Genomic DNA, 230686 nt, shown 5'->3' with positions numbered 1-230686 from the left:
GCACCCTCGCCGGGCGGGAGTCCTCCGACACCCTCCGGGTCCGCTTCCACCAGGACGGCACGCCCTCCACCGCCCTCCCCGACCGCGTACAGGCGGCGCTGCTGCGGATCGCCCAGGGCGCACTGGCCAACATCCGCGAGCACGCCGACGCCGGCACCGCGACCCTGACCCTCAGCCACCTGGACGACCAGGTCGTCCTGGACATCGCCGACGACGGCCGCGGCTTCGACCCGGTCGAGAAGCCGGGCGGCGTACGCGGTCACGGGCTGCCCGCCATGCGCGCGCGTGTCCGACAGCTCGGCGGCACCCTCACCATCGAGTCGACGCCCGGCGAGGGGACGGTCCTGACGGCCGTCATCCCCCTGTCGCCACCGCCGTGACACCGGCGGACCCGTCCTTGCGGGGCTCCGAGGGTCCTTGCGGGGCGGGCCGGCGCCCACCGCCCCGTTCGGGCCGCACCCGTTCCGGTGGAATGGCCGAACTGTGCGTAGACCAGATAGGTGCCTGAGGCATGTAGTGGAGACGGCACCACCGTCCCTGCCACCGATTCGCACCCAGCGAGGCCCCCGTGACGAAAGCCGTGACGAAAACCGTGGCGTTCCCCCAGGACCGAACCTGCCCCTACCACCCGCCCGCCGCCTACCCCCGGACCGAGGAGGAGCGCCCGCTGTCACGGGTCACCCTGTGGGACGGGAGGCCGGTGTGGTTCGTCACCGGCCATGCGACCGCCCGCGCGCTCCTCGCGGACCAGCGCCTGTCCACCGACTCCACCCGTGACGGCTTTCCGATGCCGACGGAACGGGCCATGGCCGTGCGCAGTCGCCGGCGCGCGGCGCTGCTCGGCTGGGACGACCCCGAGCACAACGCCCAGCGCCGGCTGCTGATCCCCAGCTTCACCCTCAAGCGTGCCGAGACCCTGCGGCCCCGCATCCAGGAGACCGTGGACCGGCTCCTCGACGCGGTGGAGGCGCAGGGACCGCCGGCCGAGCTGGTGAGCGCGTTCGCGCTGCCGGTGCCCTCGATCGTCATCTGTGACCTGCTCGGGGTTCCGTACGAGGACCACGACTTCTTCGAGGAGCAGTCGCGACGGCTGCTGCGCGGCCCGACGGCCGCGGACACCGAGGACGCGCTCGCGCAGCTGGAGGGCTACCTCGGCGACCTGATCGACCGCAAGCGGCTGAAGCCCGGCGACGGCGTCCTCGACGACCTGGTGGCACGCGGGTCCGGGGACGGCGGTCCCGAACGCGAGGAGCTGGTGCAGCTCGCCACGATCCTGCTCGTGGCCGGGCACGAGACCACGGCGAACATGATCTCCCTGGGTACGTACACCCTGCTGCGTCACCCGGAGCGGCTGGCCGAGCTGCGGGCGGATCCCGGGCTCGTGCCCACCGCCGTCGAGGAGCTGCTGCGGTTCCTGTCGATCGCCGACGGGCTGCTCCGCGTCGCACGCGAGGACATCGATGTCGCCGGGACGGTGATCCGTGCGGGCGAGGGCGTGGTCTTCTCGACCTCGGTCATCAACCGGGACGCGGCCGCCTACAGCGATCCGGACACCCTCGACTGGGCCCGGTCCGCCCGCCACCACGTGGCGTTCGGTTTCGGCATCCACCAGTGCCTCGGGCAGAACCTCGCCCGCGCGGAGCTGGAGATCGCGCTCGGGACGCTCCTGCGCCGGCTGCCGGGACTTCGGCTGGCCGTGCCCGCCGAGGAGATCCCGTTCAAACCGGGCGACACGATCCAGGGGATGCTCGAACTCCCCGTCACTTGGTGAAAGGAGCGGTACGGATGCGGATCTCGATCGACGGGAACGTCTGCATCGGCGCGGGGCAGTGCGCGCTGACCTCCCCGGACGTCTTCACCCAGGACGACGACGGCTTCGGAACGGTCGTCCCGGGCCGGGAGGACGGCGCCGGAACGCTCGTCCGCGAGGCGGCCCGCGCCTGCCCCGTACAGGCGATCACCCTCCACGACCCCGCCGACGAGGCACGCACATGACGGCGGTCCGCGGCTGACGAGGAGTCGGCACCGCCGTGCCCACGGTGCCGGCTCCTGCGCACGGACAGCCGAACTGCGCCGCCTCCTCGGCGAGGCGGGAGAGCAATCGACTCAAGCGTGCGCGTGTTCCCCGCCCATTCATTGAGCTCCCTATGGGAGGCATTGGTTTCTTCATTGGAAACCTATGGGTCGCCGACCTAGTGTCGAGGACGTCGCCGCATTGGCGATCTCGCCGCGGAACGTCACTCGGACCAGAGTGTCAGTGTGCGCATTCCCGTCTCCGGGCCCCGACCGGGTCCGCCACCCCCTGGAGCTCCCCCATGTCGAAGATCCTTTTCGTGATGACCGGTGCCGACCACTGGACGCTGGCCGACGGCACCAAGCACCCGACCGGTTTCTGGGCCGAGGAGGCCGTCGCGCCGTACGAGGCGTTCAAGGCCGCCGGGCACGAGGTCGTCGTCGCCACGCCGGGCGGTGTCGTCCCGACCGTCGACGCGGGCAGCCTCGCGCCCGAGGCCAACGGCGGCCAGGAGGGCGCCGACAAGGTCGCCGCGACGCTCGCGTCCATCGGCGAGATCAAGGACCCGATCAAGCTGGAGGACGTCCGTCTGGCCGATTACGACGCCGTCTTCTACCCCGGTGGCCACGGCCCCATGGAGGACCTCGCCGTGAACGCGACCTCCGGCAGGCTGCTGGTCGACGCCCTGGACTCGGGCAAGCCGCTGGGCGTCGTCTGCCACGGCCCGGCCGCGCTCCTCGCCGCCACGAACGCCGACGGTGCGAACGCCTTCGCCGGCCGCAAGGTCGCCGCCTTCACCAACGCCGAGGAGACCCAGGCCGGTCTCGCCGACCGGGCGAAGTGGCTCCTCGAGACCCGGCTCGTCGAGGCCGGCGTGGACGTCCAGGTCGGCGAGCCGTGGACGCCGCACGTCGTCGTCGACGGCAACCTGGTCACCGGCCAGAACCCGTCCTCCTCCGCCCCGCTCGCCGCGGAGCTGCTCAGGAAGCTGGCCTGACCGCCTCCGTGCGGACCGGGTCGACGAGGTCCTCGCGCCGCCCCGCCCCGGAGTTCGCCGGGGCGGGGCCTTCCGGGCCTGGACAGGGCCGTCTCACGTCACTAACCTCCTCCCCACCTACTCACTTAGTTGACTAGCTGCGGAGATGTGTATGAAGTCCTTCCGTCAGGCCGTCGAGGCGAACGACCACGCGGCCATCGAGGCGCTGCTCGCCGAGGACGTCGTCTTCACCAGCCCCGTGGCCTTCAAGCCCTACCCCGGCAAGGCGATCACCGCGGCCATCCTGCGCGGGGTCTCCCGGGTCCTCACCGACTTCCGCTACGTCCGGGAGATCATCGGCGAGGACGGCCGCGACCACGCCCTCGTCTTCGAGGCCCGGGTCGGCGAGCGCGCGATCACCGGCTGCGACTTCCTCCACCTGAACGAGCAGGGCCTCATCGACGACTTCATGGTCATGGTCCGGCCGCTCTCCGCCGCGCAGGCCCTGTCCGAGGCGATGGGGGCGCAGTTCGATCGCATCGCGGCCGAGGCCTCCGGCACGGCGCCGGCGGACGGGGCGTGAGCAGCGAGCACGACGGGACGCCGGCCTGAGCTCGTCCCCGCCCTCCGGCAGGCGGGCCACGAACCCTGGATACTGGCGCGATGCCGCAGACCCCGCCCGCCCTGGAGCCCGAGCCCATATCGGCCGACCCGCCGCACCGCACGAACCGCACCCTGCTCACCCAGTCCTGGCTCGACCTGGCGTTCCTGCACTGGCCCGTCGACCCGGCCGAGGTGGCCCCGCTCCTTCCGGCCGGGACCGTGCCCGACACCCTCGACGGGGTCACCTATGTCGGCCTCGTCGCCTTCCGGATGCACCGCGTCGGCTGGTTCCGGCTTCCCGGGCTCCCCTACCTCGGGAGCTTCCCCGAGACCAACGTGCGCCTGTACTCCGTGGACGGGCACGGGCGTCGCGGTGTCGTGTTCCGCTCGCTCGACGCGTCCCGCCTCCTTCCCGTGACCGTGGGGCGGTGGGCGTTCCGCATCCCCTACGTGTGGTCGAAGATGACCGTCCGGACCGACGGCCCCACCGTCACGTACACCAGCAGGCGGCGGTGGCCGGGGCCGCGCGGGGCACACAGCGCGATCAGCGTGGACATCGGCGAGCGGGTCGAGGAGCCCACCGCGCTCGAACACTTCCTGACCGCCCGCTGGGGCATGCACAGCTCCTTCCGCGGGCGTCCCCTCTATCTCCCGAACACCCACCCCCGCTGGCCGCTGCACCGCGCCCGCCTCGTCAGCTGCGACGAGTCCCTCCTCACCGCGGCCGGCCTCCGCGGCCCCCTCGGGGAGCCCGTGAGCGTGCTGTACTCACCGGGCGTTCCGGTCCGCTTCAGCGGACCGCCACGACTCCCCCGGACCGTGTCCGTCCCGCGCCCGCGGGCGGGCGGCGACTGAAGAACCCTCAGTTCAGGTACGCGACCACCAGCGTGGCGAAGTCCTCCGGGGTGAGGACCTCGACGCCCAGTTCCCGGGCCTTGACGGCCTTCGAGCTCGGCTTGCCGTTCGCGGACGGCGCCGCGACCAGGTACGTGGTCCTGGAGTTGACGCCGCTGCCCGCGCGCCCGCCGGCCTTCTCGATGAGCGCGCCCATCTCTGAGCGCCCCCCAGCCGTCCAGCGGACCGGTCATCTTCCCCGTCACGACGACGGTCTTCCCGCTCAGCGGCCCCTCGACCGCGTCTTCAGCCCTCTCCGGCCGCGGCTCGGTCATGTTGACGTCCGCCGCGATCAGCTTGTCGATCACGGGGGCGAGTGCGGAGACCTGCTCGACGATGACCGGCGCCTTCTCCGGGCCTATGCCCTCGACCTCCTGCAGGGCGTCGGCGTCGGCCGCGCGGATGGCCTCCATCGTGCCGAAGTGCGCGGCGATGCGCCGGGACATGCTGCGGCCGGTGCCCGGCCCGCCAAGCGCGCAGAAGACACGGCTGAGGGGACGGGACTTGGCGAGCCGGATCTGCTCGGCCAGTTTCGCGCCCCGCTTGGCGCTGCCGGAGGCGGCGGTGAGCTGCTCCTCGGTGAGCGTGAACAGGTCGGCGACGTCGCCGACGACCCCGGCGGCGATCAGCGCGTCGACGTACTTCCGGCCGAGCCCGTCGATGTCGAGGATGTCGCGCCCGGCGACGTACTCGATCAGCGGCGCGAGCGCGCAGGCGGTGCCCTTCGCGCAGCGCCACCGCTCCTGGCTCTTGTCGATCTCCCCGCCGCAGTTCGGGCACTCCTCGGGCAGGGGTACGGGCACGGCACCCTGCGGGCGGAGCTCGACGACGGCGGCCTGGACGCGCGGGATGATGTCGCCGGCCTTGTGGACGGTCACGGTGTCGCCGATGTGGAGGTCCCGCCTGAGGATGTCGGCGGGGTTGTGCAGGGTCGCGCGGGTGACGGTGGAACCGTCGAGCTCCACGGCGGCGAGCACCGCGGTCGGGGCGAGCACACCCGTACGGCCCACTTCCCAGAACACGTCCTCGAGGACGGTCTGGCGCTCGACAGCCGGAAGCTTGTAGGCGATCGCCCAGTACGGGAAGCGGGTGCCGAAGCCCGCCGTCGCCTGTTCGGTGGCGCTGTCGGCCTTGATGACGACGCCGTCGATGCCGAACGGCAGGGTCGCGCGCATCGCGGCGATCGCGTCGACCCGCTCCTGCGCCTCGGCGAGGGTGGCGACGACGTGCAGTCCGGCCGGGGTGGCCGCCGTGGTCCGCAGCCCCGCTTCCGCCACCGCGGCCAGCGTCTCGGCGTGACCGCCCCCGGCGGGCAGGAAGGCCACGCCGTCCAACTCGACCGCGCCGTACGCCCAGAACGTCATCGCCAGCCGGTAGGGCCGGTCCTTCGCCCGCAGCGTGCCGGCGGCTCCGTTGCGCGGATTGGCGAAGACGTCTCCGCCATGGGCGCTCCGTATCTCGTTCGCGGCCTCGAACTGCTCCTGGGTGAAGAGGACTTCGCCGCGCGCCTCGAAGGTGACGGGCACGGCCAGCTGCTCGGGGAGGCCCACGATCGTCCCGATGACGTGGCTGACGTCCTCGCCCTTCGAACCGTCGCCGCGGGTGATGATCTGCACGAGGCGCCCGTCGCGGTAGCGGGCGGCGACGGCCGCGCCGTCCATCTTCGGCTCGACGGTGAACCCTCCCGCCGGCTCGTGTCCCAGGCGCCGCTGGAGCGAGGCGCCCCAGGCGACGAGCTCCTCGGGGGCGAAGACGTTGTCGAGACTGAGCAGCCGCGTGGTGTGCTCGACGTCGCCGGCGGGAGCGGCTCCGTCGGCGACCTGATCGGCGGGCGAGTCCGGAGCGACGTCCTCGGGGTGCTCCGCCTCCCAGGCCTTCACGGCGAGCCGCAGCCGGTCGTACGTGGCGTCGTCCATGACGCTGTAGCTCTCGCCGTAGTACGTGCGGGACGCGTCACGCAGACGTTCGATCGCGGCCTCGTACGCGGCACGGCTGGACAGGCTGAAGTGCGCCTCTACGGCGGGCGTTGTCGTCATGTCGAACATCTTGTCGCAGGGCACTGACAACGCCCGCCCGGCGCCGGATCAGCGCGTCCACTCCCTCAGGACGTCCGCGATGCGGCGTACGTCGGCACGGCCGGCGACGACTTCGTCGACGAGGTCGACGGCCTCCTTGGTGGTGACCCGGATCGGATGTCCGGACGCGTGGAGGTAGGCGGCGGCCACGGTCATTCCGTACAGCTCGTTGGAGTGCTCCAGGGCCGGAACGCGGACCAGCTGCTCCAGAAGTGCGGCGGCCCGGTGGTGGGGCTGGTCGTAGACCGGGGTGTCCATCACGCGGAAGGCATGGCGGGCACGGGCCGCTTCGAGCGATCCCCAGTCGGTGATCTCCGGGTCGCCGGGGATCTCCTGCTGGGCGATGTCGAGCAGGAAGGAGAGGTCGATCTGCAGGATCATGTGCGGGAGTCCCGGTTCAGGCGGCGTCGGCGCCGCGACCGGCGGGCCCGCCGAACCGGTCGGCGAAGACCTGCCCGTGATCGGCCACGAACTGACGGGCCCCTTCCAGGAACCGCGTCCGCGTCAGATCGGCGTCGAGGACCTTCCTCGCGTACGCCTCGGCGTCCACCCGCTTCTCGGCGGCGGCCCGCTCCAGCGCCTCGTACGCCTCGTCGCTGATCTCGATCCGGATCTCCCGTGCCATACGCCCACGGTAGCGGGCCCCTCCCCGGCCCGGAAGGGAAACGGAGCGAGTGCGCGTCTCCTGAGCACTCGTCGCCTTTCCCCTCTCCACGTGCAGCGCACAGGGGACTTGTCGCCGCTCGGCATCGTCGGGTGAGGGGAGCGAGACATGCGGTCCCTGTCCGGCCGGACGATTCCCGTCCGGAAACACGTCACACGCCGACTCCCGTGCGGTCGGAGTCGGCGTGTGAGGGTGCCTGTTCCCGCCACCCGGCGGGAGTCGGCCGTTCGGCTCGTCGTCAGTTCGCGGCGAGGAGCTGGAGGGTGTCGATCACGCGGTTCGAGAAGCCCCACTCGTTGTCGTACCAGGCGACGACCTTGACGTGGCGTCCCTCGACGCGGGTGAGGGCCGAGTCGAAGATCGACGAGTGCGGGTTGCCCACGATGTCGGCGGAGACCAGCGGGTCCTCCGAGTACTCGAGGACACCGGCCAGCGGGCCCTCGGCGGCGGTGCGGTAGGCGGCCAGGACGTCCTCGAGGGTGACGTCGCGGGCGACGGTCGTGTTGAGCTCGACGATCGAGCCCACCGGGACGGGCACGCGGATCGAGTCGCCGGACAGCTTGCCGTCCAGGTTCGGCAGCACGAGGCCGATGGCCTTGGCGGCGCCCGTGGAGGTCGGCACGATGTTGACGCCGGCGGCGCGGGCGCGGCGCGGGTCGCGGTGCGGGCCGTCCTGCAGGTTCTGCTCCTGCGTGTAGGCGTGAACGGTCGTCATGAAGCCGTGCTCGATGCCGGCGAGGTCGTCGAGGACCTTCGCGAGGGGCGCGAGGGCGTTGGTCGTGCAGGAGGCGTTCGAGACGATCGTGTGCAGCTCGGCGTCGTACGCGTCGGTGTTCACGCCGTACGCGAGGGTGACGTCGGCACCGTCGGCGGGCGCGCTGACGAGGACCTTCTTCGCACCGGCGTCGAGGTGCGCACGGGCGGCCTTGGCCGAGGTGAAGCGGCCGGTCGACTCGAGGACGATGTCCACCCCGAGCTCGGCCCACGGCAGGTCCGCCGGCTCGCGCTCGGCGAGCACCTTGATGCGGCGGCCGTCGACGACGAGGGTGTCCCCGTCGACGGTGACCGGGCGGCCCAGGCGGCCCGACGTCGAGTCGAAGGCGAGGAGCCGCGCAAGGGCCGTGGGCTCCGTGAGGTCGTTGACGGCGACGACCTCGATGTCGGTGTCACGCTCGAGGAGCGCGCGCAGCACGTTGCGTCCGATGCGACCGAAACCGTTGATGGCGATGCGAGTCATGAGCGGTGTGTCCCTTTCCGACCTTCTGATTCGCCACCCAGGTTCGCGCGGAAGATCGGCCTCGACCAGCGGCGTGATCGCCACGGTCCGCAAGTATCGCGCCATGATCCCGCCAGGGCTCCGATATGCCCGGTTCACTCCCCCTGTGTGAACGTGCGCCGGTACTCGCTCGGTGTGGTGCCCAGGATGTGCTGGAAGTGCAGGCGCAGATTCGCCCCGGTGCCCAGGCCGACGTCGGCGGCGATCTGCTCGACGCCCCGCTCGGAGCGTTCGAGCAGTTCACGGGCCATGTCGATGCGGGCGCGCATGACCCACTGCATCGGCGTGTACCCGGTGTCCTCGACGAACCGACGCGAGAAGGTGCGCGGCGACACCGCCGCGTTCCGGGCGAGTATCTCCAGGGTGAGGGGCTCGCCGAGCCGGTGCAGTGCCCATTCGCGGGTGGCGGCGAACCGCTCGCCGAGCGGCTCCGGCACGCTGCGCGGTACGTACTGTGCCTGGCCGCCGCTGCGGTACGGGGCGGCGACGAGGCGCCGGGCCGCGTGGTTCGAGGCGGCGATGCCGAGGTCCCTGCGCAGGATGTGGAGGCACAGGTCGATGCCGGAGGCGGCGCCGGCGGACGTGAGCATGCTGCCCTCGTCGACGAAGAGGACGTTCTCGTCGACGTGGATCAGCGGGCGCTTGGCCGCGAGCGCCCGCGCGTAGTGCCAGTGCGTCGTGGCGCGTTTGCCGTCGAGGAGGCCGGTCGCGGCGAGGGCGAAGGCGCCCGTCGAGATGGCGGCGAGCCGCGCCCCGCGGGCGTGGGCGGCGATCAGCGCGTCGACGACGGCTCGGGGCGGGTCCTCGCGGTCGGGGTGCCGGTAGCCGGGGACGAAGACGATGTCGGCCCACGCGAGTGCTTCCAGGCCGTGGGCGACCTGGTACGACAGGCCGTCGCCACCGGCCACGACCCCGGGTTCGGCGCCGCAGACCCGTACCTCGTACGGCATGCTCGCCCGGGTCGTGAACACCTGCGCGGGGATTCCGACGTCGAGGGGTTTCGCACCTTCGAGGACGAGGACGGCGACGCGGTGGAGACGTGAAACAGACACGTCCACGAGGGTACGCGGCCCTGTGTCCGCGCTGGTCAGCGGCGGTCCGGAAGGCCCCTCACCGCCGGGTCCCGGCGCCCGGTCGGCCCTGCCGGGGCGTCGTCGGCGAAGGCCCGGTGATCACGCCTGGTACTCGGTGAGGTCGATGGCGTAGACGCGCAGGGGAAGCCCGAAGACCGGGTGGCTCGTCTCCCGCTCCGGCACCATGCCGAGCTTGCGCATGACGTTCTCGGAGGCCCGGTTGCCGGTGTGGGTGATGGCGACGACCCGGTCGAGCCCGCGGTCCTGGAGGGCGAACTCCAGGACCGCGTGGGCGGCCTCGGAGGCGTACCCCTGGCCCCAGAACTGCCGGCCGAGGCGCCAGCCGATCTCCACGTCGGGGAGCACCTCCGGCAGGAACTCCGGCACGGAGAGACCGGCGAAGCCGATCAGTTCGCCGGAGCCGAGGAGCTCGACGGCGAAGATCCCAAAGCCCTCCTCGTCCCACTCCTCCTCGTACCGCTCGATGGCCTCCGCGGTCTGCTCCGGGTCGCGGACCGAGCCGTCGCCGATCCACCGCATGACCTCGGGGTCGGCGTTGATCTCCGCCATGGGGACGAGGTCGTCGTCGGTCCAGCGGCGGAGCAGGAGTCGGGGGGTGAGGATCTCGGTCATGTCCCCATCCTGACGCATTCGGTCAGCGGTAGTACGGCTCGACCGCGGCCCGTACCTCGTCGAGCAGCGCGGGGCCGTCCTGCGGTACGGGCGGGCGGCCGCTCCCGGGGCGGATGTCGAGGAGTTGTTCGTTGGAGAGGGCGTACACGACGCGGCGCAGGCCCGCCTGTCGGATGACCGCTTCGCACATGCCGCAGGGCTGGCAGCTGGTGTACATCGTGGTCTCGGCCGCCGTCGCCGGGGCCAGTTCCCGGGCCGCCCACCGGGCGAGCTTGAGTTCGGGGTGGGCGGTGATGTCCCGGTCGGTGAGCGTGGTGTTGTGTTCCTCCGCCAGGACCGTCCCGTCCGGTGCCGCGAGGAGCGAACCGAACGGCGGGTTGCCGGACTCCCGCGCCGTGGCGGCGAGGGCGATGGCGCGTCGGAGGAGGGTGTGGTCGTCGGCTGTCGTCATGACGGCTCCGTTCGGGTGCGGTGCGGGGAGAGGTGCGCGGCCACGGTGGCGAGTGCCTGCCAGGCCGCCTGCGGGTGCGTGGTCTCGTGGGGGTCGCCGCCGTACGGGTCGAGGACGACGGCCTCGGCGCCCATCAGCCGCAGCCGGTCGAGGTCGTCCATGATCTGGTCGATCGTCCCCTCCCCCGCGAGGCGGTCCGGTCCGCCGACCGGTGCCGCGGTGAGCCTGAGGGCGATGCGAGGGGCCAGGGCGGGTACGGGGAGCCGTTGCTCGTCCGCGTACTCCTTCAGCCTCGCGGCGCCTTCGCGCAGCTGCGGCAGTGTGCGGCGCAGGGGGTGCCAGGCGTCCCCGAACCGTACGGCGCGGCGCAGTCCCGCGTCGCTGTGGCCGCCGATCCAGACCGGGATCCGGCGGTCTCCGTAGGCGGCGGTGTCGGCCCAGGCCTCGCGCAGGGCCTGGAGGTGTTCGTCGGTGAGACGTCCCCGGCGTTCGAAGGGGAGCCCGAGGGCGGCGAACTCCTGCCGTGCCCAGCCCACCCCCACGCCGAGGACGAGCCGGCCGCCGCTCAGGGCGTCGAGGTTGGCCGCCATGCGGGCGGTGAGCAGCGGGTGCCGGTAGGGGGCGATGAGGACCGTCGTGCCGAGGCCGACGCGGCTGGTGACACCGGCCAGCCACGACAGGGTGGTGAACGGCTCGTAGAAGGGTGCCGGGTAGCGCTCGGCCACGTCGGGGGTGATGGCGACGTGGTCCGAGACCATCAGCAGGTCGTACCCGAGGCCCTCCACGGTCTGGGCCCAGCTGCGCAGCATTCCGGGGTCGGCGCCGGGGCCGAAGTTGAGGATGTTGACTCCGATCTTCACGCGGCAGAGGCTAGCCAGGCGCGAGGGGTGAACAGAAGTGATTCCCGCCTGTTCAGGGGCCGTTCGGCCGTGGAATCGCCGGTAATCTAATCGGATGACCGAGAGTCTTGATGCGACGGACTGGGCGATCCTGACGGAGGTTCAGCGGGACGGCCGGATCGCGTACACGGAGCTGGCGCGGCGGGTGAACCTGAGCGCCTCGGCGACGAAGGAGCGGGTGCGGCGCCTGGAGGAGTCCGGGGTGATCACGGGCTACCGGGCGGAGGTGGATCTGGAGCGGATCGGGTACGCGATCCTCGCGGTCGTCCGGCTCAAGTACCCGGGGACCCGGCACGAGCCGCTGCGCCGGCTGCTCGGCGAGCGCCGGGAGATCCTGGAGTGTCTCCGTACGACGGGGGAAGACTGCTACGTCCTCAAGGTCGCCGCCACGTCGATGGCGCACCTGGAGGAGGTCGTGGACGCCCTCGCGGAGTTCGGCAGCACGACCACCGATCTCGTCTTCAGCCGCCCCCTGCCGCCGCGCGGTCCGAGCGGGCCCGGGCTCAGCGGGGCGAACCGGCTGCCGTCGGCGGCTGTGTGAGGTCCGCGGGGTCGGTGTTGGCACCGCAGAGGACGACGCAGACCTTCTCGCCCGGCGCGGGGCGGTAGCCGGTGCGGACGGGTCGGTCCCCGGTCGGGGTGGTGAGGGGTCGGTCCCCGGTCGGGGTGGTGAGGGCCGCGAGGGCGGTGGCGGCGGCGTGTTCGACGGCGAGGCGGCGGTCGTCCCAGAGGGCCCGGCGGGCGCGGACGATGTCGGCGTCCGCGACGAGGACGGAGTGGACGCCCTCCTGCCGGGCGGCGCTCACCGCCAGGGCGGAGGCGCGGCGGGCACCGAGGGAGTCGGCGGCCACGGAGTCGACCGTCACGTCGACTGGGTGTCCGGCCCGTACCGCGGCGTCGAGGGCGCGGCAGTTCTCGGGTTCGACGGCGACGGTACGGATGCCGTGGTGCCGGGCGGCGGTGGCGACGCCGGTGAACAGCCCGCCGCCGCCGACCGCGACGACGACGGTGTCGAGGTCCGGGATCCACTGGTGGATCTCGTCGAGGAGGGTGCCGGCGCCGGCGGCGATCAGGGGGTGGTCGTAGGCGTGGGAGGCGAGGGCTCCGGTGTCGGCCGCGAACGCCTCGCAGGCGGCGAGCGCCTCGGCGTACTCGGTCCCGACGAGCCGTACGTCGGCGTCGTGACCGCGCAGCTTGTCGACCTTCACCCGGGGTGCGGTGGCGGGGAGGAAGACGGTGGCCCTGACGCCCTGCCTGCGGGCCGCCCAGGCGCAGGCGAGGCCCGCGTTGCCGCCGGAGGCGATGGTGACGCCGGCGTCCGGGAGGGTGCCCTCCTCCCGGTGGGCGAGGAGGAAGTTCTGCGCGCCGCGGGCCTTGAAGGAGCCGGTGTGCTGCATGAGCTCGAGGGCGAGGTGGAGCTCGTACGGCTCGCTGCCGGGGTCGGCTCGGGTGACCGTGACGGGGCGGATGTGGCCGCCGATCCGGTCGGCGGCGGTCTTGACGTCGGCGTACGCGAGGGTGTGCTGCACCAGTTGCTCCTGTAGCGGCCGGGACCGGGCGGGTTGTGTCGACGATCTTCTCAACGTCCGGTGAGCACGGGAAGCCCGGACGCCGGGAGGCGCCGGTGCGTGGCAGGAACCGTCTCCGTGGCTGAAATCCCCCCTGCTGTCGCACCCACAGGCCCCCGATAACACGGTTGACCAGGCATTCCTCCGCAGGCGATAGTGACGCCTCTTGGCCGGGAACGATCGGCCGGATATACAGGGGTGGGGACTCTTGCACAGCGAAGAAGACGCCGTGTCCGTGTGCGCTCACGCGACCGCGCTGATCTCGGCGGGCCGGCACGCGGAGGCGCGGAGCGCCGTGGAGGCGGCCCTGGAGGCGGACGGTCCCGAGCCCATGCTCTTCCTCGTGCTCGCCCGCGCGCACATGGCCGAGGACGAGGACGACCACGACGACGAGGCCGAGCGGGTCTTCCGTCGTGCCCTCGACGCCTTCCCCGACCACCTGGACCTCCTCGCCGGCTACGCCGAACTGTGTCTGCGCTCCGACGCCCTGGACCGGCCCGGCCGCCACGGGCGCGGTCCCGTCCTCCTGGAGCGGCTCCGGGAGCTGGCGCCCGACTCCCCGCAGCTGCGGCGGGCCACCGCGTCGACCTCCGTCCTCGCCGCGGCCGCGTCCAAGGGACCTTCGGCCGCCCGGGTGCAGCGCCACGACGTCGTCCACGCACTCACCACCGCCGCTTCACCGCAGGCGGCGGAGAAGGAGGCCCGGCGGCAGGCGGCCCTCGCGCCGTACGACCAGCGGCTCGCGGTCCTCGACGCGACGCTCACCGCGCTCGCCCGCCCCGGCCGGGCGCCCCTGCGGTTCCTGATCCGCCGTACGCCGGAGTATCTGTTCGTCGCCCAGCTGACCGTGGCCGTGCTCCTGCTCGCGCGGCATGTGCTGGGACCCTTTCCCCTCTGGGTCGCGTGCGCCGTCGGCGTTCTCCTGGATCTGCCGCTCCTGCTGCTCCGGCTGATCCTGCGCGGCGCACGCGCCCGTGGCGGGGAGCGGGCGTCGGGCGAGGCGGTCATGGGGCCCGCCCCCGCCGAACCGGCCTTGCCCGCCGTACCGCGGTACGCGCGGCGTGAGCTTGCCCTCATCGGCGCCGGTGCCGTCATCGCCCTCGCCGCCGTCGCGACGACGAGCGTCCTCACGTACGCCGAGTACACCGCGTATCCGCGGTACGAGGCGGTCGCCCCGGACACCTTCCGGGGGATGACGCGGACGGATCCCTTCGAAGCCCTCGGCGTCGAGATGCCCCGCGACCCCAGTGGTCGGGTCGAGGCGTCGTTCACGTACTTCTACACGGGCGGCACGGGCGACGGTTCCGACCTCGCCGTCGTCGGTGCGGCGGGCGACTTCCACGACTTCACCGCCGCCATGGTCCACGACACCGACATCATCCTGTCGAGCACGGCGGGTGTGACCCGGCTGCACGACACCTGGTCGGCGGACGCGGGCCCCTACGGAGGCTGGATGCAGTGCTCCCGGTACGTCGAGGACATCACGGGGACGCCCAAGGCCATCTGCTTCTGGGCGGACAGAGGCAGCATGGGGTCGGTGACGTTCAAGGCCTCGGACATGCCGCACGGCGAGATCGCGCAACTTGCCCGATTGACACGGCAGTCCGTGCTGCGGCCCGTTCCGTCGGATTCCTGACCTCCGCGAGGACGGTGCCTCCGACGGGGACGGGGCGGCCGGATCAGGCTCTCCGGTCGCCGGGAACCGGAGCCGTCGGGTCGTCCGCGAGCGCGCGGGCGAGGGCCGTGGCGAAGCCGTCCGGGTTGTCCAGCATCAGGTTGTGTCCCGCGCCGGGCACCTCGGTCACCGGGATGCCGAACGCGGCCGCCTTCTCCGCGTCGGCGTCCGGCAGGCTCGACTCCCCCACCAGGAACGTCCGGGGCACCGCGAGAGCCGCCAGCAGGTCACCCGGCGCGGGCACGCTGCCCTCCACCAGGGCGACCGCGCTGCGGTGGACGGCCCGCGGGTCGGCGAGCCGCAGCCGGGCGGCGTAGTCCGGGCGGTCGGTGTCGGCGAGCATCCGGGCGAACCCCTCCGCCACGAACGCGTCCTCGTCCTGGGCGGCCACCGGCGAGCTGAACGCCCCTCCGCCCGCGTACAGGTTCGGCTCCGCCACCACGAGCCGGGCGACCAGGTCCGGCCGGTCCGCCGCCAGGTGGATCGTCACGGCGCCGCCCATCGAGTGCCCGACGAGGTCCACTCCTGCGACACCGAGGTGGTCGAGGACGGCGGCCACCGCGGCCGCCTGGGACTCCATGCGGTAGTCGAAGTCCGCGGGCCGGTCGCTCAGTCCGTGGCCGAGCAGGTCCACCAGGAGCGCCCGGCCGCCGCCGAGCGCGGGATGGGCCGCGATGTGGGCGAAGTCGGAGGCCGCCGTGCATCCGAGCCCGTGGACGAACACCCGCACGGGCCCCTCGCCCGGCAGGTCGATCCACCGGATGTACGCCCGCTCCTTCGCCAGGAACAACTCCCGCATGCCGCTCTCTCCCCGTGTCGCGCCGCTGTCCTACCGTCAGGAGCCACTCTACGAGCCGGTACTGACAACGCCCCGACGGAGACGTCCGCGGGGTGACCACGGCCGGTTCCGGGGGAAGTCCCGCCCCGCGGTCGCCCTCGCCGGGCGGCCGTCGGGGCGGGCGTACGGGGCCTCCTGACCGTGCTTCAGGAGGCCTGGACGTACGGGGTCACGGTGCCAGGACCGCCAGGAGGTGGGCGACCTCGCGGGCCACGGCCGCGCGGGCCGGGCTCAGGTACTTGCGGGGGTCGACCGTCGTGGGGTGCTCGGCGAGATGGGCGCGGACGGCCTCGGTGAAGGCCTTGTTCAGGTGGGTGGAGACGTTCACCTTGGTCATGCCCGCCGTGACCGCCTCGGTGAGGTGCGGGTCCGCGACGCCCGAGGAGCCGTGCAGGACGAGCGGGGTGTCGACCGCCGCGCGCAGCCGGGCGATCAGGTCGAGGTCGAGGACGGCGTCCCGGCTCACCATCTGGTGGGCGCTGCCGACCGCGACCGCGAGGGCGTCGACGCCGGTGGCGGCGACGAAGGCGCGGGCCTCCTCGGGGTCCGTGCGCACGCCCGGGGTGTGGGCGCCGCCCTTGCCGCCGACCTCGCCGAGTTCGGCCTCGACCCAGACGCCGTGGCTGTGGCAGTACTCCACGACCTCGCGGGTCGCGGCGACGTTCTCCGCGTACGGGAGCTTCGAGGCGTCGAACATGACCGAGCCCAGGCCGAGGGCGACGGCCTCGCGGACGAGGTCGGGGTTCTCGGCGTGGTCGAGGTGGACGGCGACGGGGGTCTTGGCGGCGCGGGCGACGGCCAGGGAGGCGAGCGCGACCGGTTCGAGCGCCCCGTGGTAGCGGACGGTGTTCTCGCTGATCTGGAGGATGACCGGACGGTCGGCGTTCTCGGCACCGGCCACGATGGCCTGGGCGTGTTCGAGCTGGAGGACGTTGAACGCCCCCACCCCGGCGCCCGCGGCGCGGGCGCGGCGGACGATCTCGTCGGTGGGCGTCAGCGGCATGGTGCTTCTCCCGGGAGAGGGGCGGGTGCGGGGCAGCGGTCAGGCATGGACGTCGGTGAGGACGACGGAGCGGGTCAGGTTCCGCGGGGTGTCCGGGTTGAGCCCCTGGGCCTCGGCGACCGCGACGGCGAGCCGCTGGGCGCGCACGAGGTCGGCGAGCGGGTCGAGGTCGCTCTCGGCGAGGGTGCCGCCGACCTTGCGCACCTCGTCCGCGAGTCCGGCGGGCAGGGCGCCGAAGCCCCAGGTCACGCGGCCGGGGCCGGTGATGCTGATGGGGCCGTGGCGGTACTCCATGGCCGGGTACGCCTCGGTCCAGGCGCCGGCCGCCTCGCGCATCTTCAGGCCCGCCTCCAGGGCGAGTCCGTAGGTCCAGCCGGAGCCGAGGAAGGTGAACTGCTCGGCCGTGCGCACGCTCTCGTCGAGCGGGGAGGCGAGGGCCTGCTCGGCGTCGCGCGCGGCGTCCTCGACGGTGCCGAGTCCCTCCGGGAGGGCGTCCTCGGACTCCAGGTGGGCGCGGAACAGGGCGAGCACGGTGGTCGCGAAGCGGGTCTGGACGACGGACTCCTCGTCGGCGAAGTCGAGGACGGCGACCTCGTCGGCGAGGTCCATCACCGGGGTCGTGGGGTCCGCGGTGATCGCGCCGGTGGGGACCGTGCCGCGCAGCCGGGACAGAACGGCGAGGACCTCGCTGGTGGTGCCGGAGCGGGTGATGGCCACGACCCGGTCGTAGCGGCGGCCGTAGGGGAACTCGGAGGCCGCGAAGGCGTCGGTCTCGCCGTGGCCGCCGGACTCGCGCAGCTCCGCGTAGGCGAGGGCCATGAACCAGGAGGTGCCGCAGCCGATCACCGCGACCCGCTCGCCACGTCGGGGCAGGGCCGCGACGTGCTGGGACAGGGTGCGGGCCGCCTGGCGCCAGGTCGCCGGCTGGGAGGCGATCTCCACGGCGGTGCGGGTGGTGGTCATGCCGATCTCCTTGCAAGAAGAGTGCGCGATTGATGATGGAAAATGCTTGAAGTCACGCTCATTCAAGCAGAAACATGCATCCTCTTTCCAGATCCCGCGCCCGTCGACGGCTAGAATCGGACGAGCGCACGAGCGGGGTGGTCATGCGGGCACGGCCCCGGCGGTAGGGAGGGATCCATGTCCAAGCACGAGCGGTGGAACACACTTCTGGAGCTCCTCGCGGCCTCGGGGAAGCTGGAGGTGGAGGAGGCGGCGGCCGCGCTCGACGTCTCCGCCGCCACGATCCGCCGGGACCTCGACGAGCTCGCCGAGCAGCAGCTCCTCGTACGGACGCGGGGCGGGGCGGTCGCGCACGGCGTCTCGTACGAGCTCCCGCTGCGCTACAAGTCGACGCGGCACGCGCCGGAGAAGCGGCGGATCGCGGAGGCGGTGGCGGATCTGGTCGCGCCCGGCGAGGTCGTCGGACTCAACGGGGGCACGACGACGACGGAGGTCGCGCGGGCGCTCGCGCTGCGGTTCGCGAGCGGCCGCGCCGAGACTCCGGGGGCCGCGGTGCCGGCCGGGCCCGCACTGACGGTGGTCACCAACGCGCTCAACATCGCGGGCGAGCTGGCGGTGCGCCCGCAGATCAAGATCGTCACCACGGGCGGCGTCGCCCGGCCCCAGACGTACGAACTGGTGGGCCCGCTGACGGTCGGGGTGCTCAAGGAGGTCGTGCTCGACGTGGTGGTGCTCGGCGTCGACGGGGTCGACCCCGAGCTCGGCGTGATGGCGCATCAGGAGGACGAGGCGAGCATCAGCCGGCTCTTCGCGGAGCGGGCGAGCCGGGTCGTCGTGGTGACCGACTCCTCGAAGATGGGCCGCAGGGCGTTCGCGCGGATCTGCGGTCTGGACCGGATCGACCTGCTCGTGACGGACACCGGCATCGCCCCGGAGACGGTCGCGCAGCTCGGCGAGGCCGGAGTGAAGGTCCTCGCCGTCTGAGCCGTGTGGCACATTGGTCTGAAGGTGGACCAATTGAGAGCCTCTTGCTCCATGGACTCTGCGCGTTCACGCAGTAATTACCGCACGGCTGTATACCTTTAAGCCCCTCTCCCCCATCATGTCTCCGACGTGCCGCTGGGGCACACCGTGACAGGAGAGGCGGGGCATGCTTCCCATCAGCCGCAGGGGATTCGTCGGGATCGGCGCGGGGCTCGTGGCGGGGGCCGCGCTGCCTCCGGTCCAGGCGTCCGCCGCCACGAGCACCGCGACCGGCACCATCACGGACGTGAAGCACGTGGTGATCCTCATGCAGGAGAACCGCAGCTTCGACCACTACTTCGGGACCCTGAAGGGCGTGCGGGGCTTCGGCGACCGCGCCGCGGGCAATCTGCCCGGCGGCTGGGGCATGTTCAACCAGCCCAACTGGGGCGGCCGCCAGTACCCCTGGAAGCTCAGCGACACCCCGCCCGCCGGCGGCGTCGACGGCGAGACCCTCGCGCAGTGCAACGGCGACCTGCCGCACAGCTGGACCTCGCAGCACGCCGCCTGGAACAAGGGACGCCTCGACAACTGGGTCACGGGCGTGGGCAACACCCGGACGCTCGGCCACCTCGACCGCGGGGACATCCCCTTCCACTACGCGCTCGCCGACAACTACACGATCTGCGACGCGTACTTCTGCTCGACGCTGAGCGCCACGGGCCCCAACCGCACGTTCCTGTGGAGCGGGAAGATCGACGGCTCCAGCAAGGACGGGGGCGACGAGTCGGGCCTCACCTGGGAGTCGTACGCCGAGGCGCTCCAGCGCGCCGGGGTGAGCTGGAAGGTCTACCAGAACGCCCAGGACAACTACGGCGACAACGGCCTCGCGTACTTCAAGAAGTTCACCGACGCGAAGCCCGGGGACCCGCTGTACGACCGGGGCATGGGTTCGGTCCCGAAGGTGACCGGCTCGACGCCGGACGACATCGCCGCGGCGATCCGCGCCGACGTCGTCGCGGGCACCCTGCCGCAGGTGTCGTGGGTGGTCGCGAACGAGGCCTTCTCCGAGCACCCGTACGCCCCTCCGGGGGACGGCGCCCACTTCGTCGACCTCGTCTACCGCGCGCTGGCCGCGAACGCCGATGTGTTCGACTCCACGGTGCTGTTCCTCAACTACGACGAGAACGACGGCTTCTTCGACCACGTGCCGCCGCCGGTCGCCCCTCCGGGCACCGCGGGCGAGTACCTCGACGGCGTGCCGATCGGCCTGGGCTTCCGCGTTCCGATGATTGTCATGTCCCCGTGGACCCGGGGTGGCTGGGTGAGCTCCGAGGTCTTCGACCACACCTCGGTGCTGCGCTTCATGGAGACCTGGACGGCGGCCCTCGGCACCCCGGCGACCTGCCCCAACATCAGCGCCTGGCGGCGGAAGGTGACGGGCGATCTGACCGGGGTCTTCGACTTCGCCAACCCGGTGTACGGAGTGCCCGCCGGCCTCCCCTCCACGGCGAAGGTCATCGGACAGGCCACCTGCGGCCCGCTGCCGAACCCGGCCCCCCAGAACAACGCGCTGCCCGCCCAGGAGCCCGGCACCCGCCCGGCGCGCGCCCTGCCCTACCAGGTCAACGGCAACCTCGACCGCTTCGAGTTCGGCGCCGCGGGCAAGATCCTGGCCTGGTTCTCGATGACCAACCAGGGCGCGGAGGCCAAGCGGTCGGCGCACTTCTCGATCCACCCGCACCAGTACCGGGACACGGCCGCCTGGCAGTACACCGTCGACCCCGGCACCACGGCCACGGACTACTTCAACATCGGCCTCGGCTCGGGGTCCGGGAAGTACGACATCTCGATGATGGGCCCCAACCGCTTCCTGCGCCGGTTCATCGGGGACGCCTCCAAGGCGGGCAAGGCCGTCGAGGTGGCGGCCCGGTTCGCGCCCGACGCGGGGACGGGCAAGACGGCCGTCTGGTTCAAGATGACCAACGCCTCGGCCGGTCCGGTCACCTTCACGATCCGCTCGAACGCCTACCGCTCGGACGGTCCGTGGACGTACACGGTGCCGGCGAACTCCAGCCGCGAGGACTTCTTCAACGCGGTGGCCTACAACGACGGCTGGTACGACTTCACGATCCTGGCCGACATCGACGGGACCTGGTCGCGCCGGTACACCGGCCACATCGAGACCGGAGCCCCGAGCGTCAGCGGCTGACCACTCCCCCGCGTGCCGGGCGGCGGCCTTCCGGTCGCCGCCCGGCACGCGCGCGGTGTCAGCGGCCGGCGTGCGCGGCGCGGCGGACCGTGGCATCGAGGAGGGCCACCGCGTCGGCGGCCGTACGGCCGGGCGCCCGGTTCCACGGCCCGATCAGCCCCTGCCACCCGCGCGACCGGAGCTCGGTCATGATCCAGGCGGCCGCCTCGTTCATGGTGTCCGCACCCCCGTAGCCGAGCCGGTGGGCGGCGAGGAGGGCGCCGCAGACGCAGCGGGCCCCGCGTGCGTCACGCAGCTTGTACGGGGCGTTCTGCCAGCCCCACTCCGTCAGCACCAGGCGCGCGTAGCCGAGGTGGACCGAGGGACGCAGCTCGGCCTGCCCGATGCGGCGCCAGGCATGCAGCCGGTCCGGCAGTACGGCTCCGAGCCGGCCGGGGAGCCGGCGCTCGGCGGGGAGCTCCGGCGGCAGGGCGGCGAGGGCGTCGGCCACGAGCCGGTCGACCGGGACGCTGAGCAGCTCCCGCCAGCCTTCCTCCGCCGGTGGCGGCTCCTCGGGTGCGGTCCAGTCCGTGACGATCCGCTGCCAGGTGGCGCTCTCGAAGAGGGCGGCCGCCTCGCGGTCGAGGGTGTCGGGGCTGAGCAGGGAGGGGGAGGGCGGCATGGAGTGACTCCTGGGTCGACTCCCTCCATCTTTCAGGATGAATGTCGGTTTTGCGACTTTTGACCCCACCGGGGAGCGCAGCCTCACCCGAACACCTCATCACAGGTATTTCCGCCCTATTTACCCAGCTCGGAATTACCCCTCATATTCGGACATTCCACTCCGGGTGACGCGACTCACTCACCTCACCCCGCCACTCGGCACCCCCTCCCCTCACCCCATACCGGGCAAGGGATTTCAACACTTCCGGGATGACATCGATCTTGAATTACCCGAATTCCGTGATCCATTCCCCCATATCCGGGATCCACCCATCTTGTTATCCATCGCATTACTGGCCTACGGTCACCTCCATTCGAGCGGAACGCCCAATCCTGCCGCCGCTCGGTAAACCTCCCTTTTCACCCGACGGCAGGAGCGGGGGACCCACGAATACGCCGGTCCGGAATCCGGAACGGCTCGGGGTGCAGCCGCGTGCGCGCGGCCGGACATCTCCCGTCCGAACCCGACAGCTCACCCCGCAGGCGCCGGAGAGGAAACCGTCATGCCTGCTCACGGTAAGCACCGCCGTCCCCGCCGCGGCCACGTCTCCCGCGGCCTCGCCCTGGTCGGCACGGGTGGCGCCGCACTGGCCCTGCCGCTGATCGCCCCGGCCGTCGCCGGCGCCGCGCCCGTGTCCGGCGCCCCGGAGATCGCGGCCCAGTCCCTCGCCGCTCCCGCCGCGCCGGTCGCGGCCAAGGCACCCGCCGCCCCGGCCGCCGCCCACACGTACACCGTCGTCAGCGGTGACTCGCTTTCCCTGATCGCCCACAAGAAGGGAATTCAGGGCGGCTGGAAGAGCCTTTACCGTGCCAACAAGAGCGTCGTGGGTGACAACCCGTCACTCATTCGCCCCGGTCTCGAACTGACGATTCGTCGGGATTCCGCGAAGGCCGTCCCCACGCAGGCGAAGACGGAGAAATCCGCCACGGCCGAGCGGGCGAGCCGCTCCGAGCGCCGGTCGGCCACCCCCGCCGTCGCCACCGGCACGGGCGCCTCCGCCGCCGCGGCCGCTCCGGCCGTCGCCGCCGTCCCCGCCGCCGTCAAGGCGGCCCCGGCCGCCGCCACGAACTACGCCGACAACCTCGACGGCTGGATCCGCGAGTCGCTGGCCATCATGGGCCAGCGGGGCATCCCCGGGTCCTACGACGGCATCTACCGCAACGTCATGCGCGAGTCCTCCGGCAACCCCCAGGCCATCAACCTCTGGGACTCCAACGCCGCCGCCGGCACCCCCTCGAAGGGCCTGCTCCAGGTCATCGAGCCGACCTTCCTCGCCTACCACGTGCCCGGCACGTCCATGGACCTGTTCGACCCGGTCGCCAACATCACCGCCGCCTGCAACTACGCGGCCGACCGCTACGGCTCCATCGACAACGTCAACTCGGCGTACTGACGCCCTGACGCCGGAAGTGCTCGGCGAACCAGGAGGTGGCGAGGTCCGCCACCTCCTCCAGGGCGCCCGGCTCCTCGAAGAGGTGGCCGGCGCCGCCCACGACGGAAAGCCGGTTCTCACAGCGCAGCATGGCCAGGGCCCGCCGGTTGAGGTCCAGGACCAGCGCGTCCGCGCCGCCCACCACCAGGAGCGTCGGGGCGCGCACCTGGGCCAGGCGCTCGGCCGCGAGGTCCGGCCGGCCGCCGCGCGAGACGACGGCGCTCACCGGGGACTCGGGATCGCCCGCCGCCCACAGCGCGGCGGCCGCGCCCGTGCTCGCGCCGAAGTACCCGAGCGGGAGGCCGGCGCTCTCGGGCCGCCCTGCCAGCCACTCCGTGGCCCCGGCGAGCCGCCCGGCGAGCAGCGGGGTGTCGAAGACATGGGCCCGGTCCGTCGCCTCCGCCTCGGTCAGCAGGTCGAAGAGCAGCGTCCCCAGGCCCGCCCGGTTGAGCACCGCGGCGACCGCCCGGTTCCGGGGGCTGTGCCGGCTGCTGCCGCTGCCGTGGGCGAAGAGGACGATGCCTCCCGCGTCCTCGGGCACCGCGAGTCGCCCACTGAGGGTGACGTCGGTGACCGGGATCCGTACGTCCGTGTCCTGCACGACGGGGGCACGCTGGGCCCTGTTCCGGTCCAGACAGGCGATGACCTCGGCGTCCGGGGTCTGCGAGAAGTCCCGGTAGAACTGCCCGATCGCGAAGAACAGCTCCGGCGCGTGCACGCTGACGGTCTCGTCGGCCTCGCCGCCGAGGCGGGCCGTCCAGCCCCGTGGTGCCACCGGGACCGCGAGGATGATCCGGGCGGCGCCCCGGGCCCGTACCACCCGGCAGGCCGCCAGTGCCGTGGCCCCCGTGGCCAGCCCGTCGTCGACCACGACGACCGTCCGCCCCTCGAGGGGCACGGAAGGCCGGCTGCCCCGGTAGCGGAGGGCCCGCTGCTCCAGCTCGGCGTGCTCACGCTCCTCCACGGCGGCGAGGTCACGCTCGCTCACGCGGGTCTCGCTGATCACCCGCTCGTTGAGCACCCGCACGCCGCCCTCTCCGAGCGCCCCCATCGCGAGCTCCGGCTGGTGGGGCACCCCCAGCTTCCGTACGAGGCAGATGTCGAGCGGTGCGTCGAGGGCGTCCGCGACCTCCGCGGCGACCGGCACGCCACCCCGTGGAAGCCCGAGGATCACGACGTCATGGCCCTTGAGGTGGTCGAGCCGGGCGGCGAGCTGCCGCCCCGCGTCACTGCGATCGCTGAAGAACATGGTCCGCCGCCCTTCCGTCCACGCGGCTCGGGCGCGGGGAGGAACGGTGTGTCCCGTCCCCCGCCCGTCTCTCCAGGGTAGACGGGCCGAGCCGGTCGACGGGGGCAGGCCCGGTGGGCGGAGCGGGCCCCCGGTGGGCGGGGCGGTCTCCGGTGAAGAGGGCGGGCCCCCGGTGGAAGGGGCGGCCCGGTCAGCGGGACTGCAGGGCGTCGAGGGCCACGGTCTGGGCTATCGCGAGTCGCCGGTCGAGCTCGGGGTCGGCTATGTCGAGCACGTACCGGTCCCGGATCCCGAACAGCTTGTCGACCGACATGACGGAGCGCCCGCCCTCGGCGAAGTCGAAGTGGTACGGCACGACGAACGGGACGAGGTCCAGGGGCAGGAACTCCCAGGCGCGCCGCAGCAGCGCCACCACCTCGTTCCGCTCCTGCCCCGTGGCCTCGCCCGTCTCGCCCTCCCGGCTCAGGTGCCAGGTGCTCCGCAGCAAGGACGCGCCGAAGTCCTTGCGGAAGCTGCCCAGTCGGGTGCCGGAGGCGCCCATCACGTCGTACGTCGCACCGAGGTCGATGACCTGGCGGGCCTTGAAGGTGAAGAGGACCTGACGCCTGGACTCGTCGGTGTAGAAGGTGACGTGCTCCTTGAGCGCCATCCTCTTCTGGTGGGCGAAGGCGACGAGTTCGCCCTCCTTGCCGTCCGGGCCGACAGTGTGCACCAGATAGCGGTTGGCCAGGAGCGTCACCTTCTGGCGTACGAGAAAGCGGTGCTGCGACTGCGCGAGGCCCATCGGTTGTGCTCCTGCCGGTCGTGGACGGTCCCTGGAAGACCGCCCCCTGAGGTCGTGAGCACGATGATCCACTGCCGAGGGGCCCCGCCGCTGTCCTCGAAAGTCGTCGTCTCCGACGACTTTCGGATGAGATCGACGGCCTCAGGCGCCGAGGAAGGCCTCGATGGCCTCGGCGAGGGCCTGCGGGGTCTCCTCGGGGGCGTAGTGGCCGGCGTCCTTGAGGACTTCGAGGCGCGCGTTGGGGTACCACCGCAGCCAGGTGGCCTCCATCGCCTCGCTGCCGAGCGCGGGGTCGTGGGCGCCGACGACGAGCAGGACGGGGGCGGGGTTGTCGCGGACCCGCTCGTGGAAGTCGGTGCGGGACCAGGAGTCCAGGTAGGCGCGGAAGGCCGTCGCGGAGGACCGGGTGACGGAACGGTCGACGAGTGCGCTCAGCCAGGCGTCGTCGTAGCGGCCGCCGGTGGTGTTGTCGATGATCGCGCGCCGGTTGGCCGGTTCGTCGGCGGCTCCGGCGAAGAGCTCCCAGGTCTCCCCGTCGAGCGGGAAGCCGGCGGCGGAGACCGGCGAGACGCCGATGATCGAACGGATCCGCTCCGGGGCGTCGAGGAGCATCAGCTGAGCCGCCTTGCCGCCCATCGAGTGGCCGATGACGGAGAAGGAGTCCCAGCCGAGGTCGTCGGCGACCGCGAGGGCGTCGGCCGCGACCTCCTCCATCGTGTAGGCGCCCGCGTGGTCGAGGGCCTCGCCGTAGCCCCGGCAGTCGACGAAGGCGTACGTGCCGACGGCGCCGTCCAGGTGGGCGCGCAGCGGGGCGAAGCTGGTGCGGTCGCCGAACCAGTTGTGCAGCACGAGGGCCCTCCCGGGGCCTTCGCCGTGTACGTCGTACGGAAGAACCTGGCCCGTCATCGTGCCCCCTGCTCGCGAGGTCGTGGCGCCGCGCGCCGATGGCGGCGGTCGACGACCGAGTGTGACGGCACGGACGCGTGGGGTCAACACCGTCGCCCGGGGCGCGCGGGAGCGTGTCGGGGCCGGGATCCGTCACGTCCCGGGGTCGGGGACCCGTCACGTTCCGGGGTCGAGGGCCCGTCACGTGCAGGGGCCGGGATGCGGGTGCTTTCACCTCGGGCGCATGCTGGCTGTGTGACCTCGCACGGCGCGTCCGGCCCCGGCCCGGCGGGCGGCACCGGGCGTCCGTCCGGGAACGGAGCCGACGACGGGCCCGCTTCCGGCGCGCTGACGTGGGCCCTCGCGGAGGCCGCACTGGCGACGGTGGAGGAGGTCGGCGGTTACGCGGGCGGGGTGTACCTGCGCTCCGGGACCCCTGGGCTGCTGCGGCTCGCGGTCCTGGTGGGGCTGCCGGGGCCGTTGTTCCGTCCGTGGTGGCGGATGCACGCGAACCGGCCGTTCCCCGTCGCGGAGGCCCACCGATCCGGGCAGTCCGTCCACCTGCCCGACGTCGAGGAGGCCATGCGGCGGTTCCCCCAGCTGGTCGCGAGCCTGCCGTTCCCGTTCGCCTCGCTGTACGCGCCGGTGACCGCCGGCCGTGAGCGCTTCGGCGTTCTCGTGGCGCTGCGGGCGCCGAGCCCGGGGGTACCCGTGGACGCCCGGGACCGGAGCCGGATGACGCGGGGCGCGCTCCGCCTCGGCGAGGCCCTGGCCGACCTGGCCCGGCAGGGGACGGAGGTCGAGTGGCCCGGCGACCCGGTGTGCGTGCAGCTGCCCACCGGTTCGGGACCGCCGGTCCGGTTCGGCTCCTTCGCCTGGGACCTGGACACGGGCATGGTCACGCTGGACGACGGACTCCTCGCCATCCTCGGGACGGGAGCCGTCTCGCCCTGCTCGATCGAGGTGCTGACGTCCCTCCTCGATCCCGAGGACGGGTACGCGCTGTGGGCGGCGGCCCGGCAGGCCACGGGGGCGGACGGGCGGCCGCCGGTCCGCAGGATCCGGCTGAAGGGCCCGGACGGCGGCCTGCACCTGCTCGAGGTGTCCGCGCGGGCACGACGGACCGCGCCGGGGACGGGCCCTCCGGGCGGCGGGCGGCTCGAAGGCACGCTCGTGGACCTCGGTACGGGTCTGGTCGGTTCGGACGCCACGGACCGGCTGCCGCGGGCGATCCTGGCGATCGACCGGCTCGGCCGCGTCACGTACGTCAACGAGCGCACCGAGCAGCTCCTGGGCCGGCCGCGCGGGGCGCTGGCGGGCCGGACGCTGTGGGAGGCGCTGCCCTGGTTCGGTCACCCCTTCCACGAGGAGCAGCTGCGCGCCTCCCTGCTCTCCGGCGAACCGGTGCGCTTCCTGGCCCGTCCGGAACGGGGCCGGTGGCTGTCGGTCTCGCTCCACCCGGGTCGGGACGGGGTGACGATGGTGCTGGTCCCGGAGGAGAATCCGGCCCGGCACGCGCCGGACGACGCGCACACCCGCAGGACGGACGACGTCCTGTCCGCAGCCGGCGACCGGGCGGCGGCCCTGTACCGGCCGGTGGCCCTGGCGATCGCGCTCTCCGAGGCGGTGACGGCACGCCAGGTGTCGGCGGTGGTGACGGAGGAGCTGCTGCCGGCGTTCGGCGGGCGGCAGCTGGCGATCTACCTGCTGAGCGACCGGCGCCTCTACCTGGCATGGGAGACGGGATTCCCGCCGGGATTCCTCGAACCCTTCGACGGGGTGGCCCTGGACACCCGGCTGCCGGGCGTGGAGACCCTGACGACCGGCAGGCCGCTCTTCTTCGAGTCCATGGAGCAGCTGAGCCGGGCGTATCCCGACCTCCCGATGGACGCGCACTCGGGCGCGCGGGCCTTCCTCCCCCTGATCGCCTCGGGCCGGCCGGTGGGCTCCTGCATCCTCGGCTTCGACGAGCCGCGCGGCTTCAGCCCGGAGGAGCGGACGGTCCTCACGGCGCTCGCGGGGCTGATCGCCCAGGCCCTGGAGCGGGCGCAGCGGTACGACACGGAGTCGGCGGTCGCGCGGGGACTGCAGGACGCGCTGCTCCCGCACCGGCTGCCGGTGCGGGACGGGGTGGACACGGTGGGCCGCTACCTGCCGGGCACGCAGGGGATGGACGTGGGCGGCGACTGGTACGACGTGATCGAGACGGATCAGGGGCGGCTCGCCCTGGTGATCGGTGACGTGCAGGGGCACGGCGTGGCGGCCGCGGCCACCATGGGGCAGCTGCGCAGCGCCGTCCGGGCGTTCGCGCTGGGGGGCCATCGCCCGCAGGACGTGATGCGGGGCACCAACCGGCTCCTGATCGACCTGGACCCGGGGCAGTTCGCGAGCTGCTGCTACGTACTGTTCGATCCGGAGACGGGCGACGCGCGGGCGGTGCGGGCAGGGCATCCGCAGCCGTTGCTGCGGCGGCCGGACGGGACGACGCAGTCGGTCGACCTGGCGGGCGGGATGGTCCTGGGGGTCGACGCCCGGGCCTCGTACCCGGTGACGCGGCTGCGGCTGGCGCCCGGGGACGTCCTCGCGCTGTTCACGGACGGCCTGGTGGAGCGGCCGGGCCGCGACATCGACGAGGGGATCGAGCGGCTGAGCCACGCCTTCGCCGCGACCGGTTCGCTGCCGCTCGCGGAGGCGGCCGACCGGCTGATCCGGGAGGCCCGGGCGGCCACGTCCCGGCCGGACGACATCGCGTTGCTGCTCGCGGCACGGTGGGCGGACGGCGACTGAGCCTTCCCGGCCCGTCACCCGGTCGGGCGCGTGGCGCTGGTCGGGGGCCGTGGGCGCGGGGAGGCTGGGTGGTGCCGCGCCGATCAGGCGGCCGGACGAGCCAGGGCGGCAGCCCGAGGAGGACACGTGCAGAAGGACAAGCAGCCCGAGTACGGCCCCGTGGTGTTCCGCGACCGCTCGGCGGGGTACGCGTTCCTGACCCGGTCCACCGCGACCAGCGACCGGACCATCGAGTGGGACGACGGCAACACGTACCCCGTGATCGACGTCGAGATCTCCTCCGAGAGCCACCCGTTCTACACGGGCACGGCGCGGACCGTGGACTCCGAGGGCCGGATCGCCAAGTTCCAGCGGCGCTTCGGCGAGGAGGAGTGACCCCGGGGAGAATCGGCTCCTGAAACTGGCCAGGAGATGGCCAGTTCCCCTTCCAGGATGAGGTCACGAAGACGGCGGGGCGCTCGCGCTCCGCCATGGACTCCCTGGATTCCCTGGAGGGGAACAGCTGTGATCGTGGTGACCGGAGCGACCGGAAACGTCGGACGTCCGCTGGTGGAGCTGCTGGCCGCGGCCGGCGAGGAGGTCACGGCGGTGAGCCGCCGTCCGGCCGAGGGCCTGCCCGCCGGTGTGACGCACCGGCAGGGCGACCTGGCCGATGTCGACGGCCTCAAGGGGCTGTTCGAGGGTGCCGAGGCCGTGTACCTGCTCGTCGCGGGGCTCGGGGACGAGCTGCGTCCGCGCGAGATCGTGGCGGCGGCGGTGGCCTGCGGAGTGCGGCGGATCGTGTTCCAGTCCTCGCAGTTGGTGGGGACGCGGACCGGTTCGGTGTCGCACGAGATCCTGCGCGCGTTCGAGACGGCGGTACGGGAGTCGGGCGTCGAGTGGACGGTGCTGCGGCCCGGCGGCTTCGCGTCCAACGCCTTCCTCTGGGCCGAGCCGGTGCGCTCCGCCCGTACCGTCACGGCGCCGTTCGCCGATGTGGCGCTGCCGGTGGTGGATCCGGCGGACATCGCCGAGGTCGCGGCCGCCGCGCTGCGCGACCCGGCGCATGCCGGGCGGACGTACGTCCTGACCGGCCCGGTCGCGGTCTCGCCGCGCGAACAGGTGCGGGCGCTCGCCGGCGCGCTGGGTGCTCCGGTGGAGTTCGTGGCGCAGAGCGCGAGCGAGGCCCGGGCCCAGCTCGTGCGGTTCCTGCCGGAGGAGGCCGTCGACGGGATGCTGTCGGTGATGGGCGAACCCCGCGCGAACGAGCGGCGGGTGAGCCCCGACGTGGAGCGGGTGCTCGGGCGGGCGCCTCGGCCCTTCTCGGCGTGGGCGGAGCGGAACGCGCTCGCCTTCGCCTGAGACGCGGCGAAGGCGGGGACGCGCGTCCGTGGGACCGCGTTCCCCGCCCCGGCCGGGTGGGCGAGCGAGGGCACCGGGCCCTCACTCAGATCGCGAAGGCGATCAGGCCTGCACGATGCCGGACTTGTCGACCTTGATGGTGGCCTTGGTGGCGCCGGAGGCGGAGCCGAGGGACTCGATCTTCTTGACCAGGTCCTGGCCCTCGACGACCTCGCCGAAGACGACGTGCTTGCCGTCGAGCCAGTCGGTGACGACCGTGGTGATGAAGAACTGCGAGCCGTTGGTGTTCTTGCCCGCGTTCGCCATCGAGAGCAGGAACGGGCGGTCGTGCTTCAGCTTGAAGTTCTCGTCGTCGAACTTCTCGCCCCAGATGCTCTTGCCGCCGGTGCCGTTGCCCCGGGTGAAGTCGCCGCCCTGCAGCATGAAGTTCGGGATGACGCGGTGGAACGGGGAACCGGCGTAGCCGAAGCCCTTCTCGCCGGTCGCGAGCGTGCGGAAGTTCTCGGCCGTCTTCGGGACGACGTCGTCGAACAGCTTGAAGGTGATGCGGCCCGCGGGCTCGTCGTTGATGGTGATGTCGAAGTAAACGTTCTCGTTGCTCATGGGGACATCCTGTCATTAGTCACACACGGCGCGCGCACGGGCCGCCTCCTACCGGGTCACGGCATGCCGGTGCCCCGCGATCCGTGGGGAACGCGGGGCACCGGTCGCCACCTGGGACACGGGGTCAGAGCAGTCCGCCGCCCTGCTGGTTCTGGAGGGCGCCCTCGGCGCCCTGGACGGTCTCGTGGAGGACGTGCGCGGTCTCGTCCTCCTGGAGGAGGCCTGTGGCGCCGCCGAGGGGGTTGTCGGCGGCGCTGGCCTGCGGCGGCGGGGTGACGAGGGCGGTGACGACGCCTGCGGCGAGGGAGGCGATGGCGAGCATGCTGCGCTTCTTCATGCCCTGGTCAACTACTGAGAGGCCGTCGGGTTACGGTCGGGTTCGGATCCGACCTCGGTCGCCTTCGGACCCAGACGAGCAGCAGCAGCGACGCGACCGCCGCGAGCGCGCACCAGGTGGAGACGAACTCGGTGCGCCACAGGAGGGCGCAGACGGCCGCTCCGGCGCCGGTGACGAGCCCGAGGATCCGCAGGAGCCGGTCGCGGGCGAGGAGCAGGGCACCGATGGTGGCGAGCAGGTATCCGGCGAGGACCAGCGGCGCGTACGGCAGGTCGACGGTGTAACCGAGGGTGTGGCCGCGGGTCTCGGCCGACACGGGGCGGGTGGCGAGCCGGTACGCGAGGACGGAGGCGGTCGCGAGGCCGACGGCGAGCGGCACGAGCAGGCGCAACCGGTCGGCGGCGGACGGCACGAGGAGGCGCGACCGGTTGGCGGCGGGCGGCACGAGCAGGCGCGGCCGGGCGACGGCGGGCGGCACGAGGAAGCGCGGCCCGGCGACGGTGAGCGGCACCGACCGGCGCGGCCGGGTGGCGGGGCGGGCGGCGGTCAGGACGCCGAGCGGCACCCAGAGGGGCAGCAGGGGGAGGGCGATCACGGCCCAGGCGAGGGTGGCGGGCCCGGTGCCGCCGCCCGCGTGCCAGACGGCGGCCTCCACGAGCTGGTGGGCGCCGAGGAGCAGGGGCAGGGCAGCGAGCGGCGCGTCCCCGGGGCGGCGTACGGAGGCGAGGGAGACCACGCCGACCGCGCCGATCCCCAGGCCCGCCCAGAGGTCGGCGGTCGCACTCCAGCACATGAGGAACTTTTACCCTATATCCCTCATATCGGGTGGAACCGTATGGTTGTGGTGGTTGTCTCTGCCAGTGACACCACTGTCCCCGGAACAGCAGAAATTGGGGGACGTCATGCATCACCGCCACACCCTCGCGGCCGCTGCCGCGGGAATCCTGCTGACCGCCGGGATCGGCGCCACGATCCCGGCAGGCGCGGCCAACGCTCCGGCCCGGAGCACCTCGACCCCGGCCACGGCCCTGGTCGTCAACACCCGCTGGGGCGGCCACACCACCTTCGACCGGCTCGTGATCGACGTCCGGGGGAAGATGCCCCCGGTCACCGTCCATCAGGTCCGTTCACTGCGCTACGACGGATCGGGGAACAGGGTCCCGCTGCCGGGCAGGTTCTTCCTGGAGATCAAGCTCTCCCCCGCCGCCGCCCACGACGACGCCGGCCGGTCCGTCTATCACGGCCCCCGGCTCGTGAAGATCAATCTGCCCGCGCTCAAGGGGGTCGCGCTGACCGGCGACTTCGAGGGCGTGGTCACCATCGGAGCCGCCTTCGACCACAAGCCCGCGTTCAAGACCTTCCAGCTGCACTCGCCGGAGCGGTTCGTCGTCGACATCGCCCACCACCACCCCGTGGTCTGCCGGGGCTGACCGCCCATGGTCGGGGCCCGTCCCGGCGGACGGGCCCCGCACTCACGCTCCGGTGGCGCCGGTCTCCACGTACACGGTCGCCCCGGTCTTCCGCGCCCGGTCGATCTCGACGAGGCGGGCGAACTCGCGCGGGTGCATCTCCCGTTCCCACTCGTCCAGGGTGCGCAGGCGGTACTCGCTGTGCTCCTCCGGATCGAGGACGACGGCGGCGATCTGCTCGTCCGTCAGCTCGCCGCCGTCGAAGATGAAGCCGATGTGGTTGGCCGGCCAGTCCTCGCCCCGGTCCGTGACGAAGTGGGCGGCGAGGAGGCGCGGCTCGCCGGTGAAGACGAGCCCGGTCTCCTCCCGGCACTCGCGCACGGCGGTCTCCCAGGGGGTCTCCCCCGGGTCCATGTTGCCGCCGGGCCACTGCCACTGCCGGGTCTGGTAGGTGGCCCGGAGCTGGAAGGGGCGGCCGGCTGTGTCGGTGAAGTAGAGGCAGGCGTACGCCGTCGCTCTCGGCAGCGTGTCGACGTACTCGGCGGGCGGCAGCCAGGTGTTCGCCATGGGCGGCTCTCTCTCGACGGACCGGATGGGTCTCCTCCATCCAAGCGGTCCGGGGCGGTCCGGCCGGCGGCTCGCGAGTGGATCACCGGATCGTGTGAGCGCCGCCGGAGCAGTCAGGTGGTCGAGACCAGGCCCGTCTCGTACGCGATGATCACGAGCTGTACGCGGTCGCGGGCGTCCAGCTTGGCGAGCAGCCGGGTGACGTAGGTCTTCGCGGTGGCGATGCTGATGTGGAGTTCGGCGGCGATCTCGGTGTTGGACAGGCCGCGCCCGACGAGGGTGAGGACCTCGCGCTCGCGGTCGGTGATCCCCTCGACGCGACGGGGCGGTGCGGCGGGCGCGCTCCTGGGGCGGTCGGTGAACTCCTTGATGAGGCGCCGGGTGACGCTGGGCGCGATGAGGGCGTCGCCGGAGGCGACGACGCGGACGGCGGCGAGGATGTCGTCCAGGGCCATGTCCTTGACGAGGAATCCGGACGCGCCCGCGTGGAGCGCCGCGTACACGTGGTCGTCGTCGTCGAAGGTGGTGAGGACGACGACGCGGGTGCCGGTGGGGCCCTCGGTGATGATCCGGGTGGCCTCGATGCCGTCCGTGCCGGGCATCCGCAGGTCCATCACGACGACGTCGGCGCCGGTCTCCTCGACGAGACGGACGGCCTCCGCTCCGTTCGCCGCCTCGCCGGCGACGACGAGGTCGGTGGTGTCGGTGATGACCATCCGGAGCGCGGTGCGCACCAGGGGCTGGTCGTCGGCGAGGACGACGCGGACCGGCTGTCCGACGGTGGTCTGGCTCATCGGGTGGTGGCTCCTGTGGGTACGGGCAGGCGGGCGGTGACGCGGAAGCCGCCGCCGGGGCGGGGTCCCGCGGTGAACTCTCCGTGCAGTACGGCGACGCGCTCCCGCATGCCGGTCAGGCCGTAGCCGGAGCCCGGTCCGGGGCTCACGCGCGCGTGGCCGGGGGCGCGGCCGCGGTCCTCGACGGTGACGGCGAGGGTCTCGGGGTCGCGCTGGTCCACGGTGACCGTGCAGGAGTCGGCGCCCGAGTGCCGTACGACGTTGGTCACGGACTCCTGGACGATCCGGAAGGCGGAGAGGTCGATGTCCGGGGGAAGCGGGCAGGGGGCTCCGACCCGGCGGAGGGCGACCCGGACGCCGGCGTTCCCGGTGAGTTCGGCGAGCCGGTCGAGGGCGGCGAGTCCGGGCATCTCGGGGAGGCCTTGGAGTTCGGTGGCGGTCGCGGTACGGCCGGCGGCTGCCGTCGTACGGGGGGTGCCGGCCGGATCCGCCTCGGACCCTGCCTCGGCCTCCGGATCCGTCGTGCGCAGGGCACCGACCATCCGGCGCAGGCCCGCGAGGGTCTCGCGGCTCGCCGTCTCGATCTCGGCGAGGGCCTGGCGGGCCGCCTCGGGCTGGGTCGCGATGACGCGCCGGGCGGCACCGGCCTGGAGGGCGACGATGCCGATGCTGTGGGCGACCGTGTCGTGCATCTCGCGGGCGATCCGGAGGCGTTCGGTGGTGACGGCCTGCTCGGTGGCCTGGGCTCGGCTCCGTTCCGCGTACTCCCTGGCCTGCCCTTCCGAGCGGCCGAGGAGCCAGGCCACCAGGGCGGTCAGGGCGACGGCGAGGGTGCCCGTGGTGCCGGCGCTCCAGCCGGCGAGCAGACGGACCGCCAGGTAGACGACCAGCAGGCCGAGGGCGAGCAGGAGCGCCCGCCAGGCCTCGCGGCGGGGGCGGCCGGCGGCGATGGCGTAGAGGGCGACGTCGACCGCGAGGTACTGGGCGAAGGGGATGGCGTCGACGCCGAGGGGGGTGGAGGCGACGACCGGGGCGGCGAGGAGGTAGTTGAGGGCTGCGGTCGGACGCCGGGCCAGGAGGGCGCTGCCACACAGGGTGAGGAGAGTGCCGACGGCCAGCATGGTGAGGCCGTCCCAGCGCAGTATGACGAAGCCGGGGAAGATCTCCGGCGCATCCTGGCCCGGCACGCGGATCCGGAGGAGGGCGGTGAAGAGCATGCCCGCGCCCCAGGCGACGGCGGCCCACCCGCCGGGCGTGACCCTCTTGAAGAACGGTGCTGACGGGGTGGCGAACATGCGGTGATCGTAGAGGGCGGTCCCCGGCACGGGCATCGGACCGGGGGTGTACGACCTGGGGTGACAGGGCCCCTGGGCGATTGTCCGTGCTGGTCCGATGCCCGGTGCGGGGCCCGGGCGGCACCGTGGTGCCCATGATCGAAGTCAGGGAACTCACCAAGCGCTACGGCGCCACGACCGCCGTCGACGCGCTCACCTTCACCGTCCGGCCGGGCCTGGTCACCGGCTTCCTCGGCCCCAACGGCTCGGGAAAGAGCACCACTCTGCGGATGGTCCTGGGACTGCACGCGCCGACGAGCGGTTCGGTGACGGTCGACGGCCGGCCGTTCACGGACCGGCCGCGCGGTCTGCGGCACGTCGGCGCGCTCCTCGACGCCGGGGACGTGCACGGCGGCAGGACCGCCCGGGCGCATCTGGCGGTCCTGGCACGCAGCAACCGCATCCCGCTCTCCCGGGTCGACGAGGTCCTGGAGGAGGTCGGGTTGGCGGGGGCGGCCGGGCGTCGGATCGGCGGGTACTCGCTGGGCATGCGGCAGCGGCTCGGCATCGCCGGCGCGCTGCTCGGCGATCCGCCGGTGCTGCTGTTCGACGAGCCGCTGAACGGCCTCGACCCGGAGGGCGTGAAGTGGGTGCGGGGGCTGTTCCGGCGGCTCGCCGCGGAGGGCCGCACGGTCTTCGTGTCGAGCCATCTGATGACGGAGATGGAGCACACGGCGGACGAGCTGATCGTCATCGGGCGGGGCGCGCTGATCGCGGCGGAGAGCCTGACCGAGTTCGCCGCGCGGGGCAGGCGCCTGAGCGTGACGGTCGGCACGCCGGACCGGGCGGGCCTGACGGCGCTGCTGCTCGGGGAAGGGGCGGAGGTCGAGGAGGAGGCCGGTGTGCTGACGGTGACCGGGCTCTCGGCCGCCCGCATCGGCGAACTCGCCCTGGAGCACCGGGTGCTGCTCGATCAGCTGACCACCCGTACGGCCTCCCTGGAGGAGGCGTTCATGGAACTGACCGCCGACAGCGTCGAGTACCTGGCAGGAGACGCCCGATGACGACCCTCGATGTTCCCGTGGCCTCCGGACCCTCCGTGGTGGAGCCCCGTGCCCGTTTCCGTGACCTGGTGGGGTCGGAGTGGCTGAAGCTGTGGTCGCTGCGCTCGACGGGCTGGTCGCTGCTGCTCGGCGCGCTCGCCGTGGTCGCCTTCAACTTGGGCACCGCCTGGGACCACTACCGCTACTGGCTGCAGTACGACGCGGAGAGCCGGGCCGAGTTCGTGGCGAACGACATGGCGCTGTGGGACGCGTTCACGTACAACGCGGCGCTGGTCCTGATCCTCGCCTCGGCCGCCATGGGGGCGGTGACGGTGGTCGGCGAGTACGGCAGCGGGCTGATCCGTACGACGTTCACGGCGGTGCCGGCGCGGAGTGCGCTGATGGCGGCGAAGGTGCTGGTCGTGACGGTGGTGCAGGCCCTGTTCGGGGCGGTGGTCGCGGGCGCCTCGTTCTGGTCGACCCAGGCGGTGCTGTCGACGCGGGGCATCGGGCTGCCGATCACCCATCCGGGAGCGCCGCGCATCGTCGTGGCCTCGGCGCTCCTGGCCCCGGTGTGCGCGGTGGCCGGGATGGCGGTCGGCGCGCTGCTGCGGAAGAGCGCGATCTCGATCGTCGGCACGTTCGTCCTGCTCCTGCTGCTGCCCGCGGTGCTCACGGACCGGCGTCACCTGAGCGCGGTGCTCGCCCACGCGACCCCGCTGCACGCCTGGCAGCGGCTCGCGGACGCGGGACCGCCCGCCGAGGAGCTGTTCCCCTGGTCGGCGGGCGGTGCGTGGCTGGTGTACGTGCTGTGGGCACTGGGCGGGGCGGTGGTGACGGTGCTCGCGGTGCGGCACCGGGACCAGTAGGGGTCTCACAGGAGGCGCCGCAGCCTGCGGCGGACGAGGTGTTCGTGGACGAGGCGCCCGGCGAGGGCGCCTCCGTACACGACGAAGCCGACGCCGACGAGCCAGGACTGGAGGACGAGGACGGTGCCGAACTGGCCGTACGTCACGGCGTTTGAGGCGATCAGCGGGGAGAAGACGAGCTGCGAGAAGATCCGCAGCCCGAGGAGGCCGAGCGCGGTGAGGACGGCGCCGGGGGCGAGGGCGCGCCAGCGGATGCGGCCGCAGAGCAGGAAGCGCTGCGACCACCAGAAGAAGACGAAGGTGCCGAGGAGGTCGCCGAGGGCGACGAGGGTGGTGACGCCCGCCGGGGCGTTGTCGGGTGCCGGGAAGGCGACGAAGAGCAGCAGGGAGGCGACGAGGACGGCGAGCCAGACGACGTGCCGCCACATGGTGTGCCAGCGGGCGGTGGGGAGGTCCCAGACCCGCTCGTACCCGGTCTGTACGGCCGATCCGAAGGTGACGCCGAAGGCGGCGAGGGCGGCGAGGCCGAAGGCCGTGGTGCGTTGCAGTGCCTGTCCCGGCTGGCCGAAGAGCCGTTCGACCTCCTCCTGCGAGACCTCGGTGACGCCGAGGCCCTGCACCAGCCAGCGGGCGAAGCCGTGGCCGCTGGCGAGGTCGGCCGAGGCGACGACGATGAGCAGGGGGACGAGGGTGAGCAGGCTGAGCGCCGCGAAGCCCATGGCGCGGTGCATGAGTTCCATGGCTCGGCCGCGGCTCCAGGCGAGGCCGACGGACGAGGCGAGGACGCGGGCGTGGAGTCGTGCGAACCAGTGGCCGTGTTCGGCGGGGGCACCGTCGGGCGGCGGACCGGGTGAGGAGGGCATGCCTGGTGAGGTACCCGGCCGGGCGCCGGGACATCGCAGGGGTGGGGCCGAACGGGTGGGACGGGCGGAGGGGCGGCGGTCCTGGTGAACCGTCAGCCGAGGCGGCGGGGACGGGCGGCGGGGCCCGGGCGGACGGTGACGTCGCGGGGCGTGAGGACGGCCCGTTCCTCGCCCTCGCACTGGACGACGACACGGACGGGGGCGCCGCAGTCGGTGTGCCGGACGTCGAGGACGGGGCCCTCGGGCTCGGCGGCGTGGGTGTCGCCCCACTGCTTGAGGGCGAGGAGCACGGGCCAGAGGTCGACGCCCTTGCGGGTGAGGCGGTACTCGTGGCGGGTGCGGGCGCCGGGCTCCCGGTAGGGCTCGCTGCGCAGGACGCCGGCGGCGACGAGCTTGCGGAGGCGGTCGGCGAGGACGGCTTCCGAGAGGCCGAGGTGCCTGCGGAACTCGTCGTACCGGCGGACGCCGTTGAACGCCTCCCGCAGGATGAGCAGGCTCCATTTCTCGCCCACGACGTCCAGGGCACGGCCGACCGGGCAGTTCTCGGTATCCGTGTCCAGCCAGTTCATGCGCCCACTGTAGCCACCTGGCTCTGCCGTTGACAGTCAGCCGACACGAAAGCTAGCTTCGATGTACAAAGTCAGCTGGTCGGTGGAGTGGAGTGGTGATGGGGCGGTCGCGCACGGTCGAGTGGGAGGACGCCGGGGCCACCGCGCGCGCCGCGATGTCCATGGCGGGCATCGACTTCCTCCGGGAGATCGTGGCGGGCCGGCTGCCCGGACCGCCGATCGCCTCCCTGCTGGGCTTCGCCCTGGAGGAGGTCGAGCCGGGGCGCGCGGTGTTCGCGCTCGAACCGGGCGAGGAGCACTACAACCCGATCGGCAGCGTGCACGGCGGCGTGTACGCGACGCTGCTCGACTCGGCCGCCGGCTGCGCGGTGCACTCGACGCTCCCGCAGGGCATGGCGTACACCTCGCTCGACCTGTCGACCCGCTTCCTGCGCCCCGTCACGATGGACACGGGCAAGATCCGCGCCGTCGGCACGGTGCTGTCGCAGGGACGCCGCACGGCGCTCGCCGAGGCCGGCCTGTACGACGCGGAGGACCGGCTCCTCGGTCACGCGACCAGCACGTGCATGCTGTTCCCGGTCCCTTCGTAGACGGCCGGTTCAGCGGGTGCCGGGGACCGGACGGGTGCGGGTGCAGCCGTCCGGGGCGACGTCGGGGACGCCGTTGGCCTGGAGGGCGGCGCTCACCAGGGTGGCGAGCAGGTCGATGTCCGAGCCCATGTCCAGACGGACCGTCACCCAGCCGGATCCGGCCCGCAGCCGGACCGCGCTCGACCCGAGGAGGGCCGGGCGGAGCTTCGCGACCATGGCGCGGGTGAGGTGGACGTCCGCCTCGTGTTCACCGTGGAAGTGGACGATCTCCTGCGTCCCGGTGCCCAGTCCGAGCTCGGCGCCGCAATGGGCGCGGCCGGGGGTCAGCGAGGGCCAGCTCATCAGACGTTCACTGGCATGCCTGGCCGTGTTCATACGAGGAGCGTGCCGGGCCTCGGGGCCGCGCACAAGCGTCCTGCCGGAAGAATCCCGCCGCGGCGCGAAACAGGTCGTCGGCGGGGGTGGTGTGACCGTGCGTCACGGCGGCGCGTGGGGAGGATGTGACCCTGGGTCACGATTCCGGGCGGACGCGGACGCGGGCCGCGAGGACGGCCACGTCGTCCTCCGCGTGGTGGGCGTCGAGGCGGCTGAGCACCTCCTCGACGACCTGCTCGGGGCCGGAGTCCGCGGGGAGCCGGAGGGCGGCGAGGCGGGCGAGCGAGACGTCGATGTCCTCGCCGCGCCGTTCGACGAGGCCGTCGGTGAAGATCAGCAGGTTGTCGCCCGGGGCGAGCGGGCGCGTGGTGGGCTCGTAGCCGCCGACGCCGGTGCCCAGCGGCGGCCCCACCGGGAGGTCGACGAGCTCCACGGAGCCGTCCGCGCCGAACACGGCGGGCGGCAGGTGCCCGGCGTTGGCGAAGGTCGCGGTGCCGCGGCCCGGGTCGACCCGGACGAGCAGGCAGGTGGCGGGGCGGCGGGCGTCGTCCTCGGCGACGACGGAGTCGAGGTGGCGCAGCACCCGGTGCGACGGCAGGTCGGTCGCGGCGACCTCGCGGAGCGCCGTGCGGTAGGCGTTCATGTCCACGGCCGCGTCGAGCCCGTGGCCCATCACGTCGCCGACGACGAGCAGGCTGCGGCCGAAGTGGAGCCGTACGGTCTCGAACCAGTCGCCGCCCACGAGGGCGCGGGGGCCCGCCGGGAGGTAGGAGCCGGCGATCTCCAGATTGGGGTGCGGCCTGCCGGGTTCGGCGACGAGGGCGCGCTGGAGGTGGAGGGCGGTGTCCTCGGTGGCGGCGAGCAGGCGGGCGTGGCCGAGGTGCCGGGCGGCGAGGCGGACCGCGTGCCGGAGGACCGCGGTCTCGTCGGCGGAGAAGCGGGGACCGCCGTGGCGCGTGACGATCACGGTCCCGAGGGAGTCCTCGTCGTGGACGGCGAGGGGCACGGCGAGGCTGGGGGCATCGCCGGACGCACCGCCGGGGACGCTACCGGGGGCACCGCCTGGCACGCCGCCAGGGGCACTGCCGGGTGCGCCGCCAGGGGTGCTGCTGGGTGCGCCGCCGAAGGCACTGCCAGGAGCGCCGCCAGGTGCGCCGTCGGAGGTGCCGCTGCCGCCGTCGGTGTCCGTCGGGCCCGCCGAGGCGGCGCGACGGACGGGGTCTCCCGGTTCGTCGAGCAGGTCGACCGTGACGGAGCCGTGCAGATGGCGGGCGAGGAAGGCCGCGAGTTCACGGCAGGTGGTCGTCTCGTCGAGCGTCGTGCCGATCTCGGCGATCGCCTGCTCCAGGGCCCGTGCCCTGTTCAGGAGGGCCTCGTCCCGTTCCGCCACGACACCTCCACCGCCGTGCGGGCCTCCGGGTGGCGTACCCGGTCCCCCCATTGCACCAGCGGCCGCCGCCCCGCGCGCGGCACGGAGCTCGCGCGGGACGGTTGTGCGGCGGTGCCCGATCTGATCAAGTACAGCAGAGGCTACTGGCCAGTACGAAATCTCGCTTCCCGGGGGGACAGCATGACGACCGGATCAGCCATGACGACCGGATTCTTCACCTCCGTCGACGACGTCGCCGAACGGCTCGCCACGACCGGCTACCTGACGTCGCCGGCCGTCGCCACCACCGTCTTCCTCGCCGACCGGCTCGGCAAGCCGCTGCTCGTCGAGGGCCCGGCCGGCGTCGGCAAGACGGAGCTCGCCAAGGCCGTCACCGAGGTCACGGGGGCCCGCCTGGTCCGGCTGCAGTGCTACGAGGGCGTCGACGAGTCCCGCGCGCTGTACGAGTGGAACCACGCCAAGCAGCTGCTGCGGATCACGGCCGGGCGGGGCGAGTCCTGGGACGAGACGCGCACGGACATCTTCGGCGAGGAGTTCCTGCTGCCCCGGCCGCTGCTCACCGCCATCCGGTCCGAGGAGCCGACGGTGCTGCTCGTCGACGAGACCGACAAGGCCGACGTCGAGGTGGAGGGGCTGCTCCTGGAGGTGCTCAGCGACTTCCAGGTGACCGTGCCCGAGCTCGGCACGATCACGGCGACGCGGCGGCCGTTCACCGTGCTCACCTCGAACGCCAGCCGCGAGCTGTCCGAGGCGCTGCGCCGGCGCTGCCTCTTCCTGCACATCGGCTTCCCCGAGGAGGAGCTGGAACGCCGGATCGTCACCCTCAAGGTCCCCGGTCTCGACGCCGCGCTCGCCGCGTCCGTCGTACGGGTCGTGGGGGCGCTGCGGGCGATGGACCTGCGGAAGGTCCCGTCCGTGTCGGAGACGATCGACTGGGCCCGCACGCTCCTCGCGCTCGGCGCGGACCGGCTGGACGAGCGGGTCGTGCGCGAGACCCTCGGTGTCCTCCTCAAGCACCAGGAGGACATCGTGAAGGCGGCGGCCAAGCTCGACCTGGACGCGGTGTGAGCGGGGCGGCCTGCGGCCCGACGGAGGAGGCCGGTACGGCGGACGCGGCCGGCACGGCGGCCCCGACCGGTCCCGTGGCGCCTGCCGGGGCCGCGGTGCGGCTCACCGGGCTCGTCGCGGCACTGCGCGCGCACGGGTTCGGGATCGGCACCGGCGAGACCGTGGACGCGGGGCTCGCGCTCGAAGCGGTCGGCTTCACCGACCGGGAGCGGGTCCGGGAGGCGCTGGCGGCGACGCTGCTCCACGGGGAGGGGCAGCGCACGGTGTTCGACCAGGTCTTCGACCTGTACTTCCCGCTCGGCGGCGCTCCCGGGTCGGGCGAGGCGTACGAGAACACCCCCGCGGACCTCGCGGCGCTCCGGGACCGGCTCGCGGAGGCCCTGACGGCCGGCGACGGCGCCGCACTCGACCGGCTGGCCGCGGAGGCGGTGGGCGGGTTCGGCGGCTACGGCTCCGGCCCGGAGTCGGACGGCTGGTCCTCGTACCAGACGCTCTCCCGGCTGCGCCCCGAGACGCTGCTCGCCCGGGTGCGCGACCGGCTGCGGGCGGCGGCCACGGCCGAGGAGCCCGAGTTCACCGAGCGGCTGCTCGACGACGAGATCCGGCGGCGGATCGAGGCCTTCCGGGAGCGCGTGCGGACCGAGGCCCGGCGGCGCGTCGCCGAGCGGCAGGGCCGTGACCGGGTCGCGCGGCGGGCGGTCGCGGGGACGGCGGACAGCGTGGACTTCCTGCTTGCCGGGCGGGCGCAGCTGGACGAGCTGCGGCGTACGGTACGGCCGCTGGCGCGGAAGCTGGCCACCCGGCTGGCGGCCCGGCGGCGCCGGGCGGCGCGCGGCGAGATCGATCTGCGGCGGACGCTGCGCGGCTCGCTGTCGACCGGCGGCGTCCCGGTGCGCCCGGTCCTGCGGCGGCGCCGCCCCCGGCGTCCCGAGCTGGTCCTGCTGTGCGACGTGTCGGGGTCGGTGGCGGGCTTCGCGCAGTTCACGATGCTGCTCGTCCAGGCCTTGCACGACCAGTTCAGCCGGGTGCGGGTCTTCGCCTTCGTCAACCGGGTGGACGAGGTGACCGGGCTGATCGCGCGGGGCGCGGCGGACCCTGCGGGGCTCGGCGACCGGATCCTCGCGGAGGCGGAGCTCACGGGGTGGCACGGGCAGAGCGACTACGGGACGGCGCTCGGCGAGTTCGCCGAGCGGTACGCGGAGGCGGTCGGTCCGCGCACGGTGGTCTTCGTCCTCGGCGACGCCCGCACCAACGGTGCCGATCCCAACCTCGCGGCGCTCCGGCTCGTCGCGGACCGCGCGCGCCGGGTCCACTGGCTCAACCCCGAACAGCCCTCGCTGTGGGGCACGGGCGATTCGGTGGCCCCGGCCTACGCCGAACTCGTGGAGATGCGCCCCTGTCGCAACGCCCGCCAGCTCGGGGAGCTGATCGGCCGGCTGCTGCCGGTGTGAGGGCGGGGCACGGCCCGGCGCGGCCCCGTACCGGCGGGGTGTTCCGCCGGGCCGGGGCCCGCCCGGTTGTACGACGAGCGGGCCCGCGAACTAGCGTGGCCCCCATGGAACTCTTGGGAGAGATCACCGCCGACCGGCCCCTGCTCGTACTCGCCGTCAAGGAAGAGGCGCAGTTCCTCGACACGGAGCTGCCCGTCCTGCTGACGGGCATGGGCAAGGTGAACGCGGCCACCGCGCTCGCGACCGTGCTCGGCCGGGGGCCGCGGCCGTCCGGGATCGTGAACCTGGGGACGGCCGGGGCGCTGCGGACCGGCTGGACCGGGACGCACGTCGTCGGCACCGTGCTGCAGCACGACCTCGACGGTCAGCTGCTGGCCACGCTGACCGGCGAGACGTACGGCGCGCCGCTGGCGCTGCCGGACGGCGGTGACGTGGTCCTCGCCACCGGCGACGCGTTCATCTCGGACGAGGCGGCCCGCGCCCGGCTCGCTGAGCGGGCTCCCCTGGTCGACATGGAGGGGTACGCGCTCGCGGCGGCCGCGGAGCTCGCCGGGGTGCCGCTGCGCATCGTGAAGCACGTCAGCGACGAGGCCGGTGACGGTGCCGCGCGCACCTGGCGCGAATCTGTCGCCGAGTGCGCGCGGGCGCTGGCCGACTGGGCGGAGGCGAACACCCCGTACCGCTCCTGACCCCACCCGGGCACCGCTCAGCGGTGCTGGAAGTGGACCTCCGGGTTCGCGGGCGTCGGGCCGTCGAGGACCGGGCGCGGGATCCCGCGCAGGTGCTGGTCGAAGAAGGCCGCGACGTAGGTCCGGGTGACGGCGACGGCCCGGTCGGTGGGCAGCTCGGACTGGGGCAGCCCGAAGTGACGTTGGATCACGGGGCCGTCGGAGAAGGTGAAGTGCTCCGATCCGGCGACCGTGATCCAGCACTTCCAGCCGTCGAGCGCGCTCCACGTCCGGTCCCAGCTGCTGTCCTGCCCGCCGGGCAGGTGCGTGGAGTCGTGCGTCCCGAGCATCAGGAACGGCCGGCCCCGCAGGCCCTCCGCCGGGAGGTCCTCCCAGAAGGCGCCGTCCATGTTGATCCCGGCGTCGATCCGCGGATCGGCCGCCATCGCGGTGGCCGCGCTCGCCCCGCCGATGGAATGGCCGGCCATGCCGACGTGCCGTGCGTCGATCACGTCGGCGTACCGCCACACCGGCTTCGCCCCGATGAGCCGGTCCAGGACGTACCGCACGTCGGCGGCGCGCGTCGAGGTGACGACGCTGCCGTGCACCCCGCCCCCGTCGAGGGCCGTGCAGGCGACGCAGGTGAGGGTGCGGCCACCGGGGAGGCTGATCCCGTACGACTCGTAGGCGTGGTCGACGGAGGCGACGACATAGCCGCGGGAGGCGAGGTCCTCGGCGAGGTTGGTGAGCGTCCAGCGGGAGACGCTGAAGCCCGGCGAGAGCAGCACCAGCGGGTGTCGGCCCGGTGCGGGCCGGACGTCGGTCCTGCTGTGGGTGCGCGTGCGGGCGAGGACGTCGCCGGAGACGCCGGGCCCGAGCTGCTCGGCGAGCAGCCGCGCCTCGTCCCGGGTGGCGTACGGGGCGGGGCGGCCGCCGCCGGGGTGGGCGGCCGGGTAGTGGAGCGTGACCATGAGCGCGCGGCCGTCGGCGGTGGGTACCCAGGGATCGGTACGGGAGCGGTCGACGAGCGGCAGGACCGCGCTGCCGACCGAGTACGGGCCGGTGGGCGCCGGCAGCACCGCGGGCCGGACGACCTGGGCCGCGGTTCCCGCGCTCGGCGTGTCCGGGGCGGCGGCCGTGGCGACGCCGGCCGGTAAGGCGAGGGAGCAGACGAGTACGGCGGCCGCGGCCGCCCTGGTGAATCGGATCATGCGGGCACGCTAGGCGTCCGGGGCGGGCCGGCGCGTCCGTCCGCGGGCCGACCTTCCATCAGCCCGGAGTCTGACACGGGGTCCGGTCCGGGGCGCCCGGCGGGACTTGTCGCCCCGACGTCCCGGCGTTCGAGACGATCTTGACAGTGCCGAAGGGGGGCTGCCTATGGTGAGGTGTCCCCGTCCGCACACCCGGACGGGACCGGAACCGGGGGGGGAGGCGCACGTGCTCGCAACGCTCACCACGGCGCACGCCCCCGCCCGTTCGAGTGCCCGCCTCGTCTGCCGTCGGCACGTCGACTACTGCCGTACCTCCTCGGCCATCTGTCCTTCCCCTCGCGCCTGACCCCGCCCCGCGTGGGTCCGCGCGTCCCGTGACGTCCCGTCGCCCGGCCCCGCGCAGCCGTGCCCCGCACCGCTGCCGTGCCGTCGCGCGTCCCTGTCGTTCGGAAGGACTCCCATGCCCCGCCCTGCCCTGCACCTGGCCGTCGAGATCGACGGCGACGGTGCCCATCCGGCCGCGTGGCGCCGTGCCGCGCACTCCCCCGGCGAACTGCTGACCCCGCGTCGACTCGCCGGGGTCGCGGCCGTCGCCGAGAACGCCGGGTTCACCCTGGTCACCCTGGACGACTCGATCCTGCCGCCCGGCCCCGTGAACGGCCCCGCGAGCGACCCCGTCGGACGGATCGGCGCGGTGGAGCGGGCCGCGTTCGTGGCCGCTTCGACGAGCGTCCTCGGCGTGGCACCGGTCGTGGCGACCACGTACGCCGAGCCGTTCCACGTCTCCTCGCAGCTCGCCTCGCTCGACCACGTCTCGGCCGGCCGGGCCGGCTGGGTGGTCGGGGTCGAGGAGGATCCGGCCGCCGCCCGCGCCTGGGGGCGCCCGGTCGTCGAGGGCGCCGACGCGCTCGCCCGCGAGGCCCGTGACGGCCTCCGCGTCGTACGGGACCTGTGGGACTCGTGGGAGGACGACGCGGTGATCCGGTCGGTGGCCACCAGCCGCTACCTGGACCGCTCGCGGCTCCACGCCATCGACTTCACCGGGGAGACGTACTCCGTGAAGGGCCCGTCGATCGTGCCGCGCCCGCCGCAGGGCCGGCCCGTGGTCCTCGCCCGCCCGGGTCTCGTCCCGGCCGGTCTCGCCGATGTGGCGCTGGTCGGCGGGGCGACGCCGGCCGAGGCGGGCGAGGCGGCCGCGGCCGCCGGCGCGCCCCTCGCCTTCGCCGAGATCGAGGTCGCCCTCGACACCCCGGGCGAGACGGCCCGGGAGCGGATCGCCGACCTGGAGCGGTACGCCCCCTGGGAAGGCGGCCCGGACCGGCTGCGGTACACCGGTTCCGCCGCCGGTCTGGTGGACCTCCTCACGGAGCTCGGCGGACACGTCGACGGGGTGCGACTGCGGCCGCTCGTCCTCGACGAGGACCTGGCGGTGCTCTCCCGGCTCGTCCTGCCCGAGCTGTTCGTGCGGCGGATCGCCGCCCGTCCGCTGCCGGGCACCACCCTGCGCACCTCCCTGGGCCTCCCCCGGCCCCTCAGCCGCTTCACGACCGACGCTGCCGCCGCGCTCGTCGAGGAGGAGACCCGATGACCCGCGCCGATGCGAACGACGTCCCGCGCCCGGACGCCCAGCTGCACTTCGGGGTGTTCTTCCAGGGCGTCAACCACTGGACGATCTGGTCGGACCCGTCCAGCGGCTCCCAGATCGACCCGGCGACCTTCCTGCGGGTGGCCAGGACCGCCGAACGCGGGCTGTTCGACGCCTTCTTCCTCGGGGACGGGCTGCGGCTGCGCGAGTCGGAGGGCGGCATCCACGAGCTGGACGTCGCAGGCCGCCCGGACTCGATCGTCCAGCTGTCGGCGCTCGCCGCCGCGACCGAGCGGATCGGTCTCGTCTCCACCTCCAACACCACCTTCAACGAGCCCGGCGACCTCGCCCGGCGGCTCGCCGGTCTCGATCTGCTCTCGGGCGGCCGGGCCGGCTGGAACGTGGTGACCACCCACAACGCCTGGACCGGCGAGAACTTCCGGCGGGGCGGGTTCCTCGACCACGCCGACCGCTACCGGCGCGCCGAGGAGTTCCTCTCCCTCGCGCGCGCCGTGTGGAACGGCTGGGCGGAGGGCGCGGTCGCCGGTTCCGCCGACGCCCGCTCCTGGTCGGTGCCGGGTGCGGTGGGACGCGTACGGTCGCGGACCGACCTGTTCGACGTCGATCTGGCGCCGACCCTGCCGCGCAGCGCTCAGGGCCATCCGGTGATCTTCCAGGCGGGCGACTCCGGCGAGGGCCGGGACTTCGCGGCCCGCAACGCGGACGTGATCTTCTCCGCGCACGGTACGGACTTCGACGACGCGCTCGCCTTCGCCGAGGACATCCGGCGCCGGCTGCGGGCGGCCGGACGGCCGGAGGACGCCCTGCGGATCCTGCCCGGCACGGAGATCATCATCGGGGCCACCGAGAAGGAGGCGGAGGAGAAGGCCCGCTGGGTCCGCCTCGGGCAGGTCACGCCCCAGGTCGCACTGGGCATCGCGAGCCGGCTGTGGGGCTTCGACCTGTCCGGGCGGGACGCGGACGGGCCCCTGCCCGCCGAGGACCCGGTGGTCGCCGCGTACGACGGGAAGTTCGGCACCCGCCAGCTGGGCGAGACCCTGGACACGGTGGCCGAGTGGCGGGCGAAGGCCGACGCCAACGGCTGGTCGCTGCGCGAGACGGTCATCGAGCTCGGTCCGCAGCGCGGTCACGTCGGCACCCCGGCCGGGCTCGCGGAGAAGTTCGCCCGGTTCGTCCGGCACGGGGCGATCGACGGCTTCAACGTCTCGCCGTACCTGGTGCCGGACGGACTCGACGACATCGTCGAGCTGCTCGTGCCGGAGCTCCAGGAGCGGGGCGTGTACCGGACGGCGTACACGGGGACGACGCTCCGGGAGCATCTGGGGCTCGCGCCGGTGGCGTGACACCACGGAGGCGGGTGCCCGGGAATCCCGGCCACCCGCCTCCGTCGTCCTGTCCCGTCCTCAGCCCAGCGGCAGTTCCAGGAAGGCCGGTGCGCCCTCCGGGGAGCTGACGACGGTCTGCGTCCAGGTGACGGAGGCGTCCCCGTACAGCGGGTCCTTGCTGTCGACGACCAGCATCAGCCGGTGCCCGGCGGCGATGTCGTACGCGGCGGCCTGGAGCTCCCAGGTCACGGTGCGGTCCTGCTCGGGCGTCAGCCCGTACACGTTGAGCGGCTCGTGGGTGACGATCCGGGCCGTGTCGTCCTCGGCGACGTCGAAGAGGTGGGCGATGAGGCAGGCGGAGGCGGCCGTGGAGCGGACCGTGAGGCGCAGCCTCGGGATGCCCCGGACCCGGCGGCCGGCCGTGCCCTCGCCCTCCGGGGCGGTGAGCGGCGCGGTGGTCCAGACGAGGGCGTGCCTGCGGTCGATCTTGCGGGTGTCGTAGGTCTTGGGGTTGCCGGCCCGTTCCTCCCGGCCGGTCTTCATGAGCGCGTCCATGACGGTGGCCTCGGTGTCCACGCCCGCGAGGAACGCGCGGCGCCAGCCCGTGACCTCCGAGGGGTCCGTGGTCTCGCCCGCGGGGAGGAGCCGGCCGTCGGTGCCGCCCGCGCCGTCGCCGGTGAGGCCGAGGACCTCGACGCCGGTGGTGACCCGGCTCCAGTCGGCGCTGTCCTCCCGGAACGCCTCCTCGACGATCCGGTTCTCGCCGGTCGGCTCGCCGGTTCCGGGGTCCGGGACGGGTTCGGTGACGTACGTGAACATCACCTGGTTGCAGACCTGCGCCCAGTCCTCCACCCCGTTGCGCTCGCCCTTGAGGTGGTGGTCGAGCCAGGCGTACGCCTCGGCCATGGGGACGTTGACCCTGCCGGGCTCCGTGCCGATGAGCCCCGGGCCCTCGGGGGCGGCGTGGTCGCCGATCCAGAGGTTGAGCCGCTTGGGGACGTCGAGGCCGTTGAAGGTCTCCAGGAGCTGGTTGACGGCGAAGAGCCCCTCGTGCCAGGTGTTCGAGAAGAAGGTGGGGGTCTCGTTGTCGTTGGTGAGGTGGAGGTACGACTCGGGGGCGCGCAGCCGGCCCCATTCGACGACCCCGTCGAGGTTCCGGTCGGCCAGGAAGTCGGCCAGGATCTCCTGGTTGGCCGGGTCGAACTTGGTCTCCACCGGGCCGCCGGTGAGCGCGAGGAGGGCCTTCACGGCCGCGAGGTGGCGGGTGTCGTGGTCGTAGAGGCTGGTGGCGAGGTTGCCCCAGGTGCTGAGCGCGACGACGGCGGCGACGCGGTCGTCGTGGGCGGCGACGAGCTGGCTGATGCCGGAGCCGTAGGACTCGCCGAGGAAGCCGATCACGCTCGGGGCGAGGTGCTCGTGCGCGAAGTCGATGACGGCGGAGCCGTCGGCCCAGTCGTGGGGTCCGGCGACGTCGACGAAGCCCTCGGAGGTGGAGGGCAGTCCGGGGATGCCGAGGCCGCGGGGTGTGTAGGCGAGGACGTGGTAGCCGCGGCGGGCGAGGGAGAGGTACGACCAGAGGAACAGCGGCCAGCCGAAGGGGGTCCAGCCGGCCGGGACGACGACCAGCGGGTGCGGGCCGGGGCCGAGCTGCCGGAGGCTGAAGGCGGAGAGCCGGATGCCGTCCGTGGCCTCGATGCGGTGGTACGCGGGCAGGGCCAGGCCGCGTACCTCCTCGACGTGCGCGGCGAGTTCGGCGGGGAGCGGAAGCTCATCGCCGTTTCCGCTCAGGAGGGCGGTGGTGAGGGTCTGGGCGAGCCGGACGACGTCGGGGTCGACGGTTCCGTCGGCGGCCCAGAGGCCGCGGCCGGCGATGCGGGAGGCCTCGGCGGCGGTGAGACCCACCGTGACGCCCGGGAAGCCGGGGAATTCTTCGGACGATCCGTTGGCGAAGGGGTTGTCCTGGGGCACGTGCACCCGTTCCTCTCGACTGGGCTGCTGGCTGTCCGCACTGCGGACCGTCGCAAGCCTCACGTACCGGGAACGGAGCGACCAGAGCGCACGAACGGCGCACGGGACGTGCAACCGGGCGTCAACGACACAAGCCGCCCCGGAGCCGATGTTTGGTGCTCGTCGGCGCCTCCCTCACTCCGTGGGGGTCTCCGCCCGGCGCCGTACGACGGGGGGCACCTCGGCCATCAGGGGTGGCGGGTGGCTGCGGCGGCGGCGCAGCCAGAGGTAGAACATCAGGCACGGCAGCAGCAGTCCGCAGACGGTGAGGACGAGGAACGCCGCGAAGCCGCTGATGTGGCCGACCAGCCAGTCGAAGTTCTGCCCGAAGAAGCCGACCACGAAGGACAGCGGGAGGAACACGCTGGCGAGGATGGTGAGCCGCTCCATCGTGGCGCTCTGCCGAAGGTTGATCTTGTTCTGTTCGACGGAGATGACCGCGATGTTCGCTTCCAGGACGGTGGTCAGCAGGTCGCGCTGGGCGGCGACCTCCTCGTTGACGAGCAGCAGGTGGTCGTGGACGTCGCGGATGTACGGCAGGAGCGCGGATGGCGACTTGCCGGGCTGCAGGCGCCGGCCGAGCACGGCGAGCAGGGGGTGCACGGCGCGGTAGAAGTCCGTCGCCTCGCGGCGCAGGAAGTAGATCCTCTCGGTCGGGGCGACCGCCCCGGAGAACACGGTGGCCTCGATCTGCTCGATGTCGCGTTCTAGCTCCTCGACGACCGGCGCGTAGCTGTCGACCACCTGGTCGAAGATGGCCCACAGCGTGGAGGTGCTGCCGGCCTTCAGCAGTTCGGGGCGGCTTTCGAGCCGGCTCCGGGCTTCGTGCAGCTCGCTCGCGACGCCCTGGCGCACGGTGATCACGAAGTGTTCGGCGAGGAAGACGCTGATCTCGCCGGTGTCGATCTCCTCTCGTTCGTCGTCATAGCGTGCCGTGCGCAGGATGATCAGTTCCGTGCCGTCCTCGTACTGCTCGGCCTTCGGCCGCAGGTGGAACGTCCGGGCGTCCTCGACGGCGAGCTCGTGCAGGCCGAAGACCTCACGGACCCGGCTCAGCTCCTCGGGGCCCGGCTCGAACATGCCCAGCCAGACGAAGCCGCCCATCCTGCAGCGCGCGGCCGCCTGCTCCAGCGGCATCGCGCCCTCGTGCTGCCGGCGCCCGTCCCGGTAATGTGCGCAGTCGACGATCATGGCCTCCTCCTCGCGGCCGACCGACGTGCGCCGTCTTCTGCCCACCGGCGGCGTGGCGCGCCGTGCCGGCCTCACAGCAATAGATGCTCCTCCGACACGTCGGGAATGTCCTCACGGCCGACGTCGGCAGCCCCGCCCCCGTCGGGACGACCGGGCTGTCCGGTCGGCGCCGACACACCCGCCCGGATGCGGTGCTTCGCGGGCCCGGTCGACGAGGATCGCACTGCGGCCACCGCCCCGCGCCTCGAAGAACGCGGCTGCCCGCGACGATCGTGCCCGGCTCCGGCCGACCGCGCCGCGTGGGTGCGGGGTCTCCTCCCGGCGTCGGGCCGGACAAGGCCGTTCCCCTTTCCCAGCCCGTCGGAGTCACCATGGCCCCACCCTCGGACCCACCTCGCCCCCGCCGCTTCGGGACGTCGATCCTGTCGGTTCTGGTCCCCATCGCGGTCCTGATCGTGGCGGCGGTGTCCGTGGGGTCGTGGCTGCAGTTCGCCGAGCGGCAGGCGCTCGACACGGTCCACACGGCCGGTTCCGCAGCCGCCGACCGCGTGGACGTGGAGGCCACCGTCCAGCGCGTCGACGCCGCGGCCCGGGAGCTGGCGCTGCGGGTCCGGGTCACCCCGCGGGGGACCTTCGCCGAGGAGGACGGGACCGCCCCGGTGGCCGATCTCGTCCTCCAGACCTCCGCGGCGACCCTCAGCGACCTGGAGTTCAAGGCGCACGAGCGGCTCACGACCAGGGACGTGCGGGTCGCGATCACCGGAGGATCGATCGGCGACTACCCGTTCGACACGTACGAGACCGACATCGAGTTCTGGGCGCTGCTGGGCGGGAAGCAGGTGCCGGTACGGATGCTGTTCTCCAGCAACGACACGCTCTTCTCGATCTCCGCGACCTCCACGGCCTCCCGGCAGGAGGCCGTCATGGGGCTGTCGGTGTCCCGATCGGGCAGCCTGACCGTCTTCGCGGTCTTCATGATGCTGGTGATGTGGGCGCTGGCGGCGTCCGTGCTCATCGGAGCCTGGTACCTGACGACCCGCGGCATGGGCCTGGTCTGGCCCGCCCTCGCCTGGATGGCCGCCACCCTGTTCGCTCTCGCCGCGTTCCGCAACACCGCCCCCGGCTCCCCTCCCATCGGCTGCGTGCTGGACTGGTTCGCCTTCCTGTGGGCCGAGACCGTCGTCGCGCTGTCCCTGATCGCCGTGGTGATCACCGGCGTCCGCACCGCCCTCCGCTCGGACGACGCCCACCCCTCGTAGGGCGGTTCACGGCGCGTCCGGAAGGCATCCCGTCGCGGCGCGGGCGTAGGAGTACAGGGCGGTGATCACTTCCCGGGGGAGCGGCGGCCTGCGAGGACGTCCATCCGGTAGCCGTCCTCCCTCGCCACGAAGTCGGCGGCGACCAGGCGGGCCGAACCCGTCGGGGTGAAGTGGCCCTGGGCCTCGCGGAGGGCGCGGGGCCAGTACTCGAACAGCAGCCGGGGCAGCCGGTCCCGGGGGCCCGACGCGACCCCGACGGCGATGCAGCTGCGCAGCCGACCCCGCGCGTCCGTCTCCCGCTCCGCCGCGGCCTCGCGCTCCGGCAGAACCGTTTCGACGCATACGGGACGTCCGTACGCTTTTCACCAGGAGGCCCTCATGACCAGCGCATCCGACACCCCACCCCCTCCCGCACCACCCCTCGAGAAGGGCCTGCGGGGCGACTCCGTCGGCCTCCTCGCCACGATCGCCCTCGGGCTCGCCTCCGTCGCCCCCGCCTACAGCATCGCCGTCACCCTGGGCCTGGTGACCCTCGTGGTCGGCGACCTGGCCCCCGCCGCCCTGCTCCTCGGCTTCGTGCCGATCCTCCTCACGGCCTTCGCCTTCCGGGAGCTCAACCGGCGGATGCCGGACTGCGGCACGACCTTCGTGTGGAACACGCGGGCGTTCGGCCCGGCCGTCGGCTGGGTGGCGGGCGGCTGGACCGTCCTGGTCGCGACCGTCCTCGCGATGACCACGCTCGCCCAGGTCGGAGCCTCCGCGACCCTCGCCTTCCTCGGACTCGACGCGGCCGCCGGCAGCACCTTCGCCGTGACCGCCGTCGCCGTGGTCCTGATCGCCCTGGTCGTCACCGTCGCCTACCGGGGCATCCAGCTCGCCGCCCACGTGCAGTACGCGATGCTCGGCCTCCAGCTCCTCGCGATGCTCGCCTTCGGCGTCGCCGCCTTCGCCCGGGACGGCGCCGCCACCCCGTCCCTGAGCTGGGTCTCCCCCTTCGCCTTCGACGACTTCGGCTCCTTCGCCGAGGCGGTGCTCCTCTGCCTCTTCATCTACTGGGGCTGGGACGCCCTGATCACCTTCAACGAGGAGACCGTCGACAGCGACCGCACCCCCGGCAGGGCCGCGGTCGCCTCCACCCTGATCCTGCTCGTCACCTACCTCTTCACCGCGTTCGCCGCGATCTCCTTCGCCGGGACCGGCACCGGAGGTCTCGGACTCGGCAAAGCGGAGAACGCGGCCGACGTCCTCACCCTCCTCTCACCCACCGTCCTCGGCGGCGCCGCGAGCCGGGTCGTCACGCTCGCCATCGCCGTCTCGGCCGTGGGCGCCCTGCTGACCTGCGCGGGCTCCAGCCCCCGGAGCACGCTCTCGATGAGCGCGCACGGCGCCCTCCCCGCCGCCTTCGGACGCGTGCACCCTCGCTTCCGCACCCCCGCCTTCGGGACGGTGTTCTTCGGTGCCGCGGCGGCCGTCGCCCTGGTCCTGCTCACCCTCGTCTCCGCCGACTTCCTCGGCGACGCGATCCTGTCGATCGGCCTCCTGATCGCCTTCTACTACGGCGTCACCGGCTTCGCCTGCGCCTGGTACTTCCGCCGCCGGCTGCGGAACTCCCCGCGCGACCTGCTGGTCAAGGGCGTCCTCCCGGCGACCGGCGGCCTGATGATGCTGGCGGCCTTCGTCCGCAGCGCCTACGACATGGCCGACCCGGACTACGGCTCCACGTCGCTCGGCGGAGTCGGCGGGGTCTTCCTCCTCGGCGTCGGCTCGATCGTCCTCGGAGCCGTCGTGATGCTGCTCGTCCGCACCCGCCACCGCCGCTTCTTCCAGCACGGCCGCACGGCCGTCACCACCCTGTCCGTCACGGAGAACTGAGCCCCGTGCGCACCCTCGCCATCGCCGCCGTCCGGACCACCCGCGACCGCGGCATGGAACTGGTCTGCGCCCGGGCCAACGCCTGGACCGACCAGGTGTACGTCGTCGACGTCAACGCCGCCGACCCGGCCGGCGTCGGCGCCGGCGTCATCGTCGACCCGGAGGGGACGGTCCGCCGGCAGGCGGGCACCGGTGAGGAGGTCCTCGTCGACGTCCTCGACCTCGACACCGTCACGCGCGTGCGTACGTACGGCTCCGTCGGCATCAACCGGCCCTGGGCCCAGCTCGCCCGCTACGGCGAGCGGATCGAACTGCCCGTGTACGGGGGCACGTTCCGGCCGGTGCCGTCGCGCGACGAGGCCTAGAGCGCGTCAGGCGGGCGGACCACGAGGACGGCGGCGACGTCGTCGTCGAGGCCGTCCGCCCCGTAGGCGGCGAGGTCGCGGTGGAGGAGCGCGGGCAGCTCCGCGGCCGGTTCCCGGGCCCAGCCGCGCAGGCGCAGCTCCAGCGGGTAGAAGGTGCCGGCCCGGTCGCGGGTCTCGCTGACGCCGTCGGTGTAGAGCAGCAGCCGGTCCCCCGGCCCGAACGGCACCTCCTCGATCCGGTGGTGGTTCTCGGCGAGGCCCGCGAGGTTGACGGGCAGCGAGGGGTCGGCGAAGTGCACGGGCTCGACGCCGGTCGCGCGCTGGAGCAGCGGGGCGGGGTGGCCGCAGCTGAGGAGCCGTACGACGTCACGACCGTCGGGGAACTCCACCAGGACGACGGTGGCGAAGCGTTCGGCGGCGTCGGAGTCCGGGTCCCAGGCGCCGTAGCGGGCGAGGCCCTCGTCGAGCCGGTCCGCGAGGGCAGCGAGGTCGCGGGCGTCGTTGACGGCGGAGCGGAAGGAGCCGAGCAGCACGGAGGCGGTCTCGACGGCGCCGAGGCCCTTGCCCTGGACGTCGCCGAGCATGACGCGCACCGCTCCGGGGATCCTGACGGCCTCGTAGAAGTCGCCGCCGATCCTCGCCTTGGCCGCGGCCGCGACGTACAGCAGATGCAGGTCGAACCGTCCGAGGCGTTCGGGCAGCGGGCGCAGGACGACCCGCTGGACGACCTCGGCGACGGCGGTGACCTCCCGCAGGTCCTGCTCGTAGCGGGTCCTGACCCGGCTGACCCAGGCCGCGGTGGCGGTCACCGCGGCGATGACGGACTCGCTGGTGAGGAGTTCGTGGACGGGCTCCTCACCCCTGACGAGGCTGAGGAGCGCGCGGACGCCCATCGCGATCAGCCCGATGCCGACGGTCCCGCGCACGCTCCAGGTGACGGCGGCGAGCGCGGGCGCGGCGACGAGGAGACGGTCGAAACGCTCCCGGTCGGGGGTGAGCAGATCGACGACGACCGTCAGGACCAGGACCAGGAAGGGCAGGGCGCGACCCAGGTTGAACTGGGTGCGCGTCGCCGTGCCGGGAGGGCTACGGTGACCGGCTGCGGACATCTCATGATCGTACGCAGGGCCGTCGGCCGGGCCGGGGTGCCGTCGGCTCCGGGCGTGTCCCCCGGCGGTCGGCGCGGCCGGGCAGGGCGAGGGCGGCGGGGAGGGCGAGCGCGGCGATCAGCGCCAGGGCCGGGAGGGCGGCGCCCCGGGCCGGTACGAAGCCGCCGTCCGGGACGAGGGCGAGCAGCAGGGTCGCGGTGGCGACGCCGAGCGCCGGTCCGACGTTCATCACGGTCTGCTGGAGGCCGCCGGCGACCCCGGCGTGGGCCTCGGGGGCGCGGTGCACGACGACGGAGGTCGCGGTGACCATCAGGGTGACGAATCCGGCGCCGAGGAGCGCGGAGGCGACGCCGACGAAGGCCGCGCCGGCCGTCGCGTCGAGCCGGGCGAGCAGCAGGACCCCGAGCGTGAGCAGCGCGGCTCCCGCGGTGGCGGTGCGCCGGGGGCCGAAGCGGCGCTGGAGCCGCGGGCAGAAGGGCGCGCCGAGGATCATGAGGGCGGCGAGGGGCAGGACGCGCAGCGCGCAGTCGAGGGGGTCGAGCCCCTGGACGTCCTGGAGGAAGTACGTCGCCACGAAGAGCGAGCCGGAGAGGGCCGCCGAGGCCGCGAGGAGCACGGCGAGCCCCGCGACGACCGGCACGCTCCGGAGCAGCTCCGGGGGCAGGAGAGGATGCGCGGCCCTGCGCTCGTGCCGGGCGAAGACCGCACCGGCGCCGAGGGCCGCGCCGCAGGCGAGGGCGGCGGCCCCGGTGCCGCCGGGGCGGGACGCCTCGACGAGCCCGTGGACGAGCAGGCCGAGCGCGGCGGCGAGCAGGAGGGCACCGAGCGGGTCGAGCGCGGCGAGGCGGGATGCGGGGCGGTCGGAGGCGGGGCGGTCGGACACGGGCCCGTCGGCCATGGGCCCGTCGGCCGTGGCGAGGCCGGACGCCGGGCGGTGGCCGTCGGCGAAGTCGGATGGCGGGCGGGCGGCGGTGGCAAGGCCCGATGCCGGACGGTCGGGAGAGCCCGTCGGTGAGTGGTCCGGGGAGGCCGGGTCCGGCGAGGCCTCGCGGTCCGACACGGCCGCGTGGCCCGGCGAGGTCAGGGCGAGCAGGCCGATCGCGAGGGTCGGGGGTACGCCGAGGAGGAAGACCGCGCGCCAGCCGTACGAGGAGACGAGGGCGCCGCCGACGAGGGGACCGGCCGCCGCGGCGAGGCCGATGGCGACGGTGCGTACCGCGATCGGGGTCGCGAGGCGCTCCGGCGGGTAGGCGGTGCGCAGCATGCCGAGGGTGGCGGGCTGGAGGAGCGCCCCGCACACGCCCTGGAGCACGCGCAGCGCGATCACGGTGCCGATGCCGGGGGCCAGGGCGATCCCGGTGGAGGCCGCGGCGAAGCCGAGCGCGCCGGCGGCGAACACCCGACGGTGGCCGTACCGGTCGCCGAGGCGGCCCGCGAGGACGAGGAGGCTCGCGACGGCGACGAGGTAGCCGGTGCTGGTCCACTGCACCTGGTCGACCTGGGCGTGCAGGTCGCGCTGGAGGGCGGGCTGGGCGACGGTCAGGACGGTGCCGTCGAGGGCGACGACGGCGGCGCCGACGACGCTGCAGGCGAGGGTGCGGTTCACTGGGCGGGCCTCCCCAGGTGGGCGTCGAGCGCGGCCGTCAGCAGGGGGCCGGGGTCGTCGCCGCCGGTGGCGAGGGGGAGGCTGCCCCAGTGCCAGAGCTGGGCGATGCCGTGCAGGTTGGCCCAGAGGGCGCCGGCGAGGAGGACGGGGTCGGCCTCCGGGCGGACCCGGGCGACGAGGCCGGTGAGGTGGGCGAAGAGCGGCAGGCTGGTCTCGCGCAGCCCGAGCCGGCCGCTCTCCAGGAGGTCGTGCCGGAACATCAGCTCGTACATGCCGCGCCGGGTGTCGGCGTAGTCGAGGTAGACGCGGGCGAGGGCCTCGATCCGCTCGCGGGCCGGGGCGCCTTCGGGGTCCTCCTCGGCCACGCGCGCGGCCAGTTCGGCGAAGCCCTGGCGGGCGATGGCGGACAGCAGGTCCAGGTGGGCCGGGAAGTACCGCCGGGGGGCTCCGTGGGAGACGCCGGCGCGGCGGGCGATCTCGCGCAGGGAGAGGGCCTGGACCCCTTCGGCGTTCACCAGCTCGACGCCGACCCGGACGAGCCGGGCGCGCAGCCCGTCCTCGTGATCGTTCTCGTTCAGTGGCATAGACACTGTCTACCAAGATCGAGTAGACGGTGTCTACCCACCCTCGCGCCCCGATCCGTTACACTGGGCGACAGCGAAGGGGAGTAGCCCTGCGAACCGGTCGTCGACACACTGGAGCCCCCGGGTTCCCGGTGACCGGGTCCGCGCACGACGCGGACGGGCGAGACCTTCGGCCAGGCAACAGCCATGTCCGCGTTCCCGTGGGCGTGGTCCGTCATGCCGGGCCGAGTGGTCCTCCCGTCGCCCACCGAGGTGTCGTGCGGAGCCGCGGGGCCCGGACCGAGCAGAGAGCCCCGGTATGCACCTCGACCCCTTGGCGATCCTCACCGCCTTCGGGCTGATCTTCCTCGCCGAGCTTCCCGACAAGACGATGTTCGCGTCCCTCGCCATGGGCACGCGCATGCGTCCGCTGTACGTGTGGATCGGCACCTCCACCGCCTTCCTGGCCCACGTCGCCATCGCGGTGGGCGCCGGCAGCCTGCTCGGGCTGCTGCCGGGCTGGTCCGTCAAACTGGTCTCGGCCCTGATGTTCGGCTTCGGCGCGTTCATGCTGCTGCGCGGCGGGGGCGACGACGACGAGGCCGACGAGGGCGGCCGGACGGTCAGCGGCTTCTGGCCCGTCTTCTCGACCGCGTTCATGGCCGTCTTCATCAGCGAGTGGGGCGACCTGACCCAGATCACCACCGCCAACCTGGCCGCCACCAACGGCACCTGGTCGACGGCGATCGGTTCCTTCGCCGCCCTGACGACGGTCTCCGCCCTCGCCCTGATCGCGGGCCGGTTCATCGCCAAGCGCGTCCCCCTCAAGGTCGTGCAGCGCATCGGCGGCGTCTGCATGGCGGGGCTCGCGATCTGGTCCCTGACCGAGGTCTTCACCGGCTGAGCGGACCGCCTTCCGCGAACGCCCCTTCCCGTCCCGGAAGGGGCGTTCGCCGTCCCTGAGCCGAACGGGGGCGTGCGCCGTTCCGTACCGGCTGGAACCACGTGCCCCACGGCCGCCACCTCCGAACCGGCCGACCGCCTCGGGCGCCCACCCCTTCCGGGGCGGGCGAAGGCGCCCGCTCCTCCCGAAGGAACAGGCGCCTTCGTCGGGTCTCTTGATGAAGCAATGAATCACTGCTTCACTCCTTCCATGCCCTACCGACGCACCCCCGCCGTCCAGGCCCGGCTCGACGCCCAGCGCGCCTCGGTCGTCGACGCGGCCCTCGGGCTGCTCGCCGAGCAGGGGTACGCGGGCTGCACGATGGCCGCCGTCGCCGCGCGCGCCGGAATCGCCACGGGCAGCGTGTACCGCCACTTCCCGAGCAAGGCCGAGCTCGCCGTCGAGCTGTTCAGGACCGTGGTGAGCCGGGAGGTCGCGGCCGTCTCCGAGGCGGCCGAGCACCCTGGGCACGGTTCGGCGGCCGAGCGGGTGGTCGCCGTCATCGAGACCTTCGCCCAGCGCGCCCTGAAGTCGCCGCGCCTCGCCTACGCACTGCTCGCCGAACCGGTCGACCCTGCCGTGGACGCGGAGCGGCTCGTCTTCCGGCGCACGTTCCGGGACGTGTTCGCCGCGCGCGTCCAGGAGGGCGTGCGCGCGGGCGAGCTGCCGCCCCAGGACCCGGTCCTGACGGCCTCGGCGCTGGTCGGGGCGGGCGCCGAGGCGCTCGTCGGACCGCTGGCGGAGGGGGCCGTCGGGCCCGAGACCGTACCCGCACTCGTCACTTTCACCCTCCGAGCACTGGGAGTTCCGGATGCCGCCCACGCATGAGGTCACCAATCAGGTACCGCCGCTGACCGGTTACGACGTCTCCGCCGACCCCGCGCTCCTGGAGGCACTGCGCCGGGAGGGCGCGGGCTGGGCCGAGGCCGAGGTCCGCGAGCTCGGGGCGAAGGCGGGGGGCGAGGAGGCCCAGGAGTGGGGGCGGCTCGCCGAGCGCCACTCCCCCGTCCTGCACACCCACGACCGGTACGGCCACCGGATCGACGAGGTCGAGTTCCACCCGTACTGGCACGAGCTGATGGACGTGGCCGTGCGGCACGGGCTGCACGGCGCTCCCTGGCGCGACGAGCGGCCGGGCGCGCATGTCGCACGGGCGGCGAAGGTGTTCGTGTGGGGGCAGGCCGACGCGGGGCACCTGTGCCCGGTCTCCATGACGTACGCGGCCGTGCCCGCGCTGCGCGTCCAGCCGGAGCTCGCCGAGGTGTACGAGCCGCTGCTCACCTCCTCGACGTACGACTTCGGCCTTCGGGTGCCGACGGAGAAGCGCGGGATCATCGCCGGCATGTCGATGACCGAGAAGCAGGGCGGCTCGGACGTCCGGGCGAACACCACCCGGGCGGTGCCCACGGGCGAGCCCGGGATGTACGCGCTGACCGGCCACAAGTGGTTCACCTCGGCGCCGATGTCGGACGTCTTCCTCACCCTGGCGCAGGCGCCCGGCGGCCTGTCCTGCTTCCTGGTGCCCCGGGTGCTGCCCGACGGCAGCCGCAACGCGATCCGGCTCCAGCGCCTCAAGGACAAGCTGGGCAACCGGTCCAACGCCTCCTCCGAGATCGAGTACGAGGGCGCCCTCGGCCGGCTCGTCGGCGAGGAGGGGCGCGGGGTGGCCACCATCATCCGGATGGTCAACATGACGCGGCTCGACTGCGCCATCAGCTCGGCCTCCGGGATGCGGCTCGGGCTCGTGCAGGCCGTGCACCACGCCACGCACCGGGAGGCGTTCGGGGCGCGGCTCGTGGACCAGCCGCTGATGCGGAACGTCCTCGCCGACCTGGCCGTGGAGGCGGAGGCCGCGACGGTCGCGTCGCTGCGGCTCGCGGGGGCGGTGGACCGGGCGGCCCGCGGTGACGCCGAGGAGGAGCAGCTGCGGCGGCTCGGGCTCGCGGTCACCAAGTACTGGGTCTGCAAGCGCGCCCCCGCGCACGCCGCCGAGGCCCTGGAGTGCCTCGGCGGCAACGGCTACGTCGAGGACTCGGGCCTGCCGAGGCTCTACCGGGAGTCGCCGCTGCCGTCCATCTGGGAGGGCTCCGGGAACGTCGCCGCGCTCGACGTGCTGCGGGCGATGTCCCGTCAGCCGGAGGCGGTGGAGGCGTACTTCGCGGAGGTCGACCGGGGCGCGGGGGCCGACCGGCGGCTCGACGCGGCGGTCGCGGGCCTCCGCAAGGACCTCGCGGGGCTCGGCGCCCCGGACGCGGTGGCGTACGGGGCACGGCGGCTCGTCGAGCGTCTCGCCCTGGTCCTCCAGGGTTCGCTGCTCGTCCGGCACGGACACCCGGCGATCGCGGACGCGTTCTGCGCCTCGCGCCTCGACGGGGACCGGGGCCTCGCCTTCGGCACGCTGCCGGCCGGCGTGGACACGGCGGCCATCATCGCGCGCAGCGGCCCGGACGCGGTGGGCACACCGGCCTGACCGGCGACCGGGGCCGCAGCAGCGCCCCGGTCGGCCTGGACGGCTGCCCGGGGCGGTGTCGTGGCGCGTCCCGGGTGGCAGGCTGACGGTGCACGGTTTCCGGGCCGCGGCGCCGGCCGGTACGAGAGGGAGTCCCCTTGGGCAGCGAGGCGATCCACGACGAACTGGACGAGCGGGCGGCCGCAGCGGCCGGACAGGTGGTGGCCTGGCGGCGGCATCTGCACCGGCATCCGGAGCTGCCCAACCGGGAGGTGAACACGGCCCGCCTGGTGGCGGACCACCTGCGCGCCCTGGGCGTCGACGAGGTCCGTACGGGCATCGCGGGGCACGGGGTCGTCGGCGTCCTGCGCGGGGCGGCACCGGGCGGCGGGCGGGTCGTGGCACTGCGGGCGGACATGGACGCGCTGCCGGTGAAGGACCTCTGCGGGACGGACTTCGCCTCCGAGGTGGTGGACGCCGACTACCCGGGCGGCCCGTTCCCCGTGTCGCACGCCTGCGGGCACGACTGCCACACGGCGATGCTGATGGGTGCGGCGACGGTGCTCGCGGGGGTCCGTGACCGGCTTCCCGGGACGGTGCTCTTCGTGTTCCAGCCGGCCGAGGAGGGCCCGCCGGTGACGGAGGAGGGCGGGGCGCGGGCGATGGTCGAGGCGGGTGCCTTCGCCGACCCGGTGCCGACGATGGTCTTCGGCATGCACGTGACGCCGTATCCGAAAGGGTACGTGGGGTACAGGGTCGGCAACCAGTACGGCGCGTCCACCCTGGTCCGTATCGTCGTCACCGGAAAGCAGGTGCACGGCTCCACGCCGTGGGAGGGCGTCGACCCGATGCCGGCGGTCGGCGCGGTCCTCACCGGCATCGGCCAGCTGTACCGGCAGGTCTCGGCCTTCGACCCCGTCACGGTGACGATCGGTCACGTCGAGGACGTGGGCCGCTTCAACATCATCGGCGAGACGGTGACCCTGTGGGGCACGGTCCGCTGCGCCGTGGAGTCCGACATGGCCGAGGTCCAGCGGCGTCTGACGACGCTGGCCGAGCACTCGGCGGCGGCGTACGGGGCGACGGCCACCGTGGAGTACCTGCAGTCCGTGCCGCCCGTGCACAACAGCGGGCCGTGGGTGGAGGCCGGGCTGCCGACCTTCCGCCGGGTGGTCGGAGGGGACCGTGTGGTGGAGACGGGTGCGACGCTCGGGTACGACGACGTCTCCGAGTTCATCGGCCGGTTCGGCGGCCTGTACGTGATGCTCGGCGTCCAGGACGCCACGCTGAACGCCTCGGGACGGCCTGTGCCGGTGGAGGGCGGACGCGGGCTTGTCACCAACCACAACCCGCGCTTCTACGCGGACGACGACACCCTCGTCACCGGTGTCCGTCTTCACGCGCAGGTGGCGTACGACCATCTGACGGGTGATCTGGTCGTTCCGCAGGGCGCCCTTCGACCGCCGCCACGAAGGCCCTGAGCAGGGCGGAGTCGGCGGCGGTGGGCCACACGAGGCCGTACTCGAGGGGCGGGGTGCCGTGCAGGGGGACGTAGGCGATGCCGGGCCGGGGGTGGTACCGGGCACCGCGGGCCGCCCCCGGGGAGGCGCCCCGGCCTGCGGTCACATGGGAGAGGACCTCCTGCCAGGTGTTGGCGGCCGGTCCGCGGCCGACGGGGGCGCCGGACGGGGTGCTGCGGGGGTAGTGGTGGTCGGTCCAGTAGCGGGGGACGTCGCCGCCGGGGGCGATCAGATCGAGGCCCGCGAGGTCCTCCGGGCCGAGGGAGGCACGGCCGGCCAGGGGGTGGCCGACGGGCAGGAGCAGGACCCGCTCCTCGGTGACGAGGACGGGACCGGTGGTGAGGTCCGGCTCGCGGACGGGGAAGGCGGCGTACTGGACGTCGAGCGTGCCGTCCCGGAGGGGGCGGAATCCGCCGTCGAGGGGAACCTCGCGGACGGTGATCTCGCACCCCGGGTGGAGCGCGGTCAGGGCTTCGGCGGCGGCCGTGACCTTCTCGCCGCCCCAGGGGCTGGCGAAGCCGACGCGCAGCCTGCCGTGGACGCCGCGCCCGGCGGCGGTGGCGCGTGCGAGGGCGGCCCGCATCTGCCGGTACGCGGGCAGGAGGTCCTCGTACAGGGCGTGACCGACGGGGGTGAGCCGGACGCTGCGGCTGGTGCGGGCGAAGAGCGGGGTGCCGACGCGGCGCTCCAGCTTCTTGACGGTCTGGCTGATCCGGCCGGTGGAGACGCCGAGGCGCTCGGCGGTGCGCCCGAAGTGCAGTTCCTCGGCGAGCGTCAGGAACGCTTCCAGTTCGTACCGTTCGAGCACCGGCCCCGCCCTTCGACGTCCACTGATCGTTGAGTGTGACTCAACGCCGGTTTCATGATGACAGCTTGATCGGCCGGGGTGGCGGCCGGGAGTCTGGAGGGGTCCCCCTCCTCCGTACGGAAGGGCCTCCGTGGTCCCACGTCCCCTCACCCCCGCCACCTCCGCCCGGCCCGTGAACGTCCTGCTCCTCGCCGTGGCGGGGGCGGTCACCGTCGCCAACATCTACTTCCCGCAGCCGCTGCTCGCCGCAGTGGCGCACGGTCTGGACGTGTCGGAGCGGACGGCGGGGCTCATCGCCTCGGCCGCCCAGGTCGGGTACGCGCTCGGCATCCTGCTGCTCGTGCCGCTCGCCGACTCCGCGCGGCTGCGCCGCCTCACCTCGGTGCTGCTCGCCCTGACCAGCGCCGCCCTGCTCGTCGCCGCGGCGGCGCCCGACATCGTCACCCTCGCCCTCGCGACGCTCGCGCTCTCCACCACGACGGTGCTGCCGCAGATCCTCACCCCGGTGGCGGCCGTGCTCGCGGGCCCCGGACGGCAGGGCCGGGTCGTGGGCCTGGTGGGCCTCGGCCTGACTCTCGGCTCGACCCTGTCCCGTACGGTCTCGGGCGCGGTGGCCGACGCGAGCGGCAACTGGCGGGTCGCCTACGCGGTGGCGGCCGTGGCGACGGCGGCGCTGCTCCTCGTCCTGCCCCGCCGACTGCCCGAGCGCCTCGGGTCGCGGGGAGACCTCTCGTACGTCCGTCTCCTGGCCGGGCTTCCCCGGCTCCTCGCGGTCCACCGGGAGCTGCGGATCTCGGCACTGCTCGGGGCGTGCGTCTTCGCCGCGTTCAGCGTCTTCTGGTCCGTGCTCGCCTTCCACCTGGCGGCCCCGCCGCTCGGGTACGGGCCGGGGGCCGCGGGCCTCTTCGGGGTGCTGACCCTGCCGGCGGCGCTGCTCTCGGCGGCGGCCGGGCCGCTCGCCGACCGGTACGGGGCGTCCGCGGTGAACGCCGGGGGCCTGGTGTGCGCGGGGCTCGGCCTCGCGGCGGCGGGGCTCGCCCCGTACTCCCCCGCGGCCCTGGTGGCCGGGGCGAACCTCCTTGTGGTCGGCGTCAGCTCCTGCCAGGTGGCCAGCCAGGCGCGGATCTTCGGGATCGGCCGGGCGGTGGCGGCCCGGGTCAACACGGTCTTCATGCTGACCACGTTCGGCGGCGGGGCGCTCGGCTCCCTCGCCGGGTCCTGGCTGTACGCGGCGCACGGCTGGACGGCCGCGCTGCTCGCCGCCGGGGCGTGCGTCGCCGTCGCCGGGCTCGTGGTCGTGGCGGCGGCACCACCGGCGGTCCCGAGTTGCGTCCGGGACGTCACACGCGAGGCTGGGGGTAACCGCCCGCGCATCCCGCAGGGAGAGTCATGATGCTGGACCTCACCGCCCTCGCCGACGAACACCTGGCCGCGGCCCGTACGGCACCGCACGGGCGCAGCGCCCATCTGGTGATGCACGACGGGGTGCTGCGGCAGACCGTCATCGCCCTGACCTCGGGCACCTCCCTGGACGAGCACAACGCGCCGCCGGCCGCGAGCCTCCAGGTGCTGCGGGGCCGGGTGAACCTGACGGCGGCCGGGTGGGCGGAGGAGCTGCCGGCGGGCACGCTGCGGATGCTCCCCAAGGAGCGGCACGGGCTGACGGCCCTGGACGACGCGGTGGTGCTGCTGACGGCCGTGAACGACTGAGGGCCCGATATTTCGGTGCCGTACGGGTGCGCGGCCGTGCAGACTCGCCCCATGGCAGACATGAGGGCGTTCCAGGAAGAGATGGGCCGCTGGGCGGTCGGCGATCACGGCGGAGACACGGCGCGGGAGCTGGCCGTGGGCCTGGGGCTGCGGACGGCGGTGCTCCTGGAAGGACCGAGCGACCTCGCCGCCGTCGAGACGCTGGCCGCGCGGCACGGCCGGGACCTCGCCGCGGAGGGCGTGTGCGTGGTGTCGATGGGCGGGGCGATGAGCATCGCCCGCTACGCCGAACTGCTCGGACCGCCCGGCCTCGACCTGCGCCTGACCGGCCTGTGCGACGAACGGGAGCGGGGCTTCTACGAGCGGGGCCTCCGACGGGCCGGAGCGCCGGACCGGGACTTCTTCGTCTGCATGGCGGACCTGGAGGACGAGCTCATCCGTGCGCTCGGCCCGGCGACGGTCGAGGAGATCATCGAGGCGGAGGGCGACCTGCGCCCCTGGCAGACCTTCCTGAGCCAGCCCGCGCAGCACGGCCGGGCCAGGCATCAGCAGTTGCGGCGCTTCCTCGGCACGAAGAAGGGCCGCAAGATCCGCTACGGCACCCTCCTGGTGGAGGCCCTCGACGCCGGCCGGGCACCGGCACCGCTCGACGGCCTCATGGCGAGTCTGTGATCCCTTAGGGTGAAATCCCAGGTCAGCAGCCTGGGCTTACGCACTGAAGGGGGCACGGCATGGGGGACGGCGGCGCGGGGCTCACGGCGGAGGACCTTGAGGAGTACCGGGGAGAGCTGACCGGATACTGCTACCGGATGCTGGGGGCGTACGCCGAGGCCGAGGACGCGGTCCATCTGAGCACCCGCCGACGCGTCCCGACGGATGCGGCCGACAGCGCCGCCCTCGCAGACGGCGCCCTCGTGTCGGCCGGTTTCCACGGCCCGTGACCCGTGTCAGGTCGACCGCGTCGTCGCGGCAGCCGGAAACGGCTCAGTCGTCGGCCGTGACCAGGACCAGCGGGGTGCCGCCGCAGGGCAGCAGACGCAGGCCGTCGGCGCGGTGTTCGGCGGGCGGTTCGGCGAGGACGGTGGCGAAGTCGGGGCCCTTGGTGAGGGATCCGGCGAGGTGGGCCGGGTCGGTGGAGGCGGCGACCCGACCCCGCGCGTTGACGAGCCTGGCCGGTACGGGCAGTCGCTGGAGCACGGGCAGGACGGCCGCCTCGAAGTGCCGCAGATAGACGTCGGCGGCGGCCACGCCCACGAAGCGGCCGCCGAGTCCGACCGGTGCGGACAGGGTGAGGCTGTACTCGTCGGAGCACAGGTAGTCCACATAGGGCCCGGCGACGGCCCGGCGCCCGGTCTCGCGGGGCAGGGTGTACCAGTCCCAGTGCGTGTAGTCGGAGTAGGCGGAGTGCTCCGGGTCGAGGTCGAGCAGGAGCGGCCGTACGGCTCCGTCGGAGCCGCGCTGCCACCACTCGAGGCAGCCCGGCACGTCGGCCAGGAGGCCCGGCGCGGCGACGAAGCCCACGCCGGAGACGAGCGGGTGGCGGGCGAGCAGGGTGCGCAGTCCGAGGCGCAGGGCCGCCAGGTCGGCGGCGACGGGTTCGCGCCCGGACCCGGACACCTCGGCGAGCAGGGCTTCGGTGTCGGCGCCGGTCTCGGCGACGGCGGCGAAGACCTCTTCGAGGGTGTCCCGTACGCGGCGGACGACCTCGTCGACCGGGTCCGAGTCCCGTACGCGGCTCACGGCCCCGTCGATCCGGTCCGGGTCAGTGACGGCCCCCGCGGGGCCCGCGAGCCCGGTGCTCCTGCCCATGCGTGTCCTCCTCGGGACGAGGCTCGGTTGTGTGGCCCGGGGTGCCGAGGCGCAGCGCGATCAGCCGCCCCACTGACTCCCGTACGCACGTCTCGGCGAGCGTTCTGGCCCGCTCGTCGGCCTCATCCTGCACGGCGGAGATCACGGCGCGGTGACGATCCGACACATTGCCGAGATGGACGGGGTCGTCGAGGACCAGGCAGAGGAGCGCTCCCAGGTCCGTCTGGAGAGCGATCTCCTCGCGGGTGAGGCGGGCGGACTGGGCCGCGGCGGCCAACTCGACGTGGAAACGGCCGTAGAGGCGGCTGCGCGTCGCCGGGTCTCCCGCGGTGGCGAATTCCTCGACCGTACGGGTGAGGGGCCGCAGGTCTCCGGGCTGGGTGCGGCGGGCGGCGAGCAGGGCGGCGGCGCCGGAGACGGCGGCCCAGTGGTCGCCGAGGTCGCGGAGTTCCTCGGTGGACCAGTCGGCGAGGCGGGCGCGCAACCGCTCCTGCGGGGGGTTGTCGGGGAGGGTGACGAAGCTGCCGCCGCCGCGGCCCCTGCGGGTGGTGACGAGGCCCTGCTGCCGCAGGGCCATGAGGGCTTCGCGGAGGGTGACGGTGGAGACGCCGAGCTGTCCGGCGAGTTCGGTCTCGCCGGGCAACTGCTCCCCGTCGGCGAGGAGTCCGAGCTCGATGGCGTCGCCGATGCGGCGGACGACGGTGTCGACCCGGGCCCGGGTGTCGACGGGGCTGAAGACGGCCCTGCGGGCCGCGCCCGTCCCGGCCGCGCCGCCGCCGTCGTCCGGCCTGCCGTTCGGTCTCACGGTTAACCACCTCGCGTCGAGCGTTGACTCAGGCTTTACCTTAAAGGGGTCTTGAGATTTGAACTATGACTTCATATGTTTACGCCCACGTCCGAACAACGCTCCACCGCACCAGAAAGGTTCCCGCCCATGGAGGGAATGGCGATCCGGCTGACGGGACTGCGCAAGACCTACGGCCGGACCGAGGCCGTGGCCGGGGTGGACCTGGAGATCGCGGACGGCGAGTTCTTCTCGATGCTCGGCCCCTCCGGTTCCGGGAAGACGACCGTGCTGCGGATGATCGCCGGCTTCGAGACGCCGAGCGCCGGCACCGTGGAACTGGCCGGCCGCGACGTCACCCGGCTCGCCCCCTTCGAGCGGGACGTGCACACCGTCTTCCAGGACTACGCGCTCTTCCCGCACATGACGGTCGAGCAGAACGTCGCGTACGGCCTCAAGGTCCGCGGCGTGCCCCGCGCCGAGCGCCTGGTGCGCTCCCGGGCCGCCCTCGCCCAGGTCGGCCTCGACGGTCTCGGGAAGCGCCGGCCCGCCGAGCTCTCCGGCGGCCAGCGCCAGCGGGTCGCCCTGGCCCGCGCGCTCGTCGGCCGCCCCCGTGTGCTGCTGCTCGACGAACCCCTCGGCGCGCTCGACCTCAAGCTCCGCGAGCGGATGCAGGTCGAACTCAAGGAGATCCAGCGCGAGGTCGGCATCACCTTCGTGTTCGTCACCCACGACCAGGAGGAGGCCCTGACGATGAGCGACCGGATCGCCGTCTTCCACCAGGGCCGGATCGAACAGGTCGCCGCCCCCGCCGAGATCTACGAGCGCCCCGCGACCCCGTTCGTCGCCGGTTTCGTCGGCACCTCCAACCTGCTGAGCGGGGACACCGCCCAGCGGGTGGTCGGCGCGTCGGGCACGTACAGCATCCGGCCGGAGAAGATCCGGATCCTCTCCGATCACAAGGCCGCCGGCGACCCCGGGCACGCCACCGCCGCCGGCACGGTCGCGGAGGTCGTCTACCTCGGCGACTCCACCCGCTTCCTGGTCGACCTCGACGGGGGCGGCCGCCTCACCGCGCTCCAGCAGAACCTGGAGACCTCCTCCGCCGACCTCGCCGCCTTCCGGGGCGCCCGGATCGGCCTCCAGTGGCACCCGAGTCACGCCGTGCGCGTCCCGGACGCCCCGGAAACCCCGTAATCCCCCTACGTCTCGTCAGGCCTCGTCCCCTCACGCAACGGAGAACCTCGTGCGCCCGCACCGCTCCCTCCTGACCGCAGCCGCCCTCTCCGGGCTGCTCCTCGTCACCGCCTGCGGATCGGCCGACCCGGCGGGTTCCGGGAAGTCCGGCGGCCTCAACCCGCCCGACCTCAAGGCGCCGACCGCGCTCGGCAAGGCCGAGGGCGAGGTCAACCTCATCGCCTGGGCCGGATACGTCGAGGACGGCACCAACGACCCGAAGGTCGACTGGGTCAGCGCCTTCGAGAAGCAGACCGGCTGCCAGGTCAACGCCAAGACCGCCGCGACCTCCGACGAGATGGTCTCGCTGATGAAGACCGGCGCGTACGACGCCGTCTCCGCCTCCGGCGACGCCTCCCTCCGCCTGATCGCCTCCGGCGACGCCGCCCCCGTGAACACCGCGCTCGTGCCGAACTACGCCGACGTCTTCGCCGGGCTCAAGAACAAGGACTGGAACTCCGTCAAGGGCGTCGCCTACGGCATCCCGCACGGCCGCGGCGCCAACCTCCTCATGTACGACACGGAGAAGGTGAAGCCGGCGCCCGACTCCTGGTCCGCCGTCTTCGACAAGGCCTCGGCGCACCACGGCAAGGTCACCGCCTACGACTCCCCCATCTACCTCGCGGACGCCGCCCTGTACCTCAAGGCGACCAAGCCCGAGCTCGGCATCAAGAACCCCTACGCCCTCGACCAGAAGCAGTTCGACGCCGCCGTGGCCCTGCTCAAGGAGCAGAACGCGCACATCGGCGAGTACTGGAGCGACTACCTCAAGGAGATCTCCGCCTTCAAGAGCGGCGACTCGGTCGTCGGCACCAGCTGGCAGGTGATCGCCAACCTCGCGAAGGGCGAGGGTGCGAAGGTCGACGCGGTCCTGCCGAAGGAGGGGTCCACCGGCTGGTCGGACACCTGGATGGTCTCCGCGAAGGCCAAGCACCCCACCTGCGCCTACAAGTGGCTCGACTGGATCGTCTCGCCGAAGGTCAACGCGCAGGTCGCCGAGTACTTCGGCGAGGCCCCGGCCAACGCGAAGTCCTGCGCCGAGACCGCCGACAAGAACCACTGCGCCGTCTTCCACGCCGCCGACGAGGCGTACTGGAAGCAGGTCCACTTCTGGACCACGCCCATCGAGCAGTGCCTGGACGGCCGGACGGACGCGCGCTGCGTGCCGTACGCCAAGTGGGTCCAGGCCTGGACCGAGATCAAGGGCTGACCCCGACGCCATGACCGCACTCTCCCCCGGGCTCTCCCCCGAGTCCGCGACGCGAGCCGCCGGCCCCGGCCGCAGTGCCGTCCGGCGGTTCGCCGGGGCCCTGCACCGGCGGCCCCGGCTGCGGCTCGCGGCCCTGCTCACCGCCCCGCTGCTCTGGCTGGTCCTCGCCTACCTCGGCTCCCTCGCGGCCCTGTTCCTGTCCGCGTTCTGGTCGACCGACACCTTCACCTCCGAGGTCGTGCGGATCTGGACCTCGCAGAACTTCGAGGAACTCGTCAGCTCCCCGGTCTACCGGACGGTCGCCCTGCGCACCGTCGGCGTCGCGCTCGCCGTGACCGCGCTCTGCGTCGTCATCGCCTTCCCGCTCGCCTTCTACACGGCACGCGTCGCCCACCCGCGCCGACGCCCGCTGTTCGTGGTGGCGCTGCTCATGCCGCTGTGGGCGGGCTATCTCGTGAAGGTGTACGCGTGGCGGCTGATCCTCTCCGAGGGCGGGCCGCTGGACTGGGCGCTGCGGCCGCTCGGTCTGAGCGGGCCGGGGTACGGGCTCACGGCGACGGTGGTCGTCCTGACGTACCTCTGGCTGCCGTACATGGTCCTGCCGATCCACACCGCGCTCGCCCAGCTCCCCGACAACCTCCTGAACGCCTCGGCGGACCTCGGGGCGAAGTCCTGGCGGACCTTCGTCTCGGTGGTGCTGCCGATGGTGTGGCCGGCGGTGGCCGCCGGGTCCGTCTTCACCTTCTCGCTGAGCCTCGGCGACTACATCACGGTGCAGATCGTCGGCGGCAAGACCCAGCTGATCGGCAACCTCGTCTACTCCAACGTCACCCTGAACCTGCCGCTGGCGGCCGCGCTCGGCACCGTGCCGGTCGCCGTCATCGTGGTGTACCTGCTCGCGGTGCGGCGCTCCGGCGCGCTGCGCAGCCTGTGACCGGCCGGAAGGACCGCGACCGATGAACCTCTCCCGTCCCGCGCGGATCGCGCTGCGCACCGCGGCCGGTCTCGGCTTCGCGGCGATCTATCTGCCGCTGCTGCTCGTCCTGCTCGGCTCGCTCAACCCGGACCGCTCGGCGAGCTGGCCGCCGCCCGGCCTCACGCTCGACTGGTGGGCGGCGGCCTGGGACAACGAGGGCGCCCGCGCGGCGCTGTGGACCTCGGTCCAGGCCGGTCTGGCGGCGACGGCGGTGGCGCTCGTGCTCGGCACGCTCATCGCCTTCGCGGTGCAGCGGTACTCCTTCTTCGGGCGCGAGGCCGTCTCCTTCGCTGTGGTGCTGCCGATCGCGCTGCCCGGCATCGTCACGGGCATCGCGCTCAACTCGGCCTTCTCCACGGTCCTGGAACCCCTCGGCGTGGGCCTCGGGATGTTCACGGTGGTCGTGGGCCACGCCACCTTCTGCATCGTGGTCGTCTTCAACAACGTGGTGGCGCGGCTGCGGCGGCTGCCGGGTTCGTACGAGGAGGCGGCGATGGACCTGGGGGCGCACACGTTCCGCGTCTTCTGGGACATCACCTTCCCGCTGCTTCGTTCGGCGCTGCTGGCGGGCGGGCTGCTCGCCTTCGCGCTGTCCTTCGACGAGATCGTGGTGACGACGTTCACGGCGGGACCGGGGGTGCAGACCCTGCCGGTGTGGATCTTCAACAACATGACCCGCCCTCAGCAGGCCCCCGTGGTGAACGTGGTGGCGGCGGCGCTGGTGCTGCTCTCGGTGATCCCGATCTACGCGGCGCAGCGGCTCTCCTCGGACACGCCGGGCGGCGGGCGGGTGTGAGGGTTCTCAGCGAGGCTCTTTCCGCACCCATTCGAGGGTCACGCGCAGGCTCGCGTTCGCGCTGCCCTGGACGACGAGCGCGGTGAGCTTTCCCGCGTCCAGGCCGAGCTGGCAGCCGAACTCGACGGTCGCGCGGTCCGCGGCCGCCCGGTGGAGCGCGTCGCCGATCCGTCCGGCGAAGGAGGAGAGGGCGTCGGTGACGCCGGAGAGGTCGGGGAGGCGGTCGCCGAGCCCTTCGAGTTCCGAGTCGGGACCGAGGCGCCGCGCCTCCACGAAGAGCGTCGCGTTCCCGACCTCGACCTTGGTGATGTCCGGCATCGAAGCTCCTGCGGCTCAGAGTGTCGGGTCGAGCGCACCCGCGGCCGGCCTGGACGCGGGGCCGGTGGCGTCTGCGGTGTCTGCGGCGTCCCTGGCGAGGGCGCTGCCCCGGAGCCACTCGGGCCAGCTGAGGTTCCAGTCGCCGAAGCCGTTGTCGAAGGGCGTCATGGGCTTCCCGTACCCGTTGACGACCCGCACGAGGTCTCCCTCGCGGACGGTGTGGAACAGCCAGGCGGCGTCCTCGGTGCTCATGCCCGTACAGCCGTGGCTGACGTCCTCGCTGCCCTGGGAGTCGAGCGACCAGGGCGCGGCGTGCAGGTATTCGCCGCTCCAGGTCACCCGGGTGGCCCAGTGGACCTTGAGGTCGTAGAAGTCGGTGCTGCCGCGCTTGAGGCCGATGGAGTCGCCGCGCATGCGGACGAGGGGCTCCTTGCCGAGGACGACCTTGATGCCGCCTCTGGTGCGGTAGCCGGCCTTGCCGGTGGTGACCGGGAGGTTGCGCAGGAGCTCTCCGTCGCGGAACACGGTCATCGCGTGGGCGGAGACGTCGGTGACGGCCTCGATCCGGGATCCGGTGGTGAAGCTGAGGGGGCGTGAGGGGCCACCGTAGAGCCCGCCGTCGATGCGCGCCCCGTCGAGGCCGCTGTGGACGTGGACCGTGGCGCGGGCGGGCCAGTACGTACGGGGCCGGTAGTGGAGGGTGGTGGAGTCGACCCAGTACCAGGAGCCCTCGACATGGGGTTCGCTCCGCACCTGGAGGGCCCGCTCCACGGCGCGGCGGGCTTCGGAGGCGTCCGCCGGTACGGGGTGGCTGAGCTCGGCGGTGACCGGCATGCCGACGCCGTACGTGCCGCCGTGCTCCGGCCCGAAGGCGACGGTGAGCCGCTCCCCCGCGGGGGCCGGGTCGGTACGGAAGTCGAGGCGGGCGCGGTGCGGGCCGCCCGCCGCCCCGTCGACGACGAGCCGGGCGGCGTAGCGGGCTCCGGCCGGCAGGGGCAGGGCACTGGTCCACCGGGTGCGGTCCGCGTTCTGCGCTCCGGCGATCCGGCGGCCGCGCTGGTCGGTGACGTTGACGTCGGCGAGCACCCCGGGCGTACGGAGCGCGAGCTCCACGGACCCGGAGGCCCCGGGGCCGAGCGTGAACGGCCGGCCGGTGAGGACGCGGTCGCCGCCGAGCGCGACCGTGTGGAGCGGGTCGGAGCAGAGGGCCGTGGCGCCGGCGCAGCCGTCCACCGAGACGACGGCGGTGGAGTCCCGGGCCGCGTCGGCCCGCTGCTCGCGTGCGGGGGCCCGGTCCGGTGACTGGGCCGCCGTGCTGACGAGGACGGCTCCGACGGCCAGGGAGAGCGCCCCCCACCCCTGTGCGTATCTGCGTGGCGACACGTCGGACACTCTCTCCCTTGCGCGCGGTGACGTCGGCGGGCGTCGCCGACCACAGCATCAAAACGGATGAAAGGAGAAAATGATGATCACGGCGCCGGGCGTGGCGGCGGAGTCGGGCGCGAGACGACTCGAATGGGTCAGCGGACCGGGCGAAGGGGCAGCGGGGCGGTCGTACGGATCAGCGGGCCGGCTCCGGGAGTTCCTCGCCCGTCTCCAGAAGGGACTTGAGGCTGGAGATCAGCGCGGGCCAGCCCTCGCCGATCAGGCCCTTGATGGTGCCGTCGGGCTCCAGGTCGCCATGGGTGACCGTGAGCTTGACCGTGTCGCCGGACGGCTCGATCACGAAGGTCACCCGGGACCGGCGCTCGCGGGTGAGGCGCTCGTACACCTCCTGCTCGAGGCGGACGGCCTCCGCCCAGTCCGGGGTGAAGGTGTGCCAGGTGTACGAGAGGAGGCGGCCGGGCTTGGCCTCCAGGACGACCTGCTCGGGGTCGGCGGTCCTGCGGCCGTGCTCCTCCCAGACCATGGACGCGCCCGGGGTCCACGTCGTCTCGAAGGCCACGCCCCAGTAGCGGCGGGTGAGGTCCGGGTCGGTGAGCGCCTGCCAGAGCTCGTCGGGGGTCGTCCGGATGTAGGTGGTGTAGACGAACGTGTCGCTGTCCATCGCGCTGCCCCTCGGATCTGCTCCCCCGCGGCCTGCCCCTCTCCAGCCTAGGCAGGCGCCGGACGGACGTGCCAGCGAAGGGCACCCGTCCGGCCGGTCGGGGATCCCGTCCGGCTCGCGGCTGCTCCGTCGGTTGATTAGGTGCGGAGGAAACTATTCAACGTGCTGCTAGCGTGTCCGGATGTCGCTCAAGCACGCCGTCCTCGCAGCTCTCCTGGAGGGCGAGGCCTCCGGATACGACCTGGCCAAGATCTTCGACGTGTCCGTCGCCAACTTCTGGGCCGCCACCCCGCAGCAGCTCTACCGCGAGCTGGAGCGGCTCGCCGAGGCGGGTCTGATCACGGCCCGCGTGGTGGAGCAGGAACGGCGCCCCAACAAGCGGATGTTCAGCCTCACGGAGCCGGGCAGGCGGGATCTGGTCGCCTACACGAGCACCCCGCCGCGCCCGAGCGCCGTCCGCGACGAGCTGATGGTGCAGGTGCAGGCCTGCGACGAGGGCGACACCGCGGCCGTCCGGGAGTTCGTGGCGCAGCGGATGGAGACGGCCAGGGCCAAGCTGGCCCGCTACGACCGGCTGCGGGAGTGGATGCTCGGCGGCCGGGACGAGGACGCGTACCTGGCCGAGGCGGAGCGGATCGGTCCGTACCTCACGCTGATGCGCGGCCGGTTCTTCGAGGAGGAGAACCTGCGCTGGGGCGAGCGCGCCCTCGCCGTGCTCGACCGGCGCGCCGCCGCACGGACCACGGCTCCGGAGGCGGCGCACCGGGGGTGACGCGGGCCCTACTCTGCGGTAACGTCACCGGCCGGCCATCGGAGGCACCGGTGGCGCCGCGCGGACGGATCGAGGACGGCCTGAAATGAACGTCGGTGACCTCGTCGAGGACTTCACCCTTTCGGACGAGACGGGCGCCCCGCGCTCGCTGACCGGCCTGCTCGCCGAAGGCCCGGTCGTCCTCTTCTTCTACCCGGCGGCCCTCACCCCGGGCTGCACCGCCGAGGCCTGCCACTTCCGCGACCTCGCGGCCGAGTTCCGGGCCGTCGGCGCCCTGCCCGTCGGGATCAGCTCCGACGGGGTGGAGCGGCAGCAGGAGTTCGCCGAGCGGCACTCGCTCGGCTACCCCCTGCTGTCCGACCCGGACGGTGCCGTACGGGAACGGTTCGGCGTGAAGCGCGGGTTCTCGCTCGCGCCGACGAAGCGGGTCACCTTCGTGATCGGCCAGGACCGGCGGGTCCGGGAGGTCGTCCGCAGCGAACTGCGGATGAGCGCCCACGCGGACCGCGCGCTGGCCACCCTGCGCCGCGGCTGAGCCCGACCGTTCAGACGCCTCAGACGCCTCAGACGCCGAGCAGCTTCGCCTTGGCGGCCGCGAACTCCTCGGGTGTGAGCAGGCCCTGCTGGGCGAGCTCGCCGAGACGTGCCAGCTGGTCGGTGATCGTCGGCGCTCCGCCGGAGGCGGGCGGCGCGGCGGGGGCCGGGGGTGCGCTCGGCGGCGACGGCGGGGCCGCCGGGGGCTGCTGTCGGGCCTGGAGCTCGGCGATGGCCTGCTCCTGGTCCTCCTCGCGGCGCGCGGCACGCGCGGAGCTGCGGCCCGCCGCGTACGCCGCGCCGCCCACGAGGGCGCCGCGCAACAGGGGCGCGCCCGCGGGCCGGACGACCGGTCGCAGGAGAGGGCGTCGTCGCAGGAACATGCTCAGCTCCTTCCGACCGCTGCGGCGGCCACGGCCTCGCGATGGGCCGCCCGCGCCTCTTCGACGACCTCGGGCGGTACGCGCACGGTCCCGGCGATCCGCCCGCCGGCCTCGCGGATCGCGTCCGCCGCGCGCGCGGCCCAGACGTGCTCGACGAGCAGCATCAGCGCGCACGAGCCCGGTTCGAGCGTCTCGGCGGCCTCGGCCGCGTCCTCGGGGCCGAGCAGATTGGCCTCGGGTCCGATCTCGGCGGTGGCCTCGTCGTACTCCTCGTACTCGACGAGTTCGGAGGTGGACACCTCGCCGGTGGCGGACTTGACGACGACGAGCGAGTCGATCAGCCGTACCTGGCCCGCCCTGCGGAGCTCCGCGACGGCCGTCACCGCCGCCACTTTCAGCCGCTCCCCCGGGAAGGCGAGCACGACACATTCCACCGGGCCCATGTTGCTCCGTTCCGTTCCTCGTACGGTTCGCGGCCTCCATCCGAACACGGCGGTGCCCGGCCCGCACACGGAGCCGTCACGACGTGCGGGCGCGTGGATGCCGGGTGAGACTCTCTGCATCGCCGGGCCTCCCCCGGCCTGTGCGGGAACGGAGTGTGCAGGAATGGACGACTACCCCCTCCTCGACCTCTTCTTGACGATGCTGTGGTTCTTCCTCTGGATCATGTGGCTGTTCCTGCTGTTCAAGGTGATCACGGACATCTTCCGGGACGACTCCCTCAACGGCTGGGGCAAGGCCGGCTGGCTGATCTTCTGCATCCTGCTGCCGTACCTCGGCGTGCTGGTCTACGTCATCGCCCGCGGCAAGAGCATGGGCCGGCGGGACATCGCACAGGCCAAGGAGAGCGAGGCCGCGTTCCAGGAGTACATCCGCAAGACCGCCGGAACGCAGGGCGGTGGTGGCGGCGCCAGCGCCACCGACGAACTGGCCCGGCTCGCCGACCTCAAGAACAAGGGGGCCATCACGGCCGAGGAGTTCGAGAAGGCCAAGGCCAAGGTCCTGTCCTGAAGCTCTGGAGTCGGCGCGCGGGGCGCCGTGACGCGGGTACGGAGGGAGGCGGGCGCGATGCCGGGCTCCCGGGTTCCCTGCTGCGGGAGATCGCGGCGGATCCCGGGAGGCTCCCGGAGGCGCTCGCCTCCTTCGCCCTGCGCCACCTCGGGCCGGGGGCCGGGCCCGCGGTCGAACGCCTCCGCGCCGCCCATCCGGAAGCCGACGCCGCGGCTCTGCGGTCCCTCGTCGTCAACCGCGGACGCCGGCGGGTCGTGGCGGAAGGCGCCTTCGTCGGCGGCCCGTTCCTCCTCTTCATCCCCGTCGCGTTCTGCGGCGCCCTCCTCTCCCAGGCGCGTACGGTGCTCGAACTCGCCGCCTGCGAGGGGCGGGATCCCACGGATCCGGAGCGGGCTGCCGAACTGCTCGTCCTGCAAGGGGTGTACGGAGACACCGTGACGGCCCTTGCCGCCCTCGAAACCCACGCGGCCGAGCCCCGCACACCCGACGGACGAGGGCGCACAGCCGTCCTCTGGGACCTGGTGATGCGGATGGCGCGGCTCCTGGGACTGCTCACGCCCTCCGACGACGGCCCCGGCCGTCTCGCCCGGTTCGGTCAGTGGGTGCTCCTGGCCTGTGTGTTCCTGCTCGGCCAGGTGGCCCCGCTCGTCTGGCTGCCGTACATGGCCGTCTCGTACAACCGCGCCACGAACCAGCTGATGGACCGGGCCACCGTCTTCTACGTCGGCTCGCGCGACCTGCGCTCGCCGCGCCGTGTCCGGGTCGACCCCGCCATGGCCCTGGCGGGGCTGCGGGCGCTGGGATCGCTGCTGCTCCCGCTGGTCGGGCTCCTGCTGGTCGTCGGCACGGACACCCGGCTCGCGGGCGGGCAGTGGCCCGTGGCCGTGATCGTCGTGGTGGCCGGCTGCCTGCTCACGGGCGGCTGGTGGCTGTGGCGCCGCCGCCGTCGGCGGCGAGAGCCATCCCCTTAATAAGTACGCGAGATACCTGTTTGATACGGTCGGGTCGTGAGGCTGACGAAGTTCACCGACCTGGCGCTCCGTGCCGTGATGCGCCTGGCGGTCACCGCACCGGAGGAGCCCGTCACCACCCGAGAGGTGGCGGAGGCGATGGACGTGCCCTACGCCCACATGGCGAAGGTGGTCACACGGCTCCAACACCTCGGCGTGGTCGAGGCGCGGCGCGGCCGTGGCGGCGGTCTGGCCCTGACGGAGCTGGGACGGCGCTCTTCGGTTGGCTGGCTGACCAGGACCCTGGAGGGCGAGGAAGAGGTCGTCGCCTGCGAGGGTGATCCACCGTGCCCGCTGCGCACCGCTTGCCGGCTGCGCGGGGCACTGCGCGAGGCACAGGAGGCCTTCTATCGCGCACTCGACCCCCTGACCGTGGCGGAGCTCGTGGACTCGCCGACGGGTCCGCTGCTCCTCACCCTCAGCCCACGCCCCGCGCGATCGCCCTGACCGTGCCCGCTCCCCCGGGAGCATTCGCACGCCTTTTAATACGCAGATCATCTACCAGATTGCGAGCTCTCATGCTGTCCGAGCAGGCCGTTCCGGTCGTCCGCGCCACCCTGCCCGCCGTCGGCGGCGCACTCGACGAGATCACCGAGCGCTTCTACGCGCGTCTCTTCGCCGCCCACCCCGAGCTCCTGCGCGACCTGTTCAACCGGGGCAACCAGGCCAACGGCGAGCAGCGGAAGGCGCTCGCCGGCTCCATAGCCGCCTTCGCCGTCGCCCTGCTCGAGAACCCGGACAGCCGCCCCGACGCCATGCTGTCCCGGATCGCGCACAAGCACGCCTCGCTCGGCGTCACCTCCGAGCAGTACAAGACCGTGCACGAGCACCTCTTCGCCGCGATCGTGGAGGTCCTCGGCGAGGCGGTGACTCCCGAGGTCGCGCAGGCCTGGGACGAGGTGTACTGGCTGATGGCCAACGCCCTCATCGCCGTGGAGGCCCGGCTCTACCAGGAGGCGGGGGTCGCCGAGGGCGAGGTCTGGCGGTCCATGGAGATCGCCGAGCGACGCGAGGAGACGGCCGACACGGTGTCCTTCGTCCTGCGCCCCGTCGACGGGACGCCCACGGCCCCGTTCCGGCCGGGCCAGTACGTGAGCGTCCGGGTCGCGCTGCCCGACGGCGCCCGGCAGATCCGCCAGTACAGCCTGTCCGCCGCCCCCGGGCACCCGCAGTGGCGGATCACGGTGAAGCGGGTCGACGGCGACCCGGCGGGCGAGGTCTCCTCCTGGCTGCACGCCCACGCCGGCGCGGGCGACACCGTGGAGGTCTCGGCCCCGTTCGGCGATCTGGTCCTGCCCGAGGGCGAGAGCCCGCTGCTGCTCGCCTCCGCCGGCGTCGGCGGCACCCCGATGCTGGCGATGCTCGACCACCTGGTCGCCACGGGCTCGACCCGTCCGGTCGTCGTGGTGCACGCCGACCGCGCCCCCGCGTCCCACGCACACGCCGAGGAGCTGCGGCGCCTCGTGGACGCGCTGCCGCAGGGGACGCTGCACCTCTGGTACGAGGAGCCGGGCGAGTCCGGCGCCCGGCCGGGCCGCGCGGACGTCACGCTCATCGACCTGCCGAAGGGCACCACCGCCTACCTGTGCGGGCCGCTGCCCTTCCTGCGCGCGGTGCGCGGCGACCTGATCGGCCGGGGCACCGCCTCGGCCGACATCCACTACGAGGTGTTCGGTCCCGACCTGTGGCTCGGCGCCGAGGGCTGACCCGCCCGGTCCTCGCGGGTCAGCAGCCGGTCGACCAGATGTGGGAGTCGCCCCGGTCGTTGGCGGCGCCGTCGTAGCCGACCTCCTGCCCCGGGGCGAGACAGATGGTCATGCTGCCGCCCTGCCAGGCGCTTTCGTAGACCTGGACGTGGTCCTTGATTCCCGGTCCCGAGATGCCGTGGTTCGCCCATGAGGAGTCGGTGTCGGAGATCCAGCTCTCCCACCAGCCGTCGTCTCCGCTCCAGTTGGCGCGCTGGCCGCCGAAGTTCGCGTCCTGCCAGACGCAGAACTCACCGGCGGGGCATTCGGCGGCTCCTGCCGCGGTGGCGAGGGCGAGGCCGGCGGTGACGGCGAGCAGTGCGGCGGCGGAGACGGCGAGGAGTCGCTTCACGAGAGGGTGGGGCCTTTCTGCGGGTGGGTGGATGCGGACAGTTCGACTGCCCGCCGCAGCGCGCGGTCGCGCAGCTGCCGGTAGGTGGTGAGTTCGTCGCGGCGCAGGGCGCGCACCGTGACCAGCTCCGCGGCCTCCAGCCGCGCGCGCACGCCCTCGAGTCCGGTCTCGCGGGCGCAGCGGGCGGCGACAGCGGGATCGGGGCGGTCGGTGCGGGTGCGGCCCGGCGGGCTCGCGCATCGGGTCCAGCGGGCGAGTGCCGCTCGGTGGACGGGGTCGGCGCGCATCCGGGCCTGGGCCTCGACGCGGAGGTTGTCGACGGTGACCTGGGCCCGGAACCAGCGGCGCTGGTCGCCGTAGAGCCGGTGGCGGGCGGTGGCGAGGCAGCCGTCCTCGTGGGCGGTGACGGTGGCGCCCGTGGCGAGGGTGACGGAGAGTTCACGGGGCCCGGCGCCGAACAGCGCCGCCTGGAGGGCGCGGTCCTCGTCCGGAGCGCGGGGCCGGGCCGTGAGGGTGAACCCCCGGGCGTCGAGGCAGTCCACCACGAGGCGGTGCTCGGCGGCTTTGAGCAGCTGGTCCTGGGCCGCCCTGCTCGCCGGGACACCCGGGGGCGCGGGCCCGTCGGGTCCGACGGTGGTGCAGCCCGCGAGCAGGAGCGAGGCAGCTGCGGCAAGGAGGGCGCAACGGGCATTGGAGGTGGTGCGGAGCATGGGGTCCCCCTTCGATCGTCCCTGCTCGGAGTGGCCGGCGGTGATCGTCTTCACCGGCTCGGGAAGATCACTGCCCGAGGTCCGGGCCACCATGCCGAGGCTCACTCGAACGAGTCGAACGCGCCGGGGTGCGCGCCCCTCACGCGCCGTCGATGTGCCGTGAACGGGCGGCGGAGGAGAGGAACGGGGCGGAAGGGAACGACAAAGCCCCGGTTGGACGGGGGATTCCAACCGGGGCCGATCGCCGTGACAGGCGAAGAGCGGTCACCTCTCGGGGGGACCTTGGGGACCGGACCCCTTCGCAGTCACATACGTATGAACGATAAACCTTTCCCGATTGTTCCGGGGAATCCTGAGTGGGCGATGTGAGTCACCTCACCCGTTTTCGGCAGGTCTCGTCAGTCCTTCTCGGGGCGGTAGACCTCGCCGGGCTCGGCCTTTCCGGGGGCGAGGAGCTCCGGAACCGTCACGAACGTGAAGCCTCGCCGCTTGAGCTCGTCGATGATCGACGGCACGGCCGGCACCGTCCCGTCGTAGATGTCGTGGAGCAGGATGATCCCGTCGCGGTGCGCGTTCTCCAGGACGCGCTGCCGTATGAGCGCCGAGTCGGTGGTGGAGTAGTCCTTGGCCGTGATGCTCCACAGGACCTGGGCGAGACCGAGTTCGCGGCTGACGTCGGACACCGTGCCGTCGGTGCGGCCCTGCGGCGGGCGCATAAGGGTGGGCTTCCGGCCGGTGATCTTCTCGATGGCGTCCTGGGTGCGCGACAGCTCCTCGCGGACCTCGGACTCGTCGAGGTCGGTCAGGATCCGGTGCGACCAGGTGTGATTGGCGACCTCGTGGCCCTCGTCGGCGATGCGCCTGACCACCTCGGGGTAGCGGTCGACGTGCTTGCTGCCGAGGAGGAAGAAGGTGGCGGGGACCTGCTTCTCCTTGAGGACGTCGAGGAGGTGGGGGGTGCCCTCGCCCGGTCCCGCGTCGAAGGTCAGGGCTATGCACTTGACCTTGGTGCAGTCGACGCGGCGAGCCGCACCGCCCGCCTTGCCGTCCGCCTTGTCGCCCGTTCCGGCCTCCGCCCGGGCCTCCTGCGGGGTGAGCGGGTCGACTCCGCAGCCGCTCAGCGTCAGCATCAGCGATACCGCGGCGAGCAGGGTGATCGTCACTGCCCTGCCGCGGCCGGACCTGGATCGGAACATGGTGGACCCGCTTTCCCCGTGATGTCTTCGATGCGGCCGTCACCGCTGGTCAGGGCGGTGCGCGTAGCCGGAAGGCACTCTACACAGGGTGTATACCGGGGGTCTCGGTGGGGTCCGCCGACCGTTCACGGGCACACGAGAACCCCGGGCGGCGCCCGTCCGCGCCGCCCGGAGCGTCCGCGCGCCCCTCTAGCGGGACGCGAGCAACAGCCGGGCCTCTGTCTCCTGGTCACCGGAGACGGACTGCAGGGACTGGATGTCGAAGCCGGCGGCGAGCACCTTCTCGACCTCGTCGACGGCTCGGTAGCCACCGTTGAGCGTGGCTCCGACCATGGCGGACAGGTGGGTGGGGCCCACCTCCTCGTGCCGTCCGCCGGCCGTGTCGAACGTGGCGGTCCAGACGGTGGGAGCCGGCCCCGTGGCCGCCTGCGGGCTGATGGGCGCCTCCTCCAGCTGGTAGACCCGGTCGAGGACGTCGAACACGGCCTGGGCGTCCTCCTTGCTGCAGTCGCTGAGCTGCACGGTGACGTCGGTGTCGATGTGCAATTCGTACACGTCGCTCATCTCCTCGCGGCCCGCCGGTCGCTCGTGGTGGCACGTGCTCCTCGTACCGGACGCTCGTCGTGCCACGTCTCCAGCATCCCTCTCGGGGGGCCGCCCCGCGAGGGCCGCCGTCCACGGTCAGCGTCCTTCGGTGATCCGCTCGACGGTGTCGGCCTCCGAGGCCCGCTTGTCGGGGCGGTAGCGCACGACCCGGGCGAAGCGGAGCGTGACACCCGCCGGGTAGCGCGTCGAGGACTGGAGCCCGTCGTACGCGACCTCCACGACGAGCTCGGGCCGCACGCGCACGGTGAATCCGTCGTCCGACACGGCGAGTTCGCCGAGCCGCTCGGTCTGCCAGCGGAGCATCTCGTCCGTGAGCCCCTTGAAGGTCTTGCCGAGCATGGCGAAGCCTCCGTCGGCGGTCCGCGCGCCGAGGTGGAGGTTGGAGAGCAGCCCGGTTCTGCGGCCGTGGCCCCGCTCCACGGCGAGCACGACGAGGTCGACGGTGCGGACGGGTTTCACCTTCAGCCAGGTGCGCCCCCTGCGACCGGCCACGTAGGGCGCCTCCAACGCCTTGACCAGCACGCCCTCGCGTCCCCGGGCCAGGGTGTCCGCGTAGAACCGCTCGGCGGCCTCGGTCTGCGCGGGATCGGCCGGATCCAAGACGACCGTGCGGCGGACCCGCTGGGACTCCGGCAGCAGTCGGGCGAGGACGGCGTGCCGCTCCACTCCCGACCGGTCGATCAGGCCTTCGCCGTCCACCACGAGGACGTCGAAGAAGACCGGCGTGAGAGGAAGGGCCGCGTGCGCACCGGCGACGTCGACGCGGGAGCCGACCCGGCCGGCCACCGACTGGAAGGACACCGGGCGCCCCGTGCCGGGATCGAGGGCGATCACCTCGCCGTCCAGGATGAACGCGTCGGCCGCTACGGCTCGGGCGGTCGCGACCACCTCGGGGAGGCGGTCGGTGATGTCGTCGAGCGAGCGGGTGTGCACGCGAACGTCGTCACCGCGCCGGTGCACCTGGATCCGTATGCCGTCGAGCTTCTCCTCGACCGCGCACGCCCCCAGGGCGGCGATCGCCTCGGCGACGGAACCGGCCGTGTGCGCGAGCATGGGCTGCACGGGGTTGCCGACCCGCAGCGTGAACCGGTCGAGGCCGGGGGCACCCTCGGCCAGCACGGCCTGGGCGACCGGGGGCAGCGATCCTTCGAGCATCACGGCGCGCCGCAGTTCGGCGGCGGGGACCCCGGCGGCCCGCGCGACGCCCTCCAGGGCGATGGCGTCGAGGGCTCCTTGACGCACCTCGCCGGCCAGCAACCGCAGCAGCAGTTCCTGTTCGTCGTGGGTGGCGGCCGCCATCAGCGCGTGGACGAGCCGGGTCCGCTCGCCGCGGGCTCCGGCGCCGGACACGACGGCCAGCTCCGCCATCGTCCTGTCGACCTGCCCGAGCGTAAGAGCGGCTCGCTCGGCGGGCGGCACGGCCGGCGGGACGACGCCCTTGAGGATGCTCCACCCGACCCCGATCCGCCCCTGCGGCAGCCGCCCGGACAGATACGCGATGACGAGCGGGCTCTCCTCGGGCCCGGCCTGGGCGAACAGTTCGGCCAGCAGAGCGATCTTGCGCGAGCGCGCGGAGGTCGCGGCGACCTCCCGGGACACTTCCGCGACACGCGCAAGGAGCATGGGCCCATCCTCTCGACACCCCGCCGCGACCGCACGCCGGGAAGCCGCATCAGGGCCAGGCCACCGGACGCCTCCGCCGCCGGGGGCGCCTCGCACCCGTCGCCCTCCCCCGCCGGAGACGCTCCAGGAGCCTGGTGCGCACCGGCCGGCCCGGTGGACGATCGGCAGCCGCAGAACGCAACGTGGGAACCAGCACCGCCGGAACCGGCACCGCGGCGCCCTCCACCACCGGAACCGGCACCGTCGAAACCGGCACCACGACGCCCTCCACCGCCGGAACCGGCACCGGAGGAATCCGCACCGCTGCGACCCGCACCGCCGGAACCCGTACCGCCGGAGCCCGGGCCTCGCGAACCGTCGCCGTTGCCGCCGGCGCCGCCGGCGTCGAAGACCCCGGTGGCGCCGGAGGTGTGTGCGAGGCGATTCCCGTCGCACGTGTCTCGCCGGGATGGGGTGCCTGCCGCTCCGCGCGGGCCTCGTCCAGGGCCAGGGCCAGGCTCAGCCTGTGCCAGAGGATCTCGTCCGGGTCGTCGGCCCGTGTCAGCCGTTCGGCGATCTCGCGCGCGACCGCCGGCACCGGCATCCCGGGCGGTGGAGGCGGACGCAGCCGGTCGAGGTGGCTGCGCTCGTACGGATCGTCGACGACCTCGGCGACCTGGACCGGGTCGAGCAGTGAGGCGATGGCGGCGGCCCGCGCCCACGGGTCCTCGCCGGCACGGAGCAGCAGGCCGAGCCGCCGCGCCCGCCAGTTCCTGGGCCGCCGGTCCTCGTGCGCGGCAAGACGCTCGCGGAGTTCCAGCGGCAGCCGCCCGGTGAGGAGGGCCGGACAGGTGAGGCCGAACTCGACCACTTCCTGCGCCAGATACATCCACACCACCGCCCGGTAGCGGTTCAGCGAGAACCGCACCGGACTGAGGTGCCCCGTCCGGGCCAGCCGGGTGAACCGGTCGGCGGTGATCCCGAGGAGGGCGGCGGCCTCCCTCGTACCGACCGCGCGCACCCGCTCGCGCAGGCCTGCGGGAAAGTCCGGGGCGGCCCTGAGGCGGTCGAGCTCGCACCGCTCGACCCGCCGCCGGTCTCCCTCGCCGGCCGGCACCGTCCTCACCAGGCCGAGCTGCACCGCGAGCCGGAACTCGTCGCGCCTCAGCTCCAGTTCCTGCGCGGCCCGTCCCGGTGCCACCGTGCGCGCCCCTTCGTCCACCGTCATTCCGCGGCCCTCCCCCTGCGTCCGTGTTCTCTTCAGGTCGCGGGTCTTCGGGTCACGGGCCTCTCGCCCCGTGCACCGAACCCACGAAGAAAACCGTAACGCAGAGTGACGACACTCACATGATCTGTGGACAACGGTCTGTGGACAACCGCCTCGGCAGCGGCGTCAGAGCACGCCGCCCCCTGGGATCCCCGGCTGCCGCGCCGCCACGCCGAGGTGCTCGCCCACCCGGTTGACCAGCAGCGTCATCTCGTACGCCACCTGGCCGACGTCCGCCTCCGCCGCACTCAGGACGCACAGGCAGCTGCCCTCGCCCGCCGCCGTCACGAAGAGCAGCGCCTCGTCGAACTCCACCATCGTCTGTCGTGCCCGGCCCGCCCTGAAGTGCCGGCCCGAGCCCCGCGCCAGGCTGTGGAGGCCGGAGGAGACGGCCGCCAGGTGCTCGGCGTCCTCTCGTGCGAGTCCACTGCTCGCGCCCGTCACCAGACCGTCGTTCGACAGCACCAGGGCGTGCCGTATGTATCCGACCCGCTGCGTCAGGTCGTCCAGGAGCCAGTCCAGTCCCTTGTCCAACGCCATCAGTGGTCCTCCCCCTAGCCGGTGCGCCCCCCGTCGGCCCGGACCCTGCTGGTCCTCAAGGCGATCGTGGTACGCACCGTCGTTGTCCGCGTATCGTCGCAAGCCTTACGCACTGTCGTGAACAGGGCAAGCACCGCACCACGCCCGCGCGTGCCGCAGGACGGGGACATCGGGACGGGGACGTGACGAGAATGACCGCGGCCGTGCCGCCTCGGGACCCCGCCTCCCCTCAGCCGACCGTGTCCAGGAGCCGGGCGGTGTGCATCCGCCCGGCGTACTCCACCAGGCGGATCAGCACCTCCTTCCCCGAATCGCGGTCGCGCGCGTCGCACAGCACGACGGGCGTGCCGCGGTCCAGGTCGAGCGCCCGGGACACGTCGTGCGCCCCGTACGTACGCGCGCCCGTGAAGCAGTTGACCGCGACCACGAACGGGATCTTCCGGTGCTCGAAGTAGTCGACCGCCGGGAAGCAGTCCTCGAGACGCCGGGTGTCGGCGAGGACGACGGCCCCCAGGGCGCCCTGCGACAGCTCGTCCCAGAGGAACCAGAAGCGGTCCTGGCCGGGCGTGCCGAAGAGGTAGAGGGAGAGCCCGGAGCGGATGGTGATGCGGCCGAAGTCCATGGCGACGGTCGTGGTGGTCTTCTGGTCGACGCCCCCGGTGTCGTCGACCAGTTCGCCGGCCCTGCTGAGCTGTTCCTCGGTGCGCAGGGGCCGGATCTCGCTGACCGCGCCGACGAGGGTGGTCTTGCCGACGCCGAATCCGCCGGCGACCAGGATCTTCAGGGCGAGGGCGGAGGTGTCCGGGTCGTCGCCCGCGCCGTTGCTCTCAGAGCGCTCGTAGGCCATCGATTACTTCCCTCAGGATTCTTTCGTCGGGGAGCTGTGCGGGCGGTACGGGCCGGCTGACCCGCACGAAGCCCGATTCGAGGAGGTCGCCGAGGAGGACCCGGACGACTCCGACGGGCAGGTCGGCGTCGGCGGCGAGTTCGGCCACCGACTGGGTCTCGGCCCGGCACAGGCTGAGCAGGGACCGGTGTTCGGGGCCGAGGAGTGCCTCCTCGGCCGGTCCGGGTGGTTCGTCGTCCACGACGACGAGGGCGATGAGGTCGAACCGTACGTTGCTGGGGCCCGGCTTGGTCCGTCCTCCGGTCATCGCGTACGGGCGTACGAGCGGTCCCGCGTCGGCGTCGTACCACTGACTGCCCGGCACGGACGGGCCGTCGCCGGTGCTGTCGTCGTTCATGGGGTTCTCCCGGTCAGCCGGCGGCCGGCGGGCTCACCGTGAGCCGCGGCGGGGTGTGCAGGTGCTCGCCCACGCGCTTGACGAGGCGGGCCATCTCGTAGGCGATGAGGCCGATGTCGGCGCTCGCGGAGCTGAGGACGGCGAGGCAGGAGCCGTCTCCCGCCGCGGCGACGAAGAGGAAGCCGTCGTCCATCTCGACCATCGTCTGGCGGACTCCGCCGGTGTGGAACTGGCGTCCGGCTCCCTTGGCGAGGCTGTGGAAGCCGGAGGCGATGGCGGCCAGGTGCTCGGCGTCCTCACGGCTGAGTCCGTTGGAGGCGCCCACGGCGAGCCCGTCGCTCGAGAGCACCACGGTGTGACGGACCTCGCGGACCCGCATGACGAGGTCGTCGAGGAGCCAGTCCAGTTCGCCGGACCGGTGGTGCGAGATCCGCTCGTGGTCGATCATGCGTCGTCTCCTTCGGAGCGAGGGTCGAGAGGGGCGGTGCCGTGGCCGGCGTCATGGCGCGTGTCGGTGCCGAAGCCCGTGCCGAGGGGCCGTCTGGTGCCGGGGGCGGCGCCGCCGCCCCGCTGCCAGCCGTCCCGGTACGCCGCCATGCGGTCCCGGACCTGTTCCGGGGTGCGTGTGTCCGTGTCGGGTGCGGTCGGTACGGACACCGGCGTCGGGGCCGGTGCCTCGCGCAGCTGCGGAACGAGGCTCGCCTGCCGTACACGACGGGGCAGTTCGCTCCCGGAATCACCGTGGCCGATGACCGCGTCGGGTCCCGTGGCAGGGTCGCCCTGGCCACCGGGGCCCCCGTGTCCGGCCCCGGTGGCCGGTGCGGCAGCCGGTGGCTGCTCCCGCGGAGGCGTCGGTACGGAGGGGCCGCGGCGGCGCAGTTCGGTGACTCCCGCGGGAGCGGATCCCGACCCGGCTCCGGCCTCCGATCCGGCTCCGGGCACCGGCCCTGCTCCCGGCGCCGCTCCGGGTTCCGGTCGGGCCGAGAGCGCGGGCACGGCGGTCGGGCGCGCCAGTGGCTGCGGGCGGGAGGCGGGCGGGGGCTGCGGCGGGCCCGGGTGCCGCGATCCGTCCGTCTGCCGGGGCATGCTCCCGGGCTGCGCTCCGGCCGGCGGCTGCGGGGAGCTCAGGCGTCCGGCGGCGACGGGCGGGGCCGAAGGGCCGGGGAGTGCGGGGGCCGTCGGGGCGGGCGGGCCGACCTGCGGGGCGGGCTGCGGGATCTGGGGCCGGCCGAAGCGGCGGGCCTCGGCGCGGCGCGCCTCCTCGCGCTCCCGCGCGGCGCGCGCGTCGTCGGTGCGCAGGGTCTCGCCGGGCCCGCCGGTGGCGCCCGGTCCGTCCGAGGCGTGCGTGCGGGGGCTCCCCGCGCGTGGGGTTGCGGTACGGGGCGTGTCGGGGCCGCTCACCGGGGCGCCGTGGCCGGGTGGCAGCGCGCCCTGGAGCAGCTCGGTCGGGAGCAGGACCACGGCGGTCGTCCCGCCGTAGGGGGAGGTCCGCAGGTGGACCTTGATGTCGTGGCGGGAGGAGAGGCGGCTGACCACGAAGAGGCCGAGCCGGTCGCTGTCGAAGAGGTCGAGGGCCTCGGACTGGGCGATGCGGGCGTTCGCCTCGGCGAGGGTCTCCTTGCCCATGCCGAGTCCCCGGTCCTCGATCTCCAGGGCGTAGCCGTTGCCGACGGGTTCGCCGCTGACCCGCACCTTGGTGTGGGGCGGGGAGAACTGGGCGGCGTTCTCGATGAGTTCGGCCAGGAGGTGGGTGAGGTCGGCGACGGCTCCGCCGACGACGGCCGTCTCGGGGAGCCGGCGCACCTCCACGCGCGCGTAGTCCTCGATCTCGGAGACGGCGGCGCGGACGACGTTGGTGAGGGGGACGGGCATGCGCCAGGCGCGGCCGGGTGCGGCTCCGGAGAGGATGATCAGGCTCTCGGCGTGGCGCCGCATGCGGGTGGTGAGGTGGTCGAGCCGGAAGAGGTCTCCGAGTTCGTTGGGGTCGTCGGCGCGTCGCTCCATGCTGTCCAGGAGGTTGAGCTGGCGGTGGACGAGGACCTGGCTGCGGCGGGCGAGGTTGACGAAGACTCCGGAGATTCCGCTGGCGAGTTCGGCGCGTTCGACGGCGGCGGAGAGCGCCGCGCGGTGGACGGTGGTGAGGGCCTCGCCGACCTGTCCGATCTCGTCCGGGGAGACGGGTCCGGGCGGGGCTTCGGCCTGGACGTCGATCTCCTCGCCGGCGCGGAGCCGGCGCATGGCGGCGGGGAGTTTGCGGCGGGCGATGCCGAGGGCGGTGTTGCGGAGGCTGACGAGTTCGACGACGAGGCCGCGGCCGATCCGCACGGAGATGACGAGCGAGGCGGCGACGGCGGCGAGGCCGAGGACGACCGCCGCTCCGCTCGCCGTGAGGACGCCGGCGAAGGGGTCGGAGCGGTCGGCGGCCGCGCGGCGCGCGTCGGTCTCGATCACGGCGAGTCCGCCGTGTACGGCCGTGAGGGCGTCGTCCCACTCGGTGGAGGTGACCGCCTGGGCGGCGGGGCGGCCCGGGTCGGCGGCACTGACCCGGTCCTCCGCCCGGATGAGCCGGGTGTGGTCGCCGCCGGCGGAGAGCCGGGCCCAGGCGGCACGTTCGGCGGCGGGCAGGTCGGCGGTGGCCGAGACGGTGAGGGTACGCCGGGTCTCGACGGCTCCGGAGAACTCGCGGAGGCGGTCCGCGGTGAGCCGGCCGGTGAGGTGGGCGGAGGTGAGGAGGGCGTCCTCGCGGGACAGCATCTCGCCGGCCCGGCCGAATTCGAGGAGTACGCGCGCGGCGGACCCCTGTTCGGCCTCCTGGATGCCGGTGAGGGCGCCGCCGACGGCGAAGGCGGCGGAGATGGTGTCCGTGTACTCCTCGTACACCTGGTCCCAGTCGGCTCGCCCGTCGGCCGCGGCGGTACGGAGCCGGGCGAGGCCTTCGACCTTGCCGACGAACGCGCTGATGCGGCCGGCGACGTCGCCGGGCAGGTCGCCGGTGTCGCCGACGGTGTGCGTGCCGTCCAGGCGGAGCCGGTCGACGGCCTCGTCCGTCCGCCGGATCCGGTCCTTGAGCTCGGCGGCCCGGGTGGCTCCGGGCGCCGCGACCTGCCGTACGGCGGCGCGCCGTTCGGCCTGGAGGGCGGTGAGGGCGGCCGTCACGGGCTCGCGGATCTCGGCGTCGACGTGCTGGAGCCGGCGGAGGCGGGAGACGTCCTGCGCGGTGGTGACGGTGGCGAAGCCCCAGAGGGCGCAGAGGGAGACGACCGGAACCATGAGGAGCGAGACGATCTTGGCGCGGACCGTGCGCGGGCGCAGTCCCTGGAACGCGGGGCGGACACGGCGCGCGTCGGGCGCGTGCGACCCGGTGGAGGCCTCGGGCCGTGCGGAGGCCTCCGCGAAGCGGTCGGTGCCTCCGGCGACGAAGTGCCCGGCGGGGTGGGCGGTGGTGCCCGCCGCCGAGGTGTCCTCGTGGTCCGTGGTCGGGGAGGTCTCGGGGGTCCGCTCCCCCTGCTCGTCGGCGGGCGGGCCCGCGTGTGCGCGCCGCCCGCGCGCGGCCGCCGGTGGCGGTGTGGCCGCCTCGGCGTCCTTGGTCTTGCGGGGAGTTCGCATGGCCTCCTCGTTCCGGCTGCGTCCGTCTCTGGTGCGGTGTGTCGTGCGTCGGGGTGCTGTGCGTCGGGGTGTCAGGTGAGGGGTGTACGGGCCGCTTCCGCGGTGCGGAAGCCGGGCGGTGCGACGTCGACCGCGCGTTCGTCCGGTTCGGTGAGTCGTCCGGCGGAGGCGTACGCGGCGCGTTCCTTGGCCGTCGGGGTGAGGGCGACGAAGGCGGACGTGATGAACAGGTACGAGCCGAGGCCGACGGCGAGGGGGAAGATGAACTGCATGAGCATGGCTCCCGGGAGGGGAGCGCCGGAGGGTGCGACCTCGATCCGCACGGCGAACATGCCGGTGTAGTGCATGCTGGTGACGGCCGCGCCCATCACGAGCGAGGCGACGGCCACGGCCACGGGCGCGTGGATGTTGAGCGCCGCCCAGAGCGCGGCCGTGGCGGCGACGACGGCGATCAGCACCGAGAGGCCGACGAGCAGCGGGTCGTAGCGCACCTGGCCGTGGAGCCGGAGTGCGGCCATGCCCAGGTAGTGCATGCTCGCCACGCCGATGCCCGTGGTCAGTCCGCCGATCAGGAGCGAGCGGACCCGGTCGCGTCCGTAGCCGACGGCGAAGACGCCGACCCCGACGACGGCCATCGCCATGACGAGGCTGAGGAGGGTGAGCGGAACGTCGTACCGGATGTCGGTGCCCGTCACGCCGAATCCGAGCATCGCCACGAAGTGCATCGTCCAGATGCCGGTGCCGATCGCGGAGGCGGCGGTGAGCAGCCAGTTGCGCCGTGACCGGCCGGTCGCGTCGAGCGCTCGTACGGTGCAGCGCAGCCCGAGGGCGGCGCCGATGCAGGCCATCGCGTACGACAGCACGGGTGTCAGCCAGCCGAAGGTGGCGTGGTCCAGGTGTCCCATGGCTCAGGGACGCTAGTGCGCAGCGGGGGGCGCATTGGGGGCGCATTTCGAAAGCTGTTGGAATATGACAGAGAGATGGTCCCGAACGATCAGGCCGAGCTCGAACGTGCACACAGAACGTTCACCCCTCCGTGTGCGGAATGGTGCGAGATCATGAGCACATGAGCGATGACCCCACGCATGTACGAGAGTTCTTCGGCGCCCGCGCCGCCGACTGGGACAGCCGGTTCCCCGACGACGGCCCCGCGTACGCCGCGGCCGTGGACGAGCTCGGCCTGCGCCCCGGCGACGCCGTCCTCGACGCCGGCTGCGGGACCGGGCGCGCGCTCCCGCCGCTCCGCGCCGCCGTCGGTCCCTCCGGCACGGTGCTCGGAGCCGATCTCACCCCCGAGATGATCGAACGGGCCGTCAGTGCAGGACGCGGCGGCGAGGACGGCGGGACGCTGCTGCTCGCCGACGTCGGCCGGCTGCCGGTGCGCGACGGCGCGCTCGACGCCGTCTTCGGGGCGGGGCTCATCTCGCACCTCGCCGAACCCGTCGCCGACCTGCGGGAACTCGCCCGCGTCGTACGGCCCGGCGGCAAGCTCGCGCTGTTCCACCCGATCGGGCGAGCCGCCCTCGCCGCCCGTCACGGCCGGCAGATCACACCGGACGACCTGCGGGCCGAGCCCCGGCTGCGCCCCCTGCTCGCCGAGGCCGGCTGGCGGCTCGTCAGCTACGTCGACGAGGACGCGCGCTATCTGGCCCTCGCCGTCCGCGAGGACTGAGCGCCGGACGCCGTCCGCGAGGACTGGGCGGCGGACGGCACGTACGCGGGCCTCCGCCGCACCGAACTCGTCCCACAGGCCCGCCAAGGATGCCAACGCACCCTTCTTTACCGGCAGTTCACTGTCTACCGTAGAAATGCCGGGCAGTCGTGCCCGGGAAAGGCGGCGGGCCGTGGCACGAGTTCCGGAAAGACTGCGCAGACTCCTCCCCTCCAGCCGGAAGGCGCCCGAAACCGCCGCGCCGGCACCACCGCGCCCCCGGCAGGGGCACAACCTCTTCGAGGCGGCCGCCGAGTACGTGGCCGCCTGCGCCGAGGACGACCCGGCCCGGGCGGAGGAGGCGGCGAGCCGGGTCTCCCCCGGCATGCTCACCTTCGGCGTGAACGAACTGGCCTGCCGGGCCCTGATCACCCTCGCCCGGGAACGGAACCAGTCCCCGACCACCGTCGCACGCTCGCTGCTCGGCCTGCGGGACCCGTCGCCGACCCAGCGGGCCGGTGACCCGTGACGGGCGCGCCCTGAAGGAGCCGAGGTTCCGGGGCGAAGACCCTCGACGTGCGGGTTACTCGGTGGTTAAGGTGCGCCGACGACCAGATGGGGAGGATGCCGTGGCCGGTACGGACCCGATCGCCGAGGCCGATGCCGACGCGCTCTTTGTGCTGACCGCGGCACTGCTGACGCCCGGGCGCTTCCCCAGCGTGCTCGGTGACGACTACCCGGCGGCCTGCGCCGCGCTGGGCCTGCGGCCGTACGCCGAGGGGTACGGGCTCGTGTTCGGCCAGGACGGGCACGGAGCCCGCTGGACGGTCGTCGTCGACGACGTGTCGCTCGTCGCGGTGGCCATCTCCTCCTGGGACTGCGGCATGGCCTACGACCTCTCGCCCGACGAGCGCTCGGTGGTGGCCGGGCTGCCCGGCTGGCCGCTGCCCGTGGCGACCGTCGCCCCCGGCGTCCCGGCCCCGCACGACCCGGAGCCGCAGGAGGGCGATCCCGCACCGCTGGTCCCGCCCTCCGGCGAGGAGTGGGGCCCGGCGCAGCGGCGACTGGGCGCCGACGAGGTGGCGCTCCATTGGGCCGCCTGGCGGGCCCGGGTGGACGACGAAGGCACGGGCGGTGAGCCGGCGGCGCCGACGACGACGGCGCGCGGCACGGAGCCCACGGGAGCCGGCAGTCCGGCGTCACCGCAGGCCCGGGCCGAGCTCCGATCCCAGGCCCAGCCGCCGGCCCCGACCTCCGCCCCCTCCCCGTACACCGGCGTCAGGAAGGCCCTGGACGAGCTGCGCGGCTATGTGGAGGAGCCCCCGCCGGTGGGCCGGGTGCGCTCGGCGGCCGGGATGCTGCGTGCCGACGGTCCCGGCTGGTCGCTCGTGGCCAAGGCGGACGACATGGCGTTCGTGCTCCTCGACGAGCTGCCGCGCGAGGTGCTGCCCGTGACCCGGGGGCCCCAGCTGCCCGCGCTCCTCGAAGCGCTCGACGCGATGGCCGTACGCCCCTCCTAGTCGGCCGTACGCCCCCTCCTGAGAGGACTCCGCCCGTTCCACGCCGTCTTCGCTCCCCATAGGACGACTGCCTTCGCTGTGGTCTCCACCCATGGCCCGGCGGCAGTGGTGCGCCGCACGATGTGGCGCCGCACCCCTTTCCCGTCGTCCCACCGGAGGCCCACCATGCGCCTGTTCCCAGGCGTCCCCCTGTTCGCCGCGCTCCTCACCGGGGTCACCGTCCTCGCCCCCGCGAGCCCCGCCGGGGCCGAGACTCCGGCCGCCGCGCACTGCGCGCGTCAGGGCCGGGTCCATGTGCCCGGTGCCGAGCGTCAGCAGTCCGCCTGTCTGGACGACCTGACGACCGCCGGGCTCGCCGGCACCCCGTACACCGACCTGGGGGACCAAGCCGGTCTCGCCGCGAAGGCGACCCGCAACCCCTCGGGGGTGCCGGGCGTCCAGATCGACGGCTACTTCCCCGACGACTCCCGCCTCAACGCCACCCACGGCTGGGCCCATGACGCGCAGTTCGTCATCCGGCTGCCCGACCACTGGAACGGCGGGCTCGTCGTCACCGGCGCCCCCGGCTCCCGACGCCAGTACTCCACGGACGCGCTGATCTCCGACCAGGTGCTCGCCCGGGGCTTCGCCTACGCCGCCACCGACAAGGGCAACACCGGCCCGGACTTCTTCACCGACGGACGGGAGCCCGGCGACGCGGTCGCCGAGTGGAACCGCCGGGTGACCGAGCTGACGCGGGCCGCCAAGAAGGTCGTACGGCAGCGCTACGGGCGCGCGCCGGAACGCACGTACATGACCGGCATCTCCAACGCCGGCTACCTCACGCGCTGGCAGCTGGAGAACCGGCCCGAGCTGTACGACGGCGGGGTCGACTGGGAGGGCGTGCTGTGGACCACGCGGGGCCCGAACCTCCTGACGAGCCTGCCGGTGACGGTGGCCAGGTCGCAGGGTCTCGCCACCGACGAGGACCTGATCGCGGCGGGCTTCGCGCCCGGCTCGCGCTTCCTGTGGCCGTACCACGAGAAGGCCTACTGGGGTCTGACGCAGAAGCTCTTCCGGGCCGAGTTCGATCCCTCGTACGATCCGGCCTGCCCCGGTTCCACGGCCGGCGGGACCGTGGAGCAGATCTTCGCGCCCTGTGCCTCGGACGCCGCCTACGACTACGCCTCCCGGCCCGCGTCCGTCCACCGCGCGGTCGCGAAGGTCGCGCTCACCGGCCGCATCGGCAAGCCGCTCATCACGCTCCACGGCGACCTCGACACCCTGCTGCCGATCGCCACGGACTCCGACGTGTACGCGCGGATGATCGACGCGCGGGGCCGGGGTGGGCTGCACCGCTACTACACGGTGCAGGACGGGACGCACACGGACGGTCTCTACGACACGTATCCGGACCGGCTGCGGCCGATCCTGCCCTGCTACCGCTCCGCGTTCGACGCCCTGACGCGCTGGGTCGAGGAGGGTACGGCGCCGCCCGCGGACCGCACGATCGCGCGGCCGGCGGGCGGTGACGTGGTCAACTCCTGCGCTCTGGAAGGGTGAAACCTCTGGAGGGATGAGACCTCCGGAGGGGTGAGACCTCTGGAGGGGTGGAACCCCGGACGCTCAGACCCGCTCCAGCGGGCGGTGCGGCTCGGCCGGCAGTTCGGCCCGGATCGGGTCGCCGGGCCGCACCTCCCCACCGGTGAGCACGATGCCCATGATGCCCGCCTTGCGCACGATCTCGCCGTTCTCGTCGCGGCCGAGGACCTGCTTGAGCAGCCCGTGCCGGAAGTTGTCGATCTGCGCGCAGGGGTTGCGCAGTCCGGTGACCTCGACGACGGCCTCCGCGCCGAGGTGCAGGAGGGTGCCGGTGGGCAGGGCGAGGAGGTCGATCCCCCGGGTCGTGACGTTCTCGCCGAGGTCGCCGGGGGCGACCTCGAAGCCGGCGCCGGCGACCTCGTCGAAGAGTTCGGCGTGGATGAGGTGGACCTGCCGCAGGTTGGGCTGGGTGGGGTCCTGCGCGACGCGAGACCGGTGCTTGACCGTCACGCCCGCGTGGACGTCGCCCTCCACACCGAGCCCGGCGAGGAGGGTGATGCCCTCCCTGTTGGGCTTGGTGAACGAGTACGTGCCGTTGCTGCTGACCGTGGTGACGGTGCCGCCGCTCATGGTGAGAGCTCCCCCTTCTCTGCCGCTCCGGGCGCGTCGCCGCCCGCCCGGACCGATGATCACATAGCGCCTCGGTGTACGACCCTACTCGGCGGCCTCGGAGCGGAGCGGCGCGCCCACCTCGTGCAGATGGCCGAGGGCCTGGCGGTACGAGTCCACGAAGCCGGTCTCGGTGTACGGGACGCCGAGGGCGGCGCAGTGGGCCCGCACGGCAGGCTGCGCCAGGCGGAGGTTCGGGCGCGGCATGCTCGGGAAGAGGTGGTGCTCGACCTGGTAGTTGAGCCCGCCGAGGAACCAGTCGGTCAGGGCGCCGCCCCGGATGTTGCGCGAGGTGAGGACCTGGCGGCGCAGATGGCCCCAGCTGTCGCCGTCCTCGTGCTCGTCGGGCCGGTCCATGCCCTTGTGGTTGGGGGCGAAGGCCATGCCGAGGTGCACGCCGAGGAGCATCTGGTGGAGGAGGGCGAAGACGAGGGCCTGGGCGGGTGTCAGGAGCGCGAGGAGCAGCGTCGCGTATCCGGCGAAGTGGGCGAGGAGCAGGGCACCTTCGACGAGCCGCTCGCGCCGGGTGCGGCACGGGCCGTCCTTCGCGAGCAGGGCCTGGATTCCGTACACCTTGAGCGCGATGCCCTCTAGGGTGGTCAGCGGGAAGAACAGCCAGGCCTGGTGGCGGGTGAGGAAGCCGCGCAGACCTCTGCGGCCCGCCGTCTGGTGCCCGGCGAAGACGAGGATGTCGGCGGCGACGTCCGGGTCCTTGTCGAGGTGGTTGGGGTTGGCGTGGTGGCGGTTGTGCTTGTCGTTCCACCACTCCCGGCTCATGCCGAGGAGGAGGTTGGCGTGGACGAGTTGGAGGAGTCGGCTCGCCTTGCGGTTCGCGGTGATCTGGGCGTGGCCGGCGTCGTGCCCGACGAAGGCGGCGCGGGCGGAGAACAGGGCGAAGGGGACGGCGAGGAGCAGCGCCCACCAGGAGGGCCCGGTCAGGGCGAGTCCGGCCGCCACGGCGGCGATGCCGAGGAGGTTGACGACGATGCCGCGGGCGTACCAGCCGGGGCGGTGTTCGAGGAGGCCCTGTTCCCTGACCGTCCGCAGGAGCGGGCTGAACTCGCTGCCGCCCCGGGCGCGGGCGGGCGCCGCGACGGGTGCGGCGGCCGGGGGCAGGACGACGGCCTGGGACATGGCGGGCTCCGGTTTCTGTCGGTCGGTGGATCGGTGGGCGCCTGTCCAGAAACGTACGGATCCGTGATCGTCCGGGGCCATGGCGTCACCACCCGTCCATGGCCGGGGGCGCACCGGGGGGTGGGGGTGGGGCAGTCCCCACCCCGCCGCGAGAGCCCGGCGCGTATGACGCGGATCACCTGATGGGGGCGCACTTCCGGCGACTTCGTGGGGTATCCTCGGCGACTCGGTCTCCAGGTAGTCAAATTTGAGGAATGCGTTGTCGCTCTCGCACGGATCCCATGAACCGGCCCGCGAACCCGCCCCCCGAGAACCTTCCCCCGTACACGAACTCCTCCGTCACTCCGCCCTCTTCCTCCCTGCCGATCCGCCCCGCGCCGGACGCATCGCCTTCTGGTCACCGGACGGCGAACCGCTGTCGGGCGCCGACGGCGCTCCGTCGGGCGACACCGGGATCATGGTCGTCGACGGCGGCTCGCTCCAGGCCGTGACCGTCCCCGCCCGCACCCTGTCCGTACGGGACGCCCTGCCGTTGCTCGCCCGTGCCCGGTTCTCGGACGCCGCCTCCCCCGCGACCGCCTTCTGGGGTGCCGCGGCCCTCTTCGCCCTCGACCTCGTCGCGCGCGGCCTGCTGCTGCCCGGCATCACGCCCGGCGACCACGACGCGTGGCGCGCCGGGCCGCTCGGCCCCGGGGAGCTGGCCGAACTCCGCACGCTCGCCGCGTCGATGCCGCCCGCCGCGCACGCCGTACCCCTGTCCGTCGCCGTACCCGGGGCCGGCGCCGTATCCCTGTCCGTCGCCGTACCCGGGGCCGACGCCGTACCTCTGTCCGGCGCCGTACCCGAGGCCGGTGACGAGCCACTGCTGCTGCCCGAGCCCGAGGCGCTGCTCCGGGCCTTCGCCGACGCGGTGGCCGACACGCTGCCCCGTACCCCGGCGGCTCCGCTCGCGGCCGGCGGGCCCGCCTTCGCGGCCGACGCGCCGCAGAGCGTGCCCGAACAGCGGGCCTGGGCCGCCGATGTGGCGGCGGTGCACGACGCGGGCGTCCGGCTCTCGCTCCGGCTCGAACTGCCCGGCTTCAGCGCGGAGGCGCAGGAGGCGCCCGGCTTCCGGGCGGTGCTCCAGCTGCACGGGGTCGCCGACCCGACCCTGGTCGCGGACGCGGCGGAGGTGTGGGCGGGCTCCGGCCGGGCCGGGGCCGCGTTCGGCCCCCGGGCCCGGATGGACGCCCTCCTCGCCCTGCGGCGCGCCGCCCGCGCCTGGCCGCCGCTGTCCCCGCTCCTGTCGGCGGCCGTACCCGACACCGTCGAACTCGCCGACGAGGAGGTCGCGGAGCTGCTGGGCCCGGCGGCCGAGGCCCTCACGGCGTCGGGCGTCCAGGTCCACTGGCCGCGCGAACTGGCCGACCGGCTCACCGCGCGCGCGGTGATCGGGCCGGTGGAAGCCGGGAGCGGGGTCGGAGCCGGATTCGGTGAGGGCGTCGGACTCGGCGCCGACGCCCCCACAGACGCTTCGGACCCCACCGACGCCGCCCGCGCCTCCGCGCTGCCTTCCTTCCTCGCCGCGGACTCCCTGCTCGCCTTCAACTGGCGCTTCGCCGTCGGCGACCACGAACTCACCCGCGCCGAGCTCGACCGGCTCGCCGAAGCCGGACGGCCCCTCGTACGGCTGCGCGACCGCTGGGTCCTCGTCGATCCGGCCGAGGTGCGCCGTGCCCGTGCCCACCAGGACCGCAAGGTCACGCCGGTGGACGCCCTCTCGGCCGTGCTCACCGGCACGACCGAGGTGGACGGACGCCCCGTCGAGGTGGCGGCGACGGGTTGGCTGGAGCGGCTGCGGGAGCGCCTCGGCGAACCCGAGGGCGAACGGCCGGAGATCGCACAACCCCCGGCGCTCGCCGCGACCCTGCGCGACTACCAGCTGCGCGGACTCGACTGGCTCCACCGGATGACCTCGCTCGGCCTCGGCGGCTGTCTCGCCGACGACATGGGTCTCGGCAAGACGATCACCGTCATCGCCCTGCATCTGCACCGGCAGGCCGACCCGGCGTCCGCCGGACCCACCCTCGTCGTCTGCCCGACCTCGCTCATGGGCAACTGGCAGCGGGAGATCGAGAAGTTCGCGCCCGGCACACCGGTGCGCCGCTTCCACGGCGCGGCCCGTGATCTGGAGGAGCTCGCCGACGGCGGCTTCGTGCTCACCACGTACGGCACGATGCGGCTCGACGCCGAGCGGCTGGCCGCGCGGAACTGGGGGCTGGTCGTCGCGGACGAGGCGCAGCACGTCAAGAACCCGTACTCGGCGACGGCCCGACAGCTGCGGACCATCGGGGCACGCGCGCGCGTGGCGCTGTCCGGCACGCCGGTGGAGAACAACCTCTCCGAGCTGTGGGCGATCCTCGACTGGACCACCCCGGGCCTGCTCGGCGGCCTGGGCGCCTTCCGGACCCGGTTCGCCGCGGCCGTCGAGGGCGGGCGGGACCCGGCCGCCGCCGCGCGGCTCGCCGCGCTCGTGCGCCCCTTCCTGCTGCGCCGGCGCAAGTCCGATCCCGGTATCGCCCCCGAGCTGCCGCCGAAGACCGAGACCGACCGGACCGTCTCCCTGACGCCCGAGCAGACCGGTCTGTACGAGGCGGTGGTACGGGAGACCCTTGCGGCCATCGCCGAGGCGGACGGCATGGAGCGCCGGGGCCTCGTCGTGAAGCTCCTGACGGGCCTCAAGCAGATCTGCAACCACCCCGCCCAGTACCTCAAGGAGGAGCGGCCGAGGATCGAGGGCCGCTCGGGCAAGCTGGAACTGCTCGACGAACTGCTCGACACGATCCTCGCCGAGGGCGCGTGCACCCTGGTCTTCACCCAGTACGTGGGGATGGCCCGGCTCCTGGAGGCGCATCTCGCGGCGCGGGGCGTACGGACGCAGTTCCTGCACGGCGGCACGCCGGTCGCCGAGCGCGAGGCGATGGTCGCCCGCTTCCAGAGCGGGGACGTCCCGGTCTTCCTGCTCTCCCTGAAGGCCGCGGGGACGGGGCTCAACCTGACCCGCGCCGAACACGTCGTGCACTACGACCGCTGGTGGAACCCGGCCGTGGAGGCACAGGCCACCGACCGGGCGTACCGGATCGGCCAGGACCGGCCGGTGCAGGTCCACCGGCTGATCGCCGAGGGCACGATCGAGGACCGGATCGCCGCGATGCTCGACCGCAAGCGGGAGCTGGCGGACACCGTCCTCGGGACCGGCGGCGACACCCCGCCGGAACTGACCGAACTGACCGATGCCGAACTGGCGGAGCTGGTGCGACTGCGAGGGGACGGACGATGAGCGGGTACGGACAGGGGCGCGGCCACGGGCACGGACACGGTGACGAGGAGCGGACGTTCGAGGCGCTGCCGCCGGCGCAGGGCGGAGCGTTCACCCGCACCTGGTGGGGACGGGCGTGGCTGAAGGCCCTGGAGGACAGCGCGCTCGACGGGCAACAGCTCAAGGCGGGGCGTCGGCACGCGCGCGCGGGGGCGGTGGGCGCCGTCTCGGTGCGGCCCGGCCGGATCACGGCGATGGTCAAGGACCGCGACGGGACGACGTACCGCGGCGACGTGCTGGTGCGGGAGTTCTCCGAGGAGCAGTGGGAGCGGCTCCTCGACCTCGCCGTGGACAGCGCGGGTCACATCGCGGCGCTCCTCGACCGCGAGATGCCCCCGCACCTGGTGGAGGACGCGGCGGCGGCCGGGCTCGACCTGCTGCCGGGCATCGGTGATCTGGAGGCGGAGTGCGACTGCGAGGCCTGGGACCACTGTCCGCACACGGCGGCGCTCTGCTACCAGGTCGCCCGCCTCCTCGACGAGGATCCGTTCGTCCTCCTCCTGATGCGGGGACGCGGCGAGCGCACTCTCCTGGAGCAGCTGCAGGCGCGCAGTGCCTCGCGGGCTTCGGGTCCCGGGGAGAAGGCGTCGAGCCGGCACGAGGGGGTCGGCGGGATGCCCGGCGTGTCGGCCGAGGAGGTGTTCGCGGCTGGGTTCCTCGTGCCGCCGCTGCCCGCCCCTCCGGTCGTCCCGGCCGCGCCGGGCCGGTCGCCGTCCCTGGACACCGACACGCCGCCGGAGCCGGGGGTCGATCCGGCCGCGCTCGAGTTCCTCGCGGCGGACGCGGCGACGCGCGCGCAGCGGCTGCTCGGCGCGGTTCTGGGGGCCGGCGGCGGACACGGAACCACGACGGTTCCGGCCGAGGCACGCCTGACCGAAGCGGGGCTGATCGAAGCGGGGCTGATCGAAGCGGGGCTGATCGAGGCGGAGCTGATCGAGACGGGGCTGATCGAGGCGGAGCTGATCGAGACGGGTCTGACGGTCGCTCAGGACGCGGTCCGGCTCGCGGCGAACGGCCCCGTGCCCTGGATCGCGGCGCGGCTCGCCTCCGGTTCGGGCCGGTCGCGGGCGGAGCTGGACGCGGCCACGCGCGCGTGGCGGTTCGGGGGCGCCGCCGCCCTCGCCGTACTGGACGAGGAGTGGACGCCGGACGCCGAGGCGCTGGACCGGGCCGGTGTCCGGCTCGCCGAGGCCTGGGCGGACGACGAGCGGCCGGTGCTGCGGCGTGCGGGCGGCGCGCGGTGGACGGTCGTGGGCGCGGAGGCGCAGCTGCGGCTCGGCGAGGACGGGCGCTGGTGGCCGTACCTGAAGGCCGGGGCCCGCTGGTCCCCGGCCGGCCCGCCGGACCGTGACCCGGCGACGGCCCTGGCGACGGCGTTCGCCGCCGGTGCTACTGGAGCGGGTGACTGAGCGTGCCGCTGGTGGTGGCCAGGCTGCAGGCGACGGTGTCCGCGCCGAGGAGGTGACTCGTCCGGTACGGGTACTGGACGAAGGTCGTCCAGCGTGTGCCGAGCGGCTGCAGGGCGGCCTTGCGGCGGAGCGGTTCGCGGCAGAGCAGGGTGGCCGCCTCGCGTACCGCCTGGTCGGTGGCGAAGGTGCCGACCAGGCGGGGCCGGGCGACGAGTTCGGCGTGGTGCGGCGTGTCGCAGCCCCGTCGGAGGACGGTGCCCGGCGCGTCGCGGTCGATGTCGAAGCAGTCGCCGACGCTCAGTGCCTCGAAGGACACGGGCTGTTCGGGGAGCCGGTCGCCCGTCGGGGGTCCGGAGGGGGTGGCACCGGTCGCGGGAGTGGTGTGCGCGGGGGCGGTGCTCCCGGACCGGAGCGGCGTCGGAGTCGTACCGCCCCGCGGGTTCCCTGCGGAGGCCGTAGCGGTCGGCGTGCCGCCCGTGGTCGAGGGGCGCGTGGGCGTCCCCGCGCTCGGCGTGTCGGCCGGCCCGGCCCCGGTCGTCGGGGTGGGGGCGGCCGATCCCGGGTCGCCGGTGACGACGGGGGTCGGCGCGCCGACCGGGTCCCCGCCAGGTCGGCCGTCGGCGAGTCCGCCGCCCTCCGCGCCGCCCCCGGCGGCCAGGAAGGCGCCGGTCACCAGTGTGGCCGTGAGCAGCGGCACGAGCGGCACACCGAACCAGCGGGCGCGCCGAGCCGCCGGTCCCGGCCGAGGCGCGCCGAGCCGCACGAAGCGGGCCGACCAGGCGGATTCGGCGCAGGCCGCGAGGGACCCCACCGCAAGGGGTTCAGCCGGGCGAGGCTCAATCCGACTCGACTCGACCGCGCGGGATTCGGCCGCGCGAGGTTCAGTCGTGAGGGGTTCGGTCGCACCAGACGCAGTCAAGCCAGGTGCGGCCGCGCCGGGCGCGGTCAGGCCGGGCGCGGTCAGGCCGGGCGCGGTCAGGCCGGGCGCGGTCAGGCCGGGCGCGGTCAGGCCGGATACGGCTGCGCCGGGTGCTGTCGCGCCAGGTGCGATCGAGCCAGGTGCGGTCGCACCTGGTCCAGTAGGGCGCGGCGAGGAGCCCGTACCGGTGGGATCGGGCGTTGCAGGCGTGGCGGACACGCCGGGACCGCCCGGGTCGGGCGGTGGAGTGACGGTCGGCGGGTGGGGCACAGGGACCAGGTTCGCCGCTCGGCGGCGGCGCGGCCAGCGTTCACCGGTCGCCGGACGCGACCTGTACAGAATCGTGACGATCGCCGACCGCGCGCTCCCCCGCGACCACCCCCGCCCCGTCACCGCCGCCACTCCGTCACAGTCGCCTACAGGCCGAGCTGGCGCTCCGCGCCCTCGACCGTCTGGGCGAGGAGCACGGCGATGGTCATGGGACCGACACCACCCGGGACCGGGGTGATGAGGGAGGCGCGCTCGGCGGCCGACGCGAAGTCGACGTCGCCGATGTTGCCCGGGTTGTAGCCGGCGTCGATGACGACGGCGCCCGGCTTGATGTCCTCGCCCTTGATGAAGTTCGGCTTGCCGACGGCGGCGACGAGGACGTCGGCCTCGCGGACGACCGAGGAGAGGTCCTGGGTGCGGGAGTGGCAGTAGGTGACGGTGGCGTCGCGGCCGAGGAGCAGCAGGCCGGCCGGCTTGCCCAGGATGGCGCTGCGGCCGACGACGACCGCGCGCTTGCCGCTGAGCTCGACGTCGTACGCGTCGAGGAGGCGCATGATGCCGCCGGGCGTGCAGGAGACGAAGCCCGGCAGACCGAAGCCCATGGCGGCGAAGGAGGCCATGGTGACGCCGTCGACGTCCTTCTCGGGGGCGATGGCCTCGAAGGCCGCGCGCTCGTCGATGTGCGGGCCGACCGGGTGCTGGAGCAGGATGCCGTGGACCTCGGGGTCCTCGGAGAGCGCGGTGATCGCGGCGACGAGCTCCTCGGTGGTGGTCTCGGCGGGCAGTTCGACGTGCTTGGAGCGGATTCCGGCCTTCGCGCAGCGGTTCTGCTTCATCTTCACGTACGTGACGGAGGCCGGGTCCGCGCCGACGAGGACGGTCGCGAGACACGGCGTGACGCCGGTGCGGCGGGTGATCTCGGCGGCTCGGGCGGCGGTCTCCTCGACCGTGCGGCGAGCGAGGGCCGTGCCGTCCATGAGGGTGGCGGTGCTGGTGGACATGGCAACTCCTGGGCGTCGTCTCTGACCGGTTTCTCGCCCAGGCGCACGGCATCGGCACGGTCGCGCCGGTGGGCACGCTCCGCCGGGCCGCTCCCCGGTGGTGATCCACCTCAAGCGCCAGTCACGGCCCGAGGCCCACTCTACGTGAGGGGTCGGGGGCCGGTCCCGGACAGGGTGCATATGCCGGGGCGTGCGGTGGCTTGTCGGCGGCCCCCGGGCGCACCACGATGAGCGCGACGGGCCGGGACGACCTCGACGAGGAGGCCGAGTTGAGCGATGCGCGGGTGGCAGCGGAGCCACGGACGGAACGGGATCCGGCGGCGGAATTCGATCCGCACGGGAAAGCCGCCCCTCACGCGGCGGGGCCGGACCCGAGCGCGGAGACGGGCCCGGGCGGGGAGACCGACCCGGCCGGGGTGACCGACCCGAGCCGGGAGACCGACCCGCGCACCCGGGAGGCCCGCCCGCTGGTGGCCGCGTCCTGGCGCCGCTCGGTACGCGCGCGCGTGAGCCCCGACGGGGCGGCCCGGGTGGAACTGGACGAGGACGAGCTCACCGCGTACCGCGAGGCCCACCCCCTCTCCGCGACGATGCCGGTGATCCGGGAGCTGATGGGGGCGTACGCGACGGACGGGGAGCATCTCCTCGCGGTCTGCGACGCCGCCGGGCGGATGCTGTGGGTCGAGGGCCATCCGGGCACCCTGCGGAAGGCCGGGGCGATGAACTTCGTGGCCGGTGCACGCTGGTCGGAGGCGGCCGCGGGCACGAACGCACCAGGTACCGCCCTGGCCGTCGACCGTCCCGTCCAGGTGGTCTCCGCGGAGCACTTCCGGCGTCCGGTGCGGGCGTGGACCTGCGCCGCGGCCCCCGTGCACGACCCGCACAGCGGCCGGGTGCTCGGCGCGGTCGACATCACCGGCGGCGAACGGCTCGCGCACCCGCACAGCCTCGGCTTCGTGCAGGCGGTGGCGCGCGCGGCCGAGTCCCAGCTGGCGCTGCTCGGGCCGGCCCCGGACCCGGGGCGGCTCAGGCTGTCGGCGCTCGGCCGGGACGAGGCGTTGCTCTCGGTGAGCGGGCGGCGGCTGCGGCTGAGCCGCCGCCACAGCGAGATCCTGGTGGTCCTCGCGCACCGCCCGGAGGGAGTCGGCGGCGACGAACTCCTCACTCTCCTCTACGAGGACGAGTCGATCACCCCGGTGACCCTGCGGGCGGAACTGTCCCGGCTGCGCGCGCTGCTGGGCCCCGACGTGCTGCGGTCGCGCCCGTACCGGCTCGCCGGGACGGTGGACGCGGACTTCGCGACGGTCGACAGACGGCTGGCCTCGGGGGCCGTCGCGGCGGCAGCCGGGGAGTACGCGGGCCCGCTGCTGCCCTCGTCGACCGCGCCCGGGGTCGTACGGCTGCGGGAGCGGCTGGCGGGAAGGCTGCGGGCCGCGCTGGTGGACCGGCGCGATCCGGGGCTGCTCGCGGACTGGGCGTACAGCGCGTGGGGCGAGGACGACGTGCTGGTCTGGCGGGCGCTGTGCGCGGCCGTACCGGCGGCCCAGCTTCCTCCCGTACGGGCGAGGCTCGACTCCCTGGAGGCGGAACTGTCCGCGGGTGCAACGGACTTGCAACGTACGGGCCACCACACTCGGGCGTGAACGCCGGCCAGGGACGGCCGGCGCGTCCCAGGGAGGCCATGCCCATGACCCGTTACGCCGCACCCGGTACCGAGGGCGCACTCATGTCGTACCGGGACCGGTACGACCACTGGATCGGCGGCGAGTACGTCGCCCCGGCGGCCGGCCGCTACTTCGAGAACCCCAGCCCGATCGACGGCCGCCCCTTCACGGAGGTCGCGCGCGGCACCGCCGAGGACGTGGAACGCGCCCTGGACGCGGCGCACGCGGCGGCCCCGGCGTGGGGGCGGACGGCACCGGCGGAGCGGGCGGGGATCCTGCTGAAGATCGCGGACCGCATGGAAAGCAACCTCGAGGCACTGGCGGTCGCCGAAACGTGGGACAACGGCAAGCCGGTCCGAGAGACGCTCGCCGCGGACATCCCGCTCGCCATCGACCACTTCCGCTACTTCGCGGGAGCGCTGCGGGCCCAGGAGGGCGCGCTGAGCGAGATCGACGACGACACCGTGGCGTACCACTTCCACGAGCCGCTGGGCGTCGTCGCGCAGATCATCCCGTGGAACTTCCCGATCCTCATGGCGGTCTGGAAGCTGGCCCCGGCGCTGGCCGCCGGGAACGCGGTGGTCCTCAAGCCGGCCGAACAGACCCCGGCCTCCGTGCACTTCTGGCTGAGCCTGGTCGCGGACCTGCTGCCGCCGGGCGTCCTGAACATCGTCAACGGCTTCGGCGAGGAGGCCGGCAAGCCGCTGGCGTCCAGCCCGCGCGTCGCGAAGATCGCCTTCACCGGCGAGACGACCACGGGCCGGCTGATCATGCAGTACGCCTCGGAGAACCTGAAGCCGGTCACCCTCGAACTCGGCGGGAAGTCCCCCAACATCTTCTTCGACGACGTGTGGGCGGCGGACGACGACTTCCGCGACAAGGCCCTCGAAGGCTTCACGATGTTCGCCCTCAACCAGGGCGAGGTCTGCACCTGCCCCTCACGCGCCCTCGTCCAGCGCGGCCACTACGCCGAGTTCCTGGAAGCGGCCGTCGCCCGCACGGAGAAGATCGTCCCGGGCCACCCCCTGGACACGGACACGATGATCGGCGCCCAGGCCTCCGCCGAGCAGCTCCGCAAGATCCTCTCGTATCTGGAGATCGGCCAGAAGGAGGGAGCGAAGATCCTGACGGGTGGCCAGATCGTGGAGCACGGAGGCGAGTTGGCTGGCGGCTACTACGTCCAGCCGACCGTCTTCGAGGGCGACAACCGCATGCGGATCTTCCAGGAGGAGATCTTCGGCCCTGTGGTGGCGGTGACCTCCTTCACCGACTTCGACGACGCGATCCGCACGGCCAACGACACGCTCTACGGCCTCGGCGCCGGCGTCTGGACCCGCGACACGAACACCGCCTACCGCGCGGGCCGCGCGATCCAGGCGGGCCGCGTCTGGACGAACTGCTACCACGCCTACCCGGCCCACAGTGCTTTTGGAGGCTATAAGCAGTCGGGCATCGGCCGGGAGACCCACAAGATGATGCTGGAGCACTACCAGCAGACGAAGAATCTGCTGGTCAGCTACTCGCCGAAGAAGCTCGGGTTCTTCTAGCGGCACGAAAAGAGGCGCCTGACCTGGGGTTTCCCCGGGTCAGGCGCCTTCTTGGAGCACTCGAGCCTTCCCGCGGGGGAGGCGTCGAAATACCCCTCTTCTCCCAGTTCATCCCACCCGTATCCCAGTCCTGACCAGCAGTTCCGGGCCATACACGGGCCAGATTGCGGCTCAGCCCTTGGGGCTGCTGTCCCGCTGCGCCGGCTCCACTCCTGCATCGACTCCTCGATGAGCCGGTTGGAATGCTCCTGAAGACCGTCCAGGAACTTGGCGTAGTACTGGAAGAGCACTTGGATGCTCTGGCCGGCCCGGCGCGCGCATTCGGCAGGATCCACGCCGGAGTGCAGCCAGAACGAGATCCCGGCGTGCCGGAGGTCATAGGGCCTCTTGGCGAGGAGCGTCGGCTGCTCATGGGGAGCCAGGACCTTCTTGCGCGCCCGCTCCCACGTCTTGCCATGGGCCGCTGCGTCAACGTAGCCGCCGGCCGCATTGCGAAACACTCGGCCATCGGGCGCAACGCCGAAGCGATCGACGTGTTTTCGCAGTGTGTGCACGAACGACGGCGGTATCGGCACGGGACGTGTGGCCTTGACGGCTCGCCGCTTCAAGGAGTGCACTTCGTGGACCGCGCCATCGTCCGTCCACTCCTTGCCGGCCGTGACGACACCTCCGCTCAGGTTGAGCATGCCCCAGCCCGTCTTCGGCAGATGGCACCGTGAGATCTGCAGGTGGATGACCTCCGCCGGACGCATGGCCGCGTAGTACATGCAGCCGAAGAACGCCTCAAGGTGCGGGCCACGTCCCCGTTGTTTGCCCACAGCGGTCAGCAGGCGAGCCACCTGGGTCGGGTTCGGCACGCAGGCCGAGGTCGTACCGCTCCTTCACCTCGGCCGGCAGCTCCGAGGCCATGTAGAGCGGCACGTCAAGGTCCGGCCCGCCGGGCCCGCCGGGGTCGAGCAGCAGGACACCGCGCCGCTTCTGGGGTCTGGTCGCCTTGATCCGGGACACGGCGACGTCGAGCGTCCGGCCGCCCGGCCGGGAGTAGTCGAGCGGCACCTTGAGCGTCGCGCACTCGAAGTCCGCCGGCGCCTCGGCCTCGCAGCGCTGCCAGCGAGGTGTCTGCCGGGTGTACTGCTTCAGGTGAATGGTTCCCGAGGCGGAGAACACCAAGCGCGGTTTCACGTCGGCCCTTCGCGAGGGCGGCCGCCGTAGCCCTGGTGCCACGCCGACGCGTGCGCGCCGGCGGGAGCGGCGCCGCCGGCTCGCGCGGCTGCCGCGGAAGCTGGAGGTGTCCATCGTCGACTCCACGAGGAGGCGACCGACCACCACGGCGCGACCTCGCCCCTCCTTCGCCGTCGACGGCATGTTTGCGGGGCGGGGAAACGGCTAGCCGCCGATACAGCGAGCGAAGACGCAGGAGAGGAGCGGCGCCGTGTCGGGTGAGCAGAAGATGCGGGCCAAGAACGTCAAGGACACGATGGTGGACTAGCACCGCCCCCCTTCCCCCGGTGCGAGGTCGAACGGCCGGCCGAGAAGGGCGACGCGTCGCCGGTCCTCGGGGAACGGCGCGTCGTGGTTCGCGGAGGCGAGAATGAATTTTCCCCTGCCCGACACCGCCGACGCCCTCAAGGGCATGATCGGCCGCGAGGTCTCGTCCCTGCGCGCCGCGGTGCGTCGCACCTCGGAGGGTCCAGGGGACGGGCCGGGCGGTACGGCCCTGGCGTCGCCGTTGCAGTCCCTGTCCGTCCTGCCGCCCAAGGCCGAGACCGATGGGATCTCGCCGTGTCTGTGCAGTACGCACGACCCGGACGGCAGCGGGGTGTGTACGGTGCTCCCGGCGATCCCGGGTTCGGCCGTGCTCCTGGAGCCCGTGTCGGACGAGGCAGGGGTCGTTCTGGACTTCCGGATCGTGGCCGGCAACCGCGTGCGGTCGGCGGACTGGCTGGAGGCTCCGGACCGACAGGTCGGCCAGCGGTTCCTGGAGGCGCGGCCCGGCGCCGCGCACTCCGGACTGCTGGCGGCCCTCACCGAGGTGGCGGACTCCGGCAGGCCCCTCGACGGGCGCGTGGTCGACTACACGGAGCAGCGCCTCGGGAGAATCCATCGGGCTCCCCTGCTGTACTCCGCCGCCCGGTGCGGCGAGCAGGTCCTGGCCACGTGGCGACCCGTGGGGAGCCCGGCGGACGTGCTGACCATCGACGCGCAGTACCTGGCGTCCATGGGGTGGGGAAACTGGGACCTGCTGTCGGGAACGGTGACGTGGTCGGAGGGGCTCACCCGGATCTTCCACGCGGACGTGCGCATGCCGTGGTCGCTGGAGCAGCTGTGCGACGCACTGCTGGCGGACGATCTGACGGCGTTCTCCGAGTTCCTGTCCTCGGTCCTCGCGGGCGAGGAGCCCGCTTGGACCAGGATTCGTTTCCTCGTTCTCGGCGAGGTGCGCACACTTGACCTGCTGGGGCGGCCGGTGGCGGGGACGGACGGCAGGCCGTGGGCGATCAATCTGGTGGCCCGCGATCTCACACCGCAGATCCGCAGTCGGCGGCGCCTGGCCGAGACGGAGCGGGAATCGGATCGGCTGCGACGGCAGACCGAGGCCGAGCGCCAGGTCGCGGACGCGCTGCGCGAGGCTCTCCTTCCCACGTACTCGGAGGCGCTCGCCGCCGTCGGCCTGACGGTGGCGGCGTCGTACCGCCCGGCCGAGCCGGACTCGGCGGTGGGTGGCGACTGGTACAAATGCCGTCTGCTGCCGGACGGCCGGGTGCTTGTGGCGATCGGCGACGCGTCGGGGCACGGTCTGGACGCCGTGGCCCGGATGGCACAGCAGCGGCACGCCTTGGCCGGGCTGGCGCAGACGGGGGCGTCCGCCGGCGAAATCACCACCTGGCTGAACGAGCTGGTGTGCAGCGACCCGGCCGGGCAGACGGCCACCGTGGTGGCCGGGCACATCGACCGGGACAAGATCCTGCACTGGGCCTGCGCCGGCCATCCGGCCCCGCTGCTGCTGCGTGACGGAGGCGCGGAGCCACTCGGCGCCGAGGTCCGCGGCCCGCTTCTCGGCGCCCTGCCGGGTTACGCGTACGAGACCACGTCGACGCCGTTGCGCCCGGGCGATCTGCTGGTGCTGTACACCGACGGTATGGTCGAGCGCCGGGACGAGGACCTGGCCGTCGGCATCGACCGGCTGACGCAGGCGGTGACGTCGTCGTCCACGCGCGAACCGCAAGCGCTGATCGACGCGCTGGTCGCCGACCTGGAACTCGCGGGCCACGGGGACGACGCGTGCGTGCTGGCGATCCGGGTGGACTGAAGCGGACATCGCACCGGACGCACCGCACGGGCGGTGTGGGCACAGGGCCAAGACGGGCCCTGCGCCCACACCGGCCTCACCGCCCTGGCTTCGGGAGCGCCGTCATCCGTGGACGATCGCGCGCACGTTCTCCGGGCTGCCGCAGTCCGAGGCCAGTTGCTTCGCGCGCTCTTCCAGGAACGCCCTGCCCAGCTCGGCCCGGCGCTCGTCGGAGACGCTCTCCCTGGCACCGTTGAGGATCGTCCGCTCTTCCTCGTCCAGGTGGTGATCGACCGCCTTCACCAGCTCCTCCAGGCGGGTGTCCCACTCCTCGGACCCGACGTCCTCCACCTCGAGCAGCTTCAGGAGAGCCTCGTTGCCCTCGGCGTGCTCCTCGGCGCCGTGCTCCACTTCCTCGTCGTCCACGCCCTTGAAGCGCTTGAGCGCTCCGTAGACCTCGGCTTCCTCGGCCTCGCCGTGCGCGATGAGCAATGCCGCGAACTCCTTCAGTGCGGCGGCGCGGTCGGCCTCGACGCTGCGCATGCGCCGGAAGAGGTCCTCCATGGTGCGGTGATCCTTGAGGATGACCGCCACGACGTCTTCCTGTTCTGCCGTACGGGTGTTCACCGTCGTCCTCCTCGTTCGTCCACGCGAACACGGTCGGAACGCATCTGAACTCCCCGGCTACCCCTCCATGGGCGGCACAATCACCGCGGGGTCAGCTACGGAGGTGCGACGCCCCGTTGAGGTCGAGGATCGTTCCCGACGACCATTCCGCCGCGGGGGACGCGAGCCACAGGACGGCCGCCGCGATCTCGGCGGGCTCGGCCACCCGGTCGAACGGGCTCTGGGCACGGATCGCGGCTCCCTCGGCTCCTTCCAGGCGGGACGAGACCCGCTCGGTGGCGAAGAACCCGGGCGCGACCGAGGCGACGGCGATCCCGTACGGGGCGAGCGAGACCGCGAGGGACTGGCCGAGCGCGTGGACGGCGGCCTTGGTCGCTCCGTAGGCCGGGTGGTCGGGTTCGCCGCGGAAGGCCCCCCGGGAGCCGATGTTCACGATGCGGCCGCCCGAACCCTGGTCGATCATCCGCCGGGCCGCGAGATGGCTCAGGTTGGCGGCGGCGAGCAGGTTCACGGACACGTGCTGCTGCCAGACCGCCACCCACTCCTCGTACGGGGTCTCGGGGAGGGGGTGGCGGAGGTTCACCGCCGCGTTGTTGACCAGTACGTCGATCCCGCCGAGCGCCTCGGACGCCGTGTCGACCACGGTCACGGCCCCCGCCGGGTCCGCGAGGTCGCCTCCGACCAGGGTGTGGCCCGTTCCGGACAGGGATTCGAGGGTGACGCGGGCCTCTTCGGCGCGCGAGCCGAAGTGGACGGCGACCCGGTCGCCGTTGGCCGCGAACGCCTGGGCGACCGCCCTGCCCAGCCCCCGGGAGGCACCACTGACGAGAACACGGCGGCCAGAAGCGGACAGTTTCATCGGAGTGCCTTCCGGGTGGGGGACGTACCGCCGGTCATTCTGCCCGCGGCCTCGTCGCACCGGGCAGCGGCTCCGTGAGCCCCCGGCGGCGGCGTCGCGGGCGCACCGCGGCCCGTCGCTCAGGCGACCGTCAGGACGATCTTGCCCGTGGTACGGCCCCGCTCGCCGATCACGTGGGCCTTCGCCGCCTCGGCGAGCGGCACGACGACATCGACCACCGGCCTCAGCTTCCCCTGCTCCACCAGAGCCGCGATCTCTCGCAGGCCGAGGTGGTCGGGCTCCACCAGGACCCAGATCGCCCGCACCCCGTCCCGCACACCGGCACGCGCGGCGGAGACGTCGTCCGGTCCCGGCAGGGTGATCAGCCTGCCCCCGGCGCGGAGCACCTCCAGGGAACGCTCGGCCGTCTCTCCGCCGATGCCGTCCAGGACGACGTCCACGTCGGAGACGACGTCCTCGAAGCGGGTCTCGCGGTAGTCGACGACCTCGTCCGCGCCCAGCTCCCGCACGAGCTCGTGCTTGCCCGCGCTCGCCGTGCCGATGACGTACGCGCCACGGGCCTTGGCGATCTGCACGGCGAGGTGCCCCACTCCCCCGGCCGCCGCGTGCACCGGCACCCGCTCCCGGGGCGGACGTCGGCCGCGTCGACGAGGGCCTGCCAGGCGGTGAGCGCGGCGAGCGGCAGCGCCGCGGCCTCCACGTGGGTCAGGGAGGCGGGCTTGGGGGCGAGGTGCCGTGCCGGGGACACCACGTATTGGGCGTATCCGCCGGCCTGCTCCGGGAACAGCGGCATGCCGAAGACCTCGTCGCCGGGGCGGAAGATCCCCACGCCGGGGCCCACGGCCTCCACCGTGCCGGACACGTCCCATCCGACGGCCGGGACGGCGCCCCACTCGATGAGGGCCCCGCCGGCCCGGGTCTTCCAGTCGACGGGGTTCACTCCGGCCGCGTGGACGCGCACCAGGACCTCGCCCACGCCGGGCTCGGGGCGCTCCACCTCGCGCTCGACCAGGTTTACGCGGCCAGGAGCCGTCGTCGAACGCGGCGCGCGCCGCGGCCACGGCGTCGTCGGTGTCCTGGACGCCGCCCTCGGCCACGACCGCGAAGGCGGTCGCGTCGACGGGGTCGATGATCTCGCGCGTGGCGCCGGAGAGGGCCGTGCGCCACTCTCCGCCCACATGGATGGTCTGTTGTGCTGCCGTCACGTCGCGTCTGGCCTTTCGTTCCTCTGAGTCCCCTGCCGGTAGCACCGGCGGTTCGGCCGCCTGCCCGGGCTTCTCGGATCCATGCGCGATGCGTTGCGGAGAGTGGCCTGACTCATGCCTCAAGTCACTACAAACAGGGAAATTTCGCGCAGTTCTACGGGGCCGGACACACGGAGGAGGGCCCCCGCTCGATGAGCGCGGGCCCTCCTTCATGCGGACGTCGCAGGACCGTTCATGCGGACGTCGGAGAACCCTTCAAGCGGCCGTCACACGGCGACTCAGACGATCCGGCCGCCGAACGGGCCTCCCAGGCCGTAGTACGTGCCCAGCTCGTGGCGGTAGTCCGGGTCCCCGAGGTGCTTGTCGCGGTGGAACTCGGGCGCGTCCTTGATCTCCTCCTTGGTCCGGTCGACGAAGATCTTCCGTTCGTCCACGTCGATCCGCACCACGGTGTCGGCCGGAAGGAGGACCTCCTTGCCGAAGATCCATACTCCGGTGTCCACGACCAGGTAGGCGTCGCCGATCTCGTCGGAGTGCTTGTCCACCTTCCCGATGCCGCCGTCGATCGCCTCGACCTTGTAGCCGGTCAGATCGGTACCGGCCAGGTGACCCGAGGTCGGCTTGTAGCTCCACACGTGCTCAGTCACGCGAAAACAACTCCTCCGGTAGGCGAGGGCAGTCGGCGGATCGCCGCCGCCCCCCTCTTCCGTGTGCCGTGCGCCGCGGGGTGAATTCCCCGCCTGAGGTCCGCCTGCCCCGGCCTCGGCGACGCATTCACCCGATTTCACTCCGGCCCGGGGACCGACCCCGGCGCGCAACTCCGTGGCGGGCTCGGGCCGATCGGCAGGTTCTCCGGTCGGGGAGGCGTGAAATCCGTGTTCGGGGTTACGAGCGGAGGTACGGCGCCGCCCAGGCGCGGCGCCGTTCCCACCGACGGAAACGGGTGACGATGTCCGATTCGAGCCGGCACGAGACCACCCGGCCGACCGCGGCGGCCCCCGTGCGGTCGTGGCACACAACCGCACGTCAGGTCCAGGGCGGAATGGGCCTGCCCGTCCCCGCCACGTTCCACTACGACCCCGCCGACCCCTGGGCGGTGCACATCGTGTTCCGGCTTCCGCCGGGCCGGGTCGTCGACTGGATCTTCTCCCGGGAGCTGCTGCGCTCCGGGACACGTGTCCTGAGCGGCGAAGGCGACGTCCGGCTGTGGCCGCTGCGCGACGGTGGCCGGGAAGGGCGCGTCCACATGCGGCTGGGCCAGGCCGGGGCGTTCGCCGTGGTCGACGTCGACCGCGCGGGTCTGCGGACCTGGCTGGACGAGACGTACGTCGCCGTGCCCGAGGGCGCGGAGGCCGCGCGGATCGACTGGGGGGCCGAGACCTCCCAGCTCTTCGCCCGCCCGTAGGGACGGGATCCCGCGCGAGGGACCGAGACGAACTCAGGTGACAGGAGGAACTGATGCTGGACAGCTGGCGTGCACGTGCGGCCTGCCAGGATGTCGACCCCGACCTCTTCTTCCCGGTCGGGACGGGCGCACCGGCGCTGATCCAGGCCGAGGAGGCCAAGGAGATCTGCCGGGGCTGCCCCGTACGCGAGGAGTGCCTGCGCTGGGCCATGGACGACTCCCACCAGGTGACGGGAGTGTGGGGCGGCCTGCGCGAGGACGAGCGGCAATCCCTGAAGCGCAGGGCGCGTCGCCGCGCCGACAGGGCGAACTGAGCCACTGGGCCCCGCACGGAGCGGGGTGGCCCTGCGGCACATGAACGCGGCTATGGCAGAGCGGCGCCCCGGGCGGAGATCCACAGGGCGTACCACTCGTCGTGGCTCAGGTCGGGTCCGGCCGTCGCGGCGTCCCGGCAGGCACGGATGCGCGCCGGGTTCGACGTCCCGATCACGGGGACGATCCGGGCCGGATGGCGCCGCAGCCACCACAGCACGATCGTCTCCGGCGTGGTGCCCTTGGCCTTGGCGAGCGAGGTCACCAACGCGGCAGTGACCGCCTCCTGCCGGGTCCCCCGCGCCCCCGTGTAGCGCCCCTGGGCCAGCGCTCCCCACGCCTGGAGCTCGATGTTGTGGGTGAGGCAGTGCTCGACGGTACCGGCGGGGAACCCGTTGGCCGCGGACTCCGGGGTGTTGACGAGGACGCCGTCCTCCAGCCAGGCGCGCCGGTGCAGGCTCATCTCCAGCTGGTTGGCCACGAGCGGCAGGTCCATGTGGGCCTGGAGCCGGGCGATCTGCGCGGCGTTCATGTTCGAGACGCCGAATCGGCGGACGAGCCCCTGCCGGTGGAGCGAGGTCAGGGCGTCGCCGATGTCGGCGGGGTCGGCCAGCGGGTCGGGGCGGTGCAGAAGGAGGACGTCGAGGACGTCGGTGCGCAGCCGCTCCAGGCTCTCCTCGACCCTGCGGACGACGGAGGAGCCCCGCAGGTCGTAGAGGCCGGGCCGGTCCCCGTCGGCCAGCCGGATGCCGCACTTGGTCTGCAGCGTGATCCGCTCACGGAGTCCCGCCGAACGGGCCAGCACCTCGCCGAAGACGGCTTCCGACTTTCCGCGCCGGTAGATGTCGGCATGGTCGAACGCGGTGATGCCGCTGTCCAGCGCCGCCGCGACGGCGGCCTCCGCCGCGTCGATGTCGGCGGCCGTGTGGGGCTCCGCGTCCCAGCCTCCTCCCAGGCCCATGCAGCCGAGGAGGAGGCGGTCGTCGGTCTTCTCGGGAAGGGTCACCGGGCCACCTTCGCACACGCACTCGACCCGATGCCCGGGACGGTGTGCAGCGGGTACGGGCCCACCTGCCCGCCCGTCGGACGGGTACGGGCCCACCGCCCGTCAGGCGTGCACGGGCCCACCGCCCGCCCGTCGTTCAGGCACGGCGGCGCGACCACCATCGGCCGCGGCGCCGTGGATGCACGGTCCTGCCCAGGCGGCGGCCCACCAGGACGTAGCCGAGGAGCGCGCCGGTGGTGTCGAGCAGTACGTCGTCGATGTCGAAGGCGCGCCCCTGGACCAGGGCGCCCTGGACGAGTTCGACCAGGAGCATCGTCGCCACCGTCAGCAGGGCGATCCGTACGAATCCACGGGTCCGGGGTGACACGACCGGCAGCAGCAGACCGAACGGCACGCCCAGGAGAACGTTGCCGCCGAGCTGCTTGACGGTGTCCCGGAAGGCGGGCTGCCCGAGGTAGGCGCGGATCGAGTCCCCCGGGCGGAGGTCGGCGTGGATGAGTGCCTCGGAGGCCGGCGACGGCTGGAGGGTCAGCCGGGCGAGGACGACGGCGAAGGCCACCATCGCCGTGAGGGCCAGCACGGTGACGGCGACGCGGAGCCGGCGCCCCTGGCCCCGCCGGAGCTGTCTGCTTCTGCTGCCGCCCGGTGGTGACGCGGCGTGATCCGATGCGTGTCGACATGGCTCCCGGCGCAATCGACTACGGCGCGTACGTGACGATGACCTGCTCGAATCCCAGGCCCCTGAGCAGGCCTTGGAGCATCGACGCGGTGTTCTTCTCGGCCCGCAGGGTGAGGTCGCTCTCCTGGCCGCGGCCCCGATGCGGTCGGCGGCGAGGATGTGGACGGCGCGCTCGTCGGCCGGGGTGTCGGAGAACAGGTCGCCGAGCCGGTCGACCAGGCCGCGCTGCTTGGAGACGGTGTAGGACCGCTTGGGGTCCACGGCGGGCTCGGCGAGCCGTGCGTGCGGCAGCCGGAGGTGGCGGCGGTGCGCTTCTCGTCGACCGTCACGCTGCCCTGGCCGATGCCGCCGAAGTCGAGATACTCGGCCATGCTGCCGCTCGCGACGAAGAGCGTGCGGGTCCCGCGGATCGAGTCGGGCAGCAGCCGGGCGTCCTTCTCCAGGTCGACCGCGACCTGTTAGTTGCCGGCGGCGCCCTCGTACCGGTGCATGTCCTGGATGGACTTCAGCACCGCCGGACCGGAACGGTCCTTCGTGTCGACGCCGAACACGTCGCCCAGGCCCGGTACGCGGACGAACCGCCCCAGGACGAAGAGGACCAGGCACAGGCTTGACCAGGACGCGTCAATAGACTCGTTCATGAACTATGTTCACGTACGTAAACATTTTCGACCAGTGCTCCGGTGGTGACTTCGGCCGAGTGGGCTCAGGCTGGGATGTGCGTGCGCGGGGCGGAGAGGTCGCCGCCCCGCTGTCGCGCGCCGGGCGACGTTTGACATGGCGGCGGCGGGTGAGGCGATACGACACCGGGAGGGGGCCACGGAGGCAGGGCCGTGTCGGAGAACACCCCAGGTGGCGTGCCCCTCGACCGACGGAGAACGGCCCTGCGCGCCGGGCCCACGAGCCGGCCCCGACCGAGGAGCGCGCCACCGTGCAGCACGAGGAAAGGCAGCACCACCGATGACCGACAGCCGACCCTCCACCACGACCGATTCCGGCGCCCCGGTGGAGAGCGACGAACACTCGCTCACCGTGGGCGCGGGCGGTCCGATCCTGATGCAGGACGCCTATCTGATCGAGCAGATGGCGCAGTTCAACCGCGAACGCATCCCCGAGCGCCAGCCGCACGCCAAGGGCAGCGGCGCGTTCGGCCACTTCGAGGTCACCCACGACGTCAGCGGCTACACCAAGGCGGCACTGTTCCAGCCGGGCGCCCGCACCGAGCTGGTCGTCCGCTTCTCCACGGTGGCCGGCGAGCGGGGCAGCCCGGACACCTGGCGCGACCCGCGCGGCTTCGCGGTGAAGTTCTACACCAGCGAAGGCAACTACGACATGGTCGGCAACAACACGCCGGTGTTCTTCGTCAAGGACCCGATGAAGTTCCAGCACTTCATCCGGTCCCAGAAGCGCCGCGCGGACAACAACCTGCGCGACCACGACATGCAGTGGGACTTCTGGACCCTCTCCCCGGAGTCCGCCCACCAGGTCACCTGGCTGATGGGGGACCGCGGCATCCCGCGCTCCTGGCGCCACATGAACGGCTACACCTCGCACACGTACATGTGGATCAACGAGTCGGGTGAGCGGTTCTGGGTGAAGTACCACTTCAAGACCGACCAGGGCATCGAGTTCTTCACCCAGCACGAGGCCGACCAGATGGCGGCCGTCGACACGGATTACCACACGCGGGACCTGTTCGAGCACATCCGCGACGGTGCGTTCCCGAGCTGGACGCTGCACGTGCAGGTCATGCCGTACGAGGACGCCGCGACCTACCGGTTCAACCCGTTCGACCTCACCAAGGTGTGGCCGCACGGGGACTACCCGCTCGTCCCGGTCGGCCGCATGACGCTCGACCGGAACCCCACCGACAACCACGCCGAGATCGAGCAGGCCGCCTTCCAGCCGAACAACCTCGTCCCCGGCATCGGCCCCAGCCCCGACCGGATGCTGCTGGCCCGGCTGTTCTCGTACGCGGACGCCCACCGCCACCGCATCGGCGCCAACTACCAGCAGCTCCCGGTGAACGCGCCCGTCGTCGACGTCCACACGTACTCGAAGGACGGGGCGATGGCCTTCCGCAAGACGGCCGACCCGGTCTACGCCCCGAACTCCAAAGGCGGACCGGCCGCCGACACCGACCGCTACGGGACCCCGCCCAGCTGGGTGGCGGACGGCGAGATCACCCGGGCGGCCTACGTCTCCCACCCGGAGGACGACGACTGGGGTCAGCCCGGCACCCTCGTGCGCGAGGTGATGGACGACGCCGCCCGCGACCGTCTGGTGGACAACGTCGTCGGTCACCTGCTCAACGGCGTCTCCGAGCCCGTCCTGGAGCGTGCCTTCGCCTACTGGACGAACATCGACAAGGCCGTCGGCGAGCGCATCACCCAGGGCGTACGGGCCAAGGCCGACGAGAAGGACCCCAAGGCGGCCGAACAGGGCAACCCCGCCCGCCGCTCCATGCAGGAAAAGGCCTGAGTACGGGAACAGGCCTGACAGAGCCCCCGGCCGACGTTGGGATACGGCTTCAGTCCGAGGGCGTGTCCCCCGGCCGGGTGGAGTTCCTGGCGGGCTGACGGAGGCGTCGCTGCCGCGGCGCCCGGGCGTTCTCCCACGGCCGGTCGAAGGCGTCCGCCGCGGGAGCGGTGACGACCTTGGGGAGGGCGCCCGGATGCTCCCGCGCGAGCCAGCCGACGAGCTCCTCCCGTACGGCACAACGGGTCGTCCACAGGTCGTCGGCGTCCTTGGCGGTCACGATCGCCCGCACCGTGATGCCGGTCGGTGAGGTGTCGGTGACGGCGAGGTCCCAGCCCCGCCCGTCCCAGGTGTCGCACGTCGTGAGGAACTCCCTGAGGTGCGCCCGGACGAGCGCGACCGGTGTCGAGTGGTCGCAGTGGACGAACACCGACCCCGTCATCTCCGCGCCGCCGCGCGACCAGTTCTCGAACGGCCGCGAGGTGAAGTACGAGACGGGGAGCGTGACGCGACGCTCGTCCCAGGTCCGGACCGTGAGGAAGGTGAGCGTCACCTCCTCCACGACACCCCACTCGCCGTCCACGACGACGGTGTCACCGATCCGGACCATGTCACCGAAGGCGATCTGGAAGCCGGCGAAGAGGTTGCTCAGCGTCGACTGGGCCGCCACACCGGCCACGATGCCGATGATGCCGGCCGAGGCGAGCAGGGACGTGCCGAGGGTGCGGAACGAGGGAAAGGTGACGAGGGCCGCGGCGGCGGCGAGCACCCCGACGGCGACGGACACCACCCGCATGATCAGGGTGACCTGGGTACGGACCCGGCGCAGCCGGGCGGCGTCGCGTGAACGTCCGGCGTAGCGCGCGTACGAGGACTCGACGACGGCCGCGACCGTCCGTACCGCGAGCCAGGCGCCTCCGCCGATCAGGCACAGCAGCAGGACGCGGCTCACCGCCCCCGCGTGCTCTTCGAGCGGCCCCCGTCCGGGCGACGCCATCGGGTAGGTCCATCTGAGCAGGACGGCCAGCACGACGACGTACAACGGCGTGCGGCAGCGGCGCAGCAGCCCCCACAGCGGGGTCTCCGGATGCCTCGCGTCGGCGAACCGTGCCAGCAGGTCCGCCGCACGGCAGACGGCGAAGGCGGCCAGCGCCGAGCCGCCGACGGAGATCGCCAGTCGGATAACGCTCTCCATGTGCTCCCCAGTCGATGAGTCGAACAGGTTCGTCCCGTACGCCTCACCGCAGGCGAGCACGCCAAACATCAGCCGGAGGAGTCCGGCGTCACCGGTCGGCGGTCAGCCCGCCCGGCCCGCCCGCGGCACGCGCTCGGGCGGAGGCGGTGGCGGAGGCGGGGTCCCGTCGCCGAACGGGCGGCCGCCGAGCTGTTCCCGCCCGTGCGGCGAGAGCCAGCCGCGGGTGTCCGGGCCCCGGGGGACGACCCCGGTCGGGTTGATGTCGTGATGGACGACGTAGTAGTGCGCCTTGATCTGCGCGAAGTCGATCGTGTCGCCGAAGCCGGGCGTCTGGAACAGGTCCCGTGCGTAGGCCCACAGTGCCGGGAGTTCGGTCAGTTTCTGCCGGTTGCACTTGAAGTGGCCGTGGTAGACGGCGTCGAAGCGCACCAGGGTCGGGAAGAGGCGGACGTCGGCCTCGGTGAGGGTGTCGCCGACCAGATAGCGCCGGCGGGCGAGCCGCTCCTCCAGCCAGTCCAGCCGTGCCCACAGGCGCTGGTACGCCGTGTCGTACGCCCGCTGGCCGGTGGCGAAACCGCACTGGTAGACACCGTCGTTGACGTCCCGGTACACCTTGTCGGCCACGTCGTCGATCTCGTCGCGCCACCCCTCCGGATAGAGGTCCGGCGCTCCGTCCCGCTGGTGGGCCGCCCACTCGCTGCCCAGGTCGAGCGTGATCCGCTCGAAGTCGTTGGTCACCACCCGGCCGGTGGGGACGTCGACGATCGCGGGCACCGTGATGCCGCTCGGATAGTCCGGTTCACGGCGGACGTACGCCTCCCGCAGTGTCTCGATGCCGAGGACGGGGTCCCGGCCGCCCGGGTCCAGGTGGAAGCACCAACTGCGCTCGTCGTGCAGGGGCCCGGCGATCCCCAGGGAAAGCACGTCCTCCAGTCCCATCAGGCGTCGGACGATCGCGCTCCGGTTCGCCCACGGGCAGGCCCGCGCGATGACGAGGCGGTAGCGCCCGGCCTCCACCGGGAAGCCGTCCCGGCCGTCCGCCGTGATCCGGGTCGTGATGTACGTGCGGTCGCGCTCGAACGAGCCGTCACCGGTCATGGGACCGCACCTTCCTCGTACCCCTCGCGTGGAAACCGCCTTCGGGGCCGTCGGGCCCGTGCTCGTCACGTACTGCCCGCTCCTCCTCGGTCCACGAGCGGGTGTCACGCGGCTCGACGTACGGCTCCTCGTCCGGCGGCATGCCGCCGACGACCGCCCGTTGACGCAGGGTCTCCGCGTCGAATTCCAGGCCCAGGAGCACGGCCAGGTTGCTGATCCACAGCCAGATCAGGAAGACGACGACACCGCCCATCGTGCCGTAGATCCTGTTGTACGAGGCAAACTCGGCCACGTAGACGGCGAACCCGGCGGAGGCGGCCAGCCAGATCAACAGGGCGAGGGCGCTGCCCGGGGTGATCCACCGCCAGCCCCTGCTCTCGACGTTCGGACTCGCCCAGTACAGGAGCGCGAGCATCATCGTCACGAGCACGACCAGAACCGGCCACTTGGCGATCGACCACGCCGTCAGCGCGGAGTCGCCGACGCCCAGCACATCGCCCGCGCGGCGCGCCACCTCGCCGGTGAGAACGACGATCAGCGCGCTCGCCGCGGCCATGAGCACGAGCAGCGTGGTCAGCCCCAGGCGGATGGGCAGCACCTTCCAGAGCGGGCGGCCCTCGGGGACGTCGTAGACGCGGTTGGCGGCGCGCATGAACGCCCCCACGTAGCCGGAGGCCGACCACAGGGCGAGCAGCACACCGACCGTCGCCATGACGGCTCCCGTACCGGGTGCCCCCTGCAGGTTCTCCACGGCCTGGCCGAGCACGTCGCGGGCCGGGCCCGGCGTGAGCTCGCCAAGGCTGTCCAGGACCTTGTCCGCCGTCGACCGGCCGCTGACGCCGAGCAGCGAGACGAGCACGAGCAGCCCCGGGAAGAGGGCCAGCAGGCCGTAGTACGTGAGGGCGGCGGCCCGGTCCGTCAGCTCGTCGGACACGAACTCCCGCGCCGACCTCCGGAGGATCGCGAGCCAGGAGCGCCGGGGCAGCTCAGTCGGCGAGTCGGGCGCGCGCCGCTCGACCTCGGGCCCGGGGCCGACGTCCTGCGGTCTCGGCGCCGTACGGGGGGAGGGGGCGGGCGCGGCGGGCGCCGCACGGTCTTCCTGAGGAACTTCCCGGTCGGCCATGCACGGGCGGATACCCGTGCAGGCCCGGACTACGCCCTCCCGCGGCCCTCGGGCCGTGGTGCGCGAGGACCGTGACGGCGACCCGTTCAGAAGGAGTGCCCCGTGTCGTCCCTCAGCCAGGCCGGCTTCTCCTCGGCGGACCGCCGGCGGGGGTGCCCCGGGCCGTAGATGCGCTCGTAGTCCCGGACGCGGCGTTCGAGGAGCGCGGCCGCCTCCGCGTGCCGTCCCACGTCGATCAGGAGGTTGGCGAGGTTGTCCCGGGTCGACACGGTGATCGGGTGGTCCTCACCGTTCAGGGCGACCCGGCCGGCCAGGACGTCCCGCCGGACGGGGACGGCGTCCTCGTATCGCTCCATGGCGTGCAGGACGGCCGCCAGGTTGTTGCGTGCGGTGAAGGCGTTCTCGTGGTGGGACCCCACGGTCGCCTCGAAGGACCGGATGACGGCACGGAGCTGCGTCTCCGCCTCGGGGTGGCGGTTCAGCCTGACGAGTACGGCTCCGAGATCGACCCGGGCCGCCGCGGTCCGCTCGTGGTCGGGTCCGTAACGGCGTTCCAGCCGGGGCACGAGGCTGCGCAGCGCCCGCTCGGACTCCTTGTGGCGGCCGCACTTGAGCAGTGAGGCGGCGTGGGAGTTGGCGGCGGTCAGGACGTCCGGATGGTCGGGTGCGAGCAGCCTGGTGCGCCGTTCCAGCACGTCCCGTTGCAGCGGTTCGGCCTCGGGAGCGCGCCTGAGGTCCTCCAGGACGGCGGCCAGCCCCGCCGCGCTACGCAGGGTGTCGGGGTGATCGCGTCCCAGGGTGTCCGCCTGGCACCGGAAGGTGTCGCGGCAGGCCGATTCCGCGAGCTGCAGCTGGCCGGTGTCGTGGAGCACGTCGGCGAGCTCGGCGGAGGTGCGCAGGGGCTGTGCCGGTCGGCATCCATTTCCCCGCCAAACGACTCCAGACTCTCCACGCACTGCCGGATCGTCTTGCGCCAGGGATCGCTGCTGCGAGCGATCTCCAACGTTCGTTTGACCTGTCGCTCCACAGCCAACTCGTAAGGGCCCTCACGGTTGAGAACCACCACATCGTCCAGAGGAAACTCCCTGCCCTGCTGCAGGCAGACCGAGTCCGGCACCACGTCTAGCCCCGGAACGCTCACACCGCACAGCAGAGCGGCCAGATCCAGGGTCGCGACTCGATACTCATAGATCGTGCCAGCCCCACCCGTGTCAATCGAGGAAGCCCCTCTGCTCAACCTCTCACTCCCCGGTTAGATTCGCCGACCCGACTCCAAGGACGTTCATACCTACTGTCAACCCGGAGGCGCTGGGCCTCATCGATTGCACCCCAAGGCCAAGCCAAGGTAGTCGAAGTCAACACCGCGGCAGCAACGCCTAGGAAGACGCGTCGGGCTGAGCAGAGCGGCCGCGCCAGTTCTTCGCCGATCGGACTGACTGCGTTCGATCCCGGTGAAGTGGAGCAGCCTGATAACGCAGATGGGCCGCAGCCTGCGGCTGGCCGGGCTCAGTCAGAAAGCGTGTGCGGGGGAAGCCGCAGCCGCACGCCTCGTGGCCGATCGTGACAGCGTGGAAGTTCTTCGACCGGTGGGTTGCCCGCTCCGCGGTTCCAAGCCCTGGCGATCTCCCCTCTCGTGGCGCGTTGGATCGAGGCATGCTCCGTGGAGATCTGTCGGCCCGCCCCTCGTTTGTGTGCCGGCTCACCGCCTCCGGGCCGTCGGTCAGGGGTCCGCTCCCTGCCGACCAAGATCCGGGCCATACACGGACCAGCCGCCTGCAGCTTAACCGAATCGTAGCCGTTTCCGCTGGTCAGAAGCCATGCGAGGCGTGTACCACCAGCAGACCAAGAATCTCCTGGTGTCCTACTCGCCGAAGAAGCTCGGCTTCTCTAAAGGCACGACAAGAGGCGCCTGAGCCGGGCTTTCGCCCGCCAGGCGCCTCGGGCTCGCCTTCCTGGGACGGCTGACCGCCCAGGTCGGCTGAACCGACAAGCCGTACCCGGCCGCCCCGGCCGTCGGTGGCGCTGATCTGGAAGGGGGAAGGACCGTCTCCGCGCTCCGAGCGCTGCGGACAGGAGAACCGTGAGTGCGAAGGTGTCGACGGGCCGCCGTGCGCGTCAGCGCACGCTGCGGGCCGTCAGCCGGTACCGATCGCCACCCCGGCGTACGCCACCGCCGTCAGGGCCAGGACGGCGGCGGGCAGGGCCCGTACGGGCGGGTCGCCGTGGCGCAGGTGGACCACTGCGGCCGCCGTCATCAGCAGCGCCAGCCCGATCGCGGCGGCCACCCCGATGGGGGCGGAAGTCAGTCCGAGTGCCAGCCCGACGGCTCCGGCCACTTCCAGGGCGCCGACCACACGGTAGAGGCCCGGCGACACGCCGAGGTGCGCTGCCGCCCGGCGCATGAACGGCACCGCGGCGATCTTCGCCGCTCCCAGTGACAGGAAGACCAGGGTCAGGAGGGCGGCGAGGGTGATCTGCGCGGTTGTCACAGTGACCGGCCCCGGCGTTCGGCGCCCAGGCGGGCGAAGTGGTCGATGAGGTCGGGGGCGTCCACGGCTGCGGGGTTGACGACCTGCTCGACCGGGGCGCCCTGGAGGAGGCGTTTGACGGGGACTTCGAGTTTCTTGCCGGTGCGGGTGTGCGGGATGCCGGGGACTTCCAGGATCTCGTCGGGGACGTGGCGGGGCGAGGCACCCGTCCGGATCGCCTCCTTGATCTTCTCGCGGAGCGGTTCGTCCAGGGTCGCGTCGGCTGCGAGGACCACGAACAGGGGCATCCAGTAGCCGCCGTCGGGTTCTTCCGCGCCGATGACGAGGGCCTCGGTGATCTCGGGGAGGCGTTCGACGACGTCGTGGATGTCGGCGCTGCCCAGGCGTACGCCGTTGCGGTTCAGGGTGCTGTCGGAGCGGCCGTGGACGATCACGGAGCCGTGTCCGGTGACGGTGATCCAGTCGCCGTGCCGCCACACGCCGGGGTAGGAGGAGAAGTAGGCGTCGCGGTAGCGGGTTCCGTCGGGGTCGTTCCAGAAGCACAGCGGCATGGACGGCATCGGGCGGGTGACGACCAGCTCCCCCACCTGGTCCACCACCGGGAAGCCCTCGGCGTCGTACGCGGCCAGGGCCACGCCCAGGTGGGGTGCTGACAACTCTCCGGCCCACACCGGTGTGTTGGGTGCGCTGCCGGCGAAGCCGGAGACGACGTCCGTGCCGCCGCTGGTGGACGCGAGCAGGACGTGGTCGCCGACGTGCTGGCGGACCCAGGGGTAGGCGGAGGCCGGCAGTGCGGAGCCGGTGCAGCCGACCACGCGGATCGACGACAGGTCGTGCGCCGAGGGGTCGATGCCGTACTTGGCCATGCCCAGCAGGTACTGGGGGCTGGTCCCGAAGACGGTCACCCGATGGCGCGCGGCGAGCTCCCACAGGACGTCGAGCTGGGCGAAGGGCGCCGGGCTGCCGTCGTAGGTGCACGTGGTGGCGCCGGTGAGCAGCGTGGAGGCGACCAGGTTCCACATCATCCAGTGGGTGGTGGTGTACCACAGGAGGCGGTCACCGGGACCGAGGTCGGAGTGCAGTCCGAGGGTCTTGAGGTGTTCGAGCAGCACGCCGCCGTGGCCGTGGACGATGCCCTTGGGCAGGCCGGTGGTGCCCGAGGAGAACACGACCCACAGCGGGTGGTCGAACGGCACCGGTGTGCAGGTGAGTTCCTCGGTGCGGGTGGAGGCGTCCTCCCACTGCATCACGAGTGACGGGTACGTGTGTGTCGGCCACGGCAGGCCCACGTGGTCCACCAGCAGCGCTGCCTTCAGAGTCGGCAGCTCACCGGCGAGTTCGAGGGTGGCCTCGCGGCGGTCGTGGGTCGTGCCGTTGAAGAGGTAGCCGTCGGCGGCGATCAGGACGGTGGGTTCGAGCTGGGCGAAGCGGTCGGCGGCGGCCTTGGGGGCGTAGTCCTGCCCGCAGACCGACCACACCGCGCCCAGGCTCGCGGCCGCGAGGAAGGCGACGATCGCGTGCGGGGTGTTGGGCAGGTAGCCCACGACCCGATCCCCCTTGCCGACGCCCAGGTCGCGCAGGGTGGCGGCGACGGATGCGACCTGGGCGCGCAGCCGGCCGCCGGTCACCTCGTGACTGGAGCCGGTCTCGTCGAGGGCGATGATCGCCACGGTGTCGTCGGTGAGTTTGCGCAGGGCGTGGTGGGTGTAGTTGAGGGTGGCGCCGGGGAACCAGCGGGCGCCCGGCATCCGCTCTTCCGCGAGCACCTGCTCGTACGGGGTGTCCGCGTCGATGTCGAAGTAGTCCCACACCGCGCCCCAGAAGCCTTCCAGGTCGGTGACCGACCAGTGGTGCAGGGCGGCGTAGTCGGTGCCGTCGAGCCCGGCGTGGCGGGCGAAGTCCGTAATGCGGCTGTCGGCGACGGCCTGCGGATCGGGCGTCGTGAAGGGTTCCGGGTACGGCCTGGTCATCGTGTGGCGCTCCTCGGCAGGCTGTTCTCTACGGTCCGTGGGGAAGGGTCGGGGCTGCGCGTGGTGTGCAGGAGAGACGCCCAGGCGGCGGTGTCCGTGAAGTCGTGGCCGCCAGCCGGGACGACGTCCATGACGACGCGGTCGGGGCGCAGCAGGACGGCGTCCGCCCGGCCGGCGCGCAGCCAGGCGGCGAGGGTTCCGTCGTCACGGAGGTCGGTCACGGGGATCGCCGGGACGCCGAGTCCGTGCGCGAGGGCGCGCAGCGAGGGCCAGGGTTCGGCGGCGGTCAGGACGGTGAAGCTGGCGCCGAGCAGTTCGTCGAGGCGGCTGCGTCGGCCGTCGAGTACCACCCATGGTTGGGGGCAGTGGGTGCCCACGAGGCTTCTGCGTATACGGCGCCGGACGAGGGGCCCGGCGGTCAGGGCTGGGCTGAGGTCGCGGCCCGCCGCCGCGGTGAGGCCGGGTATGCGACAGGCCGCGGCCAGGATCCTGCGGCGCAGTGCGGCGGCACCGTCCTGGCCGCCGGTCATGGCCCAGCCCATGGCGACCGCGAGCCGGATCACATGCCGTGCGTGCGGCTTGCGCTCGCTCTCGTAGGTGTCAAGGAGCCGTTCGTCGCCGCCCTGGCCCAGGACGCGGGCCAGCTTCCAGGTGAGGTTGTAGGCATCACGCAGACCCGCGCACAGCCCCTGCCCGATGAACGGCGGGGTGAGATGGGCGGCGTCGCCGAGGAGGAAGACCCGTCCGCTGCGCCACCGGTCGGCCACCCGCGCCCGGAAGGTGTACTGCGTCTCCCGTACGACTTCGAAGTCCCCGCCGTACGAGGGCGACAGCCACGGGGCGATCAGCTCGCGGACCGTTTGCTGCCCGTCTTGCAGCCGGAACTCCCAGCGGTAGCGGTCCTCACCGACGCGCATGAACGTCGCCGGCCGGTGAGGGTCGCAGACCTGGTCGACGCCTTCCCAGCAGCGGACGTCGGCCTTCGTGCGGACGTCGATGACGGTCCAGCGTTCCTCGAAGCGCAGGTCTTCCCATGCGGCGCCGATGGCGTCGCGGGTGAGGCTGCCCGCGCCGTCGCAGCCGAGGACCGCTTCGGCCCAAAGATGGTGCTCACCGTCGTCGTCGCGGTAGGTCACGCGCACGGGGCCGGCCGGGTCCGGGCCGACGCCGGTGACCTCGACACCGCCCCGCAGTTCGCACTCCGGGCGGCGGGCGAGGGCGTCGCGCAGCAGTCGCTCCAGCTCGGGCTGGTCGAACATGCTGGTCTGCGGGTAGCCGTGATGGCCGTGCTCGGAGCGCCGGAATTCGGCCATGACCCGGTGCCGGGCGTCCAGCAGCCGAAGTCCGTTCGCGGGGCGGGCGATCGCTGCGAACTCCTCGCCCACGCCCGCTGCCTGGAGGATGCGGCGCACCTCGTCGTCGGTGGCGACGGCGCGCGGGAGCGGGTAGACGTCCTGGTGGCGTTCCAGGATGACGGTGCGAATACCGCGCCGGGCGAGGAGGAGGGCGGCGGTCACACCCACCGGCCCGGCGCCGATGATCACGACGGGTGCGGGGTCTGTCTGTGCGGGCCCGGGTGCGGTGTCCCGGGGTCCGGCCTGGTCGGCGGTCATGTGCGGCTCACCTCGGGTCTTACTTCGCGTCCGTGACGGGCGTGCGCTGCTCGCCGAGGTCGATCCGCCCGTCCGCGGTCGAGATCGTCGCCGTGATCACGTCACCCGTGTGCAGGTAGTGCGGGTTACGGGCCTGGCTCTTGAAGAACGCCTTCCACTTCACGGCGGGCGGCAGCAGCGCGCCGACCTTCTCGACCGCCTTGGGCGGGGCCTTGAGGGCCGTGCCGCCGGGGGTCCCGGTGAGCAGCAGGTCGCCGGGGTCGAGGGTCTGGAAGCGGGCCAGCAAGGTCAGCGCCTGTGCTGGGCGGACGATCATGTCGGCGAGGGTGCGGTCCTGGCGCAGCTCGCCGTTGACCGACAGCCGCAGCCGCAGATCGAGGAGGTGGGCGAAGTCCTCGGGCTCCAGCAGCGCGAGGTACGGGCCGGTCGGTGTGAAGGTCGGGTAGGACTTGCTCTCGTAGAACTGCGTCTTGGTCAGCTGGACGTCGCGCGCGCTGACGTCGTTGGTGACGACGAGCCCGGCGACGTACGACGGCAGGTCACGCTCCTCGACCACGGTGCCGACGGGCAGGGGTGCGCCCATGACGAGCCCGAGTTCGATCTCGTAGTCGAGGAACTTCACGTGCGACGGCCGGACGATCGCCTCGCCCGGGCCACTCACCGACCCGGACGCCTTGCGGAAGAAGGCGGGCGGGATGTCGCCGGTGAAGCCGGAATCGCGGGCGTGGCTGCGGTAGTTGACCATCTGGGCGACCACCCGGCAGGGGGTGGTGACCGGCGAGAGGGCGACCAGGTCGGCGACGGGCGTGCCCGCCTCCCCGGAGAGGGCGGCCTCGCGCACGGCCGCCCGGTCGGCGATCAGCTCGGCGGTGGTGGCGGCCTTGGTGTCGACGGGGACGGCCCGGTCGAATGGGGTCTCCCCGGCTCGAGCGGAGTCGAGAGCCTGGGGAAGGAGGACCCACCATCCGTCGGCGGTGCGCAGGACGTTGGTGCTCATGTCAGTACCTTCGTGAGGGGGTTGGGGTTCAGGACTTGGCGGCTTTGAGCAGGCCCAGCAGGCGTGCCGGGTCCATCTCGTTATCGCCTCGCAGGGCTTCGATGACGTCGCGGACCCGCTGCGGGGAGGGGCTCGCGCCGAGGAAGTCACGGGTGGCAGGAGGTCCCCACTGGGCGAGGCCGGTGGTCGACATGGGTGCCCAGCCGGGATCCAGGTCGCAGGAGAACAGGTCGCCGTCGGCGAAGTGCTCCAGCATGAAGCGGTCGGGGTCCCGCCAGTAGTCGAAGAGCTGGCTGCCCTGGATGTGCCGGCCGATGCCCCAGCTGCGCTGGTAGCCGCGCTCGGCCAGGTACTCGCCGCCGGCGGCGATCGAGTCGAGGTCGGTCACCTGGTAGGCGGAGTGGACGTAGCCGTTGCCCGGGCCCAGGTGCATGGCCAGCGTGTGGTGGTCGACGGCCCGGCTGCCCTGGTCACAGCGGATGAACGCCATCGTCGGGCCACGGCCGCGCTGGCCGTCCAGGAACAGGAAGTCGGACACGATCATCCCGAGGGTGTCCAGGTACCAGTCGAGGGCGCGCCCGAACACCCGTGTCTCCAGGACCACATGCCCCAGGCGCTGGATGCGGGAGGGTTCACGCGGCGGGCGCTGGGTGACGTTCGTGCGACGGTGATCGGTGCCGAAGTTGAGCAGAAGCGGCTGCTGCTCGGGCAGCGCCGGCAGTTCCTCCGCGCAGTGCACGACCCGGACCGGGAAGCCGGACGGGTCGAGCAGGTCGACCACCTTGCCGCCGCCGGGCACGTCCGCGTCCCGTACGGACGTGCCCGTGGCGCGGGCCAGCCGGTCCAGGTCGGCCCGCTCGGCGGCGCGGAACGCCGGGCCGATGAAACGGGAGGTCCGGCCGCGCCGGATCACCATGCACGGTGAGCCGGCGAAGGTTCCCCGCAGCCACAGCTCGCTCTCGCTCCGGGCGGCGATACCGAAGCCGAAGTCCCGGGCGAAGACCTCGGCCCGGTCCAGGTCGGGCTTCTCGAACTCCAGCCAGGCCAGGTCGGCCACCTTGATCACGGGGTTGCGGGACCGCCCGGGATGTTCGCCGCGCAGGGCGCCCTGCGCGCTGTGGAGGTCCTGATGGGCCGTCCTGACGTCCGGGACGCCGACTGCGTTGACACGGGTTTCGGACATGGTGTCCTCCAAGCAACATTGCTCTAATGAGGAAATCATCAACTGTGACAGTTCAATCGTCAAGGTGTCCGCAACGGGAAATGATGAATTCATCAGGACTGCGATCGTCATCGTCTCGACGGTTAGACTCTGCGTATGCCTACGTCAGCCCCGCCCAGCAACCGATTCGAGCGGCGTCGCGCCGAGACCCGCGGAGCTCTCGTCCGCGCGGCCCGCCGGATACTCGCCGAGACCGGGGACACCAGCGTCAGCATCCAGGTGATCGCCGAGCGCGCCGACGTCGGCTTCGGCTCGTTCTACAACCACTTCGACTCGAAGACGGAGCTCTTCGAGGCCGCGGTGCAGGATGCGCTGGAGGAGTTCGGCCAGACCTTCGACGAGCACCTGGCCGGCATCGACGACCCCGCGGAGCTCGTCGCGACGGGCTTCCGGCTCAGCGCCCGCATGGCCGAGTCGCACCCGGAGCTGATGCAGGTGCTGCGCCGCCGCGGCCTGGGCCACATCCACTCGGACAACGGCCTGACCCGACGGGCCCTCCGGGACATCGAGGTCGGCATGGCCTCCGGCCGCTTCACCGCCGCCGACCCGACAGTGGCCCTGTCCGCACTGGGTGGAACCCTGCTGTCCCTGGTGGAGCTGCGATTCGCCCGCCCCGATGTGGACGGCGACGAGGCCGCGGTGAACCTCGCCGAGATGGTCCTGCGCATGCTGGGCGTCCCGCCGGACGACGCCCACGAGGTCGCCCGGCGCCCCCTCCCCGACCTCGCCTGACCGATCCCCGGCGTCCGCTCCCCCTACGCGGTGGACGACGAGCTCGGACGGAAGGTGACCGAGCGGCCGGTGAAGCGGGCGTCAATCCCGTTCTCCGTGGTGACCGAGCGCAGGTGCAGCCCTTCGGGGACGTTCTCCAGCGGGACGGGCTCTTCCAGGGCCTTGTCGAGCAGCGCTTTCAAGGGCGGGATCAGCTCGCCCTTGACCGTACGGACGTCCGCGAAGGCGATGCGGTTGCCCTTCGCCGCGGAGAGGGCCGCACTCACGGTCACGTCGCCGACGAGCGGCAGACCGGCCGTCGCGTTGATCCGCCCCGGCTCGTCACCTCGCGACAGGCTCACGCCGAGCGCGGCCGACACGTCCTCGTACGACACGAACGCGGTCGCCTCGACGCTGCGGGCATGCGCCTCGTCGGCGCTCCCCGAGGTCTTCAGACCGTCGAGGCCGACCGTCAGCTTCGTCACCGGCAGGGGCCGTGCCGAGCCGTCGGCAGGTATGTCGTGGGCGGTGAGGTCGACGTGGCTCAGACGACCCTCGGCCAGCTGGGTCAGCACGGGGAAGCCACCGACGTGCGCCGAAGGCCGCTCCGCGGTCCCCATGCCGTCCTGGAACGCCTGAGCCGTTCGGCCTTCCGCACGGGCCGCGGCGACCCGGTCCACCACGACAGCACCGATCAGCAACGACACGAGGGGCACCGCGGCAATGAGCTGGCGCCGCCTCCTCGGGACCGAGGGGCTCCCGTACACGGCGGCGCCGCCACAGTGGGGCTCACCGGCGAGTTCGTCATCGGGCTGGGACTGGTACACGAAATGTCCTCTCCGGAGAATGCTCGGGAAGTGCTCGGAATGCGCGTCTGAGCGCTAGGCGGTTTCGTTTGGATCACGGAGGGGCGAGTGATGACGGCGGTTCCCGGGTGGCACCCTGGAGCGATGCGACCTGGAACCGACGCCGCCGAGAACGACCTGCGGCATCTGCTCAATGAGTGGGATCCGATCGGCGTCGCCGACGACGTGCAAGACGAGTACGACTGCATGCTCGCTCCTTTGCTCCAGCGCCTCCGGGGTGGCGCGGACCAGGCGGATATTGGTGCGTTTCTGCGGCAAGAGCTGGAGGATCACTTCGGTCTCGACCCTCTGGGCCTGCGACCGGACGCGATGGCAGCCCGAGTGATCGACTGGTGGGCCACCGTCGGCAGGGCCGATCGCGCTGGCTGCGTGTAGCCGCTCCTTCCTCGTCGCCTGATCGTTTGTCCGGATGTGCCGTTGACTGATGCGCAGTGGGCGCGGATCGAGCCGTTGCTTCCGGACCGGACGCCGAGGCAGGGCGGTCGGTGGCGGGACCACCGAGAGGTGATCGACGCCATCGCCTGGAAGTTTCAGACCGGGGCACGGTGGATGCGGCTGCCGGAGGAGTACGGCAACTGGCGGGGTGTCTACAACCGGTTGCGGATGTGGTCCGTCGACGGTACGTGGGAGTGGGTGTTCACCGCGCTTCTGGCACAGGCGGACGCCGACGAGGAGCTGAACCGGGTCGTCTCGGTGGATTCCACGATTGTGCGGGCCCACCAGCACGCGGCCGGAGCCCGTGAAAAGGGGCCCCGGCCGGCGAGCCGGACGACCACGCCATCGGCCGGTCCCACGGCGGGCTGACCACGAAGATCCATCTCGCGGCCGACGGCGACTGCCGGCCCCTGGCCTTCCACCTCACCGCCGGACAGGCCGGTGACGCGCCTGCCTTCGCTGACGTGATGGCCCGCCTGCGAGTTCCGCGAAGGCGTGGACGACCTCGGACCCGACCAGTGGCCGTGTTGGCCGACAAGGCGTATTCGTCACGAGCCATCCGTGAACACCTTCGGCGTCGGCTGCCGCGTTCGCCATGGGGCCGTACGCGTTCAAGAACCCGGGCAAGGTGGAGAGCCTCCGTTTCAAGATGGACAAGAACGGCGGCATCAGCCATGGGTTCACACGTCCGCCCCTTGGTCAACGCGCCTCCACGGGAGTGAGGTTCAGTGTCTGCTTCAGGGCGTTGTAGATGTACAGCCACGGGCTCTTGCCGCTGTTCGGCTCGGGAAGTTGCACGCGACCCATCACTGGTGCGCCCGCACCGAGAATCGACAGAGCGCCGGGGCCGAGGGACGGAACGCGGCACACCAGGTCGACACCTGTCCCGCCGTCACGCACGTGATGGACGGCGGCCCTGCCGTCGAAGCCGGAGTAGCGGACGAGGTACGGGCGGTTGTCGAGATCCAGCAGTGCCACATGGGTGACGTTGCGTTTCCAGAATCCGGATGGCGATGCGAAGGCCATGGTGAAACCGGACGGGGTGAGATGACGGATCATCAACTCGCCGGTGCTCATCCGGTAGGTCATGACGTAGGGCTCGCTGCCGATCATGATGGGCACGACGGCCGTGTGGCCGACGCCCCACTGCATCGTGGAAACGGGCACCGGATCGGCGGTGTCGCTGTCGAGGCGGAACAGGCCGGCGTCTCCGGTGAGACTGTTGTAGCCGATGTAGTGCGGGGCCCCGCCCAGGTTGAGGGTCACAACGTGGGTGTGCGAGGCGTGACCAGGTGGGGTGGCGTGGGTGAGGCCGACCGACGTGAACGTCGCGTCCGTCGCGAAGATGCCCTGCGTACCGGAGCCGAACTGATGGCCGAAGTAGTGGGGACTTCCACCGAAGTCGAAGGGGGCCAGCCAGGTCCAGTCGGCGCCGAGGGATCCGGTTCCGACCGTCGGGTTGTGGGAGTCGATCGGCGGAGTGCCGTCGGGGCGGCGGGTCGGGAACCGGTAGGTGGCGGCGGCGGAGATCGCGTAGGCGCCTGTGGCCGCGTTGTACGACAGCATGCGCTCCGGGTTCGCACCGGCCGCGAAGCTCTGCACATGCGTCCAGGCCCCGGCACCGTACTCACTTCCGGCGCGCGCGTCGACCAGGTAATGGCCGATGTCGATATGTGCGGTCATCTCGCACACCCGGCAGAACGGGCGAGTTTCCTCCCGCATGCGGCACTGGAGTGACGGCCGAAAGACGCCGCAGTCGTGGTGTTGCGCGCCCTCGTAGGCACCCACGGCGTCCGCGGGAATCGGCGGGTTCGCCGCGATGACCGGGTGGTTCCGCACGCAAGGAGTGGCCCGCATCGTGGTGGGGACCTGGGACTGCGGCAGAGTGAGGACCTCGGACCACTTCATGGTGGCGACGTCGGTGACCGTGGTGATGTTGGGCTCGGTCGGGTCGCTACCGGGGTACGTGGACACCGGGTCCGAGGAGTCGTTCCGATAGGGATATTCGTCGGCGAGTCTGAACGCCTGGTGCCCGAGTTCATGGATGGCCACGTCGGGCCAGGAAGCGCTGAATTTGGTGAACCAGCCGACCTCGTTATGCATGCATCCGCCGTCGGTCTGGGTGTTGTTTATCAAGACGAGGAAGTGGTTCACCGCCTTGAGGCCGGGCTCGTTGTGCACGGCATCCTTCACGGCAACGTCATCGCCGTAAATGGCACGTTCGATCTGATGCCCTTGGAAGAGGTCCCGGCCGAACATGGCGCCGAACATGGTGCCGAAGGGGGACGTGGTGGGGGTCGGAGTGATGAGGTGGATGGTGTTTCCGGTGTGCGCCGACGCCTTGCGGACCTTGACCACGTTCAGCAGTGGCCGCAGGCCGGCATCGCTGAACGGCGGGGTCACCAGCAGCCGTTTGACGAACTTCGCCACGTCCGCGTCGAACAGCCCGGCGTCGAGTTCGGCCTGTGTGTAACCCTCGGGCAGCACGGCGACGGTCCAGCCGTGGGCGACCCGGCTCACATCCCCGAGGGCGAAGTCGACGACCTTCACCGGTCCTCCTTCAAAGCGGCTGGTCGAGGGGCAGGGAGAAGATCTCGGACGCCGGTTCGTCCAGCCGGTCCGGATCGGGCGGGCTGCTGAACAGTACGACCGAGGCGCCTTCCGGCAGCAAGGGCGCAATCAGCTCGAAGGTGCCCCGGGGAGCGTCGACGGGGAGGGCGACGAGACCGCCGTCGTCTCCGGGGCCCGTGACCTCCCGGAGGACGGCGATCGGCCGGTGCCGGGCACGCCGGTACAGCACCCGGCCGGCCGCATCGCGGAGCTCGTACCAGAACCCGGCGCGGCCGTGGGGGGAGTCGTCGGGATCGGCGGCGAGCGGGGCGGTCATCTCCAGGTCCTCCCGCGAGACGAACCGGACGACCGGGCCGCCCTGCGCCCAGTCCGCGCTGTCGTAGGAGAACGTCAGGCGCATGCTCCTGGAGCCGGACGGGTCGGAGGGGGTCGGGGTGGGCGGTGGGCCGGCGAGCGCGACCCAGGTCTCGGGGGTCACGGTTCCGGTGACGGTGAGGCCGTGGGCCATCTGGAAGGTCCGTACCGCGGTCTCCGTCTTGGGTCCGTACTTCCCGTCGTCGTCGAGGGGCGGCTCGGCGCCCTGCTGGTTCAGCAGGCGCTGGACGACGGCCACCGGCGGCCCCGTCATGGGCGGGATACGGGGGCCGGGTTCCAGGAGGGGGCAGGGCGCGGCCACGGCGAGCGCGAACCAGACGGGTGTGTCGATGTCGTCCCCGGGGGTGAGGATCGGTCCGGCGCGGAAGGTGTGTACGGCGTCTTGGGTCAGGACGCCGAAGTTGCCGTCGACGACGAGGGCGGGCGTTGCGGCTCCAGCGGCGTTCAGCAGGCTCTGGGCCAGCTTGACGTGGCCGTCGACCGCGTGCGGGTCGGCCATCAGGGCGAGGGTGGGCAGCAGCGCCCAGTCCAAGACCTCCGCCAGCGGTGCGTCCCCGACGGGCTTGCCCTGCCTTGGGTTGACGTGATGAGGGACGGTGGTACTGGCCGGCACGAAGGCATCGCCTCCCGCGTAGTCGATGGCGATGACGCTGTCGCCGAGCGGCAGATCGCTCGTGGTGATGCTCGCCCGCCCCTGGTCGTCCACCTCGGCGGTACCGAGGGGCGGTCCCTGCTGAAGGGAGAAGGTCACCGTGCCGCGGGGCGGGCCCGCGTCGGCGTCCGTCGGGCGCACCAGGGCGTTGAGGGTGACTTCCTGCCCCTGCTCGGACGGGGTGGGTGCGGTGGGGGACGCGACGCCGTAGCGGCCGGCCGCCGAGTAGGGGAAGGTGACGGTGCCGTCCCGCTCGAAGTCGAACCCCGTCCGCAGGACGCCGTTCACCGTCTGCGGCAGATAGCCGCGGGCGGGCAGCAGGACGTAGAGGATCTCCCGGGGGCCGCGGCGGTTCGGTGGTGGGCCGGGGGTGGACGCCGAGATGTTGCTCAGCCCGACGAGGTCGCTGTCCGCGGCCGTCGTGTCGATCAGGACCGGGTAACCGTGCAGGACGAGCGTGTCCTCGACCGCCGACGCGAAGCCGGTGAACTCGAAGTCGACGTAGACGTGCCCGTCACGGTCGACTCCGAACTTCAGGTCCGCGACGAGTCCGGATCCGGGCTGGAAGCCGTAGCCGTCCGCCGGCAGGAGCGTCAGCTCGTTCACCGACGCGCGCGGAAGGAAGCTCGGCCCGGAAAGGCCGGTCGGCTCCACGTCGTGGGACAGTGCTGTTCCGTCGATGCGGATCGTGCGGCCCTGAACGGTCAGCGCATTGCCGGACGCCGAGGCGAAACCAGCGGCGTCCGGATCGAGTTGGATCGAGCCGGTGACGGGAAGCGCGAAGGCCAGGTTTCCGTTTCCTCCGCTGAGGCGGTATCGCTGACAGGGCAGCAGGGCGAGATCGTGGGGTCGGTCAGCGGGCAGCGCCGGGCCGCCGATCTCCAGCCTCAGGTCATGGTCCAGGGCGGTGGCGTCCAGGTGTACGGGCAGCCCGTGCAGGGTCAGGCGGTGGGTGGCGCGGCCTTCGACGATGCCGTCGAGTGCCGCGTCGAAGTCGAGCGTGCCGTCCTCGGCCACCACGAAGACCACGTCGGAGGCAGGGGCGGGGCTCTGCATGAGGTGGTAGGTGCCGGGGGCCGGTAGTGTCACCGTGGGCGGCGGGGTCACCGAGCCGTCGATCGGCCCGGTGCCGGCCTCGGGCACCGTGAACGACGGCGCGGTGAGACGCGAGGTGTCGATCTCGATGTCGGGCATCGGCTGCTCCCTGCGTCGGGCACGCTTCCCTGTGGCGGCGGGCGTCAGAACGGTGTGGGGCCGCGGATCTCCAGGCGCGGCGCGGTGTCGACCCGGGTCTGCTGGGTGGCCTGGCGCAGGACGGTGGGGTCGGCCGGATCCCGGGTCCAGCGGTGGATGAAGCCGTCCCAGCCGCCGGTGATGATCTCCCTGTCGTCGGCGGTGACGGTGATCGCCCAGACGCTGAGGTGCCCGGTGGCCACGGGCGTCCCCACGGGCTTGCCGGTGGTGCGCTGCCAGCGGCGGACGGTGCCGTCGTCGCAGCCCGCGACGATCTCGCCGTCGGTGGTCAGGGCGAGGACTCGTACGGGGACACCGGCCACGAGGGGCTCGCCCAGCGGGCTGCCGCTCTCCCGGTCCCAGCGGCGCACCGTGCCGTCCCTGCCGCCGCTGACGATCTCGCCGCCGTCGGCGCTGACGGCCACGGCCGGCACGGGGCCGATGTGACCGTCGAAGCCTGCCAGCAGGGCGGCGTCCGTGCGGCGCCAGCGGCGCACGGCGCCGTCGTTGCCGGCGGTGACGATCTCCTCGTCGTCCGGGGTGAGGGTCATCGCGCGGACGGCCCCGTCGTGGGCGGGCAGCGGCGGGGCGAGGGAGGTGCCGTCGGTCCGGTTCCAGCGCCGTACCGTGCCGTCGTAGGCGGCGGTGAGCAGTTCGGCGCCGTCGGTGGTCCTGCCCAGGGCGAGGATCCAGTCGTCGTGGGCCGGGGAGGGGCCGGTTACGGCGGCGGAGGTGGCCCGGTTCCAGCGGCGCAGGGTGCCGTCGCTGCCGCCGGTGACGATCTCGTGGTCGTCGGGCGTGAGGAGCATCGACCAGACGCTGCGCTTGTGGGCGACCAGCAGGGGGCAGAGTGCTTCGCCGGTCTCCCGGCGCCAGCGCAGGACGCGGCCGGCGGCGTCGGCACTGACGAGCTCCGAGCCGGTCCTGGTGAGGGTGAGCGCGCTCACCGCGCCGATGCCGTGGTTCATGGGGTGGTCTCCTTGGCCGGGAGTACTGCGTCGAAGGCCAGCCCGGAGGCGGCCTCGCCCTGCCCGGCGCGGGAACGGCGTCCGATCCAGCGGTAGTGGAGGCCGTCGTGTCCGCGCACGGTCACCGGGACCCGGCCGGCCGTCACACCGGCACGCGGGATCTCCTCGTCGCGGAAGTAGACCCGGGGCGCCTCCGGCTCCAGCAGCCGACCGCGCGCCTGGGTGCGCACGGTGCCCTGTGCGGTGGGGAGGGTCATCCGCCCGCGCCGGAACCGGATCGCGGCCGAGCCGGGCCTGAGCGGCACGGGGACGAGCGGGATCCAGTGGTACGGCACCGACGACTCCAGCTGGTAGGTCAGGGCGCCGGGAACGTCCGACGGACCGGGCGGGGTCAGGTCGGGCGTCTCGTCGGCGCGCGGGCGGGGCTTGCCCGTCGCGCTATGCACGGTGCGTTCGATCGCCCAGGCGAGGTTGGCCATCTCGTCGCGGACGAACAGCACTTCCTCCACGGGCGGTCCTTCGATGCGGCCGGCGGCCCTGGGCAGGAGCGGCAGCAGGGCCGGTCCCGGACGGTGGGAGCCGGCGACGCCGAGCCGGAACAGGGACCAGTGCTCGTCGCCCGCGGCCTGCAGGGTCAGCGGATCGCCGAAGGTGTCCACGACGGTGAGGTCCGTGATGCCGTGGACGCGCCCGATCTCCAGCTCCAGCGGGACGACCCAGTGGTCGTTGCCGTACACGTTGGCGAACTCCACCAGCAGCAGCCGGGCGAGGTCGGCCACGCCGGCTTCGATGGAGGGCAGGTTGACGGTGGTGTCCTCGAACTCCCACCAGCGCTCGGCGGGCATGCCGGGGTAGGTGGCGCGGGTGGGCAGGACGGTGCGGCTGGACGCGCCCGGGGTGGTGAAGGCGGTGGCGACGGCGTCGATGTCGAAGTGGTAGCCTTCGGCGCCGCCGCCCGGGTATTCGGGTGCGGTCAGGGTGATGCGCTGATTGCCCAGGGCGGCCTCGACGGCGAAGTGGTGCTCCAGGCGGTCGCGGACCCAACTGGAGTCGGTCGGTGGAGCGTGTTCGGCGGCGAACCAGGACTTCCACACGGTCGCGGCCTGGTTGAAGGCGGTCAGGTGGGCCGGGCTGAGGCCGGTCGGATGCCAGCCGGTGGCCAGTCCGCGGGCGAGCTTTCCGCCGTGCGGGGCATGAGCGAGCAGGACGGTCCCCAGCGCACGGCCCGCCGGGTCGCCTGCGGGCTCCCCCGGGGAGGCGCTGTCGAGGAGGGGGAACTTGGCCAGTGCCTGGTCGGTGACGGAGTTCTGGACGCCGATGGGCAGCGCGGCGAGCTGGTGCAGGAACCGCAGTCCGGCCCGTGCGGCGGTGCGCAGCGGCAACTCGCGGTCCTCCGGGTCAGGGCCGCGGCCGGCCTCGGCGAGGTACTCGACGGGCACGCCCGGCGGATACGGCACCGAGGGTCCGGCGTCGCCGGGCCGGAACCGGTCCACGGTGGCCGCCGCCGTGGTGAGGGAACATCCCACCGGTGAGCCGCCGTCCTCTCCGTGGAACTCGGCGAGTTGCCGCTGCCGGGCCAGCAGGAAGAGCGGGTCGGCGATCCTGGCCTGGAGGGCCTCGTCGAGCTGTCCGCCGGTGCCGCTCGGCCGGACGTTCGGCTCGATGCGGTGGAACTGGGCGAAGACCGCCTTGTCGTCGGCCATGGTCAGGCCTCCAGGTCTCTCAGCTTGGCGATGACGCCTGCGGCGATGTGGGTCTTCAGGAGCTCCTTGAGGTCGATTCCGGGGAAGGATCCGAGGGCGTCCTGCGGCAGGTAGACGGCGGGCAGGTAGCGGCCCAGCCAGCCGAGCGCCTGGAGGTCGACCAGGCGCAGTCCGGTGAGGTCGAGTGCCTCGCGGACGGTCTCGCTCAGCAGCTCGGCCGTCCAGGAGCGTCCCACCTCCGGCGGTACGGCGAGCAGCACGGCCTGGGGAGCCCGGGCGCCCGGGGCGTCGTAGTGGAAGGCGACTCCTGCCGTCTGCCGTCGGGCCGGGATCAGTTCCGGCCATTCGTCGACCACGAGGACGGCCACGGGGTGGGTGAGGTCGGGTGCGGTCAGGCCGTGCACGGCCAGGCCGGTCGCCGAGGGCAGGTCCGCCGTGCGTGCGGCGCCGACCCAGTGGTCGTGTGCGGTGAAGGGGGTCTGCCCGATCCGCAGCGCGAAGTCTCCGCCGGTGCCGATCGCGTCGGTGTACAGCAGCAGGTCGGCCAGGGCCGAGGCACCGGGTCGTACGGCTGCCGTCCGTTCGAGCCAGTCGCGCGGGATGGTGTCGGCCGTGCCGCCGCGGTCCAGGCCGGGCCCGAAGGACGCCGCGAGTGGGGCGGGGGCCGAGGCGGTGGTCAGGCCGACGGCGCGGAATCCGGGTCCGAAGACCGCCTGCAGGGCGGCCACCGCGGCCTGGGGGCCCTGACCGGCCAGTGCCTTCGCGGCGAGCTCGAGTCGGGTGGCGGCCTCCTGTTGGGCGGCCCTCGTACGCGCGGCCGCGTCGTCGTCGGCGGACGGGGCGACAACGATGCCGTAGGCGGAGAGACGTTGCAGGTCAGCGGCGTCTTTGGCGAGCTTGAGCTCCGCCATGGCGCTCTGGGCGCGGCCGCGCAGTTCGGTCTCGTCGGGCGCCAGCGTGGGTGGGTTGGCGGCGGGTGCCAGGTCGGCGGGCGAGCCGGGCCGGCCGGCGGCGAGGACCGCGGCAACGGCACCGGCCAGCGCTTCGAACTCCTGCAGGGACACCGTCGACCGCGGCCAGTGGGCGTCGCGCCCGTCGAGCAGGTCGGCCACGGCGTCGCCCGGCAGGTCGGACGGGCGGTGTGCGGTCAGGGCCTGGCTCACCGCGGCGCGCAGGGTGCCGGCGGCGGTGAGGGCCACGACGTCCAGCGCGCACAGGTCGATGGGCGGCCAGGGGAGCTGGCGGGTCGCTGCCGGTACGGGGTGGCCGGGCCGCCGCCAGGCGACCTGGAGCCGGATCCGGTCGGTCCGCCCCAGCTGATGGCCGGACCACGCGTCGAGCAGCGGTTCGGCGAGCGCGCGGGGCCGGGCGCGCTGTGCCGGGCCGTCCCAGCCGTGCGACAGCGGCACGTCCTTGGGAACGACGATCAGGATCCGGTGGGTGACGGGGGTGCCCTGGTCCGGGGTGTCGAGGATCTCGGGGCGGGGTGGTGGCTGGCCGCCGGCGGCGAGGCTGTCCAGGGTGGCGCCGGCCCGGTCGGGGTTGCCGTTCGCGAGCTGGTGCACGCTCTCGGCGAGCAGCAGGTCGCCGACGGCGTCGATGTCGTCGTGCAGGGCCTCCAGTGCGGCGCGGACCGGGGGTTCCTCCCGCAGGGGGTCCAGGGACGGATGGACGGTGGGCGTCAGTTGGCTCAGCGCGGCTTCCACGGTCAGGGCGCCCACGGCGGCCCCGTCGGTGACGTCGTGCGGAGCGACGAAGTCCGTGGCGCCCGACGCCTGGTGGTGAACGGCCCGCAACGGCCATTGCTTGCGCAGTGGAGCGATGACCCGGTCGAGTTCCAACGGCGGGGTGGCGCTCTCCCGGGCTTCGTGCAACCGCCGTTCGAGGCGGTAGCCGAGCAGCGCGCCCAGCGGCTGTCCCTGGCGCACGCCGTCCAGTACGGCCATGGCGGCCCGCATCCGGCTTGAGGACAGGTTCACGGCGAACGCGCCGGGGTCCGAGGGGTGGGAGAGGGCGCCGCTGTGCAGAACTGCGGCGGTGGTGGCCTGTGCGAGGGAGGGGGCCAGCACGAATCCCTCGCTGCGGCGGGCTTCCCGCGGGGAGATGTCCTCCACCCATCCGTAGGCGCCGAGTTGCACACCGGTGGGTCGGCGGGTGGCCGATCGCATGGCCTTCAGGCGCACCGTCGCCAGCGAGGTGATCCAGGCGTCGAGCCGGTGGGAGGCGAGGTCGAGGCACTCGCCCAGGAGGCGTTCCAGGATGGTGAAGGGATCCTGGCCGGCGTCGTGCCAGGCGTGGACCCGGGTGGACAGGTAGCGCAGGGCGGCGTCGATCTGCGCCAGGCGCACGCTCCAGGGGCGTTCGGCGCTGAGGGCGTCGAGGACACCCCTGTGGTGCAGGGCGGCGACCTCGACGGCGGGGGCGAGCAGGACACGTGCGTCGTTGATGGCGTCGTGCACGGTGGGTGCGGCGGCCTCGGCGACGCCGGGCAGGGTCAGGCCGAGAGTGGCTTTGAGGGTGAACGGCCTGAGGGCGACACCGGCTTGGGAGGCGAGGGTGCCGGCGCTCGAGGGTGCCAGCAGGACCTCGGCGAAGCGCAGCCGTGCGTCTGTCACCAGGTGGCTCGCATGGGCGGCTCCGGCGGCGGCATGGCCGTACTCCAGGTTGGCGGTGTGCCGCAGCAGTGCCTCCAGCAGGGTGCGGGCCCGGGCCGGGCGCACCAGGATGTGCAGGGTTTCGAACCGGTCGACGACCTCCTCGAGGAACCCCGCGAGTTCGTCGACCGGGTCGGTGCCCGCGGGCAGGTCCATCAGTCGCGTGGCGGGCAGCCACAGTCGGCTGGTGTGCGGCTCGTTCTCGTGGTGGGAGATGACCGGCTCGTAGTCGATGCCCAGAGCCCGGTTCAGGGCGGTGGACAGACGGGACTCGGGGCCGAAGCCGCAGTCCTGGACCAGGCCCAGGACGCGGTTGGTGTAGCAGGCGTTGAGGGCGCCGCGCACGGCCCGCACGTCGCAGGACTTCGACACGGCGGCAAGGCCCAGGGCGCGCAGCACGTCACGTTCGGGCTTGGGCAGGGCGAGCGTGTCGCCGGGCTGGTCCCGTCCGCCGACCCGCGGCATGCTGTCGACACCGACCTCCCAGAACGGACGCAGGGTGGTCAGCACACGGTGCAGTCCGGCGAGGTGTCCGTGCTCGCCCTGTGGGTCGGGGCGCCAGCGGCGCATGACGGTGACGGGCAGCAGGCCGTAGGGCTGCTTGCCGAGGCGCAGGGTGGGCAGCGGGCCACGGGCCCGCACGGCGTCCGCGTGGTGCAGACGCAGCCACTCCAGATCGATGCCGGTCTCGTCGGTGTGGCTGTCGCTCTCCAGGAGCTGGTCGAGGAAGAAGTCGCCGGTCGCGCTCCACAGGGCCAGTTGCAGGGCGCGCGCATCGGCCTGCTCGGGTTCCGTGCCGCCGGGCAGGGCGGCGGCGACGTCCTGCGGGATGCCGAGTGCCGAAGCCAGGCAGGTGGCGTTGGCCCACGGATCGGTGGCGGGGGGTGTCGGGGCGGCCGCGTGCAGCAGGGCGTCGACGTCGGGAGGGTCGCTGTGCGGGTGGTGAGGGTCCGGGATGTTGTTGGTGGGGGTGTCCTGCGGGACGTAGGCGGCCTCGCCGTCACGGGCCCGCCCTGTCAGCAGTGTGGCCAGCCGGTCCGCGGAGATCTGCGGGTTCATGGAGGCCGACACGCCGAAAGTGACGACGCGTGAGAGCAAGGGGCGGCGGTCCGGATCGTAACCGGCCCCGTCGAGGGGCACGGTGAGGGCGAGTCCGTTGTCGTGGGCGGCGGAGAAGTCGGTGAGCCAGCGCAGGCCGGGGTCGGTCAGAGGTGTGGTGGCCGCGCCCGCGGGGGCGGCCGGCGCGTCGGGGTCCGGGCTGACCTGCACGGTGTCGGGTACGGCCTCGCCGCGGCTCTCGCCGACGAGGATTTCGCCGTCCTCGGTCTGCTGGAAGGCCTGGACGACGAACTGGTCGGGCAGGGTGGAGGCGGTGGCCGGTCTGTTCCAGCCGCGGGAGCGGGTGGGAATGTCGGATGCGGCGGGCCAGGAGGGCTCGGGGCCTGCCGTGTCGTCGGGCAGGGGCAGTTCGGGCCGGTCGTCGGCTCTGGGGGTGAGCACGGTGACGATCCAGCGGGCGCGGGCCGGGCCCAGCGTGCCGCACAGTTGCTCCCAGGCGCCGAGCCGGATGCGGGCCCGGTCCCCCGCCGGGTTCTCGGTGCGTCCGGCCCTGAAGACGGCGCGCCAGTACCGCTTGCCCTGCTGGATCTCACCGTCGGTGAGGAGCGGTTCATGGCTGTCGACGTGGATGTCGTCGGGGAAGATCCGCACCTGGAGGGTGTCGGGCCGGCCGCCGTCCGGCCGGAGCCGGGTCTCCAGGCGCACCGGGGCGAGCATCAGGGGCACGTCGGGATCCAGCCGGGCGAGCAGTTCGTCGGTGTCGGCCGTGGCGACGAACTCGCGCAGCGCCTGGTGGAGGGCCTGACGGGCCGTCTGGAGGGCCTGGTAGGCGGCCCGTCGCTGGTCGGGTGTGGCGTCGGGGCCGAGACCGGCGCGGCGCTTCTCGGCCTCGGCGACGGCCGCGCGCAGCGGTGCGAGATCGGTCATCCTGTCTGCCTCCCTGAGCTGGGACGGTGTGGAGCGGCCGTTCGCCGGCATGACGATCCGTGCGGCTCCTGGAAGCCGAGTGGCGGACCGGACTCGCTACGGACCCGGCCCGCCGCCGTCGACTTGCGCCCCGCCGACCTGGAAGAGGACACCGTCGACGATGCTGCCGCCGGTGAAGTTCGGGACGAGGGTGAAGGTGATGGTGTGGAAGGCTCCGGCGAGACGGACGCTCCCGTTGGCGTCGTCGAGGCCGGGGTCGTCGCCCGGCCCGGAGACGACGTTCGCGGTGACCTGGAAGTGTGCGTCGCCGCTGAGCCGGGCGACAGCCGTGTCCGGTGGGGAAGTGACCTTGAGGGTCGACCTGAACGATCCCAGATGGAAGACGGGGTCGTGCAACGGGGCGTCGAAGTCGAGGGTGAACGCGTGGCCCGGGCCGCCACGGATCTCCAGCATGCCGGTGGCGCCCAGTCGTGGGGTGAACGCGGGCGTGGCGAATGCGGGAGAGGCGTCATGGAAGTCGAAGGCGGTTCCCATCGGTCCGGAGAGGGTCACCTGGTGACCGTGCAGTGTCCCCACCGCCCCATTCGGCCCGGCCGATGTCCAGTGGACGAAGTCCCGTGCGGACAGCGTCGGTTGCGGGCTCAGGAGCCGTTCGGCGGGCATGACCACCCGTACGGGCTGCTGGAAGCACTGCCGGGCGATACCGGCGGCGCTGTCACCCCACACCAGGTCGCCGAGGGCGACGTTGGGGCGCCGGTCTCCCGGCGCATGCGTCGCGGCCTCGAGCTTCGGGCGCGAGTCGAAGAAGTGACTCCAGTCGAGGTTGTTCCAGTCGTCGGCGTCGGTGGGCGGTTCGGTCTCGGCCGGCGGCACGTAAGGGCGGCCCCACAGGCCGGGCGGCGGCGGGCTGGCGAGAACCACGTCCGTGGGGTCGTCCAGGCCGAAGCGGGGTTCGGTGGGCTGTTCGGCGATGACGAAGCACCAGTCGTGGCCCACGATGTCACCGAGCCGCAGGTCGAAGCCGAGGAAGGCCGTGTCCGGGTCCAGACCGCCGCGGAAGACCGGGTGCTGGGCGTGGGCGTCGTCGGGTTCCCGTGCGCCGTCCGGCGCCGGTGGCAGCAGGGGGGCCGCGTAGACGAGGGCACCGGGGTAGCGGCGCAGCAGGGCGGTGCGCAGCAGGAGGACCACGCGGTCGGCCGGGACGGTCAGATGGGTGCCGAGCGGAGAACCGGTCTGCCACTGGTGCAGGGGCGGCATCTCAGAGCCGGTGCCCCAGAAGGAGGCGAAGTAGGTACCGCGCTGGTCGGTGGGGTATTCGCGCCAGCGCAGTTCGCGGGCGAACTCGTGGTTGAGGCCGACCATGTACGACGCCACGAAGGCGGGGTTGGTCACGGCGAGCGCGGCACTGTCGGGCGGCACCTTGGCCAACCCTGCCAGCATCCACTCGGTGGACTGCTCGGCCAGCGGCCGCCACATGGCGTCGGGGAAGGTGGGTGCCCACTGGATGGGCGCGGTGTTGTCACCGGGGGCCGGATGCTCGATGCGGGAGGCGACGACGGCGCCCACGGTGGTGTGGGGGTCGATCCGGCCGGTGACGGCTGTGTGGGCCGCTGCTGCGGGGAAGGTGTCCCGGGGCGGTACGGGCGGCACGTCGGCGGGACGGAAGACCTGGTCGTGCGCGCCGACCACCATCCCGTGGGTCTCGCCGGGGGTGAGGCCGAGGACGGAGGGTGCGGGCAGCCGGTCGGCGAGGCCGGGCAGGCTTCCCGGCCCAAGGAGGCTGCCCAGGGAGATGCCGCCGCCCTGCTGCCAGCCGGTGAGGACCTCGCCCAGCTTCTCGGGTGTCCACACCTCGCCGTCCGGGGGCGGGGTACCGTCCGCGAGCCGTTCCCAGCCACCGGAGCAGTCGGCGCGCCAGATCCCCGCGACGCCGCTCTCGTCCCAGTCCCAGGTGCCGGGGCAGGTGCCGTGGAAGGTGCCCTGGGCGGTCTGCGACCGCCAGATGCCGTTGAACGTGCCGTCGGAGGTGTCTGCCGGGTCGTCCCACACGCCGACGGCCAGGCCCTGCCAGGTCCCGTGGTCCTCGGGGGTCTCCCAGGTGCCGGTGAAGACCAGCCGCCAGCCGCCCTGCCTGCCCAGGGTCGGGTTGTCCCACACGCCCGAGAAGACGCCTCGCCAGCTGCCGGGGCTGGTGCCGCCGGGGCCGAAGGTGCCACGGGCCTCGCCCTTCCAGCCGGCGCCCTCGGTCAACGGCCTCCACGGACCGGACCACATGCCCTTGAAGGTCGTCGTGGTGCCGCTGTCCGAGGTGGTCAGCAGGCCGGTGGGGGAGGTTCGCCCGGAGGGGAAGAGCAGGCTGCCCTGCGGGGTGAGCCGGGTGTCGGCGAGGAACGGGGCGGGTACGCCGATCTCCCGTACGGTGCCGAGCCGGAAGACGGCGTCGAGCGAGGTGGGCTGCAGGGTCGGTACGGCGGCGAGTTGTGCGGTGGTGAGCTCGCGGGTCTGCGCGCGGCGGATCACCTCACCGGCCAGAACCTGCCAGGCGGGCGCGGTGATGGTGGACACGCCGAGGGCGGCCCGGACGGCGGGCAGCCGCTCGGCGAGGACGACGCGTTCCGGTGCGACGGCGAAGGCGACGGTGCCGTCGGGACTGCGGGGTGTGACGGCCAGTCCGGTGCCGACCTCCGCCAGTTTGGTCAGCATGGTGGCGAACGGCTGCTGAGGCGCAGTCCCGTTCTGCTGCTCGGCGACAAGGGTGACCCTTCGGCTGAGCAGGCCCAGCGGACGGACGGCGCGCCGGAACGTGGTCGTGGCCATGGCGGTGGGCAGGGCGCTGGCGTGCACGGTGCTCGCCAGCGTGACCGCTCCGAGCAGCGTGCGGGTGCGCAGCGGCGCCGCGAGGTGGAGGAACTCGTCCGTGGTGAGCGGCCGTACGTGCCGCTCGTGGAGCCGGGCGCCGACCAGCCGGGCCAGCCGGGCCAGGTCCAGGAAGCGGTTGGCGGCCTGTACGTCGGCCAGCTGGGTCCAGGCAGAGGACATGAGCTGTTCCTGCTCGCGCTGGACGGCACTGGTCCCGAGACCCGCGGCGACGCGCCAGCGCGGGTCGAGGTTGAGGGCGTCCAGCCAGCCCGCCGATCCGGGTACCGCCTTGGCGGCGAGGGCGTGGAACCGGCCGTACAGCGGAGGTGCGACTTCCGGGTCGTCGTCGCTGTCGTCGCTGTGGACGCCTTCGAGCGAGGCGGCGAGGGCGCTCTGCCACTGTGTGCTGTGGGCGTCGACCGGCCAGGCGTCGCGAGGGCCGAGGTCGGGGCTGCACAGGGCGCTCTCGACCTGCTGGACGACCTGCCCGGGACCGGGGTCCTGCGGCCTCGGCCGGCTGATGTCCATCGGCCTGCGGCCCGCTCCCCCGATGGGGCGGCACCGCAGGCGGTCGGCGAGGGTCTCGAAGTCCCCGGCCTCCCCGGTGGAGAAGGTCCACGAGTGGTACACCGGCAGGTCGCTGTCCGCGGCGGCACTCCACGCGGGGGCCAGGTCTCCCCCGCTCTCGCTGTGGCCGGCCCGCCGTCCGGCCTCGAAGGTGGGCACCAGGCAGGCCACGTAATCGGTGTGCGGCAGCAGACGGCGCGGGGCGAGCAGCCGGGAGACGCAGGCGCGTGGGTCCTGTTCGTGGCCGACGACGGTCTGGACGTGCGCCCACAGGTGCAGGTGCGCGGGGTCGGGGAGTTCGGTGCCGGGCACGCGCAGCACGGGGAGCGGCCGGCCGGGCTCCCGTCGTGGCCTGGCTGTGGCGGGTACGCAGACCAGCGCGAGCCACGGGCGCAGTTCCCCGCCGGGTGCCGCGGCGAGCGGCGTGAACAGCCAGGGCAGGTCGGTGCGGTCGAATTCGACCATGGGGAACTTGGTCGTCTCGGCGTCGGGGGTGCCGGGCAGCGGGTACATCCGCACGATCTGTCGGGGATCGAGGGCGCGAACGTCACCGGGGCCGTACAGGTGCGCGGGGACGGGCCGTTCGGGGCGTCCGTTGACGGACGCGGCGGCCGCGAGAGTGCCCCGGACCGGCGTAGTGCGCTGCAGGTCGTCGACGTCCGTCAGGGACGCCGCGGCTCCTGTCCGGTCCCACGAGGCGAACGCGTATCGGGTCATGGCGTGGCCTTCAGCTCGTACGGCGGGACGACGTGCAGCAGCTGCGTGCGTCCGGACGGGGCGTCGAACGACAGGGCCGCTTCGGTGAAGGTGGACTTGCGTCCCAGCTCGGTGACCTCGGTGAGAGTGTCGACGTGGGCGACGGCGAACGACGGTGCCTTCAGAGCCGTCGGCGCGGGCGGCGAGACGTACCGGATCCGGTCACCGTGGACCGCGCTGGTCGCCACCGCACCGTGCTGGAGCGCGGCGAGCAGGTGGGTTTCGGCGAGCGTCCAGGGGGCGCGCGGCTGAGGCGGGGCACCGCGCTCGCCGAGCCACTTGGTCTCGTAGCGCACCTCCACGGTGCGGCGGGGCGCACCGCCCCCGGCCGCCGGAGGGGTCAGCTCACTGCCGGAGCGGAGCAGTTCGAACGCGGGCTGGGTGAGCTTCTCGTCGTCGGTGAGGTCGAAGAAGTCCGCGCGCGCGAACTGCTCGCGCACCGGCTGGACCGCCCCGCTGCCGTCGCCGAAGCGCACGGTGACGGCGAAGGCCGTCGGGTTCTGCAGACGTCCGGGGCCGAACCGGGTCACGGTGACGTCGAGGGGCACCACGCGCTGGCTGAAGCGGAGCCGGCCGAGCGGGTGCAGCAACCGGCCGGTGTCCGCGCCGTCGCCCCGTAGGGCGGCCAGGTTGGCCGCGCCGTCGGGCAGCACCGGCTCCCAGGTGCGGGGGTTGTCGAGTTCGTGCTCCAGCAGGGGTGCGACATCGGGAGCGGGCGGAGCCCCGACGGCACCGGTGCAGGCCCAGTGCTCGTCGAACGGGAAGCTGACGTCGATGAAGAACAGGGAGACCGAGGCCCGTCCGGCGACGTGCCAGCAGGGGGTCGGCCCCTCGACACGGACCCGTATGTCGACCGAGCACAGGCTGTGGCCGTCGAAACGGAGGTGGAAGGAGCCGTACAGATCGAGCACGACGCCGAAGCTGGGCTCCCAGCGCAGCAGTGCGTCGAAGCCGAGCTGTCCGCTCACCCCGGTGTCCGACGATCCGATGACCGCGGTCAGCGTTGCTCCCGCCTGGGCGGTGCCGGGGGTGACGGCGAAGTATCCGGAGAAGACGATGCTGAGGGCCGGGGCACTGGCGATGGCGATGGACAGCCGGCGGGGTACCGGGAACCCGGCGGGCTTGGGGAAGCGAGGGTGGAAACCGCCGGCGCTGAGAATGAACGCCGCGTCGGAGCCGACCTTGATCCGCAGCGCGATCCCGCCCTCGATGCCGGCGGTGAGCAGCCGGGACCCGGCGAGGTCGGCGACCATCTCCACGAGTCCGGCTCCCGGGTCCATGACGCCCGCGACGGAAGCCCGCAGGTCGAGGATCGGCGCCTGGGGGGCGGGCAGCGCGATCCTGAGCCGGCCCAGGAGGGCGACGACACCACTGGGCAGTTCCAGGACGAGTCCGAGGTCCGCGGTCACGAAGGACACCGGGCGGCCCCAGCCCAGCCGGAAGGTCGGCCCGACGACCTGACTGCCGCGCCGGGCCGGGAAGACCGACGCCAGCGTCTGAAGGATCTGCGGTGCGGCCCGGGCCGGATCGTCCGGGAACAGAACGTCGTCCAGGTGACCCGACTGCACGGCCGCCGCGAGGCCGGCGCGGTCGATGGCGCGCCCGATGCCGACGATCCCGCCGACCGCGTTCAGGGTGAACGCGAGGCCGAGTTCAACGGCCGGCGTGAAGTGGGCGCTGAGGGCGATCAGGAGCGACGGCTCGCCGGGCCGCAGAATGCCGAACGCCCGTACGTCCACCACCCCCAGGGCGAGCCCCAGGGCGCCGCGGTACTCGTCACCGCGCCGCTCCAGGAATCCACTGCCCCGGGCGGGGCCCAGCGCCATGCTCAGGCCCATCCCGCTCGGGGGCACCGGTGTGGCCGGGGCTCCTGGGGTCAGCTCGCTGCCGATGCCGTCGAGCGTGGCGTCGGCGACGCCCAGCAGCGAGGCGCCGAAGGAGGCGGTGAACCGCAGCGCGCCGCCGGCGGGCGCCAGGTACAGGGCGGGCGCGCGCAGGCCCGGCGGTGCGGCCCTCAGCGGTACCGCGAGGCCGTTCTTCCCACCGCCCTGGAAGTGGACCCCCGTCATGTCCAGCCCGGCCTGGACGTCACCTTCCAGGGCCGACCCGCCCGGGGCGAGCAGGGTGAGCAGCGCGTCCGTGGGCAGGGTGAGCCGTATGCCGCGCACGGAGAGCTGCAGCGCGGCACCCGCGGGGTCGGACGGCACGCTGAGGGTGAGCGTGATGTCCTGCCGTACCTCCAGCACGTCGGCCAGCCGGAGGGTGCCCAGGCGTACGGTGAAGGAGATCTCCGGTGGCAGGGTGACGCCGAGGACCTGGACGTCGTCCGCGGTGACCACGAGGACATCCGGAACGGTGAGGTTCCAGCCCGCGGCCGCGCCGTCCGCCGAGTCGGCGAGCAACGCCAGCAGCTTGGGCCACAGGTCGCCCGCCTGATCGCTCTGCGGCACGCCGATGCGGGACAGCAGCGCCGAGGGCGTCACTTGCGCCCCCGGCAGTCCGAGCGCCTGAGCCAGCTTGGCTCGCCTCTGCGTGACGCCCAGCGCACCCAGCTGGGGCAGGACTGCGGCCAGCCCGGTCCGCAGCTGCGCGGCCAGATCGGCAACGGTCCCGCTCACGGGGTCACCTCCGTGTGCAGCTCGATGACTTCTCACTACGGAACTGACAGTGATGATCGGCCTCGCGGCTCGCGCCGAGCCGGAGTGCCGTCCGTGTGGGCCGCCCGTTCCTGCAACAAGGAAAGGGCCGTCCTCACCCGGCCTGGGTGAACGCATCGCTCCACCCGGCCCGTTCCCCTCCGCCCGGACGACCGGGTGCACTGTGGCGCGTTACCTTGCGAAAGTGCGGCATGCACCACCTTCTTCGATAAAAACACAGGCCGGGATGGGTGTCCACGCGAGAGGGCGGCGCCCAGGTCGGCCCGCAGAGCGGAAGGGGCGGAGGCCGTGGGACGGCCTCGAACTCCCATAAGGAAAGCCATCGGACGTGGCGGCGGGTGACCTGCCAGACGGCAAGGCCGAGGAACAGGGTGGCGGCCGTTTCCTGGGGCCGACAGGTGGCCGGCTTTCGCCTCCCCGTCGGCTCAGTCGCGGGCGCAGTCACAGGTGCCGCAGGCTCGGGGTGCGTCGTCTGCGAGTGCCTCGCCGGACGGCTTTCACACGGTCGCACCGCCGGAGCTGAGTCCGAACTGACGAACCGCCGCGCCGCGCCCGGCTCCCACCACACCGCGCCGAGCACCTGCGCCGCCTCCCAGACCTGACTGGTCTTCAGCTCTTCGACGGAACGGCTCCCGAAGTCGCCGCGCCACCCGGCGGGATGACGAGAGCCAAGGTGCGCACTGCGCCCTGGCCACGCCGTAATCAAGCATTCCGACGTCATCAACCGGAAGGCAGCCATGAGGCCCAGCAAGCAGTAGAAGAAGGAAGCGCCGTCGGCAAACTACGGCTACCCGGGAGGCCTCTGGTACGCGATGGCCCGTCTCCACGCAGCCCACCCCGAGCCGGTCGGCCGCAACGTGCCGTTCGAGCGGCTATCGTCACTACTGGCTGCAATCCCGGTGCTGCAAAGACGGGCGATCGGGCAACGGAAGACCGGGAGTTCCCGTTGCGTGCGCCCGTACCAATCATCTTTTGTCACAGCCATTCGTTGACGGCTGCGACGAGAACGGTTGCTTCGTAGCGGACGGCGAGCTTGTCGTACCGCGTGGCGCTCGCGGTAGTCGGCCGGGGCGAAATGCGGCGGCCGGCCGCCGCGGGAGCCGAGCTTCTGGCGGTTGCGGGCCTGGCCGGTCTTGTCGGGGATGGTGCAGCGGATCCCCGGCGGCGCAGGTAGGCACGGTTCTGGCGGGAGGCGTACGCCTTGTCCGCGCGGCCCCGGTTGGGGCGGACACGTGGCCGGCCCGGACCGATGCGAGGCACGCGGACCTTCTCCAGCACGGGTTCGAACTGCAGCGAGTCGCCGCGCTGCCCAGCCGTGACCACGATCGACATGGGCTTCTGGCCCTGCTCGACGGCCAGGTGCAGCTTGGTGGTGAACCCGCCGCGCGAGCGTCCCAGCCCGTCATCACGAGGCTCGGTGAACAGGCCACCCGGCGGTTCCTTCTGCAGATCACCCTGCTTGCGGGCCCCGGCCGCATGCTGATGGGCGCGGCAGACCGTGGAGTCGACGCTCAGGTCCCAGACGATCGCGCCCTTCGCGTCGGCCAGGGACTGGAGCCGGGTGAGGATCCGGTGCCAGGTGCCGTTGCGCTGCCATCGGCGGAACAGGTCGTAGACCCGGTTCCACGGTCCTTACTCGACGGGGACGTCCCGCCACGGGACTCTGGTCCGGACCAGAAACCGTATGCCGTCGATCAACCGCCGCCGAGGCCAGACGGGCGGCCGCCCCGCCTTCGTCCCCCTCGGCAACAGCGGCTCCAGCACCACCCACTGCTCGTCCGTAAGATCTTCCCGACCCATGAACCGTGATCATTCACAGCCCAAGATCCACTTTCGACACACGACCTAACCGTGCATCGACCACAACGCCACCTCCACGAAAATCCGTCGGCGCGAAGTCCACCACACGCCACTGCCAACAGCCCTCGCTCTCCACCTCCCGCGATCGGGCTGATGCCCAGCTCAGGAAGTGTGGTCCCCGCGCGAGCGGGGGTGTAGGGATCACAACTCGCGGTTCATCGTGGCCATAAGGGGGGCGGGGCTGAGCGGCTGTCGTCCTTCGGTGCGAACTGCTCCCGCATGGCGGTCGCTCTTCGGGGCCAGGGACGAGGCCGACCAAGATCCGGGCCAGACACGGACCAGCCGCCTGCAGCCTGGCCGAATCGCAGCCGTTTCCGCTGGTCAGCGGCCACACGAGGCGTGTACCACCAGCACACGAAGAACCTCCTGGTCAGCTACTCGCCGAAGAAGCTCGGCTTCTTCTGAGCGGCTTCGACGAGGCACCCCAGGAGACGCTGCGCAGTCAGGGGTCGATGCCGTCGAGGCGTTCGCGGATCCGGGAGATGAGGCAGGCGACGACTCCATCGCACGTGATGTCGTCGCCTGCCTCGACCGCGTGGGCTCGGCCGCACACCCCGCCCCGGGTCCAGGCCGCACTCGCACGGCCCAGCCGCAACGAACAACGCTGGAATGGTGCAGTCGCTCTCGGCCTTGAGACCAAGCACACCTGCCGAATCATCCAGGCCGTTCCGCCTTCGCCCGGTTCGAGCGCACGGTGACCGCGGCCAAGGAGGCCGCTGCCGTGAGGAAGTCGAACCGTGCCGGTGATGCGCCGCCCGGTGTTACAGCCCGAAGGCACCGTCTTCGATGAGGATGAGCAGGCCGATGGTGATCAGGACCAGGGGCAACAGGATGTGGCCCCAGCGGGCGAGGGCCTCGGCGATGACGGGTCGGGTGGCGAAGAACTTGCCCGCGAAACACCACACGGCCACCAGTACGAGGAACACCGCGGCGTACACGGTCATCCCGCCGACGCCGGCAGTGGCGAGGACGGGCACGTAGACGCCGATGTTGTCGCCGCCGTTGGCGAAGGTGACCGCCGCGACCTCCAGCGGACCCGGACCGCGGCGGCCCAGGGGTCACGGGGTCGGTGCTGTCTGTCCGCACGGGCATCGAGCACGACGCCGCCGAGGTGCCTCCCGAGATACGGAACAACTGCTGTCGAAGCACAGCGCCACGCGGTCGCTGACGCTGTGACAGTCAGTCCTCTCCTGGGGTGTGGGCGGTGCGCAGGATGGGGTACACGGCGAACCGTGTGTCCCACGAGGAGTGCCGTCGTGGGAAGAACTCGCGGCGTGCTTCCGGGTTGGCGGCGAAGGCCGGATCCGTCTCCAGTCTGCTCCGGAACTCGGCAGCCAGTGTCGGGTTCTCGTCCAGCATCTGCTGGGCGAAGATCTCCGTGACGTAGGGCTCGACGTACTCCTTCTGTTCGAAGTGGGCGTTGAAGAAGCCCCGGGCAGCGAGCGAGTCGGGGGCCTGCGGCTCCAGCAGCGCCATCAGAAGTCTCGCTCCGGATTGTGCGATCGACACGAACAGGCTGCCGGCCGGCAGGGACAGTGGCTCCGGTCGCCAGGACCCCTCGACCGCGAGCTGCACGCGCCCTTCGAACGGGACGGGCGGGAACTGCGCGGCGGTGGCGCGGAAGACGTCGGCGTCCGGATGGTCGGTGCGGTGTGCCAGGGTCCGGTGGTCCAGTCCGTGCAGGGTCAGTCTGTCGGCGACCAGTGGCGCGTACGCCCTCGGGACCAGGTAGCCGCCGCGCGGGGCACGTACGGTGAGCGACGGGATGACAGTGCCGCGGTAGGGCACGTACCAGATCTGTGGGGTGGTGGGGTCGTAGACGGTGACCGGTTCACCGGAGATCGGGGACGGGTCACGGGTCACGGGTGTGGGCGTATCCGCGGAACTCGATGGCCGTGGGCGAGCCGGCGTCGTGCCGGTCGACCTCGATGTCCAGGACGACGTCCTCGCCGGCCAGACCGCTCGCCCGCCGGTCGGCTTCGTGTGCGGCTGCGCTCCATTCGGTTCCGTGCGCGGCTGCCCGGTGAACTCGGCCAGTGGGTGGACCATGACCTGGTTGATCACTGGTTGGACGGCTGCGCGGTCCTCGTCGGTGTCGTTCATGAAGACCCGGGGGATGCACGCGGCGATGCGGGTGTCGAACCGGAACACTCCCGCGATGCCGTCCGGGACCGGCTCGTCCCAGTCGGCGGGGGCCAGGAGGTAGCAGCCGGGCTTGGTGTCGTACATGGCGCCCAGCTGCGCGAAGGCCTCGGTGCGCTGGTCGACGATCTGGTAGACCCAGAACCGGCCATCGAAGTCGGGGACCTGGACGACCGACGGGCCGCGGCGGGCGTCGAGGACGCCGAAGCCGTGGACGACGTCCTGGTTCGGACAGGCCACGATCCGCTCATCCGGGGTGATGTGGTCGTGCAGCATCCCGATCTCCCCGGAGGGCCGGCCCGGATCATCCCGCCGATCAGCCCCGGAGCGGGCACCTGCTCCATGATCGTGAGTCGGTTGTGCGTGTTCACCAGCGGCCGGCCCCACAGATGGGCGAACCTGCCCATCATGCGCAGACAGTCGCGGGTCATTCGTTCCCCGGGCACCGGCAGCGCAAGACCCCCGGACGCGTCAGCTGAGGATGTCGACATGCGCCGACCACTAGAACGGAAGCACTCGGGGAGGGGCCATCAGGGTGGCCGAGGTCCACCGGGTCCCGCTGTCCGCGAAGGACCACGCCGCGGACCCGGCCTCGTGACAGGTGTGGCCGGACGCGGCAGGGGAAGCCTGGGGGCCGATGTGTGGGGGAAGGGACTCCGTGGCGGACGTCGACGTGGTGGTCGTGGGCGCGGGGGTGCTGGGCAGGTCGATCGCGTACGCGCTGGCGTGTGCCGACCCCGGGCTGCGGATCCTGCTGTCGGGGCAGCGCGGTATCGGCGCCTCGCGGGCGGCCGGCGCCATGCGCTTCCTCCTCGACGCGGGTCTCGACCAGCTGCATCACGGTCTCTCGGACGCCGAGATCGACCGGGTCCACCACGGCAACCGCTCCGTGGGACTCGACGGGCGTCCCCTCCTCGGAGACGCCGGACGCCCCGGCCTGTGGGGCGCCACCGGCACGCACCGAGACGGCCTGCACGTCTCCCCGCTGATCGCCCAGGAGCTCACCGCCGGGATCCTGCGCGGCACGCCGAGCCCCTGGCCGGCCCCGTGGCGGCCGGACCGGAAGCCGATCGCCGACTGGACGGCCGCCGACGCCGTCGAGGAGGCGGCGGCCACCGCGCGGCCCTCGCCGCCGAGTCCCGCATGCGCCCGCCCCTGACCGGCGACTGGTCAGGTCTGCTCGCCCACGCCTACCGGCAGCTCATGGAGCAGACGTACGCACGCATGCCGGACGGTTACGTCCTCCCTCCGGAGCTCGCGCCGCTCGGCCGCGAACACGGGCCCGCCCTCGCGAGACTCGTCCAGCGTCACCTCGACCGCCTCGCGGGCCGGTCACCCCGCAGCACGCATATGGACGCACATCGAACGCCAGGCCGTGCAGCGCCAGTCCTGTGAGGGAGCGTCCGGCGTCGAGATCAAGCCCTTCCGGGGGCGCGGTGTATGGACCCTCGGGCAGCCGGGCACCGATGCCCGCGTGCCCATCACAGACGAGACACATCGCTTCAGCGCCGTGTCGGCGCGGCTGACCGGTTTCGACGGTGCGGACCTGGAGGCCACCGGCCTGACCGAGGTCTACCGGGCGTTCGCCGCGCAGCGGCTCGGCGCGGAGCGGTACGCACGGCTCCTCGGCGAGCTGCGGGAGCCGTACGAAGTGCTGTTCGACCGCATCGACGGCGACCTGCGGGCGGCCGCCCGGGCGGTCACGTACCTCTGGTACACGGGAAGTTGGCCGGGCCCGCCGCCGGTCCTGGTCTCCCCGCGCGCCTACGCCGAGGGTCTGGTGTGGAAGGCGGCCGGCCTGAATGTCCCCGCCACCGATCCCGAGGGGTACGGGAGTTGGGCGCGAGTCGGCGGACGGGCCGACCCGGCCGACGGGAGCGGCCGGTGACGCGGTACGACGTGATCGTCGTCGGCGCCGGTGTCGCGGGCTCGCTCGTCGCACACCACCTCGGCGGGCGCGGGCGGCGGGTCCTGGTCCTGGAGGCGGGCGCCGCGGGCGACGGCGAACCGGCGCCCGGCCTCCCGTACCGGGCCCATCCGGCGGCCCCCTGGCCCGAGGCCGCGGACCTCGTCGGCACCGACGGACCCCCCGGCTTCCGGGCGGGCGGCCATCTCCTCCAGGACGGCCCCCTGCCGTACGCGAGTGGCTACGTCCGCGTGAACGGCGGCACCGGCAACGTCTGGACCGGTCTCGCGCCGCGCATGCTGCCGGAGGACTTCGACACCGAGTCGTTCGGATACGGGCGGCGGTGGCCGTTCACCTACGACGACCTCGAACCCCACTACCGTGCCGCGGAGCGGGAGCTGGGGGTGGCCGCCGACGCCGACGAGCAGCGCGAGCGCGTCGGCCTGCCCTTGCCCGACGACTACGTCTTCCCCATGCGGCCGCTGCCCGCGGCGCGTCTGGACCGCCTCTTCGCGGCTCGCCTCGACGGGCGGCGCGTCAAGGACCCCGTCGCCCTGGGCGACGTCGAGCTGCGGGTGGTCGGCACCCCGCACGCGCGCAACGGCGTCCCCGACCCGCGCTACGACGGCGGCCGCGGCTACGTTCCGCGCGGGCGGGACGGGCGGCCGGACCCGGGCAGCCGGTGCGTGGGCAACGCGACGTGCATCCCGCACTGCCCCTCGTACGCGAAGTACACCCCGCTCAAGACCCAGGGGCGGTGGAGCGACTCGGTGACGCTCCGGGACCGGTCCGTGGTGAGCCGGGTGCTCGTCGACGGCCGCGGCCGGGCGACGGGCGTGGAGTACCGCTCGTACGACGGGGAGGTGTCCGTCGCGCACGCCGATGTCGTCGTGCTCGCGGCGCACGCCGTCGAGAACGCCCGACTACTGCTGCTCTCCGGGCTCGCCGGCCGCAGCGGCCAGGTCGGCCGGAATCTGATGGACCATCCGGTCCTGCTGACCTGGGGGCTGCTGCCCCAGGACACCGGGCCCTACCGGGGCCCCGGCTCCGTCTCCGGCTTCGAGGGCTTCCGGGCCGGGCCGGGGAGGCGGCTGCGGGCGCCGTTCCGGATCGAGTTCGGGACGTGGGGCTGGATCTGGGCGAAGGGGCCCGTCGACACGGACGTGAACCACTTCCTCACCGAACGCGGCCTGTTCGGGCGGGAGTTACGGGAAGCGGTCGGGGACCGGATCCGTCGGCAGTTCACCTTGCAGTTCGAGATGGAGCAGGGTGCCGACCCAGCGAACCGGGTCTCCCTCCACCCGACCGAGCGCGACGCCCTGGGCCTGCCCCGCCCGCTCGTCACCTACGACCTGGACGAGCACGTGAAGGAGGGCATGGCGGCGGCCCGGGCGGTCTCGGAGCAGATCTTCGCCCTGCTCGGCGCCGAGGACCACACGGACTACGCTCCGGTGGCGGCCTGGCCGGGCCGCTTCGAGCACCGGGGCCGTACGTACGGCTACCGGGGTGCGGGCCACGCCGCCGGCACCCACATCATGGGCGACTCCCCCGCCACGTCGGTGGTGGACGCCTGGCAGCGCTGCTGGGACCACCCCGGTCTGTACGCGGTCGGCTGCGGCAGCATGCCCTCGGTCGCGACCTCCAACCCGACCCTGACCATGGCCGCGCTCGCGCTGCGCAGCGCCGAGCGCGTCGAGGCCGACCTCGCGGCCCGCGACCGCCCCGTCCCCCTCGACTCGCCCTCCGCCCCGCCCATCCCATCGACCGCCTCATCACCCCCGGGAGCCTCCGCATGACCCCTCTGTCCCTGCCGCCCGTGGCCGATCCTTTCCAACTCCCCTTCCATTACGGCGCGTTGCATCAGGTCGGCCTCGACTGGCTGGTCGCCCCTGACCCGGTCCGCGAGCTGCTCGCCAAGCACCACCCGGGCCTGACCGCGGCCACGTTCGACGACGGGCGGGCACTGGTCTCGCTCAACTACCAGCTGTACTTCGCGCAGTACGCGTTCGGCGGGGGCGTCACGCAGGAGATCGAGTTCAACGTCATCGCCTTCCCGACCGCCGAGGAGGCGCGGCTGCCGCGCCTGTCCTACGCCCAGTACGCGCAGGGCTGGGACCAGACGAAGCTGCTCGGCATCGCCCGGGTCCATGTCGTGTGCGACAACCCCTTCGCGATCAGGGCCGGGCGCGAGCTGTACGCGGAGCCGAAGTACCCGGGCTGGTTCGAGGTCGCCCTGCCGTCCCTCAACGGACCGGCGGGCGACACCTGGACCGTACGGTGCAAAGCGGCCGCGATCGGCCCGGACGACACCCTGGAGCAGGACGACACCCCGTTGCTCGACCTCACCGCGAGGCTGGACGGCCTCGCCGCCGTCGCCGCCAATTCGGCGCCGATCACCGGCTACGGCACCGACCGCGAGGGCCGCCTGCTCGCCGGCCCCATGAACGTCTACCAGCCCTACCGCTGGTACGACCTGTCCGCCCCCGAACACTCCGGACGCACCCGCGTCCATGTGCACGCCCCGGACGCCGACCTCGGCCGCGACGTCCGCGCCCTCCTCGGCGCCGACGTGCCCGCGGCCGGCGTCTGGACGTACCAGTCACCGCCGGTGGCCGCCCACAACCGCCCGTACTACCTGCCGACAAGGCCGCGCCTCTGAGCTCTGGAGCAGTCCTTCGCGCGCGCCGACGCCGACGGGGACGGTCAGCCGTCCCCGCAGGAATCGGATCTTCGACGGGTAGGACCCCGGGAAGCGCTCCGCCCGAGGCTCACCAGGGAGACAGCCCACAGGAACAACACCTGAGACCGAGCGGGGAGTTCAGGGACCAGTCCCGTGGGGCGGGAACGATCAGCAGTGGTGGGACTGGTACACGGCCCTCGCCGCGGATCCCGGTGCCGACCGCGCGGGCCTCGAACCCGGGCCGGAGCCGCACGACGCGGCCGGGCTGATCACCTGGGAGGTCAACGTCGACTCCACGATCTGCCGGGCCCGTCAGCATGCCGCGGGCGCCCGCCGCGACGGACAGGCCCAGAACGAACCGCCGGGCGGAACCCGCACCGAGCCCGACGAGCACGGCCTGGGCCGGTCCCGGGGAGGCTTCACCACCAAGGTCCACCTGGCTTGCGAGCAGGGCCGGCGGCCTCTGTCTCTGCTGGTCACCGCAGGTCAGCGCGGTGACAGTCCTCAGTTCACCGCCGTCCTGGAAGACATTCGTCCTGGAAGACATTCGAGTCCCCCGCACCGGACCCGGCCGTCCCCGCGTCCGACCGCTGCGAGTACGAGGTCACCACGGCGACCAGCATCGGCGACATCGCCCGCGACCTCACCATCTGGATGGCCATCCGGCACTTCCCGGACGGCCACCCGGACAAGTCCACGACTTCTAAAACACGGCGTAGGTCCTGTCCGGCGCCACCCTCGGTGAGACAGTCGTGGCCTCGGGACAAGCACCGCGATCGGAGTCGCGAGCGTCGGGGAAGCGGTTCAAGCGGTCGAGGGCCAGGGGGGAGGACGGCACCGGGGCAGGGGGCCCGGTCCGACCGGGCGTCGGGCGTCCGTTCCGGCGTGCGGGGGAGCACACTGGCAGGAGGGGGCGGAGGCCTTGCCCCGTCCGGGGTTCGCCCGCCCCGCCCGCTCGTGGAAGAGGGTGCGCGGATGCCCAGAACCCGGTCCTCGTCCCGCTCGCGCTACGCCCCCGACCGGGGGCTCGCGACGCGCATGGCGACGACTATGTTCCTGATCGGCCTGCTGTACGTGGTCTTCGTCGGCGTCCTGCTGGTACTGCTGCGCGGCTCCTGGCCGATCATCCTGCTGATCACGGGCGCCCTGTTCGTCGGGCAGTTCTGGTTCAGCGACCGGATCGCCGCGCTGGGCATGGGAGCACGCGAGGTGACCCGCGAGCAGGCACCCGAACTGCACGGCACCGTGGACCGGATCTGCGCGCTGGCCGACATGCCGAAGCCGAAGGTGGCGATCGCCGAGAGCGACGTGCCGAACGCGTTCGCCACCGGCCGCGGCGAGAAGACCTCGCTGGTCTGCGTCACGACCGGCCTGCTGCGACGCCTGGAGCCGGAGGAGCTGGAGGGGGTCCTCGCGCACGAGATGTCGCACGTGGCGCACCGGGACGTCGCGGTCATGACCATCGCGTCCTTCCTCGGCGTCCTCGCGGGCATGATGACGCGGGTCGCGCTCTACAGCGGTCTCGGCCGCAGCCGGGACAGCACCATGGGCCTCGCCGTGCTCCTCGTCCCCGTGGTCAGCGCGGCCGTATACGTCATCAGTTTCCTCCTGACCCGCGTCCTGTCCCGCTACCGCGAACTGGCCGCCGACCGTGCCGCCGCGCTCCTCACGGGCCGCCCATCGGCGCTCGCCTCCGCGCTCACCAAGGTGAGCGGCGAGATGGCCCGGATCCCGACGAAGGACCTGCGCAAGGCGGAGCCGTACAACGCCTTCTGGTTCGCTCCCGCCTTCTCCTCCAAGGAGAGCCTGAGCCGGCTGCTCTCCACCCACCCCACCCTGGAGCAGCGGCTTGAGCAGCTCACCCGGATCTCGGCGCAGCTCGGTGGGGCGTGACGGCGGTGGGACTTCTCGACAGCATCCTCGGGCGCAGCCGGCCGGTCCGGCCCGATCTGGACCGGCTCTTCGGACTCCCGGCCGCGGCGCTCACCCTTCAGGCGGGCACGGGCTTCGTCCCGGCCGGCGCCGGGTCGGTGTGCTTCGCCGCGGTGGAGGGCGGCGCCTTCGCGCGCCTGAAGGGAGACGTACGGGACCTCCTCGACGTCGAGGCGGTGGCCGGACCCGATCGGGGTGCGGGCGGTGGCGAGGGCCGGAGCACTGGACCGGGGGCGTACCCCGTGACGTACACCTCGGACGCGTACGGCTACACCTGGCTCACCGTACGACGTCCCTCCGAGGACCTGATCACGCTGGTCAATGACCTGCACGCGGTCAACGCGCTCCTTGAGGAAGCAGGCTTCGGCCCCAATCTGCTCTGCTCCCTGACCGCGTTCCGCGCCCCGGCGGCCGAAGCACAAGGCCCGGGGACGAAGGGAGTCCGGACAGAGGGCGTCCGGACGGAGGGCGCGTGGACGGCTCATCCGGAAGCCGACGGGCACCGGGCACACGACCTCGCACTCGTGTACCTCTACAAACGCGGCACCTTCTATCCGCTATGTACACTGCGTGGCCAGCACAAACGCGACAACGCGCTGGAGCTACAGGTGGCCGGCCTGCTGAAGAACGATCTCCACATCGAGCCGGACTTGGACCGCTGGTTCCCGCTGTGGGACGCCCCCGGCACGGCTGGCTGAGCCCCCTCTGAAGTGCCGTTTGTCAGATCAAAGCGCGGCACCTTCTACCCCTTCGCGCCGCGCACCGACCGCGCCGAGAGCCGAGACAACGCCCTTGAGCTCCAGGTCAGGGGCCTGCTCGCCGGCGACCTCGCCATGGAGCCGGACATGGAGCGGTGGTTCCCGGTCTGGGGCGCGCCGGGGCTCGGCGGGGCGGAGCGGCTCCAGGGGCCTTGATCGCCGTCCGGCCGGGCCGTACCCGGTCGGCCGCTACGGCGTGGGGCCGTGCGCGTCCGCCGCTGCCGACGACGAGGCGGCGGCGGTACGAGGGGCGCTCGCCCGTACGGATCGTGCGGCGCCGTCAGTCGGCGATCGTCCAGTTGAGCTCGGTCCGCAGGTCCCGTGGGTCCGTGTCCGCCGTCGGCTGCGTCACGTACGTCTCCCACCGGTCCTGACCGCCCCGCAGCCCTTGCGCCCGGATCCAGGCCCCAAGTCGTTCCCAGGACTCCCCCAGTCCGTCGAACCCGCCGTGATGCGTCACCCGCGCGACCCGCCCGCCCGGGAGCTCACCGGTGACGACCCCGTCCTCGGCCCGCACCTCCCGCCCCGTGACGAACCCGACCTCCAGGTCCCGCTTCTCCCCCGGTCCCTCGTGATACATCCCGAACGCGGCACTCTTCGGTGGGACCTGCTGCCGCCGCAGCACCCGCCCCAGTGCCGCGAAGGCCTCGTCGAAGAACGTCCGTACTTCGCTGAGGGCCACGACGCCACGCACGACGGCGGTGGTCTCGGGTTCGAGTTCCACGAGCCGGGGCTGCTGCTCGGGGTCCGGGGTGTTGCTGTCGTGGTCGCTACGCATGCCCATGTCGTTCCGACGCTCCGATCCGCGTTGACGGCGTACTGGGAACGTACAGACCGGATGCGCGTCGGAAAGTCATCGCCGCGCCCGGAGCCGCATCCGCCGCGTGCGGCCCGAGGCTTCATGTCGTGAGGCCTCACGGGGTGCGGACGACCTTGCCGGTCCCGTGCCCGTCCCGTGCCCGTCCCGTGCCCGTCCCGTGCTCGGCTCGGCGAACCGCAGCGCCTCGGCGACCCTCGCGAGCGGCAGGACGGCGGCGACCCGGGCCGTGATCTCACCGTGCCGCTGGGCGGCGAACACCTCGGTGAGGTCGGCCCGCAAACGGGTGCGGAAGCGGTCGGTGGCGAAGGCCCGGCCGGCCCGCAAACGGGTGCGGAAGCGGTCGGCGGCGAAGGCCCGGCCGGCCCAGATGGCGAAGAAGTACGCACGGCGCCCGTCGGGCAGCGCGTTCCACAGCCACACCCGGCCGAGGATCTTGAGCACCGGCCACTGCCTGGAGCCGGTGTTGTCGCGCGTGGCGGCACTGCCGTACGACACGAGGGTGCCCCCGGGGGCGAGCAGTCGCCACGAGTCACGCACGCTGCGGCCGCCTATGTGGGTGAAGACGGCATCCACTCCCCCGGGCGCGAGCTCCCGGACCCTGCCGGGCACGTCCTCCGTCCGGTAGTCGACGGGAGTGACGCCCAAGGCGCGCAGGGCGTCGTGGTGCCGGGCCGAGGCAGTGCCGATCACGGTGGCACCCGCCGCGCGGGCGAGCCGGACGAGGACCGTGCCGACGCCTCCGTTCGCCCGGGCACCAGGGCCGTCGCGCCGGCCCGCACCCGGGCTGTGCCGTGCCGTGCAGCATCTGCCAGGCGGTGATCCCGTTGACCACGAGCACCTCGGCCTCCGCCGCGCTGATGCCGTCGGGCACCGGCACCACGTCCGCCGTATCGACGACCACGTGGCTTGCCCAGCCGCCGACCTTGACGAGCGCGGCCACCCGGCGGCCCACGAGCCGGGCGTCGACGCCCCCCACCGACCGACGCGACGATGCCGACGAGATCGTGGCCCGGCACGAAGGGGAACGGCGGCTGGTCGTGGCAGCGGCCACGGAGCAGTGCCGCAGACGAAGCTCCTCGGGCTCGGCGGTGCCGGGCAGAGGGACAGGGCGAGAGCGACGTGTGATGAGCGGTGGGTGAAACGACGGCAACCCCGCGCGAGCGGTACCGGAACCAGGTGCGTGCGGAGATCAAGAAGCACGCCTGGGAGCAGATCGCGAACGCCGGGGCCTCGGCGCTCTCGCTGAACGCCACCGCCAAGCGGCTGGGGATGAGCGGCCCCGCGCTCTACCGCTACTTCGCCGGCCACGACGAGCCGATCACCGAACTCATCCGCGACGCGGACCGCAGCCTCGCCGACACGTTTCACGCCGCCGCGGCGGACGGCGCCGACATCACCGCGCACGCGTTGCGCGACTGGGCACTCGCCGACCCGCAGCGCTACTTCCTCGTGTACGGCACGCCCGTGCCGGGCCACCACACGCCCGAGGACGTCACCGGGATCACCCGGGAGATCATGAGCGTCCTGTTCGGCGCCTGCGCCGCACCGTCGGACGGCGACACCCCCGCCGCCACCCCTTCGACGCACACCTCGCCGCCCACCGGCAGTGGGCCGACCCCCACCCGACCCCACCGGCGGCTCTCCGCCGCGCCCTCGCCTTCTGGACCCGTCTCCACGGGACGCTGTCCCTGGAACTCGCGGGCCACTTCACCGGCATGGGCTTCGATCCGGCCCAGCTGTACGCAGCGGAGCCGGCCGAACTCACCGACACGGCCCGCGCGGACACCTGATCAGGCCCTGGCATCACTGGGGCACCCGGGCACCCCTGCGGGCGCACCGGTCCGACGGACCGAGCAGAAAAGGCCGGACGCCGAGCCGGAGCAGCTGCGGCTTGTTCACGCCGCAACTGATGCGGTCGACGCCGTCGACGGCTTCGAGGCAGCCACCGCCGCTCGCCCCTCGGGCCTCGTCCTGCGCGCCGCCCGCCCGTGAGGCCGTCCGCCGTAACGCAAGCGGGCCCTCCGTCCGCTGCCGCGGAACCGTTCAGCGGAGCCAGGCGCGGGTGAGCGCCTGAACCGCGGAGCCGTCGAGGTCGGCGAGCGTGGTGCCGACGAACTCGCGGGCCCACTCGGAGGTCTGGACGCGGAACGGGGGCCGGTCCCCGGTCAGGGCCTCGATGATCGAGGCCGCGGCCTCGGACGGCGTCTGGGCGTTGCCGAAGGACTTCTGAGTGCGGGCGACGTAGGCCTGGAGGGCCGGGGCGTACGGTCCGGCCGCGGCAAGCAGGGCCGGGACGTCCAAGCCGATGTTGGCGACGAACTCACTGGCCACCGCGCCCGGTTCGACCACGATGACGTCGACACCGACGGTGGCGGCGACGGGGTCGAGCGACTGCATGAAGCCCTCGACTGCGAACTTCGCCGCGCAGTAGGCCTCGTTGAAGGGCTGTCCGACCGCGCCGCCCACGCTGGTGACGGTGATCACCCGGCCCCGGGAGGCCCGCAGGTGCGGCAGGGCGGCACGGGTGGCGGCGACCACGCCGAAGAAATTGACCTCCATGGCGGCGCGGACGTCGTCGAGGCTCATCTGCTCGATGGTGCCGACCTGCGCGGCGCCGGCGTTGTTGACCAGCGCATCGAGGCGGCCGTGCTCGGCGATCACCTCGTCCAGACACGTGGCAATGCTGTCGGGGTCGACGACGTCCAGGCGCTTGACCTGGATCCGGTCGGTGACGGCGTGCTCGGCCGCCGCCTTGAGCAGGGCCTCGGCCTTTCCGGTGTCGCGCATGGTGGCGACGACGGTCCAGCCGGCCTGGGCGGCGGCCACGGCGGCGGCCAGGCCGATTCCGGAGGACGTACCGGTGATCAGGACGGTCTTTTCGCTGGTCATCAAGGGGTTTCCTTGTCTGTCGAACGGAGCGCCGGCCCATAACCGGAGAACTCCCCATTTAACCGAGAGGCTAACCGGGGAACTCCCCGGTTGTCCAGATAGACTGGATCCCGACGAAGGGAGCAGCCTTGACCACCCAGCCGAGCGTCTTGCGCGCCGATGCCCGCCGCAACCGGGAGCGCATCCTCGAAGCGGCCGTACGCGCTTTCACCGAGAAGGGTGCGGATGTTCCGATCGACGCGATCGCCAAGGCCGCCGGCGTCGGCTCGGCCACGCTCTACCGCCACTTCCCCACACGCGAGGCCCTGGTCGAGGCCGCCTACCGCAACGAGCTGGCCCGTGTCTGCGACAGCGCCGCCGAGCTGCTGGCCGACCTCCCGCCGGACCGGGCCCTGCGCCTGTGGATGGACCGGTTCATCGACTACCTGGCCGCCAAGCAGGGCATGGCGGACGCCCTGCGGGCCGCCGTCGCGTCCGGCGCGGACCCCTTCGCCGAGACCCTCGACCGGCTCGGCGCGGCGATCGGCTCCCTGCTCCGCGCGGGAGCCGACGCCCGTCTCCTGCGCTCGGACATCGACCCCTTCGACGTCGGCCTCAGCCTCGCCGGTGTCGCGCTGATCACCAGCTCTCCGGCCCAGCGGGACCGGTCCGGTCGTCTCCTCGACCTGCTCCTCGACGGGCTTCGCCATGGGGTGGACGGGTAACCCACGTCTGCTCGCTCGTGCTCGACGGGCCGGGTGCCGAGGGCCGACCGACGACGACCGTGCTCACCCTGACCGGACTCGCCGCCGACTGGGCCCGACCGGCAGGGCGACACTCCGGCCCGGTCGGCGGATCCTGTCCGTCCTTGCGATGTTCCTCGCGCTGTCGGAGCCGTACTGCTGGAGGTCGGTCTCTCCCCCATCCTGGGAGAGTGGCGCTCGCCCTGCTCGCCGCGGGCGCGGTGGCCCCGTGGCGGCTCCCGGTCCCGGATGCCGGATGGGCGGCGGCCCCGTAGCGGTTCAGCGGGCGGGAGAGTCCCTTAGCGGGTGCTTGCCGAGAATCGAGGTCCGGTCGAACACGTTGATCGTGATCGCCGTCCAGGCCACGGCCGAGATCTCGTCGCCATCCAAGGCCTCACGCCTGTGCATACGCCCGACTCCGTTCTCGGCAGCCTCTTCCTCATGCCACACCTGACCGCACTCCCCCTCCTGCTCAACAGCGCGATCGTGGCCGGCGGCGGTCGCGATCGTGACGGGGACAGCGGCCCGTCCCGTGGCCGCGCCGTCGGGTGCCACGGGCAGGGCCGCTTCTGTCGCCACTCGGCAATTCCCAGCCGCTCCTACCCCGCATACCCCTGCGAGCTCCTCGACGGCTGAGAATTCCTCTACGAATGCGGCCTGTTGGGCATTCATGCGTGCCTTTCTGAATACGACTACTCAAGTCATGGCAGCGATACGACGGCGAGAGCGGGGCAGGCCGAGCGACTGGGGACCATCGTGCACATGTGCCGCAGAATCAGCGGGCCCTCCATTGCCCTGCGTCCTGGGAGGGTTCGCTTCGCGACTGCTGCTCTCGCCGGCGCGGGCGCAGTCGTGGCCCTCACCGGATGCGCCGGCATCGAGCACCAGGAGGGCATCTGCGGCAGCGGCGAGTACCCCGCCATGTCCGTGGGCGGTACCGGGTCCGCTTGCGTCTCGGACGAGCAGAAGCCTCCGGTCGGTTTCGTGCGGTACCCGGAGGGCAAGGTGCCGCAGCAGGTCGGCGACAAGTGGGACGTGTACTGGGACACCCACTAGGGGGTGTCCGGCGGATCATGTGACGGTCGGATTAGCGGCTCGTTGTTCCCGGATGAGGCGGGGTGATCTGACGAATGCCGAGTGGGGCCGGTTGGAGCCGCACCTGCCGGCGTCGGGGTAGCGTGGCGGCCGGTGGAGCGATCACCGCGGGGTGATCAACGGGATCTTGTTCCGGGTCCGGACCGGGGTCCCGTGGCGTGATCTGCCGGAACGCTACGGCTCCTGGAAGACCGTTTATGAACGGCATCGCCGCTGGTCGGCGGACGGAACGTGGGAGATGCTCCTGCGGCGGGTCCAGGCCGAGGCGGACGCGGCCGGCGAGATCGACTGGGACGTCTCGGTCGACTCGACGTCCGTGCGCGCACACCACCAGGCCGCAGGCGCCCGGCGCGCTCCGTCGCCCGCCATCAAGGGGGATCCGCCCAGGTGGTCAGAGCCGCTCGGGTTTGGGCGGAACTGATCGACCGACTGGCGGAGGTGGTGAGGGAGGTGAGGCGCTATGCCGATCGGGCGGCGGGTTCACTACCAAGATCCACCTGGGCGCGGACGGCCGCTATCGGGTGCTCTCGCCGGTCATCACGCCCGGGCAGTGCGCCGACTGCACCCGTTCGAGGCGGTCATGGACCGGATCTGCGTGCCACGGCTGGCCTGGGGTAAGCCGCGTACGAGGCCGGACAGCGTCAGTGCCGACAAGGGCTACAGCAACCGCCGAACTCGCCGCTACCTACGCAGACGCGGAATCCAGCACGTCATCCCGGAGGAGGCCGACCAGGCAGCCAACCGGGTCCGACGCGGCAGCTCCGGAGCCGACCGCCCGGTTTCGAAAAGGACCGCTACAAGAAGCGCAACACCGTCGAACGGGCGATCAACACCCTCAGCGACCACGGCCATACCAGCATCACCTCCGGCTGCCGCACGACCACCGACCCGGCCCTCCTCGAGCTCGGAATCTCGTCTGCGGACGCCGAACTGCTCACGACCGGCTGGTCCGTCGTGCGCACCGCCGACCTCGACCTCCTGCGCTGCTACACACTGCGCCCCTGACCGCCCGCCGCACGAACGGAAGGAAGCACCTCGTGCCGGACATCGAGAAGCACATCGCCGAGATCTGGACTCTCTACGGCCGGCACCAGCTCACTCGTACCTTCAACCTGCCCGAGTTGGACGACTGGGCCTGGGACGTCCCCGGGTCGGCCCCGGCGTCGACGTGCTCGGCGCCGTCGTCGGCTTGCGCGTCCCGGACCTCGGGGCCGGGGCCGGTCGGCACGCCACCCACCTGGCAGCACTCGGTGCCCACGTCACCGCCGTCGACGCCTCCCCCACCCAGCACCGGCGCGCCCTCGCCCGCTACCCCGGGGCTGCGCCTGGTGTGCGCCGGCGCCGTCGACCACCTGCGGGAAGCTCCCCCTTACGACCTGATCCACTCCGTCGGCGGCGTTCCCTTGACTATCGACTCCCCGCAGGCCGACCAGCCGCTGTCGTACCGGCTGCGGACGGCCACGTCGGGCCGCAGCCCGGGCCCCCGGCCTGCGCGTGGGCCGCAGTCGACGCCTCCCGACCGCCTCCGGGTCGGGCTCGTCGCCTCCACAGGCTCGGCGTGAACGTGCGAGGCGCACCGGCCGATGCTGCAATGGGGACAGGACTGCGTCCGGGGCGTCCGTCGAGACGCGGCACGGACGGGACGGGGTCGGTCAAGTCCTTCCCAACTGCGTGTGGAGTGGTCATGAGCGATGAATTCGAGGACATGGGGCCGGTGGACTACCTGGTCATCGAGTTTCCCGGCAACCGTATGACGGGCAAGGGACTGCCCCTCCTCCTCGATCTGGTCGACAGAGGCATCATCCGCATTCTCGACCTCACGTTCGTCCGGAAGGACGCCGACGGCAGTGTCGTCGGCCTGGAACTTGGGGACTTCGACGCCGACGGCGAGCTGGACCTGGCCGTGTTCGAGGGCTCCTCGTCAGGGCTCCTCGGCCAGGACGACCTCGACGAGGCGGGGGCGGCCCTGGAGCCGGGCAACTCGGCCGGCATCATCATCTACGAGAACCTCTGGGCCGCGCCCCTCGCGCGGGAACTGCGGCGCGGCGGTGCGCAGCTCGTGGCCGGTGGGCGCATCCCCGTGCAGGCCCTGCTGGCCTCGTTGGACGCCATGGAGGAATCGGGCGGCAGCGCCGCCGCCTGACGCCGACGGACGACAGTCAAGGAGGATCGACATGCCAGGACTTCTTCGGGGCGTGGCGCGCACCGCGGTGGTGGCCGGGACGGCGACCGCCGTCTCCAACAGGGTCTCGCGACGCCAGGCGGGCCGCTGGGCCCAGCAGGAAGCGGCTCCGGCGCAACAGTACGCACCGCCGCCCCCGCCCCCGCCGCCGGCCGCGGCCCCCGCCCCGGCCGACGACATGAGCAGCAAGATCGCTCAGCTCAAGGAACTCGGCGAGCTGAAGGAACAAGGCGTGCTGACCGAGGCGGAGTTCGCGGCCCAGAAGAGCAAGCTCCTCGGCTCCTGACGCCCGAGTCGGCTCCTGACGCCCGAGCGAGCCGCCCGCGCCCCTGCGGCTTCCGGCCGCCGGAAGGAGCGCGCCCGCTCTCCGTCCCCTACGGCTCGGCTCCTGAGCCCGCCGGAGCCACCGCGCCGTCCCTCGTCCCGAACGGCTCATGGCCGCCGGGGCGAGGGACGGCGCGTTCGGCCGCTCGGGCGTTCGGTGAAGGCGGGGATGCGCGGGCCCTGCGGCAGAAGCTCGGTGACGACGAAGGACAGGACGGCGGCCAGTACCACCAGAGCCACCGTCTCCACGTTGCCCAGCAGGAGCACGACCAGGATCACGCCGCTCACGGGCAGCCGCAGCGCCGCGGTCACCGAGGCGGCCATGCCGATCGCCATCGCCGGCACGAGACCGAGGCCCGGCAGGGGGGCGAGCAGGACGCCGGTGGCTCCGCCCAGGAACAGCGCGGGAAAGACGGGGCCACCGCGAAGACTGCCCAGACACAGCGCGTACGCGAGGCCCTTGAAGACGAGGATCGCGACGAGGGCGCCCACCGACCAGGTGTGGGGGCTCTGCGCCAGTTCGGACAGCGTCGCCTCGCCGGACAGGGCCGCCTCGGCGGGCGAGCGACCGGTGGTGAGGGCGTAGAGCGTGATGCAGACCGCCGCGCCCGCCGCGCAGAGAGCCGTGTTCCGTACGATCCGGCTCACCACGAAACGGGCCGCGAACCGGCCGCCCACGAGGGCCCAGTGGACGACGAACGCGACGGCGGGCGCCACGACGAGGACCCACAGCACGTCCGCGCCGTCGAGCGGCGGCGGCTCGGGCAGCCCGATGTTCAGGCTCCCCGTCTCCAGGCCCGTCCAGTGGACGAACCCGGTGAAGATCAACGCTCCGACGCCGCTGGCCAGCAGGGCCGGCAGCATCACGGCGAACAGCTGCGGCCCGCCCACCCCGGCCACCTCCATCAGCAGCACGGCGCCGACCACCGGGTTCCCGAAGAGCGCGGAGATGGCCGCCGCCGCCCCGGCCGCGCCGAGCAGCGCGGTACTCGCTTCGGTCTGCGGGGCGCGGACCAGGCCCGCGAAGAACAGCGCGAGGCCTCCGCCCAGGGCGATCAGCGGCGCCTCGGGGCCCAGTACGGCGCCGAGCGGAAGACCGGCCGTCGCGGCGAGGACGACACCGGGCAGGGCCTGCTTCGTGACCCCGCCCGCGTGCAGCCCGCCCGCCGGGATGTGTCCGCCCCGGCCGGGCAGGCGTGCGACCACCAGACCGACGACGAGCCCGGCCACCGGCAGCAGCATGAGCCCCCACCACCAGGGGGCCTGCTTCCAGCCCAGGTCCTTCGGCCAGTCCGTCCAGATGAGGCCCTCCAGCTCGTGGAGCGCCACGAGGAACCAGAAGGCGACGAGCGCCACCGGAACGCCGATCAGCCCGGAGAACACCAGAGCCTTGCGGTACTCGGGCCGCCGCAGCATCGTCCGCAGCAGGTCGGCTTCCTGGGGCTGGCTGCCCTGCTCATCGGTCGCGCGGCTCGGGGGTGGGGTTCCGGTGATGGGGTCCTCCACGGCTCGACACCACGTCAGGCGCCCGGGTCGGCGGGACGCAGGATGGCGCTATGGGTATATATCGGGGCGTATATACCGTGAGGGCGGCGCGGTTATGCGCGTGCGCCGCGGTTCAGCCGTTGAGCGGAGCCGACGAAGGCGACCCGGGGCCGCCCCCGTACGTCAGAGCGCGTCCGGGCCGCGCTGCCCGGTGCGGACGCGCACCACCGTCTCCACCGGCACCGCCCACACCTTGCCGTCGCCGATCTTGCCCGTGTGGGCGGCGCGGACGATGGCGTCGATGGCGGGCTCCATGTCGGCGTCCTCGACGACGACCTCGATACGGGCCTTGGGGACGAGGTCCACGCGGTACTCGGCGCCCCGGTACACCTCGGTGTGGCCTCGCTGGCGCCCGTAGCCGCTGGCCTCGGTGACCGTCAGCCCGTTGATGCCGAGTTCCTGGAGCGCGTTCTTCACCTCGTCGAGGCGGAACGGCTTGACGATCGCGGTGATCAGCTTCATGCGGAGGGCTTCCTGTCCTTGGCGAGCGAGGTGACGGGGGACGCGGCGTGCAGCGGCGCGCCGCCGTGGCCGAGCACGCCGTGATCGTAAGCGGTCTCCGCGTGCACCGTCTGATCGAGTCCCGTCAACTCCTCCTCGGCGGAGGCCCGCAGCCCCATCGCCCGGTCGAGGGCCTTGCCGATCCCGTACGTGACGAGGAAGGTGTACGCCGCCACGGCCGCCACGGCGAGGGCCTGCCGGCCGAGCTGGCCGAGCCCGCCGCCGTACAGCAGCCCCTCCTTGCCGCCGGTCATCGCCGAGGTCGCGAACAGGCCGATCAGCAGCGTGCCGACGACACCTCCGGCGAAGTGCACGCCCACGACGTCCAGCGAGTCGTCGTAGTCGAAGCGGAACTTCCAGGCGACCGCGTACGAGCAGACGACGCCCGCGGCGAGACCGACCGCCGCCGCGCCCGGCATGCCGACGACGCCGCACGCCGGAGTGATCGCCACGAGCCCGGCGACCGCGCCGGACGCCGCGCCGAACGTGGTGGGGTGGCCGTCGCGCCTCTGCTCGACGAAGAGCCAGCCGAGGAGACCGGTGCACCCGGCGACGAGGGTGTTGAGGAGGGAGGCGGCGGCCAGACCGTTCGCGCCGAGCGCCGAGCCGCCGTTGAAGCCGAGCCAGCCGAACCACAGCAGACCCGCGCCGAGCAGGACCATCGGCAGGTTGTGCGGCCGCATCGCGTCCTTCTTGAAGCCGATGCGCGGACCGAGTACCAGGCACATCGCGAGGCCGGACGCGCCCGAAGCGATCTCGACGACGAGTCCGCCCGCGAAGTCGAGGGCGCCCAGCGAGTGGGAGATCCAGCCGCCGGGGCCCCACACCCAGTGCGCCACGGGAACGTATACGAGAAGCGTCCATACCGGTACGAAGACGAGCCAGCCCGCGAACTTGGTGCGGTCCGCGACCGCGCCGCTGATCAGCGCCGCCGTGATGATCGCGAAGGTCAGCTGGAAGGTGCTGAAGAGGAAGGTGGGAACCGTGCCGGTGAGGGTGTCGGGACCGATGCCGGCCAGGCCGAGGTGTCCGAGGCCGCCGATCAGGCCCGCGAAGGCGTCGTCGTCGAACGCGAGCGAGTAGCCGGCGACCAGCCAGACCACCGTGACCAGGGCGATCGACACGAAGCTCATCATCAGCATGTTGAGGACGCTCTTCGTGCGGACCATGCCGCCGTAGAACAGAGCCAGGCCCGGGGTCATCAGCAGAACCAGCGCGGTGGCGGCGAGCAGCCAGGCGGTGTCGCCGGTGTCGAGCCGGGGTGGGGCGGCGAGGGGCATCAACGGTCTCCTCCTACGGGGTAGGGGGAGAGCCTCGTGGCGGCGCGTTTCGCGATGCGTACACAGGCGTTTCCGCTGTGTTTCGTATGACGCGAAGATTGCCGGAACCTCACGCCGCACCCCGCTCGTTCCGATGACGACTTCCCCGCTTGGGAGACATACGGCATCGACGAATGCTGGCGCTGCCGGCTGCCGGCGAACCCCGGCACAGCCATCGGCCGTCGCAAGCACCCTCGGACGACTGCGGACCAAGATCCGGGCCATTTCCGGACCAGGCCCTTCCCAGAAGCCATGGAAACTGTCGTTTTCACTGGTCAGCGCGCATCCCGCGCCTGTACTACCAGCAGACGAAGAAGCTCGGGTTCTTCCAGGGCAGGGCATGGGGCGTCCGGCCAGGCGAAACATGCGTCCGGCGCCCCCTCGACATGCGACTGAATCAACGCCTGCGGCGATCGTCACGCACAGCTACACAGCGGTTGGGCGCCATGAACGACAGGGCTGAAGTCCCCGATCGCGGCGGATCGGGGACTTCCGCCTTTACGGGCCCGGCCGGAGGGGATCTGGGCGGGGCCCTGCTGCCGCCCCGGGTGCCGGGTGCCTCCTTACGCGGCGGGGGTGAGTTCCGCGCGGCCGAACAGCAGCGCGTAGCCGGTGGGGAGCTGGTGCAGGATGCGGGTGATCAGGTCGGGGCCGGCCCAGGCCGCGACGGCGGAGAAGACGGAGCCGGTGTCCCAGCGAGTGGTGGCGAGGGAGGCGCCGGTGCGGGCGGCGAGGTCCTTGACGAAGGCCCAGCCGGTCAGCGGCTGCGGGTCGGGGATCTGAGCGGTCAGGACACGTGCGGCCTCCAGGGGCAGCCGGGCGGCCAGGTCGACGCGCTCGTCGCCGGTCAGCGCGCGCCCCAGGCCCGACAGGACCAGGCGGACGGCTTCGTCTGCTTTCTCGCGGGTGGGGTAGGCGCCTTCGTAGCGGACCTTCTCCAGCATCTGCTCGTACGCCGTCCCGTACGGCTGCTGGTGCTCAAGCGGTGCGCGCACGTCGGTGATCACTGCGGTGCATGCCTTTCGTAGAGCCAGGATGGGCGGTGCCGGTGTGCGGCACCGAGTCAGTGGTCAGATGGGCTGGGGGCGGCCGAAAAGGAGGTCGTAGCCGGCGGGGAGCTGGAGCAGGATCTCCTTGAGGAGGTCGTCGCCGGCGGTGTCGGCGACCGTGGACAGCGCTGCGCTGACGTCCCACGCCGCGGTCTGCTCGGTGGCTCCCTCGATCCAGGCTGCGGTCGCCCGCACGAATCGCTCTGGCGACAGCGGTTCGGCGCTCTGGAGCGGGTTGAGGAGGATCAGGGCGAAGTCCTCCGGCAGGCGTGCCGCGAGCTGGGCGCGGACTTCGCCGACCAGGTGTGCGCCGAGCAGGGCGAGCACCACACGGGTCGCTCGCTCGGCTTCCTCCACAGTGCCGTACTCACCGCGTTCCTTCACATGGTCGAGGAACGCCTCGCGTCGCAGAGCCATCTCAGCCACCACCCCTTGTTCTTCGGACTGCCCATGGGGGGTGCGGAGGGCGGAATGAGGGGGAGATCAGTTGCCCTCCGCACCTGTCCGGCCGATGTCAGCCGGAGATCTCCTTGCGGCCGGAGCCCGCGCCGATGGAGATCTTGCGGGGCTTGGCGCGCTCGGCGATCGGGATGCGCAGGGTGAGCACGCCCGCGTCGTAGTCGGCCTGGATGTGCTCGGTGTCGAGGGTGTCGGCGAGCACGATCTGGCGGGAGAAGACGCCCAGCGGCCGCTCGGACAGCTCCATCTGTACGTCGTCGGACTTCGCCACCGGCCGGCGCTCGGCCTTGACGGTCAGCATGTTCCGCTCGACGTCGATGTCGATCGCGTCCGCGGTGACGCCGGGAAGGTCGAAGGCCACCACGTACTCGTCACCCTCGCGGTAGGCGTCCATCGGCATCGCCGACGGCTTCGACCAGGTGCCCGGGCCCATCAGCTGCTGCGCCAGCCGGTCCAGCTCACGGAAGGGGTCAGTGCGCATCAACATCGTGAAAACACCTCCAGCAGGTTCAGGCAGTTACTGCCAATGCGCCTCACTGACACCGTTGTAACATGTCATCCAATGGATGACAAACACGATGTCGTCAGCTTGATGACAACCCGAGGGAGGTGTCCGTGACCCCGGCCGACCAGCCGTCTCCGTCCCGCGCCGATGCCCACAGCCCGGTGTCGTTCCTTGCCGCCGCGGCGGCCCTTGACGCCATAGACGCCGCCCTGCGCGAAGCCCGGCACAAGACCTCGGACGCCCCCGCCCCCGGTCCGGAACAGGCCCTGGCCTCCTTGTCGCTGCTGCGGCAGGTGCGCGAGCAGCTCGCCGGGTGGGAGACCGGCCTGATCGAAACGGCCCGCGACGCGGGCGCCAGCTGGGCCGACCTCGCCCACCCCCTCGGCGTCGCCAGCCGCCAGGCCGCCGAACGCCGCTACCTGCGCGGCCGTCCCGGCCCGGCCGGGACCACCGGCGAGCAGCGTGTCCAGGCCACCCGTCAGGCCCGGGCCGCCGACCGCAGCACCGCCGCCTGGGCTCGCCGCAACGCGGCCGACCTGCGCCGCCTCGCCGGCCAGATCACCGCTCTCACCGACCTTCCCCCCGCCGCCCGCCGCCCTATCAGCGAGCTCCACGCGGCCCTCGCCCACGACGATCCCGCCGACCTCATCGCCCCCCTCACCGCTGCCCGCCCGCATCTGGCTGCCGCCCACCCCGACCTCACCGCCCGGCTCGACTCCCTCACGCCTCCCTGACCCCGCCCGGCACACCGCAACAGCAACCCGGCCAACGTCCGCCCCCCGGGCGAACGAGGGGAGCCCTGGAGACCGACGCGGCCGACCTGCGGATCCATCTGGCCTGCTCCCTCACCAAGTGGAGGAGGAGATCGCACCCTCACGGACGGAGACGGCCACCCGCATCAGGTGCCGGAACTGGGACTCGATCAGGTCCCAGTCGATGACGTTCGTGCCCGGCTCGCCGAACAGGGCGTCGAGGTGCTCGTACTCGGCCTGCTTGCTGGACCGGTAGAGGACCGAGCCCTTCCAGTTCCTGGTCCGGGGCACCAGGTCGAAGCCCAGCAGATGCGCCAGCGCAAAGACCAGACAGGAGCGGCCCTGCGTATCGGCGTGCACCGTGGTCGGCTGGACCAAACGAAACGCGTGCAGTCGCGTCTGCGAGAGATCGACTCCGAGGCGCGTCATCGGCTGAGGGGGCGTCCGGGGGCAAGCGTTCCGAGCGACTTCGCCCGCCTGCTCCTTCTGCAGACCGGGCGGATAGGCTCGACAGCGTGCGGGAGATCATCAAGGCCCTGGTTCCGGGCACCGAGGAGTCGTCGATGCACCACCTGGACCCGCGGCATGCCGCGCGGCTCGCCACTTATGGGACCGTGGCCACGCGCCTGTCCCTGCTGAGCGACCGTCGGCTCGGCGAGGTCGTGGCCGCCGCCGACCCGCTCGGATCCGGCATCGGCGGCAGGTCGGCAGAGCTGGACGTCGAAGGCACGCGGGTGTTCGTCAAGCGGGTCCCCCTCACCGACACCGAGTTGCGGCCGGAGAACGCGCGGTCGACGGCGAACCTCTTCGGACTGCCGATGTTCTACCAGTACGGGGTGGGCTCGGCGGGGTTCGGAGCCTGGCGAGAGCTGGCCGTGCACGTCATGACCACCAACTGGGTCCTCAGGAACGAGTACGAGGGCTTTCCGCTGATGTACCACTGGCGAATCCTGCCCGACTCCCCTCCCCAGGGTTTCGTCGACGAGTTCGGGGGCATCGACGGGGCGGTCGCGCACTGGGAGGGATCATCGGCCGTGCGTGAGCGGCTGGAGGCCATCGGCCGTTCCTCTTCCAGCCTGGTGCTCTTCCTGGAACACGTTCCGCAGACCCTCGCCGACTGGCTGCACGACCACCGGACCGCGGCGCCGGAGGGCAGCGAGGGCTCGCCGCACCCACGGGTGGAGGAGGCCCTGGCGCGCGGGAGTGCCTTCATGAGCTCGCGCGGACTCGTCCACTTCGATGCCCACTTCGCCAATGTCCTGACCGACGGCCAGCTGCTCTATTTCGCGGACTTCGGACTCGCCCTGAGTTCCGGCTTCGAACTGTCGGCGGCCGAGGCGGAGTTCCTCTCCGACCATCTCGCGTACGACCGCAGCCACACCGCGAGTCATCTGCTCCGCCACCACCTGCCCGATGGCCTGCGCGGCGGGATGGAACACGAGGCGTTCCTGCGCGAGTGGATCGCCGGCCACCGGCCCGATGGCGTCCCGGACGAGATCGCCGCGATGATCGACCGGCATTCCCGAGCCGCCGTGGTCTTCGGCGAATTCGCCCGCCGTCTGCTCACCGAGAGCAAGCGGACGCCGTTCCCGGCCGCCGAGATCGAGCGGGCCTGGGGCACTGCGGTCCCGGCGCCCCACTGAGGCCGGCCTTCGGCAGGAGACCGCCGTCAGGACGTCCCGCGACGGGCGGTGTCCCGGGGGCCGAGGCGACGCTGCGGTTCGATGTTCTCGCCCTGGGCGGCTTCCGGGGCCTGCCGCAGGGCCTGGACCTCGTCACGGTGCCGCCGCTTGAGTTCGGCCATGGTGTCGCGTCCACCGGCAGGGAACATGAGTAGTCGGCCCATGTCTCGTCGCCCGGGGCGTGAGTCGGCAGCTTCTGCTTGGCGACCGCGATCGGTGCGTCGCCCACGACGGCCTGGTGCAGCGGGCAGCCTGTCATGACCTCGGAGACGGTCCGCGTACCGGAGCCGAACCGGTCCTCAGCGTCGCCGTACAGCGCCTCGGCCACCCCGGAAAGGGGGCCACGGAGTGGTTGAAGCCCTGATGCCGGAGGTCCTCGCAGGGCCTGCGTGAGAGCCAGGGGCGCCCTCGACCGGACCGGCCGTTGTCGTGGCCTGATCTCTGAGACCGGAAACAGACTGTTACGGTTCGCGGACACACCGTAGAAACGGGCTGTCGTTTTCCGCTGATCGTTTTCCGATCCAAGGAGCCCAGCATGACCCGTTTCCGCACCACCACCATGGTTCTCGCCGCCGCCGCGATGTCCGCCCTTGCCGCCGCGCCCGCCCAGGCGGCCCCCGGTGACGTGACGACCACCTGCGCGAGCACCGCTACCCCGTACGGCTACGTCGACGTCAGCTGGGGTTACAGCGCCAGCTGCGGCACCCAGAACTTCGACCCGAACATCAAGCAGATCAAGCAGCTCACCGGCCTGCCCATAGGCACCGTCGTCCAGGCCTGCGGGTCCACGTACTACCCGGCCGGCTGGGTCCAGACCAGCTCCTACTACTCCAGCTCCTGCGTCGCGTGGCCGAACTCCGGTTTCAACAACAACGCCTGGACCCTCAAGCGCGTCTCCTGACCGCACCTTCCGAAGGCGGCCCCGCCTCGCGAGCGGATCGGGCGAGGCGGGCGCACCTGTCGATGTCGCCTCCAGAAGTCGTGTAATCGACCGTCTGGCTCCGGTGGTGAGATGCGCAGGGCCAGGTGATGCACGTTCGAGGACGTGTGCCGCTTGGTCGACCACGGCTTCCGACTCGGCAGCCGGTCCATGCTGATCTTCCACCCACTCAGGGAACTGGAAAGCTCCGTCAGGTCCGTTCTCCTGGCGCCCGTGGACCGGCTGGAGAAAACGGCCGCCGCACCGCAACCCACCACCGGGGACGCGCAGCGCCTGCGTACGGATTTTCCCCAGAACCGCCTGACCTGGCAGACGTTCCGGTGCTGCGGCTCCTCGCCCCGGCCGCCTCCGAGCTGCGCCCGCACTCACCGACCACGCGTCCGAGAACCACGCGGGCCTGCGGCGCGTCGTCATGCGCTTCTTCAACACCCACGGGTGACGGCAGTGGTGCCGGTGATCGAGCGGATCGCCGACGGGCTCCTCGACACGGTACGGGCAGAGCTCGACGCGACGGGCGAGAGCGACCTCTTCTCCGGGTTCGCGCACACGCTGATGGAACTCGTGAACGACCCGATGGCGTCGACGGACAGCTTCGTCTGGGAGCCGGCCCGGACAGCCCATCTCCACCGTCCTGCGCCGCCAAGCCCGGGGTGTGGCCGCGCACCGCCCATGACCAGGGCTTCGCCGGGGCGTGGGTCGAGGAAGTGCTGCGGCGCGAGCCACCCGTCGCCTCGTGGCGCCGGGTCACCGCACGCCCGCTGGAGCTGGGCGGCGGTGTGGAACTCCCCCGGTGCCGAGCTGCTGCTGATGCTCATGGGCAGCGGCTCGGCCCCGGACGTCTTCGACTCCCCTGGGCGGATGGTTCCCGGCCGCGCGAACATCCGCCACCACCTCGCCCCCGGCGCGTACGGAGGCGGCGGGGACGCCCGCGCCCGGTCCGCTGTCCTCTGCCCTTCCGCGCTCCGCTGCGGGCCTCCGTCGTCGAGCCGTCACCGACGGGGTGATCACAAAGGCGGAACGGTGATCACCTGGTCCGGTCGAGCACGTACGTGAACAGCATGTCCAATTGCTGTACGGCGGTGTGCGCGAGGGACGCGTCGCGCAGCGCGCGGCGGGCGATGTCCAGGTGTCGGCGCGCTTCGTGGCGGGTCGCGGTCCGCCCGCCCAGCTCCTCCACGAGTGCCGCGACGTGTGCGGCGGCCTCGTGGTCGAGCAGCTGGGGAGGGTCGAGCAGCGCCGCCAGTTCGTGCGCGGCCCTGCCTCCACCGGCCAGTGCGGCGAGCATCGGGTAGGTCTTCTTGCCCCTGCGCAGGTCGGCGTGGACGGGTTTGCCGGTCACGGCAGGGTCGCCCCATATGCCGAGGATGTCGTCCACCGCCTGGAAGGCGAGGCCGAGATGGCGGCCCGCCCGTTCGAGCGTGGTCACGGTCCGGTCTGGGGCACCGCCGAGGACCGCGCCGAGCGCAACGGCGCAGCCCAGCAGGGCACCTGTCTTGTGTTCGGCCATCGACCGGTACTGTTCCGGTCCGACTGCGCCGGGGCCGTACCACGGGCGGTGTTCAAAGCGCAGGTCCTGCGCCTGGCCGGACACCAACGCGTTCAGGGTCCGGCAGAAGCAGCGGACCGCGGACGCCGCGTGCCGGCCCGGGGCCTCGGCCAGGGTGGTCACGGCCTGGGCGAGAAGCGCGTCGCCGGCGAGAACGGCCGGGCCGGTCCCGTATGCCTTCCACACCGCGGGCCGCTGCCGGCGCAGGGCGTCGCCGTCCATGATGTCGTCGTGGAGGAGCGAGAAGGTGTGCACGAGTTCGACGGCCACGGCGCCGGGAACGGCCTCCGCGCCATCAGCCCCGACCGCCTCCGCCCCGAGCACGGCGAACGCCTGGCGCACTCCCTTGCCCTCGGATCCGCCGGAATCCGGAGTACCGGCCGTGTCGGACCAACCCAGCGCGTACGCCGCCATCTCACCGGTCCACGGATGGAGGCTGCCCACCGCCTCCACCAGCGCAGGCCGGACGAGTTCACGACAACGCTCCAGGACACGGGCCGGCGCTGCGTCGTGATCGACGTCGTGATCGACGTCGTGATCGGCCTCATGATCGACGTCGTGATCAATCTCGCGATCAATGTCGTGATCACGAGAGGAACGCACCGTGGCCACGACCGCAGCGCCCGGCGAGAACGGTGTCGGGACGGCGCTCACCGCAGGCCCTCCACATCGGCGGCCTGAAGCGCCTCGGCCCCGACCGCCGGCAGCACGGGCCTCGCGGCGCCCTGCTCGTGGCCGCCGTGGTCCGGCAGCGGCCCGACCCCCAGTTCGGCCGCTGCCTTGTCCACCATGTCCCGGGCATGCCGCAGCCCGATACGGTCCAGCGTCGAGCGCAGTTCGGCCAGGTCCGCGGCAGTGTGCGCGGCGTCGCGGCCCAGATGGGCGGAGGCCTTGACCAGTCCCAGTCGCGACAGCGCCGTCCCGCGCGGCTCGTCCATCTCCTGGAACTCCTCAAGGGCCAGCGCGTACATCTCACGGGCCTGCTCGTAGCGGCCCGCCCGGTACAGCACGTTGCCGCGCATCTTGTGGTTGTAGGCGAGCGCGCTGGACAGCCGCATCTCCCGGCAGGCCTCCTCCGCCTGGGACAGCAGCGACAGGGCGCGTTCCACGTCGGCGTCGCGCACGGACACCACGTCCGCGATGCCGCGCAGCGCCCATGCCCACCCGCGCCGGTCCTCGGCTCGGGACGCTGTGTCGGCCGCCTCCTCGAACAGGGCCAGGGCCTCGTCGTATTCGCCGGTGTTGCGGTGCATCTGCGCGATGCCCTCCAGCGCCCACACCGTATGCCGGGCCTCGCCTCGGCGGCGGGCCTCGGCAAGCAGCTGCTCGTGCAGCCTCCTCACCGCCGCGTAATCGCCCTGGATACGTCCGGTCTCGGCGAGCCCCGCCAGCGAGTAGCCGCGCACGACGACGTCACCACCTCGCTCGCCCGTCTCGGCGGCCAGCCTCAGCAACCGGTACGCCAGCCTGAATGCGCCCCGCTGTCGGGCCAGCGTGCCGCCGCTCCACAGAGCCCATGCCATGGCCCCCTCGTGACCGGCCGAACGCGCCGCTCGGTAGCTCGCCTTCCAGGCCCGGTCGGCCTCCTCTATTCGCCCGAGCCTGCGGCAGGCCTCCGCCACGGCCAGCCCGCAACGCGCCTCCTCCCGCCGGTCCCCGGCCCGTTCCGCCGTCCGCAGCTCCTCCATGCCCCGGGCCAGCACCTCGGGCAGTGAGGCGTTCACCGACAACGATTCGAGAGCACCCTGGTACTCCGGCGCCGATGCCTTCGCCCGCCTCGTCTTACTCACCTGACCTGCCATCACACCCCTCCTCGTGTCGACTCGACGATCAAGTCGACACGAGGACCAAGACGGCGACCGCGGGCCGGGGTTCCCTCTCGGCCGAGAAGTCCGCCTCCATACGGACACGGGGTAGTCCTCAAGTGCTACGCGGCTGTCGACGACTCGTCAGCGAGATGTACGCCGGGTCTCCCGGACCGGCAGGTCCGGCCAACGCGGGGTGAGGCTCGAACGGCGGACGACCAGTTCCGGCCGGAGCACCACTTGGTCGTGGCGGTCGTCGTCCGCCTGGTCACCGGTCTCCTCCAGGAGCAGCTCGGCCACTCGTGTGCCCAGGGGGACAGCCGGCAAGACTGCCGGTTCCGGCGGCGGAGGCGCCTGACCCGGATTCCGGCCCGGCAGGCGCTGGCGTCCCGGGCGTCCTGGGTCACCCGACGGTGGACCAGGTCCAGCTGGTCCCGGACAGGGACCAGGTCCAGCTGGTCCCGGGACAGCTCCGGAGCCTCTGCGACGGGGCCCTCGGCGGCACCTGCGGCGGACGGGCGGCGCAGCAACCTGCGCGTGGCACCGGCCAACCGTGCGTAACCCGAATCGACCGAGGACCGCACCGCGGAGCGGCAGGCTTCGTCGACCGCCAGCCACACCACAGGGGTCACCACGGCGACCACCTCGGCGAAGCCGAAACCCAGCGGTTCGATCTTTCGCCGGCCGCGTAAGATCCTGACCACGTCAGCGTCGTCGACATGGGCCAGGGCCGCCGGCACCGGGGCCTCTTCCGGTGCGTACTGTGTCACCACGTCCACGACCACCGCTCGCACTTCTGTGCTCCCCATCCCGCACCGCCCCCCGTTCCGGCGCCCCCTGTCCATACGCCACTGACAGTGGTCTGCCCACAAACCCCTCCAGTTGGAGCGGTGTCGGGGCATGATCTCGGGACGGGCTGCAGCGGTCTCACTCCTCCATGGACTGCTCGATGAGACGGTTCGCCTGCTCTCGAACGCAGTCCAGGAACTCGGCGTGGAAGCGGAAGAGGACCTCGGGTCGGCGGACACGCCGACCCGAGGTGCGCCCAGGTGTGCCGAGGTGCCGCTCGGGCCGGCGTCAGCCCTGGCAGACGCCGCGCGTGTAGTCGTACGTCGCCGTGGCCTGCGAGTACTTCCACTGCGGCGCGAGCAGCCCGTCCGCCAGCTGGCGTGCGGCAGCGGGGCTTTCGATCACGTAGCCGAAGTCCTGGAGCCAGGAGGGGTACAGGTTCTTCGAGCCGATGTAGAAGGCCGAGTCGTCCACCGAGACCAGCTTGTGGTGCTGGGCGTACGGCTTGCCGTCCGCCCATGTCGGCTTGTCCGAGGCACGGAAGGTCGCGAGCTGCAGGTTCTGGCACATCGCGGCCCTTGCCTTCGGCACGTCACCGGTCAGGGCCGTGAGGCGGCCGCGCAGGACGTCGCTCACCTCGGACAGCGACTTGATCTGCGAGTAGCCGCCGCTGCCGATGGCGCCCCGGTTGGCCGGGTCGCTGACGACGATGCGCACCTTCACACCGGCGGCGAGTTTCGCGGCGAGGGTGTCGTACAGCCGGATGTCGTAGCGGGGCAGCGGCGGGCAGGTCGCGTTCAGGTCCTGCTGCGAGATCTCGACGTGCTCGGTCGCGCTCGCGACCAGTGCCCGCAGGGCGCTCTCCTCCGGGTTGACCGTGTCGTAGTCGCGGTCGGAGTTGGTGCGGTCGGACACACCGAATCCACAGGTGGTGTCGGCGGCCTTCGGCAGGACGGGCTGGAACGACGAGGACGGGTCGCTCTGTCGGATCCCGACGCCGAGGCCGCCCACCGCGAGGGCGGGAACGTCACCTTCGGCGGGCGGGGCGGCAGGCCGGGGCAGCGTGGGCAGGCAGCCCGCGCCGTTGGAGGAGGCGAACCAGACGGCGGTCCAGTTGTTCTTGTTGCGACAGGTCCAGTCCCACAGCGTGTCGAGGTAGCGTCCGGCGGAACCCGCCGCCGGGCCGGACAGCGCGAGGTCGACATCGTTCACCGGGTGGGTGGTGTCGAGGTAGTCGTCCTTCCAGCTGTTGATACCGCCGGTGATCACCGAGTTCCCGTCCACCACCACCAGCTTGGAGTGGTTCCAGGAGAAGCCGGTCTTCGACGTCGTCATCGAGGCCACGTTGAGGGTGACGCTCTCGGCCGCCGGGCCGAGCTTCTTCACCAGCTCGTCGCGGTAGGAGGACGGGATCACGTTGGCGTGGTACACCGGCGCGGCGCCGACCAGGATGCGAACCTGAAGCCGATTGCCCTTCTGCGTGGCCTCCTTCAGGCCGGCCACGATCGCGTCCTGGAAGGCTCCGTTGGGGAACGGAGCCAGAGTGGATATGTCCACGCTGTACCGCGCGTTCGCGATGTCCTCGCGCACCTTCTCCAGCAGGCGCCGGGATCCTGAGCGGTCGGCGCAGGTGGGATCGCCCCAGCAGCCGGGGGTCTGGAGCAGCCAGTCGGAGGCGCCGGGGGCGGAGGCACCCAGCCTGTTCCCCGACGTGCGCTCCCAGACGGAGCCCTCCAGGCCCGGAGAGACCTGACGCAGGGACTGCTCCACCGCGTCCAGGTGCGGAGTGGGCGCGTCGGCGAACGCCGGGGCAGCGGACAGCAGGAGGGCGGAGAGGGCGAGTGGAAGGGCCGTCGTGCGGATGGTGCGGGCCAATGCGATTCCTTGCTTTTTTTGGGGGGTGGCTCGGGCCGAGGGCTCCGTCAAGGGGAGGCCTCGACCTTGATCAACTCCCGTAAGTTACCAGTGCGTATCTCCTGGTTCACCCCAACACACGCTGCTTTCAGCCATAATCGCGCCCTGCATCGTCGTCGGGGCTTCCCGGCCATGGCCCGCTCGTGGCCCGACCGGGGCGCGGCCGTGAAAGCCGGCCTCAGGGGCACCCGTGGTCCGGCAAGACGCAGACGAACTTCTCCTCGGTCGCCCGCAGCCGGGTGAACAAGGCCGGGTCGAGCGGGACCTGGCTGGTCACGGAGTCCGTGACGGTGCGGCGGCCGTCGGGCGGTACGCCGGCCGGGCGGTACGCCGACCGATCCGGGCTGCGGGGCGGATACGGATGCGGGCACGCGTTGCCGCCTCGAGCGCGGCGTTGGATGCCCGCGTGCGCGACGGGGCGGCTGATGGACCCGGCATCGGCTCCCTCCCCCACTGCCGCTGTCCGGCCGGGCGGCCCCTACGTCATGACGAAGACCTTCCCGCTCGCGGCGCGCGCGGAGGCGCTCGCCCCGGGTCGCCGGCTAGGCCGTGTTTTGAAAGTCGGCTCGGTGTCTCGTCCCGCATCGTGATGATCTCGGTGTGGGGCGAGGGGATCTTTCTGACGGGCAGTGGGCGGTGCTGGAGCCGTTGCTGCCGGTCGCGGTGTTAGGGCGGCCGGCGCTTGGTCGACGGAGGCTGATCGACGGGATCCGCTGGCGGGTGCGGACCGGTGCTCCGTGGCGGGATCTGCCGCAGGAGTACGGGCCGTGGCAGACGGTCTATGGGCTCTTCCGGCACTGGCAACGCGACGGCACTTGGACCGTGCTGCTGACCAGGCTGCAGGCCCGGGCGGACGCGGCCGGGCTGATCACGTGGGAGGTCAACGTCGACTCCACGATCTGCCGAGCCCATCAGCATGCCGCGGGCGCCCGCCGCAACGGCCAGGACCAGAACGAACCGCCGGGCGGAACCCGCACCGAGCCCGATGACCACGGCCTGGGCCGTTCACGGGGAGGCTTCACCACCAAGATCCACCTGGCCTGCGAACAAGGCCAACGGCCGCTGTCCTTGCTGATCACTGCAGGCCAGCGCGGTGACAGCCCTCAGTTCACAGCCGTCCTCGAAGGCATCCGAGTCCCCCGCACCGGACCAGGACGTCCCCGTGTCCGACCGCTGCGAGTGCGAGGCGACAAGGCGTACTCCTCCCGCGCCAACCGGGCCTACCTGCGAAAGCGGGGGATCGCGTGCACGATCCCGGAGCCTGCCGACCAGGCCAGAAACCGCAAACGGCGCGGGAAGGCCGGCGGTCGGCCTCCGGCCTTCGACCGCGAGGACTACAAGGCCCGGCACGCGGTCGAGTGCGGGATCAACCGGCTCAAGCGCAACCGGGCGGTGGCCACCAGGTTCGACAAACTCGCAGTCCGCTTCGAGGCCACCGTCCTGATCGCCGCGATCGGCGAATGGCTTTGACCGGCCCGAACTGTCAGTTCCTCATGCCATGCTGACCGCGACCAGGGTCGACAGGGTGAGGGAGAGGCGACGATGGGGGCTCAGTACTACGGCGCCGACAGCGAGAACGGCGACCGCATCGACGACCCTTCCGAGGACGCGCTGTTCATGATGATCAGCGACCTCAACGACACCGACAACACCTTCGTCGTCATCCAGCCCGACGAGGACGCCCCCGTCTGGTTCGCCTCAGTGGCCGTCCTGGACGAAGGAGGCTACGAGGTCGTCCGCCGCGATGCCAGCCGCCGCGAGCATGAGGTCGCCACTTCGACCAGCATCGGCGACATCGCGCGCGACCTCACCATCTGGATGGCCATCCGGCACTTCCCCGGACGGCCACCCAGACAAGTCCACGACTTCTAAAACACGGCCTAGAGGCCCGGCGCGTTGGAGGTGTCGAGATACCAGAAGGCCGCCGAGTACCAGACCAGTGCGATCGTCAGGACCAGGGTGCCGCCGGCCACGGGCAGGACCCAGCCCGGCAGCCGGCGGTGCCGGACGACGATCACCTTGGCGACGAAGGCTCCGTAGAGGAAGCAGCCGCTCAGCGAATGCAGGGCAGTGCGGGCGTCGGTCAGCTCCACCCCGTAGGCGACCAGGCAGTGCCGGGCGATCGGCAGGGAGAGCAGGAAGGCCGCGAGGCCGACGAGTCGGTGGATCCGTCCGACCGGCCGCGGCGCCGTCCCCAGGCCGGGCAGCCGGCCGTACAGCCAGAGTGCGAGCAGCAGTTGGATCAGCGCGAGGCCGAGGAGGGCGGTACCGAGCTCGGCCTTCAGCTGCTGGGCGTCGCCGAAGCGGGTGCCGAAGAGGCTGGTGGCGTAGGCCGGAGTGTGCGCTCGTCCGAACCAGTACACACCGACCACCGTCGCGACCGGCAGAAGCGCCCAGAGCACGACCCGTACCGCCTGCCCGCGCCGCGTCCCTCCTCGCATCGGGCGTTCGTCGTCGGCCATGCGGATCAGTCGCCCTCGACCTTGTTGCCGGCCGGATTGACCACGTACCACTTGGCACCGAAGGCGCTGGGTTCCTCGCCGTTGGTGTCCCCCTTGGCCTGGTCGCCCTCGAAGTAGTACAGCGGGTGTCCGTTGTAGACGATCTGGGTCTTGCCGTCGGTGCGTGCGGTGGTGATGGACGGCTTGGCCCGGTCGGCACCGTTGACGGTGGTGGGCGCGCTTGCGGTGAGGGCGGGTGGCCAGGCCGTGGCGCAGACGTCGTAGCAGGTGGAAGTGGACGAGCTTGCCTCACCGGTGGTCTTCGTGCTGCTGGAGCAGCCGCCGCACACCGCGGTGCACAGGGTGACGGCGGCGAGCGAGACGACCGCGAGGCGGCGCTGATGCATGGTGTCCTCCGACGGATCGGGGGTTTCCTCTCCCTTTCACTAGGGCCGGTGCCGCGCGCCGCTGACTCTGCGGCGCGCCGCAGAGTCAGCGCGACGGGGGACGCGGATGAGGCCGCCTGGGCGATGGCGTGTGCCGAATGGACGAGCACGGCTGCCGGGCTCCCGGCGGACAGCAGGTGCCGTTGAACCAGGTGGAGGAGAGGACGCCGAAGGTGGCGAGCTCGGTCGTGGTGGCGGCCGTGAACGCGGCGTACGTCCAGAACTCCCTCGGCAGACGTCGGTCCCCGCCTGATGATCCGCCGCCAGTACGGCCGTGGCAGCCGCCTCCCGCTCGTGGGCTTCCGGCTCCGGCGCCCGTGACCACGCCGACGACCAGCGCCGAGGCGCCCAGCGACGCCGCCAGCGGCCCGGCGACCGAGGCCGACGGCGGAAGGGTTCCATGCCGATGGTGCCGATGGTACGGCGAGGCCGCCGACCGGCTGCGGCTCCATCGACGACGGCCGATCCGAGAGCGGGTCGTTCCCGGGCGCCGGCGGCCGACCCTCTCGCCGAGTCCGCCGCCGTTCGACATCCGAGGCGGTAGGTCGCGTCAGGTGGTGTCCGGCCTCTCGGGGTGGGCCAGGAGGAGAGGCGAGCTCAGGCGTGCGTCGGGGTGCATCCGGAGCAGGTGGTGCACCACCCCGGACAGCCCGGGGAGCAGACCCGGTGCAAACGCCTCCTTGGCGAGGCCACCGACCGGACCGCGCTGCTCGATGCCGGTGATCAGCTCTGCGTCGGCCTGTGCGGCGGACGGTCCCTCGTACCCCTTCAGGCCGCGCAGGTGGTGCAGGAGCTCCCAGAGTCCGAGGTCGCCGTGACAGAGGGTGTGGCTCCAGCCGAACCCCTCGCGCAGGCCGGCCGGCCCCGAGCGGAGCGCGGTGTCCAGGTGGCGGGGATCGCCCGTGCGCCGGTGGAGGTCGAGGGCGGCCAGGCCGATGCCCGTGCTGCCGTGGCACCACGCGGTGGGATGGTCGACGTCTCCTCCGATCCGCGCATCGACCCAGGCGCCTACCTCCGGCGTGTACAGCGACTCCTCGAAGTCGTGTGCCAGAGTGCCGAGTTCGTACCACCGACGCCGGTCGGCCGGGCTCCCGGCGGACGAGAGGGCGAGTCTGGTGAGCGCCCACCCGGCGCCGGTGGCGCCATGGGCGAATCCGCCGATGCCCTCGGGGAACATCACCGTGGACCACCGTGCTCCGCGGTCGTCGACGACCACGGTCCGCTCCAGATGCCGACCGGCCTCCGCGGCAGCTTCCAACCACCGCTCCTCGCCGGTGAGTTCGGCGAGGTCGAGCAGGGGGACGACCGCGCCGGCCGCGCCGCTGAGCACGTCGAGGGCACGGTCCTCGGCGATGGCCTCGGGGGTCAGCAGCGCGGCCCTGGCGCGGGCGCGGTCGAGGAGGCCGGGTGTGCCGAGGAGGTGGTGCAGTGCGCTCCACGTCCACACTTGTGAGGCGATGCCGGTGAACCCGCCGAGCTGGCGGGTCGGCGTGGTGTCCTCGGTGGCGGACAGTACCTCCAGGGTGCCGGCCAGCACCGACTCGACACCGGCCACCGGATCGGCTCGGCCGGCCCGCTGTTCCCGCTGGTACTCCGCGAGGGCGAGGGCGACGCCGCCCTGCCCGGTGTAAAGGTCCGCGCCCAGCGGGCGGACGGCCCAGCCGTAGTCCGTGAGCACGGGACTGATCCAGGTCGCGGTGGCGTCGGCACCGCGCACGGCCGCCTCGCAGACCGTCCGCACGGCCTCGGCCGCCAGCGTGCGGCGCCGCCTGTCCAGGTCCTCGGCGTGCGGCGTGCGGGCGGGCGTCCGTACCCGGTCGGGAAGCCTGCGTTCGTTCAGGTAGGCGCCGACCAGGGCGCTGCGGATGGTGTCGCGCTCACGGGTGAGGTCCGCCCGCCGCCACCCGGTGAGGAAGGCGTCCAACCGCTGTCCGTCCACCCGTTCGCCGAACGCGGGGATGTCTCCGACCAGGAGGTCCGCTATCTCCTGGTCGATCACGGCCGGTTCGCGGGGCGCGCCCGGGGCGGCGAGGGCATTGCGATGGAGGATGTCCCGGGCCCGGGCCAGGGCGGCGTCGGGGTCGTGCAGCGAAGCCGGGTGCCAGAGCATCCGGCCGATGTCCGTGTACGTCTGCGTGGGCCGCCGGATCCTGCGGACCCGGCAGCCGTCGAACACCCGCAACAGCGCGTCGAGTCCACCGCCCGCGTCGAGCTCCGCCAGGGCCGCGGTGAGCCCGTCGAAGCCGGTCAGCACCTGGTTCCAGTGTCGGATCAGCACCGGCTCGGGGCTGGGGTGGTTGCGGGCCGGCGGCAGGTCCACCGCGGCGATCTCCATGCGGGCGGTGTCCCGTCCTCCGTCCGTGATGACCGGGACGCGGATCTGCGGCTGCTGACCGGGCAGACCACCGGCGGCCGAGAGGTCCACGCCGGCGAGGGCGTAGCCGTCGGTGCGCAGCGGGAGGATGCCGGTGCGCAGCACGGTGTTGCGGATCGTCCGGGCCGCCCGGTCCACGGCGTCGCCGCGCCCGCTCGGCGGAACCTCGACATCGGGGGTGAACAGGGCCTCGGCGTCGACGACGGCGGGCACCGGACCGTGGGCCACCAGGTTCTCGGCGTGCAGGTCGGTCCCGCCGAGGAGCCGCATCACCGCCAGCCAGCCGCCCAGGGCGCGGTAGAAGCGGGCGAGTTCCGCCTCTCCTTGGCAGTGGCGGTGACCGAGGTGCTCGGCCCAGCCGTAGCCGTCCCGTACCACCACCCTCGGTACGCCCAGGTCCTCGGCGCCGGGGACGGCGGCGACGAAGGAGCGCAGCGCGGCGTCCACCTCCACCGGTCGCGGCTTGTACATGACGCAGGCGGTCTCGAAGACCAGCCGCGCCACCGCCCGGCCACCGTGGTGGGTGTCCCCTCGGGCTAGCTCCAGGGCGCGCAGCGGTCCGGGATCGCCCCCGAGCAGGCCGGCGACGGCCCGCCGGTCCGCGGCGAGCCGCGCACCCAGCTCCAGGGCGCCCTCGGTCAGCAGGCGTCCGGAGGCGAAGGCCCGTCGGCGCAGCGCCGGGTAGCGCCGGTGCAGGGTCTCGGAGAAGCCGGGCGCGGAGGCCTGCCGGAGGAAGGCGTCCCATCGCGCGGACGGGTCCGTACCGGGCAGGTCGCCGGCGAGGGCGGCAGCCCGCAGCTCCAGCAGGAGCACCCGGTTGAGCCGGAGCTGAAGGGTACGACGGAGGGCCTCGCGTGTCGCCTCGCGCAGGACTTCCCGCTCGTCGGAGGCCAGCCCGGCCATCCCCGGGATCCGGTCGTCCAGCTCCGCGAACAGCGGGGCCGCGAAGGCGTCCACGGGGCCCGCGAACCATCCCTCGGGCGGCGGTCCGTCGGCCGCGCGGGCCGCTGCCACCGGTTCCACCATGCTGAGTCCTCTCCTGACGTCTGGGTCGGGTTTCCGCACACGGGGCCGGCTGCGCGTGGTCGGGCCTCGTCGGGCCTCGTCGGGCCTCGTCGGGCCTCGTCGGGCCTCGTCGGGCCTCGTCGGGCCGGGGAGCCCCTGAGGGCTCCCCGGGTGGTGCGTCCGGTGCCGTACGACGGTTCGTCAGCAGCAGTAGCTGTGCAGCGAGCCCGTACAGCTGCTGCACCCGGTGAGCAGCGCCTCGGTGCCGTCGGTCAGCGCGGCCTCTCCGGCCGCACCGCCCACGTAGAGCGGGCCGGCCGGGTTGTCGGCGCCGAAGGCCGTCTCGGCGCCCTGGAGCCAGGCGGTGACGATCTCGTCCGCGCGGGTGATGGACATGATGGACATGTGGTACCTCCTACGATTCGCCGGGAGTGCACGGGCTACAGAATCCACCGGAGGTGGTCCGTCCGGGATCTGCCAAAACCGGCCAATCGTCGAGCGGGATTCCGGGCACGTACCTGCCGATCGGCGCCATCCTCACCTCGTAGCTGCGCGGCACCAGCAGCGATGTCGACGTCTCCGGGAACTACGGGAGTCCACGGCGCCCGAAACCGGCAGAGGGCGGCGACCCGGCCGTCACCGGGGCCTGTGGCCCTTCTCCGTCGAACCGACCGGCGTCGCCTCGAAGACCGGCTCGTTGAGAACGCTCAGGAGGTCGCGCTCCCTTCCTCTACGACCGGGCGACGAGTTCCGCGACTGACACCCTGCCCACGATGGTGGTGGGCGCGTACGGCACGGGGCTGCGGGCTTCGAGGAGGACGGGGTCGACGCCTCGCACGTCAGGGGCCGCAAAGACATCTCAGGGACCAGGAAGCCAAACTGGTGGCTTTGTAGTCGAGTTACCGGGGCAGCCCTGCCGCATCGTGATGGAGTCCGCTTATACGATCAGGGCGAAGACGGTCATGGTGTCCGCCGACGCGGTCTCCGTGGCCAGAGCATCCGCGACGTACCGGCCAGGCCCGGTCGTAGGACGTCCACGAGCGACGTCCAGGAGCCCGGACAGTACGTCAAACCCTGCGAGGCACCCCTCGACAGCAGTCCGCCGGCAGCGGTGACGCGCAAAGAACCACTGAGCCGGGCCCATGCCGATCAGGGGTGCAGGGGACGACTGCGGCTCGTCGAGGGCGGCGAGCACCCCGTATCCCACTTCGCTGACCGTCCAGCAGGCGGCACTCACGAGTGCTCTCGTTCCAGGACACCGGCCGCTTCAATCGCGCGGTCCGACGAGGGCTGCCCGGAGCTGGGCGAGGGTGAGTTCTGCGGCCTTCGCCGGGGTCGGTGCCGGGGTTGGAGTTCTCTAGAGCAGTCCCGCCCGCCCCCTTGTCAGCGAGTCCACCCCTCCCTACTTTTGTTCAGCAAGTCCTTGGCCCGGCGGGTCCACCGGCCCACGTCGGCCATTACCTGCTCCTCAGCGCACGACACACCATGGAGGCGTCACATGCCCTTAGCCGTGCCGGAACTTCTGGAAGCCGACGGATTCCGCGACGCGGGTCCGCTCGAGATCGACGACGAGGCGATCGCGTTCGAGGACGACGACCGCAGCGACCGCGAATACTCGGCGTGTCTCTCCGACCCCTGGGTGACCGCCACCACCCGCTTCGCCTGCGACCTGAACTCGTAGCGGTGGCCGTTTCCATCACCGGCCGAAGCGGTTGGTCCGACGGCACATGGTCGTATCTGAACGATCCGCGGATGCCGGTGATGGAACACGGCTGGAAACTGCACGTATCGGCGCGTCCTGGCGACCTCGACGCCGTGATCCGGCTCGTCCTGCCGGTGCTGTCCCGACACGTCTGCCATGCGAAGTTCGCCCGTGACCCCGAGACGCTGCGCCGCCTCAACTCCGGAGTGGTGAGCGCCGGAGCCGTCGGCAAGGCGATCACCGTCTATCCCCCGGCCGACGCCGTGGTCGAGATCGGCCGGGAACTCGCCGCCGTACTGCGTGGCCGGGAGGGCCCTCGGGTCGTCAGCGATCGGCGGGTCGACCCGAGGGCCCCGGTCTACTACCGCTACGGCCCCTTCACGGGCGACTACCGGACCGGCCGGAGCGGGCGGCTCGAATCCATCATGACCGGGCCGGACGGCCGGATCTTCGACGGCCTGGCCGTCGGCCGCTACAGGTGCCCGCCCTGGGCCGAGGACCCCTTCGCACCCGACTCCGGACACGGTGACGAGCCGTCCGCGGCCGGCTTCGGCGGCGGACGCTACACGGTCACCGCCGGCATCGCGCGTGCGCCCCGGGGCAACGTCTACCGCGCGGTCGACCGCACCCTCGGACGGCCGGTGGTGGTCAAACAGGCGAGGGCCTTCGTGGGCGAGGACGAATCCGGTACGGACGCCCGCCACCGGCTGCGCAACGAGCGCACGGTCCTCACCGCGCTCGACGGCGTCACGGGCGTGCCCCGCGCACTGGACTACTTCGCTCACCAGACGGACGAGTACCTGGTGATGAGCAGCTGCGGCGACCGGGACCTGCGCAGGGAGGTTCTGCGGAACGGCCCCTACCGGGACGACGACACCCGGCCGGCGCGCTCCCTGTCCGTCCTCGCCTCCCGGCTCCTGCGCGTCCTGGACGCGATCCACGGCAGGAACGTGGTCGTCCGCGACCTCAAGCCCGACAACGTCGTGCTCGACGACTCGGGCCCCGACCACTGCCACGTGATCGACTTCGGGATCAGCGAATGGGACGGCGCCGGCCCGGGCGGGGCGACCCCCGGATACAGCGAGCCGGTTCTGCGCGCGACCGGACCGGCCGCCCCCGCCGACGACTACTACGCCCTCGGCGCGACCCTCTTCTTCGCCGCCACCGGCATGGACCCGGTGATCGTCGACACCGACCACGGGGTCAACCGGGACCGGACCCTGGCCTGCCTGGCATCGGCGCTGCCCGGGCGCGCCCACCGGGAGATCCGGTCGTCGATCACCGGCCTCCTGAGCTTCGACCCGGCCGTACGGACCACCGCCGCCGACCGCCTGCGCACCGGCACGGCCGTCACCGCACCCCGGCCCGCGCGCCCCCGGATCGACAACGACCTGCTGGACGAGATCATCGAGCACACGACCTCGTTCTGCGTCGGTGAAGCGCAGGCGATCATGGACCCGGTACAGGCCGCGCAGCTGAACGTCCCGACCTCGATCGACGTCTACGGCGGCAGTTCGGGACTCGGACTGGAACTCCTCCACCATGCGCACCGGCCCCATGTGCGCTCCACCGTCGCCGCGTTGGCGCAGTGGACGGCGGAACAGTCCAGGAACCTGTCACCCGGCTTCTACACGGGGCGCACCGGCGTCGAACTCTTCCTCGCGGAGGCAGGGGCGAGTACGGGGACGGACGCGGCCCCGCGGTCCGGGTACCCCGTCCTGCCGGAGCGCGCACCGGACGGCGGACCGCCGGAGGCGGACCTGATCGCGGGCGCCGCCGGAATCGGCCTCGGCCGGCTGCTGCTCGCCCGCCACGCCCTCCGGTCCGGTCACCGACACGCCGCGGACCGGCACCTCGCCATCGCCGCCGGCTGCGACCGGATGCTCGCGTCGGGCGCCGCCCGACTGACCCCGACCGGCCCGGACACGGCGGGCAGCGCCGCACTCCGCGAGGGCATCGCGCACGGCGAGGCCGGCATCACCTGCTTCCTGCTCGAGTACGGCGACGCGACCGGGGACCCTGACGCGATCAGCCGCTCCGAGAAGGCCGCCGCACACCTGGCCGCCGTGACACCGGACATCATCGCAGCGGCCGCCGAGCCGGGAGCTACACGCCGCTACGGCTCGTGGTGCCGGGGCCTGGCCGGCATCGGGACCGTACTCGTCCGGGCCGCCGAACTCCTCGATGAGCCCGGGTACCTCGACCTCGCCCAACGGGCCGCGCGCGCCTGCGCCGCACTGGCACCGCGGATGCCGCTGGTCACGCAGTGCTGCGGACTGGCCGGAGTGGGCGACCTGATGGTGGACGTCGCAGAGGCGTCCGCGTCCGAGGAGTTCTGGGACGCGGCCGAGACCGTCGCCCTGCTCATCCTGAGCCGCAGCGGCGGCACCTGGTCCCGGCCCGTGTTCCCGGACACCGGCCTCACCCGGTCGAGTGCCACCTGGGCCGGCGGCTCCGCGGGCGTGCTGGCCTTCTTCAGACGACTGCACGACCGGGGCGGTCCGCGGCTCGGCCTCGTCGCCTGACCGCTGCCACCGGCGGCGCGGTCGCCCCCGCCGCCCACGTCGTACCGGACATGCCCGACGGTCAGGCACGACCGGCCCGGGTCCGACCGCGGACAGCAGTGCATCAACCCGGCCGTGGTGGCACACGCCGCGGTGTCCTCCGGCAGGGTCGCACATGGTTGCCGCCTACACAGGTGACCTCAAGAGCACGGGGCCGGGGGCGGAAACGGAGGGAGCCGTCGGCTTCGAACACTGACATCCGCCAGCGTCGCCCCGATGTCGAAGAAAAGCACGGTCATCTCGGCGTCTCCGATGGTTGAACGTGACGCCGGGCCTGATGGGCGCCCTGAGACGGTCCTCCCCACGCGGTGGCCCGCAGCCGTGCACACTGCTCCGCTCGCCCCACTTCATCCTCCGTCCGCGGTGGGCTTCCGTGCCGGGCCATCGCCGGAGCACTGGCCCGGCACGGTGGCTCCGGCCGCCTCACCACGCCGGCTTGCGGGTATGCGCATAGACGAAGGGGCCCGGCGGGTGGTCCTCGAAGTGGAGGTGCGGGCCGGTGACGTTGCCGGTCGCTCCGACCTTGCCCAGCTGTTGGCCCGCCCTGACCTGCTGGCCGGTGATGACGCCCCGTTGCCAGAGGTGGCAGTAGACGTACACCCGGCCGTTGTCGGCCTGGAGGCCGACCCAGCGGCCGTAGGCGCCGCCGTTGTCGTTGGACCACTGGATGGAGCCGTCGCGGACGGCGACCACCGAAGTTCCCTGCATCGAGGCGTAGTCGTCCCCGGTGTGGTAGCCGGCCAGGTACCGCGGATTCTGGATGCCGTAACGGTAGGTGACGCCGTGCCCGGGCACCGGGGAGGGCACCCTTCCCGACTCCCCCTCGCCTCGGACTTCGAACCCGAAGCGGGCACCGAGCTTCTTGAGCGACTGCATTCCCGGGAGTCCGTCCGCGTCCGCGCCGGAGAAACCGAGGTGCTGCTGCCACTTGGCGTAGGCCTCTCTGGTGCGTTCACCGTAGACACCCGGGCCCGAGCTGAAGTCGAGTCCCACCGCCTGGGCCAGGGCCTCTTGGACCACCAGGACGCTGTCATTGTGCGCGCCTGGGTACAGCTCCGACAGATTGACGACCTTGGACATGATGGGCGTCCCTTCGGGGACCGTGATCAGTAGCCGCACGGTCCGCGGTTGGGGTCGAACTGGCAGACGCGGCCTGCGAGGTTCGTCCCGTCGCGGTACACGCCGTATCGAGCCATCACATAGTTCATGGCTGCGCAGATGTTGGCCACGCCGTCGTAAATGACCTCTGAGGTGCCAGGCTGGTGGTGCGAGGCGAACGTCGGCGGGATGACCTGCATGACTCCGCGGGAGCAGTTGCGTGGATGGCCGTCGCTCTGCTTGGGCCCGGTGGCGTTGCTGTCCCAGTCATTCACCGCGTTGAACCGGTACGACGACTCGCGCCGGGCGGCGACCAGGATGCCCGGCACCCAATGAGTCTCCGGCACGCGGAGGATGCGGCAGGCCTCCTTGGCCGCCGCCGTGGTGCTTCCGTCCTGCACGTGATCGAACTTGACGCTCGACAGGGGGATGGCGGAGTGCCCTGCGACCTCGCCGTCCGGCAGGGCAGGCCGGTCGAAGAAGCTCAGCCCGCGGACCGTGAAGCTCTGCCGACGGCCCAGTTCGGTGAGCGAGAAGCGCCCGAACACACCGTCCGCGTCGCCGTCGGTGAAGCCGAGCTTCCGCTGGAAGGCGGCCACCGCCGCTTTCGTACGCGGCCCGAACGTGCCCGGTGCGGCAGCGTAGTCAAGCCCCACTTCCTCGGCGAGCGCGCCCTGGACGATTCTCACCGAGGTGTTCCGCGCGCCGAACACGACCTCCGAAGCTGTCACCGCGATGTCCGAACGCGGCAGTACTGGACCGGGCCAGCGCCATGAGGCGACGGCCGTGCCGCCCCGGTGATCGTCGGGGTCGGCGGTGGGCGGGCAGCCGTCCTCGAACTCCGGCGCGAAGTAACCCACGACCTTCATGTTGCGCCGCTCCGTACGGTGCGAGTAGACGCCGTAGCCCTGGCCCGCGTCTTCGGCGTTCTCGGGAACGGTGTTGCCGCCCTTGGTGTAGACGTGGGTCTCGTCGAAACCGACCACGACCTCGGTGTGGCCGCCGTGGGACAGGTTCGTCCACGCCCCGATGGAGGGGTAGTCGGACCACTGATCGCGCGTCCTGGCCCATTCGGTGAAGACGGAGACGTTGTCGACCTTGGGAACGATGTGGTCCAGGCCGACGTCGGCGTACATGTCCCAGTTGAACATGACGCACCACGGCTCGCCGTCCTCGCCGAACTGCCTTCCGAACTGTGTCCTGTTGTCGTAACCGGTCCCCGGCACGTTCGTCTCGTACACGCCCTCGGGAACGCTCTGGATGTGATCGACCAGTCTCCGCCATTGAGGTGCTGCCATCGTCCGCCCATCCTTCCGATGAGTCGGCGTTCGGGGAAACCGAGAGGACTTTGGTACGGAGGCCCACCACTTCCAGCGAATCAGCCACGGCTGGTGATCGCCACCGGAGAGGGGCGGTTGCCCCAGCCGGCTTCGCTGACGTCGATCGGTCCTGATGCGGCGCCCATGACCCTATGGCCCTCGGATGTCCTGCGCTGTTGATCTGTCGGTCACTTCCGCGGCGGGGTCGATGCGGCCGTCGGCCGACCAGGAATCCGGCCTCGGCACTGCCCGCACCGGTCAACGGCCTGGAGTTCGCCCTGTGCGCCCTGTTCACCGTCCTCACCCGGGACGCGTTCCGCTCACGCCGAGAGTTCCCCTCCCTGATCCTCGCCGGAGCGAGCGTCACTGTCGCGCTCGTGCTGACCCGCGCGCCGTGCCCTAGCTGACGCGGTCCTACTCCCGCATGCTCGATGAGGCGATTGGTGTGCTCCTGGACGCCGTTGAGGAACCTGACGTGGTGACGGAGGAGGACCTCGATGGCCTGGCCCGCTTGCCGAGCACACCCGGTCGGGTCCACACCGAAGTGCAGCCGAAAGGAAGACCGGCACCTCCTCGGCCACGGCACCGGCAGCTCGCAGGTCGTCCAGCGCGGCGGACAAAGCGCGGCGGGTCTGCGGGGCGATCGGACCCTGATCGCGATCGAAGCCGGCCGCGATGCGGATGCCGGCGAGGTCGCCGTCCGCGGTCGTGGCCTCGGTGTAAAGGCCCCTGGCAGAAGGGAGGGCGAACCGATCCCACGGGTGCGGACGGACAGTGGCGTCAAGCATGAGGGCGGCGTCCACGACACGGCGGCTGATCGGCCTTTCCCTCGTGTCAGGGTCCGTGTTGCCCCTATGAGGGCTGCGTCCGGTGGTCGGTTTGATGCCACGGCTTCGCAGAGCGAGGCCGGCGCCCGGATGGAGCCTCCCCGTCCGATCCCCAGATCAGCGGGGCAATGCCGGCCACGGTCGAGGCAGCCGTGCCACCGCCGTCGCCGACGGCCGAAGCGCAGGAGCCAAGCGCTCAGTCGACTGCTCGATGAAGGGGTTGGTCTGCTGCCGGACCCCATCCGCTGGGCGTCCGCGAGCCTGACGCGGCAGAAAGGATGCTCCTGGCAGACGCTCCTGGCACTCGATGACACTGTCCGTGACCTTCCTGTTCCTACGCGTCAGTGACGCATCACGCGGGCGCGTCCTCGCAAGCCGGCAGGCGTGCTCTGTCGCACACGGGGCCCGCTCGTCACGTCGCTGAGCGGGCCCCTCGCGGATACTCTGGGATTCATGATCGAGTCCGGACGGCCGCGGCTCCGTCGGAGCCACGGCTACGGCAGGCTCGTGCGGCTGTCGCCGGTGATTCTGACCGTCGTGATCGCCAGTCTGGCCTACGCCACGCCGCCGGAGCTGGCCTTCAGCCGTCTCCTGCCCTCGGCTCCGGCTCTGGCCGCCGCCATGTGGCCGGTCCTCCCGACCGTCCTGCTCGGGACCGTCTGTCTCTTCCTGATGATCGGCCTCAGTCTCGTCTTCCCCGATCTGGGGACGTGGTGGACGTGCGGGGGGATCGTCGCGGTCACCGTGGCCGCCGCATACGGAAGCCATGTCCGGCTTCAACGGGAGCGCACGCTCTTTCAGGTACGGCTCGTCGCCGACGCGGCCCAGCAGGTGGTGCTGCGGCCCCTGCCGCACCGTTTCCGGAACGTCGAGATCGAATCGCTGTACCTGGCGGCCGCCGCAGAGGCCCGCATCGGCGGGGACTTCTACGAGGTGGTCGACACTCCGTACGGGGTGCGGCTGCTCATCGGCGACGTGCGGGGCAAAGGCCTGCCGGCAGTGGGGGCGGCCGCAGCGATCGTCAACGCCTTCCGGGAGGCGGCACACGGCGAGGCCTCCATGGCCGCCATCGCCCGCAGGCTCGATGCCAGCTGTGCCCGGCACAACGCCGCCCATCCGCCCGAGGCACCGATGGAACGCTTCGCCACCGCGCTGCTCGTCGAGATCCCGCATCAAGGCAGCCGCATCACGATCGTCAACTGCGGACACCCCCCGCCCTTGGTCCACAGCCTGAAGACCGTACGCGTCCTCGAGCCGTCCGTCCCCTCGCCCCTGCTCAGCCTCGCGGAATTGATCGGCGACCAGTACCGTGCGGACGCCTTCGACTTCGCTCCCGGCGAGCTCCTCCTCCTCTATACGGACGGGATCGCCGAAACCCGCGCCCGAGACGGTGAGTTCTTCCCGTTGACAGCATGGATGCGCCGACAGCCCCTCGCCCCTCCCCGTGATCTGCTCACGACCCTGCACCGCGACCTCCTCCGTCACAGCAGAGGCAGCCTCGACGACGACATCGCCGCCTTGGCCGTGCGCCTGCACACGTCATGAGCCAGGCCCGTGGGCGAGGTGTCGCCCCACGAGCCCTGGAACCTCTCACCGACCGGGCCTTCGCCGCCTTCCGGGGCGGCGGCCCGGCATGCCTCGAACTCCTCCACCCACGGCGGGCGGCGCGTGGCCGTCAAGGCACGGGCAAGGCCTGTTCCGCCCAGATCGTCTTGCCCGTCGGCATGTAGCGCGTACCCCAGTGCTCGGTGAGCTGGGCGACCATGAACAGTCCGCGTCCGCCCTCCTCGTCGTTGCCTGCGTAACGGGCGTGCGGTGAGGTGTGCTGCGAGTCGGAGACCTCGCAGATGAGGGAACGGTCCCGGATCAGGCGCAGCCCGATCGGGCCGGAGGCGTGACGGATCGCGTTGGTGACCAGTTCACTGACCACCAGTTCCGTGGTGAAGGCCAGCTCGTCCAGTCCCCACCGCCCCAGCTGTTCCGCGGCCATCGAACGTGCGCGTGCGACGAGCGCGGGGTCCGAGGGCAGCTCCCAGGCCGCCACCTGGCGTGCGTCCAGCGCACGGGTACGCACGACAAGGAGCGTCGCGTCGTCCCGTACGTGGTCGGACACCAGATCCGCGACGATCTGGCCGCACAACAGCTCCGACGACGAGCCTCGCTGCTCCCCGAGTACAGCCGCCAGGCGGCCCAAGCCCACGTCGATGCCTTGCCCCCGGGCCTCCACGAGGCCGTCGGTGAACAGGACGACCAGGCTTCCCTCGGCGAGCGTCACTTCCGCACCCTCGTACGGAAGCCGTCCCACACCCAGCGGAGGCCCCGGTGGCAGACGGAGGAAGCTGACGGGGCCGTGCGGCTGCACCACAGCCGGCGGCGGATGTCCTGCCGCCGCCCAGGTGCTCGTCCGGGAAGCCGGATCGTAGATCCCGTAGACGCACGTCGCTCCGACGGCGCCGCTGCCGTCCGGGCCTTTCACGTTCTGGTCCGACGCGTCCTTGCCGACTTGATCGTTCAGCCGGGCCAGGAGTTCGTCGGGCGCGAGGTCCAGCTCGGCCAGGGTGCGCACCATCGCGCGCAAGCGCCCCATGGTGGCAGCGGCTCCCAGCCCGTGGCCGACGACGTCCCCCACGACGAGTCCGACACGTGCGCCGGACAGCGGAATGACGTCGAACCAGTCGCCGCCGGCGCCGAGGTGGCTGTCGGCGGGCAGATAGCGACTCGCCGCCTCGACCGCGCTCAGCTCGGGCAGCGATCGTGGCAGCAGGCTGCGCTGGAGCATGAGCGCGGCGGTGCGCTCCCGGCGGTACCGCCGGGCGTTGTCGATGCACACAGCGGTCCGCGACGCCAGCTCCTCTGCCACCGCCCGGTCGCCGTCGTCGAAGGGTTCCGAGTCCTCACCCCGCACGAAGGTGACAAGGCCCAAGGGCGTCCCCCGCACGATCAGCGGGACGTACAGTCGCGTCGGCGCGACCACGGCGTCCGCGGTCGCGCGGCCCCCGGCCAGGCTCTCGGCCTGCGACGATCCGGCGGCGTACGCGACCCGCTCGCCCACCCGGGAGGGTTCTCCGTCGGAATCGGCCACGCGTACCAGGTCCCACGCCGTGACGGGCTTCGGTTCCTCTCCCTCGAGCACCTCTGCCGCCACGTCGACCAGCACGGCGTCGGCGTACCGCGGCACGGCGACCCTGGCGAGCTCCGCTGCCGTTCCGGACGGGTCGAGCGTCGCCCCGATCCGTGCACCGGCCTCCGCGAGGAGCGCGAGGCGCTGCTGCGCACGGTAGTGGTCGGTGACGTCGATGGACTGTTCGCACACGCCCACCGGCTCTCCCCGGCCGTCGAGGAGGCGGAAATAGGACGAGGACCAGACGCGCTCACGCCGCGGGTCGGCCGGGGCGCGCCCTCGGAAATGCACGTCGATGACCGGCTCACCGGTGTCGAGGATCTGCTGGACGAATTCCTCGGGCGGCGCCAGATGCTGGGTGGTGAGGACATCGCCGGGAAAGAGTTCGGTCATGGAGCGGCCCAGCGATGCCGTGAGGTCGCCGCCGAGCTCCCGGACACTGGCTGCGTTGGCCCACAAGAGGCGCGCGCCGGGACCGTAGATGGCCAGTGTCACCGGCGACTGGGTGACGAGCCCCTGCAGCATCGCCTGTCGGGTCTCCCACCAGCGGAGCCCCTCCAGCTCGGCCGCCATGAGGACGGCGGAGGGGACCCGGCCGGTGGAGTCCCCGTCGGAGGCGGGGGTAAGGGGACGCAGAGTGACCGCCACACGCACGGTGTGTCCGCTGCGGTGGCGCACGTCCACGACGGCACTGCGTGTCCCACCGAGCCGCAGCTGCTGATCCGGCCACTGCTCTTCCGAGCTGCCGCGATCGGCGTGCGGGGTGACGAGCAGATCCGCCGCCCGGCGTCCCAGTACCTGCGAAGCGGGATACCCCAGGAGGGCCTCGGCCTCACGACTCCACCCGACGAGCACTCCGTCTGCGGCAAGCAGGGCGAAAGCGGCCGGGGGCGGGCCGAGGTGCCCGCCTTCGTCCGCCCCGGCGGGAGGAGTGAAAGATAGCCCTTCCATGGTCCCATCATCCTTCCGAGCGGTCGCGACCGCAGTGCGCTCGGTCCGGTCCGGACGGCCACCGCACAGCGCGAACCGGGGCGGCACCGCCTCGCCGCCCTCCTCCGGGTACTCCTCCGGGAGGCGGACCTGTGCGCCGTCGCGCGAGACCGGTGCCGTCGATCCGGACTCGGCCTGTCGGCCGCCGTACGCGACCGTGTGTGTCCGGTCCCCACGGAGGGGAGAGGAGCCGGTGACGCGAGCGGCCGACGAGGCCGGACAGCGGGCCGGCGTCGTAGCCTGGTGACCGCCGCGGACGACCGGCGTGGCCTGGACGTTCCCCGGCAGGAGAGCAGCATGGACAGCTCCCTCTGGCTCATCGTGGCCGTCGTTCTCGTGCTCGTGGTGGCGGGATACGCGGCCGTTCTGCTCATCCGCGTCTTCCGGACTCGGAGGTTGCTGCTGGACGCCGGTGTCCCGTTGCAGTCCAAGGCCCTGTTCTGGGCTTCGGTGCTCTACACGGTCTCACCGATCGACCTGATCCCGGACCCGGTCTACTTGGACGACATCGGCGTGCTCCTGATCGCCCTGCGGGCGTTGCACGCGGCTGCCGCCCGCAACGGGGCGGGGCCCGACGGGCTGCCCGAGGGTTCGAAGGACATGGGCAGCGGTCCGGCGGGGCTGCGGCCGCCTCGGTGAGGGTGGATTCCTGTGGAGGTCTGCGCCGGATCGTGCGGTGCGCCCCCCGGTGCGGCTCCATCCGGTACGGCTCCATCCGGTGGCCGACTAGCGGCGTCGTCGCTCTCGTCACGCCGGCGTCGGTGTCCGTCCTCAGGAGGGAAGGTTCTGTTCCGCCCAGACCACCTTGCCGTTCACGGTGCGGCAGGAGCCCCATCGGCGGCACAGCATGTTGATGAGCTGGAGGCCTCGGCCGCCCTCGTCGCTGAGATCCGCGTGCTGGATCTGGGGCAGGTCGGGGCCTGTGTCCGAGACCTCCACGACGAGGCGGTCGCCACGGAGCAGCCGGAGTCTGCCCGGGCCGTTGCCGTAGCGCAGGGCGTTGCCGACGAGTTCGGAGACGACGAGTTCGAAGACGTCGCCGAGCTCCGTCAGATCCCATGCGGCAAGCTGGTCCGTGACCAGGCTCCGGGCCACGGACGCCGCTCGCCCTTCCTGCGGCAACTGCCACTCGCGCACATCGGCCGGGTCTTCCGCGGGGGCCGTCGCGACGAGGAGCACGGCCTCGTCGAAGCGGGCGGCGTCGGCAGGGGCGCACCCGATCAGGCCGCCGCCTTCGAGGACGTCGGGGGCCAGGCCGCGCGCCGCGGAGCGCAGACAGTCCAGCTGGTGGTCGATGTCCGCGTGGCGGGACTTGACGAGGCCGTCCGTGTACATGACCAGATTGCCGCCCCTCGGTACTTTCAGACGGATCGGGTCGTACGGGATCACTCCCGCACCGAGCGGCGCGCCGACCGGTACGTCCACGAACTCGGCGGAGCCCTGTCCGTCGAGGAGCAGCGGCGGCAGGTGCCCGGCGCTGGCCAGCGTGTACGTGGAGTCGGCCGGGTCGAACACGGCGCAGAGGAACGTGGCGACCTGCTCGTCCTCCAGGTCACGGGTGGCGAGGTCGAGCCGGGCGAGAACGCGCTCCGGGGCCATGTCCAGGGTCATCAGGGTGCGGGCCACCGCCCGCAGACGCCCCATGGTGGCGGCCGCGGGCAACCCGTGGCCCATGACGTCGCCCACCATGAGGGCCGTACGTCCGCCGGGCAGGGCCATGACGTCGTACCAGTCCCCGCCCACGCCGTGGTGGGCCGTCGAGGGCGCGTACTCCGCCTGTACGCGCAGCCCGGGCGTCACCGGGGTCACGCGCGGCAGCAAAGCGCGTTGCAACGAGACGACGCGCTCACGCTCGCGTCCGTACAGCCGGGCGTTGTCGATGTAGACGGCGGCCTGGGAGGCCAGCTGTTCCGCCAGTGCCAGGTCGGTGGAGGAGAACGGTGGCCTTCCGGGGCCGCGGACGAAGTCCGCGCTGCCGAGCAGTAGCCCGCGGGCGATCAGCGGTACGGCGAGGTAGCTGTGCACTCCGGCGGCTCGCATCTTCGCCGCGGCGCTCTCCGTCGGCGCGACCTTGAGGAAGTCGTCCCTCCTCATGCGTCTCACCAGCACCGGCCTGCCCTGTCGCAGACAGTAGCGGTGGAGCAGCGTCTCGTGCGCCTCTTCGGCGCGAGCGGTGGTCTCGCCCACCGGGGTCGGTTCGAGGGAGGACAGCTCCTCGACGGCGCACAGCGCGGTGGCCCGCATGAGCGGGGCGCCCGTACCCGTCCACCGTGCGCCTTCCTCGCCCTGCAGGACGCTCTCCAGAATGTCGACGGCGGTGCCGTCGGCGAAGCGTGGCACGGTGAACTCGGCCAGCTCCTGGGCAGTGCGTTCCAGGTCGAGGGTGGTGCCGATCCTGGAACCGGCGGAGTTCAACCAGGCGAGCCGATCGCGTGTGGTGAGCCGGTCGAGGGGGACCTCGCCGCCGCTCCGGGCGAGCCGCCTGCGGGCACCGGCCGGGCCGTGCGCCGCAGCGCCCTTGCCGGCCGAGGCGCGGCCGGGCACGCGTCGTCTCCCCTCGCCGCCGTTCACTCTTTCGACCTCCAGGCAGGTACTCGATCGCTGTTCGTGCCCAGCATGCACCTTTTTCCGGCCGATCGGCCGACTCCGGGCCGAGAGCTTGCCCAGGACGGCGCGGAGATCTGAGCATCTTCGACGAGACGCGCCCCCGAAGTCGGCGAGCCCCGGGCCCTCCGACCTGTTCGACGGCGTCGCCCTCCGCGTGGCGATCGAGGGGGCCGCGCTCGGCGCGCCGGGCCCAGGCCCGTACCCGCTCCGGGGACGCGGTCGAGAAGGCGGCCGAACTGATCCGTCGAAGGGCCGCTGCCGAGGTTCAAGAGGCCGGGGTGTACAGCTCGCTCGTGCGCGTGAGCCGATGATGGCCGCCCGTCGGCGTGGACGGGCCCGTGCGGACCGCGCCGCCCGCCACCAGGATCCGCCCGTCGGCCAGTGCCACCGCTGCGAACTCGGCGCGGCCCACCGCCGTCCCGGCCGCCGGCGACCAGCTCCGGGTCAGCGGGTCGTACAGCACGGCACTGCTCAGGCCCGCGTCGCACAGGGGCTCCGTGCCGCCGCCCACCACCAGGACCTCGCCCGAGGGCAGCGGGAGGGCCCGGTGCAGGGAACGGCCGCAGGGCATGTCCGGCTCGCGGGTCCAGGTGCCGGAGCCCGGGTGGTAGCGCTCGGCGGTGGCCAGGCTGTACGGGTCGACGCGCCCGTCGGGTCCGATGTCCCCGCTCGTGCCGCCGCCGGTGGCCAGCACGGAACCGTCGGGCAGCGGCGTCAGTTGGTGGGCTGTGCGGGGCACGGCAAGACCGGCCGTCCGGGTCCAGGTGCCCGTGCCCGGGTCGTAGCGCTCGCAGTGCGCGAGGGCGGCCCCTCCCGACCCGTCCCGGCGGGTCGAGGCCCAGCCGCCGGCCACCAGAACGCTGCCGTCGGCCAGGGCCGTGGCGGGATGGTGCGTCCGGGCGTCGGTGAGGTCGCCGGTCGCGGTCCACCGTCCGCCGCCTTCCGGGTCGAACACCTCGGCCGAGGTCAGTGAGCGCTCGGAGTCCCCCGAGCGGCGGTCGCTGCCGCCCGCCACCAGGACCCGGCCGTCGGCGAGCAGTGTCGCGGAGTGCCCGCAACGGGCCTGCCTCATGGGCACGGTGTCCGTCCAGCGACCGGTCCCCGGGTCGTACACCTCGGCCGTGCCGAGTGGGCGCACGGGGAAGGAGAGCGGGCCGGTGTAGCCGCCGGTCACCAGGACCCGGCCGTCGGCGAGGACGGTGGTGGTGTGCATCCGCCGGGCGGTGCGCAGGGGCGCCGTCTCCGACCAGGTGCCCGTGGCCGGGGTGAACAGGGCCGCCTCGGCGGTGGCGGCGAGCAGGGCGTCCGCCCCGCCCGCGAGGAGGACCCGGCCGTCGGGGAGCCGGACCGCGCCGCTCGCCGCGCCGAACAGGTCCTGCTCCCAGGGCAGTGCGCCGACCGGTGCCCAGTGTCCGGTGCTCATGGCGTGAACACCTCGGCCTCCCCCGCGCCGACTGCTGCGGCGAAGACCGCGGTGGCGGACCCGGCACGGGAGACCCCGCCCGCCGCGAGGACCCGGCCATCGGCGAGCGAGGTCGCGCCGAACGCCCAGCGTCCGGTCCGCAGTGGCCCGGCAGGGGACCAGCGGCGGGCGACCGGGTCGAAGCGCAGCGCGCTCGGGAAGCCCACGTCCAGGGCGGCCTCGTCCGCGCCACCGAACACCAGGACCTCGCCCGAGGGCAGGGGCAGCGCCCGGGGGTGGCTGCGGGTCCACGGCAGCGGCTGTTCGTCGTACCAGGTTCCGGTCTCCGGGTCGTAGCGTTCCACCCTCGTCGTGCCGTACGGGTCGAAGCGGGCGTCGTCGGAGCGCGACCGTCCGCCGCCCATGGCGAGGACCGTGCCGTCGGGCAGCGGGACGGCCTGGTGGCCGTACCGGGCGTCGCGCAGCGCCCCGGTCGCCGCCCAGCTGTCGGTGCGCGGGTCGTAGACCTCGCAGAGGGCGAGTGCGGTCGGCAGCAACTGCCCGGTGGCGGCCAGGCCTGCGACCGCGAGGAGGTGTCCGCCCGGCAGCGGGGCCACGATGTGGTGCCAGCGGGCGTCGGCCATCTCGGCGGCGGGCGACCAGGTGCCGGTGTCCGGGTCGAAGAGCTCGGCGGTCGTCAGGGTGACGACGGTCCGTGCGTCGCGGAGCCGGTTGCCGCCCGCCACGAGGACCCGGCCGTCCGGCAGCAGGGTGGCCGAATGCCCGTACCGGGCACCGGCCATGGGCGCGGCGGGCGTCCAGGTCCCGGCCTCGGGGTCGTAGAGCTCGCTGCCGGCGACCGCGCTCGGCGGGAATGCCTGCGGGCCGGTGATGCCTCCGGCGGCAAGGACCCGGCCGTCGCGAAGCACCGTCAGCGAGTGGATGCGGCGTGCCTCGTGCAGCCTGCCCGTCTCGGTCCAGGTGCCCGAGGCCGGGTCGAACACCGCCGCGTCGGCGAGGGCTTCGAGGAGCCGTCCGGCGCCACCCGCGGCAAGCACCCGCCCGTCGTGGAGGGTGACGGGACCCTCGTACTGACCGTGCCAGTAGACCAGTGGGACGGGCAGCGTCCCTGCCGGTGCCCAGTGTCCGGTGACCGCCGTCGCGGGCGGCGGCCGGTCACCGCCGTCCGTCACGAGCGTGCGCACCTCGTCCTCCTCGTCGGTTCACCGCGTGCTCGCGGGCGTGTAGATCTCGGCGGTGGCGGTGACCTCGTCCTCGCCGAGTACGGGGGCGGCGGGCCCGGACCGGGTCAGTCCGCCGACGGCGAGGACCCGGCCGTCCCCGAGGGCGACCGCGGCCGGGGCCCAACGGCCCTCCACCGTGCCGAACTCCGTGGACCAGGTGCGCGCGACCGGGTCGTAGACCATCGCGTTCTGGTAGCCCACGGCGAGCGAGATGTCATCGGTGCCGCCGATCACCAGCACCTGGCCCGACGGGAGCGGGACCGCCCGGTGGTGGCTGCGGCCCCACGGCATGTCGGTGTCGGTGCTCCAGGTGCCGGAGCCGGGGTCGAAGCGCTCCGTCACCCACTGGCTGTACGGGTCGAACGCCCAGTCGTCGGGGCGGAATCCGCGCATGTCACCGCCGGTCACCAGCACCGTGCCATCGGGCAGGAGGGTCGCCTGATGGCCCTTGCGGGCGCCGGCCAGCGTGCCGGTGGGCGCCCAGAGCCCGGTGGCCGGGTCGTACGTCTCGCAGTAGCCGAGCGCCCCGTAGCGGCCCCGCCCGACCGCGAGGACCCCGCCGACCAGCAGTACCCGGCCGTCGCCGAGGAGCACGGCCGGGTGGCCGAAGCGCGCGTCGGTCATGGGCCGGGCCAGTGTCCACTGGCCGGTGACGGGGTCGTAGAGCTCGGCGGTCCGCAGGGTGTACGGAGTGGGCCCGGGGCGCGCGGTGGCGCCGCCCGCCACCAGGACCCGGCCGTCCGGGAGCCGGGTCGCCGAGTGGGAGAAGCGGGCCTGGCGCAGCGCCCCGGTGGGCGTCCAGCGCCCGGTGGCGGGATCGTGGACCTCGGCGGTGGCGAGCCCTTCGGCGGGGCCGTCGGGGGCGTGGCCGATGCCGCCGACGGCCAGCACCCGGCCGTCGGCGAGCGGGGTCACGGTGTGCAGCCTGCGCGGGGTCCACATCGGGGCGGCGGCCGTCCAGGTGCCCGCGCCCGGGTCGTAGAGCGCAGTGGCGTCGGTGGGCGTGCGGCGGCCGTCCTCCCCGCCGGCCAGGAGCACCCGACCGTCGCCGAGGAGCACTGCGGCGTCGGCGGGCTGGCCCCAGAAGCCGGCGAAGGGCAGAGATCCCGTGGCGGCCCAGGCGCCGGGCACGGCGTCGTCCGCGACCGCGTCCCGGCGCGCGGCGGCCTGCAGCCGCCGGGCGGGCCGACCCGGCCCCGCCACCCCGCCACCGGTCCCCGGCCGGCCGGGGACACCCGGACCGCCGGGGACACCGGGCCCGCCCGGTCCGCCCGGTCCGCCCGGTCCGCCCGGTCCGCCCGGTCCGCCCGGTCCGCCCGGCGGGAGCGTCATCGCTCCACCTTCGCCACGGTGTACCGGACCACGAGCAGCAGGTCGAGCACGGCCTCCGGGGCGAGTCCCGAGCCGTCCCGCAGGTCGGCGGCGAGCGCGGCGATCCGATCGGCCGGCACGGTCAGTTCCCACTCCTCCCCCGCCTCGGTGACCACGCCGCCCGCCCCGTCGACGGCCCCCTTCGGCAGGCCGCCGAGCGAGGGATCGGCCGCCAGGCCGATCTCCGCGGAGTGGCCGCGGCGGGCGACGAGGGTGCCGGTCAGCGGCTCCCCGTCGCCGTAGCAGTCCACGTACCGCCGTCGGCCGTCGGGCCGCAGCTCCCCGGACAGGACGAGGACCAGTTCGGGCTGCGCCACCGTGATCCGCTCGTCCCGGAAGACGTACGGGAAGCGGTCCTTGGCCACCGTGAAGCGGAGGCTCGCCGCCTCGCCCGGCTGCGGGGCGAGGAAGCGGCTCCAGCGGTCGCCGAACTCCCGCCGGGCGCTGAACACCCGGAACAGGGAGGAGGCGCCGTCCGCGTGCGCCCATTGTGTGAGCGCCGCGCGCAGTTCGGTCACGGCCCGCTCGGCGAGCGCGCTGCCGCCGTCGCGTGCGGTGTAGCGCAGGTGGAGGACGACGTCGCTGATCGACTCGTAGTCGAACTGCCGGAACTCCTCGGGCAGCGAGAGCCGCCACTGGCTCACCGCGCCCGCGCCCTCGAACGGCAGGAACCGCTCGTCGCGCAGGCTGGTCTCGAAGAGGCCCGAGTCGTCCTGGCCGGTGCTGGTCACGATGGACCGGCCGGCTCCGGTGCTGTCGCGGAACCGGGTGTCGGAGCGCTGCCGGGCGTACTTCCCGTCGGTCAGCCGCGGGTCGACCCGTACGGTGCTGTCGAGCAGGGTCGCCGTCAGGTTGACGGAGGTGTACGGGCCCGCCACGCACGGCACGGTCACGGCCAGGTTCTTGATCCGGCGCAGGTAGTGGCCGGGGGTGTCCAGGTCGAACAGGGCCTCCGGCAGGGAGACGTACGCGCTGCCGGTCTCCTTCAGCCTGAGCAGGGCGACCGGGTCGATCTGGGCCAGCGAGATCCGCTTGGTCAGCTCGAACTCCCGGGCGTTGGCCTCGTGGTACGCGGCGTCGAGCCGGCCGAGGTCGACGCTCAGCCGCTCGCCGGAGAGCAGCCCCTTGTACAGGGTGTCCCAGTAACCGAACCGGATGTAGTCGGAGTCCTCGACGCCCAGTTCGTGGCGGAAGGCCCGCTCGGCGCGCTTGGCCAGGTCGTACGCGAGTTGGTACGCCTGGAAGTAGCCGGTGGCCAGCCGGCCCGCCATCCAGTCGTACAGCTCCTCGTTCGTGTACTTGTCGTAGAGGAAGGCGTCGGCCTCGTGGGCGTCGGCGAGCTGGAGGTCGTGGTTCTCCAGTTCCTTCCGGGCCACCTGGAGGCGGATCTCCGCCGCGATGATCTGCCGGTCGAGCTGCTGCTGCTCGATACGGCCCTGGGCGGCCTGGAAGTCCCAGTCGTCCTGGCGCCGGTCGTAGCCGGCCATGGTGGCGGCGAGCGCCCCGGCGCCGTTGAGGCTGTTGGCCACCTTCTCGAGGGAACCGGAGAGCCCGTGCAGGGCCTGGCTCAGGTTCTGGCCTCCGAAGGTGAGGCCCATGGTGGTGGGCGTACCGGTCTTGACGTCGGGGATCAGGCCCATGGCACTGGCGGTCATGTCCACGCCCGCGGCGACGGCCTGGTGCACGAGGGCGGCGGCCGAGAGCACGGTGTGCGCGATCTCGCCGGTGTTCATGTAGGACCGGGTGGAGTAGTACTCGACCTTGCCGTCGGCGGCGTCCCGCTGCTTCCGCGCGGCCTGGAGGGCCGCGTCGGCCTCCAGGACCTGCTGCTCGCGCACCGCCCGCGCCGCCTTGAGCACGGCCGTCTCGTGGCGGGAGCGGAGCCGGGCCAGTGCCTCCGCGTCACGCTTCTCCAGGGCGTTGAGCAGTGCCGCCCCGAACGCCTTGACCTCGCCGGTGAGTTCCTTCGCCTTGGTGAGCATGGTGGCGAAGCGGTACGGGGGCAGGGGCGCGCTGATGTCGTCCAGGACGCTCTCGACGCCGAGTCCCGCGGCCGCGGCCCGGACGAGGAGCGCCGGGTCGATGGCCGCGCCGAACAGGGCGGCGCGCCGCTGGACGCCGGAGATGTTCTGTCCGGCGCGGATCTTGGACAGCCGGTCGGCCACGGTGTCCCAGTAGCGCAGGAGCTTGTCGTTGCGCGGGATGACGAAGTAGTCGAGCCAGTTCGTGCCGAACCCGGGCGCGATCCGCGGTGCGGCGTGCTCCGTGGCGGTCCGTGCGGGTCCGGTCGGCACCAGGTGCTCGGCCCGGACGACGGCGGCGGCGAGCCCGGGCGAGCCCTCCACGACCTGCCGGTAGTTCTTCGGCACCGGCGCGGTCCGCCCGGTCACCTCGTCGGGGCGCCGGCCGAGCAGCTGCGAGGCGAGGATGTAGAGCTGGGTGGCCTGGTTGACGGCCTCCATGGTGTCCTGCCGGAACAGCTGGTCGCCCCAGGCGATCAGGTTGTCGAGGTACTTCATGACCACCGCCTTCTGGTAGGCGGTGGTGCGCAGACGTGCCACCACGTCCGGCTGGAAGGGGTGCGTCAGCCACTGGTAGATCTCGGGGGTGTCGTGCCAGCCGCCCTCGGCGAGGCGGCGCAGGATCACCTCGATGCGTTCCTTGGTGTAGTCCTGGGTGAGGTAGAAGGGCTGGGTGCGCCAGTAGCGCTGCGGTTCCGGCAGATCGGCGCGGTCGGTCGGGTCGAAGATCCGGTGCAGCCACTGCTGCGCCTCGGCGAACCGCTGGTTGGTGGAGAGACGGCCCCCGCCGAGGAGGGGGGCGTGGAAGAACAGCTCCCAGTTGTAGTCGGCGTAGGCGCCGGCCCGGTCGAAGTCGAGGGTCTCCTTGGGGAGGTCCCCGAGGATGACGTCCGTGTTGGGGCCGTACCAGTCGTTGAAGTCGAACGGCACGCCGAACTTCTCGGGGTCGAGCTGGATGTCGCGGTCGTAGAGCCCGTCCATGCCGTCCTGGGCCAGACGGGAGGCGAAGGTCTGGGTGAACGGGTGATAGACAGGCAGGATCTGTACGTGTGCGGTGCCGTACGGCTGCGGCACCAGCAGGAAGGACCGCATGTCGTCCGTGTACGTCTGGAAGAAGCGGGTGGGCGTGTCGTTGCGGTCGTGCGAGCAGCGCAACCGGGGCACTCCGGCACTCACGGGGCGCCGCATCAGTTCCACGTGCGGACGGGTCCAGGGGTTCTGGACGTCGAACATGAAGGAGGACGCGAACGTGTCGCTGCGCCCCACGAACTCTCCGTAGTTCGGCCGTGTCTGGGGAGGCGCGGGCAACGTCCCGTAGGGCGAGTAGTAGTCGAAGAACGCCCCGTACGTCGTGGCGTCCAGACGCGGAGTGAGGTAGTAATTACCGCCGATGTACGTCTCGCCGGCAGCGCCCTGTCTGTTGCCGAAGAGGAAATCCACCACGAGGTCGTGGGAAAACCTCTCTCCGTCCGGACTGGCTGTGGCGAGCGCGTAGAGCTCCGGCTTGAGGACCCCCTCGGCCCCGAACATCACGGCCGGCCGCGCGTACAGGAGGTCCTTCGAGACGGTCTTGTGCTGCCACTTGCCCGAGACGTACTGGCTCCAGTTCAGCTTGAACTCGAGGTGCTTCGGGGGTTCCTCCAGGGGGTCGCCGGACTGCGGCATCTTGAGCTGCTGCTGCTCCGACACCAGCTCGTGCGTCGCCCAGAACAGGAACAACCGGTCGTTCCACAGCGCGGGGATCACCGGGTCGCCGTCGACGTCGAGTTCGATCCGCTCCCACGGGGTCCAGTAGCGGCCGTCGACCCTCCGTCGGTAGTAGTGCTCGCGGGGCGTGGCCGCGCTGCGGCCCACCAAATGGAGGTCGCCGTCTCCCTCCTTGTTCTCGTGGCACAGACCGGCGGGCTGCAACCGAGCCACCTTGTCCAGGCTCTCCAGGTAGCCCTTGACCGCGTCCTCGACGGCGGTGGAGGTCACCTCGCGCTGCATGAGCGCGTTCTCGAAGTCGGTGAAGAACGGGGTCTTGTCCGCGCGCAGTTCAGGCTCGAAGTAGTTCTCGGGGTAGAGGAAGACCTTCTGGTTGGCCTCCCAGAGCCGGTACTGCTTCATCCACTCCCACTGGGCCCACAGGCCGTCGCCGTGCCAGGTGTAGGCGTGCTCCAGGTTGAGCTGGAGGCGCTGGACGAACAGCTGCACCGAGTAGACGGCCTGGGCGAGCCGGGTGGTGAGCTGGGTGGGCCCCATCTCCACGTCGAGCAGGAAGTGGTCGTGCAGGTCGTCGGCGTCCTTCCAGCGGGGCCGGCCGTCGCGGTCGAGCAGTGGATGGGCGACCAGGTACGACACGAGCGCGGACCGCTGCCGTTCCCGCAGGGCGTCGCGCAGCGGGGTGGCGGCGGCCGTCCAGTCGCGCGGCGCGTGCCGGGACTTGGCCGTCAGCCAGGCCGCCTCCGCGGCCTCGGCGGTGAGCTCGGGGCGCTGCCAGGGCTGGGCCCGCTCGGCGGCCACGCCGAGGCGGCGCAGCAGGGCGATGCCGGCGAGGACGGCGCTCAGCGCGGCGACGCCGCCGTACTGGGCGGCCGTGGTGATGCCGTGGTCGCGGGCGACGGCGGTGATGTCGGCGGCGTTCCAGCCGGTGCGGCGGGCGAGTTCGGCGGCGGCCTCGCGTTCCTGGGCGCCGGGGGTGCGGGCCACGTCGAAGACGGCGCGCAGGGTGGGGACTCCGCCGCGGACGGCGGAGCGCAGCCGGGCGAGGTCGAGCAGGGTGCGCAGGGGGGCGATAGGAGCGGCCGGCACAGGGGCGAGGGGCAGTGTGTTCGGGTCGAGCCAGCCGCCCTGGGCCGCGTACCCGAAGACGTACGGGATCTCCTCGGCGGTCACCCGCAGCCGGCCGAGCAGCAGCGTCACCCGGTACAGGAAGGCGAGCATGCGGAACTGCCGGTCGAAGGCGGTCCGGGTCACCGAGACGCCGGGGTCGCTGTCGGTGAACTCCGGTTCCAGGAAGTCCTGGAGGGCGGGGGGCCGGCCGGCGGGGCGCAGCCAGGTGCGCAGCAGGGTGTCGGCGCTCGCGGAGTCCAGGCCGGTGGCCTGGCCGAGCTGCTGGACGACGGCGGTCTCGCTCAGGGTACGCCGCAGGTAGGGGGCGAGGCGTTCCAGGACGAGGTGGAAGCGGTCGGCGGGGGTGACGTCCGCGCCGTTGAAGAGGGTGTCGGCGGTCTCGGCGTCGAGGAAGGCGTTGCCGTCCTCGGGCGGGGCCTGCTGGGCGGTCATGAGGTCGGCGACCGCCCGCAGGATCTCGGTGGGGGTGCCGTCGGGCGTGAGGAGCGCGTGCTCCGCCTCGGTGAGGTAGCCGCGGCTGCGCAGGGCGCCCAGGCTGGGGTCGTGGAAGACCTTGGCCGTCAGGGTCGGCGGGATGCGGTATCCGGCGGGCAGAGCGGTCAGGGGCGCCGCGAAGACGGGGACGCGGAGGAGTCTCATGCGGTCGCGGACGAAGGCGCGGGGCGCGTCGTGCAGGGCGTTCACCGCGGTCCGGAAGGCGGTGTCGGTGCTGAGGGCGGTGATGCGGTCCAGCTGCGCCCGGGTCATCGGCCCGCCGAAGGTGAGCAGGCCGTCCTCGGGGCGCTCGGCCGGCTCGTGGCGCAGCGGCAGGTCGGGGGGCAGGACCAGTCCCGCGGGCAGCGCGGGCAGGGGTGCGGTGTAGGTGACGGTGCCGAGCAGGGTGGCGACGGCCTGCTGGACGAGGGCGGTGTCCCAGCCGAGCAGGGCGAGGTTCTTGCGGGTGAGTTCGCCCTTGTCGTCGGTGGTGCGGGCGGTCTGCTGGTGGACGGTCTGGACGGCGGCGCGCAGGCTGGTGAGGGTGGCGGCCAGTGACTCGTCGCGGGGCACCGGGCTCTGGTCTCCGGGGCCGGGCGGCGCTGCGAGGAGCAGGGCGTCGAGGTCACGGACGGTGAGTCCGGTCTCGGCGAGCCGTTCGGCGAGGTCCAGGAACTCCTCGGTGCGTGCGATGCCCAGGTCCACGGGCTGCGCGGGCGCGTCCGCCGCGGCCGGGCCGCGGTCGTCGAAGGCCAGGGGTGCGCCGCCGCCGAGTTCGGTCTCGCCCGGGGTGTACGGGGGGCGGGCGGGCAGGCGCACGGGGGCGCCGCCGGCCAGCTCCGTCTCGCCGTCCGCGCCGTCGTCCCGTACGGCCGCCGGGGCGGTGATCCAGCGGAACGGCCGGCAGTAGCGGGCGAGCCGGAGGGTGTCGGGCACGCTCAGGGAGGCGGCCCGGGCGAGGGTGACCCAGGCGACGAGCTTGGTGAGGGCGAGCAGGTCGAGCCGGTCGCCGATGACGGCGTCGGGTCCGGTGGTGAGGGCGGCGAGTTCGTCGTCGGTGACGCGCAGCACGGCCAGCAGGGCGGCCGTGACGGCGGGCCGGCCGGTGAGCGGCCCGACCTCCTGGAGTTCCGTACGGTCCGGGGTGAGCCGGAAGGGGTGGGCCTGGCCGGGCGGGACGGTGACGACGGCCGGATCGAGGAACAGCCGGTCGTACAGCGGCGGCCGGTCGGCGCCGGGGTACGGATGGGTGTCGAGCGGCTGGGAGAAGGCGAGGACCTGGTCGGTGTCGAGGCCGAGCCGGGCGGCGAGGCCCCGGGCGGCGGCGATGGAGCGCAGGGCGGCGACGTCGAGGCGTCCGCCGGAGCCGCTTCCGGCGATGAGCCGGTCGGTCTCCTCGTCGGAGAGTCCGAGCGCACGGCGCAGCCGGACGAAGCGGTGGAACCGTTCGAGGAAGGCCGCGTCGACACCGTTCAGGGTCATCCTGTCCGTGGCGTACGGCAGTTTGGGGTCGAACTGGATGGTGACGGTGCCGCCCGGGTTGACGAACCGGGTGCGCAGGGCGAGGTCGAGCTCCGTGTAGCGCAGGTGGCCGGTGTCCAGGAGGGTGCGCACGCCGGTCATCTCGGTGACCAGGTCGGCGGGTGTGAGGTCGGCGGGCCGCCCGTAGAACTCGGCGAGGGTCCGGGCGGGGGTGAGCGGTTCGGCGGCGATGGTCCGGTGCTGGGCGCGGCTGAGGCCGAGCCGTTCCGCGGTGCGGGTGGCGCTCGCCTCCTCGGGGCTCGCACCGGACACGCCGAGGGTGGCGAGGAGCGTGTTCCGGCTGACGCCGAGGTGGTCGAGGCAGGCGCCGGTCTGCACGTGCCAGAGGTCGAAGGGCTGGTCCCAGGGGTAGACGGCGGTGCGCAGCCTGTCGTAGGCGCCGGGGTTGACGTGCTGGGGGCGGACCCGGAGCTCGGCGGCGTCGCCGGTGGTCTGGCGCCGTTCGGCGAGGACGGCGGTATCGGGGGCGACGGCCGATTCGAGGAGTTCGTTGACCAGGTCGACGTAGGGCAGGGCGAGTTCGGTGTTGTCCTTGCCGAGGTGGAGCTCCCACAGGTCGGGGCGGCGGGCGAAGAGGACGTCCGCGACGGGCCCGTCGCCGGAGGTGGTGGGCGGCGGGGTGCCGTAGTTCTCCCCGAGGCGGCGCAGGTAGTACAGGAGGTCGACGAGATAGGCGGGCAGGCCGTGGACGGTCTGCCAGTCCTCGACCGACGGGTAGTCGGCCGGGCCGAACAGCTCCTCCCAGTCGGGGATGCGCGGGTCCGCCTGGGCGACGGCGGGCAGCCAGGGGACGTCGAAGTGTCCGGCGGTCCGCAGGTCGGCGACGAGGTTCACGGCGCTCGCGTGGATGCGGGTGGCTCGCTCGTGGAGCGCGTGCGCCTCCTCCTCGCCGACGTGGCCCTGCATCCGGCGGGCGAAGCCGGCGCGGTCGATGCGGGCGATGGCCTGGGCGGAGTCGAAGCCGTCTGCACGCAGCGCCTGCAGGGTCTCGAAGCGCGGCGCGATCTTGAACACGCGTTGTACGGGGGCGAGTTCGCGGCGGGCTTCGGCGTCCGGGACGGTCGCGCTGTTGACCGGGGTGCCGGCGATGTCGAAGTCGGGGTTCTCGGCGAGGAAGCGGGCGGCGGGGGCGTCGCGGTGTTCGGGCAGGGCGGCGAGTTTGTGCGCCACGTAGGCGGTGGGGTGGGCGGCGGCGACGGCGGCGCGGACCGATTCGGCGTACTCGGGGGCCTCGCGCCCCGGCGGCGGTCCGCCCGCCCGGTCCACGAGGTGGGGCCACTCCTCGTCGAGTGTCACCAGGTCTCGGGGTCCGGTGAGTTCGCCGGAGTCGAAGCGGTCGAGGAGGACGGCGACCAGCTCGGGGTGGTCGGCTGTGGTCACGGCCAGGTCGAGGGCGAGGCGCAGCCGGTCGGTGTGCGGGGTGGCCTCCGGTCCGGCGACGGCTTCGGTGTGCCAGATGTCGTCGTCCGTGCGGTCGAGGTAGGCGCCGTAGAGGCGCGCGCGGGCCGAGGGGTCGGGGACAGCGAGGGCGAAGATCCGGGCCAGGGGGGTGGCGGAGTCCTGGCCATCGGTGAAGCGGGCCTCGGCGGCGGCGAGTTGACGTGCACGCAGCGCGGTGAGGAAGGCGTCCGTGTGCGCGGAGAGGTCCTGGTGGGGCACGGTCCGCCGGGCGGGCTCGGGCCGCGCGGGGTCGGGTTCCCCTGCGGGCGGGCCGAGGACCCGCCGTACGTCCTCCGCCCGCAACTGCGCCAGGGCGCCGAGGTCGTCCGGGTGTCCGTGGCGCAGCAGGGCGTAGAAGACCTCGGTGGGCTGGCCGGTGGCCCGGGCGTGCCGGGCGGCGGCTGCCAGGCGGGCGACCTGGTCCTGCTCCTGCCCGGAGGCGCGGGCGAGGAAGTCGACGTCCTCGGGGGTGAGTTCGGCCGGGTCGGTGCCGTCGAGCAGCGGGGAGAGGTCGGCGAGCAGCCGATCGTACGCGCTGCGCCGGTCCGCCGGCAGGGTGAGGTCGAGCGGGGTGTCGGGCCGTCCGTCGAGTGTCCGTGCCACCCGGGCCGACGTGCCGTCGAGGCTCACCTCGACCAGCAGGTCCACGGGCCCGGCCGGTCGCGTGAACTCCACGAGGAAGACGCCGTCGCCGTCGGTGCGGGTGGCGCCCAGCGGTTGACTCGTGCGCAGGCGCCGGGCGCTGACGTGGACGGTCGCTCCGGCGCCGGGTACGCCGTCGGCACGCAGGACGCGCCCGCGGAGCCGGCGGACGGCGTCACGCTCACCGGGGGCGGGGACGCTCGGGAGTTCGCTGGTCATTGCCTCACCATCCGAAGAACTTGTTGACGGCGATCACGTGGTTGCGGAAGCCCTCGGACTTCGCCAGGAGCGGGATGCCCACGTGGTCGACGAGCTTGTCGACCGCGAGGTCGACGACGGAGACGACGGTGCCGACGCCTGGTGCGGCGCTGATCATGTTGACGGCGGCGTGCATGTATTCGCCCTTCTTGAGGTCCGTGAATGCGCCGACGAGGGCGATACCGGTGCCGACGAGCGGGGCGATCTTCACGGCGCCCTTGGCGTTCTTGGCCAGGGAGGCGGCCTCGGGCGCGGCCTTCGCTGCGCCGGACGCGGCTGTGGCGGCCTTCGTCAGGGCGGCCTCTCCGGTCTTCGCGGCGCCCTTGAACCAGGAGGCGGCGGCCGCGCGGAAGCCCTTGGCGGCCTCGGCCGCCCGGGCCGCGGGCTGTCCCCGTACGCCCAGTTTGATCGTGCCGCGCCCGGCGCCGTAGAGACCGTCCTTGCCGGCGGCCCGGGCGGCCGCGTCCACGGGGTTGGCGACGCCTTGGGCGGCCAGTTCCTCGGCCGTGTGCAGGATCCCGTGCGTCGTGCCGGACACGGCCGCCTTGCCCCGGGCCAGCGCCAGGTTGGCGGTGTCGAGGGCCTTGCCCGGCGCCTTCGCGAGGTGGTCGAGAATGTGATGGATCTCGATGCCCTTCTCCATCCCCGTCACGTACCTGAAGCGTTGCCCGACCGCCGAGAAGATCGAGCGGGCGTGGTTGATCGCCGTGCCCTTGGCCTTGTTGGAGCCCGGGCCGCCGCGCATCTCCGTGAGCCACTCCACCTCGTCCCGGAAGCGCTGGAGGTTCGTCTTGAGGTCCTTGCCTCCGTACCGTCCGGACAGCACGTGCTGGACGGAGTCCTCCCACGCCTTCGCCACCTTTCCGCCGAGCATCCCTTCGTGGGTGACGGCCGGCAGTGTCGACTCCAGGCCGTGGGGGTCGTGCAGGGTGACCGGGTTGCCCCGGGCGTAGGCGTAGAGGTTGGGCCCGTCGGCGCCGGGTCCCGCCGGGTCGGGGCTGGTCCAGCGGCCGAGCCAGGGGGCGTAGTAGCGGGCGCCGTGGTGGCCGAAGCCGGTCTCGGCGTCGGTCTCCCGGCCGGTGTAGCGGTAGCGCTTGAGGCTGACCCGGGCCGCGCCGGCCGCGGACCGGAAGGAGGTCGTGCCGTACGGGTGGTACTCCTCGTACGAGAGCGGTTCGCCGTCCTGGTCGATCTCGACGGTCGCGCTGCCGAGCAGATCGGTGAGCTGGTAGCGCAGCACCGTGCCGTCCGCGGTGCCGCCGCCGGTGGTGGTCTCGGCGAGGGCGATCCGGCCGTGTTCGTCCTCGGCGCGCACGGTGGTGCGGGTCAGGGTCCCGGCAGGGGCGCCCTGCCTGACGTACCGCTCCCAGGCTCCGCAGTACAGCCGGGTCTCGGTCAGCGGCCCGTTCTCGACGGTGGCGCGGACCCGTTGGCCGTGTTCGTCGTACTGGTAGTGGGCGGTGCCCCCGCCGCCCAGCTCGGCGCGGGCGAGCCGGTCGTCGGCGTCCCAGCGGAGTTCCGGCAGGTGGGGCATGGAGGTGAGGCAGCCCTCCTCGTCGTAGGTGTAGCGGGCCGAGTGGGTGCCCTCGGGGTCTCCGGGGAGACTGGAGCCGAGCAGCCGGTCGGAGTCGGCGGCGATCTCGTGACGCCGGGTCCAGCTGCCTTCGGGGCCCGCGCTGTGGACGAGGGCGAGCAGGTTGCCGCCCGGGTCGTAGGTGTAGCGCTCGGTGTAGCGGCGCATCGCCGAGGCGTCGTTGACGTGGGGAAGCGGGTACAGCGGCGGCCCGTCGGGCTGCGGCATGCCGGGGGCGGTCTGGCCGATGTGCTCGCGACCGGTGGCGGCGGTGAGCCGGTACGCCGGGTCGTAGGCGTAGTCGCGGGAGGCGGGGACCACGGCGTTGGCGAAGAACACCGTGTCCTGGGCCCGGTCGGCGGTGGCCGTCACGTTCCCCACCGGGTCGTAGGTGTACTCCAGGAGCTGGAGCGGTGTGCCGTCGGCGGCCCGGGTGGTCACGGTGGCCAGACGGAAGGTGTCCCGCTCGTAGGTGGTCAGGGTGGTGGTTCCGCAGCCGCGTTCGAGCAGGGTGCGGCGGCCGTGTTCGTCGTAGTCGAGGTCGCGGACGAGGAAGCGGCGTTCCTCGCCGGGCCGTTCCAGTTCCAGGGTCTCGGGCAGTCCGGCCTCGTTGTACGCGGTGAACAGCCGGCTGCCGTCGGGGTGGGTGACCCGGGTGGGCCGGTTCAGGGCGTCGTACGCGGTGCGGGTGGTGTGCTCCTCGTCCTCCAGGAGCGCGGCGGCAGCCCGCAGGGCCTGTTCCGGGTCGGTGTGGTCGGCCAGGGCCGACCAGTCGGGCTCGCCGCGCGGGTCACGGGCGAAGCGGCGCACGGTCTGGAGGGTGTTGCCCTTGAAGTCGGCCTCGGTGGTGCGGGTGACGCCCGCACCGTCGAGGACCAGGCAGGCCCGGCCGCGCAGATTGCCCTCCTCGGGCCGGGGCAGGGACTCGCCGTAGAACCAGCGGGTGCGCAGCCGCTCGGTGCCGCCGGGTGCGGTGGCGTAGGCGTGGGTGGGACGCCCGGGGCCGTCGTGGCGGTGCCGGAAGGCGGTGCCCCGGGCGTCCCAGGCGTGCGCCGGCCGGCCGGCCGCGTCGAGCAGCGTGCGGCGTTCGCCCGCGCCCGCGGTGCGGACGTGGGCGGGCCGGCCGAGCATGTCGAAGCGCTGTTCGCGGACGCGGATGCCACGGGCGTCGAGGGTCGACGTCTCGTTGCCCTGGGCGTCGAGTTCGACGGTGGTGACGAGGGTCTGCCCGCCGCCGAGGTCGACGACGGTGACGCGGGGGCGGCCCAGGGCGTCGAGCCGGACGCGGGTGGGGGTGTCGGCGTGGGCGTCGGCGAGGAGGGCGGCCCGGTGCCGGGGGTGGGTGTCGGGCAGGGCGAGGCGTTCGCGCTGCCAGCGGCTGCCGCGCACGGTGTCGTTGCGGTCCCAGTCGGTGCGCTCCCAGGCCCCGGTGACCGTCCGTTCCTCGGTGCCGTCGGGGTACTCGGTCCGCTCCGGCCTGCCCAGGGGGTCGTGGTGGACGACGGGGGTCACTCCGCGCTCGACCATCTCCGGCTCGGTGTCGTAGCCGGGGTCGGGAGCGAAGTACGGCTCGTACTTCTTGACCGGGTTGCCTCGGGAGTCGTACACGGTGCGGCCGGTGCCGACCCAGCGGGGCTGCCCGGAGACGGCCTCCGCCCGCGCTTTGACCAGGGCGACGCGACCGGTGCCGTCGGCGTAGGTCCACGACTCCTGGTAGGGGGTGCCGGGGTCGCCGTGGCGTTCCCTGGCACGTTGGCGGAAGCGGGCGGGGACGGTGTCCAGGGCGTAGTCGAGCCGGGTGGTGGGGTCGTCCTCCCGGGCGGGTTCCGCCCGGGTCAGGTCGAGGTGGTCGCCTTCCGCCCCGTCGGGCTTGCCGAGGACCGCGGTGGCGACGACGAAGCCGAGGGGGTCGAAGCGGACCCCGAAGCGGTTGCCGTTGGCGTCGGTGAGCAGCCAGGGGCGGCACACCCGGTAGTTGAGGTCGGCGCGGGTGCGGTTGCCGGCGGGGTCGGTGACTTCGGTGGCGTGCAGCAGGTGGGGGTCGTAGCCGATGGTCCAGCGGGCTCCGAGGGGGTCGATCTGGGCGACGGGCAGGTAGGTGCGGTCCGGGTCGAAGATCTGCCGCGGGGCGGGCGCCCACCAGAGTCCTCCGTGCCGTACGTAGCCGGCTTCGGCGAGGGTGGTGTCGGTGACGCGGTCCCCGTACAGCGCCTGGACCTGCCCGTCGGCGAACGCCTGCCGGTAGACGCCCCAGGGCAGGGCGCGCAGTCCGGTCGAGCGGGGCGGCAGCTCCTCGGTCAGGTCGTCGGAGCAGTACGTGTACCGGGTGCGGGCGATCAGCCGGCGCTGCGGGTGTGCCCCGGACAGGGGCTGGTGGTACGGGATCTCGTCACGGGCGGCCTCCTCGAGGAGGTCCGCGAGGGCGGCGGCGGAGAACGGGCCGGTGGGCGTGACCGGTTCGGCGAGGCCGATCTCGTAGCTGCGGTCCTCGACGGGGGTTCCGATCCGCCAGGGGCCGTCGACGGTGGTGTCGTGGGCGGGCAGGTGCTCGTCGACGGTCAGCCACAGCCGGGCCTGCTCGGGGCCTTCGGGGACGGCCCGGGGGTAGGCGATCCGGGCCGAGCGCCGCACGGTGCCCCAGTCGTCGAAGTCCAGGGTCACCTCATGGGTGGTCCGCGGGTCGTCGGCCCGGCGCTCGGTGTGCACGGTGAGGGTTTCGCCGGGTACGGCGAGGACCACGCAGTGGGGTCCTTCCCCCTGCGGCTGGAGCAGCCGCAGCAGGTGGTTGGTCTCGGTGACGGCGTACGGCACGCCGAGGGCGCCGTCGCGGTCCTCGGCGAAGATCTCCTCGCGCAGGGGGTGGCCGCGCAGGGCGCGGGCGGCCTGGCGGGCCTCTTCGGGGGTGAGCCCGGGCGGCAGGACGGTGTCGGGGAGGAGTGGGCCGGTGTCGGACGGGTCGGGGCCGGGGCGCCAGTACTCGTGGGCGAAGCGGGTGGAGAGGTGGAGGTCGGTCCAGCCGGTGTGCTGCCAGCGGCGGGTGACGGCGGGCGGTTCGTACGCGCGGTCGTCGCCGTCCGGGTAGGACAGGGCGTCGCGGTGCTCGACGTATCCGAAGCCGCGGAACTCGCGTTCGGTGCCGTCGTAGTGGCCGTGCCGGTAGCGGTAGGTGGAGACCTGGACGGTGCCCGCGACCCGGTCCTCGGTGCGGACCTCGGTGACGACCTGGACGGGGAAGGGGAGCCGGGTGAGCCAGGGGCGTCCGGCGGCCTCGTCGGCGAGCCGCTGGGCGGTGGAGGACGCGTAGCTCAGTGCGGTGTGCAGGCCCATGCCGTTGGAGACGGTGCGCAGCAGATGGGGTTTGCCGTCGGCCATGAGGTCGACGTAGCGGACCTGGGGCTCGGTGTCGGGGCGGGGTTCGGTGAGGACGAGGCAGGCGGTGCCGTGGCCGAGCAGGTCGGTGACGGCGACTGACGTGGCGGTGGGCGTCGCGAGGTGGAGGGTCTCCGGCGGGCTCCAGGAGTTGCCGGCCTGGTTGAACCAGACCCGGACGCGGTCCGGGCCCGCGTAGACGAGGTCGGCGGGGGCGGAGCCGTCCACGTCGGCGAGGTGGACGCGGCGCGGATCGAAGCGGTCGGGGTGGTCGAAGCGGGGGGCGCCGGCCATGGTCACCTTGGGGCCGAAGCGGCCGTGGCCGAGGCTGGGCCAGTAGACGATCTCGCCGTTGCGGACGCGGACGAGGTCGGTGAGGCCGTCGCCGGTCATGTCGGCGAGGTGGACGGTCTGTTCGGGGTCGGCGAGGAGGAGGCGGGGGCCGCGTTCCTCGGTGCGGGCGGCCGGGGCGGTGAGTCCGTCGCCGAAGCCGTCGGTGCCGAGGGACGGGTGCCAGGTGAAGCCCTCGTCTCCGTCGAGCAGGACGTCGGCGAGCCCGTCGCCGGTCAGGTCGACCAGGTGGACTCCGGGGGCGTTCCAGTCCAGGGCGGGGAGCCGGGAGAAGGGAGCGAAGGGCGCCCAGCCCCGGTCGTCGGTGCGGCGGTGGTGGCCGGGTGCGGGGCCGGCGAGTTCGGCGAGCGAGAGCCGGCCGTCCCCGGCCAGGTCGAGCAGCCGGCGGCCGCGGGCCAGTCCCCCACCGGAGGGGAGCGGGTCGACCGGGACCGGGGCGGCGAGCAGCCCGTCGCCCCGGTTGGCACGGTAGTGCCAGGCGCCGTCCGTCTCGGTGAGGAGCCCGGCGATGCCGTCGCCGTCGAGGTCGGTCCATCGGGTGCCGGGTCCCATGGCCGGGGGCGGATCGCCGGGGGCCGCGCGCAGCGGGCGCGTCTCGGAGGTGACGGTGCGTTCGGTGTACGTGAAGGTCAGCGGGGGCAGTTCGGCGGTGGCCGGCCCGTCGGAGGCGGGGGCGTGCCCGCGGTGGGTGACCGAGGTCAGCGTGGTGACGGCGGGGTCCTCGTGGTGGGCGAACCGGGTGGAGCTGACGAGGACGGGGTCCGGGCCGAGTTCGGGAATGCGGTGGAAGAGCAGGACACGGCGGCAGAGGCGGGCCGTGCGCACTTCGAAGCCGGGCCTGCGGGTGGAGAACGGGTCGGCCCGGTCGGCCCAGGGCCGGACCTCCTCGGGGGTGGGGGCGGTGTCGTCGTGCTCGCCGTAGTCGAAGACCACCTCGAAGCAGAATCGGGCTTCCGGTCCGGGGGTGTTGCCGTAGTGGATCCGCTTGAGCAGCCGCTCGGCGGTGACGGGCCCGTCCTCGGCCTTGTAGGTGTACCGGACCAGGTTGCCGCGGTCGTCGGCGGTCTCCTCCAGGAGCCAGCGGAAGACGCGGGAGCGGTCGGCCGGGTCGGCGACGCGGGCGGCCGGGTCCCGACCGAAGACGCTGGTGACGTTGGACCGTGAGGTGGTGCGCCAGTGGGTGGCGCCGGTGGCGCGCTCCCGCCACCGCTCGATCCGCGCGAACAGCCCCTCGGTGCGCGGCCGGTAGCAGGTGATCTCGTACGGCCCGTCCGTGCGGGGCGGCGGAGAGACGGCGGGGACCAGGTCCTCGGCACCGGACAGCTGAAAGACGTCGCTGTCGTCGAGGTAGCGCGGCAGTCCCTTGTCGGTGGTGCGGGAGACGGAGGCCACGTCGAGCGACCAGCCGAGCCCGAAGGGCCCGTTGCCGGATCCGGAGTCGTACGACAGCGTCAGCTTCGGCTCGACGCCTCCGCGGGCGGCGGTGAGCGCGAGCGGCACCGAGAGCGAGGCCGTGCCGGTCGCCGAGGAGGCGCCGAACTTCTCCCCCATGCCGCGGATCGCGCCGCCGGCTTTGGGGAGGGAGAGGGCTGGGGAGGTGGGGGTGGGCGTGGGGATGGCAGAAGGACCGGGGACACGGGGGTCGGCGGGCACGCCCTTCATCCTGGTGGGCGCGGTGGCCTGGGCATATCCCCTGAAAGTGGGAACCGTTCCCCTCCCGACGTGTCCGCCGGCGTTCGACGCCGACCTCGTGGAGGTGCCGGCGGATCGCCCGTCGACACTCCGACACCTCCATCGGGAATCGCGGTCGGTTCAGGACGCCGCGGCGGGCACGCGCCGGCCGTTGCGCGCTCGCGAGACGAGCACGGCGACCACGATCAGCAGGGCCAGGCCGACCGAGATCCAGTAGCTCGTGCCGTAGAGGCTCTTCTCGGCGACCTCGACCTCCGTTCCGGGAACGGAGACGACCGAGGCGCTCAGCACGCCGGTGATCAGTGCTGATCCGAATGCGATGCCGATCGCCATGGCGGTGCCGGCCACGCCGGCGGCCATTCCGGCCTTCTCCTCGGGCACCGCCATCTGGGCGATGCCGAAACCGGCCGCGTATCCCATGCTGCACCCGAGGCCGATCACACCGGCGCCCACGAGATAGTGCCACGGGCGGTCGTGGGCCGGCGCGAGCCAGGCGAGTCCCACGGCGCTGAGGAGCGCCCCCGTCACGAGCACGGAAGCACCGTGCCCCTTGGCGGCCAGACGGTCGACCACCTTGCCGCCCACCACGAACATCACCGCGAAAGGCACCATGAGCCAGCCCGTCTGCAGCGCGGTGCGCCCGAGACCGTACGCCTCCCCGGGCGGGAGGGAGGAGGGAACGACCTGGCTGTACGTGCTGAGCAGCAACAGGAAGGCCGCGTTCACGGCACCGAACACCGCCATCGACAGACACGCCACGGTGACGAGGGGCGACTTCAGCAGCACCACGTCGAACACCGCGGCCGAGGACTTCCGCTCGACACGCACCCACAGGACTCCACCGACGACACCGGCGATCAACGGGATGACGGCCGCGCCTCCCCACACCAGGCCCTGTGTCAGAGTCAGCAGCACGGCCCCGACCCAGGCGATCAGCCACACCGTGCCGAGCAGGCCGATGCGACCGCCGGACTCCGCCGGCGGGACATGGGGGATGGCCGCGAACGAGGCGATCGTGGTCGCCACGCACGCCGCGGCGAGGATGCAGAAGAACGTACGCAGGGACAGGGTCTCGACAATGAGCCCGCCACCGATCATGCCCACGACAATTCCGACTCCTGACGCGACGACCAGGACGCGGACCGCCGTGATGATCCCCTCCTCCCCCAGGTTCCGCCGCAGGAAGCCCAGGGGCAGCAGTTGGGCCGCACTGCCGAAGCCCATGATCGTGGACCCCATGAGCAGGGCCGGGTACGAGTCGCCCACGGCGGGGACGAGCGCTCCGACGGCAAGACACCCGGAGGCGAACACGGACGCGTTGCGATCGCCGGACACGTCGGCGAGTCGCGGAAGCAGGATGTAGCCCGCGCCCCCTCCCAGCGTGAGCAGAGTGAAGATCCACATGACGGCGGACACGGTGGTGAGTCCGTACTGCGCCTGGATGATCGGCAGGAGCGGGGGCAGGATGAACATGATCGCGTTGGTCAGGATGACGAGCAGGGCGCCGACTGCGATGAGCGCCCCTCTCCGCGGCGCACTGCGCGGCCTCAACTCCCCTGCCAGGCCGACCGGTTCATTGATCTCAGTCATGTCAGTCTCCGAAGTGATCGTTTGCGGGACCACGCATGCATCGGTACGGCCTGCCGCCGTGATCGGCGGGCCGTACGCACGGACGGCCGCCCGGTCGGGACCGGGTCCCGGCGATGCCCGGACGGCCTCTACCGGTGCGGCGGTGGACCGTCGGGCCCACCGCCGTGAACTGCTTCACGCCGCCGTGACCGGCTACGTGTCGTGGTGCGTCTCGGACCGCCGGCGCCGACCGCCGCCGTCCCCGACGGTCACGGTGCCGTCGTCGCGGCGTCGGCCGGCACGACGGCCGTCCCCCGCGCCCGAGTGGCCACGATGGGCTCCGCCAGCACCTCGGCCCGGCCGCTGTCGTCGACGGACCTGCAGATGATCCGCAGCTCGAAGTCGACGGTCCGGCTGCGCCTTCCCTTCGACGCCAGGCGCGCCTCGGCCTCGACCACGTCGCCGCCGCGGACCGGGGCGAGGAACTCGACCGACCCGTACCCGGCGAACAGGCTCTCGTGGCCGTCGATGGTGATCGCCAGGTGCGTTCCGGCGTCTCCGAAGAGCTTCAGCCCGAAGGCCCCGTCGACGAGGTTCCCCGCGTAGTGCGCCTCGGAATGGGCGACGTAGCGCTGGTGCACGACCTTCATGCGATCTCCCTGTCGATGCGGCCGAGGCGGCGGCCGACGGTCTCGCCGTCGAGCTCGATGCCCGGGTAGCCGCGCTTGGCGAGTTCGGTACACATCCGGCGGTACTTGCCGACACCGCCCACGTAACCGAGAAAGGTCGCCGGCTTGCCGGCCACGTTCGAACCCCGGTACCAGGAGTCGGCGGTCGCGTAGAGCGTCTGGTTCACCGTGTCCTCGGTGATCTTCACCCAGTCGTCCTGGGCTTCGGCCGTCGGCTCGATGACGTCGGCCCCCACGGCCTTGGCGTGCCCGATCAGATCGGTGATCCAGTCGACGGCCTGCTCGATCGTGACCACGACGTTGCTCGCGAGCGCGGGGCTCTGAGGTCCGGCGATCATGAAGAAGTTGGGGAACCCGGCGGCCATGACGCCCAGGTACGTCCGGACTCCGTCGCTCCACGCGTCCTGCAGCCTGCCGGCCTCCGGGGTGGAGACGTTCAGTGCGAACAGCGGGCCGGTGAAGGCGTCGAACCCGATCGCCAGCACGATGGCGTCGACCTCGTAGGAGCCGCCCCTCGTGACGATGCTGTCGCTCGTCATGGTGTCGATCGGCTCGTCGCGCAGGGAGACCACCGAGACGTCGGGCCGGTTGAAGGTCTCGTAGTAGTCGGTGCCGAAACAGCTGCGCTTGGCGCCGAGCGGGTGGAAGCGGGGTTCGAGGACGGCGGCGGTCTTCGGGTCGTGGACGATCTGGCGGATCTTCTCGCGCACGAACTCCGCCGCGGTCTCGTTGGCCCTCGCGTCGGTCAGCAGATCGGAGAACTCGCCGCCGACGCCGTTGAATCCGCTGCGCACATAGGCCCGTTCGTAACGCTCACGCCGTTCCTCGTCGGAGACGTCGAACGCCGCGGCGTCCGGGATGCGGTCCGGGATGCCACCGAGCGAGTGGCGGCACTCCTCACGGATCGCCGTGTAGTTGCTCTTGATCTCGTCGACGTAGTCCGCCGACAGCGGGGCGTTCCGGGCGGGGAACACGTAGTTGGGGGTGCGCTGGAACACGGTGAGGTGCTCGGCGACCTCGGCGATGAGCGGGATGCACTGCACCGCGGACGACCCGGTGCCGATCACGGCGACGCGCTTGCCCGCCAGGTCGCTCAGCGGAATGTTCCACCGGCTCGTCGAGACCGTGGTCCCGGTGAAGTTCTCCAGGCCCGGCACGTCGAAGTCCTTGGGCGTCGAGAGACCGCCCGAGGCGGCGAGCAGATGGCGGCCCCGCCGGGTCTCGCCGGAGCCGAGGGCCACCTCCCAGAGCC

The 230686-nt window shown here is 72.6% G+C and carries 191 protein-coding genes, 11 pseudogenes and 2 riboswitches (2 of these 204 cut by a window edge); of the genes and pseudogenes, 83 read left to right on the top strand and 119 right to left on the bottom strand.

The window, feature by feature from the left end; translation table 11 throughout:
- The 6 genes from SVTN_RS38440 to SVTN_RS38415 form a co-directional block, all read left to right on the top strand.
- On the top strand, window positions 1-380 hold the 3' portion of the coding sequence (locus SVTN_RS38440; RefSeq protein ID WP_041133199.1) for a sensor histidine kinase. It extends 865 nt beyond the left edge of the window; 380 of the gene's 1245 nt are visible here — the last part of the coding sequence; its start codon lies beyond the left edge, outside the window; it ends in the stop codon at window positions 378-380.
- Between the two features lie 188 nt (window positions 381-568).
- Window positions 569-1771, top strand: coding sequence for a cytochrome P450 (locus SVTN_RS38435; protein WP_041133198.1), 1203 nt, complete (start codon window positions 569-571; stop codon window positions 1769-1771).
- A gap of 14 nt (window positions 1772-1785) precedes the next feature.
- Complete coding sequence (locus SVTN_RS38430; protein ID WP_041133197.1) at window positions 1786-1995, top strand: ferredoxin; 210 nt, start codon at window positions 1786-1788, stop codon at window positions 1993-1995.
- A gap of 320 nt (window positions 1996-2315) precedes the next feature.
- Window positions 2316-3011: a type 1 glutamine amidotransferase domain-containing protein gene (locus SVTN_RS38425; protein WP_041133196.1), complete on the top strand. Its 696-nt coding sequence runs from the start codon at window positions 2316-2318 to the stop codon at window positions 3009-3011.
- Window positions 3012-3162: 151 nt separating this feature from the next.
- Window positions 3163-3573: a nuclear transport factor 2 family protein gene (locus SVTN_RS38420; protein WP_041133195.1), complete on the top strand. Its 411-nt coding sequence runs from the start codon at window positions 3163-3165 to the stop codon at window positions 3571-3573.
- Window positions 3574-3653: 80 nt separating this feature from the next.
- The gene (locus SVTN_RS38415) at window positions 3654-4448 is read left to right on the top strand and encodes a YqjF family protein (protein ID WP_041133194.1); all 795 of its coding nucleotides are present in this window, start codon (window positions 3654-3656) and stop codon (window positions 4446-4448) included.
- 7 nt (window positions 4449-4455) lie between these two features.
- Here SVTN_RS38415 and ligA read toward each other — a convergent pair.
- The 8 genes and pseudogenes from ligA to SVTN_RS38375 form a co-directional block, all read right to left on the bottom strand.
- Window positions 4456-6523: pseudogene (ligA, locus tag SVTN_RS38410) on the bottom strand (NAD-dependent DNA ligase LigA).
- A gap of 48 nt (window positions 6524-6571) precedes the next feature.
- Window positions 6572-6943 (bottom strand): hypothetical protein, encoded by a 372-nt coding sequence (locus SVTN_RS38405; protein ID WP_041133193.1) that lies wholly within the window; start codon window positions 6941-6943, stop codon window positions 6572-6574.
- Window positions 6944-6959: 16 nt separating this feature from the next.
- Entirely contained in the window at window positions 6960-7187 is a 228-nt protein-coding gene (locus tag SVTN_RS38400) for a hypothetical protein (protein ID WP_041133192.1), read from the bottom strand.
- Between the two features lie 277 nt (window positions 7188-7464).
- The gene (gap, locus tag SVTN_RS38395; protein WP_041133191.1) at window positions 7465-8463 is read right to left on the bottom strand and encodes a type I glyceraldehyde-3-phosphate dehydrogenase; all 999 of its coding nucleotides are present in this window, start codon (window positions 8461-8463) and stop codon (window positions 7465-7467) included.
- Between the two features lie 134 nt (window positions 8464-8597).
- Window positions 8598-9554: a GlxA family transcriptional regulator gene (locus tag SVTN_RS38390; protein WP_041134725.1), complete on the bottom strand. Its 957-nt coding sequence runs from the start codon at window positions 9552-9554 to the stop codon at window positions 8598-8600.
- 120 nt (window positions 9555-9674) lie between these two features.
- On the bottom strand, window positions 9675-10208 hold the full coding sequence (locus tag SVTN_RS38385) for a GNAT family N-acetyltransferase (protein ID WP_041133190.1): 534 nt from the start codon (window positions 10206-10208) through the stop codon (window positions 9675-9677).
- A 22-nt stretch (window positions 10209-10230) separates the two neighbouring features.
- Complete coding sequence (locus tag SVTN_RS38380; protein ID WP_041133189.1) at window positions 10231-10659, bottom strand: nucleoside deaminase; 429 nt, start codon at window positions 10657-10659, stop codon at window positions 10231-10233.
- Window positions 10656-11519 (bottom strand): LLM class flavin-dependent oxidoreductase, encoded by an 864-nt coding sequence (locus SVTN_RS38375; RefSeq protein ID WP_041133188.1) that lies wholly within the window; start codon window positions 11517-11519, stop codon window positions 10656-10658. The genes SVTN_RS38380 and SVTN_RS38375 overlap by 4 nt, the downstream gene beginning before the upstream one ends.
- Window positions 11520-11613: 94 nt before the next feature.
- Between SVTN_RS38375 and SVTN_RS38370 the strand changes: the two genes are divergently transcribed.
- Complete coding sequence (locus tag SVTN_RS38370) at window positions 11614-12099, top strand: Lrp/AsnC family transcriptional regulator (protein ID WP_041133187.1); 486 nt, start codon at window positions 11614-11616, stop codon at window positions 12097-12099.
- Here the strand turns inward: SVTN_RS38370 and SVTN_RS38365 are convergent.
- Complete coding sequence (locus SVTN_RS38365; RefSeq protein WP_052499560.1) at window positions 12062-13087, bottom strand: serine/threonine dehydratase; 1026 nt, start codon at window positions 13085-13087, stop codon at window positions 12062-12064. The two genes, SVTN_RS38370 and SVTN_RS38365, sit on opposite strands and share 38 nt — an antisense overlap.
- A gap of 268 nt (window positions 13088-13355) precedes the next feature.
- Here SVTN_RS38365 and SVTN_RS41305 point away from each other — a divergent pair, with 268 nt between their 5' ends.
- Window positions 13356-14762: a tetratricopeptide repeat protein gene (locus tag SVTN_RS41305; RefSeq protein WP_052499559.1), complete on the top strand. Its 1407-nt coding sequence runs from the start codon at window positions 13356-13358 to the stop codon at window positions 14760-14762.
- Window positions 14763-14805: 43 nt separating this feature from the next.
- On the opposite strand, the gene SVTN_RS38355 is transcribed toward SVTN_RS41305, so the two are convergent.
- From SVTN_RS38355 to SVTN_RS38345, 3 genes are all read right to left on the bottom strand, one after another.
- Window positions 14806-15600: an alpha/beta fold hydrolase gene (locus SVTN_RS38355; RefSeq protein WP_041133186.1), complete on the bottom strand. Its 795-nt coding sequence runs from the start codon at window positions 15598-15600 to the stop codon at window positions 14806-14808.
- 208 nt (window positions 15601-15808) lie between these two features.
- Window positions 15809-16642, bottom strand: coding sequence for a class II fructose-bisphosphate aldolase (locus tag SVTN_RS38350; protein WP_041133185.1), 834 nt, complete (start codon window positions 16640-16642; stop codon window positions 15809-15811).
- Between the two features lie 39 nt (window positions 16643-16681).
- Entirely contained in the window at window positions 16682-17605 is a 924-nt protein-coding gene (locus SVTN_RS38345) for an SIS domain-containing protein (RefSeq protein WP_041133184.1), read from the bottom strand.
- A gap of 177 nt (window positions 17606-17782) precedes the next feature.
- Here SVTN_RS38345 and SVTN_RS38340 point away from each other — a divergent pair, with 177 nt between their 5' ends.
- Together SVTN_RS38340 and SVTN_RS38335 are read left to right on the top strand one after the other, a co-directional pair.
- Window positions 17783-18589, top strand: a complete 807-nt coding sequence (locus SVTN_RS38340; RefSeq protein ID WP_041133183.1) for a DeoR/GlpR family DNA-binding transcription regulator — start codon at window positions 17783-17785, stop codon at window positions 18587-18589.
- 166 nt (window positions 18590-18755) lie between these two features.
- A complete protein-coding gene (locus SVTN_RS38335; protein WP_041133182.1) occupies window positions 18756-20780 on the top strand; it encodes a phosphocholine-specific phospholipase C in 2025 nt (674 codons plus the stop codon).
- A 58-nt stretch (window positions 20781-20838) separates the two neighbouring features.
- Here SVTN_RS38335 and SVTN_RS38330 read toward each other — a convergent pair whose 3' ends face one another.
- Window positions 20839-21441: a DUF6197 family protein gene (locus SVTN_RS38330; protein WP_041133181.1), complete on the bottom strand. Its 603-nt coding sequence runs from the start codon at window positions 21439-21441 to the stop codon at window positions 20839-20841.
- Window positions 21442-21824: 383 nt separating this feature from the next.
- A riboswitch (cyclic di-AMP (ydaO/yuaA leader) is annotated at window positions 21825-21983 on the top strand.
- Window positions 21984-21985: 2 nt separating this feature from the next.
- On the opposite strand from SVTN_RS38330, the gene SVTN_RS38325 reads away from it, so the two are divergent.
- Window positions 21986-22876 carry a transglycosylase SLT domain-containing protein gene (locus SVTN_RS38325; protein ID WP_041133180.1) on the top strand — a complete coding sequence of 297 codons (891 nt, stop codon included), beginning with the start codon at window positions 21986-21988 and terminating at the stop codon, window positions 22874-22876.
- Here the strand turns inward: SVTN_RS38325 and SVTN_RS38320 are convergent.
- The 3 genes from SVTN_RS38320 to SVTN_RS38310 form a co-directional block, all read right to left on the bottom strand.
- The gene (locus SVTN_RS38320) at window positions 22860-24164 is read right to left on the bottom strand and encodes a phosphoribosyltransferase family protein (protein WP_041133179.1); all 1305 of its coding nucleotides are present in this window, start codon (window positions 24162-24164) and stop codon (window positions 22860-22862) included. The genes SVTN_RS38325 and SVTN_RS38320 overlap by 17 nt on opposite strands.
- Window positions 24165-24354: 190 nt before the next feature.
- A complete protein-coding gene (locus SVTN_RS38315) occupies window positions 24355-24948 on the bottom strand; it encodes an LURP-one-related family protein (RefSeq protein WP_041133178.1) in 594 nt (197 codons plus the stop codon).
- Window positions 24949-25089: 141 nt separating this feature from the next.
- Window positions 25090-25854 (bottom strand): alpha/beta fold hydrolase, encoded by a 765-nt coding sequence (locus tag SVTN_RS38310; RefSeq protein WP_041133177.1) that lies wholly within the window; start codon window positions 25852-25854, stop codon window positions 25090-25092.
- Between the two features lie 234 nt (window positions 25855-26088).
- Here SVTN_RS38310 and SVTN_RS38305 point away from each other — a divergent pair, with 234 nt between their 5' ends.
- The 3 genes from SVTN_RS38305 (at window position 26089) to SVTN_RS38295 (ending at window position 29961) form a co-directional block, all read left to right on the top strand.
- Window positions 26089-28620, top strand: coding sequence for a SpoIIE family protein phosphatase (locus SVTN_RS38305; RefSeq protein WP_041133176.1), 2532 nt, complete (start codon window positions 26089-26091; stop codon window positions 28618-28620).
- A gap of 126 nt (window positions 28621-28746) precedes the next feature.
- On the top strand, window positions 28747-28995 hold the full coding sequence (locus tag SVTN_RS38300) for a type B 50S ribosomal protein L31 (protein ID WP_041133175.1): 249 nt from the start codon (window positions 28747-28749) through the stop codon (window positions 28993-28995).
- Window positions 28996-29124: 129 nt separating this feature from the next.
- Entirely contained in the window at window positions 29125-29961 is an 837-nt protein-coding gene (locus tag SVTN_RS38295) for an NAD(P)H-binding protein (protein ID WP_041133174.1), read from the top strand.
- A 102-nt stretch (window positions 29962-30063) separates the two neighbouring features.
- Here the strand turns inward: SVTN_RS38295 and SVTN_RS38290 are convergent, their stop codons facing one another.
- The 3 genes from SVTN_RS38290 to SVTN_RS45965 all read right to left on the bottom strand — a co-directional run bounded on the left by SVTN_RS38290 (window position 30064) and on the right by SVTN_RS45965 (window position 31694).
- Window positions 30064-30564, bottom strand: coding sequence for a peptidylprolyl isomerase (locus tag SVTN_RS38290; protein WP_041133173.1), 501 nt, complete (start codon window positions 30562-30564; stop codon window positions 30064-30066).
- A gap of 124 nt (window positions 30565-30688) precedes the next feature.
- Window positions 30689-30901 carry a hypothetical protein gene (locus tag SVTN_RS38285; protein WP_245727812.1) on the bottom strand — a complete coding sequence of 71 codons (213 nt, stop codon included), beginning with the start codon at window positions 30899-30901 and terminating at the stop codon, window positions 30689-30691.
- A gap of 7 nt (window positions 30902-30908) precedes the next feature.
- Complete coding sequence (locus SVTN_RS45965; protein ID WP_041133171.1) at window positions 30909-31694, bottom strand: DUF6629 family protein; 786 nt, start codon at window positions 31692-31694, stop codon at window positions 30909-30911.
- Between the two features lie 109 nt (window positions 31695-31803).
- On the opposite strand from SVTN_RS45965, the gene SVTN_RS38275 reads away from it, so the two are divergent.
- Complete coding sequence (locus SVTN_RS38275; RefSeq protein WP_041134722.1) at window positions 31804-32331, top strand: AMIN-like domain-containing (lipo)protein; 528 nt, start codon at window positions 31804-31806, stop codon at window positions 32329-32331.
- Between the two features lie 42 nt (window positions 32332-32373).
- On the opposite strand, the gene SVTN_RS38270 is transcribed toward SVTN_RS38275, so the two are convergent.
- The 3 genes from SVTN_RS38270 to SVTN_RS38260 form a co-directional block, all read right to left on the bottom strand.
- The gene (locus SVTN_RS38270) at window positions 32374-32877 is read right to left on the bottom strand and encodes an NUDIX domain-containing protein (protein ID WP_041133170.1); all 504 of its coding nucleotides are present in this window, start codon (window positions 32875-32877) and stop codon (window positions 32374-32376) included.
- Window positions 32878-32990: 113 nt separating this feature from the next.
- The gene (locus SVTN_RS38265) at window positions 32991-33671 is read right to left on the bottom strand and encodes a response regulator (RefSeq protein WP_041133169.1); all 681 of its coding nucleotides are present in this window, start codon (window positions 33669-33671) and stop codon (window positions 32991-32993) included.
- Window positions 33668-34966 carry a sensor histidine kinase gene (locus SVTN_RS38260; RefSeq protein ID WP_041134721.1) on the bottom strand — a complete coding sequence of 433 codons (1299 nt, stop codon included), beginning with the start codon at window positions 34964-34966 and terminating at the stop codon, window positions 33668-33670. The genes SVTN_RS38265 and SVTN_RS38260 overlap by 4 nt, the downstream gene beginning before the upstream one ends.
- Before the next feature lie 134 nt (window positions 34967-35100).
- Here SVTN_RS38260 and SVTN_RS38255 point away from each other — a divergent pair, with 134 nt between their 5' ends.
- A complete protein-coding gene (locus SVTN_RS38255; protein ID WP_041133168.1) occupies window positions 35101-36009 on the top strand; it encodes an ABC transporter ATP-binding protein in 909 nt (302 codons plus the stop codon).
- Window positions 36006-36857: an ABC transporter permease family protein gene (locus tag SVTN_RS38250; protein WP_041133167.1), complete on the top strand. Its 852-nt coding sequence runs from the start codon at window positions 36006-36008 to the stop codon at window positions 36855-36857. The genes SVTN_RS38255 and SVTN_RS38250 overlap by 4 nt, the downstream gene beginning before the upstream one ends.
- A 5-nt stretch (window positions 36858-36862) precedes the next feature.
- On the opposite strand, the gene SVTN_RS38245 is transcribed toward SVTN_RS38250, so the two are convergent.
- Both SVTN_RS38245 and SVTN_RS38240 read right to left on the bottom strand, forming a co-directional pair.
- On the bottom strand, window positions 36863-37720 hold the full coding sequence (locus tag SVTN_RS38245) for a YhjD/YihY/BrkB family envelope integrity protein (RefSeq protein WP_041133166.1): 858 nt from the start codon (window positions 37718-37720) through the stop codon (window positions 36863-36865).
- A 92-nt stretch (window positions 37721-37812) separates the two neighbouring features.
- Window positions 37813-38289: a winged helix-turn-helix transcriptional regulator gene (locus SVTN_RS38240; RefSeq protein WP_041133165.1), complete on the bottom strand. Its 477-nt coding sequence runs from the start codon at window positions 38287-38289 to the stop codon at window positions 37813-37815.
- A gap of 98 nt (window positions 38290-38387) precedes the next feature.
- Here SVTN_RS38240 and SVTN_RS38235 point away from each other — a divergent pair, with 98 nt between their 5' ends.
- Window positions 38388-38879 (top strand): PaaI family thioesterase, encoded by a 492-nt coding sequence (locus SVTN_RS38235; RefSeq protein ID WP_041133164.1) that lies wholly within the window; start codon window positions 38388-38390, stop codon window positions 38877-38879.
- A 9-nt stretch (window positions 38880-38888) separates the two neighbouring features.
- On the opposite strand, the gene SVTN_RS38230 is transcribed toward SVTN_RS38235, so the two are convergent.
- A complete protein-coding gene (locus SVTN_RS38230) occupies window positions 38889-39254 on the bottom strand; it encodes a luciferase domain-containing protein (protein WP_245727810.1) in 366 nt (121 codons plus the stop codon).
- 136 nt (window positions 39255-39390) lie between these two features.
- The gene (locus SVTN_RS38225) at window positions 39391-40644 is read right to left on the bottom strand and encodes a PP2C family protein-serine/threonine phosphatase (protein ID WP_041133163.1); all 1254 of its coding nucleotides are present in this window, start codon (window positions 40642-40644) and stop codon (window positions 39391-39393) included.
- 198 nt (window positions 40645-40842) lie between these two features.
- Here SVTN_RS38225 and SVTN_RS38220 point away from each other — a divergent pair, with 198 nt between their 5' ends.
- From SVTN_RS38220 to SVTN_RS38210, 3 genes are all read left to right on the top strand, one after another.
- Window positions 40843-41712, top strand: a complete 870-nt coding sequence (locus SVTN_RS38220; RefSeq protein WP_041133162.1) for an AAA family ATPase — start codon at window positions 40843-40845, stop codon at window positions 41710-41712.
- Window positions 41713-41786: 74 nt separating this feature from the next.
- Window positions 41787-43163 (top strand): VWA domain-containing protein, encoded by a 1377-nt coding sequence (locus SVTN_RS38215; RefSeq protein WP_041134719.1) that lies wholly within the window; start codon window positions 41787-41789, stop codon window positions 43161-43163.
- A 104-nt stretch (window positions 43164-43267) separates the two neighbouring features.
- The gene (locus SVTN_RS38210; protein ID WP_174518311.1) at window positions 43268-43852 is read left to right on the top strand and encodes a nucleosidase; all 585 of its coding nucleotides are present in this window, start codon (window positions 43268-43270) and stop codon (window positions 43850-43852) included.
- Window positions 43853-43869: 17 nt separating this feature from the next.
- Here the strand turns inward: SVTN_RS38210 and SVTN_RS38205 are convergent, their stop codons facing one another.
- On the bottom strand, window positions 43870-45042 hold the full coding sequence (locus SVTN_RS38205; protein ID WP_041133160.1) for an alpha/beta hydrolase family protein: 1173 nt from the start codon (window positions 45040-45042) through the stop codon (window positions 43870-43872).
- Window positions 45043-45502: 460 nt separating this feature from the next.
- Here SVTN_RS38205 and SVTN_RS38200 point away from each other — a divergent pair, with 460 nt between their 5' ends.
- Entirely contained in the window at window positions 45503-46630 is a 1128-nt protein-coding gene (locus tag SVTN_RS38200; protein ID WP_041133159.1) for an LLM class flavin-dependent oxidoreductase, read from the top strand.
- Window positions 46627-47991, top strand: coding sequence for an NtaA/DmoA family FMN-dependent monooxygenase (locus SVTN_RS38195; protein ID WP_041133158.1), 1365 nt, complete (start codon window positions 46627-46629; stop codon window positions 47989-47991). Before SVTN_RS38200 ends, SVTN_RS38195 begins: the two co-directional genes overlap by 4 nt.
- Window positions 47992-48051: 60 nt before the next feature.
- On the opposite strand, the gene SVTN_RS38190 is transcribed toward SVTN_RS38195, so the two are convergent.
- Together SVTN_RS38190 and SVTN_RS38185 are read right to left on the bottom strand one after the other, a co-directional pair.
- Window positions 48052-49941, bottom strand: a complete 1890-nt coding sequence (locus tag SVTN_RS38190) for a CocE/NonD family hydrolase C-terminal non-catalytic domain-containing protein (protein ID WP_245727808.1) — start codon at window positions 49939-49941, stop codon at window positions 48052-48054.
- A 174-nt stretch (window positions 49942-50115) separates the two neighbouring features.
- The gene (locus SVTN_RS38185; protein WP_063782313.1) at window positions 50116-51171 is read right to left on the bottom strand and encodes a magnesium and cobalt transport protein CorA; all 1056 of its coding nucleotides are present in this window, start codon (window positions 51169-51171) and stop codon (window positions 50116-50118) included.
- A 371-nt stretch (window positions 51172-51542) separates the two neighbouring features.
- Here SVTN_RS38185 and SVTN_RS38180 point away from each other — a divergent pair, with 371 nt between their 5' ends.
- From SVTN_RS38180 to SVTN_RS38170, 3 genes are all read left to right on the top strand, one after another.
- Window positions 51543-52430, top strand: coding sequence for a DUF4436 family protein (locus tag SVTN_RS38180; RefSeq protein ID WP_052499557.1), 888 nt, complete (start codon window positions 51543-51545; stop codon window positions 52428-52430).
- A 378-nt stretch (window positions 52431-52808) separates the two neighbouring features.
- On the top strand, window positions 52809-54302 hold the full coding sequence (locus tag SVTN_RS38175; RefSeq protein ID WP_041133157.1) for an APC family permease: 1494 nt from the start codon (window positions 52809-52811) through the stop codon (window positions 54300-54302).
- 5 nt (window positions 54303-54307) lie between these two features.
- Window positions 54308-54667, top strand: coding sequence for a carbon-nitrogen hydrolase family protein (locus SVTN_RS38170; RefSeq protein WP_052499556.1), 360 nt, complete (start codon window positions 54308-54310; stop codon window positions 54665-54667).
- On the opposite strand, the gene SVTN_RS38165 is transcribed toward SVTN_RS38170, so the two are convergent.
- Genes SVTN_RS38165 through SVTN_RS38155 form a run of 3 tightly spaced genes read right to left on the bottom strand, consistent with a single transcriptional unit; the run spans window position 54664 to window position 57966 of the window.
- On the bottom strand, window positions 54664-55776 hold the full coding sequence (locus SVTN_RS38165) for a PP2C family protein-serine/threonine phosphatase (protein WP_041133156.1): 1113 nt from the start codon (window positions 55774-55776) through the stop codon (window positions 54664-54666). The genes SVTN_RS38170 and SVTN_RS38165 overlap by 4 nt on opposite strands.
- A 1-nt stretch (window position 55777) precedes the next feature.
- The gene (locus tag SVTN_RS38160; RefSeq protein WP_041133155.1) at window positions 55778-57382 is read right to left on the bottom strand and encodes an MFS transporter; all 1605 of its coding nucleotides are present in this window, start codon (window positions 57380-57382) and stop codon (window positions 55778-55780) included.
- Window positions 57379-57966 carry a TetR/AcrR family transcriptional regulator gene (locus tag SVTN_RS38155; protein WP_041133154.1) on the bottom strand — a complete coding sequence of 196 codons (588 nt, stop codon included), beginning with the start codon at window positions 57964-57966 and terminating at the stop codon, window positions 57379-57381. Before SVTN_RS38155 ends, SVTN_RS38160 begins: the two co-directional genes overlap by 4 nt.
- 298 nt (window positions 57967-58264) lie before the next feature.
- On the opposite strand from SVTN_RS38155, the gene SVTN_RS38150 reads away from it, so the two are divergent.
- From SVTN_RS38150 to SVTN_RS38135, 4 genes are all read left to right on the top strand, one after another.
- Window positions 58265-58849 (top strand): TMEM165/GDT1 family protein, encoded by a 585-nt coding sequence (locus SVTN_RS38150; RefSeq protein WP_041133153.1) that lies wholly within the window; start codon window positions 58265-58267, stop codon window positions 58847-58849.
- Between the two features lie 249 nt (window positions 58850-59098).
- Window positions 59099-59716: a TetR/AcrR family transcriptional regulator gene (locus SVTN_RS38145; RefSeq protein WP_041133152.1), complete on the top strand. Its 618-nt coding sequence runs from the start codon at window positions 59099-59101 to the stop codon at window positions 59714-59716.
- Window positions 59700-61358 carry an acyl-CoA dehydrogenase family protein gene (locus SVTN_RS38140; RefSeq protein ID WP_041133151.1) on the top strand — a complete coding sequence of 553 codons (1659 nt, stop codon included), beginning with the start codon at window positions 59700-59702 and terminating at the stop codon, window positions 61356-61358. Before SVTN_RS38145 ends, SVTN_RS38140 begins: the two co-directional genes overlap by 17 nt.
- A gap of 137 nt (window positions 61359-61495) precedes the next feature.
- A complete protein-coding gene (locus tag SVTN_RS38135) occupies window positions 61496-62818 on the top strand; it encodes a M20 metallopeptidase family protein (protein WP_041133150.1) in 1323 nt (440 codons plus the stop codon).
- On the opposite strand, the gene SVTN_RS38130 is transcribed toward SVTN_RS38135, so the two are convergent.
- Window positions 62718-63665 carry a LysR family transcriptional regulator gene (locus tag SVTN_RS38130; RefSeq protein WP_052499555.1) on the bottom strand — a complete coding sequence of 316 codons (948 nt, stop codon included), beginning with the start codon at window positions 63663-63665 and terminating at the stop codon, window positions 62718-62720. The two genes, SVTN_RS38135 and SVTN_RS38130, sit on opposite strands and share 101 nt — an antisense overlap.
- 130 nt (window positions 63666-63795) lie before the next feature.
- Here SVTN_RS38130 and SVTN_RS38125 point away from each other — a divergent pair, with 130 nt between their 5' ends.
- The 4 genes and pseudogenes from SVTN_RS38125 to SVTN_RS43465 all read left to right on the top strand — a co-directional run.
- Window positions 63796-65058: an MFS transporter gene (locus tag SVTN_RS38125; protein ID WP_041133149.1), complete on the top strand. Its 1263-nt coding sequence runs from the start codon at window positions 63796-63798 to the stop codon at window positions 65056-65058.
- A complete protein-coding gene (locus SVTN_RS38120) occupies window positions 65058-65375 on the top strand; it encodes a cupin domain-containing protein (RefSeq protein WP_041133148.1) in 318 nt (105 codons plus the stop codon). Before SVTN_RS38125 ends, SVTN_RS38120 begins: the two co-directional genes overlap by 1 nt.
- A gap of 51 nt (window positions 65376-65426) precedes the next feature.
- Window positions 65427-66047: a TOPRIM nucleotidyl transferase/hydrolase domain-containing protein gene (locus SVTN_RS38115; RefSeq protein ID WP_041133147.1), complete on the top strand. Its 621-nt coding sequence runs from the start codon at window positions 65427-65429 to the stop codon at window positions 66045-66047.
- A 59-nt stretch (window positions 66048-66106) separates the two neighbouring features.
- A pseudogene (locus SVTN_RS43465) lies at window positions 66107-66220 on the top strand (RNA polymerase subunit sigma-70); the annotation flags it as partial.
- Between the two features lie 139 nt (window positions 66221-66359).
- Here SVTN_RS43465 and SVTN_RS38105 read toward each other — a convergent pair.
- Both SVTN_RS38105 and SVTN_RS38100 read right to left on the bottom strand, forming a co-directional pair.
- Complete coding sequence (locus SVTN_RS38105) at window positions 66360-67184, bottom strand: cache domain-containing protein (RefSeq protein ID WP_041133145.1); 825 nt, start codon at window positions 67182-67184, stop codon at window positions 66360-66362.
- Window positions 67138-67989: a FadR/GntR family transcriptional regulator gene (locus SVTN_RS38100; RefSeq protein ID WP_041133144.1), complete on the bottom strand. Its 852-nt coding sequence runs from the start codon at window positions 67987-67989 to the stop codon at window positions 67138-67140. Before SVTN_RS38100 ends, SVTN_RS38105 begins: the two co-directional genes overlap by 47 nt.
- Before the next feature lie 129 nt (window positions 67990-68118).
- Here SVTN_RS38100 and SVTN_RS38095 point away from each other — a divergent pair, with 129 nt between their 5' ends.
- From SVTN_RS38095 to SVTN_RS38080, 4 genes are read left to right on the top strand one after another with little or no spacing between them, the layout of a single operon-like run.
- Window positions 68119-69165, top strand: coding sequence for an ABC transporter ATP-binding protein (locus tag SVTN_RS38095; RefSeq protein ID WP_041133143.1), 1047 nt, complete (start codon window positions 68119-68121; stop codon window positions 69163-69165).
- A 49-nt stretch (window positions 69166-69214) separates the two neighbouring features.
- Complete coding sequence (locus tag SVTN_RS38090; RefSeq protein WP_041133142.1) at window positions 69215-70414, top strand: ABC transporter substrate-binding protein; 1200 nt, start codon at window positions 69215-69217, stop codon at window positions 70412-70414.
- A 10-nt stretch (window positions 70415-70424) separates the two neighbouring features.
- Window positions 70425-71348: an ABC transporter permease gene (locus SVTN_RS38085; RefSeq protein ID WP_041133141.1), complete on the top strand. Its 924-nt coding sequence runs from the start codon at window positions 70425-70427 to the stop codon at window positions 71346-71348.
- Window positions 71349-71370: 22 nt separating this feature from the next.
- Window positions 71371-72186 carry an ABC transporter permease gene (locus SVTN_RS38080; protein WP_041133140.1) on the top strand — a complete coding sequence of 272 codons (816 nt, stop codon included), beginning with the start codon at window positions 71371-71373 and terminating at the stop codon, window positions 72184-72186.
- A 6-nt stretch (window positions 72187-72192) separates the two neighbouring features.
- On the opposite strand, the gene SVTN_RS38075 is transcribed toward SVTN_RS38080, so the two are convergent.
- From SVTN_RS38075 to SVTN_RS38065, 3 genes are all read right to left on the bottom strand, one after another.
- Window positions 72193-72504: a CU044_2847 family protein gene (locus SVTN_RS38075; RefSeq protein WP_041133139.1), complete on the bottom strand. Its 312-nt coding sequence runs from the start codon at window positions 72502-72504 to the stop codon at window positions 72193-72195.
- Window positions 72505-72519: 15 nt separating this feature from the next.
- A complete protein-coding gene (locus SVTN_RS38070; RefSeq protein WP_041134713.1) occupies window positions 72520-73887 on the bottom strand; it encodes a L,D-transpeptidase in 1368 nt (455 codons plus the stop codon).
- A gap of 178 nt (window positions 73888-74065) precedes the next feature.
- Window positions 74066-74551 (bottom strand): SRPBCC family protein, encoded by a 486-nt coding sequence (locus tag SVTN_RS38065; RefSeq protein ID WP_041133138.1) that lies wholly within the window; start codon window positions 74549-74551, stop codon window positions 74066-74068.
- A 181-nt stretch (window positions 74552-74732) separates the two neighbouring features.
- On the opposite strand from SVTN_RS38065, the gene SVTN_RS38060 reads away from it, so the two are divergent.
- Both SVTN_RS38060 and SVTN_RS38055 read left to right on the top strand, forming a co-directional pair.
- Window positions 74733-75323: a PadR family transcriptional regulator gene (locus tag SVTN_RS38060; RefSeq protein ID WP_041133137.1), complete on the top strand. Its 591-nt coding sequence runs from the start codon at window positions 74733-74735 to the stop codon at window positions 75321-75323.
- Window positions 75324-75408: 85 nt separating this feature from the next.
- A complete protein-coding gene (locus SVTN_RS38055; RefSeq protein ID WP_041133136.1) occupies window positions 75409-75858 on the top strand; it encodes a peroxiredoxin in 450 nt (149 codons plus the stop codon).
- 28 nt (window positions 75859-75886) lie between these two features.
- On the opposite strand, the gene SVTN_RS38050 is transcribed toward SVTN_RS38055, so the two are convergent.
- Window positions 75887-76240 carry an SHOCT domain-containing protein gene (locus SVTN_RS38050; protein ID WP_052499554.1) on the bottom strand — a complete coding sequence of 118 codons (354 nt, stop codon included), beginning with the start codon at window positions 76238-76240 and terminating at the stop codon, window positions 75887-75889.
- A 2-nt stretch (window positions 76241-76242) separates the two neighbouring features.
- On the bottom strand, window positions 76243-76683 hold the full coding sequence (locus SVTN_RS38045) for a DUF6325 family protein (RefSeq protein ID WP_041133135.1): 441 nt from the start codon (window positions 76681-76683) through the stop codon (window positions 76243-76245).
- A gap of 163 nt (window positions 76684-76846) precedes the next feature.
- On the opposite strand from SVTN_RS38045, the gene SVTN_RS38040 reads away from it, so the two are divergent.
- From SVTN_RS38040 to SVTN_RS38025, 4 genes are all read left to right on the top strand, one after another.
- On the top strand, window positions 76847-77251 hold the full coding sequence (locus tag SVTN_RS38040; RefSeq protein WP_041133134.1) for an SHOCT domain-containing protein: 405 nt from the start codon (window positions 76847-76849) through the stop codon (window positions 77249-77251).
- Window positions 77252-77505: 254 nt separating this feature from the next.
- On the top strand, window positions 77506-78222 hold the full coding sequence (locus tag SVTN_RS43460) for a hypothetical protein (RefSeq protein ID WP_052499553.1): 717 nt from the start codon (window positions 77506-77508) through the stop codon (window positions 78220-78222).
- Between the two features lie 36 nt (window positions 78223-78258).
- A complete protein-coding gene (locus tag SVTN_RS38030) occupies window positions 78259-78708 on the top strand; it encodes an RrF2 family transcriptional regulator (RefSeq protein ID WP_041133133.1) in 450 nt (149 codons plus the stop codon).
- A 71-nt stretch (window positions 78709-78779) separates the two neighbouring features.
- Window positions 78780-79967, top strand: coding sequence for a globin domain-containing protein (locus tag SVTN_RS38025; RefSeq protein ID WP_041133132.1), 1188 nt, complete (start codon window positions 78780-78782; stop codon window positions 79965-79967).
- 19 nt (window positions 79968-79986) lie between these two features.
- Here the strand turns inward: SVTN_RS38025 and SVTN_RS38020 are convergent, their stop codons facing one another.
- The 12 genes from SVTN_RS38020 to SVTN_RS37960 form a co-directional block, all read right to left on the bottom strand.
- Window positions 79987-80358 carry a peptidase inhibitor family I36 protein gene (locus SVTN_RS38020; protein WP_041133131.1) on the bottom strand — a complete coding sequence of 124 codons (372 nt, stop codon included), beginning with the start codon at window positions 80356-80358 and terminating at the stop codon, window positions 79987-79989.
- Window positions 80355-81068, bottom strand: a complete 714-nt coding sequence (locus SVTN_RS38015) for a hypothetical protein (RefSeq protein ID WP_041134710.1) — start codon at window positions 81066-81068, stop codon at window positions 80355-80357. Before SVTN_RS38015 ends, SVTN_RS38020 begins: the two co-directional genes overlap by 4 nt.
- Window positions 81069-81466: 398 nt before the next feature.
- Complete coding sequence (locus tag SVTN_RS38010; RefSeq protein ID WP_041133130.1) at window positions 81467-82264, bottom strand: polysaccharide deacetylase family protein; 798 nt, start codon at window positions 82262-82264, stop codon at window positions 81467-81469.
- 189 nt (window positions 82265-82453) lie between these two features.
- Window positions 82454-82894, bottom strand: a complete 441-nt coding sequence (locus SVTN_RS38005; protein ID WP_245727807.1) for a hypothetical protein — start codon at window positions 82892-82894, stop codon at window positions 82454-82456.
- Window positions 82895-82945: 51 nt separating this feature from the next.
- Window positions 82946-84493, bottom strand: coding sequence for an ATP-dependent DNA ligase (locus SVTN_RS38000; RefSeq protein ID WP_041133128.1), 1548 nt, complete (start codon window positions 84491-84493; stop codon window positions 82946-82948).
- A gap of 49 nt (window positions 84494-84542) precedes the next feature.
- Entirely contained in the window at window positions 84543-85700 is a 1158-nt protein-coding gene (locus SVTN_RS37995) for a DUF6397 family protein (protein WP_041133127.1), read from the bottom strand.
- A gap of 165 nt (window positions 85701-85865) precedes the next feature.
- Window positions 85866-86279: a roadblock/LC7 domain-containing protein gene (locus SVTN_RS37990; protein ID WP_041133126.1), complete on the bottom strand. Its 414-nt coding sequence runs from the start codon at window positions 86277-86279 to the stop codon at window positions 85866-85868.
- Between the two features lie 229 nt (window positions 86280-86508).
- Window positions 86509-87126: a GTP-binding protein gene (locus tag SVTN_RS37985; RefSeq protein ID WP_041133125.1), complete on the bottom strand. Its 618-nt coding sequence runs from the start codon at window positions 87124-87126 to the stop codon at window positions 86509-86511.
- Entirely contained in the window at window positions 87107-87523 is a 417-nt protein-coding gene (locus SVTN_RS37980) for a DUF742 domain-containing protein (protein ID WP_041133124.1), read from the bottom strand. Before SVTN_RS37980 ends, SVTN_RS37985 begins: the two co-directional genes overlap by 20 nt.
- Window positions 87524-87536: 13 nt before the next feature.
- Window positions 87537-87971 carry a roadblock/LC7 domain-containing protein gene (locus SVTN_RS37975; protein ID WP_041133123.1) on the bottom strand — a complete coding sequence of 145 codons (435 nt, stop codon included), beginning with the start codon at window positions 87969-87971 and terminating at the stop codon, window positions 87537-87539.
- The gene (locus tag SVTN_RS37965) at window positions 87968-91129 is read right to left on the bottom strand and encodes a sensor histidine kinase (RefSeq protein WP_052499552.1); all 3162 of its coding nucleotides are present in this window, start codon (window positions 91127-91129) and stop codon (window positions 87968-87970) included. Before SVTN_RS37965 ends, SVTN_RS37975 begins: the two co-directional genes overlap by 4 nt.
- 71 nt (window positions 91130-91200) lie before the next feature.
- Window positions 91201-92034 carry an MHYT domain-containing protein gene (locus tag SVTN_RS37960; protein WP_041133121.1) on the bottom strand — a complete coding sequence of 278 codons (834 nt, stop codon included), beginning with the start codon at window positions 92032-92034 and terminating at the stop codon, window positions 91201-91203.
- Between the two features lie 161 nt (window positions 92035-92195).
- Between SVTN_RS37960 and SVTN_RS37955 the strand changes: the two genes are divergently transcribed.
- The 4 genes from SVTN_RS37955 to SVTN_RS37940 all read left to right on the top strand — a co-directional run bounded on the left by SVTN_RS37955 (window position 92196) and on the right by SVTN_RS37940 (window position 95842).
- Window positions 92196-92801 carry a class I SAM-dependent methyltransferase gene (locus SVTN_RS37955; RefSeq protein WP_041133120.1) on the top strand — a complete coding sequence of 202 codons (606 nt, stop codon included), beginning with the start codon at window positions 92196-92198 and terminating at the stop codon, window positions 92799-92801.
- Between the two features lie 172 nt (window positions 92802-92973).
- Window positions 92974-93309, top strand: a complete 336-nt coding sequence (locus SVTN_RS37950; RefSeq protein WP_041133119.1) for a hypothetical protein — start codon at window positions 92974-92976, stop codon at window positions 93307-93309.
- Window positions 93310-93409: 100 nt separating this feature from the next.
- Entirely contained in the window at window positions 93410-94300 is an 891-nt protein-coding gene (locus SVTN_RS37945) for a hypothetical protein (RefSeq protein WP_041133118.1), read from the top strand.
- Between the two features lie 165 nt (window positions 94301-94465).
- Window positions 94466-95842 (top strand): tannase/feruloyl esterase family alpha/beta hydrolase, encoded by a 1377-nt coding sequence (locus tag SVTN_RS37940; protein ID WP_041133117.1) that lies wholly within the window; start codon window positions 94466-94468, stop codon window positions 95840-95842.
- Between the two features lie 63 nt (window positions 95843-95905).
- Here the strand turns inward: SVTN_RS37940 and SVTN_RS37935 are convergent, their stop codons facing one another.
- Together SVTN_RS37935 and SVTN_RS37930 are read right to left on the bottom strand one after the other, a co-directional pair.
- Window positions 95906-96451: an MOSC domain-containing protein gene (locus SVTN_RS37935; protein WP_041133116.1), complete on the bottom strand. Its 546-nt coding sequence runs from the start codon at window positions 96449-96451 to the stop codon at window positions 95906-95908.
- Window positions 96452-96535: 84 nt separating this feature from the next.
- Window positions 96536-97624 (bottom strand): fatty acid desaturase family protein, encoded by a 1089-nt coding sequence (locus SVTN_RS37930; RefSeq protein ID WP_041133115.1) that lies wholly within the window; start codon window positions 97622-97624, stop codon window positions 96536-96538.
- A 259-nt stretch (window positions 97625-97883) separates the two neighbouring features.
- Here SVTN_RS37930 and SVTN_RS37925 point away from each other — a divergent pair, with 259 nt between their 5' ends.
- A complete protein-coding gene (locus SVTN_RS37925; protein ID WP_041133114.1) occupies window positions 97884-100943 on the top strand; it encodes a DEAD/DEAH box helicase in 3060 nt (1019 codons plus the stop codon).
- Window positions 100940-102391 (top strand): SWIM zinc finger family protein, encoded by a 1452-nt coding sequence (locus SVTN_RS43455; RefSeq protein ID WP_041133113.1) that lies wholly within the window; start codon window positions 100940-100942, stop codon window positions 102389-102391. Before SVTN_RS37925 ends, SVTN_RS43455 begins: the two co-directional genes overlap by 4 nt.
- Here SVTN_RS43455 and SVTN_RS44000 read toward each other — a convergent pair.
- Both SVTN_RS44000 and SVTN_RS37910 read right to left on the bottom strand, forming a co-directional pair.
- Window positions 102372-103202, bottom strand: coding sequence for a hypothetical protein (locus SVTN_RS44000; RefSeq protein WP_052499551.1), 831 nt, complete (start codon window positions 103200-103202; stop codon window positions 102372-102374). The genes SVTN_RS43455 and SVTN_RS44000 overlap by 20 nt on opposite strands.
- 524 nt (window positions 103203-103726) lie before the next feature.
- On the bottom strand, window positions 103727-104581 hold the full coding sequence (locus tag SVTN_RS37910) for a bifunctional 5,10-methylenetetrahydrofolate dehydrogenase/5,10-methenyltetrahydrofolate cyclohydrolase (protein WP_041133111.1): 855 nt from the start codon (window positions 104579-104581) through the stop codon (window positions 103727-103729).
- Between the two features lie 28 nt (window positions 104582-104609).
- Window positions 104610-104716, bottom strand: a riboswitch (ZMP/ZTP riboswitch).
- Between the two features lie 92 nt (window positions 104717-104808).
- Here SVTN_RS37910 and SVTN_RS37905 point away from each other — a divergent pair.
- Together SVTN_RS37905 and adh are read left to right on the top strand one after the other, a co-directional pair.
- Window positions 104809-106224, top strand: a complete 1416-nt coding sequence (locus SVTN_RS37905) for a GAF domain-containing protein (RefSeq protein WP_245727806.1) — start codon at window positions 104809-104811, stop codon at window positions 106222-106224.
- Window positions 106225-106268: 44 nt separating this feature from the next.
- Complete coding sequence (gene adh, locus SVTN_RS37900) at window positions 106269-107792, top strand: aldehyde dehydrogenase (protein WP_041133109.1); 1524 nt, start codon at window positions 106269-106271, stop codon at window positions 107790-107792.
- Here adh and SVTN_RS37895 read toward each other — a convergent pair.
- Together SVTN_RS37895 and SVTN_RS37890 are read right to left on the bottom strand one after the other, a co-directional pair.
- A complete protein-coding gene (locus tag SVTN_RS37895) occupies window positions 107789-108649 on the bottom strand; it encodes a site-specific integrase (RefSeq protein ID WP_245727805.1) in 861 nt (286 codons plus the stop codon). The two genes, adh and SVTN_RS37895, sit on opposite strands and share 4 nt — an antisense overlap.
- Window positions 108576-108974 (bottom strand): hypothetical protein, encoded by a 399-nt coding sequence (locus SVTN_RS37890; RefSeq protein ID WP_041133108.1) that lies wholly within the window; start codon window positions 108972-108974, stop codon window positions 108576-108578. Before SVTN_RS37890 ends, SVTN_RS37895 begins: the two co-directional genes overlap by 74 nt.
- A 409-nt stretch (window positions 108975-109383) precedes the next feature.
- On the opposite strand from SVTN_RS37890, the gene SVTN_RS37885 reads away from it, so the two are divergent.
- Window positions 109384-111102, top strand: a complete 1719-nt coding sequence (locus SVTN_RS37885) for a PP2C family protein-serine/threonine phosphatase (protein ID WP_041133107.1) — start codon at window positions 109384-109386, stop codon at window positions 111100-111102.
- Between the two features lie 102 nt (window positions 111103-111204).
- On the opposite strand, the gene SVTN_RS37880 is transcribed toward SVTN_RS37885, so the two are convergent.
- From SVTN_RS37880 to SVTN_RS37865, 4 genes and pseudogenes are all read right to left on the bottom strand, one after another.
- Entirely contained in the window at window positions 111205-111708 is a 504-nt protein-coding gene (locus SVTN_RS37880) for a hemerythrin domain-containing protein (protein ID WP_041133106.1), read from the bottom strand.
- Between the two features lie 91 nt (window positions 111709-111799).
- The gene (locus SVTN_RS37875) at window positions 111800-112567 is read right to left on the bottom strand and encodes an SDR family NAD(P)-dependent oxidoreductase (protein WP_041133105.1); all 768 of its coding nucleotides are present in this window, start codon (window positions 112565-112567) and stop codon (window positions 111800-111802) included.
- A 119-nt stretch (window positions 112568-112686) separates the two neighbouring features.
- Window positions 112687-113747: pseudogene (locus tag SVTN_RS37870) on the bottom strand (NADP-dependent oxidoreductase).
- Window positions 113748-114050: 303 nt separating this feature from the next.
- Window positions 114051-114419, bottom strand: coding sequence for a PRC-barrel domain-containing protein (locus SVTN_RS37865; protein ID WP_041133104.1), 369 nt, complete (start codon window positions 114417-114419; stop codon window positions 114051-114053).
- 302 nt (window positions 114420-114721) lie between these two features.
- Here SVTN_RS37865 and SVTN_RS37860 point away from each other — a divergent pair, with 302 nt between their 5' ends.
- Both SVTN_RS37860 and SVTN_RS37855 read left to right on the top strand, forming a co-directional pair.
- Window positions 114722-115177, top strand: a complete 456-nt coding sequence (locus tag SVTN_RS37860) for an SsgA family sporulation/cell division regulator (protein ID WP_078908671.1) — start codon at window positions 114722-114724, stop codon at window positions 115175-115177.
- A 53-nt stretch (window positions 115178-115230) separates the two neighbouring features.
- Window positions 115231-115491: a WhiB family transcriptional regulator gene (locus tag SVTN_RS37855; protein ID WP_099055261.1), complete on the top strand. Its 261-nt coding sequence runs from the start codon at window positions 115231-115233 to the stop codon at window positions 115489-115491.
- 50 nt (window positions 115492-115541) lie between these two features.
- Here SVTN_RS37855 and SVTN_RS37850 read toward each other — a convergent pair whose 3' ends face one another.
- The 3 genes and pseudogenes from SVTN_RS37850 to SVTN_RS37840 form a co-directional block, all read right to left on the bottom strand.
- On the bottom strand, window positions 115542-116495 hold the full coding sequence (locus SVTN_RS37850) for an aldo/keto reductase (protein ID WP_245727804.1): 954 nt from the start codon (window positions 116493-116495) through the stop codon (window positions 115542-115544).
- Window positions 116496-116631: 136 nt separating this feature from the next.
- Window positions 116632-117057, bottom strand: coding sequence for a VanZ family protein (locus tag SVTN_RS37845; protein ID WP_041134705.1), 426 nt, complete (start codon window positions 117055-117057; stop codon window positions 116632-116634).
- Window positions 117058-117193: 136 nt separating this feature from the next.
- Window positions 117194-117815: pseudogene (locus SVTN_RS37840) on the bottom strand (DUF4230 domain-containing protein).
- 319 nt (window positions 117816-118134) lie between these two features.
- Between SVTN_RS37840 and SVTN_RS37835 the strand changes: the two are divergent.
- A complete protein-coding gene (locus SVTN_RS37835; RefSeq protein ID WP_041133103.1) occupies window positions 118135-119655 on the top strand; it encodes a catalase in 1521 nt (506 codons plus the stop codon).
- A gap of 49 nt (window positions 119656-119704) precedes the next feature.
- Here SVTN_RS37835 and SVTN_RS37830 read toward each other — a convergent pair whose 3' ends face one another.
- The 9 genes from SVTN_RS37830 to SVTN_RS37790 form a co-directional block, all read right to left on the bottom strand.
- Window positions 119705-120847, bottom strand: coding sequence for a mechanosensitive ion channel family protein (locus SVTN_RS37830; protein ID WP_078908670.1), 1143 nt, complete (start codon window positions 120845-120847; stop codon window positions 119705-119707).
- A 102-nt stretch (window positions 120848-120949) separates the two neighbouring features.
- The gene (locus SVTN_RS37825) at window positions 120950-121945 is read right to left on the bottom strand and encodes a glutathione S-transferase family protein (RefSeq protein WP_041133102.1); all 996 of its coding nucleotides are present in this window, start codon (window positions 121943-121945) and stop codon (window positions 120950-120952) included.
- Window positions 121935-123068, bottom strand: coding sequence for a YihY/virulence factor BrkB family protein (locus tag SVTN_RS37820; protein ID WP_041133101.1), 1134 nt, complete (start codon window positions 123066-123068; stop codon window positions 121935-121937). The genes SVTN_RS37825 and SVTN_RS37820 overlap by 11 nt, the downstream gene beginning before the upstream one ends.
- Before the next feature lie 86 nt (window positions 123069-123154).
- Entirely contained in the window at window positions 123155-123940 is a 786-nt protein-coding gene (locus tag SVTN_RS37815; protein ID WP_245727803.1) for a tetratricopeptide repeat protein, read from the bottom strand.
- A 1263-nt stretch (window positions 123941-125203) separates the two neighbouring features.
- Window positions 125204-125557, bottom strand: coding sequence for a DoxX family protein (locus SVTN_RS37810; RefSeq protein ID WP_041133100.1), 354 nt, complete (start codon window positions 125555-125557; stop codon window positions 125204-125206).
- A complete protein-coding gene (locus SVTN_RS37805) occupies window positions 125554-127527 on the bottom strand; it encodes an acetoacetate--CoA ligase (protein WP_041133099.1) in 1974 nt (657 codons plus the stop codon). Before SVTN_RS37805 ends, SVTN_RS37810 begins: the two co-directional genes overlap by 4 nt.
- Window positions 127524-129140: a bifunctional 3-(3-hydroxy-phenyl)propionate/3-hydroxycinnamic acid hydroxylase MhpA gene (gene mhpA, locus SVTN_RS37800; RefSeq protein ID WP_245727802.1), complete on the bottom strand. Its 1617-nt coding sequence runs from the start codon at window positions 129138-129140 to the stop codon at window positions 127524-127526. Before mhpA ends, SVTN_RS37805 begins: the two co-directional genes overlap by 4 nt.
- Window positions 129141-129159: 19 nt before the next feature.
- Window positions 129160-130137, bottom strand: coding sequence for a fumarylacetoacetate hydrolase family protein (locus SVTN_RS37795; RefSeq protein WP_041133098.1), 978 nt, complete (start codon window positions 130135-130137; stop codon window positions 129160-129162).
- A gap of 28 nt (window positions 130138-130165) precedes the next feature.
- Complete coding sequence (locus SVTN_RS37790; RefSeq protein WP_041133097.1) at window positions 130166-131320, bottom strand: VOC family protein; 1155 nt, start codon at window positions 131318-131320, stop codon at window positions 130166-130168.
- A 135-nt stretch (window positions 131321-131455) separates the two neighbouring features.
- Here SVTN_RS37790 and SVTN_RS37785 point away from each other — a divergent pair, with 135 nt between their 5' ends.
- Window positions 131456-132091, top strand: a complete 636-nt coding sequence (locus tag SVTN_RS37785) for a TetR/AcrR family transcriptional regulator (RefSeq protein WP_063782312.1) — start codon at window positions 131456-131458, stop codon at window positions 132089-132091.
- A gap of 23 nt (window positions 132092-132114) precedes the next feature.
- On the opposite strand, the gene SVTN_RS37780 is transcribed toward SVTN_RS37785, so the two are convergent.
- Window positions 132115-132777 carry an LmeA family phospholipid-binding protein gene (locus SVTN_RS37780; protein WP_245727801.1) on the bottom strand — a complete coding sequence of 221 codons (663 nt, stop codon included), beginning with the start codon at window positions 132775-132777 and terminating at the stop codon, window positions 132115-132117.
- Between the two features lie 243 nt (window positions 132778-133020).
- Between SVTN_RS37780 and SVTN_RS37775 the strand changes: the two genes are divergently transcribed.
- Window positions 133021-133311, top strand: a complete 291-nt coding sequence (locus SVTN_RS37775; RefSeq protein ID WP_041134700.1) for a hypothetical protein — start codon at window positions 133021-133023, stop codon at window positions 133309-133311.
- A gap of 36 nt (window positions 133312-133347) precedes the next feature.
- Window positions 133348-133952: pseudogene (locus tag SVTN_RS45960) on the top strand (IS5 family transposase); the annotation flags it as partial.
- Between the two features lie 118 nt (window positions 133953-134070).
- Here the strand turns inward: SVTN_RS45960 and SVTN_RS37765 are convergent.
- The 11 genes and pseudogenes from SVTN_RS37765 to SVTN_RS37720 form a co-directional block, all read right to left on the bottom strand.
- A complete protein-coding gene (locus SVTN_RS37765; RefSeq protein ID WP_041133095.1) occupies window positions 134071-135921 on the bottom strand; it encodes a M64 family metallopeptidase in 1851 nt (616 codons plus the stop codon).
- 10 nt (window positions 135922-135931) lie between these two features.
- On the bottom strand, window positions 135932-138163 hold the full coding sequence (locus SVTN_RS41295; RefSeq protein WP_052499548.1) for a peptidoglycan-binding protein: 2232 nt from the start codon (window positions 138161-138163) through the stop codon (window positions 135932-135934).
- A gap of 44 nt (window positions 138164-138207) precedes the next feature.
- Window positions 138208-139170 (bottom strand): WD40 repeat domain-containing protein, encoded by a 963-nt coding sequence (locus SVTN_RS37755; protein ID WP_041133094.1) that lies wholly within the window; start codon window positions 139168-139170, stop codon window positions 138208-138210.
- On the bottom strand, window positions 139167-140873 hold the full coding sequence (locus SVTN_RS37750; protein WP_041133093.1) for a hypothetical protein: 1707 nt from the start codon (window positions 140871-140873) through the stop codon (window positions 139167-139169). Before SVTN_RS37750 ends, SVTN_RS37755 begins: the two co-directional genes overlap by 4 nt.
- A gap of 2 nt (window positions 140874-140875) precedes the next feature.
- Window positions 140876-145513, bottom strand: coding sequence for a hypothetical protein (locus SVTN_RS37745; protein ID WP_041133092.1), 4638 nt, complete (start codon window positions 145511-145513; stop codon window positions 140876-140878).
- Between the two features lie 96 nt (window positions 145514-145609).
- Complete coding sequence (locus SVTN_RS37740; RefSeq protein ID WP_063782311.1) at window positions 145610-149656, bottom strand: hypothetical protein; 4047 nt, start codon at window positions 149654-149656, stop codon at window positions 145610-145612.
- On the bottom strand, window positions 149653-152313 hold the full coding sequence (locus SVTN_RS46300; RefSeq protein ID WP_041133091.1) for a DUF6603 domain-containing protein: 2661 nt from the start codon (window positions 152311-152313) through the stop codon (window positions 149653-149655). The genes SVTN_RS37740 and SVTN_RS46300 overlap by 4 nt, the downstream gene beginning before the upstream one ends.
- Before the next feature lie 1014 nt (window positions 152314-153327).
- Window positions 153328-153972: pseudogene (locus SVTN_RS42785) on the bottom strand (IS5 family transposase); the annotation flags it as partial.
- 12 nt (window positions 153973-153984) lie between these two features.
- The gene (locus SVTN_RS46725) at window positions 153985-154152 is read right to left on the bottom strand and encodes a transposase (RefSeq protein WP_425429037.1); all 168 of its coding nucleotides are present in this window, start codon (window positions 154150-154152) and stop codon (window positions 153985-153987) included.
- A gap of 821 nt (window positions 154153-154973) precedes the next feature.
- Entirely contained in the window at window positions 154974-155243 is a 270-nt protein-coding gene (locus SVTN_RS37725) for a cadmium resistance transporter (RefSeq protein WP_425429067.1), read from the bottom strand.
- A gap of 148 nt (window positions 155244-155391) precedes the next feature.
- Window positions 155392-156630, bottom strand: a complete 1239-nt coding sequence (locus tag SVTN_RS37720) for a DUF1254 domain-containing protein (RefSeq protein ID WP_052499547.1) — start codon at window positions 156628-156630, stop codon at window positions 155392-155394.
- Window positions 156631-157012: 382 nt separating this feature from the next.
- Between SVTN_RS37720 and SVTN_RS37715 the strand changes: the two genes are divergently transcribed.
- From SVTN_RS37715 to pspAB (SVTN_RS37680), 8 genes and pseudogenes are all read left to right on the top strand, one after another.
- Window positions 157013-157513 carry an FAD-binding oxidoreductase/lyase gene (locus SVTN_RS37715; protein WP_041133090.1) on the top strand — a complete coding sequence of 167 codons (501 nt, stop codon included), beginning with the start codon at window positions 157013-157015 and terminating at the stop codon, window positions 157511-157513.
- Window positions 157498-157749, top strand: coding sequence for a hypothetical protein (locus tag SVTN_RS44510; protein ID WP_159026564.1), 252 nt, complete (start codon window positions 157498-157500; stop codon window positions 157747-157749). The genes SVTN_RS37715 and SVTN_RS44510 overlap by 16 nt, the downstream gene beginning before the upstream one ends.
- A gap of 79 nt (window positions 157750-157828) precedes the next feature.
- Window positions 157829-158242 (top strand): hypothetical protein, encoded by a 414-nt coding sequence (locus SVTN_RS37710; RefSeq protein WP_041134695.1) that lies wholly within the window; start codon window positions 157829-157831, stop codon window positions 158240-158242.
- Window positions 158239-160056 (top strand): GMC family oxidoreductase, encoded by a 1818-nt coding sequence (locus SVTN_RS37705; RefSeq protein ID WP_041133089.1) that lies wholly within the window; start codon window positions 158239-158241, stop codon window positions 160054-160056. Before SVTN_RS37710 ends, SVTN_RS37705 begins: the two co-directional genes overlap by 4 nt.
- The gene (locus SVTN_RS45030) at window positions 160053-160919 is read left to right on the top strand and encodes a hypothetical protein (protein WP_041133088.1); all 867 of its coding nucleotides are present in this window, start codon (window positions 160053-160055) and stop codon (window positions 160917-160919) included. The genes SVTN_RS37705 and SVTN_RS45030 overlap by 4 nt, the downstream gene beginning before the upstream one ends.
- A gap of 996 nt (window positions 160920-161915) precedes the next feature.
- Complete coding sequence (htpX, locus tag SVTN_RS37690) at window positions 161916-162833, top strand: zinc metalloprotease HtpX (RefSeq protein ID WP_078908667.1); 918 nt, start codon at window positions 161916-161918, stop codon at window positions 162831-162833.
- 5 nt (window positions 162834-162838) lie between these two features.
- On the top strand, window positions 162839-163570 hold the full coding sequence (gene pspAB, locus SVTN_RS37685; protein WP_041134693.1) for a PspA-associated protein PspAB: 732 nt from the start codon (window positions 162839-162841) through the stop codon (window positions 163568-163570).
- 30 nt (window positions 163571-163600) lie between these two features.
- Window positions 163601-163786, top strand: a pseudogene (pspAB, locus tag SVTN_RS37680) (PspA-associated protein PspAB); the annotation flags it as partial.
- Window positions 163787-163910: 124 nt separating this feature from the next.
- Here pspAB (SVTN_RS37680) and SVTN_RS37675 read toward each other — a convergent pair.
- Both SVTN_RS37675 and SVTN_RS37670 read right to left on the bottom strand, forming a co-directional pair.
- The gene (locus SVTN_RS37675) at window positions 163911-164408 is read right to left on the bottom strand and encodes a GyrI-like domain-containing protein (protein WP_052499546.1); all 498 of its coding nucleotides are present in this window, start codon (window positions 164406-164408) and stop codon (window positions 163911-163913) included.
- Between the two features lie 75 nt (window positions 164409-164483).
- Window positions 164484-165640: pseudogene (locus tag SVTN_RS37670) on the bottom strand (zinc-binding dehydrogenase).
- On the opposite strand from SVTN_RS37670, the pseudogene SVTN_RS37665 reads away from it, so the two are divergent.
- Window positions 165582-166240 (top strand): annotated as a pseudogene (locus SVTN_RS37665) (TetR/AcrR family transcriptional regulator). The pseudogenes SVTN_RS37670 and SVTN_RS37665 overlap by 59 nt on opposite strands.
- 253 nt (window positions 166241-166493) lie before the next feature.
- On the opposite strand, the gene SVTN_RS37660 reads toward SVTN_RS37665, so the two are convergent.
- The gene (locus SVTN_RS37660; RefSeq protein ID WP_041133086.1) at window positions 166494-167339 is read right to left on the bottom strand and encodes an SDR family oxidoreductase; all 846 of its coding nucleotides are present in this window, start codon (window positions 167337-167339) and stop codon (window positions 166494-166496) included.
- A 128-nt stretch (window positions 167340-167467) separates the two neighbouring features.
- Here SVTN_RS37660 and SVTN_RS37655 point away from each other — a divergent pair, with 128 nt between their 5' ends.
- The gene (locus SVTN_RS37655) at window positions 167468-168043 is read left to right on the top strand and encodes a TetR/AcrR family transcriptional regulator (protein ID WP_041133085.1); all 576 of its coding nucleotides are present in this window, start codon (window positions 167468-167470) and stop codon (window positions 168041-168043) included.
- A 297-nt stretch (window positions 168044-168340) separates the two neighbouring features.
- On the opposite strand, the gene SVTN_RS46720 is transcribed toward SVTN_RS37655, so the two are convergent.
- Window positions 168341-168616, bottom strand: a complete 276-nt coding sequence (locus tag SVTN_RS46720) for a hypothetical protein (RefSeq protein ID WP_041133084.1) — start codon at window positions 168614-168616, stop codon at window positions 168341-168343.
- Window positions 168617-168823: 207 nt separating this feature from the next.
- Here SVTN_RS46720 and SVTN_RS37645 point away from each other — a divergent pair, with 207 nt between their 5' ends.
- The 5 genes and pseudogenes from SVTN_RS37645 to SVTN_RS37625 all read left to right on the top strand — a co-directional run bounded on the left by SVTN_RS37645 (window position 168824) and on the right by SVTN_RS37625 (window position 171624).
- Window positions 168824-169117, top strand: a complete 294-nt coding sequence (locus SVTN_RS37645) for an SCO0607 family lipoprotein (protein WP_041134691.1) — start codon at window positions 168824-168826, stop codon at window positions 169115-169117.
- Between the two features lie 52 nt (window positions 169118-169169).
- Window positions 169170-169866 (top strand): annotated as a pseudogene (locus SVTN_RS45945) (IS5 family transposase); the annotation flags it as partial.
- A gap of 327 nt (window positions 169867-170193) precedes the next feature.
- The gene (locus tag SVTN_RS37635) at window positions 170194-170718 is read left to right on the top strand and encodes a hypothetical protein (protein WP_041133083.1); all 525 of its coding nucleotides are present in this window, start codon (window positions 170194-170196) and stop codon (window positions 170716-170718) included.
- Window positions 170719-170840: 122 nt separating this feature from the next.
- A complete protein-coding gene (locus SVTN_RS37630) occupies window positions 170841-171299 on the top strand; it encodes a DUF6325 family protein (protein WP_174518310.1) in 459 nt (152 codons plus the stop codon).
- 31 nt (window positions 171300-171330) lie between these two features.
- Complete coding sequence (locus SVTN_RS37625; RefSeq protein ID WP_041133081.1) at window positions 171331-171624, top strand: SHOCT domain-containing protein; 294 nt, start codon at window positions 171331-171333, stop codon at window positions 171622-171624.
- Between the two features lie 146 nt (window positions 171625-171770).
- Here SVTN_RS37625 and SVTN_RS37620 read toward each other — a convergent pair whose 3' ends face one another.
- The 6 genes from SVTN_RS37620 to SVTN_RS37595 all read right to left on the bottom strand — a co-directional run bounded on the left by SVTN_RS37620 (window position 171771) and on the right by SVTN_RS37595 (window position 177022).
- Window positions 171771-173078, bottom strand: coding sequence for a chloride channel protein (locus SVTN_RS37620; RefSeq protein ID WP_041134690.1), 1308 nt, complete (start codon window positions 173076-173078; stop codon window positions 171771-171773).
- 252 nt (window positions 173079-173330) lie between these two features.
- Window positions 173331-173669: a P-II family nitrogen regulator gene (locus tag SVTN_RS37615; protein ID WP_041133080.1), complete on the bottom strand. Its 339-nt coding sequence runs from the start codon at window positions 173667-173669 to the stop codon at window positions 173331-173333.
- Window positions 173666-174988, bottom strand: coding sequence for an ammonium transporter (locus SVTN_RS37610; protein ID WP_078908666.1), 1323 nt, complete (start codon window positions 174986-174988; stop codon window positions 173666-173668). Before SVTN_RS37610 ends, SVTN_RS37615 begins: the two co-directional genes overlap by 4 nt.
- Before the next feature lie 602 nt (window positions 174989-175590).
- Window positions 175591-176034, bottom strand: coding sequence for a DUF2267 domain-containing protein (locus SVTN_RS37605; RefSeq protein WP_041133078.1), 444 nt, complete (start codon window positions 176032-176034; stop codon window positions 175591-175593).
- Window positions 176035-176097: 63 nt separating this feature from the next.
- Window positions 176098-176493 (bottom strand): DUF2267 domain-containing protein, encoded by a 396-nt coding sequence (locus SVTN_RS37600; RefSeq protein ID WP_041133077.1) that lies wholly within the window; start codon window positions 176491-176493, stop codon window positions 176098-176100.
- Between the two features lie 97 nt (window positions 176494-176590).
- A complete protein-coding gene (locus SVTN_RS37595; protein WP_041133076.1) occupies window positions 176591-177022 on the bottom strand; it encodes an Hsp20/alpha crystallin family protein in 432 nt (143 codons plus the stop codon).
- Between the two features lie 128 nt (window positions 177023-177150).
- Here SVTN_RS37595 and SVTN_RS37590 point away from each other — a divergent pair, with 128 nt between their 5' ends.
- Complete coding sequence (locus SVTN_RS37590; RefSeq protein WP_041133075.1) at window positions 177151-177774, top strand: hypothetical protein; 624 nt, start codon at window positions 177151-177153, stop codon at window positions 177772-177774.
- 111 nt (window positions 177775-177885) lie between these two features.
- Here SVTN_RS37590 and SVTN_RS37585 read toward each other — a convergent pair whose 3' ends face one another.
- Window positions 177886-178170 (bottom strand): Tn3 family transposase, encoded by a 285-nt coding sequence (locus tag SVTN_RS37585; protein ID WP_052499545.1) that lies wholly within the window; start codon window positions 178168-178170, stop codon window positions 177886-177888.
- A 185-nt stretch (window positions 178171-178355) separates the two neighbouring features.
- Between SVTN_RS37585 and SVTN_RS37580 the strand changes: the two genes are divergently transcribed.
- Entirely contained in the window at window positions 178356-179435 is a 1080-nt protein-coding gene (locus SVTN_RS37580; RefSeq protein WP_041134688.1) for a protein kinase family protein, read from the top strand.
- 26 nt (window positions 179436-179461) lie between these two features.
- On the opposite strand, the gene SVTN_RS46295 is transcribed toward SVTN_RS37580, so the two are convergent.
- Window positions 179462-179596: a hypothetical protein gene (locus SVTN_RS46295; protein ID WP_281192665.1), complete on the bottom strand. Its 135-nt coding sequence runs from the start codon at window positions 179594-179596 to the stop codon at window positions 179462-179464.
- Between the two features lie 413 nt (window positions 179597-180009).
- Here SVTN_RS46295 and SVTN_RS37575 point away from each other — a divergent pair, with 413 nt between their 5' ends.
- Complete coding sequence (locus tag SVTN_RS37575; protein WP_041133074.1) at window positions 180010-180375, top strand: hypothetical protein; 366 nt, start codon at window positions 180010-180012, stop codon at window positions 180373-180375.
- A gap of 1063 nt (window positions 180376-181438) precedes the next feature.
- On the opposite strand, the gene SVTN_RS37565 is transcribed toward SVTN_RS37575, so the two are convergent.
- From SVTN_RS37565 to SVTN_RS37550, 4 genes and pseudogenes are all read right to left on the bottom strand, one after another.
- A complete protein-coding gene (locus SVTN_RS37565; RefSeq protein WP_041134687.1) occupies window positions 181439-182449 on the bottom strand; it encodes a polyprenyl synthetase family protein in 1011 nt (336 codons plus the stop codon).
- 161 nt (window positions 182450-182610) lie between these two features.
- The gene (locus SVTN_RS37560) at window positions 182611-183762 is read right to left on the bottom strand and encodes a tetratricopeptide repeat protein (protein ID WP_041133072.1); all 1152 of its coding nucleotides are present in this window, start codon (window positions 183760-183762) and stop codon (window positions 182611-182613) included.
- Window positions 183763-183909: 147 nt separating this feature from the next.
- Window positions 183910-184089 (bottom strand): annotated as a pseudogene (locus tag SVTN_RS44505) (hypothetical protein); the annotation flags it as partial.
- Window positions 184090-184842: 753 nt separating this feature from the next.
- Complete coding sequence (locus SVTN_RS37550) at window positions 184843-186429, bottom strand: phospholipase D-like domain-containing protein (RefSeq protein WP_052499544.1); 1587 nt, start codon at window positions 186427-186429, stop codon at window positions 184843-184845.
- A gap of 639 nt (window positions 186430-187068) precedes the next feature.
- Here SVTN_RS37550 and SVTN_RS37540 point away from each other — a divergent pair.
- A complete protein-coding gene (locus SVTN_RS37540; RefSeq protein WP_041132445.1) occupies window positions 187069-187938 on the top strand; it encodes an IS5 family transposase in 870 nt (289 codons plus the stop codon).
- Window positions 187939-188010: 72 nt separating this feature from the next.
- On the top strand, window positions 188011-188340 hold the full coding sequence (locus tag SVTN_RS37535; protein WP_041132444.1) for a hypothetical protein: 330 nt from the start codon (window positions 188011-188013) through the stop codon (window positions 188338-188340).
- An 8-nt stretch (window positions 188341-188348) separates the two neighbouring features.
- Here SVTN_RS37535 and SVTN_RS37530 read toward each other — a convergent pair whose 3' ends face one another.
- From SVTN_RS37530 to SVTN_RS37515, 4 genes are all read right to left on the bottom strand, one after another.
- Window positions 188349-188930, bottom strand: a complete 582-nt coding sequence (locus tag SVTN_RS37530; RefSeq protein WP_245727798.1) for a DUF6529 family protein — start codon at window positions 188928-188930, stop codon at window positions 188349-188351.
- A 5-nt stretch (window positions 188931-188935) separates the two neighbouring features.
- Window positions 188936-189316: a COG4315 family predicted lipoprotein gene (locus SVTN_RS37525; RefSeq protein ID WP_052499543.1), complete on the bottom strand. Its 381-nt coding sequence runs from the start codon at window positions 189314-189316 to the stop codon at window positions 188936-188938.
- Window positions 189317-189905: 589 nt separating this feature from the next.
- Window positions 189906-192755, bottom strand: a complete 2850-nt coding sequence (locus SVTN_RS37520; protein ID WP_041133070.1) for a type 2 lanthipeptide synthetase LanM family protein — start codon at window positions 192753-192755, stop codon at window positions 189906-189908.
- 180 nt (window positions 192756-192935) lie between these two features.
- Entirely contained in the window at window positions 192936-193139 is a 204-nt protein-coding gene (locus tag SVTN_RS37515; protein WP_041133069.1) for a DUF6229 family protein, read from the bottom strand.
- 1093 nt (window positions 193140-194232) lie between these two features.
- On the opposite strand from SVTN_RS37515, the gene SVTN_RS37505 reads away from it, so the two are divergent.
- Window positions 194233-194415, top strand: coding sequence for an SflA family class IV lanthipeptide (locus SVTN_RS37505; protein ID WP_041133068.1), 183 nt, complete (start codon window positions 194233-194235; stop codon window positions 194413-194415).
- A gap of 2 nt (window positions 194416-194417) precedes the next feature.
- Window positions 194418-196961, top strand: coding sequence for a class IV lanthionine synthetase LanL (lanL, locus tag SVTN_RS37500; RefSeq protein WP_041133067.1), 2544 nt, complete (start codon window positions 194418-194420; stop codon window positions 196959-196961).
- A gap of 462 nt (window positions 196962-197423) precedes the next feature.
- On the opposite strand, the gene SVTN_RS37495 is transcribed toward lanL, so the two are convergent.
- The 3 genes from SVTN_RS37495 to SVTN_RS46715 form a co-directional block, all read right to left on the bottom strand.
- Window positions 197424-198080, bottom strand: a complete 657-nt coding sequence (locus SVTN_RS37495) for a M23 family metallopeptidase (RefSeq protein WP_041133066.1) — start codon at window positions 198078-198080, stop codon at window positions 197424-197426.
- Window positions 198081-198106: 26 nt separating this feature from the next.
- Entirely contained in the window at window positions 198107-199396 is a 1290-nt protein-coding gene (locus tag SVTN_RS41290) for a peptidoglycan-binding protein (RefSeq protein ID WP_107072785.1), read from the bottom strand.
- 341 nt (window positions 199397-199737) lie between these two features.
- Window positions 199738-200301, bottom strand: a complete 564-nt coding sequence (locus tag SVTN_RS46715; RefSeq protein ID WP_425429066.1) for an amidase family protein — start codon at window positions 200299-200301, stop codon at window positions 199738-199740.
- A gap of 396 nt (window positions 200302-200697) precedes the next feature.
- Here SVTN_RS46715 and SVTN_RS37485 point away from each other — a divergent pair, with 396 nt between their 5' ends.
- Entirely contained in the window at window positions 200698-201789 is a 1092-nt protein-coding gene (locus tag SVTN_RS37485; RefSeq protein ID WP_052499541.1) for a PP2C family protein-serine/threonine phosphatase, read from the top strand.
- Window positions 201790-201919: 130 nt separating this feature from the next.
- Here the strand turns inward: SVTN_RS37485 and SVTN_RS37480 are convergent, their stop codons facing one another.
- Window positions 201920-204316 carry a SpoIIE family protein phosphatase gene (locus SVTN_RS37480; RefSeq protein WP_174518348.1) on the bottom strand — a complete coding sequence of 799 codons (2397 nt, stop codon included), beginning with the start codon at window positions 204314-204316 and terminating at the stop codon, window positions 201920-201922.
- A gap of 336 nt (window positions 204317-204652) precedes the next feature.
- On the opposite strand from SVTN_RS37480, the gene SVTN_RS37470 reads away from it, so the two are divergent.
- Window positions 204653-204994: a YkvA family protein gene (locus SVTN_RS37470; protein ID WP_052499786.1), complete on the top strand. Its 342-nt coding sequence runs from the start codon at window positions 204653-204655 to the stop codon at window positions 204992-204994.
- A gap of 132 nt (window positions 204995-205126) precedes the next feature.
- Here SVTN_RS37470 and SVTN_RS37465 read toward each other — a convergent pair whose 3' ends face one another.
- The 9 genes from SVTN_RS37465 to SVTN_RS37420 form a co-directional block, all read right to left on the bottom strand.
- Window positions 205127-206899 carry an ATP-binding SpoIIE family protein phosphatase gene (locus tag SVTN_RS37465; protein WP_425429036.1) on the bottom strand — a complete coding sequence of 591 codons (1773 nt, stop codon included), beginning with the start codon at window positions 206897-206899 and terminating at the stop codon, window positions 205127-205129.
- 328 nt (window positions 206900-207227) lie between these two features.
- Window positions 207228-208385, bottom strand: coding sequence for a Kelch repeat-containing protein (locus SVTN_RS37460; RefSeq protein ID WP_041133063.1), 1158 nt, complete (start codon window positions 208383-208385; stop codon window positions 207228-207230).
- On the bottom strand, window positions 208382-209569 hold the full coding sequence (locus tag SVTN_RS37455) for a Kelch repeat-containing protein (RefSeq protein WP_052499540.1): 1188 nt from the start codon (window positions 209567-209569) through the stop codon (window positions 208382-208384). Before SVTN_RS37455 ends, SVTN_RS37460 begins: the two co-directional genes overlap by 4 nt.
- 18 nt (window positions 209570-209587) lie before the next feature.
- A complete protein-coding gene (locus tag SVTN_RS37450; protein WP_078908663.1) occupies window positions 209588-210940 on the bottom strand; it encodes a Kelch repeat-containing protein in 1353 nt (450 codons plus the stop codon).
- Window positions 210937-220152 (bottom strand): Tc toxin subunit A-related protein, encoded by a 9216-nt coding sequence (locus tag SVTN_RS37445; RefSeq protein ID WP_052499538.1) that lies wholly within the window; start codon window positions 220150-220152, stop codon window positions 210937-210939. The genes SVTN_RS37450 and SVTN_RS37445 overlap by 4 nt, the downstream gene beginning before the upstream one ends.
- A gap of 4 nt (window positions 220153-220156) precedes the next feature.
- Window positions 220157-227137, bottom strand: coding sequence for a SpvB/TcaC N-terminal domain-containing protein (locus SVTN_RS46290; protein ID WP_281192663.1), 6981 nt, complete (start codon window positions 227135-227137; stop codon window positions 220157-220159).
- Window positions 227138-227296: 159 nt separating this feature from the next.
- Window positions 227297-228766: an MFS transporter gene (locus SVTN_RS37430; protein ID WP_041133061.1), complete on the bottom strand. Its 1470-nt coding sequence runs from the start codon at window positions 228764-228766 to the stop codon at window positions 227297-227299.
- A 248-nt stretch (window positions 228767-229014) separates the two neighbouring features.
- Window positions 229015-229395 carry a hotdog domain-containing protein gene (locus tag SVTN_RS37425; RefSeq protein WP_041133060.1) on the bottom strand — a complete coding sequence of 127 codons (381 nt, stop codon included), beginning with the start codon at window positions 229393-229395 and terminating at the stop codon, window positions 229015-229017.
- Window positions 229392-230686, bottom strand: the 3' portion of a protein-coding gene (locus tag SVTN_RS37420) for a flavin-containing monooxygenase (RefSeq protein WP_041133059.1). Its footprint extends 370 nt past the window's final position; only the last 1295 of its 1665 coding nucleotides appear in the window; its start codon lies off the right edge, out of view — the gene reads right to left on this strand; it ends in the stop codon at window positions 229392-229394. The genes SVTN_RS37425 and SVTN_RS37420 overlap by 4 nt, the downstream gene beginning before the upstream one ends.

The organism is Streptomyces vietnamensis (assembly GCF_000830005.1).
In the GTDB taxonomy this organism is placed as follows: Bacteria; Actinomycetota; Actinomycetes; order Streptomycetales; family Streptomycetaceae; genus Streptomyces; species Streptomyces vietnamensis.
This window is presented reverse-complemented; position numbering and strand designations above follow the sequence as displayed.

Bases quoted from the DNA above. Each gene is read 5' to 3' on its own strand.
- SVTN_RS38355 (WP_041133186.1), bottom strand. From the start codon at position 15,600: ATGCGGGAGTTGTTCCTGGCGAAGGAGCGGGCGTACATCCGGTGGATC.
- SVTN_RS37830 (WP_078908670.1), bottom strand. From the start codon at position 120,847: ATGGAGAGCGTTATCCGACTGGCGATCTCCGTCGGCGGCTCGGCGCTG.
- SVTN_RS38320 (WP_041133179.1), bottom strand. From the start codon at position 24,164: ATGTTCTTCAGCGATCGCAGTGACGCGGGGCGGCAGCTCGCCGCCCGG.
- SVTN_RS38235 (WP_041133164.1), top strand. From the start codon at position 38,388: ATGGGGCGGTCGCGCACGGTCGAGTGGGAGGACGCCGGGGCCACCGCG.
- SVTN_RS37495 (WP_041133066.1), bottom strand. From the start codon at position 198,080: ATGTCCAAGGTCGTCAATCTGTCGGAGCTGTACCCAGGCGCGCACAAT.
- SVTN_RS38150 (WP_041133153.1), top strand. From the start codon at position 58,265: ATGCACCTCGACCCCTTGGCGATCCTCACCGCCTTCGGGCTGATCTTC.
- SVTN_RS37775 (WP_041134700.1), top strand. From the start codon at position 133,021: ATGCGACCTGGAACCGACGCCGCCGAGAACGACCTGCGGCATCTGCTC.
- SVTN_RS37425 (WP_041133060.1), bottom strand. From the start codon at position 229,395: ATGAAGGTCGTGCACCAGCGCTACGTCGCCCATTCCGAGGCGCACTAC.
- SVTN_RS37795 (WP_041133098.1), bottom strand. From the start codon at position 130,137: ATGAGCACCAACGTCCTGCGCACCGCCGACGGATGGTGGGTCCTCCTT.
- mhpA (WP_245727802.1), bottom strand. From the start codon at position 129,140: ATGACCGCCGACCAGGCCGGACCCCGGGACACCGCACCCGGGCCCGCA.
- SVTN_RS38270 (WP_041133170.1), bottom strand. From the start codon at position 32,877: ATGGCGAACACCTGGCTGCCGCCCGCCGAGTACGTCGACACGCTGCCG.
- SVTN_RS37600 (WP_041133077.1), bottom strand. From the start codon at position 176,493: ATGGCTCTGCGACGCGAGGCGTTCCTCGACCATGTGAAGGAACGCGGT.
- SVTN_RS37910 (WP_041133111.1), bottom strand. From the start codon at position 104,581: ATGTCCACCAGCACCGCCACCCTCATGGACGGCACGGCCCTCGCTCGC.
- SVTN_RS38065 (WP_041133138.1), bottom strand. From the start codon at position 74,551: ATGGACAGCGACACGTTCGTCTACACCACCTACATCCGGACGACCCCC.
- SVTN_RS38220 (WP_041133162.1), top strand. From the start codon at position 40,843: ATGACGACCGGATTCTTCACCTCCGTCGACGACGTCGCCGAACGGCTC.
- SVTN_RS46725 (WP_425429037.1), bottom strand. From the start codon at position 154,152: ATGGGTCGGGAAGATCTTACGGACGAGCAGTGGGTGGTGCTGGAGCCG.
- SVTN_RS37620 (WP_041134690.1), bottom strand. From the start codon at position 173,078: ATGCTGCGGCGGCCCGAGTACCGCAAGGCTCTGGTGTTCTCCGGGCTG.
- SVTN_RS37875 (WP_041133105.1), bottom strand. From the start codon at position 112,567: ATGAAACTGTCCGCTTCTGGCCGCCGTGTTCTCGTCAGTGGTGCCTCC.
- SVTN_RS37745 (WP_041133092.1), bottom strand. From the start codon at position 145,513: ATGACCGATCTCGCACCGCTGCGCGCGGCCGTCGCCGAGGCCGAGAAG.
- SVTN_RS37985 (WP_041133125.1), bottom strand. From the start codon at position 87,126: ATGGCCTACGAGCGCTCTGAGAGCAACGGCGCGGGCGACGACCCGGAC.
- SVTN_RS38425 (WP_041133196.1), top strand. From the start codon at position 2,316: ATGTCGAAGATCCTTTTCGTGATGACCGGTGCCGACCACTGGACGCTG.
- SVTN_RS37460 (WP_041133063.1), bottom strand. From the start codon at position 208,385: ATGAGCACCGGACACTGGGCACCGGTCGGCGCACTGCCCTGGGAGCAG.
- SVTN_RS38045 (WP_041133135.1), bottom strand. From the start codon at position 76,683: ATGGGCCCGGTGGAATGTGTCGTGCTCGCCTTCCCGGGGGAGCGGCTG.
- SVTN_RS38145 (WP_041133152.1), top strand. From the start codon at position 59,099: ATGCCCTACCGACGCACCCCCGCCGTCCAGGCCCGGCTCGACGCCCAG.
- SVTN_RS38335 (WP_041133182.1), top strand. From the start codon at position 18,756: ATGCTTCCCATCAGCCGCAGGGGATTCGTCGGGATCGGCGCGGGGCTC.
- SVTN_RS38080 (WP_041133140.1), top strand. From the start codon at position 71,371: ATGAACCTCTCCCGTCCCGCGCGGATCGCGCTGCGCACCGCGGCCGGT.
- SVTN_RS38385 (WP_041133190.1), bottom strand. From the start codon at position 10,208: ATGACCGAGATCCTCACCCCCCGACTCCTGCTCCGCCGCTGGACCGAC.
- SVTN_RS38205 (WP_041133160.1), bottom strand. From the start codon at position 45,042: ATGATCCGATTCACCAGGGCGGCCGCGGCCGCCGTACTCGTCTGCTCC.
- SVTN_RS41295 (WP_052499548.1), bottom strand. From the start codon at position 138,163: ATGCCCGACATCGAGATCGACACCTCGCGTCTCACCGCGCCGTCGTTC.
- SVTN_RS38175 (WP_041133157.1), top strand. From the start codon at position 52,809: ATGACCAGCGCATCCGACACCCCACCCCCTCCCGCACCACCCCTCGAG.
- SVTN_RS37630 (WP_174518310.1), top strand. From the start codon at position 170,841: ATGAGCGATGAATTCGAGGACATGGGGCCGGTGGACTACCTGGTCATC.
- SVTN_RS38010 (WP_041133130.1), bottom strand. From the start codon at position 82,264: ATGTTCCGATCCAGGTCCGGCCGCGGCAGGGCAGTGACGATCACCCTG.
- SVTN_RS38430 (WP_041133197.1), top strand. From the start codon at position 1,786: ATGCGGATCTCGATCGACGGGAACGTCTGCATCGGCGCGGGGCAGTGC.
- SVTN_RS37990 (WP_041133126.1), bottom strand. From the start codon at position 86,279: ATGGCGTTGGACAAGGGACTGGACTGGCTCCTGGACGACCTGACGCAG.
- SVTN_RS37955 (WP_041133120.1), top strand. From the start codon at position 92,196: ATGAGCGATGACCCCACGCATGTACGAGAGTTCTTCGGCGCCCGCGCC.
- SVTN_RS37935 (WP_041133116.1), bottom strand. From the start codon at position 96,451: ATGAGCGGCGGCACCGTCACCACGGTCAGCAGCAACGGCACGTACTCG.
- SVTN_RS37610 (WP_078908666.1), bottom strand. From the start codon at position 174,988: ATGCCCCTCGCCGCCCCACCCCGGCTCGACACCGGCGACACCGCCTGG.
- SVTN_RS38265 (WP_041133169.1), bottom strand. From the start codon at position 33,671: ATGAGCCAGACCACCGTCGGACAGCCGGTCCGCGTCGTCCTCGCCGAC.
- SVTN_RS37980 (WP_041133124.1), bottom strand. From the start codon at position 87,523: ATGAACGACGACAGCACCGGCGACGGCCCGTCCGTGCCGGGCAGTCAG.
- SVTN_RS38015 (WP_041134710.1), bottom strand. From the start codon at position 81,068: ATGCTCCGCACCACCTCCAATGCCCGTTGCGCCCTCCTTGCCGCAGCT.
- SVTN_RS37615 (WP_041133080.1), bottom strand. From the start codon at position 173,669: ATGAAGCTGATCACCGCGATCGTCAAGCCGTTCCGCCTCGACGAGGTG.
- SVTN_RS45965 (WP_041133171.1), bottom strand. From the start codon at position 31,694: ATGTGCTGGAGTGCGACCGCCGACCTCTGGGCGGGCCTGGGGATCGGC.
- SVTN_RS37480 (WP_174518348.1), bottom strand. From the start codon at position 204,316: ATGGAAGGGCTATCTTTCACTCCTCCCGCCGGGGCGGACGAAGGCGGG.
- SVTN_RS37825 (WP_041133102.1), bottom strand. From the start codon at position 121,945: ATGACCGGTGACGGCTCGTTCGAGCGCGACCGCACGTACATCACGACC.
- SVTN_RS37530 (WP_245727798.1), bottom strand. From the start codon at position 188,930: ATGGCCGACGACGAACGCCCGATGCGAGGAGGGACGCGGCGCGGGCAG.
- SVTN_RS38180 (WP_052499557.1), top strand. From the start codon at position 51,543: ATGGCCCCACCCTCGGACCCACCTCGCCCCCGCCGCTTCGGGACGTCG.
- SVTN_RS37660 (WP_041133086.1), bottom strand. From the start codon at position 167,339: ATGACCAGCGAAAAGACCGTCCTGATCACCGGTACGTCCTCCGGAATC.
- SVTN_RS38155 (WP_041133154.1), bottom strand. From the start codon at position 57,966: ATGCCACTGAACGAGAACGATCACGAGGACGGGCTGCGCGCCCGGCTC.
- SVTN_RS38420 (WP_041133195.1), top strand. From the start codon at position 3,163: ATGAAGTCCTTCCGTCAGGCCGTCGAGGCGAACGACCACGCGGCCATC.
- SVTN_RS37740 (WP_063782311.1), bottom strand. From the start codon at position 149,656: ATGACCCGATACGCGTTCGCCTCGTGGGACCGGACAGGAGCCGCGGCG.
- SVTN_RS38025 (WP_041133132.1), top strand. From the start codon at position 78,780: ATGCTGTCCGAGCAGGCCGTTCCGGTCGTCCGCGCCACCCTGCCCGCC.
- SVTN_RS38200 (WP_041133159.1), top strand. From the start codon at position 45,503: ATGCCCCGCCCTGCCCTGCACCTGGCCGTCGAGATCGACGGCGACGGT.
- SVTN_RS38415 (WP_041133194.1), top strand. From the start codon at position 3,654: ATGCCGCAGACCCCGCCCGCCCTGGAGCCCGAGCCCATATCGGCCGAC.
- SVTN_RS37995 (WP_041133127.1), bottom strand. From the start codon at position 85,700: ATGACGGTGGACGAAGGGGCGCGCACGGTGGCACCGGGACGGGCCGCG.
- SVTN_RS38185 (WP_063782313.1), bottom strand. From the start codon at position 51,171: ATGATCGTCGACTGCGCACATTACCGGGACGGGCGCCGGCAGCACGAG.
- SVTN_RS38290 (WP_041133173.1), bottom strand. From the start codon at position 30,564: ATGAGCAACGAGAACGTTTACTTCGACATCACCATCAACGACGAGCCC.
- SVTN_RS37450 (WP_078908663.1), bottom strand. From the start codon at position 210,940: ATGACGCTCCCGCCGGGCGGACCGGGCGGACCGGGCGGACCGGGCGGA.
- SVTN_RS37430 (WP_041133061.1), bottom strand. From the start codon at position 228,766: ATGACTGAGATCAATGAACCGGTCGGCCTGGCAGGGGAGTTGAGGCCG.
- SVTN_RS38345 (WP_041133184.1), bottom strand. From the start codon at position 17,605: ATGACCACCACCCGCACCGCCGTGGAGATCGCCTCCCAGCCGGCGACC.
- SVTN_RS37645 (WP_041134691.1), top strand. From the start codon at position 168,824: ATGTGCCGCAGAATCAGCGGGCCCTCCATTGCCCTGCGTCCTGGGAGG.
- SVTN_RS37535 (WP_041132444.1), top strand. From the start codon at position 188,011: ATGGGGGCTCAGTACTACGGCGCCGACAGCGAGAACGGCGACCGCATC.
- SVTN_RS38330 (WP_041133181.1), bottom strand. From the start codon at position 21,441: ATGCCGCCCTCCCCCTCCCTGCTCAGCCCCGACACCCTCGACCGCGAG.
- SVTN_RS38040 (WP_041133134.1), top strand. From the start codon at position 76,847: ATGGACGACTACCCCCTCCTCGACCTCTTCTTGACGATGCTGTGGTTC.
- adh (WP_041133109.1), top strand. From the start codon at position 106,269: ATGACCCGTTACGCCGCACCCGGTACCGAGGGCGCACTCATGTCGTAC.
- SVTN_RS38315 (WP_041133178.1), bottom strand. From the start codon at position 24,948: ATGGGCCTCGCGCAGTCGCAGCACCGCTTTCTCGTACGCCAGAAGGTG.
- SVTN_RS38055 (WP_041133136.1), top strand. From the start codon at position 75,409: ATGAACGTCGGTGACCTCGTCGAGGACTTCACCCTTTCGGACGAGACG.
- SVTN_RS37940 (WP_041133117.1), top strand. From the start codon at position 94,466: ATGCGCCTGTTCCCAGGCGTCCCCCTGTTCGCCGCGCTCCTCACCGGG.
- SVTN_RS38275 (WP_041134722.1), top strand. From the start codon at position 31,804: ATGCATCACCGCCACACCCTCGCGGCCGCTGCCGCGGGAATCCTGCTG.
- SVTN_RS37835 (WP_041133103.1), top strand. From the start codon at position 118,135: ATGACCGACAGCCGACCCTCCACCACGACCGATTCCGGCGCCCCGGTG.
- SVTN_RS37505 (WP_041133068.1), top strand. From the start codon at position 194,233: ATGCCCTTAGCCGTGCCGGAACTTCTGGAAGCCGACGGATTCCGCGAC.
- SVTN_RS38380 (WP_041133189.1), bottom strand. From the start codon at position 10,659: ATGACGACAGCCGACGACCACACCCTCCTCCGACGCGCCATCGCCCTC.
- SVTN_RS38350 (WP_041133185.1), bottom strand. From the start codon at position 16,642: ATGCCGCTGACGCCCACCGACGAGATCGTCCGCCGCGCCCGCGCCGCG.
- SVTN_RS37905 (WP_245727806.1), top strand. From the start codon at position 104,809: ATGAGCGCGACGGGCCGGGACGACCTCGACGAGGAGGCCGAGTTGAGC.
- SVTN_RS37975 (WP_041133123.1), bottom strand. From the start codon at position 87,971: ATGATCGACCACGAGCGGATCTCGCACCACCGGTCCGGCGAACTGGAC.
- SVTN_RS41290 (WP_107072785.1), bottom strand. From the start codon at position 199,396: ATGGCAGCACCTCAATGGCGGAGACTGGTCGATCACATCCAGAGCGTT.
- SVTN_RS37750 (WP_041133093.1), bottom strand. From the start codon at position 140,873: ATGGCCGACGACAAGGCGGTCTTCGCCCAGTTCCACCGCATCGAGCCG.
- SVTN_RS38000 (WP_041133128.1), bottom strand. From the start codon at position 84,493: ATGCTCCTTGCGCGTGTCGCGGAAGTGTCCCGGGAGGTCGCCGCGACC.
- SVTN_RS37470 (WP_052499786.1), top strand. From the start codon at position 204,653: ATGGACAGCTCCCTCTGGCTCATCGTGGCCGTCGTTCTCGTGCTCGTG.
- gap (WP_041133191.1), bottom strand. From the start codon at position 8,463: ATGACTCGCATCGCCATCAACGGTTTCGGTCGCATCGGACGCAACGTG.
- SVTN_RS37960 (WP_041133121.1), bottom strand. From the start codon at position 92,034: ATGGGACACCTGGACCACGCCACCTTCGGCTGGCTGACACCCGTGCTG.
- SVTN_RS45030 (WP_041133088.1), top strand. From the start codon at position 160,053: ATGACCCCTCTGTCCCTGCCGCCCGTGGCCGATCCTTTCCAACTCCCC.
- SVTN_RS37625 (WP_041133081.1), top strand. From the start codon at position 171,331: ATGCCAGGACTTCTTCGGGGCGTGGCGCGCACCGCGGTGGTGGCCGGG.
- SVTN_RS38075 (WP_041133139.1), bottom strand. From the start codon at position 72,504: ATGCCGGACATCACCAAGGTCGAGGTCGGGAACGCGACGCTCTTCGTG.
- SVTN_RS46295 (WP_281192665.1), bottom strand. From the start codon at position 179,596: ATGGCCGAACTCAAGCGGCGGCACCGTGACGAGGTCCAGGCCCTGCGG.
- SVTN_RS38060 (WP_041133137.1), top strand. From the start codon at position 74,733: ATGTCGCTCAAGCACGCCGTCCTCGCAGCTCTCCTGGAGGGCGAGGCC.
- SVTN_RS37485 (WP_052499541.1), top strand. From the start codon at position 200,698: ATGATCGAGTCCGGACGGCCGCGGCTCCGTCGGAGCCACGGCTACGGC.
- SVTN_RS38140 (WP_041133151.1), top strand. From the start codon at position 59,700: ATGCCGCCCACGCATGAGGTCACCAATCAGGTACCGCCGCTGACCGGT.
- SVTN_RS38370 (WP_041133187.1), top strand. From the start codon at position 11,614: ATGACCGAGAGTCTTGATGCGACGGACTGGGCGATCCTGACGGAGGTT.
- SVTN_RS38285 (WP_245727812.1), bottom strand. From the start codon at position 30,901: ATGAAGAAGCGCAGCATGCTCGCCATCGCCTCCCTCGCCGCAGGCGTC.
- SVTN_RS38115 (WP_041133147.1), top strand. From the start codon at position 65,427: ATGGCAGACATGAGGGCGTTCCAGGAAGAGATGGGCCGCTGGGCGGTC.
- SVTN_RS38105 (WP_041133145.1), bottom strand. From the start codon at position 67,184: ATGGGCAGGAGCACCGGGCTCGCGGGCCCCGCGGGGGCCGTCACTGAC.
- SVTN_RS38095 (WP_041133143.1), top strand. From the start codon at position 68,119: ATGGAGGGAATGGCGATCCGGCTGACGGGACTGCGCAAGACCTACGGC.
- SVTN_RS37595 (WP_041133076.1), bottom strand. From the start codon at position 177,022: ATGTTGATGCGCACTGACCCCTTCCGTGAGCTGGACCGGCTGGCGCAG.
- SVTN_RS38400 (WP_041133192.1), bottom strand. From the start codon at position 7,187: ATGGCACGGGAGATCCGGATCGAGATCAGCGACGAGGCGTACGAGGCG.
- SVTN_RS38340 (WP_041133183.1), top strand. From the start codon at position 17,783: ATGTCCAAGCACGAGCGGTGGAACACACTTCTGGAGCTCCTCGCGGCC.
- SVTN_RS43455 (WP_041133113.1), top strand. From the start codon at position 100,940: ATGAGCGGGTACGGACAGGGGCGCGGCCACGGGCACGGACACGGTGAC.
- SVTN_RS37755 (WP_041133094.1), bottom strand. From the start codon at position 139,170: ATGAACCACGGCATCGGCGCGGTGAGCGCGCTCACCCTCACCAGGACC.
- SVTN_RS38230 (WP_245727810.1), bottom strand. From the start codon at position 39,254: ATGAACACGGCCAGGCATGCCAGTGAACGTCTGATGAGCTGGCCCTCG.
- SVTN_RS37855 (WP_099055261.1), top strand. From the start codon at position 115,231: ATGCTGGACAGCTGGCGTGCACGTGCGGCCTGCCAGGATGTCGACCCC.
- SVTN_RS38245 (WP_041133166.1), bottom strand. From the start codon at position 37,720: ATGCCCTCCTCACCCGGTCCGCCGCCCGACGGTGCCCCCGCCGAACAC.
- SVTN_RS37525 (WP_052499543.1), bottom strand. From the start codon at position 189,316: ATGCATCAGCGCCGCCTCGCGGTCGTCTCGCTCGCCGCCGTCACCCTG.
- SVTN_RS37965 (WP_052499552.1), bottom strand. From the start codon at position 91,129: ATGCGAACTCCCCGCAAGACCAAGGACGCCGAGGCGGCCACACCGCCA.
- SVTN_RS38325 (WP_041133180.1), top strand. From the start codon at position 21,986: ATGCCTGCTCACGGTAAGCACCGCCGTCCCCGCCGCGGCCACGTCTCC.
- SVTN_RS37930 (WP_041133115.1), bottom strand. From the start codon at position 97,624: ATGTCCCAGGCCGTCGTCCTGCCCCCGGCCGCCGCACCCGTCGCGGCG.
- SVTN_RS38260 (WP_041134721.1), bottom strand. From the start codon at position 34,966: ATGTTCGCCACCCCGTCAGCACCGTTCTTCAAGAGGGTCACGCCCGGC.
- SVTN_RS37515 (WP_041133069.1), bottom strand. From the start codon at position 193,139: ATGTCCATCATGTCCATCACCCGCGCGGACGAGATCGTCACCGCCTGG.
- SVTN_RS37785 (WP_063782312.1), top strand. From the start codon at position 131,456: ATGCCTACGTCAGCCCCGCCCAGCAACCGATTCGAGCGGCGTCGCGCC.
- SVTN_RS37845 (WP_041134705.1), bottom strand. From the start codon at position 117,057: ATGGTGGCCTTCGCCGTCGTCCTCGCCCGGCTGACCCTCCAGCCGTCG.
- SVTN_RS38210 (WP_174518311.1), top strand. From the start codon at position 43,268: ATGGAACTCTTGGGAGAGATCACCGCCGACCGGCCCCTGCTCGTACTC.
- SVTN_RS38240 (WP_041133165.1), bottom strand. From the start codon at position 38,289: ATGAACTGGCTGGACACGGATACCGAGAACTGCCCGGTCGGCCGTGCC.
- SVTN_RS37720 (WP_052499547.1), bottom strand. From the start codon at position 156,630: ATGCTGCACGACCACATCACCCCGGATGAGCGGATCGTGGCCTGTCCG.
- SVTN_RS37675 (WP_052499546.1), bottom strand. From the start codon at position 164,408: ATGCGTAGCGACCACGACAGCAACACCCCGGACCCCGAGCAGCAGCCC.
- SVTN_RS37445 (WP_052499538.1), bottom strand. From the start codon at position 220,152: ATGACCAGCGAACTCCCGAGCGTCCCCGCCCCCGGTGAGCGTGACGCC.
- SVTN_RS37820 (WP_041133101.1), bottom strand. From the start codon at position 123,068: ATGGCCGACCGGGAAGTTCCTCAGGAAGACCGTGCGGCGCCCGCCGCG.
- SVTN_RS37885 (WP_041133107.1), top strand. From the start codon at position 109,384: ATGAATTTTCCCCTGCCCGACACCGCCGACGCCCTCAAGGGCATGATC.
- SVTN_RS38165 (WP_041133156.1), bottom strand. From the start codon at position 55,776: ATGTCCGCAGCCGGTCACCGTAGCCCTCCCGGCACGGCGACGCGCACC.
- SVTN_RS37860 (WP_078908671.1), top strand. From the start codon at position 114,722: ATGTCCGATTCGAGCCGGCACGAGACCACCCGGCCGACCGCGGCGGCC.
- SVTN_RS38250 (WP_041133167.1), top strand. From the start codon at position 36,006: ATGACGACCCTCGATGTTCCCGTGGCCTCCGGACCCTCCGTGGTGGAG.
- SVTN_RS37580 (WP_041134688.1), top strand. From the start codon at position 178,356: ATGCACCACCTGGACCCGCGGCATGCCGCGCGGCTCGCCACTTATGGG.
- SVTN_RS38120 (WP_041133148.1), top strand. From the start codon at position 65,058: ATGCTGGACCTCACCGCCCTCGCCGACGAACACCTGGCCGCGGCCCGT.
- SVTN_RS44510 (WP_159026564.1), top strand. From the start codon at position 157,498: ATGCGCCCGCCCCTGACCGGCGACTGGTCAGGTCTGCTCGCCCACGCC.
- SVTN_RS38405 (WP_041133193.1), bottom strand. From the start codon at position 6,943: ATGATCCTGCAGATCGACCTCTCCTTCCTGCTCGACATCGCCCAGCAG.
- SVTN_RS38085 (WP_041133141.1), top strand. From the start codon at position 70,425: ATGACCGCACTCTCCCCCGGGCTCTCCCCCGAGTCCGCGACGCGAGCC.
- SVTN_RS37560 (WP_041133072.1), bottom strand. From the start codon at position 183,762: ATGGCAGGTCAGGTGAGTAAGACGAGGCGGGCGAAGGCATCGGCGCCG.
- SVTN_RS37790 (WP_041133097.1), bottom strand. From the start codon at position 131,320: ATGTCCGAAACCCGTGTCAACGCAGTCGGCGTCCCGGACGTCAGGACG.
- htpX (WP_078908667.1), top strand. From the start codon at position 161,916: ATGCCCAGAACCCGGTCCTCGTCCCGCTCGCGCTACGCCCCCGACCGG.
- SVTN_RS37805 (WP_041133099.1), bottom strand. From the start codon at position 127,527: ATGACCAGGCCGTACCCGGAACCCTTCACGACGCCCGATCCGCAGGCC.
- SVTN_RS38310 (WP_041133177.1), bottom strand. From the start codon at position 25,854: ATGACGGGCCAGGTTCTTCCGTACGACGTACACGGCGAAGGCCCCGGG.
- SVTN_RS38050 (WP_052499554.1), bottom strand. From the start codon at position 76,240: ATGTTCCTGCGACGACGCCCTCTCCTGCGACCGGTCGTCCGGCCCGCG.
- SVTN_RS37575 (WP_041133074.1), top strand. From the start codon at position 180,010: ATGACCCGTTTCCGCACCACCACCATGGTTCTCGCCGCCGCCGCGATG.
- SVTN_RS37520 (WP_041133070.1), bottom strand. From the start codon at position 192,755: ATGGTGGAACCGGTGGCAGCGGCCCGCGCGGCCGACGGACCGCCGCCC.
- SVTN_RS38195 (WP_041133158.1), top strand. From the start codon at position 46,627: ATGACCCGCGCCGATGCGAACGACGTCCCGCGCCCGGACGCCCAGCTG.
- SVTN_RS38255 (WP_041133168.1), top strand. From the start codon at position 35,101: ATGATCGAAGTCAGGGAACTCACCAAGCGCTACGGCGCCACGACCGCC.